We start from the raw sequence: 230,686 nt of genomic DNA, 5'->3' as shown, positions 1-230,686 counted from the left end.
TGAAACGTTTTTAGATAATCAAGAAAAACTTCGAATGGCTACGAAACAGTCATTGATTCCAACTTTAGAGATTAACACAGATGAAGCAGACTGGGAAGTTTATGCGAAACGAGTCCTTATGGATTTACGTTAAACGAAGGCGCTCACAGTGGGAAATAGACTATTTCTCTGTGAGGATATCTGGGTTCACAGAATCTAGTATTCTTACAATCGATATTACGGAGTATTAAATAGGGTGAGAGAAATTATTCCAAATATGTATCAATATTCTTAGGCGAGGAATACAATACTTTGAATCTCTATGAACAAGAGGTGGAAAACAGCTATGAAAAATAGAAACATAACAGGTATTGTAGTGGCAGTAATTTATTGTGTTGTCCTTTATGTTTTTTTAACTGATGCTCCCCTGGTGAAGCTCCAAATAATCCGCGATGGGTATATTCATTGATTCCACTTGGCGCTGTTGTAATTACGTCGCTTTTTGATTATGTGATCAAGTTCGATTTCTTTAGAAAAAAGAAAAAGAAATCGAAAAAAGTGAAGAATGAAATGTGGTCATAGCCCCGTCAAGTAGACAATAAAAAAGAGATTTTATTAAGGTGACTCTCTCCCGGAATCAATCGGGGAAAGGTCGCCCAGTTTGTTTTGGAAACGTTCCATGATGTAACACGCAATACAGTTCCCATGCCAAGTAACCTGTCCTCTTTTTCACTGTCTACCATGAGGGGATAATACCACCGGCCTATCCCTTCTATAGACAGGGATAAACGTGTGATGAGTTTAAGATTCGATCATGGTTACAGATCGAATTTCCAGTTGCCCATTCTCTCGGCGACTTCGGGATCGTGGTAGGATAAGAAGAGACTTTCCCGCGTATCGAGAGCTGAGATTTGTTCGATATCAGCCGTACTCAGCTCAAAATCGAAAATGTCAAAGTTTTCGATGATCCGTTCTTTTTTCGTCGATTTTGGAATGACAACGATTTGACGCTGAACAAGCCAACGCAACACGACCTGAGCGACGGATTTGTTGTGTTTTTCTGCGATGGAGACTAGCACTTCGTTGCTGAACATGTTATTAAGTCCCTCAGCGAACGGGGCCCACGACTGATGCTGCACTCCCTGCTCTTTCATAAAAGCGGCGCTCTCTGTCTGCTGGTAGAACGGATGCGTTTCAATCTGGTTAACAGCTGGAACGATGTCATTATGCATGATGAGGTCCATCAGACGGTCAGGCAGGAAGTTGCTGACACCGATCGCCTTGATCTTACCCTCGCGGTATAATTCTTCCATTGCACGCCAAGCACCGTAGTAATCGCCGAACGGCTGGTGTATAAGGTATAGATCGAGATAGTCCAGCTCTAACTTTTTCAAGGATTTAGCAAAAGACAGCTTGGCTCTCTCGTAGTTGGCATCTTGAACCCAGAGTTTGGTCGTGATGAACAGTTCCTCACGTGGTACGCCACTGCGCTTAATCGCACGACCGACCGCTTCCTCGTTCAGATAACCTGAAGCGGTGTCGATCAGGCGGTAACCAGCCATCAGTGCTTCATATACGGCGTTCTCGCATTCTTCAGCATCTGGAACTTGGTAGACACCAAAGCCAATGATCGGCATTTTCACTCCATTGTTTAATGTTACGGTTTGCATTGTAATTCCTCCCAGTGTTTAAATGTAAGATGCAAATGGCCTCGATACTCGGAAAATCAGGCTCCTCAGAGCAGCGCTTCCGCATACGGTAGATTTGCATTACAATAAGCCTATCACCTTCGTGTTACACGAAGGCAAGCCGTCATCCAACATTTATTTTTCAAGGAGGGTTTTATATGCATACGGTCAAAGAAGCGGCGCTGATCACGGGACTTACCGAGCATGCTGTACGCTTCTATACGGATAAAGGACTGGTGCCAAGTGTACAGCGCAATCAAAACAATATTCGGATGTTCGACGAAGAATCGATCAACTGGCTGCATGGCATCAAATGCCTCAAGCAATCCGGGATGTCTATTGAAGTCATTAAAATGTACGTTGATTTCTGTCTTGAAGGGGATTCGACCATTCCGCAACGCTACAAACTTATGATGGAGCATAAAGAAGCGGCACTTAATAAGCTCGAAGAAGCCAAACAGCACATCGCTCATTTGGAACAAAAGACTGCTTTATATCAAGCAATCATGGAGCACCGCTCTCCAGACACAACCAATCCCGGTAACTGGGATAAAATCAAACATATGCATAGTGACGTATTTTACGCGTCCTCTGTTCAGAAGGCCTAACGGATGGATAGATTCATGTACTCGCGATTCTTAATCTATACAGTTAGTTGTTTAATATGAATAGAACTCCCCCCTCTATAGAGAGTGGGAGTTCTTCATGTATCAAAATCAGAAAATGTTGACCTATTTTTATGAATACGGGGATATTCACAGATAGAAAAAGAGCCTGAGGAGGACGAAGAAATTTCGTCCCTGCAGGCTCTTCTCTGTTATTATTGTCATAATTATATTAATAGGGGTTATTTATGGAGGACATCCGCGTATTCGGAGATCCGTTCGAATCGTCCCTTGGCAAACGGGCATAAGGGTAAAATCTTAATACCATTTTCCCGCGCGTATTCCACCATAGCTTGGATAAGCTTATCGCCAAGCCCTTGTCCCCGGTAAGCATTTTCCACAAAGGTGTGATCAATGATGTAAAGCTCCGGGTTAGAGATTACATAGGTCATCACCGCAGCAATTCCGCCATCATCTTGAATAAGAAATCTTTTGTTGTCGGTATCATGTTCTGCAATATGCATGTTTATCCCTCTTTCTCTGTTGAATATTCACCGTCCAGACGTTTATACGTCAGTGCTCCGCTTGGACATGTGTCAATATGTCGGGTAATTGCTTCTGTAGTGTCAGCATCGGGATTAACCCAAGGACGCTTGCTTAAATCAAAGACTTCAGGGAGGCCCTTTACGCAAATACCGGAATGAATGCATACCTCTGAATTAAACATTACCTCGATATTTTTACCGTAGTATACTTTCTCTTTACTCATAACTTCTTCACATCTTTCACTTTTGAGTTTGTAAAAAGACCAAAGATCCATTCTTCGAAAACTGCAGAAATCTTTTCTACTGTTTTTCTTTAGTTTCAAACAAACGACTAGGGATCGTCTTGGCTCTAGATGTCCGAATTATAAAGAGGAATCGTTGGTAAGTCAACGTGATGAATAATTCCGAACGATAATGAAGTAAAGGGGGATTGACACAGATGGAACAGACTGGGATGCTTATGCAAAACAACTCCTTATCGATCTGCGCTAAAAGATGGCAATCAACCAAGACGCTATGGCATCCAGACAGAGATCAGTTAAATCGAATGAAAAGCTTCATTGATGAAACGAGCGGAAGACAACAGGTTTAAGTAATCGATGAGACCAGGAGGGGAATTCGAAATGAAGACGATCAAGTGTATGATGGACCACCTGTACTGGGCAGACGGACGTATCCTGGACGCGCTCGAAGAGAGTGGGACGAAGAACAAGGACCTTCTGAAACTGGTTCGGCATGTTGCGGTCGCAGAACGAGTCTGGCTGTCCCGATTGCAGGGCAAGGGCAGCGCGCAATATTCGTTATGGGAAGAAGCGGAAGACCTGACGGCGCTCCGGACGATGTTCGAAGAAAATGCAGAGCAATATCGCGTCTATATCGAAGGGCTCGAGGAAACCGAGATGGACGTGATGATAGACTATGCGAATCAGAGCGGAGTTCCGTTCCGTACGTCCGTCCGGGACATCCTGCTGCAGGTTCTCTTACATGGGCAATATCACCGGGGACAGATCAACCGGGCACTTCGGATCGAATCGGCAGAGCCTGTCCAAGTCGACTACATCACGTTCGCGAGGCTCTAACGGGGGGATAGCGTGGTGTATGGAGGATCGGATATTCATAGATAGGTTTCTTAATAAGAGGAAAAGAAACCTATCCCGGGGATAACCGAAAGAAAATTAAGAAAATATAGATTTCATTCAATCATTAAACTGAACATTTACGTGCATATACTTATCTAATCCTGGCAAACCGGCTGTACCTTTAATATCTAAGAAATTCAGTTTTTCTTTCCAGTCCACTCTTTCTTGATCGGAGTCATCTGTAGATACTTCAAAAATATATGCTAAGACAAATGCATCGATACTCGAGACTCCGTTTTTCAATTGTACCCACTCTTGCGGAAGTACTACTTGGTTCTTACCCACTTCGATGCTCTTACCAGAGAAATTAAGAATCAATTCCTGTCCTTGATTTTTAATCGTAGTCAGTTTGTTCTTTCCATCCCATTTAATGGTTGCTCCGGATGCTTTAAAGACATCCTTCACTGGAACATAAGTGGAGTTATACGTCGTTGTAGTCAACTTGTGGTCCTTTGTGATATTTAGTTCTATCTTTTTTAGTGAAGGATTATACACATTCGCCGCACGTTCCTTAAAAGGTAGATCCAATAAGGATTGATCCAAAGCAGATGCAACGGATCCTACACCTACAACTAAACTTAACATCAACAATAGAGAAACTAATCGCTTCATCTTGAGTCCTCCTTAAGTATTGTTATTCACGTAACATAAACGCTACAAGCCAGGAAAAGGTTTCCTTTAAAATCTATTTGTATGAAAAGGGAGGTTAGGCATGGAAATTAAGATACGAGAAATTGTAACGAATGATTATGCTGAAGTTGTTTTTTTATGGAACGATGTGCTTGAGATTCGCAATGTTAATGATGAAAACTTTCGAGTTACAACAGAAAAAATGAATGAGGACGGGAATTACAAAACCTTTGTTGCATTATTTGAAAATGATGTGGTTGGTTTTGTAACTATAGTTCAGGCATTATCCATAGGGATTACGATTGGTTATTTACATATACAAGCTCTGGCCGTTAAAAAGGAATTTCAGCATCGTGGGGTAGGTACAAAACTATTAAGGCACACTGAAAACTATGCTAAAGAACTCGGAATATCTAGTATTATTTTATGCAGCGGATTTAAGCGAACTGACGCTCATGCTTTCTATGAGCATAATGGCTATGACAAAGATTCATATTGCTTTGATAAGGTTATTAACCTTGACTAATAAATAATAATTAAATCCAACTAATCAATTATTTCCTTTACTTGAGAGGGGATTGAGACGTATAATCCGTTCAGACATCAGAGCAAGAAGAGGGGAAAAAGGGTTATGAATAACGGGTTGGTCAACGCTATTATCGCTTATATCATGTGGGGGATTCTCCCGCTTTATTGGAAGTTGTTTAGCGAAGTTCCGGCAGGTGAGATTTTGTCGCATCGGGTTGTCTGGTCGTTCGTTTTTATGGGTATTCTGGTCGCCGCCCAGCGGCGCTGGGGTGACATAAAGCGGATTGCAACTAACCGCTCGCTTCTTCTGTCCCTCACCGCCAGTGGAATGCTGATTGCAGTTAATTGGCTTATCTTCATCTGGGCGGTCAACAACGGCCATGTCGTAGAGACAAGCCTTGGCTATTATTTGAATCCGTTGCTGAACGTCTTGTTAGCGGTTCTCTTCCTTCGTGAGAAGCCAAACCGCGGTCAATGGCTCGCGATTGCCATCGCTGGCGCAGCGGTGCTTATCATCGCGATTGACTATGGACGGTTTCCGTGGGTCGCGATCTCGCTGGCTGCGTCATTTGGTTTGTACGGCCTGGCGAAGAAGAAGATCAAGCAAGACGCTTCTATAGGCTTATTCTCGGAGACAGCTGTAGTCCTGCCTGTCGCGCTCGGCTACTGGATCTATTTGGCCGTTGTGGGGAAAACGACGGCATGGACGCTGCCTGCGCCGACGTTCATCGAATTGCTCCTTTCCGGCGTAGTCACGGCGCTGCCGCTGCTCTTTTTTGCGCGAGCAGCCGCCCGGATGTCGTTGTCTACGCTCGGCTTCGTTCAATACATCGGGCCGACGATCATGCTGTTACTGAGCATATTCGTATTCAAGGAATCGGTCTCGCCGGTTCTGCTCGTTGGCTTTGCGCTTATCTGGACAGCGCTCGTCGTATACGCTACAGCATCGATTCGCGGCACGAAACTCGCGAAGGCGAGCTGATGGCACAGGACCCCGGTATTATCAAAATGGCTCTTTCCGTCCAATAAGGCGGAAAGAGCCATTTTTTGTTTGTGGTGTTATCTGACGCTTCGAACAAGAGTCGAAAGGCACCTATAAGTTGATAAGAAAGATTTTTAATCCTCTGAAAATGTTTCCATTTATAGTATGATAAGACTATCGCTAGCTTCTTCAAACATGGCCTGTATTATCTCTGCGGCTATCGGGCAAAGGCCATATCGAATGATCACGAAGACCATCCTATAGATAAAGATAAGGAGATCCAAATATGACCGTAACTTCGATTATCGAACAAATCCGTATTATCGAATACGATCCCTCCTACGCTGCCGCAGTCGCTGATATGTGGAACCGCAGCAACGAAAGTTGGGGAGGTGGCACCAACCAGAGAACGGAGGATACCGTTCGCCGGGAGATGGAGACTTCGTCCAATCTTCATGTATTTCTTGCTGTTCATGAGACAGAGGTTGTTGGCTTCTGCAGCTTTGCCCACTACCGTTATGACGAGAATGCCCTGTATGTACCGCTATTGAATGTGCGCCCCGATTATCACGGCTACAAGGTCGGACGTAATCTGATCCTGAACGCCGTTCGCAAGACTGTGGAAGCGGGATGGCCTCGCCTGGATCTGTTCACATGGGCAGGTAACACCAAGGCTGTCCCGATGTATAAGAAATGCGGATTCTTCTGGGAGAAAAAAGATGATAACGTGCATCTCATGAACTTCATCCCGACCATCTTGCAGACGGAAGCACTTGCTCCTTATTTTGAGGAGCTGGATTGGTACGCAGACAGCACGCGTGAACTCGTCATTGAGCCGGATGGCCGACGGGAGCGTGGTTTCGATTTCTTTGATTATTCCTGGAAAAAGGGAGATATCTCCTTGCGAGCCGAATTCGAGAAGTCTGGTCGCGGGCTGACGGCTCTCGAAACACCAGATTACGAAATTACCACAGAGATCGACGATCATGATCTCGTATTTGGTTCCGCATACAAGGTTCGCTACCGGATCACGAACCGCTCAGCATCCGAGCTGAAGTTCGAGATCAAGGGTCAGAACAACAAAAATATTCGTTTTGCGCTGGACGTTGCAAGAGCAGTTGCTCCGGGAGAAACGGTAATCGTGGAGGGCGAATTCCAACTTGATCCTGTTCAAGAGGAGCAAAGTCAGAATAAGACCCATCCCGTTGTCACAAGCACATGGCTGATCGGTGGCAAAAAGGCCGAGTTTCGTATGGGCGTTGCACCGAAATTCCCGGCCAAGATCAACACGGCGTTGCCCGTAAAAGAGCTCTATACAGGCATCCCGGCCGATTTGTACCTGAACGTGGAGAATAATTTTGATTCCGAAGCGGAGTTCACTTTTGACCTGCCGGAGGATGCATTTCTAGAATGGACAGAACCTTCGGTGCGCTTCACAGTTCCTGCAAAAGGCAAAGCATCTGTACCGGTAACCTTCATTTTGCGTTCGTATGGTCTCTATTCGAGAGAAGTTGAGGTAACGGCCGTTCCGACGGATAGACAGGCGGTCTCTTTCACAACCAAGCTGTCTGTTCTGATGAAAGGTACACAAGGACGTTACGGTGGGGAAAACGGAGATCAGTGGGTGGCCGTGAACGGTGCATTCTCCCTCCATATGAGCAAGCAAGAAAACAACATGTGGATTGAATACCCTGGCTCCGTCCACACGTTCTGGTGGACCTATCCGAAGCTCGGTAAGCCATTTGCAGAAGAGTTTTCCAAGAAACAAGCCAAGGAAGTGAACATCTATCCGGAGGGAGAAAATCAGGTTCTCGAAGCACTGTATGAATCGGAAGACTTTCCTGGTTTGGAGATCAAGTCCGTCGCCAAGCTGTCTGCTAATGGAATCGCTGAATTTCACCACGAGATTGGGAATACTCGCAGCGCAGAGCTGGAAGAAGATATGTTCTTGATGACGAACTTCGGTTTCTTCGGTAATCGGCTTATTCTCCCGTACCAAGGCCGTTATGTGGATATGGGTGATGCGTACTCTGGCGATCCGAGCCATTGGGACAGCTCGCAAATTACAGAGAACTGGCTGTTCTGTAAGGAAGAGTACGGTGCTTGCGGTATCTATTGGGACCCTTCCCTGAAGCTGCTTCGTCCGGAACACACACTAGGGTTACAGCATGAGCTTGGCCGGATTCCAGCAGGAGCCGTTGTGCAAACGAAGGCGACCGTATTTGCTCTGAACACCTTTGCCAAATGGCTGGATTTCCGATCTTTCGCCCAAAAACGGCGGAGCCCGGTTCTACCGAAGCTGGACAACCATCTTGAGCTGGCATTGGGTGGTGGCAATCCGTTCGCCCAGGATGTACTGACAGCGGAACTGATCGAACGGAAGATGGTCCCGCTCGCTGGAAACCTGGAACTGTACGTGCAGAATGGTGGCACACCAGAGCATTTAGCTGCTGATATGGAATTAAATCGAGAGCAGGATCTGCGCTCCACTAAATTGGAATTCTCCCCTGAGGGAAAGGATGAGACAGGAGAAAGCGAATTTGGCTGGAAGGTTCGGGCCGTATATCGAGGCGAGGATCGGATTCATGAACGGACCGCCCTCTGGTATCCGCAGACAGGAACAGCCGTTGATTGCGTGATTGAAGAAGGTCCAGCAGGTCCTGTGTACACGGTGAGCAACGGAGTTCTTTCGATGGCAGCTGCCCCTGGTTTCGGAAGTGTCGTGCATTCCCTGAAGTACCAGGGTGAAGAATGGCTGGACAGCACGTATCCGGAAGCAGCCCCGCGTTCCTGGTGGAATCCATGGTACGGCGGACTTGGTGTGGGTATCCCTGGTATGAACGGTTTCAGCCGACAGTTGGAACAAAGAAACGCGGCTTGGACGGAGCGTAAAGATGACTACGGTAACGTCTGGAAAGGAATTCAGATCACGACCCGCATCGAGAAACATGAAGCGAATCGGGGAATCACGGTACAGCAGCATTATCTCATGCTGCCCGGCGTTCCTGTTCTCTGTGAGATGCATTCAGTTACAAACGATAGCGGCTTGACGCTGGATTACTCGCTATCGGAGGAACATTTCTTCAAACCTTCGCCTGTCTTTGCTGATGGTTGGCTGGAACACCCCGAGCAAGGGCGGTACCCTCTCGGAAAGGTAGACGGATATCTTCAGTCCAAGGGTTTCTTGCGAATGGGTGCAGTTTCGCGTAAAGACATGCTGCATGCAGTGAATCGTTACCCTAATCAGAACGCTGCGGGGTTTGTGAACAATGTGGTGCTTGGTCACAGTGTGTATCACAATCTGCCACTGCTGAACGGGGAAACGGTCTGGACAGAGCCGACCTATCTGATCTTGGGGCAAATTCCTCTGAATCCAGAGGATGTACGTGGCCTTCTGCAGCTAGACTTTGCAACTTCAAAAGGTGAAAAGGAGGCTTAACATGCCGATTATTGATATTCATATTCATCTGTCGGACATCGACAGCTTTCATAGAACGGCGATCGATTTATCGAAAGTGGATTACTCTGCCGCTGGCCTCAAGGCGGAGTTTGATAAGAACGACGTTATTCTTGGTATCGGAATGGGGGTTACGGAGCAGACGAAGGGAGCATTTCCGGATTCCAGCTCTCCCAACCCGATGGGACTTGATTTGGAAGAAACGGTTCCGTCATTCCTCATGGAATGCGTCGGCATCAATCCAAACCATCTTGGTGGTGAACACGCTCAGGACGAGCTGGACCGGATTGAAGCACGATTACAAGCTCCTGAGGTAGCCGGAATCAAACTATATGCGGGGTACTATCATCACTACGTGTATGACAAAATCTACACACCGGTCTATGAACTCGCAGCAAAGTATAACGTGCCGGTGGTCATTCATACGGGGGATACATACTCCATGAATGGATTGCTCAAGTATGCACATCCGCTGACCGTGGACGAATTAGCTTTTCAACAGCGCGGTGTGAATTTTATGATCTGTCATTTGGGTGATCCTTGGGTGATGGATGCCGCTGAAGTCGTGGCGAAGAATCCGAACGTTTACGCAGATTTGTCAGGCCTTGTTGTCGGTGATCGGCCCCATTTTGAACGGTTTATGAGCGAACCCTTGTTCATGGATCATTTCCGCCGGGCGCTGGTCTATTCGGATCATTACGAGAAAATGCTGTTCGGAACCGACTGGCCGCTCGCGCCGATCGATCTGTATGCAGAATTCGTCCGTCGACTTGTGCCGGAGCAGCATCATGAGAAGGTATTCTACGAGAATGCTTTTGGTTTATTTCCACGCATTAAACAGCGAATTGCAGATCTGGGTTAAGCACCAGTTTATTATTATCTGTGCAAAATGTATGCCATGTAGGTCATGGAAGCATACGATGTTTATGCTGAATCCTTATCATGTAAGCTCCTGTCACTTCTGGTGGCAGGAGCTTTTTTGTCCGGCAAAACAGTGAATTCATCTTATGCTTAACCTGGAATGAGGAGGGGATTAGGAGAGCAAAGGTTGAGTTACCATCTTCATATACTTTTTTAAGTCGTCTTTTGCATATGAGTGTTGTTCCCATACTCCAAGGTTCCAACTCATATAGCGGATGCCAAGGTATCGGGATGCCAGGGAGAAATACTTTTCGAATTGATCTTGTGTAATATCGTATCCGTGGGAACTTAGGGCCTCCCGATAGATGTCTACTTGTCTCATATGGTTACAGCGTAGAGGAATATCGAAGAACAAGGAACCGTACCGTGCTTCCTCCCAATCAATAAAATAGACATCCTCATTGTTATGTACCAGTACGTTTCCGGGATTCAGATCATTATGGATCATCGTATGCATATGTTCATCTCTGATTAAAACTTTAAGATCATCTACGATGCTACTGGCTACAGCTTCAATTTCCGATATGATTGGTAATCCAAATTCCGCAATGAATGCTGGGTTTTCTATGGCGGCGTTCCACGAAGGTCTCCAACGCTTTTCCATCATGTCGATGATATGATTTCGATCCACAGTGGGTATCCAGGGCATTTCTTTTTTTAACCCCATATTCGTTCCATGTATGTAAGCCAGCGCTCGTAATTCTTTATTCTGAAGCAGATCCATATCCAGATGTCTATAATCGGTTTGGTAGTCCACATCCTGAATGCAGATCAAGCTGCGATCTTCAGTATGAGGTTCACTTGTTAGACTAAATGGCACATTCGCGCCTTGTGAAAATAATCTGGTCAATGCAGAGCGTTCTATGAACGTGGCCTTCTTCGTAATGAGAGAAATGTCCTTTTGCACTCCATTGACTAGGAATTCAATATGATGTCGAAGCAATTCCACGGCCTGAAGTCCCAATTGGATAGGGTTACTTTCCATGCTTAGGATGTGAGCATCCGAGGATACATACTGATTAATGGTTTGTTCTATTAATGCTTGCACTGTGATAGATTCCATACTTATCTGTTATCTCCTTCATGCCTATTAGTGGAGTAGCTTCCCAAGCTTCGCTGTAATTACAAATGGAACATTCACCTTGGTGAGCCACTCAACAAGGGGGTTCCTGTGTTTTCAGGAACCCTATTATGGATTTGATAGAAGCATAAAATTATTGATGAATCCTTCTTTTTGAAGAAATATGGCTTCCACTTGTTGCGTTTTCAAATCATAGAAATAAATTCCTCGTTCCTGATTCACGTTTGCTTTTGTATTTTCTCCGAGGAAATAGAAACCCTGCCCGTCTTTGGACAAAAACAATCCACTCCTCGCTTTAATGGGAAGATCAATTTCGTTTCTTTCTCCTGTTTTAATATTAACCATACTATATTTAATTGGATTCTTGTTGATATGTTTTGCAGTGGCAATAAGAATTTGGTCTCCCCTTGTTGATAAAGTTAAAATTTGTTCCTCCTCTAGTTCAATAACCTTGCGTGTCTGTTTAGAGATTGGATCTATCTCAATGATGGTATGGTTTGGAGGAACCATCGGTGTTTGCGCCTTATTGGACTGCTCCATATGAATATACTGCTCTTCTTCGGAATATTGGATGGCATAGGTTTTACTCGTTTCCGGGTTAAACGAAATATCCCATGTAGTTGTATCCAAATCATCGTCATTCAAGATGTTCATCTCTTGCGTTTTCTGATCAAAGAAAATGACTTTGACAGGACGCTCTCCCTTTTTAACAGCAGCCATAACCAAAGTATGATCAACGGTATCCGGAATAATTGAATTAATTGCAAATAAGTCTGAGCTTAATTGTTGAGTCTTTTGTGCCTGAATGTCATAGGAAAACAACTCGTCACCCTTATCTTTTCCAACTCCTGAATAATAGATGGTGTCATTTGCTAAGGAAGCTACAGTTAAGGGATATTGTGAGCTATAAGGTAAATCAGCTAGTTTAGTTAGAGCTTTCGTTTGGATGTCGTATGTGTATACTCTCATGATCATTCCATCTTCGGTATCTGTTCCATTAACATATTCCGTGTTTGTAATTGAAAGATATTCATGGGCTTCTTTTTCTGAGCTACATCCCGCAATGAAGAGAAGTAAAGTTATTACGACTGCAATAAATTGGTTGGCTAAAACCTTTCTTTTCATTATTTTTGCACCCTTTTCACTAAAAGAAACGATAGATGAATTCAAAGAGAATTATACCTTTATTTTACAAATGGAGTAAATGAAAAAAATATAATACTAGTTACATATAGTTCTATTTTTATATAGATGATATGAGTTTTAAAAAAAACATTTTCAGTGCAAACGTTTTTCATGCTGAACAATTGATTGATATCTACCGATATAAAGTTAACCCATACAATATTGGACACAATCAAGGATGAAATGGAAGGTGGATTCATTTGGTATTCGCGAAGGCGAGAGAACGCATGATCAACATGTCGTTCAGAGTCAAATTGCCGCTAATGATCAGTTTACTGGTAACCCTCGTATTGGCGGTAACTGCGGTATTATCTTACACTGTAGCAGCAGTGATTACCCTCGACAAAAGCAAGGATGAGATTAAAGCAACCTCTGACCGGATTGGTGCGGGCTTGCTCACCTCATTAACGTTGGAAGAACAGTCCACGTTCCTGATTACAACACATGGCACATTTCAGGAATTGCTGGAGATTCGAAATAGCGAAGGACAGAATGATGATGTCTTTTTCTCGGAAAATAGTGAACTCGTGGATAAGTCCAATGGTATATTGGCGGACAGCCTCGCAGGGATGGAAGGCAACAGCAATATCATATTGCTGGACCGGAAAGGCATCGTCGTTGCAGCGAACGATCCTGAAGCCCTCGGGGGAGAACGTGCAGATCGTGCGTATTTTCAACAGGCGGTTCAAGGCCAGAATGTAATTAGTGAAGGGGTTATCTCCAAGTCACTGGGTACGCTGGGTACTGCTTTTGCAATGCCGATCTACGATGAAAACAAACAAGTGGAGGGCGTACTCGTATCTACCGCATCAACCTCGTTCTTCGTTGATCAGCTTCAGAACATCAACATTAATGAAGAGGGAAAAGTCATTATTCTGGACCGCGTGGGCACGGTAATGTTCAATTCGGCGGATGAGAAGATGGCGGGGCAGAAGCTTGAGTCTGGTGAATATCAGTCACTGATTGATCTGCCTTCTAACGAGCAGCTGCAACAAGGCGATATTAGCACAAAGGATAAAGTAATCTTTTATTCCAAAATTCCAAGATCGGATTGGACCATCATTGTTGAAGATAAACTAAGTGATGTGCAGAAGCCATTAGGGAAAATGGCGAAACAGATGTATATCGTCCTGTTCAGCGCAATTGCGGTGTCTGTCATCGCAGGAATACTGATCTCCTTACTGGTTACCAAACCCATTACAAGGCTAACAGTATTGTTCAGACAACTTGCAGACGGTGATCTAACGGTGCAGGCTAAAGGCAAATATAGCGGAGAATTCAAACAACTGGTGGACAGCTTTAACACGATGGCAGCGGGCAACCAACAGCTAATTTCCAGCATGAATCATTCCATCAGCGTACTGAAAACAAGTACAACCGAACTGGATCTGTCCACCCAGCAGACCTCGACCTCCATTGCCGAAACCACGACAACGGCGTTTGAAATTTCACGAGCCATGGAGTCTCAGGCCAATGATACGGAAGCGATCGTGGATAAGTTCATGAACGTGGGCAATAAAATTGCGAACGTTAATGAGATGTCGCAGTCAGTGAAGCTCAAGGCAGACGAGATTACGGATGCATTCAAGAACAACCATGAGGTCATTGACGCATTGATTGCGGTGAATGGACAGAACGAGGCTGAAGTGAACAATATTTCCAAGATTACAGTTCAGCTCGCTGAAAGCTCCTCTGGCATTCACCAAATTACAGGTACGATAACCGAAATTGCGAATCAGACGAAGCTGCTTGCACTCAATGCCTCCATTGAAGCCGCTAGGGCAGGCGAGCATGGGCGTGGCTTCGCCGTAGTTGCATCGGAGATCCGCAAACTGGCGGAGCAGACCACAGCCCAATCGGAGGATATCAGCCGGATTGTGATGCAGACGATTGATCATGTCGAGCAGAATAACCGGAGTGTACACGCCATTGAGGCGATTGCAGAGCAGCATAAGAGCAGTGTAGGCCAGACCAAGGAAACGTTCAATTTTGTCACCCAAAATATGAATGAAATGATGGACCAGGTTCAGGCCATTGCCTCTGAGATTGAATCCATTGAACGCGATAAGGATGACGTCATTGGAGCTGCACAGAACTTGTCTGCTTCGGGTGAAGAAGTGTCCGCATCCGTGGAGGAAGTAACCGCGACGATGGAGGAACAGTCAGGTATGACCGAGCATCTGTCAGAGATGGTACAGACCATCGATGGATTGACCAAACAGCTTGCCGAAGCATCATCCCGGTTCAAAACAAAGTAGAAATAAGCGCATGATGTCATTGACGAGATCCGGTATGCTGCGATTGGGCCAAGAGATAACTTTCCAGTCGCACAACTGGTGCAGGCCATACAAAAACAAACAAAGAAAAACCTCCCAGCCCGTTAATTTTCAAGGGTTGGGAGGTTTTTTCGTAGGTCCATATTTTCCAACTTTTATCGTACGAACCAACTGAGCGGCTGCGGCGAAGTGTCTGCGGTATCCCGAAGATCATGGGCCTTGACATGATTACCGTAGATCATGGAATCACTGCTCAATCGGTAGGAAGGGAAACTGTTCTCTGATTGCAGGCGAAGGCAAGGTTCGAAATAGATCTGTTGCTGTTTGTTGATGAGGAAAGGAAGCGAATCGGATTCAATCCGAATGTCATCACTGTCCGGCTCGTTAACGATCAGAAGCACAGCAGTACCATCACATCCGCATCCATCGGTGTCATAAAACAGCTTGAAATAGCCCGGCCGATCTCCCAGCATCGCGTTAAGTCTTGATTCTGCCAGCGGACTGACCTGAATGATCATAACGTCGTTCACACTCCTCTAATCACCTTATGAATTCGCTTACAATCTAATATATGGAACAAAGGTGTGAAATAGAAGGGAAAGCAGGCTGAATCCGATGAAAATTACAACTTTGGTGGATCACCCAATCGATAAGTGATACTGGTGACTACCAATTCGGATTCGAGTGATACAGCGGTGACGTATGATTTGAGTCAGTTTACAAGTGTTGGATAGTCTGCTCAAGTACACCGGACCTCCTCTACGGAGAAGTTGCAGCAGTTGACCAACATCAACATTCAGAATAAAAAGTTTACAGCGACCGCCAAAGCGGGTTCGGTTACGACCTATGTCATATCCGGCGCGACGTATAATGGCAGCACAGGATATGAATCCGGGGCGATCTATAAGCTGATCAATCGGAACAGTGGTCATGCTTTGGATGTGAATGGAGCCTCTACTGCCGGGGGTGCAACGGTTATTATAAGATCCGTAACGTAGGCAGTGGTCTGCTGCTGGATGTGAATCAGAGCTCTACTCAAGGAGGAGCAGTCTTGATTCAGTGGCAGGATAACGGGGGCAACAATCAACAATGGTTACCGGTGGATGTCGGAGGATATCTTGTGCTCGTAAACCGCAATAGCGGCTTAACCGTTGATATCAACCAGAGTTCCACAACCGCAGGTGCCTCGACCATTCAATGGGCAGACAATGGTGGGGCCAATCAGCAATGGAGCTTGGTTAAAGTGAATTAGAAATGACTGTGCGGCCTGTTTATCTGGATTAGACTTGGTTAGTTGTACTCCTTTCTTGAAACATGGTGCGCTATACCACACAGCACGGTTCAAGAAAGAAGTTCACCCTGATATATGGCTACCAAATCGGGAAAGGGCAAATCGTCCAATATCCTGATCTGTATGGCCTGTTTGCACCAAGTCAGACAATATTTTGCCCACTGCACTTGCGAATTTGAAGCCATGACCGGAAAATCCACCTGCCAGCCATACATGGTTATGGGCAGGGTGACGGTCGACAATAAAATCTTCATCCGGTGTGAACTCGTATTTACATACCGCACCACGTTTCAGCTTTCCCGATGCCAGAGGCATCCGAAGTTCAAGCAATCTCCGCAGATCACCCTCATCCGTTTCATCAGAGCCAAATGAAGCCAGTGTACCGCCTGGTGTCCACTCCTGCCCCGTATCGTGACGCCCAATCTTCAGACCCGAACCGCCAATGCTCGGAAATCCATAATATCCACCTTCTTTTCCAGCCAGCGTAAAACCGGGAAAGTGATTCTCGGCGAACAATGCCTCCGGTGCATCGAACCATCCCACGGTTTTGCGTACAGCTCGAATGGGGAGGTTCACGAACGGTTTCAGCGTCTGAAACCATGCTCCGGCACTGAGAATGACCTGGTTCGCATAATACGTCTCACCAGCAGATGTGATGACTCCAACAGAATCTGCGCTGCACTCGATATGTTCAACACGTGTATGCGTTAAGAGAGTAGCACCCGATGCTTCGGCTGCCTGACGGAAGGCGAGCACGCAGCGTTCACTGAACAAATATCCTGCATCAGGCTCATACATTCCCTCATAATGTTCGGGGATTTCAATGCCTGGCCAGCGTTTCATGATTTCGGCTGCGCGCAAGGTTTCATACCGAATCCCCGCATCGTCAGCATGGGTTAAACGATTATGAAAAGAATGGATATCGGGGTCAACTATATTCAAGACGCCCGAAGGTACAAGCAATTTGGCCCCGGTAGTATCCTCCAGTTCTTCCCACAGTTCCTGAGCCAGAAGTGCCATCGCTATATAGTCAGGTCCCCCGCTATACACGTGGCGGATAAGCCGTGATTCTCCGTGGTGGCTGCCTTCCGTATGCGGAGGATCAAAGGCATCAATTAGCAATGTTTTCAATCCACTGCGTGCAAGATAATAACCTGCACTCATGCCCATCGATCCGGCTCCAACGATAATGACATCATAGGAATGTGATATAACCATCCCTCCTTCCGCTTATTTTTCAGAGACCAATCTTATACAGGATAATCTAATCTTCAAATCTACGGCAGTCAATAGAACAGGTTATAGAGAAAGCCGATACGACAATAGAAAATTTTGATTAAGGATAAAGTTGTATGTATACCAAAATAGTGGTAGAGTTTTGAACTAAACATTCCGACCTGATTAGTCGGTATTTAAGATCTCTGTATTCAGATGAAGAACAAGGAAGGTGAAGTCAACGTCAACGAATCCAACACAAACTTCTGGTTTTCCCAGTCAAACCTATGCCGAAATTGTACTTGAACCCGCCTATAACCAGGCCACACAGCATCTGCTGAATCCCATGATGGCCGTAAACAAAGCACATCTGATTATGCTCCGTGAACAACACATCATTTCGGAGCAAGAGGCGTGCCACATCGCTTCCGCTATACAGAGTCTGGATGTAAATGGGCTCCGAAGTAGCGAATATTCCTTCCACGTTGAAGATTTGTTCTACCAAGTCGAAGTTGAACTAGAGAAGCTTGGCGGACCCTCTGTCGGGAATCTGCATTTAGCCAGAAGCAGAAACGATATGGGGATCGCCATTTATCGTATGGTGCTGAGGGAGAAGCTGAACTCAACGATTTCCTCAGGGTTGTCATTACACCGAAGCCTAAGAGAATTTGCATTACGTCATATCGATACCCTCATGATTGCTCACACGCACACCCAACAAGCCCAGCCGACCACACTTGCCCACTACATCTGTGCCGTTAGCGATTCCCTTGAACGGGATATTAATCGATTGAGATCGGCCTATACAGGCTGCAATCGCTGCAGTCTTGGTGCGGCTGCTCTCACCACTTCTGGATTTCCAGTCTGTCGAGACCGGACCGCAGAACTGCTTGGCTTTGATGGCATGATTGAGAATGCCTATGATGCCGTCAGCGGTGCAGATTATGCAGGTGAAGCCGCCTCTGTAGCCCAACTGGCAGCTATCAATCTGGGGCGTTTCGTTCAGGATCTGCTGTTATGGTGCACACAGGAATATGGTGCATTAATTGTAGCTGCCCCTTACGTTCAGGTTAGTTCCATCATGCCGCAAAAACGGAATCCGGTATCGATTGAACACGCCCGTTCACTCCTTTCAAGTGCCAAAGGGGATGCAGCAACTGCGCTTAACATGATGCATAACACGCCCTTTGGTGACATTGTAGATACCGAAGATGATATGCAGCCCTATGTATGGAGAAGTCTGAATACGCTTGAATCCGTATATCGCTTGCTGTCCGAAGTGATGGATACCCTTAAAGTCAATGTGTCATTGCTGCGGGAACGGGCAGAGCATAGCTTCGCCACGGTTACCGAACTTGCAGATACGCTGGTACGCACAGAAGGATTGTCGTTTCGACAAGCTCATTCCGTCGTAAGCCGCATTGTAACACAGCTGACTAAATCCGGTACTTCCATTTCGGGATTGAACTGGGATGTTGTGAATACAGCGGTGCAGGAAATTGCCGCCAAGCCGCTTGCCCTAACCTATGAGCAATTAGTGGAAGCAATATCCCCTGAGCATTTTGTACACATTCGGCATGTGCGTGGTGGACCGAATCCGGAAGAAGTGGCAAGAGCATTGGTGGCTCAAGCGCTCCGTCTTGACACACAGGAACAATGGAGTCTCGGCACCACCAATAAACTCCGTTCCGTAGATGCAAAACTGGATTTAATTCTGAATGGCTGGCTTAACAGAATCTAAATGGAAGGAGCAAAATCAATGTTCTCCAATCCCGACTTTCGAGTTTTTGATATCCATGCCCATCTGCCTTATAAACTTTTGCTTTCCACATATAAGAACCACGAACTGGTGACACGATATGGCAAGGAACGCAGTGAGCGAATGCGACTAACCTGGGATTTCCCAGCGGTGGAGGAGCAGGGAGAGGAAACAGCGCGGCCGTTAATCGAACGGTGGGTAGATGAATTGGACAAATACAATATTGCTGGACTTAACTTTCTGACGGCTCTGGATAATGACAACTTGGCTGAACAAATATCCATATACCCGGATCGGTTTACCGGATTCGCCTATCATCCCATTGAGAATGAAGATGCATCCATCGAACTGCGTCGGGCGGTCGATGAGCTCGGATTGCGAGGATATAAGTTGTTTGGTCCCCTCACCCAGATTCCCTTTGACTCTCCTTCGCTCGATCCGGTGTGGGCGTTTCTTGCAGAGAGGCGCCTGCCTGTCCTGATTCATTTTGGCATGCTTGGTCATGCCGGAGGCATCGTTCATCATCCCAACATCAATCCGCTTGCCATCTTTAATACGGCCCGTGCCTATCCGGATATTCCGTTCATCATCCCTCATTTTGGCGCAGGCTATTTCCAGGAGCTTCTGCATCTAAGCTGGAGCTGCCCTAATGTATACATCGACACATCGGGTTCCAATCAGTGGGTGCGCTGGATGCCATACGAGCTGAACTTGGAGACGTTATTCCGCAAAACCTACGAACTGTTGGGTCCGGAGCGAATTATCTTTGGAACGGATGCAAGCGGATTTCCGCGTGGTTATCCCTATCGTTATTTGCAGGATCAGGTGCGTGTATGCCGTGAACTTCGCTTCCCTGAAGCGGACATCGAACTCATCTTTGGAAATAACGCAAGACGTTTGTTGAAACTGCCTGTTGGCAAAGCCGTCGGTTCCACCAACGCGTAAGTCAGTCAATGAATTAAAGAAGTTATAACACTTTTGTTGGAAAAAGAGGGGAGAGTGGCTTCACTTGACGGAATCCGGTTATTTTTCATTCAGGCCAAGCAAGGCCCTGCAATTATTGATTGCAGGTTTACTCTTATTGAGCATTACGGCTTGTTCAACCAAGCCATCCGAAGAGTCTGGTTCGGCAGCTATTGCAGCTTCGGGTGATCAGACGGAGCCCATCACGATTGAGTACTGGCAGTACGAATTTCCAGCCAAGGTTGAACTGATCAATACCTTAATCCAGGAATTTGAGACTGAACATCCCAACATCAAAGTCAAACAAACCAATTTTCCGTACGACCAGTACAATCAAAAGGTAGCTACACTAGTTCCTGCCGGAAAAGGACCGGATGTCATCAATCTGTATTACGGCTGGCTGCCCAAATATGTGCAATCCGGTTATTTACAGCCGTTGCCTGAAAGCAGTTTTCCGGGCATCGCCGAGGCATTTTTCCCTTTTGTGGATACAGCGAAATTAAATGGAAGCTATTATGCTCTGCCTACAGGCGTGAGAACGCTGGGGTTATTTTATAACAAGGACTTGTTCACCAAGGCTGGACTTGATCCCGATAAACCGCCGACGACTTGGGAAGAGCTTGTTTCGGATGCCAAGGCATTAACGGAAACGGACAAAAATGGGCAGTTGGTGACAGAGGGTTTCGCGTGGGAACCGGGTTCCCAGCTTCATCACTGGTTCCGAGACGGATTGTTATATCAAGCGGGAGGCAAAGATACGAGCGAGGATCGTCGGAAAATCCTGTGGAATGATACCCCCGCAGGGCTTGAAGCATTCAAGTATCTGGTTGATTTTGCAACCGTGCATAAGGTGGGCATTAACGGCTTTTACACCGATGATGCGAATGCATTCAAAACGGGCCATGCCGCAATTAACGTGGATGGTTCATATCGATTGGGATCTATCAAAAAAGACGCTCCCGATTTGAACTTTGCTGTCGCACCGCTGCCCGGTTATAAAGGAAAATCCACACAGGCTTCATTCTGGGCCAATGCGATTCCAGCCAATGTTACCGGAGAGAAGTTGGAAGCAGCTACGGCCTTTTTACAGTTTTTGATCAGCAAGGGTGTTCAGGAACAATGGGTGGAGAAGGTCGGTGAACTTCCCGCACAGAAAGAAGTGGCTCTTCAGGATAAGTATGTGAATGACCCGCTGCTTGGTCCGTTCATCTCCCAACTAAACGATGCCAACGCCCACTTCTTCATTGATGAGACGCAGGAGCGTACATTGTTTGTGAACGCTGTGGATGAGGTGCTTCTTAATCATGTGCCGGAAGAACAGGCCTTCAATGATCTGGTGGCCAAAACCCAGAAGCTCTATGACGACTACTGGGCGAAACAGGATAAGAAAAAATAAGCTCTCATTCAAGGAGGCTGCGCAGCTATGAGGACTACCGGGGTGATCCCTTCGCGGCCGAAACGGCGTTTATGGTTCGGATCGGGAATAGGAAGACTCAATTACAGACATAAACAGCGGTTATTCATTTATGGCGGTTTGTTGATTCCGCTGCTCTATTTTGTAGTCATCCGCATCTTACCGATTTTGTATTCCTTTAACGTAAGCTTTCGCGAATGGGGCATGCTGTCACCGGATAAACCCTTTGTGGGCTTTGATAATTATGCGACGTTGCTAAGTGACTCTCTATTTCTCAAGTCCCTGGTGAACACAGGAATCTACGTCGTTGTTGGTGTACCTGCACAGTTGATTGCCGGATTAATCGTGGCTCTTCTTCTCCAGCAAGTGGTGAAGCTGCGCGGATTGTTCAGGACGGCCTACTTTATCCCTTATGTAACCAGTGTAGTGGCGGTAAGCTGGATATTCCGGTGGCTGCTGATGAAGAACGGGATTGTAAATGCTCTATTTATTGAGTTGGGCCTTGGGCCGCAATCTTTCCTGTATTCGCCCACACAGGCCATCTTCTGGATTATTGCGGTGATGGTATGGCAGAATATCGGCTTTCAGATGCTCATTTTCCTGGCGGGTCTGCAAAACATCCCCAAATTGTATTATGAGGCGGCAGCCATAGACGGAGCCACGGGTTGGCAGCGCTTTGTGCATATTACGATCCCTCTGTTGAACCCAGTCATGCTTCTATCTGTCGTCATGGCAAGCATCGGGTTTCTGCAATCCTTCACTCAGGTGCTGAATATGACTGGCGGCGGACCGTTGGACTCCACCATATCTGTCGTGCTTCATATATACAATCTGGCTTTCAAAAGTTTTGATATGGGCTTGGCCTCGGCAGCGACTGTTATTCTGTTTGCCATCATATTCATACTGACACTGATTCAGCTTAAAGTGCTGGGCAGCCGTTTTCAACAGGAGTAAAAGGAAAGGACGGTGCTCTTCAAGCATGAGCAGATCTGCCGCATTGGCTGATACCCGAACGACACTACGCTGGAAACGTTCCGGGTCACTGATCAGTTATGTTTTACTTACGCTCGGACTTGGTTTGATGGTGTTTCCGTTTCTATGGATGATATCGACGTCGTTCAAGACGCTGGACGAAATCTACTCTCTGAGCCTCATCCCTTCCAGGTTCACATGGGACAATTATGTAGCTATTTTTCAGGGAACCCCATTTCCTCGTTGGATGTTGAACAGCCTATATGTGGCCGTCATTGCCACCGTGAGCGTCTGCGTATTTGATTCCATTACGGGATATATTCTCGCCAAATTTTCGTTCTGGGGGAAACAGGTTATTTTTGTGCTCATTCTGAGTACATTAATGGTGCCGACTGAAATGCTAATTATTCCATGGTATCTTGTATCCAGCAGTTTTAACGGCATGGATACCTACTGGGGGATTCTGTTTCCGGGTTTAATATCCGGGTTTGGCATTTTTCTGATGAAGCAATTCATGGAATCCCTTCCTTCGGAATTATTGGACGCAGCACGAATTGATGGCATGGGAGAATGGGGCATTTTCCTTCGGATCGCTGTTCCGCTGGTTAGGCCAGCGTTTGCCACCCTCTGCATTCTGACATTCCTGGGCAGTTGGAATTCATTCATCTGGCCGCTCATTATTACGCAGAGTGAAGAGATGTTTACGATTCCGGTTGGGATGGCTTTCTTCTCCAGCGAGGCCAAGGACAGCAGCAACTGGGTGCAGATTATGACTGGAGCAACACTTTCGGTTCTGCCATTGATCATTCTCTTTCTGTGTTTTCAGAAGCAGATCATTCGTGGCATTGCTACAACAGGTCTCAAATAACATTAAAGCGTCGGACATGTTTTATAGAAAAACAGAACAGAACACTACAATACAAACAAAGCCGGTTACCCCGTCAAGGGGGCCGGTTTGTTCTATTACATAAAAATGAAAAAGCCTTGTATGCAATGAAGCGGTGCATTTTCCATATGGAAATGGGTGATTCGTCCATGGAAGGCCGGACCGACCTTGGATATAATCGGAGATTAAAGCCGTAGCAACCAGGAGGAATACTTTATTGAAACAAGTGATGAGACATGACGCAACAGAACCGGAGGTAACTTTGCCGGGAACAGCTTTTTACCGCATGCGTGCAGAACAGACCGAAAGAGAGTACGAGATCAGAGTTTGGGTGCCGGAGAGCGCCCCGCCAGCTTCAGGATATCCCGTGATCTATCTGCTGGATGCCAATGCGGTGTTTGGTACGATGGTTGAGGCCATGCGTATACAATCTTTACGCCCGGAGAAGACCGGGGTTGTGCCGGCAGTTATTGTTGGCGTGGGGTATAAAGCCCAGGAAGCCTTTCCACCGGACAGGCACTATGATTTTATGATGTCGGTTCCTGAAGGGGAGTTACCTCAAAGACCGGATGGAGCAACTTGGCCGGAGCATGGCGGCGCTGAAGCATTCACCCTGTTTATCGAGGAACAATTGAAGCCGGACATTGAACGACGCTATGCCATTGATCGGAGCAGACAATCCGTTGTGGGGCACTCGCTGGGCGGCTTATTTGTTTTGCAGTTGTTACTGAAACGTCCGGGAACATACCGAAATTACATTGCAGGTAGTCCGTCTCTTCATTGGAACTCGGCCTGGATCGCCCGGCAGCAAGAGACGTTTGCTTCCCGTATGCTGGATAATCGTATGGAAATTCACGTTTTACTTGCAGCAGGAGAACTGGAGGGGAGTCATCCCAGCGGGGTGATTGAACGTTCCCGAGCATTTACCGAATGGTTGAACCATGCCGATGCAAGTGGAGTCAGTGCTGATTTTATCTGTTTCGAAGATGAAGGTCACATCTCTATATTGCCTGTGTTGATTAGCAGGGCACTGCGATTTGCATCCAGAGATTGAACGGGTTGAGCACCATCATGAAAGAACTAGTAGATGCGGGGGCCTCCGAAAATTTGATATACTGATGATAGTTATTGAGAATGGTTATCAAATGGAGGCCTATAAATAGATGATTTCCCCTAACTTATACCCTAATCAAGAGGTGGATTCTACGTATGCACTCGACAGATTGACTATAAAATTGCGTGACATGGAGAAAATGAAATCCACTTCAGACTGGAACATTCCCCAGCAGCATACCTCTTCATATGTGCTTGTAATGGTCACAGGTGGTGAAGCCTTACTGACACTGGATCGGGGGTCTATCCATATCCATGCACAAGGAGTATATTCCTGTGTACCCGAATCCACTTTTGGACTGACTTCTTTCGGAGATGAAGGAGCCGAAGTAACGATCATGCGGTTTGACCTTTATCAAGAGCTGCATGATGATCCTGACACCTTGCATGTGGTTAAAGATACCCCGATGTTCAGATCTGGCAAGGAGCTGGCAGTGTCACCCACTGTTCAGCTCTCATTTATGTGCGAAGAAATACACAACCTGTGGCATAGTGGCAGGGCCATGGGGCAATATCAGGCACATGTGCAGTTTCTCCAATTGCTCGCAAGCCTTACAGAAGCATCACCTCCGCTCAAGGAAGATTCCCAGACGATGATCCAGCGTACCAAAGATTATATCGATGAGCATTCCAATGAGAATCTAACCGTGGAATATCTGGCAGGCATGGCCGGGCTGAGTCCGAAATATTATGTGGACCTGTTCAAGCGAAGATATGGAATGAGTACAACTGATTATATTTCTTCACTCCGCATTAACCGGGCAAAACAACTGATGGCCGGTACTGAAATGCGTCTGCGGGATATTGCTCATCAGGTTGGATATCAGGACGAATTTTACTTCAGTCGCAAATTTAAAAAAGCGATGGGAATATCCCCTTCGGTATATATGAACAGCCGCCGCCGTAAAATCGCCGCTTATCACATTGCGATTACAGGACATTTGCTGGCCCTGAACATGATTCCCTATGCGGCACCGCTGCACCCGAAATGGACGTCGTATTATTATCGAATGTATGGCAAGGACATCCCTGTACATCTTAGTGCCTATCGGATTGACATGGAATGGCAATCCAAAATTCAGGCTCTGCAGGAGCATCAGCCCGACCTGATTATCAGTTACGACCACTTGCGACCTGAGGAGAAAGCACAGCTTGAAGGTATTGCGCCGGTTCATTACCTCACGGTTTCCGATCACAACTGGCGATCACAGCTTCAGATTCTGGCTGAACATCTGGGGACACAGCAGGATGCCAAGAGTTGGCTGGAAACTTATGATCATAAGGCGGAACAGGTCAAAACGATGATGCAGCAAAAGCTTGGCAACGAGAAGGTAGTCGTTGTCCGTTTGTTAAAACATCAGTTTACACGTTATTGTTCACCTTCCATGTTGGAAGTGTTATATGGAGATTTGGCAGTCAAACCAGCCCATATCAGTGAAGAAGGGGAAATATATAACGAGCCGATTACGCTGGAACAGCTGGATGAAATGCAGACCGATTGGATATTTCTGATGGTATGTCAGGAGAGTGAGACGTTATCCTTCTGGGAGGATGTGCAGAAAACCTCCTTATGGCAAAATATAAAATCCGTTCAGAATAACCGGTTGTTCATCATCCCGGCTGATCCCTGGCTTGAGAACTCGCCCCTCGCCAATGAGCGCATCCTGGACGATCTGATGGATCGCTATCGGTGAAAAATCCATAGAGATTCAGGACAGAGTCCATGGTTCTGTCCGTCATTCTTGTTTATCATTCAATAATGATTATTATTCTCAATTAGAATAATCGAAATTGAAGGGGGATCACCAGAGATGAAAAAGAAATTGGGGTTATGGCTGGTAATGATATGTATGCTCGCTGTATTGGGAGCGTGCGGCAATAAAGAGGACGCGTCAGGGACTGCAGAGAACTCGGCTTCGACTGGAACAACGGCGACGACCAATGAAACGGATACAGCTGAGGCAGCTGAAGGCACAAGAACTATTAAATACTTAGATCAGGAGTACACGGTTCCGACAGAGGTTAATCGTATTGTTATTACTGGTTCCATGGAAGCGATGGAGGATGCACTGGTTCTTGATGTACATCCGGTAGGGGCTATTACTTTTGGCGGCGAATTCCCGGAGATGTATGCTTCTATCACGGATCAAGCTGAGTCCATTGGGCAGAAGATTGAGCCTAACTTTGAAACCATTCTGTCCCTGAAACCGGATATTATCCTGGGTTCCACCAAGTTTAAGCCTGAAGTGGCCGAGCAGTTAAGCAAAATTGCGCCATTTATTCAGGTGTCCCATATTGCTACGGATTGGGAGTCGAACCTGAATCTGCTGGCTGAGCTGACAGGCAAGCAGGAACAGGCCAAACAGGAAATTGAACAGTATAAGGCTGCTCTGACTACCGCCCAGGCTGAATTAGGCGACAAACTGGAAAACAAAAAAGTGCTGGCAGTGCGTATTCGTAACGGACAAATGTATATGTATCCTGAGTCTGTCTTTGTGAATCCGATTCTGTATGGAGACCTTGGATTCCAGGTTCCGGCCGAGATTCAGGCAGCCAAAGCACAGGAAGCACTTTCGGTAGAGAAGTTTGCAGAGATGAACCCGGATTATGTGTTTGTACAATTTGAGACATCCGAGAACTCCGACACCCCGAATGCTCTGACAGATCTGCAGAACAACCCGATTATCCAGAAGACAACCGCGCTGAAGGAAAATCATGCTTTTGTCAATGTCATTGATCCATTGGCTGAAGGTGGTCCGGCCTGGAGTCGTATTGAATTCCTAAAAGCAGCAGTTGAGCAGTTATCCAAATAATTAGAGCAAGGCGTGTATACTCCTATGCAAAAAAGAAGATTGAATCCGGTGGTGCTGTTCACAGCAGCACCTCTGTTCATTGCAGTTACCATCTTGGCGTCCGTCATGTACGGAGCCAAAAGCATTGACGTTTCGACCATAACAGCAGCAATTTTCCATTTTGATACAGACAGCATCGATCACCAGATCATCGTGTCATCACGGCTCCCGCGTGTTATTGGTGCTTTATTGATCGGGGCTTTTCTGGCGGTGTCAGGTGCGCTCATGCAGGGGATGACAAGAAACTATCTTGCATCCCCTTCCATTATGGGGGTATCCGATGGATCGGTAGTGGTCATCACCTTATGTATGGTATTTATGCCGAACACGTCATCTCTTGGTCTTATATTTTACTCTTTGGCGGGATCGGCACTTGGAGCAGGACTGGTATTTTTCATAGCCTGGTTACTGCCAAGCGGCATGTCGCCTGTTCGGCTTGCCATTCTGGGCACGATTATTGGTACATTCCTCGGTGGTGTATCTCAGGCCGTGGCTACCTATTATCAGGTGTCTCAAACGATCAGTTTCTGGTATAACGCCAGATTGCATCAGATGGACCCGGGCATGATCAAGCTGATTATTCCATTTGCTGTGGTGGGACTGGCGTTAGCCATCATTCTTTCCAAGTCTATTACCATTCTGTCGATGGGCGATGATGTGGCAACAAGCCTGGGGCAGCGTACCGGATGGGTTAAGGCTTTATCGATACTGAGTGTAGTTATCCTGACTGGAATATCTGTGGCTTTGGCGGGCAAAATCGCTTTTGTCGGTTTGTTGGTTCCGCATATTACCCGATTTCTCTTCGGGGTGGATTACCGCTGGATTATTCCGTGCTCCGCTCTGCTGGGCGGGTTCTTTTTGGCCTGGTGTGACATCTTGAGTCGTTTCATTAACTCTCCGTTTGAAACACCAATTGGAGTCGTCACCGCATTATTCGGCGTTCCCTTCTTCCTTTATCTGATCAAAACCAAAGGAGGGGGAAAACATGCCTGAACCGCAGCGGGGAAGATTATGGGCCGTCATTTTCATAAGTTCAATAATCATTGCAACTGCCGTTTATATCAGTTTGACTAACGGTGCGTTTGACATATCGGTGATGGATGTCGTCAAAACGTTATTGCGGCTGGACCCTGTCCATGAGCATGATCTCGTTATTTTTGATTTCAGGCTGCCGCGTATTGTCATTGCATTACTACTTGGCCTGGGACTCGGGATTGCCGGAGCTGTTATTCAGGGCATCGCGCGCAATCCGCTGGCTGACCCCGGCATGCTGGGTATTAACGCAGGTGCCGGAACAGCAATGGTGCTCTTTATGCTTCTGTTTCACGGGTCCATAACGGGTACAGGATGGTTGTCCATTATGGCGATGCCACTGTTTGGCCTGGTAGGTGGATTAACGGCAGTTATTCTCATCTTGTGGTTTGCACAGGAGCGTGGTCAGTTGGATTCCCAAAGGCTTATTCTGGTCGGGATTGCCATCGGTTCAGGTTTTAGTGCAATTACGCTTTATCTTTCCCTAAAGATGAACCCGTCCGATTTTGAGATGGCTACCGTCTGGCTGACAGGCAGCATTTATAATGCCAACTGGCGATACATATCGGCGATGATTCCATGGCTGGTTCTGCTGATTCCTTTGCTTTGGGCCAAATCCCGTGTGCTGGATGTAATGCAGCTGCAGGAGGCAAGCAGCATGGGACTCGGTGTGGATGTTCATCGGGAGAGAAAGATATTGTTGCTGGGCAGCGTGGGACTCGTCAGTGCCTGCGTTGCGGTATCCGGGAGTATCGGATTTGTTGGATTAATCGCTCCTCATATTGCACGGCGGCTGGTGGGGCTTCACCATAAACGGGTCATTCCGATATCCGGGTTGGTTGGCATGGCAATGGTTGTTGTAGGTGATTTGATTGGCAAAACGGTATTTGCCCCGGCTGAACTGCCTGTGGGCATCGTTATCTCCATTATTGGAGTTCCTTATTTCATCTTTTTACTGCTCAAAAACCGGATGTAACAAGCCAGATTTGAAACAGGAGGGAAGGGTTCCATACATGAGTAAATGGGTACAGGAGTCGGTTAATGGCTGGACGCTCCATCTGCTGCTTCCGCCATCTTACACAAAGGGAGATCGTCATTACCCGGTTGTTTATATTCAGGATGGAGGTGCGGTAGCCAAAGCCTGCAGCAATCTGCTGGATCATTCTTTTCGCTCCGGAAAACTGCCTGAATTGATTTTGGTCGGTATTGAACCTCATAATCGCAACGATGACTACACGCCATGGCCTGTATCAGCGCTGCATGCATCCTTTTCGGCCTTTGGCGGTCAGGGAAGCATATATCTGAAGGCGATAACTGAGCAGCTAAAACCGTATGTGGACTCGTCTTACCGTACTCTTGCAGATTCAGAGAATACAGGTATACTTGGCTGTTCGCTCGGTGGGCTGATCTCTCTGTTTGCGGCGATGGAATTCCCTCATATCTTTGGAAAGGTTGGGGCGTTATCGGCCTCTATGTGGTATGAAGGATTCCTCGATTATATGAGTGACTATTCCTGGGCTGAACGCCGCGGGTTGAAGTTGTATATGTACGTTGGGAGTCTGGAAGGTGTGTACAAGGCTAATGCCCAAGCACAAATGCTGGAAAATACACGTTCTGCGTGTCGCATGATTTTGGCCCAGGGCTATCCTGCCGAGCGGCTGAATTACGTGGAGGAAGAGGGCGGGACGCATGATCTTTTGTTTTTTGCCAAGCATCTGCCCGAAGCATTAACCTGGTTGTTTCAGTGAGCATAGGGCTTAGGCAGCGCTCATTCTGTTTGGATATCGTCACACCTCAGCTTGTCCTTCCGAATTCGCCCATGCTATATTGGGGAGATGTGAGGAGATGAGGATATGAAGCTGGTGTCCTGGAATGTAAATGGATTGCGGGCATGTGTTACCAAAGGATTCATGGATTATTATAACGAGAGTCAGGCCGATATTTTCTGTGTGCAGGAGACCAAGCTGCAGGCAGGACAGATCGAAATGGATCTGGGAGAAGACATATATCAATACTGGAATTATGCTGTCAAAAAAGGATACTCCGGCACAGCCGTATTTACCCGGATCAAGCCGCTATCTGTCTGGTATGGGATCGAGGAAGATAACGAACCGGAAGGCCGAATGATTACGCTGGAGTTTGATCATTTCTATCTAATCAACGTATATACCCCCAATGCGAAGCGGGATCTGACCAGACTTCCTTACCGTTTGGAATGGGAGGATCGGTTCAGAGGGTACGTGCTGCAATTGGAGCAGACCAAGCCGGTTATCGTATGTGGTGACCTGAATGTAGCCCATCAGGAGATCGACCTGAAGAATCCGAAGCCGAATCTGGGCAACTCGGGATTCACGCTGGAAGAGCGAGGCAAGATGACCGACCTGCTGGCTGCCGGATATGTGGATAGCTTCCGCCATTTGTACCCGGATCGAACGGATGTGTACAGTTGGTGGTCGTACATGCCCAAGGTAAGAGAGCGTAATGTTGGATGGCGGATCGATTATTTTCTGGTGTCCAATCAGCTGGCTCCGAAGGTGTCAGAGGCGCATATTGATTGCCATGTCATGGGCAGTGATCATTGCCCGGTGGGCCTCACGTTGCAACTGTAGATTGCAGAGGGTGTATTTGCCTTTTTACAAAATGAATATCATCCAAACCGCAGGTTTCCGTTATCGGGAATTTGCGGTTATTTTACGTTGTCTATATGAGTATCTTCCCTTTGGTACAGGTCTCAATGGTATTTTTCATCCTGCGGGTAGGGGGTGGAACTAGACTTAGGTTGGGGAAAGAACTGGACCCGGGATCGTTCCGTTTCCATCCGTACTTGGGTAAGATTGAAGAATACATATAGAAGATGATTCGGGTAAGGGGTAGAGAACGATGAAGAAGGGGTTACGGAGAGGTTTGAAGGGGCTGGGTGGCCTGATGCTGGCAACAGGACTTCTGCTGCTGGCAGGAACCGCGTACGAGGCGTATCAGTCGACACAGGACATGAAATCTTATACTGCACCAGGCAAGATGTATGAGGTGAGCGGACGTAACATGCATCTCTATACAACGGGAAGAGGAAATGCGACAGTTGTTCTCGCTTCAGGCTGGGGTACGCCCAATCCATATGTTGATTTCAGCCCGCTATATAACAAGTTGAAATCCCAGGTGAAAATTGCGGTGTATGATCGGTTCGGTTACGGGTATAGCGATTATACGGATCGGCCACGTGATATCGATACCATTACGGAGGAGATCCATCAATTGCTGCGAGTATCCGGCCAACGTCCGCCATATATCATGGTAGGTCATTCTCTCGGATCGCTGGAGACCGTGCGATTCGCACAAATGTACCCCGATGAGGTAGCTGGCATGGTCATGATTGATGGAGGAAGTCCCGAATATTACAGCACTGTGGCTATGGAGCAATCGGATTGGTATTTCGATTCAGCCCGTCTTCTGGTGAAAACAGGAATTGTGCGTACATTGCTGCATTCGGATCGGATAACGGAATCTTTGGTCGTTAACCCGGATCTCGTTACGGAGTCAATGAGAAAGGCAGCAACCATATCCACACTCAAGCATGCTTACAATGACAACGTGATTGGAGAGATGCGTAACTCCAAGAAGAACGCAGCCCATATCCTGGAGCATAAAAAGGAATTCTCCTTCCCGTTAACCATTCTGACGGCCGGTTCAGAGAAACCAAGCGAAGGCAGCCGGGCATGGCAGGCAGATCAAGCCGATTTTGCTTCATGGTCCAGTCAAGGAACACAGGTCACTGTGGCACACGCCAAACACGATATTCATAACAGTCAGCCGGATATTGTCGCTAGTGAAATTTTGGAGTTGGTGAAGCGGTCCGGTGAACTATGAAGAACATAATCCAGCCAAAATATAGCAAACAGGATGAGGAGGTAGGATGGATGAAAAAGATCAGAACCGCATCAAGATTCCTTTCCTTACTCCTGGCAAGTTGTCTGTTGTCTCTAACGGTGTTGTCTGTTTCCGTCTTGTTTGCTACTTCTTCCGTGGATGCCATACCTTTTATCCATTCGGTTGGACGTGAGTAGAATAAAAGGAATATATCAGTCCTTGCTGCTCTGCATGCAAGGTATTTTTATTTCAAACTGGAAACCTGACAATTTACATGTTATGTTATATCATTATACTAGATAAAGTAGGCAACTATAGATGAAGACAGGAGAGGATTGAACATGGTCAAAGTTGGTATCGTAGGTTACGGAAATCTGGGCAAAGGTGTAGAGAAAGCTATTACTCAAAACCCGGATATGGAGCTTGTTGCTGTATTTACACGTCGTAACCCGGAGCAGATGGTTGCAGAAGGTACGGAGGTTCGTTTCGAGCACATCTCTGCTGCTGAGCAATACATAGGCAAAATCGATGTGATGATTCTGTGTGGAGGTTCGGCAACCGATCTTCCGGAGCAGACACCTGCAATTGCAAAATTGTTCAATACGGTGGATAGCTTCGATACACATGCCAAAATCCCTGAATTCTATAAAGAAGTTAACGCTGCGGCAGAGCAAGGTGGCCATGTGAGCGTCATTTCCACAGGTTGGGACCCAGGCTTGTTCTCAATGAACCGACTGCTTGCCCAATCGATCCTGCCAGAAGGTAAAGAGTACACGTTCTGGGGCAAAGGAGTAAGCCAAGGTCACTCCGATGCCATCCGTCGTGTTCCTGGCGTTAAGGCTGGTGTGCAATACACTGTACCTGTTGAAGAAGTAATCAACAGCATTCGTGCTGGGGAGACCCCAGAATTGACCACACGTGAGAAGCATCTGCGTCAATGCTATGTAGTTGCAGAAGCTGGTGCAAATCAGGACGAGATTCGTGAAACGATTGTATCCATGCCGAACTATTTCTCGGATTACGATACAACCGTGACGTTCATTACTGAAGAGCAATTGAAGGCTGAACATGAAGGCATGCCGCACGGTGGGTTTGTCATTCGTAGTGGAGTTACAGGCGCAGGCCAGAAACAAATTATTGAATTTGGTCTGAAGCTCGACAGCAATCCTGAATTTACCGCAAGTGTACTGGTGGCTTATGCAAGAGCCGCACAACGTTTGAGTCTGGAAGGACACAAAGGGGCTAAGACGGTATTTGATATCCCACTCGGTCACCTGTCTCCTAAATCGGCTGAGGACCTTCGCCGCGACTTGCTGTAGTCCGTTAATTCATTACCGCAGTTGTAAGTCCTGATTATTTATATCTAAAATGTGATACAACACAAATAGCTCGTCCTTCTAAAAAGAGGGACGAGCTATTTGTTGTACAAACGAATTAGTACTTATCCATGAGCTGTTCATAGTCATTCAAACTCGTAACTCATGTGGGGACAGTCTTCCCTACAGCCAGTGTGAGGGAATGTTTAAATGATCCGGCAACTTGGTATCTGCACTGCCTTTTGCCGAGTTGAGCTGGGATTGTGTCAGAAAGATGCTGCCTCTCAGATCCGCTCCGCCCAGATTCGCATCCCGCAAGTCGGCCCCGATTAGATCGGTGTTTCTCATATCTGCGTTTCGTAAATCAGCCGCTATCATTAATGCACCTCTGAAGCTCGCTCCCCGAAGGTCAGCTCCTTTTAGATTGGCACCCAGAAAGTCTCTTCCGGTGCGCTTTTTGGTCTTCGATTTGGAAGGACCCTTATCCGAAGTTGGGACCTTTGCCCGCACCATCTCGCTGGCCTGTACAAGCAGTTCGTTCACCACCGCCCGATGTGCGGGAATATCGAGACGTAATATGGCAGATGGCTTCAGTTCGGTCAGTCGTTCCGTTTCCCGATATACGTCCTTCAACGCGGCATGGATGGATGATGTTTCCGGCGGCTGTAGCATTTCATTGATATAGCTCATCATTTCATGAAGCTGCTTCATGACAGGCAAGCAATCGAACATCTCAGCAGCTGATTCCGGATGATTACGCCAATCCTTGCCCGCATATGTAATCTGTGATAGTTTCTGACCAGCCCCGAAACAATCGTAGACTGTGCAGCCCTTGAACCCTTTCTGTCGCAGCTGTGTATGGATGCCACAACGGTTATCGGTACGGAGATTGGAACAGGGGGTGCCACTGGATTTATCAAAAGCAAAGTCTGAGGATTTGCCATACGGCAAGGCGACACAGCATAGCCCAAAACATTGCTCGCAGTCTGCGCTTAAATGCAGAGTAGCCTGATTGCTACTGAATGCTTGGTTAGTCATTTGTACACTTCCTTTTATTAAAAAGAATGCTATTTTAAGGTCAGTACAACTTTACCATTACACTGGATTTTGATCAATTCCGATATGGATCATATGGCGATTCTGATACCGGATTAAACTCCATAAATGACATTAGGAATGTAAAATAACCGCCTCCCGTGATGGAAGGCGGTTTATTTATTTAGTTAGCAACTGTAATGCAATTAGACGATGCCTTGCGCAAGCATGGCGTCTGCAACCTTCAGGAAGCCAGCGATGTTCGCTCCGGCAAGCAGGTTACCTGCACAGCCGTACTCATCCGCTGCCTGAACACAGCTAGTGTAGATGTTAGACATAATGTCATGCAGCTTGGCGTCCACTTCTTCAAATGACCAGGACAACCGCATGCTGTTCTGCGACATTTCAAGTGCGGACACGGCAACTCCGCCAGCATTAGCCGCTTTGGCTGGTCCAAACAGAACGCCTTCTTTATGGAAAACGTCAATCGCAGCCAGAGTGGAAGGCATATTCGCTCCTTCACCGATCGCTTTAACTCCGCCTTGCACAAGCAATGCAGCAGCCTGTTCGTCGATTTCATTTTGCGTTGCACAAGGCAGCGCGATATCACAAGGGATAGACCAGATGCCTTCACAGCCTTCGGTATACACGGCATGTGGATGCTCTTTGACATATTCGCTGATCCGCAGACGATCAACCTCTTTTAATCTTTTTACGGTATCCAGATTGATTCCTTGAGCGTCATAGATATAACCACCAGAGTCACTACACGCCACAACATGAGCTCCAAGCTCCTGAGCCTTCTGAATGGCATAGATGGATACATTACCCGAACCGGAGACAACCACCGTGCTGTCTTTGAAGCTCAGTCCTTTGGATGCCAGCATCTCCTTCACAAAGTACACGCATCCGAATCCTGTAGCTTCCTTACGTGCAAGACTTCCTCCGTACAGCAAGCCTTTACCTGTGAGTACGCCAGCTTCATGTCCACCGCTGATGCGTTTGTACTGTCCGAACATATAACCGATTTCCCGTGCACCTACACCGATGTCGCCGGCAGGTACGTCCGCATCGGAACCGATATATTTGTACAGCTCAGTCATGAAGCTTTGAGTGAAACGCATGACTTCCAGATCCGATTTTCCTTTTGGATCGAAGTCGGAACCACCTTTACCACCGCCGATTGGCAGGCCAGTCAGGGCATTTTTGAAAATTTGTTCGAACCCAAGGAATTTAACGATTCCCGAATAAACGGAAGGATGGAAACGAAGTCCACCTTTGTAAGGCCCAATTGCGCTGTTGAACTGAACACGGAATCCACGGTTTACTTGTACCTTGCCTTGATCATCTACCCAAGGCACGCGGAACGTAATGACACGTTCTGGCTCAACAAGCTGTTCAAGCAAGCCATTCTCCCGATATTTCGGGTGAGCTGCAATGACAGGAATAAGCGAGTCCAGGATCTCTTTGACAGCCTGATGGAATTCACTTTCCTGTGGATTTCTGGCGATAACCGATTCGTAAACGGAATGAACATACTCTGCGGCAGTTACTTGAGTTGAATCTTTAGTTATAGTCGACACTTTTTCAATGCACTCCTTTATTGTGTTAAAGTCTTGGGATGGCTATTTGTATAAATTGCATAAAAGTTTGTAGTTAAATATACAGGAAACAAAATAAAAATACGAGATGAAAACCCATAAAATGTTTTTTATGACGTTATTAAAATCTTCTATGGATCTGTCATATGATGTAAAGGTTAAGTTTGGAAGCCGGATTGACGCCCTTTTTATCATTATACAACGCAAAGTTAACAGAATAGCTGGATTAAAAAATTTGTTTTGGTAAGATGGTAGTAAGGCCGCGGTATCCGTGGTTTTTTTATCTATATGAAGGAGGAGAACAACATGATGAAGAAAAACATGCGAATCAACATGGAGAACAGGGCTTGTATAGGAGGTGAGATTTATTATGAACCATAGGACCTCCTTTCAAAATTGCAGAGAAATGCTGGTGAACCAGCTCATTATATTCGGTGAAGAGAAAAGAACATTTCTCGACGCCTATTTTGACGTGCGTGATCCGGAACGTTCGCAGATGGAACGGCTGCTCGCAAACTATACGACGGGTGTGGAGAAGCTGCTCCTTGGTTCGGATGAAGCTCTGGAATCTGTGGTACTTATCGGTAGTTTGATCCGTTTTGAGTACGTTGACTTCCATACATCTGATTCATTCACCATTGTTATGCCGGATGACGCGGACCCGGATGCGGGGCATATTTCCTTCCTCTCCCCTGTGGGGCGGCAATTATTGCTTGGGCTCAAGGGAGAAGTGAGGTCGATTAATATACCGGCTGGCTCCATGCGAGTACGCATTACGGATATTACGTTAAACAATGAGTCCTTGAATCGGATGTCCACTGGGGGTGCAGATCATGCACTTTAAAGAGACGGATTTGCCAGGAATTGGACGCAAGTATTGGCTGCACACACGAAGCGGTGAGCATCTGGTCATTGTCATCCATAATGATGAGCGACGTGACCTGTTTCACATGGAATCAGGCGATTCACCTGAAGAACTGGGAGATATGGTGTCACTGGTCACACTGGATGATGATGAGGCACGTGCGGTTGCGGCTATTGTCGGTGGCATGACGTACAAACCAACCTTTCAGGATGAGCGTGAAGTTATGCTGGAGGGACTGTTAATTGAGTGGCTCCGTATTGAGCCGCATTCAGAGAGCATAGGAAGAACGATCGGAGAACTGAATATTCGCCAGGCAACAGGAGCAGTTATTCTGGCTGTGGTGGAGAAGAACAGGACGAAGCAGTTTAATCCGGGTCCGGACTATATCTTTACCGCGGGGGCTACGGTTGTTGTCGCTGGTGAACGGGATCAGATCAAACTGTTAAAACAGTTGTTATCCAATGGACGGCTCTAGCCTATGGATATGCTCATATTCGAAGTGGGAATTGCCGTTGCGCTGATTACACTTACGGGGCTAATATCTGCAAGATTACGATTTTCGGTCATTCCTTTCTATATTCTGATTGGTATGGCTGTTGGACCGCATGCACTACAGATCGGCATTGTAGATTTGCGTTTTATCGAAAGCTCGGAATTTATTGAATTTATGGGCAGGCTGGGTATTCTGTTTTTGCTCTTTTATCTGGGATTGGAATTTTCGGTCTCCCGCCTGATGAAGTCAGGCAAAGCCATTCTGACCGGAGGTATGTTCTACGTTGGCCTTAACTTTGCTTCCGGTCTGCTGCTGGGATGGTTCATGGAACTGCCACTCAAAGAAACATTAGTTGTCTGTGGTATTATGACGAGTTCTTCCACAGCTATTGTGGCTAAAGTACTCGTGGATCTGAAGCGCACGGCGAACCCGGAGACGGAGATTATTATGGGCATGATCATGTTTGATGATCTGTTCATCGCCATCCATATATCGATTCTGACGGGGCTTGTACTTAGTGGGGCTACATCATTCCTCAGCGTCTTGCTCGTATCCCTGTCTGCGCTGCTCTTTATTGTGCTATTTCTGATCATAGGCAGGAAATGCATCAAATATATTGATAAGGCACTCAACATCAAGTCATCGGAGTTATTTCTGCTTACGGTTATGACGCTGCTCTTTTTGGTGGCAGGTTTCTCGGAAACGTTGCATGTAGCCGAGGCGATTGGAGCTCTGATGATGGGGCTTGTTCTGGGGGAATCCAGACATGCCAGCCGAATTGAGCATCAGATTATGCCGTTCAAAGATTTCTTTGGGGCCATCTTCTTTTTCAGCTTTGGCCTGACTATTGAACCCTCGACCCTTGGCGGGGCCGTTGGAATGACCGTGATTGCCGTTATTCTGACCATTGCCAGCAACTATGGTGCGGGCATGATCGCTGGCAGACTCTCTGGGATGACTCCCAAGGCTTCTCTCAATGTGGGATTCACGCTCGTATCCCGTGGAGAGTTCTCTATCATTATGGCGAACATCGGCAAGGCAGGAGGCCTGATGGCATCCATTCAGTCTTTTGCCGTGTTATATGTGTTGATTCTGGCAGTGCTTGGTCCGATCCTGACGAAAGAATCACCTTGGATCTACAGTCAATACGCTCGCTTGAGAAAAAGAATGAGGGGGAAAGAGACGGGATGAATTGTGCATCTGTTTGCCACGTCTTTACAGCGTAGGTTAATACACAGATGCAAACACGCATTGAATCTAATCCATTGTTTAACCGTAAACGCCACACTGCTTGGAGTATATCTCTCCTTGGTGTGGCGTTTATTGTATCGGGGAATGTACCATCCCTTTATTGACAGATGTATGAAGGCTGTTATACAAAGAAGTATACTTATGGAGTAGGCTTAATGTAAGGTCGTGCAATGCACGGCCTTTTTTGGCTATATAGGATCAGTCTCATTCAATCTGAATGAGACTGATCTATGACAAGAGGAGAATGAACAGCATGGATAATCTGCTTTCATATCATTCATCACATCATTATTGGAAACAGTATCAAGCCTTTTTCCCGGAACAATTCAGGCTAGGGGACCATGCGAATCCTGAAGAGGAGTGGTGGGAATCAAACGGGGTTCATCTGCACATCGATCGTCTGACCGCGCCCGATTCGCCGATCAAAATTCTGTTCATTCACGGAGCTGGAGGCAATGGCAGGTTGCTCGCGCCTTATGCTCGAATGTTGCAGCTCCGAGGCTATGAGGTAGTATCGCCAGATCTTCCACCGTATGGACTGAGCTATCCGTTGCCTGGGACACGTCTCAATTATGAACTATGGATCAAGCTGCTTGTTTCACTCGCTGATTGGGAATTTAGGAAAGACGGCAAGCCGATCGTGGCATTGGGAAGCAGCATCGGAGGTATGCTGGCTTATCACACGAGTGCACGCAGTGAGCACGTACAAGGCTTGATCGTAACGACATTTGTGGACACGAGTGATGCGGATATGCGTGACCAGCTTGCACCAAACCGTCTGGTGAGCCGATGGGGCAAACGTATGATGGATCGGTTTCCGGCTTTACTGGATCATATACGTATCTCTGTGAAGCAAGTATCGCGTATGCAGCTGATTACCAATAATTCGGAGTTAACTCGACTTATTATGAATGATCCACAGGCGGCAGCGACACGTGTCCCGTTGGAACTATTAAGAACATTCCTGAATAAGAAGCCGGAGGTAGACCCGGAACAGTTTGACCAATGTCCTGTATTGCTGGTTCACCCCGAACTGGACCCGATGACACCATTACGGTTCAGCCAATCTTTTTTTGATCGATTGAAGGTGGAAAAGGAATGCGTAGTGTTGGAAGGAGCGGGCCACTTCCCTATAGAACAGCCAGGGCTGAAACAATTGGAAGAAGCCGTGTTACGATTTTTACATCAAATTGAAGCGCAACATTCATGAAAGTTGGATTCGAATGTTCTCTATATGAACCGCGACCCCGCCCACTTGAATCTTTGTGATTTCATTGGAAATGCCCAGCGTTAATCTGGCACGAATCTCCGAGGGGCGGTTCATGGTGTATCCTTGTCTAATCGTATAGGTTGTATCGTGGGGATATGAAATTTGGTTGTTTTTATGTAAATAACAGAGTAAAGCACCGTTAGATGTACCAGTTGCGCTCTCTTCCGGGATATCGTAAAGGGGAGCAAAGTTCCGGCATTCTGCCAGAGTGCTCTCTTTATCTGGTTCGAGTGCAAATACGTGATAACCTACGACATGGTTAGCTTTGCTAATTTCAGCGATAAGCTTAAAATCAGGAATGATTTTTGACAGAACATCAACATGGTTAACCGCAATCAAGATATCGCGCAATCCGGTAGATACGATCTGTACAGGTAATTCAGCGTGTAAATCATGTGTAGAAATACCCAGAGAATCTGCAATGTCTTGTCGGTCAACGATCTCTCCAAACTCCGGAAGCGTCTGAGACAGATAGACTTCACCATTATTCTGGACAACTACTTCAAGTATTCCGGCTAACGTCTCCAGCGTGTATACACCTACATCAACGATATGCTGTGCTTTCATTAAATAAAATAAGGCAATCGTTGCATGTCCGCATAGATCAACTTCATCACTAGGGGTGAAGTAACGAACTTTGAAATCAGCCTGGTCCGATGGCATAACAAACGCGGTCTCTGAGAATCCAACTTGTCTGGCAATCTCCTGCATCTGGGAGTCGGACAAGTGTCCTGCTTGTAAAACAACTCCTGCGGGATTTCCGCCTAAAGGCTTATCCGAAAATGCATGTAACGTACTTACTTCAATTTCCACATTTCTACCTCGCTTGTTCAGTTATTTAGGTTCAACTGTTCTACATTATATCACGATTCCTAATCGGGCTTGTGAACCCAAACCTGCTGCGAATTCATGAATATAGGTCAAATGAACGTCCGGGAAGGGTAATGAAGAAGGAGAGTATAACGATAATGCTATGGAAAGGCTGGGATCTCTAATGAAAGCAATTGTGATTGAAAAGTTCGGCGGAGCAGAACAATTGAAGGAAAAGGAAATGCCCAAGCCGGCATGTGGAGTGAATCAGGTGCTAATCCGCATTCATGCTACTTCTGTGAACCCGGTGGATTTTAAAGTCAGACAAGGCCATATGAAAGAGGCAGCGGATTCTTTCCCACTAATATTGGGCGGGGATGTTGCCGGTACGGTGACTGAAGCGGGTTCGAATGTGGCAAGGTTCAGAGCGGGAGATCGCGTATTTGCCCGTCCTCGTCATTTCGGGACCTATGCAGAATATGTGGCCGTGGATGCGGACATCATTGCCCGTATCCCGGAAAATCTGAGCTTTGAGGAAGCAGCTGCCATACCTCTAGCCGCCATGACGGCCTGGCAGGCACTTGTTGACCATGGACGGCTTGCCAAAGGGCAGAAGGTTCTCATTCACGCCGGAGCAGGTGGTGTAGGAACCTTTGCTATTCAGATTGCCAAATATCTTGGCGCTGAAGTGGCTTCCACGGCGAGTGAATCGAATGAGGAATTGCTTCGTTCGCTGGGAGTGGACCATTTTATCAATTATAAAAAAGAAGACTTCTCGGAGATTCTCTCCGGGTATGATGTCGTGCTGGACACGATGGGTGGCGACATTCAGCGTGATAGCTTCAAGGTATTGAAGGCCGGTGGACATCTGGTATCGCTTGTGGAACAGCCGGATGAAACGCTGGCTAAGGAAGCAGGTGTAGCGGCCAACGTGTTCATGATGGAACCCAAAGGGGACCAACTCGATCAGTTGGCTGAGCTCGCTGCTGAGGGCAAGCTGAGACCTATCATTGATGAGACATACCCCTTGAGTGAACAAGGGCTGCGTGAAGCGCACGAAAAAAGCGAAACCCATCATACACGCGGGAAACTGGTCATTCGAGTAGAATAGGTGAGGATTAACGTTAGTTCTTTAAATTAGATTTTTGTTTGCGTACACCTCCTAAAATTGACATTGGACATAACCTTATGGGGAGCCGGTGATATTTTAGGAGGTGTATTTTTTATGCGGAAAAAGAGCACCGAATAATATAATTTGAAAGAATGGAATATTACGGTATATACTTGATTTAAGTGTTGAAAGGAATGAGAACGATGTAGTCTATGAAGACTTAGATCCTAAGGCCAGATCTCCGCCTTAATTCAGATATGAGTGAGGTAGGAGTAAATAAACCTTAGGAGGATCTATAATGAAAAATAATATTTGGACAGGTCATAAAGTTAGATTACGTGCAATTCTCCCAACTGATTGGGATAAGTTCCACAATAATGATTCTGATTCTGACTGTGCTAGACTTTGCGATGTAATAAATTTCCCAAGATCGGAAGATGGTACAAAAGCTTGGGCTGAACACCAGGCATCCCGTGGTCCTGATGGGGATAAAATTATGCTCGCGGTCGAGACTTTAGATGGAGTATTAGTGGGAAGTATAAGTTCGAATAACTGTGATACCCGCAATGGAACTTTTACGTACGGTGTTGCTATCTTTAGAGAATTCTGGCGCAATGGTTATGCTTCAGAAGCTATAAAGATATTGTTGCGATATTACTTTGAGGAATTACGCTATCAGAAAGTTACCGCACATGTTTATGCTTTTAATGAAGGTTCATTAGAACTTCATGAGCGTCTTGGATTTGTCCAAGAAGGGAAACTCAGAGATATGTTATTCACTAATGGACAGCATTACGATGAGTATCTCTATGGTATGACTAAAAGTGAATACTCGAAAATGAAGATATGAGAGTAGGCTACCCTAGTGGTAGCCTTTTTTCGAATAACGGTAAACGAAAAATTTAACTCTGAGCCGGGATGTAGGCGGAATGATTTCTTTAGTTGAGGCTCCGATTTGTTGATGTTCATTTTCAAATGTAACTCTCAGAACATGATCCTCTAAAAGGGGTCTCTTATATAGCATAAGAGACTTCGATGAAAGTGATATTTCTGCTAAAAGAAGCAATTTATTCTTATGTAGCCTATTTACCTTTTACCATACGGCAAATCTGTTCCAGTCATTAAACCCACGATATGAGCTAATTGATTATTATCAAATTTAAAAACTTTACTGACGGAAGATGTCAGTGAAGTTTTTTTATACTAGGGGTATCCACTAGAAGGGAAGTGCACTATGCATACAAAAAAAGCATATCTTTATGTATTTGATACGATGTCAGACTGGGAGGTAGGTTATTTAATTGCTGAACTAAACTCGGGAAGGTATTTTAAGAAAGGGCTGGCGGCGATAGAGGTGGTTGCTGTTGGCGTTGATAAAAGTCCGGTAACTACCATGGGGGGATTGGAAATACTACCTCGCATTTCTGTTGATGATTGTATGTTGGAAAGTAAGGATGTGTTGATTCTTCCAGGGGGAAATACTTGGATGGAATCCATTCATGAGCCCATATTGAAAAAAGCTTCAACATCTTTGGAAAAAGGTCATGTTGTTGCGGCAATATGTGGTGCAACCGTTGGACTTGCGAGGATGGGATTGCTAGACTCCAGAAGGCATACAAGCAACGATCTGGAATATTTGAAAATGATTTGTCCTCATTATATTGGAGAGAAATACTATGAAATGGTATCGGCCGTAACGGATGATAATTTAGTTACAGCATCGGGCATAGCTCCGTTGGAGTTTGCGATGCATGTATTGAAGGTGCTAGATGTATTTACACCGGAGACTTTAGATTCATGGTTCAATCTATATCAGACTCATGAACCAAAATACTTCTTCGAGTTAATGAATTCTATCAAATAGCTGACATTTCGATATTTTCGCATGGAGTGGAATAAGATATAATAGTAACAATTTATTCCATTCTATGTATGAGGTGATTCGGATCTCCAATGAGCTCATTCAAGCGATTCAATTATTAAAAGAAAAGAAGTGGGTGGATCTGACCCATACGTTTGGGCCGGAATCTCCACATTTCTCAGCTTTTGATGCAGCACAATTCGATACGTTGTTTAATCACGATCAAGGTTTCTTTGCCCAAAGTTTCAGGTTTCCCGGTCAATATGGTACGCATCTCGATGCACCGATCCATTTTGTGCGTGATACCCGTTATCTCGATGAATTGGGGTTGAAGGAACTTGTGCTACCGCTGGTGGTCATTGATCAATCTGTGGCTGTAGAGAGCAATCCGGATTTCACGCTGGATGTCGATCATATTCTTGAGTTTGAAAAAGAGCATGGCGTTATTGAAGCTGGCAGCTTTGTAGCACTACGTACTGATTGGAGCAACGCTGGCCCAGTCATGAAGCATTCGACAACAAGGATGCAGAGGGAAACAGTCATGCACCCGGATGGTCAGTCAGTGCGCTAATGTTTTTATTCGAGGAAAGAAAAATACAGGCGATCGGCCATGAGACCTTCGACACCGATTCAGCTGTAGACTATCAAAAGAACGGAGCACTTCTGGCAGAGTATTATGTACTTGCTCAGGATACATATCAGGTAGAGCTGTTAACGAATCTGGATCAGGTACCAGCCAAAGGTGCGGTGATCTTCAATATCGTACCTAAGGCCGAAAAGGCGTCCGGCTTTCCAGTACGCTCGTTTGCCATTTTACCTTAAAACAAAGTTGAACATAGGTATAATGCAAAGGACTCACACACAGTTCTTTCCGAATGATTCGCATAAGTAAATAACTAGGGAGGTGTATTCCTCCTCTGATTGTTGAGAAACCCAGGTCATTTTTTTTACGACCTTGGGTTTTTCTTCTGTTCAGGCAGCACTGTTGATATGGAATACTCCTATGGGCATTTGGATCAATCTTGTGTTAACATGTGCACTAACTAACCCAATAGCATGATTAAGAAGGGGATACCATGTCCATTCGAATAAAAATGTTGCTGTCCTTTACGGGTATGCTCGTCATAAGTCTGCTGTTCATCCTGCTTACAGCTAGTCTGTATACGATTGCTGCAACAGGCGATCTGCAGGGTTTTCGCGATATTTACAAAGTACATTATCAGGTGAATCCACTCACGGAACAGGGAGAAACGATCTTTCAAGAGATGAAGTTTCTGGCCAAAAATGATCCGGACGAGCTGCAGAACAAGGTTTTGCTGCGCGAGTACGACATGAAGCTTCGAGCCGAGAAGTCTGGGCTATACGTCAGACGGGAGAATAGCCAGATTTTCGAATCGCTGACCTTCAACCAGCCAGAACTGAAGCAAGCACTGCCTGCCTATGATCTCAACAATTATCAAATTCGCAGCACCTTTAACATTAGTGAGCGATTCTATGCATATGCGAAATTTGATTTTCAATATTCAGATGGAGAAAGAGGAAGTATCTTCGTTATTCGTGAGAGAAGCCCATTTGCAGAGCTTACTCGCAAGCTGCTACCTGTGATGTCTCTTCTGCTCATCGGCGTTCTCATCATCGCGAACCTGCTCTTATTCCGCTGGATCACTCGCAGCTTCATTAAGCCATTGAATCAACTGCGGAGCTCAGCCGAACATATTAAAGATGGGAATCTGTCCTTCAAGCTTCAGCTTAACTCCAATGATGAGGTTGGACAGCTTAGCGAAGCGTTTGAGAGCATGCGGAATCAATTGCAGCGCTCCAATGAGTTGCGACAGCAGGACGAGGCGAATCGCAGAGAGCTCATCTCCAATATTTCGCATGACCTTCGCACACCAATCACCAATATTAAAGGTTATATTGAGGGGATTCGTGATGGAGTGGCCAACACTCCGGAAAAAATGGAATCATACGTCAATATTATTCACTCCAAAGCAGTTAGCATGGATAAGCTGGTGGATGAACTGTTTCTGTATTCAAAGCTCGACTTGAATCAGGAACCTTTCCTGTTTAAAGTGGTAGACCTTGTCGATTTCCTGGAAGACAGCATTGAAGAACTCAGATACGATCTGGAGGACAAAGGGGTGGCTTTGGATCGGGAGAATCGGGCATCTGGACCAGTCATGGCGTCTGTAGATCTGGATAAATTAAAACGCACCGTTGTCAATGTAGTGGATAATGCCCTCAAATATATGGAGAATGAACAAAAACGATTCGGGATTACACTTCAAGCAGATGACGAATGGACTACGATATCCTTTAAGGATAATGGCAGAGGAATACCGGAAGAGGCGCTGCCTTATATATTTGAACGTTTTTATCGGGCAGAGCAATCTCGCAATTCGTCAACAGGCGGAAGTGGATTGGGGCTGGCGATTGCCCGCCAAATCATTGATGGACACGGAGGCTTTATCTGGGCGAAAAGCAAACCCAATGACGGCACGGTCATTTATATCAAACTAAAACGGTTGAATGAAGAGGAGGAGCTTATCGGTAATGACAAACATTTTGATTATTGAGGACGAAACAACGATTGCGGAATTGGAACGGGACTATTTCGAACTCAACGGGTTTTCTGTAGAGCTCTGCCATAACGGAGATGAAGGGCTTAAGTTGGCTCTGGAGGGGAGTTACAATCTAATTATTGTTGATCTGATGCTTCCTGGCCTGGATGGCTTCGAATGTTGCAGGCGCATTCGTGAGGTGAAAGAGGTGCCGATCCTTGTCGTCTCCGCGAAGAAGGAGGAGATCGATAAGATTAGAACGTTCAATTTGGGTGTTGATGATTTTATTACAAAACCATTTAGTCCAAGTGAGTTGGTTGCAAGAGCGAAGGCTCATTTGACCCGATATGAGAGATTGCTTGGCAAAAACAAACCAGTCGTACAAGATGAAATCCACATTCGTGGGCTTCATATCGACAAGGGAGCGCGCCGCGTTTTTGCTAATGGCGAAGAGGTAGCAATCACAACCAAGGAATTCGATCTACTCGTATTTCTTGCGAGTCATCCGAACCGTGTATTCAGCAAATCCGATCTGTTCGAGCGGATCTGGAGCATGGATTCCAGCGGAGATATTGCGACGGTTACCGTCCATATTCGTAAACTGCGTGGGAAGCTGGAGGCAGATCCCAAAAATCCGGAATATATTGAGACCGTCTGGGGTGCGGGCTACCGGTTCACCGTATAAGTTTCGAGAAAAATTAGATTCAGTTTATAGTTTGTTAATATTTTTGTCCTTGGGAGTTTCTTTTTGTCCTCTATTCTATAGATACAGGCAACTTCAACCTATAGAGGAGGAATTCAAATATGAATCCTATAACCCGAAAAATGGCTACATTTTTAACGATAACTGCATTAGGCACAGCAGTATTCCCGCTAACTACCAATCAAGCACATGCAGCTACATACGTTACTAACGTTGCAGCTACAGCGACACAGCTTACCAATCAGCAGATTGAGGTCGCCATCAAGGAACTGAACAGCTTGGGGATCATGAACGGTTATGCCGATCAATCCATGGGTGAGCATAGAGCTATTACCCGCGCGGAAATAGCATCACTGGTATTCAAAACGTTTAATCTGGAGGAGAAGAAAGGAGAAAGCGTTGAATTAACGGACGTTAATCCTGACGCGTGGTATGCACCGTATGCATCAAACCTCGTTGAACTTGGCATCATGCAGGCGAATAACGGACAATTCAATCCACACAGTCAAGTGACGGATGCAGAACTCGAACAGGTCGTATCCAAAGCGATGCAGCGTGACGTGAAATCCGTTCACCATTGGATGAGCACGTTCTATTCCGAGAACGGTTCGACCACACGCGGGGAAGCAGCGGTACTGTTGCAAACGGCCCACCAGGCTATTCCTTCGGAGCAGGCTCAAATCCAGAGCGTTAGATCGCTCAATGCCATTACGTTAATTGTGACGTTCGACAAGCCTCTGACAGCAGCGGATGAAGTATTTGCTAAGGCACAAACCGATTTTGCGCTCAGTGGTGGGTTGACATTGACCAACATGCCTCGTCTGAAAACAGGGTCCATCGCGACCTACATCGTTCCAACGTCTGTTCAACATGCAGATGAAGTATACAGTCTCACTTATAAAGGCCAAGATGCTGGTTCCTTTGAAGGCAGTGGCACGAAATTAAACATGACGACGGCTAGTCAAATAACGAATGATACGTTCGAGATTGAAGCACTGCAAGAGAACGGTGTAGTGGATTACGGCTATATCATTTCAGCATACAGTGGTGGTCGAGGGGCTAATGCGTTTGTGTTGAATGACCAAGAACAAGCAGGAGGCAAAACGTATCAAATTATCTCCTCCATGCAGGCAAGACAAGTCGTGATTACGCCAGAAGGCGGCGAGCCAATCGTTGCCAAATATGTTCCGTTCACGCAATCGACAGATGGCAAACAAGAACCGAAGTTCCGTTTGCCCGAAGGACAAACATTGCAATCCGGTGTGACATATACGGTTTCTTCTGACTGGGCGAACATCAATAACGCTTCATTCACCGCAAGATCGTTTGATTCGCTGGAGATTGCAAGTGCCCAAGCTGTGAGTGAAACTTCAATTGAAGTTACGCTGGCACAAGATCCTGGGGATGAACTGTTCTCCGGTCGAAGTGTAACATTAACATCCCCTAACGGTGACGTTCTGACAGCGACATATAAATATTCAAGTCGGAAAGGCGCCACGGGCGTATTCGACCTTGTTAATGATGGCAAGTTAATCCCAGGCACTACCTATACGATAAGTCCAGTTGGGGATTGGAGTGTCGCTTCTTCGGTAACAGTGGCACTGTAGTAAGGGAGGCAGTATGAATAAGTCGCTGATGATGATTATCCTAATAAGCAGTATGTTCGTCGTTCAAGGCTGCGTGCCTGAAGTGAGAAACGACTCGAAGGTGGAGGAGAAGTTATTGATTTCACCGGATGAGCTGTTGTTGAAGGCAGCCGAGGGAAGAGACACCGAAAGTATTGAAACATGGATTCAAGAGGGCGCCAATATCAATGCTCAGGATCAGAGTGGAAGAACAGCTGTTATGATTGCAACATACAACAATGATCTGGCATCAGCCACAATGTTGATTGAAGCGGGTGCAGATGTTAATGTACAGGATGATATGAAGAATAGCCCGTTTTTGTACGCTGGCGCTGAAGGATACTTGGATATTTTGAAGCTGACGATTGGAGCGGGAGCCGACCCAGCGATAACGAATCGATATGGAGGAACTGCACTTATTCCAGCTTCGGAGCACGGATACGTGGATGTGGTACGAGAACTGCTGACCCAAACTTCAGTGAATGTGGACTATGTTAATCAATTGGGATGGACAGCACTGTTGGAAGCGATCATTTTAAACGATGGCAATAAAGGACAGCAGGAGACGATTAAATTACTCATTGATCATGGAGCAGACGTAAACCTTTCAGATCGTGATGGTGTATCACCGCTTATTCATGCTAAGAATAAAGGCTTCAAGGAAATCGAAGAGATTTTGGTCCGGGCTGGTGCGAAATAGAGTATCATTTTTATTTTGCATAATTCCAGTTTCTTGCTCCAGGGTAGAGAATATTGACAGGAAGAAGCATCCTGATCAATACAACGTCTAGACGAATAGGCATTCATATAAATAATAAAGGAGGCGTATTCCGCCTCCTTTTTATGTGGTTACTTTTGATCCGAAGAGGGATCCTGATTGAATCGTTGTGAAATTTTCTTCTCTGTCTTCTTACGCCGAATCCAGCGCTTGAATATACTTTCATCTTTTCTTCCCTGCAGTGTTTCCTTCATGCCTTGGATCATAAATTCGGACCTTCGTCTGTCATCCCGACTAATCTCGCGTAGTTCCTTAATAAATTTGTCGTCCATATCTGCCTCTCGCTCATTAAGTATATCTCTATTATACCGAACGTACGTTCTTTTATCAAGTTTTACCATAATCGAATTTTTTGGACGATTTTAGTGAGAAAGAGCACAGGAATCAGCCCTCTCCATATGTGAAAATGGAATAGAACTTTCAGTGAAATCTGTATAACATGTCTGGAGGGTGAGGGATGAGGACTAGTGATGATGGAATGAAGCGTGAATGTGGACCTGAAAGATCGTGGGCGCTCATTATTGTGCAGGGGTTACTGGCCATTGGTGCGATCATTGGAGGGGGAGCACTCATTATCGATCCATCGGGAAACCTTGTCAAAATGCCGGATTCATTGTTGGAACATTCCCCGTTTGGCAGTTTTCTGATCCCGGGAATTATACTATTGTTGGTTCTTGGTGTTATGCCGATGATCGTTGCCATTTCACTCATTCGTCGCACTCACTGGGAAATAGGTGAAAAACTAAATCTTTACTCGAATCAATACTGGGGATGGACGTTCTCCTTATATACGGGATTTGCTCTGATCATCTGGATTATGGTACAGGTATACTGGATCCAGCATGTATCTGTTATCCATCTGGTCTATTTTGCTTGGGGAGTGGGGATCCAGATCGTCACTCTGTTGCCTGGCGTACAGCGAAGGTATCAGGCAGACTGCTCATCATAATATATTCTTTCTATAAAATAAAACGGCTGTCATCCGGATCTTGGAGTGATCCGGGTGACAGCCGTTTATCTTTATTGTTACTTGGAAGCCTGGTAGGCGCTCAAGAATTCTTTCACTTTTGCCGGATCGGACTTCAATTCATTCCCGGTCTGCACAAGTGGACTTACTGTAGAGTATGCCTTAAGTTTGTTGTTTTTGTAGAACTGCAAAATGTCATCCTGATTGATGGAGTACAGCACGGATTTTCTCAGGTCACTGCTCTTGGCAACTTCCCGATTGGCTGTGTTGAACAGCAGATAGGAGACCGCATTGCTCGGAATGCTCTGCAATTGCAACTTGCTGTCATTTTTGATGATGTCATACTTTGTTTCGGATACTCCGTAGTACAGGTGGATTTCACTGCTGCGAAGAGCAGACAACGCACTGTCGGCATCAGAGATGAATCGAACATTCACCTGAGAGATTTTGGGTGCATACTCAGAGCCTTTACGGTATCCGGGATTCTGATAGAATACACCTTCGTAATCATTTTTATATGCCAAGATATATGGGCCGCTGGCATACAGGGTGTTGTTGTACGCAGCACCTTCAGTCACGGTATTCTGATCTCCGTAAGGAATGTCTTTATTCACATCAAACGAAGCTACATCATACGTATTAATGCTCTCCACCTGCTTTTTGGACACAATGCCAGCAGATTGGTGAGCCAGATAGTTCAATACTTGCGGGAAAGGTTCCGTGGTTGTGAGTTTCACAACCTGATACTTCCCGGCAGCGTTATCGGCTTTGTTTTTGTCCGTGACCAGTTCCGTAATTTTGGTGCCAAGCCCTTGTTCCAATGCTTCTTTAATCGTACCGCTGCCACTGGATTGCTGAATGGATTCCAAGGTGCTCAAGTCTGTTACCAACTCGGCTTCCTTGATATGTTCGTGCAGGCTGTATGTCCGGTGATCCGGTACGGAATCTTTGTTTTTGGCACGATCGAGAGAGAAGATGACGTCATCTGCACCGACACGTTCTCCCGTATCTACCGCTTTTTTATTATCAATCTTGGCAAAGTTGATATCGTCTCTGAGAATGAAGTAATACTCCGAGTTCCCCTCAGCAATGCTGAAATTGTGAGAGAGGGAACCCTCTGCTGTAAGCTGATCGTCATCTGTCAGGTTAACGAGACGTACATACATGTTGGTGTTCAGTTGGTTGATGGAACCGTCATTTCCTTTGATCGGGTCAAGGGAAGTCAGGACGGAGGCGCTTTGTGTCAGAATTAATGGTTCTTTTGTATTTTTGGAGCTGTCTTTGAATTCAATAGGTTCCCATGCCATGGCGCGGGATTTGGACAAGCGAACGGTGTCTGCATTCAGAATGTCTTTGTTCACAGCCTGACTTTTCAGGGAAATGTACAGCGGAGCGATATAGGCTTGATCGGTTACCAAGCGGTCCTCCAATTGTTTATACGTATCCTTGTACTCGTCTGGAGTCTGGGTAGCGGCCTGGTCAATAAGTTTATCGATTTCCTCATCAGCCAGAATGCTGTAGTCTCCGCCTGTTTTGAAGAGTGAACGAACTGCATAATCCGGATTCCCGGTTACCGTTGTCCAACTGGACAGCGCAATGTCATAATTGCCTGCATCCTGCTGGGATTTGTAGCTGCCGTAATCCGGCTGTAAGTTCAGCTTGACATTGAAGCCATTCTTGGTAAGTTGGTCGCGGATAATGTTCACGTCATTTTCGGAAGAGCTCTGAGCCAGTAATTCGATGTCTACCGGTTTTTGGTTTTGCGTGTTTTCTGTTGTATCGGACGGTGCGGTTTCTGACTGGGATTCCGTCTTGGTCTTCACATTGCAACCAGAGACCACAAGGACAAAAGTTAATAGTATTGCTATCAGCATGCGTTTTTTCATGAAAATACCTCCAGATAAGTTCATAATCAATGGAATTCAAATTGAGTTGAATATTGTAGAATCGGTTAAGCCTTTTCCAGCTTCGGATCAAGCGCATCACGTAGTCCGTCACCAAGAAAGTTGAACGAGAGTACGAGCAGAATGATCGCAAGACCTGGATAGATGGCCAGATACGAATGGGTTTCCAGATAAGTGCTCCCCAGCTTGAGAATGTTGCCCCACTCGGGAATATGCGGCTCCACGCCGAGCCCCAAATAACTCAGACTGCTGGTGGCAATGACCGCTCCGCCAATCGTAAGTGTAGACTTGATAATCATGGGTGCGAGCGAGTTCGGAATAATATGTTTGAAAATAATGGAGCGATTGTTGTAACCCAGTGCACGTGCAGCTTCAACAAATTCAAAAGTAGATACATAGAGCACACTAGCCCTCATGGTTCGTGCATAAGTTGGGATCGAACCCAAGCTGAGTGCGAGAATAAGATTGACCGTATTGGCCCCGAACGCCGCAATGATGGCGATAGCGAGCAGAATACCCGGAATAGCATAGAGAATATCCAGCAGTCGCATGATGATATTGTCCGTGTGTCTTCCATAGAATCCCGAGAAGGCTCCGAGAATACCGCCTATCAGTACCGGAATCAGGGTTGACATGAAGCCAACGATTAATGATATACGGGCACCGAATACAATCCGGGAAAATAAACATCGTCCAAAGTCATCTGTTCCCAAGGGATAAGCGAGCGATGGAGACTGAAGTAAGGCCGAGTAGTTATTTTCTACAGCCATGCTGTAATCAAAAGTAAAGAAGCTGCAAATCGATATCGAGAACAGGAAAATGATAAAAAACAAACCGGACATTGCGGTGACATTCGGAGCAAGACGCTCCCACAGATCATTCCAGAAGTTGGATTTCTGTTTACCCTGTCTGCGGATTCGTCCAATGATGGAAATACCCAGCAGCAGTGCGAACACATTCCCTGTGACCGAAGTCAGAATCAGGATCACACTCACGCCCAGCATCCAGCGTGGGATGATCGAGGCTGAGGTATACCGGGATACGATAAACAGCACCACTAGATCAATGACAAGCACAAGTATGAGCACAGCCATGGCTGGCAAAAACGTATCCGCAACATATGGTTTAAACATATTGAGTGCCGAGACCCCAATAACGAACAGCTGGGTCAGCAGCATATACACCGCAAATGTATACTCAATGCTCTTTGTTTTCTTGATCAGATGAAAGGCGGCCGTCACGATAAAGATATTGCCTGAAATGATACCCAACAGTTGGACCCAAGCGAGTCGGCGAGTCAGGACAGAGATTGTCCCCTTCTGAATTAGGTCTCTCCGAATCCGGAGCGTCAGCACAGTCTGGACTAGCGTGAAAAATAGGTAGATTCCGAGCGCAGTCAGCAGAAATGGTCTGAACTCCTGAAGGCCCCAGTCATAACTGTTGAACAACAGTAACACTGACAAGAGAAGGGAAGTGACCCAGGCGAAGCTTGCCTGACTGTACTCCTGTGAAGACTTAAGCCGAAAACGCATTTCTTGTGTAAGTGAACCCGATTTTGTCATAGTGCACCTGCTTTAATATTGTTTCATCTTGGAACGAACCCTGGGATCGACAAAAGCGTACAACAGATCTACCACAACATTGATGATGGAGATTGTAATCGCTGTGTATATGACCCCGCCCATAATGCTCGGAATATCAGGGATAAACTGTTTATCCACAATGTAGCTGCCAAGTCCGCTGATATTAAATACTTTCTCCGTTACAGCCGCCCCGCCAAGCATGCCTCCGAATTGAAGACCTACAACGGTTACGATTGGAATTAGCGCATTGCGCACAGCATGTTTCAGCAGAACCTGTCGTTCACTTAATCCTTTGGCACGAGCAGTCATCACGTAATCCTCATGAATAACTTCCAGTGTGGAAGACCGAGTCATACGGGCCACCGCAGCGGTTAATCCGGTTCCCAGAACAATCGTTGGCATAATAATAGATAGCCAGTTCTGTGGATTGAAGGTAGCGGGAAGCCACTGCAGCTTGATCGAAAAATTCAGGATGAAAATCAGTCCTTGCCAGAAATTCGGAATCGATAATCCAATCAATGCAATAAACATGAATGTGTAATCAAACAGTGAATTGGGCTTGATCGCCGAGATGATGCCGATTGGCAATGCAATGACAAGGGCAAGCAGCAAGGAGATAACGGCCAGTGTTAACGTGATTGGAAACTTTCTGGTGATTGTAGCCGTGACATCTTCATTCCCTGAAAAAGACTTGCCGAGATCAAATAGCGCTATGCCCTTGATATTGTTCCAGAGCTGGACAAGATAGGGCTGATCCAGGCCATAGACATGGTTAAAAGCTGCAATCTGTTCCTGTGTCGCTGTCTCTCCGAGAATGTTGGCCGCCGGATTGAATGGGGACAGGTACAAGATGGTGAATACAAGTGTAGCTACGCCCAGAATGACGAATACCGTCATCAGAATTCTTTCGAATATGTACTTTAGATAAGGATTGCCATACAAAAACATCATGGCGTACATCAGACAGCCCGGAATAACTGATATCGCAAGGAACCAAGGTTTATCAATCATCGATTGGAATGTATCAGCCATCGTCAGTCGCTGTTTTCCCTGTTCCTGAAGCTTGCTGAACGTTCGTTCCTTTAACTCCTTCTGAACGGATTCCTCCAGCCACTCCTCGGTCTGACGCTTAAACTCTGCCTCACTAACTTGCTGCCGAAAGAAACGGTGTTTACGCCTCAACTGTTCTTCAACGTCCATTCGAAGTTTATCCCGGTAAGAAGTGGAGAGCATATCGCGCTCAACAGCTTGTTGAACCACGGCCCAGCCATCCCTTTTTCGTCTGGATTGCCAGAGCAGAAGCACAACCAAATTAACGGGCAGTCCGAGAATAAATAGAACATATCGATAGGAGGGATGAAGCAGCATTTTGCCATAATTAAATCCCAGGGTGTAAACAAGCTGTGACATTTTGCTGCCTTTTGCAAGATTCAAACCATGCGAGCCTCCTTTCATCTCATTTTAAATTGCATTATTCCGATTGATATAGTATATATTATTTAGAGTCTATTTAATTGTCAAGGTATGGAAGAGTATACATATGAGCACATGTGAAAATATGGATGAGGGCTGGTGATCACATGCAACCTTTGTTGAAAGTAAATGAGTTGTCCGTTTCTTTTCATTCCGGAGAGAGTGAATTTCAGGCGGTGAAAGAAGTCAGTTTTGAAGTGCGGAAAGGGGAAACGCTTGGCATTGTAGGGGAATCCGGCAGTGGGAAGAGTGTTACGGCACGTTCCATTATGCGGCTGCTTGCCTCTCCTCCTTCGCAGATGAAAAAGGGTGAGATCCTGTTTAAAGGGGTAGACCTGGTCCATAAAACGCAAAAAGAGATGGAGAGTATCCGTGGCCGTGACATCGGCATGATCTTTCAGGACCCTATGAGCTCTCTTAATCCGACCGTGAAAATCGGAAAACAGATCACCGAAAGTCTGATTAAACATCAGAAGCTTTCCAGAGGAGAAGCGAAGAAGCAGGCGATTGCCATGCTGGAGCTCGTTGGTATTACCCGGAGTGAAATACGTTTCAACCAGTACCCACATGAATTCTCCGGAGGTATGCGTCAGCGGGTGATGATCGCTATTGCTCTTGCTTGCCGTCCTGAATTGCTGATTGCGGATGAACCTACAACTGCGCTTGATGTTACTATCCAGGCCCAAATCCTAAATTTGATGAAAGATATGCAGGCACAGCTGGGAACTTCTATTATTCTGATTACCCATGATCTCGGAGTAGTGGCAGGCATGTGTGATCGGGTCGTGGTCATGAAAGACGGGCAGATTGTGGAATCCGGCACAACTACAGAGATTTTTGCAAATCCGAAGCATCCGTACACGTCCAGGCTGTTGAATGCATTACCTCGACTGGATGAGAAGAAAAAGCCAAAACTCGTCTCGTTGGTGCCACGCGATCTGAAAGATGATCAGCCTTTACTGGAAGTGAAGTCCCTCAGACAGCATTTTAATTTGGGTAAAGGCAACACTTTAAAAGCTGTGAACGATATCAGTTTCGAGATTCGCCAGGGGGAGACACTGGGGGTCGTAGGCGAATCAGGCAGTGGGAAATCGACTACAGGCCGAGCGATTCTACGACTGCATGAACCTACAGGTGGGGATGTGCTGTTTAAGGGAGTGCCGCTCAACCGCCTCTCTGCCTCAGAGATGAAAACGATGAGGCGGCATATGCAAATTATTTTCCAGGACCCGTATGCCTCGCTTAATCCGAAATTTAGAATTATGGACATTATTGGGGAAGCCTTGGATATACACCATCTTGCCGGCAGCCCTGCTGAGCGGGAAAAGCGTGTGGAGGAATTGCTGGAGATGGTGGGGCTCGATCCGGCTCATGCCCAGCGATACCCTCATGAATTTTCGGGTGGTCAACGACAGCGGATCGGAATCGCTCGTGCGCTGGCTGTGGAACCTGAATTTATTGTATGTGACGAGCCTTTGTCTGCGTTGGATGTGTCCATTCAGGCTCAGATCGTACAGCTGCTTGAAGAATTGCAGCAGCGACTCGGTCTGACATATCTGTTCATTGCACATGACTTGTCCATGGTTAAACATATCAGTGATCGTGTAGCTGTCATGTATAACGGGAAGATTGTGGAGTTAGCAGAAAGTGAAGAACTATATTCGAACCCTCAGCATGCGTACACAAAGGCCTTGTTATCGGCTATTCCGGTTCCGGACCCGGCTGTGGAAGCGAAGAAAAAACGTCATGCTGTAAACGAAGCCCCAAGAGAGACGGTGGAAGTGGAAGATCGCTATAATCTGGAACAGTCCCGGTGGGTGGAAGTAAAAGAGGGACATTGGGTGGCCATTTCCGGATAAGGTGAAACATTCATTTTTATTCGAAAAAGAACCCCGGCAATGATCTGTAGAAGGTCATCGCGCGGGGTTCTATTCATGCACAGTAGGTACTGTGACAGTGAGTGTATTATTTGAACTGAACCGATTTCTTGATGTTGTCGATCTCGGCCTTTGTAGTATCATCCAAATAGGTGAAGATGAAGTTGAATGCATAACCTTCAATAATGGTGCTGTAGTAATCTTGTGTAATGGTTGAACCATTGCCCGCATCCATCGTAATTTGCATCAGATCCATCTCTTTGCCACCGATGGTTTCGGTTGTGAATTCCTTGTATTCATAAGGGAACTGGCTGTCCTCCATGAATTTCTTCGTTGCTTTCAGATAATCTTTACCGGTGCGAATTCCTTGCAGCAGGCTTACTTTTTCAGCAATCGCCATGGCGGAAGGGCCAACTTGACTTCCGTCCAATGGATATTGTGAAGCCATCAACAGGTTCAGTGTTTTGGCCTGAGATAGTTCAATTTGTTTTTTCTTCGTTTCATCGTCTCCAGCAATAACTTCGGAGGAAGCGTTAGTCAGCTCGTTCATGCCTGCGGCATCCTGGAACTCCCAAGCTTCGGGGAATTTCAACGAAACACCGAAATAGTCATTGTTGTAAGAGCCTTTTTCCGTAGTTCCCAATTCAACGTCTTTGGAGTTATCTGTTTCCTTGGACTCGGAAGTGGATGCTTCGGAGCTCTCCGTGTTCTCCGTATCTTCTGTCTTGGCTGTGTCTGTATCTGTGCTGGCAGTGGTTTCTGTTGCAGTGGATTCCTTCGATTTGGCGTTGTTATCCGCTTTGTCGCCGCAGGCTGCAGCAACCAACAGAATCATAATTAACATGGCAAACAATGAAGCTTTTTTTGGATTAGACATATTACCCTCCTGAAAATGTGTGTGTGTTCTTTTCTCTCTCTAATTCATGTGTACCTAAAAATCTTAGCACAGATGTTCGTGTTGACCACCTATAGGAATCTATAGGGGTACCTTTATAAATAAGACAGACGGCTGGCAATTGAAACAGCTTCCGTGCTGGATTGTACACCTAATTTGTTAAAAATCACTTTTTTATGATGATTTACGGTGCATTCCTTTATTTTTAATTTCAAAGCAATTGCTTTAACCGTCAGTCCGCTAGAGATCATTTTCAGAATGGTTAACTGTCGCTTGGTGAATTCAATCGATGGCTGCTCCGTTACCGATGAGGCAAGGTTAGATTGATACCGATTTTGCATGTGGGCCGGGATCAGCTTGGCGATTGCAATCAGCTCACTCTGGATGTCTGCATTAATGGTGGAGACGTCTAGGTAGCCAACATGTTGAAGACCTACAGACAAAGGTGCAGCGTAGCAATGCCAGCTCTGAAAAAGCGGGTTTTCATGCTGCTCAGGGGACAGCTGAACAGCCCCTTGTTTGTCCATTGATTCGGATATGGCATTGACGCCACAGCTTCTTGCTGTAAAGATCATACCCGGACGGATGGGTGACTGTTTCACCACCTTTTCCAAATCAGGGCTGTGATCCATGGCAAGCAGAACTCCATGCGCGTCGGTGAGCAGGAAGAGATACGTGCTGGATAGGTTTTCTTTGATATCCGAGAGACTCTGCTGGAAGGCGTTAATCAGGAAATGATTAATTTTGCGAATTCTGTCCAGATTGGTTTTCGTTAAATATTGAATATGTGCCATACCGGGAGCGTAAATTTCGTTCTCGGACCAGCTCTTCCGTAAGGAAGATGTGCTTGACATATGGTTACCTCCTTGTGATCAACCGATGGTTTCGATCACATGACCATCCTGATCGGTAATTTCAGTGCGGGCAATTCGAAAGAGAACGCCGGGTAGTGAAGCAATTTCAAATGTTTGCTCGACAGGGCGAAGGTTGGCTAACAAATCCATTACGGCTTGTTCATTCACAATTACCTTAATCTGGTTGCCATCCTCAGAAAATGAAGGTGTCCCTCCGGCTTCGAACGTAATGTTCACTCCTGATCCGATTAGGGACAGTGGAGCGCCTTTTGAAAAGCGGCTGCGTAGTATTTTTCCGATAATTTGAGCCTGTTTTGCTCCGATCTGGAGTTCAGCGGGTACACTTTTTTGCAGTATTCTCTTGCGTGGAGATGTCCAGGCCAGTTGTTGTATGAATAAAAATGCTGTACTGGAACCTTCCTCTTCAATCCCGCGCTCAACAGCCTGTATCACTGAGGGGATATCCAAATATGAATTTCTCATAAGATCCGTAACGTATTTTGGCATGAATTCAACAAAGGCTGCTAACAACCCGCGGGTATTCCATGTTTGCATCGTTTCGAGTTCCAGACCGGTGATTCCCACCATCTGAATGAATTTTACCGTTCCATTGGGTGTGGAGATCTCAGTCAGATCAGGATCTTCTATAAAAGATAGTGCGGTAAGTAACGTATCTGAGCCGAGACAGATAGGGCCATTTGCATCCATGTAATCTCCCGCATGAAATACGTTCCCACTAGTAAAAACGTATCGTCCAACGTTCTGTAATAGATTCAGAGCCCAAGACGGGGGTGTGGACTCACCCTCACTCCGGGTAAGCCGAAACGTCATTTCAAATCCATAACCGCTATGCTCGAGATCGTCCGATTCCTTCTCATACAGTTCTGAAAAACCATAGGTAATGAAATGCCAGTGAGGAATGGGGGCATCCATTTTGTATACGCTAATTCCATTCAGTGGATCAGGCCCACCGAGCATATAAGGAATGGCTGTACCATAGTGAAGTGGTTCCTGATCTCCATATAACTTGCCAACTGCTGTATCAATGGCATCCCAACCGGATGTGTTTGCTTCTTCAGTCATTGTTGTGTTCCTCCTTGGCTATCCATCTTCCCGAAAAACATTTAAAATTAAGTCTACCTTTTTCAAAATCGGTTTCAAGCGGCTTAAGGATGAATTGCTTTTCGTAGGACTTGGGGGTTACGATGTCTATTTCAGGGAGGAAATTTACATGAGTATGAAAGATTTATATCTGGCGGAGTTCAATCAAGGCAGTTGGGACTCATTTGTGCAACTCTTTGAAAAATCATATTTACATGTGGAACCAAAATGGGCTGAATGTGCAGAGCAGCGGGGGATTCCGGCAGATATTAGGCAAGGTTATATTATGTGAAATGGGTGAATATACGCTAAGATGGATAGACATGAAAGTTCCTGCATTGGGAGACGAAAGTCCTGCCAGCTACCTCGAAAGCGGGGATACAAATGCCCTAAGAGCAGCAATTATGCGAATGCCTCGATAACGTCCAAAGGTGGTCAGCGAGTGCATTAAGCGGAAAGTTGATTTTGCAAAAAAGATATGTTACGCTTACATTACAAGAGAAAAACAACCGAATACGCAATAACATCTTTTGATGGATTGTAACTGTGCAGACAGGCAAAACCTAAACTGATGGTGAAATGAAGGCTCTTTTTTTGCGAGCTATTTTACCTTGAGTTTAGGTTTTTCTTGTTTTTTGGCCTGAAATACAGCCGCTGTATTCGGGAAAAACCCAAATAAAATTCGAAAAGAGGTTGTTCGTTATGACCACGGCAAAAAAAGGATTCCCCGAAAACTTCCTGTGGGGAGGCGCTACAGCTGCCAACCAATTAGAAGGTGCATTCGATAAGGACGGCAAAGGTCTCTCTACTGCGGATATGATTGCGCATGTTCCCAAAGAGAAGCGTACAGGCGGACATGCCATGGAAATCTCCTCTACACGAATTGAAGAGATTCTTTCCGGCAAAATTGAAGAACGTTTCCCTAAACGTTTTGGTATTGATTTCTATCATCACTATAAAGAAGATATCGCATTATTTGCTGAAATGGGCTTCAAAGTGTTCCGTTTGTCCATTCACTGGGCACGTATTTTCCCGAATGGTTACGACCAAGAGCCGAACGAAGCTGGCTTGAAATTCTATGACGATGTCTTCGACGAACTGTTGAAATACGGCATTGAACCGCTGGTAACCTTGTCTCACTATGAAACTCCGCTGGGTCTGACACAGAAATACAATGGTTGGGCAGGTCGTGAACTGATTGGGCACTATGTGAGATATGCAGAGACTGTGTTCAACCGTTATAAAAATAAAGTGAAATACTGGTTGACGTTTAACGAAATCAACGTGATGCTGTTTAGCCCGTACACAGGCGGCGGTATCCTGATCGATAAAGTAGACAACCAACTGCAAACGACATATCAAGCGCTGCATCACCAATTTATAGCAAGTGCACTGGTAACCAAGCTTGCACATGAGATTATTCCTGGTTCCCAAGTGGGCTGTATGCTTGCTCGTATGGAAACGTACCCGGCGACTTGTAATCCGGTAGATGTTCGTCTGGCGCAACATGAGAATCAGATTAACCTCTTCTTTACGGATATGCATGCTCGTGGTCAATACCCGAACTACATGGCTCGTTATTTTGAAGAAAACAACATTGTGATTCAGAAAGAAGCAGGCGATGATGAGATCTTGCTCAATAATACCGTTGATTTCATTTCCTTCAGTTACTACATGTCCGTAACCAAATCTGCATCCGCAGACAAAGAAGAAACAACAGGTAACCTGACTGGCGGTGTGAAAAACCCTTATCTGGAAGCTTCCGACTGGGGCTGGGAGATCGATCCGATCGGTCTGCGCGTAACGTTGAATAACTTCTGGGATCGCTACCAGAAACCATTGTTCATCGTAGAAAATGGCCTGGGTGCATATGACCGTGTTGAAGAAGACGGTTCAATTCATGACTCCTATCGTGTGGATTACCTGAAGAAACACATCGAACAAATGAAAGAAGCGATCAAAGACGGTGTGGATCTGATTGGATTTACAGCATGGGGCCCGATTGACCTCGTGAGCATGTCCACGTCTGAAATGTCCAAACGTTATGGTTTCATCTACGTGGATTTGGACGACGAAGGTAACGGAACACTCAAACGTTCGAAGAAAGATTCATTTGACTGGTACAAAAACGTAATTGCCAGCAATGGTGAGCAACTATAATTTGATCTGATTCCTGTATCTTAAACCCGGATCGCTGTAAGTAATTAGGCTATTCGAGGATTGTTACCGCATAAAGCGGGCAAAACCCAACAGAAAGCAGGCTGATCTGAAGCCCTTTTAGTTGCGCAATGTCCGCTTTTTGATGTGTTCACGGGCATAGGGTCAACAGTTTTAACAAAGAATGAGTACAACGTAACCAGAGAGGAATGACAGATATGACAACACCATTTCCGAAGGATTTTCTATGGGGCGGCGCAGTCGCAGCCAATCAGCTCGAAGGAGCCTACAATACAGATGGCAAAGGCCTGTCTGTTCAGGATGTAATGCCCCATGGGATTACGACGCCAAGAACGGAAGGACCGACAGAGGATAACCTGAAATTGATCGGTATCGATTTCTACAACCGTTACAAAGAGGATGTTAAGTTGTTTGCTGAAATGGGCTTCAAAGTATTCCGTACATCCATTGCCTGGTCCCGTATTTTCCCTAAAGGTGATGAATTGGAGCCAAACGAAAAAGGTCTGCAGTTCTATGATGACCTGTTTGACGAGTGCCACAAATACGGGATTGAACCCCTCGTAACGATTTCTCATTATGAGACACCGCTGCATTTGTCCAAAACGTATGACGGCTGGGTTAACCGGAAAATGATTGATTTCTACGAGCGTTATGTAACCGTCTTGTTTAACCGTTTCAAAGGCAAAGTAAAATACTGGCTGACGTTTAATGAAATTAACTCCATTCTGGAAGAACCATTCATGAGTGGCGGCATCTTTACACCAAAAGCGGAACTGTCCAAACAGGATCTGTACCAAGCAATCCACCATGAGCTGGTGGCAAGTGCGCTGGCAGTAAAACTGGGTCATGAGATTATGCCTGAAGCGAAAATTGGCTGTATGGTACTCAGTATGCCAACCTATCCATTGACACCAAATCCGGATGATGTGGTAGCTGCAATGCATGCAGAACAGCGGAATGACATCTTTGCCGATATTCATGCACGTGGCTATTATCCGAAATACATCAATCGTTACTTCAAAGCGAATAATATCAACATCAAGTTTGAAGATGGCGATGCTGAAATTTTGAAACATACGGTGGACTTCATCTCGTTCAGTTACTATGTAAGTATTTGTGAGACAGGTGACCCACAGAAACGTGTTGAAGGCAAAGGAAACCTGTTTGCAGGTGTACAGAACCCTTACCTCAAAGCAAGTGAATGGGGATGGCAGATTGACCCGCAAGGCCTGCGCGTAACGCTGAATAAATACTGGGATCGTTATCAAAAACCATTGTTTATTGTCGAAAATGGTTTGGGTGCAGTCGATGAGCTGATCACAGACGCAAATGGCAATAAAACAGTGAATGATGATTACCGGATTCAATACCTGAATGATCACTTGGTGCAAGTAGGTGAAGCGATTGAAGACGGCGTTGAAGTCATGGGTTATACCTCATGGGGCTGCATCGATCTGGTGAGTGCATCCACAGCAGAAATGAAGAAACGCTATGGCTTCATCTATGTGGACCGTAACAATGATGGATCAGGTACCCTTGATCGTTACAAGAAAAAATCATTCCATTGGTACAAAGAAGTTATTGGTACAAACGGCGCAAGTCTAAAATCCGAAAACCATTAATTTCTAGTTCCAAAGACATATGTGGGCAGCATCTTCTTGTGTCATATTCAAGCACATTAACCGCTTTCACAAAAACATTGTCAGATGGATAATTATATGGTAAGATGGGCCTAAGGCTAATGAATACTGGATTGTTACTGTTCAATCAGGCAAAACCAGAAGCGGGGCATGTGTATCATGACCAGCTTTGGTTTTGCCTTTTACTACTTTGACGGTGCAAGGTGATGTGAAGAAATGAAAATTGAGAAGGTGCTGAACAACAATGTAGTTACTGTGATTGATCCAGGAGGAAACGAACTGGTCGTCATGGGACGGGGCATAGCCTTCAAAAAGCATACTGGTGAAACGATAGACGACAGTCTGGTCGAAAAAATATTCTCATTGGAAAGCAAGGAAGTATCGCAGAAACTGAAAACGCTTCTGTCAGATATTCCAGTTGAATATGTTGAATGCTCGGATGAAATTATCCGTTATGCAGAGACCGTGTTGGGTGAGAAGCTTCATGAGAGCATCTACATTTCACTTACGGATCATATTCATTTTGCCATTGACCGGCATCGTCAAGGCTTGCAGATTCGTAATGCATTATTCTGGGAGATCAAGCGCATGTACCGCAAGGAATATGCCATTGGGCTCAAGGCACTTCAGATTATTGAAGAAACATTGGGTGTCCTGCTTCCTGAAGACGAATGCGCATTCATCGCAATGCATCTGGTCAATGCCCAGATGAACGGTGAGATGAGAGAAACCATCAGCATTACGAATATCGTAAAAGATATACTCAACATTGTACGACGCAGCTTTGTCATTGAGCTGGATGAGGATTCGCTGAGTTATTATCGATTCCTGACACATTTGAAGTTCTTTGCTCAGCGCGTACTACACGGTACAGCGATTGAAGATAAGGAAGCAGATAATCCGCTTCATGACCTGGTGAGCAAACAATATCCTGAGGCACATGCTTGTGCTTGTAAGATTAACGACTATACTCGGAAGATCTATAGCCGGGTCTTATCCAAGGAAGAAATCCTATATTTGACCATTCATATTGAGCGAGTTGTCAGAACTGAACAAACAATTGAATAATTGGGATTGTTACTGCAAAAAAGGCAAAACCTAAACGTTGAATAATGATAAGCTGAAACTGCTTTGTCATTATTCAGTGTTTAGGTTTTTTTTTAACCTTCATTACACATAAAAGGAGCAAAACACAATGGATAAACAACAATTGTCCAAGGATATTCTGAAGCTTGTCGGTGGCGAAGAGAACATCGATCAAGTCACACACTGTATGACAAGACTCCGGTTTAACCTGAATGACAACAAAAAAGCGGACAAAGCGACGCTGAAAAATACACCTGGCGTTATGGGCGTTATGGAGAATGGTGGACAGTTCCAGGTCATTATCGGGAACGATGTGCCTGTTGTGTATAATGCACTTGTAGGCAACATGTCCAAATCCCCTGATGCCAAACCAGCTGCTTCAAGTGGAACAAGTAAAAAGAAAAATCCGCTGAGTGCTGTATTTGACTTCATCTCAGGCGTGTTTACACCAATCCTACCAGCGATCACCGGTGCGGGGATGCTCAAAGGTATTGTGGCATTGCTCCTGACCTTTGGCTGGATCGATGCTACAAGTTCTACGTATATCATTCTGTCGGCAATCGGTGACGGTGCGTTTTACTTCCTGCCGATCATTCTCGGGATTAGTACCGCTCGTAAACTCGGCAGCAACATGTACATCGGTGCGGCCATTGGTGCATCGGTTATGCACCCGACCATTACAGCTTTGCTTGCACCAGGAGAAAATGTATCATTCATCGGTTTGCCAGTTGTAGCAGCGACATATGCATCATCGGTTATTCCGATTCTGATTGCGATCTGGCTGGCTTCTTATGTAGAGAAAGCCATTGATAAAGTTACACATGCATCTCTTAAGTTAATTGTTGTACCTACAGTTACTTTGCTTATTATTGTTCCTGTGATGATGATCGCTGTAGGACCACTTGGCGTTATTATCGGTAATGGTTTGACAGACGGAATTAACTGGTTATTCAACAACGCAGGTTTATTTGCAGGATTGCTTGTGGGCGGTGCATTCTCACTCCTGATTATTACAGGTATGCACTATGCACTGGTTCCAATCATGATCGGTTCTATTGCAACATTGGGATATGATTACCTGATTCCACTTATGATGATGGCAAACTTTGCACAAGCAGGTAGTGCTCTGGGTGTTTCTTTAAAATCCAAGAACAAACAAATCAAGTCCCTGTCTGCATCAACGGGTGTTACTGCGCTTATGGGAATTACAGAACCGGCAATGTACGGGGTTAACATGCGCTTCAAGAAACCATTTGTCGCAGCCCTGATCGGTGCAGCAATTAGTGGAGCGTTCGTTAGTTTCTTCCAAACCAAAGCTTATGTCATCGGTGGTCTGGCAGGTCTTTCCGGGATTCCGATGATTATTGGTCCGACATTTGTATACGCTCTGATCGGAATTATCGTTGCTGTTGTAGTTTCAGCGGTTCTGACGTATATCATTGGATTTGAAGATGTTCCTGAAGCAGTACCAGCTGCTGAGCCTACAACACCAGCAGCAACGACTTCTGCTTCCACAGTAACTGCTGTTGAAGAAACTAAAGCACTGGATCAAGACGTATTTAGCCCAATTACTGGTGAAGTTAAATCACTAAGTGAAGTTCCAGATCCTGCATTCTCGGAAGAGATTATGGGTAAAGGTTTTGCCATCCAGCCGTCGGAAGGCCGTGTGGTTTCTCCAATTAACGGTACAGTATTCTCGTTGTCGAAGAGTGGACATGCCATTGGTCTCGTTAGTGATGACGGCGCTGAAATGTTGATTCACATCGGGATTGATACCGTGAAACTGAAAGGTCAATTCTTCTCGCCTAAAGTTCAAGCAGGAGCGAAGGTTGCCGTTGGTGATGTGCTGATGGAATTCGACCGGGAAGAAATCGAAAAAGCTGGTTACACAACGATTACGCCAGTCATCATTACGAACATGCATCAATATAATTCAATTGAGTCTGCCGGACGTACAACGATTAAGGAAAAAGAATTGTTGTTCACGGCAAAAGCTTAACGAACATCAAAAAGCAGCAGTCTTTCCGGATGGAATTATTCCGGCAAGGCTGCTGCTTTTTAGTATATGGCCGATATTCTTGATGGCCGATGTCTGCTGGACACTATACCGAGCGTGAAGGTAGCAGCTCCTGAACCAATTGCACAAAGTGCTGCGCGGGCTTGGAAAGATGACGATTGCGATGCCACACAAGGGCAGAATCTACGGCAGATTGCGCGTCTTGAATACGATAGATATGAAACGGATGCTCATGATAAAGCTGAAGAACCGTATGAGGCACGATGGAGCTTGCAAAACCGAGTCGTACAAGTTCCAACAACATGTTAATATCCGAGCATTCGCCAGCAATGGAAGGATTCACGTGATGCTCACGGAATTTCTGTAATATCAGTTCGAACATCCCGAGTCCTTCAGTGCTAGGAAGCAAGAGAGGGATATCGGCCAGCTTTTGAAAATAAATCCCACGCTCATCCGCTGACTTCAGCGGTGTGGAGGAAATATAGAAGAGAGCTTCCTGCGGTAGATGCAGCACTTCATATTGCTCTGTTTTGACAGGCATCCGCACACAGGCAAGCTCGATTTTGCCTTCACCCAAGAGCTGGCAGAGCTGTGCAGATTCATTTTGCTGAATTTTATAGGTCACCTGAGGGTGTGTTGTCCGAAACTGCTGGAGCGCCTGCGGGATCAAACGATCTGAAATGGTATTAATGCCAAGCGACAACTTGCCCCGAATACCATAGCGGAAGCTCTGCATCTCCATGACAGCTTCTTCCATGTATTTGGTCATCGTAACCGCATAATCATAGAAGCTTCGACCGGCCTGTGTCAGCTCCATGCTGCGTCCTTTGCGTTCAAATAAAGCTACGCCGAGTTCGTCTTCCATCAGCTTGAGCTGCTGGCTTAAAGGAGGCTGAGCCATGTGTAATCTGCGCGCTGCCGCCGTGATCTGTCTCTCCTCGGCAATCGCGATGAAATAGCGACATTGTTTGATATCCACGTGTGTTCTCCTTATTTGCAGCGATATGTTTTTCATATGGGAAACCAACAAAACATGTATTTTTAATATACTATTATCCTATGTTAACATACATAAGGTTTAAACACTTCTAATCACACATGTAGATTATGATGTATTGAATATATGCCGTGAGGATGACGACAAATTGGAGGGTGAAGGTGCGATGCTGAAAACAATACATGCAGCTGCTGAAGCTGGACATACGGATGATGTGCTGCGGTTTATCGCACAAGGAACCAGAGTGGATGACCGCGATGCGCGAGGACGGACACCTCTGATGGCCGCGGTACATGGCAACAAGCCAGAGACGGCAAGCACACTTATTGAAGCGGGGGCGGATGTGAACATCCAGGATCAACGACTGGATAACATGCTGCTGTATGCCAGTGCGGAAGGTTTGCGTAAAATGGTCGAACTGGCTATAAAAGCAGGTGCTGATACCCGGATTACGAATCGGTTTGGTGGCACAGCTCTGATTCCTGCTTCAGATCGAGGTCATGTCGATATTGTGGAGATCCTTCTGAAATGCACGGATGTGGATGTGAACCATATCAACAATCTGGGCTGGACAGCTTTGCTGGAAGCGGTCATTCTGGGGGATGGCGGCACTCGTCATCAGCAGATCGTAGCATTGCTTTTGCAATATGGTGCTGATCCTTTCATTGCTGACCGGGACGGAGTTACAGCACTTGCGCATGCCCGGAGGCATCATTATAAAGAAATGGAGCGAATGTTAACTCAATCATGAACAGACATCAAGAGCAATCTTTGCAAAATAATATAAAGGGTGCGTCATCGCTTGCATTGGCAGGCATTCAGTGGTTCTTCTTCCTGTTTACCAACACTGTGGTGGTGCCGTTATCCATCGGACATAATTTTCAGCTTTCACAGGAGGCCATTGCTGCGTCGATGCAGCATGCCTTTTTGCTTACTGGGGCTGTGTGTATATTACAGGCGTTCTTTGGACATCGTTATGCCGTGATGGATGGTCCCTCGGGATTATGGTGGGGGCTGACACTAAGCTTAACGGCCTCGGCTTCATCAGCCGGCATGAGTTTGGAACGTATCGGGGGAGGATTGGCTGCGGGTTTTCTGTTAGCGGGTCTGACGATGATGATCCTGGGCGGACTTGGAGCAGCGCATGTGCTTCAGAAGCTGTTCACACCAATGGTCAAGAGTGCGATGTTATTTCTGATGACGATTCAATTGACCATGAATTTCTTCAAAGGCATGATAGGATATACCGAGTTCGGCAATTTTAACCTGCCTGTAGCGGCGTTGTCCGTTGCCATAGCGTTTCTAGTGGCCTTAATCCAGCTTAAGGGAAAAGGCAAGCTCGGTAACTACTCCATCCTGATTGGCATCGTGACGGGGTGGATTGCCTACAGTTTTGTATTCCCTGGACAGCATGCAGGAGCATCCGGTCATCAGAATTTAAACCTGTTTTCCTGGTTTCCGTGGGGGACGCCGAAGTGGGAACCGGGTATTGTCATCACAGCTTTTTTTGTCGGGCTGGTGAATATGACAAACTCCATAACCACGTTAAGCTCTGTCGAAAAAATATATGGAGTGCAAACGTCCAGCCAACAATATAAACGATCATACATGCTTACGGGATTGTTCACCATGTTATCTGCGTGTGTAGGTGTGCTGCCGTTCGGATTATTTGCCTCTTCGATTGGTTTTCTGGAGAGCACCCGTATTCTGAAACGGGCTGCGTTTGTTGTTGGAGCAGGCATGTTATGTATATTAGGACTGACGCCTTCTGTGACAGCCTTTTTCGCACAAATTCCTCCCAGTGTAGGGAGTGCCGTGCTATTTGTTGCCTATTTGCAAATGTTTGGTACAGCTCTAAGAACACTTGAAGGCACCACCTTTAATTCCAAAACAATCTATCGTGTGGCACTTCCGGTTCTTACAGGTGTTGCTGTAATGAACATCCCTGCTGAAGCTTTTCAGGCTCTACCCATGTATCTCATTCCGATCATTAGCAATGGGCTTGTCATTGGAGTTGTGGTGTCACTTTTGCTCGAAACCACAGTGGATTGGTCCAAGATGGACAATACTACGACTGCGACCAAAGCAGCCTGAATAACTAAAATTATTGAAACAGTCCGGTTCACCGGGCTGTTTTTTTGTTAGGTTGGTGCTTCCCGGGTTACTACTTCACCATAATTTTGCCTTGCCCCGCAAGCATTCTCATTTCTCTGGATAAACGCTCATGATTGCCTTGCTTGATCTCCAGCTGTACGCCGTAGTGCCATCGGTTATTCTCTTCTTTGCCCCAGCGCAGCGTTCCTTCCAAATACAAGGGGTCTTCAAAAAGCAGCAAGTTCATGCCGATTCGGATGTTATTGGACTCCACATGTAGATTTAACGGAAATGAAAGCTGACAGCCGGATCGACTGATATCGCATAATTCCGCTTGAATGGGTTTGGGTGGTGCAGAGGCGCCGTTAATGCTGAGAATAAAAATTTCGAACATTATCGGTTCCTTTAAAGTATAGCGAAAAGGTTCTCTTCTAAGGTTGATAGCCATGGTTTCCTCCACAAAATCAAAAAAAGTCAGTTATGATTATATCGTCATTTTTGCTAAAAAAATGAAGAGATTAACCTTGTTTGCTAACACCTTCAATTTTCTAAAGTGCAGCAGGATCAAGGATAGCCCCGAGGTTCCTTTAACCCTTGTGTACGGCTTGATATAATGGTTGGATATGGTTCTGATTTTTCACCTGGATCAGAATGGGAAGGAGCGGATTAGGTTGCGTCAATTTTCTTCGGAATTTCAGGAAAAAATTAATCGATTGGGAACCGGAATGTTCAACAAACAGTTGAACAACTGCGTGAAGTGGGCCTGTCCAGGGTCTATGCAGCAATTCCGGCCATACTACGGATGATGGATAATCGTCATTCAGCCATTAGTCAAGCAGCGGAGCAGGCGGTCGCCACTTTGCTTGCGGTGTGTCCTCTTACGGAACTGGTTTGGTTGAATGAACATGTAAGGGAATGGCGTCCGTCTCCTCTGGAATGGAAGAAGTCTGTCGAACGAGAAATGTGTACCATGGATCTAGCGAGTGCTACCCGACTTTCTGTGTTGACGATGCATTGGAGTGGATACATCAGAGAGGCAGCGGTTCGAAAAATGATCGAGAACGATCAACCGTATACCTTTCCTTATTTGCTGCTTCGTTTAAATGATTGGGTGCCCGAAATCCGTGATTTGGCCAAATTGGCACTCGAGCGCAAGCGCAAGCCCGAATATGCTAAGCTATGGATGGAAAATATCATATTGGTGGAACGACTTCGAATCTGTGGCCGGGATTTGTTCGAGGAGTGGATTGAATCTATTCATAACTTGCTGCGTCAAAAGGAATGCAGGTATGTCATTCATTCGGCAAGGGTATCACCGGATGCCTATATTCGTCGCCTGGCGTTTCGCATATCGGTTGAAGAAAATGGAACAGATAACGGCATGATTATAGAGCAGGCACTGCGTGACGACGATCCATCCATCCGTAGGTGGGCGGCGTGGCGGGTGGATGGCATATTGTCAGGACAGAATCTGAAAGAAGCGCTTCTTCGCATGCAACAGGACAGTATACCTTCAATCCGCCGGGAAAGTCTGGCGTCTTTGGCTACCATGTTTCCTGAGGATGCTAAAGAGATTATAGCGGATCGGCTGTTGGACCCGGACCTCTCGGTAAGGGATACAGCTCGAAGGCACGGGAAGCAATGGATGAAGGGGAGTTATGCGGAGTGGTACCTTGATATGATCTGGAGTGAGGAGCGAGGCCACCTCGCTGCTGCTATTGCCGGTCTTGGAGAGACAGGGGAAAAGGCAGACGCTGAGGTTGTGTTTGATTATGCGCAGCACTCAGTAGTTACTGTAAGGAAGGCTGTCATAAGAGGACTGACGCGGCTAAACCCTTCTTCCTACGGTCCTTATTTTATAAATATGCTGCAAGATCCTCAACCAGGTATTTCGCGTGAAGCCTGCCGAGCATTGATGCGTCATCCTCATCTCATTCCTCCAGATGAAGTCGCAGAGCTGTTGGCAGATAAAGCTGCCAAGCCTCATGTAATCCGAAATGTGCTACGTATCATGTCTGTTATGGATAGATGGACTCAACTCGGTCTCCTACTTCGACTGCTACCAACAGCCCAACCTGAATGGGTGAAGCACACGCTTCTTCGTCAATTACACAACTGGGTTGAATTCCCAAATCGCAGTTATGGCATTAGATTGACCATTGTACAGCTGGAGCGCCTTCATCAATATTTGGAATGGTGTCGATCTGAACTGGACAACGACCTGATCCGTCGGCTGGAGTGGCTTATACAATGAATGTAATCAATCTTTAAGATTTATCCTTAATAGAGTTCAAAAATTGAACAATATCATCCAAATACTGTGCGTCCATTAGTTTTCGTGGCGAGAACAAGGCGGTTGCATAGGTTTTGAACGTAGAATGCACCAGTGAAGAGGGCAGCATCGAATGATCAGCATCCGGTAGTTTGGTTACACTGAGCAGTGATTGTGGAATCATCTGACGATACACGCGCTCTGTCTCTTGAACATCGACATTTATATCTTGACCTCCAAGCACGAGATGAACAGGGCTATGAAACGAAACGAGCCCATCTGTGGCATCCGATTCCACATTGTTGACGATAAACGTCCAGCGCTCCTTGGAAATGAGTTGGTCCTTATTAGCTATGAGTATATATTCATCATAGGTGGCCTTGTTTCGAATCAGCTGCAGAACCTGGTCATTATAGAGCTGCCTTGCAGTGATCTCTTCCTCGGTATATCCCTTCTGGAGCATTTCCTGCCGGGTGTTGTATCTGCCCTGTGTAATCCAGTTGATGGCGGGGGAAACCAAAATGCTAAATGCAATATCCGGATCTTGTTTCACGACGTTTGGAATGACCCATCCAGCCTGGCTGGCACCCCACAAACCAATTTGATCTTGATCAATAGAGGGTTCTTTTCTGGCCCATTCAATGGCGGTTAAGACATCCTGTGCACGATCCTCCATGGTCTGGTCAAGCCAGTTTCCCGAGGAACCGCCAACACCAGGTTTATCCAACGAGAGGGAGGCATACCCCGCCATGGCAAGCTTTTCCCACAAAGGTCGGTATCCACCGTCATAACTGGCATTAATCGGACCATCACCATGTACAAAAACGACAAGGCCAACCTTATCTGAATGCTGTTTGGGTAGTGTGAGTATACCCGTTAATTGTCCATATGAGGTTGGAATGGAGATGCGTGTTTCTTTCATGTTGAATGTGTTCTGAATGAGCAGCCAAGACACAATAGCCAGAATGATGATTGTTACACCGATCAGCCATTTGAAAACTGGGGTCGTAAATAATCTTAGTCTAGGGGGTTGTTGTTTAAACACTGAAATGCCTCCTGTATGTTAGAGATAGGGATCATCATGAAAATCCATTCAGGTTCACGGAACAGGAATTTTCGGGAAATGCTGTTGTGTGATGATTCCACTCTGAAGTTCAATTGTTGGTAAAGACGAATGGCTTGTGTGTTGCTGCTGGATACGTGCAAAGATATATATTTACAATGGAGATGTTGGTTTGCAAACTGCTGAGCTGTAATCAGCAACTGTCTGGCAATCCCACGCTTTCGGTGACTTGAAGCTACAGCCAAATGCTCAATATAACATTCGTGTGGACTTGGCTTATATTCCAGGGCAATCATTCCGACCATAAACATGCAGACATTACGTAGTCCGTATTGCTTGCAAAGCTTACGGAGTGGAATGTGATGGATATCCTTTTTTCTCAGTAGGGGGTTTTTGAGGCACCATTTCAGGCATAGAACCCCGACAACCTGGTTTCCATCCATAGCAATGAACTGTCTACCGGAGGGTGAGTTTCCCTGCTCAACCCATATAGCGCCAAGCAAGCCAACTATTTCCGTTGGGGCGAGCCGAACAAGAGCCTCAAACTTGGTTGTAAAAGAATGGACTATTAACTTTCGGACAGCCAGTTGATGTTGACTTTGATCATCATAGTCCACAATTTGAATTGGAGTCGTGAGGTTCATAATGGGTTCCTTTCTTTCACTTTAGGAGGAGTGACCTCAATTCTGGCCTGAATCTCATAGTGTAATTGATCAGTTCCTAACATGGAGAGATAGGACTTTTCAATCAAAATTATAGGGTCTACCAGCACGTAAGTGGCTTGAAATGCATATTCCTTAAGGTGATGAATTTCCTGGGCAATATTTTCTTCGGATGTCACTGTGAATGATCTGGTTAGATACAACCCTTTTTCAACAAAAGAATCGCTGGTAGCATTAGAAGACGGAACACAGACTGCAACCTTATCTAAGGTATACAAGTAGTGTAAATCAATTTCAAACAATGCAGGTTGATCCGTACGATGCTGATAAAGTACACGGGCATGCAAAGATTCGTTTGGTTGGATGGTGATCCAAGTGGTGAAATGCCGAACAGGAATTTCCTTTATCTCATATGTGGGTATACACTGATCCTGCTGTGATTGGCTGATCCATTCCTGCTGTTCCTGCAATATGCCTTGAATGAATTGTTTCATATGCATTAACGAATCAATCTGTGATTGTACAGCTTGAAGTGAATCGGTTAATAATCGGTTATAGTCATCTGCGGAATAGGAGAGCATGCACTCTTTGATTTGCTGAACAGGGACATTCAGCTTGCGCAATAAAAGAATGTGAGAAAGTTGGTAGATCTCATCCATTCCATACATACGGTAGTGGTTGGTATCCACATATGCCGGGAAAAGTATTTCTTTTTCCTCAAAGTATCGAATTTGATGGATTGAAACATGCATTAATTTGGATAATTCGCTAATCGTAATGTATTTGTTCATTATGCTGGCTCCTGTCTGCTTGAATGGAATAGTTCCACTATAAACCTTAGGTCTGACCTAGGGTCAAGGTGTTTATTTTGAATTAGAAAGGAGAGATAGAATGAACGGGAAGTTTCAGTTCTTCACGGATACGGCAGCACTGTGCCTGTATGATCTGGCGGCGCTAAAACATCGTGTTGAAGATACACCGGACTGGTGGTCTATTGCGGAAGATGAACTGATTGAGGTAAATGCAGGCAACTGTTTGTTTCTGAATCTGGGTGAAGATGGACAGTATGAGGTGACATGGAGTCTGGATGATGCGGGGAAGGAACCGGAGAATGCACAGGTATACCATCTACGTGTCCCTTCCGGTAAAGTGTATCTGGGAGCTGCCGATGATGTCAGTGGGGGTGAGTTGGAGCCCGATGAATCATGCGGCGGCGTGTTGCTCCAGATGGAACCTGGAAATTATGCGTGCGCGATATCAAGGAACAACTACCGAATATGGATTAACATCAAACCCAGTCTGCAAAGCAAAAATAGTTTGAATGACTTGATCCGAATCTGACGTTATAGGTACAACGCGATGGAAGGAGGCTTACGTACATGTACAAGGTACAGTTGGAACGCATACAGGGAAAGTTGAACAAACTCCAGACTCTTGACCCGAAGCGGAATCTGTTTGGGGCAGAGAATCATCAATATGAGATGGCTCCGGTATGGACATTGGACGAAATTAAAGCTTTTGAACAGAAATGGAAGATAGAGCTGCCCGAAGAGTATCAAGCTTTTTTGCTTGTGATTGGAAGTGGTGGTGCAGGTCCTTATTATGGGCTGGAAAAACCTGAGAACGGCATATATTTGGTGATGGATTATGATGATGAGTTGAATGCAATTTCTGAGCCGTTTCCACATGTGGAATCCTGGAATTGGGATGTGGAATGGTACGACGACAGCAAAGAAGAGGACGAGTGGGCAGCGCTTGAACATGAGTATTATGATCCGAAATGGTCGGCAGGGATGCTGCGAATCAGCGATTTTGGCTGCGGCGTGTCGCTTAATTTGATTGTGAAGGGATTGTCCTACGGAGAGATCTGGACCGATGATCGAGCGAACAGTAATGGAATTTATCCGGATTATTATATGGGCAACACGGAGCGGCTGAGTTTTCTGGACTGGTATGAATTGTGGCTGGACCGCTCGATCAATGAATTGAATGAGCAAGAGTAGTAGCTTTTAGCAACTTTTAGATTAAAGGAGGTACCATGTGGGCTGGGAATATGGCATTAGAACAACAAATTCTATCATTTTACCTCGGATTGTGAAGCGACTGGCGGATTCCTTAACCTTCTCTGATCTGTATAAGCTGGAGCATGATGAAGATGGGTTTGCGGTGCTTCAGGAGGGTTCGCCCTGGCCTGAAGCTCTACAAGTCTCGATTGAAGTGGCATCGGGAATGGATGATATTGTGGAGGGAGAGTTGTACATCTATTGTCTGTTCCATACGTGGGGTGACATCGCAGCAAACTGGCTAAGGCAGATGGAAGCAGCTGCGAATCAGGATGATAATGAGCTGGAATGGTTTGAACTTTAAATAATGATGCGGAAATTAATACAAGAGCTTCCTCCTCAAGGATTAGGCGGGGCTTTTTTTGTGATGGAAAATAAATAAAAAACGGTTTGGCTTGTTCATCCGTCTTAAACCACAGAAAGAGAGAGAAGGAGGGGATTGCGGGGTGGAAACCAAAGCCGAGATGAAAAAGATGCTGTTTATACAGAGCGAAGATGAGACGGCATTTGTCCAATCCATTATGGAGCATCAGGAAACGCTGATCTCCATAGCTTACAGTTACCTGCGTAATCGTCATGATTCGCTCGAAGCCGTACAGGAGATGACATGCCGGGCCTGGATCAAGCGTCGCTCACTGAAAAATGAGAAGGCGTTCAAATCATGGATTATACGTATTCTGATCTATGTGTGCATTGATGAACAAAGGCGTCGCAAACGGGCAACACCACTGCCGAGCGAAGGGTTGGAGGAGGCGATATCCGAGTCTGGCAGTGCAGGATGCAGCGACAATAGACTTGCGATGTGGTCCATGCTTGAGAAAATCAAACCCAAATATCGCCATGTACTACTGCTGAAATACTATAATGACATGACGTCGATTGAGATTGCCTCCATTCTCGGCAAACCGGAGGGCACCATCAAAACCTGGCAGCATAAAGGGTTGGAACTGTTACGGAAACAGATGAAGAACAGGGGGGATTGGCATGACAACTAGTCCGGAGGAACAGGCACTTTTCGCAGATGCTTCCCAGGTTAAGCTGGAGAGACAGCAATTAAATCCGGCGGACACGGCCTTTGCCATTCAGCGAGGTCTGGCAAAGGCAAGAACTCGGCGAATGACAGGTCATGTGCAATTAAAGTGGATCACGGCGGTGCTCGTAACAGCTCTGGCAGCCGGTTGGCTGCTGATGGGTCCACTTGGCGCTTCTACACCACAACAGGCAATGTACAGCCCGCCTGCACAGAATTGGGGAGTTCTTGAACCTTTTCGGGAGTTGGCTGGAAAAGATGGAGACGGCAACACGATTTCATCCGCAATTAACAATGGTTATGTGCAGCTCGTGAATCGTTCTGTGAAATCAGGAATATATCAGTTAACCGTCAATGCAGTGATGGCGGATGAAAACAAGATGATCGTATTGTACACAGCCCAGACGGATGCTTCCCAGGAGATATATTCGGTGAACCGTTCCAGGGCAACTGACATGCTGACCAATCATAAATTTGAGGATAGTAATGCGGGGGGAGTGCAAGCACCCAAAGGAAACCATATCATATATGGTCGAACTGCGATTAACCTCAAACAAACTGATGCATTTCCTGAAAAGTTAATGCTCGACTTTCAAATCGTCTCCCTCGATCCAGGGAAGATTGCAGACCCAAAAACAGGGACAAAGCGACCTGAAATGCGATATTCAGATCTGATGAATATCTCTTTTGACTTAGACCCCAAATTTTCGGTTCCCAAGACGGAAATTATAAAACTTAATCAGTTATTTACGATTGACGGCCATGAGGTGATGTTATCCCAAGTCGAGATGTCTCCACTCATTATACGAGCCAAACTTGTCTATGAACCCAATAAAAAGATTGATTTCCAAACCAAACAATCTATAAGTGAATCAGTACATCCTTACGAGATTGTATCTATAACCAAGAATGGTAAGCAGACCAAGCTTTTAATGTATCAAGGTAGCGGAACAGAAGACGGGATGATTTTATACTACAGCAGCAATATGTTGGACGATCCTCAATCGCTTATATTGAAAATACCAACTGAACCGGGCAAAGTTTACGATGATTTGCAGGAAGCTGAGAAACACAAGCTGGAATTGAAAATCAAATAGGATTCAGAAGAAGGGCGATACAAAGTCATGGTTTTTGCAGATGACTTTGTGTCGTCTTTTCATTTATCTTATACCGGGACTCCTGTTGCAAAAAAAGGTTGAATTTGCAATCTGAACGATCAGGATTCAACATAACGTTGGTAGGCAAGCGGCCGGATTTTTACTATGAAGAAAACCAAATAAAATATCTGAAATATTAGTACATATTATATTCCTTCATATATTAAAAATTTATAATAAAAATCCGATATATATTAAGTGTGTTTTCATGTTTATGAAGACCTAATGTACTATAACAAAGCCCTAGGATTTTGCGATTTAACTATAAGCAAGGACCATAGACTGATAAAAAATAGTACAGAAATGTTTCACCATCGTATTTAATTGATAAAAAGGACGGGAAATTCATGAATCGTTATGATGAAATCATCTGGAAAAGGAACAAGCTGATTTGTATCATCCTGTGGGTTATTGTTGCCATCGGTTTTGGTATGGCCTTTCTGGAACCCAAGCTGCTTGTTTCGAGTGGGGTAGCTATTTTATTCACCGGTTGGGTAACGTACGCCAATATCAAAAAGAAGTATATTCATGTGATCCCGTGGCTCTGTACACTCCTGATTACAATCTGTGGCGTCTATGCAGGCTGGGGAAGTGTTAACATCACTTTAAGTCTGGTTATCACTTCAGTGTTATTGCTCTATCCCGACAAAAAACTGTTCACAACCGGATTTCTCGTGTTGCTTGCTATTAGTATTCTTCAGGTTGTTCTGGTGCAAACAAAGAGCTCCGAGGAGTTTATTGGCCATATTGTTGATGTAGGATTGTTTGCACTTACCGGAGCTATTCTGATGATGGTTTCCCAGTTGAATCAAAGACTCTTTTGGGATAGCGAGGCCCGTTGGCAAGAGGTGGAGCATTCCAAATTGAGAGTGGAAACAATGCTTGTTAGGGTCAAAGAATCTGTAGAGGGCCTATCTCGTTATACGGACCAACTGAAGCAAAAAGTAACCGACACCGGCTCCATTACCCATGAAGTGACGCTGGGATTCAGTGAAGTGGCCAAAGGCGTTGAATTCCAGGCTACTAGTGTAGCAGAAATTTCAGAGTCCTTGTCCTTGTCGGATCAGCATATTCGCGATGTTGCTTCCTATTCACTTCAGATGAAAGAACTGTCAGCCAGCATGGCAACGAGCACGGAAACAGGCAGTGCACAGATGGATCAACTGAATGTTCAGATGCAGGAGCTGTATGAAACGATTAATACCACAGCCGATGATATGAGCAAGTTTAACGAGGAAAGTGAGTCCATGTCTCTAATGCTTAACAGCATCTCGGATATTGCGAACCAGACGAATCTGCTTGCGCTCAATGCAGCGATCGAAGCAGCCCGTGCAGGTGAACATGGACGCGGGTTTGCAGTCGTGTCGGAGGAAGTTCGTAAGCTGGCAGAACACTCCGGCCATTCGGCTAGTGATATTGCTGCTATTTTGTCCCGTTTGAGAGGACAGACACAGGCGTTGATGGATCGATTTGGGCGTATTCGACTCGCTTTGGAAGCAGGAAAAGACAGTGTGCAAACGGCAGAAGAAGTTTTCCGTACGATCAACAGCAATTCTCAGCAAGTATTGAATCAGGCCGCAGATATTGAGATCAGTTCAGTCACCATGAGGGAATCCTCTACAAGAGTGGTTAATGAGGTTTCGGAGATTTCAAGTGTGACCCAGCAATCGAGTGCCGCTGCGGAAGAAATTCTTGCCAGTATGGAAGAACAGCGCAATCTGACCCAGAAGATGGTTGACAGCTTCGGAGAACTGGAGCAATTGATTGTGGACCTGAACGAGTTGGTATCGGACAAGAACGAGGTACGTTCTACTACTGATACGCTGTAAAATAAAGCAGGCTGAAGCTGGCTTACTGCATCGGAATCACCTAATCACACCAATTTATATTCGAAGTTCAGTTACTAAGCCTGTCTCCAAGCATGATGTGGGGGCAGGCTTGGTTGTTTTTTGGATGGGATGATCTCTCTGGCTGTTGAAAACGAAACAATTGTGGATGTTCATCCAGGCCCACTATAATGGGAAGAAGAATTTGTGGAAAAACGATTGATGCAGGAAGTTTGGGCAATTGGGGGAGCAGAACGTGAAGAATGCAGTAAAGGAAAAAAGGTCGGATAGCCACGATCGTACAGATCCAGCGAAGAATGAAAGAAGCGATAGTCGCGTTCGTTTCTATGATCGGAATTCGCTCGAAGATATGGACTGGCCTAACACCGAGGATGCTAGAGATGCAAGAGCGTATTTGGAACCTATGATGTTACAAGGGACACGGGACTTCATTATAAATGTTAACACAACCTTACTCATTGCTCGAATTGACGATCTAGTGCTTCCGTTGACGGTAAATGATGCAGAGTATGAAAATTCTTACGTTTGTTCGCCTTATACGCATTATGTGCGGTATGCCAAGCAGGAGTTGATGCTGCTTCGGAAACCGTTGCTGGAAAAAGGGCTTTTCGCGCTGCTCAGTGTGGTGGGGTGGGGGATGCGGCAATCACAAATAAACAAAGTTGTACATATCAACAACTGGCTGTTATCAACAAACCTGTATCCTGCCATGTCAGGAGAGCAGGCGGTTTGTCTGCTTGCAGCAGTAAGGGAACGTTATCCTGAGCATGCCGTCGTATTTCGTTCCTTGTGCACAGGGCTTCACTCTGATCTGACGGGAGAGCTGAAGCAAGTAGGCTGTCAACTAATTCCGAGCCGGCAAATCTATCTGTACCGGGCGAATGATCCAAATTTCGGCAATGCGAAGTCGCGCTGGCTACTGAAGCGGGATTACGAATTGTTGACCAAACATGGATATGAATTCGTTTCCGGAGCGAATCTGACGGAGGAAGATACTCCGCGAATCGCGGAGTTGTATAGGCTGCTATACCTTGAAAAATACTCTTATGATAATCCGCAATTCAGTGAACAGTTCATTGCGACAGCAAAAGCTTCGGGAGCGCTGACCTTGTATGGTCTGCGGAAGGAAGGGCGCATAGATGCGATTATGGGATACTTCTGTCGAAATGGGGTGATGACAACGCCGTTGTTCGGTTACGATACGGCGCTACCCCAGTCCATCGGGCTGTACCGCATGCTGTCAGCTTGCCTGATTGGACAGGCCCGTGAGAACGGCCATCTGTTGCATGAGAGTGCTGGTGCTGCGCAGTTCAAACGCAACCGTGGCGCTGTGTCGGATTTCGAGTATTCTGCCGTGTATGAGCGCCATCTGCCAATGAGCAGACGCCGGTGCTGGCTGCTGCTTGAACGGATTTTGAATCGCGTAGGTGTGCCGCTGATGCGTCGGATGAAGCTGTAAACATGCACAACAGTGCGCTGACGCCGTCCTATGTGGGGTGCGCGTGCAGGTTTGGATCCACACACAACAGGTCAGTCATCGTGAAACATACACTTATTTAGATTAGCCTCAAATATGTTCGCGCCTTAATTATGCATGTTCGGCCAACTGCACTTCGAAGCCATCTGGGTCGGCAATATAAATAAACCGCAGATGCGGATTGGGCTGGACGGGGCCTCGTGCGATCGGGATGCCTAATGAAGCGAGCTGCTCCATGGCTTCGTCCAGCGACCTTACCTCATAGCCGATCGAAACACCGGCCTCTGGCTTGAGAGTGGTTTCGCTACCTTCAATCAGTTCCAACTTTGTTTCATTTTCAGGGCCGAGCATGGCAATCTGCCGTCCGCGGCTTTCGAATCTGCGCTGAATCGGCAGCCCTAGCATGTCGTGGTAGAAACGGAGCGATGCTTCCAGGTCGCGTACCCGCAGTGTGATCCAGTTTAATCTGATCAACATCATGAGTCTCTCCTTTTTTACGTCATATTTATCAACGTTATGCTTATTATACGATAAGCTTGTGCGTGGGCCTACCATACTACGCTACCTTTACATATAGAAGTTGGATTTAAAAGTGAATTCGAAAAACTGCCCAAGAATATTCTTGGGCAGTTTGGCTAAGAGTGTCGTTCAATGAGCGGGCACTTTTTTTATTGAATCAGATCAATCGCATCCTGTGACACAAAGGCTTCTACGCCATTGTAGACAATCACGCCATCCAGTGTTGTCTTTTTGCCATTAACGAGCGCGATATTTTTGTAGATTTGCAGTTCAAGCTTGGTGCTACCTTTTGTTACGAGGATCTTCGGATTTTTGGCATCCGTCAGATCCAGCTTGTACGTTGCTCCTTTGGCAGTAAAAGCCTGTTTCGCGGGCACAAACAATTGTTTGCTCACGCTGTCGAGGTCAAGGTCCAGCACACGTGCCATGTATTTGGCTACATCCGTGTTGTCGATAACACCGAAAGGTCGATCATTATTCGGAGCGTACGTATACAGCACAACATCTCCGCCCGTATGACCACCAGTGGTCCAGCCGATGCCGGAACGTTTGCTGATCATCGGTCCAACCGTATAATTGAGGCTGCCGGGACTGGCCGCTTTAATTGCAGCGATTTCCTCGGAAGTCAGGTCGGTAATGCCATAGTATTGCTTCATCACAGCTTTGATATTAGTGCGTTTGGCATCCAGCTTGGATTCCAAACCTTCGCCTGTTAGCTTGGCCTTTTTCAGAGGTCCGATAAATGTGGACAACGGCTCTTTATCATAGGTGCCTGTCGTTGAAGCATTACCGATGGTCAATCCACCGTTCTGGTGATCCGTGACAGCGACAACGACAGTTTCTTGATCTTTTTTGGCAAAATCCATGGCTACTTTGACGGCATCATCGAATGCCAGTACATCACTGATAATGCCGATTGGATCGTTGGCATGTGCTGCCCAGTCGACCTTGCTGCCTTCAACCATCAGGAAGAAGCCATCTTCATCTTTGGAAAGAACTTCGATCGCTTTAGTTGTCATCTCGGCGAGACTTGGCTGTTTAGCTGGATCACGATCCATATTATAAGCCATGCCTGCCGGGGCAAACATCCCCCACAGCTTGCCTGAAGTGGAAGCTTTCATCGCTACCGGAGTAGTCACATAATCGTAGCCCAGTGCTTTGATGGATGAGACCAGATTTTCGCCATCTTTGCGTCCCGCAGGCTCCAAATAACTGCTTCCTCCACCGAGAACAACGTCCATACCGTTATAGACCTGCTGTTTGCTCAATGCATCATAGTTTTTGCGATCCGGATAGTGGGCGGAGAAGTCAGCTGGTGTGGCGTGCATAATTTCAGATGTCGCAATAATGCCAGTTGCTTTGCCTGCCAGTCTGGATGCTTCCAGGATAGAAGCAACCGGTTTTTTCGCATCTCCCGGTGCGATGGCTTTTTGTCCAGGCATCGTTGCTTTATCAGGCAGTACTCCGACATACCCTGTATGTGATTTGTGACCTGTAGCAAAAGCTGTTCCCGCAGGGGCCGAGTCCGCAATCGGCGCATCCGCAGAGTGTGTACGAACCATGCCACTAGCCATGGAGTCCAGTGTAAGAGAGGAACCTTTGTACCAGCGAGCCAAAGCTGTTGCGTCGTTCGCCATACCGTCCGGGATCAGGATGATTACATTTTTGATCGGTGAAGCAGATGAGGTGGTGTTTTCCACAGCCCAAGCTGCACTACTGCCTCCCAGCGTAGCTGTAACAATGGTCGTAACCGCGAGCATCATTTTGGCAGCACGGGTATTGAATCGATTTAACATGAACAAATCCTCCTAATGATATGTATAGTTTGGTATCCAAAACCAGTGTATACAATCAATGATAAATGAGCGCATGTACTCGATTAACTAAATGTAAATTTTACGATTAGAGAAGCACGTCTGGATAGGTTTTGGATATTTGTCATCTCATTATGGAGGGGATCAGGTGTTTCAATCAGCCGGCGCTTTTTTGTTGACGGGACGGGCAAAGGGGTAGCGGATATGCAGCAAGAAGCTTTCTCTCAATATGGGCGTGAAGCACGTGTGTAGAAGAATCGCGAAACAGGATTAGCGAGCTGTGGTATAGAATTCGTAGTGTAAAGGTGTATGTATGATGAAATAGAGAGCTGGATGAGAGAGGTGAGTGACCATGATTGATATTATTGCGCTTCGGCGAGATCTTCACGAACATCCCGAGCTGGGATTCACTGAATTCCGTACGGCTACCAAAGTCGTGCAGATGTTAACGGAACTGGGTTACCGTGTGACCTATGGAAAAGATGCAATTGATGACACATCGCGGCGAGGTCTGCCAAAGCCTGAAGTGTTGGAAGATGCTTATCAACGTGCCATCGATGAAGGGGCAGATCCAGCGATTGTGCAGCAGATGCGGGGTGGGTTCACGGCGGTTGTCGCTGAGTTACAAGGAGAACAGGAGGGACCAACTACGGCGTTCCGTTTCGATATGGATGCACTTCCGATCCGTGAGAGCAAGTCAAATAAGCATATACCACAATCGAGGCAATTTCGCTCCAATCATGAAGGCATTATGCACGCTTGCGCACACGATGGACATACAGCTATTGGGCTTGCACTTGCAGAACGTTTGAGTAATCGAAAGTTTGCCGGGAAGATCCGTCTGTTGTTCCAACCTGCTGAGGAAGGTGTGCGTGGTGCGTATGCCATGGTCGAAAAAGGCATGCTGGAACAGGTAGATCGTCTGTTCTGCATACATCTGGGTACAGGTGTGCCATCCGGTCATGTGAGAGGGGCGTCTGCCGGATTCCTGGCAACGACCAAGCTGGAAGCCCATTTTACAGGTGTGTCTTCTCATGCCGGAGCCACACCGGAGGAAGGACGGAATGCTTTGCTGGGAGCCTCTACGGCACTTCTTAATATTCATGCGTTGCCTCGGTTTAGCACGGCGGATACCCGCATTAATGTGGGTATTCTTGAAGGCGGAACGGGGTCTAATATTATACCCGAGCACGCACGGATGGTGATTGAAACCCGTTCAACGAGTGAAGAAACGAATCGTGAGCTGGAGCGACGGGTCCATCAGATCATCGAGCACAGCGCGGCGATGCATGAATTAAGCTCCACGGTTGAAGTCATCGGCGGTGCAGTCCCTATTCGCTGTGATATGGAGCTTGCAGAGCTTGCTGTGCAGCAAAGTGAAGGCATCGCAGGATTTACCCATGCGGAGGCTATTTCGGATGGTGCTTCACTCGGAAGTGAGGATGCCAGTTACATGATTCGGCGTGTACAGGAACAAGGTGGGAAAGCAACGTATATGATCATTGGCAGCGAGCTACCTGCTCCGCATCACCATCCGGAATTCGATATTGATGAAGCAGTTTTAGCTCCTGCGGTGGAACTGCTGGAGAGATTGGCACGAACGCTCTAGAAAGATATAACTACAATCAAGGATAGGCTTCCACTTACGCATCGGTTAAGGGGGTGAACTGCTTCAGGGCAAGAGCACGAGCGAACGCACCAATCGCCAGTTGGCTGAGACGACTGCACAAGCGTTGCAGGAACAGCTCAAAAATGGCGGCGGAACCTTGGAGCAGAGTTGGATGAAACATAAACAAGATCAGGGGTTCAAACCTCAAACATTGCAGCAGACGAAATATGGAGCCATTGACGGAAAAACCTATGAACAATACGGTACGCTCGGTTGGCTAGGCGTTCCTTATGCAGCACCTCCGGTAGGTGAACTACGCTGGAAAGCGCCGCGTGAACCGGATGTATGGACAGGAACTCGAACAGCCAAGGAATTTGCTGCGAGCAGCTTGCAGTTATCCGGCGAAACTACAGCAGGAAGTGAAGACTCACTGTATCTCAATATTTGGCGTCCAAATACAACCAGTTCGAAGCTTCCGGTTATGGTGTTTCTGCACGGCGGCGGGAATATGACCGGATCAGGCAAGGATTTTCAATGTGAACAGCTTGCGTGTAACACGAACAGCATTATCATATCGGTGAACTATCGTTTGGGAGCTCTTGGGTTCTTTCAAAATGCTGCATTAAAAACCGGAAATGCTCTTGATGATTCGGGCAACTATGGCTTGCTTGATGCATTCCGTGCACTGCAGTGGGTACAGGATAATATCGAAGGCTTTGGCGGAGATACAGGCAATGTTACGTTGGCCGGGCAGTCGGCAGGAGCACGTAATGTTCTGGCAGCGTTAATCTCGCCACTGAGCAAAGGTTTGTTTCAGAAGGCAGCTGCTTTCAGTGGTGGCCTGACAACGGCTGCACCGGAGGAAGGCGAGCAAAAATCCGAGGATGCACTTGTGAAATTGCTCGTGCAAGAGGGTAAAGTGACCTCTATTGAACATGCGAGAACATGGATCGGCAAGCAGTCTCAGGCACAGCTGTCCAGCTATTTGCGTGAGTTGCCTGCGGACAAACTGGTCACTGTGTATGGTTCAACGGCGATTCGTATGCAGCCATTCCCACATCTGTTCCGTGAAGGCACAGTTATTCCGAAAGAGGGTTTCGATGCTATCAACAGCGGTAATTATGCACAAGTTCCTGTTCTGCTGGGCAGTTTGGAAACCGAGTTTTCCAGCTTTGCTTTCGGTGATCCATACTTTGTACCCTCATTTCATGATGAAACTCTGTTTACAGATGAAACCAAGGCGGAACTGTATGCCGCAGCTCTGAAATATGGCAGTGAGGCTTATGCAGGCTTCAATGCAGAGCGCGTAGCTGAACGCCTGACGAGTGAAGCGGGACAGCCACCTGTATACGCCTATCGTTTTGCATGGGGAACACAGCCTGGGGTCATTTCCGAAAGACTGCAAACGTTGCTGGGCGCACCGCATGGCGCGGATATGGACTTTTACACAGGACACACAGACGGCGTTGCCGACCTTTTCCCTGAAGGTTATTTTAGTGAACAGAATAAACCCGGCCGTGAGGCATTGTCTGCAGCGATGGCAGCTTATCTGAAGCAGTTCCTCTATACAGGCAGTCCAGATCGTGGTGGATCATCGGAATTGGCCGAATGGACTCCTTGGACAAAAAATGCAAAAGCACCAATTATGCATCTGGACGCAACCAATACTACATCCGAGATCGGCATGTCCACGCAATATAATGAAGGCAAGGATGCCGTAATGGCGAAAATGAAAAAAGAATTGCCAGACGAGACATACAAGTTGCTGACGGAGAAGGTATTTGCCGGACGCTTTTTCTGGGAATAAGTCATGCGAAAGGACACGAGAGAATGATCTCTCGTGTCCTTTTTTAGTTGCGGGCGTATCTCCTCATTCTTCAATGTGAAGATTCCATTTCTATAGGCGGTTTCTGGATTTTTTTCGGTATGAAGTGTAGTGGTTTCGTCATGGGGCTGGTCTAAAAGGAGAAATTGAGGTAGAATTATTGAGAATTATTCTCAATTAAACAAATCTCTTTGTGAGAGTCATGATCAAGTTATAGACGAGGTGAGAACACATGGGTTTCGATTCGTTAGCCGTTGTATATCAACATTATTTAACGCAGGAACCATTCAGTCAGCAAGATGAAAATACGTACCTGCTCTCTGCTAAAGCGGGCAGTGGCAATATAAAAAGAGTAACCACGTATAGTGGTATCGAAATTGTGTATTCTCAGATTAATTATAGTGAACCGTGCTCTACGTTCTTTGCATCGAATATTCCCATCATTGAGCTGCAATTTGCCTTGTCAGGTGCGCGCTATGTAGACATATCCGGTCAGCAATATACTCTGCCCACTGGACAGGGAGCACTCATCATGATGCGTGATTTTGAAGCCTGGTTTCATCCGCCTGCGCAGGAGAACTATACTTCTTTTGCCATCGGGATTCCGATCTCGTTGTTCAATTATGCGGGTGCACAATTAGCAACCAGCCAGTCCATTCGTTTTCAGGACATTTTGGGACATTGTGTGTTCAAACCGATCATATTTCAGCTGGATTACAGAATTCGAACGATGATTGACAGTCTGATTGGGGAATTGAACAACCCCTATAGATCTTCCTTAATGATGGAAGCGACCGCATTGGAGATATTGAATCGGTTTATGATTCAGCTGTTTGATCTGGCGCCAATTCCTGCGGGATTTTCCAGAGAGGATATACGGAAGTTACATATCGCTCGGGAGATAATGGAGGCTTGCATGGTGGATCCTCCATCCCTGCTGGCGTTGTCCAAACAGGTGGGTCTAAACGATTTTAAATTGAAAAAAGGCTTCAAGGCGCTGTTCGGCACTACCGTATTTGAATATTTGCGCCAGATTCGTCTTGATAACGCCATGAAATTGCTGCGCAGCCAAGAGAACAACGTCACTGAGGCAGCGATAGCGGTTGGTTACAGTAACATCAGTGCCTTTTCCCAGCAATTCTATCGCAAATTCGGTGTGAAGCCATCGGAAATGAAAAAAATATATTAATAATCCGTCTAACCGTTAATTGTTCCGTATGGAGGCAGTCGAGATTCTCTCAGCCTTGTATACTCCAGGTACAGTGGATACTGTACTGAAAAATAAAGGAGTGTATGAGCGTGAACAGAATCAGAGGAAGTATCTTTTTTAGCGTATTTGCAGCCATGTTGGGTCTTATGCTTATTGCTCCCATTATGCCGCCGCTTATTCGTGAGCTGGGGATGAAAGAAAGTCATTCCGGGCTAATTATTTCACTCGGGTCCATAGCCATGGCTGTGATGGGTCCGGTATGGGGCAGATTCAGTGATCTGAAAGGCAGAAAACCAATCATATTGATTGGATTCATAGGTATGTCCATAAGCTGTGCGTTGTTTGCATTGGCGATGTATAGTGGATTAAATGCGTGGATCGGAGGAGGCCTTCTGTTAACCCTTCTGATTGTAACGCGGAGCTTGATCGGTATGTTCATTCCAGCAGTTTTATCCTCTTCTCAGGCATATATGGGGGATGTAACGGAAGGGGAAGAGCGGGGAAGCGGGATGGCGATTATTAGTGCCGCCAATGGGCTGGGACTTGTATTTGGCCCTGCGATTGCAGGTGCTTTTACCATTATCGGTCTGCTGTGGCCGCTTTACTTTGGTATTTTTATTGCGATAGCGGCGTTTATCATTGCTTTGTTACTCATTCCTGCTGCCAAGCCGGTCATTCAAGAGAAAGCGCCCAAGGTTAACCCGCTCCAACGCGGTTTGCGTATGTATCTTGCTGCCGGGTTGGTTACGATGATTGGCATTATGACGTTACAGGTTGTCGGCGGATTTTATTTTCAGGATCAGCTCTCATTATCTCCAGGGGCTACAGCCAGAATGGTCTCATTCGGACTGATGTTCTCCGGGGCTGCGATGCTGATCATGCAGGTGATCCAGATGAAGTGGTTGAAATGGCAGCCGCGGCCGATGATTTTGCTCGGGTCCCTTTTTCTGCTCGCAAGCATGGTTTTGTTTCTGATCTCCAGTCAATTGGTTGTCTATTATCTCTCATTCTTCCTGTTCGGCATGGGCTCGGGTCTGATGATGCCTGGTTTCATGGCGGGAGCTTCTCTTTCGGTCAGCAAAGAACAGCAGGGTGGCGCAGCCGGATTGGTTGCAGCGATTCAAGGCATATCTGCCGTGATCACCCCTTTACTGACAACAACGCTGTACCAGGTGGATAAACATATTCCGTTCATGCTGGTAGCCCTGTTGGTTCTAGTCATGGGTGCAGTCATGTTGGGGGTAAGGAAAAATCAAACCAGTTCCGTAGCCGGGTAAGGTTATTAGCCTAACTGAACCACGACTTTGCTGCAGAGGAATGTCGCTGCGAATCCGGCTATCGCGTCCAGTTGCACGCCAATCTGTTCACCCTCGTAAGCGAAGCTGAGCTGCAAGCAGACATTGCTTTCCTCGGCGGGAGAGATGTTCTTAAACTGGACGTCTTCAAAATTAAAGTAGAGGGGCTGTTCCAACCCGTCTGTGGAAGTATGCGTAATCGTCAAGGACAGATTTTCAGACCAATCGCCTTGATCCGCGTTTTCCAGCTTCACATTTGTTAGTTCATCGTAGTGAAAGGGTGGGAAGAACCCCAACGTATCGATCACGTTCTGGGCACCTTCAATGGAATTGAGTGGTGAGAAGATCATTTCAAACTGCCAGGCTTCCATCAATCGTGATTCATACTGGGGGCTTGTGTACAGCAGGATCGAATCAGGTCCGAATTCTATTACCGTTCCAATAAATGCGGCCCATCCTGCTGTTCCAACCTCACCAACCGTTATCAAAATCTGATCTTGAGCACGCAGCTTGACTCCGTGATCTGATTCGAAGTGCACTCGAAAACCCTGTGCTTGCACCTGCCAAGCCGTATGCGGGGCAAAATAAAATTCCTCCTGCCCCACAGATTTTATGCTAACGATCCATGTCCGCTCATCATTCATGCAATCCACCTCCGATATACATAAGCTTTGAAAACTGGTAAGACACTTCACTTGGCCTTGATCATCTCTCAGCCACAGCCTGCATCAGCTTGTAAATCTGGCGGGTCGTGTTCACGTTCCGGACCGTCATATATTTGTAGACCTTGGAGCCTATAAGCTTGCTCATACCACTTTTGGTGACAAGTTCTTTACTCACGGAATATAAAAGGGCTCCGGGAACATATAGCAATGTGCCGATTTCCGGTTTAATGGGCAGTTTGTCCAGAACTGAAGCATCATTCACTTCATCCCAGAGGAACATGACATCACTTTTGGCCATGGCATCATTCGTCCAGTCCTCCGGTAGTGCCTGAATAACAGTTCGGATTTCATCCAGATTACGTACCATAACCTTGATCTGTAAGCCAAAATCGACAGCTATGACTTGTTCAAGAATCTGGGATAATTCCGTATTCGCATCCACGCGTTCCTGATGATCGGCAAAGATAATATTGCCTGAGTTGATATATGTCACCACATCCAGCAAGCCAGCTTGCTCAAACGTTTCTTTTAACTGCTTCATATTGATTTTGTTATTCCCGCCCACATTAATGCCCCGAAGCAAAGCAACATAGATCATGATTCAACCCTCCGTATTCTTTGATTTTTACTTTTAACGAAATGACAAATACTCGAATAAATGTGCAGTATGCTCTTCTCCCAGTAAATCATTCAATATAGGATCGACATGCTCCAGATACTCGGGTTTGGTTTCATAAGTTTCGTCGTCCTTTAATTCTCCGGCATAGGCCCGTGCAGCTTCAATCAGGACGACCAGTGCATTGAAAAAGTCTGTTAATGAATCGGCAATAAGCTGAGGTTCTTCACCTGCAAAAGCAGCATATACAGGCGAGTTCGGTGCTGCTGTATCAACGATTAATGGATCATCATTAAAATTCGCGATGACGACATGATTTTTTTGCCAAGAGGCTGACTCCTCATAAGGTTCGTTCATGCCGATCCAGCGGTGACCTAGTTGCTGATGATGGAGATGTTCAGGTGCAACAAAGGAGATCAGAGCTGCATCACCGATCTCGACGGCTGCATTTTTCATTTTGAGTGTGCCATTGGCCTGCTCATCCATCATCTCGTAGTAGCTGTACAGATATTGGAGCTCTGGAGAGAGCGGGATTCGTTCGTCCACTTCCGGCTGGTGTTGTTGTTCACGAGGACGCAGATCATGATTTTTGAAAAGTCCATAAGCTTCATTATATAAATCTTGCTGTTCCACAAAACGGATTAGGGCGGCATTCAGCTGTTCCATTGGTGTCTGATCCCTCCTGGTGTTAGGATTATTTTCAAACAGTTACATTCATTCATAGTCATAAGCATAATCATATATCAAAATGGGAAAAGCTTACACCCTGTAGTTAGTTAATGGTGAATACGTTTACATTAATCTGTGAACATGGCGATGAAGAAGCAGCAATCAAACCTTTCCGAAGGCAGGTACACAGTGGGTGTACGATATGATTGATGCCTATGGTGAGAGCGCCTTTTGGCATACAGAGTGGATTGTTCTTTATGTATCCAAAGTCATGAAAATTAATATATCTTATCCATAACCCAACATTTTCCGATATAATAACCAGATAGATCAAAGCAAAAGGATACTACCTCAGAGAGGTGATTTGGATGACGATTGACGTCCCTGTGCGTAACAATGTGAAAGTGTTGGGAACAGGCAGCCAAACGATTATGTTTGCACATGGGTTTGGGTGTGATCAGGATATGTGGCGCTATATTGTTCCAAGTTTTACGGAGAACTACCGAGTTGTTTTATTTGATTATGTAGGCTCAGGTGAATCCATAATTAACTATTATGATGCAGACAAATACAGCAATCTTCAAGGATATGCCCAGGATGTGCTGGAGATTATGGAAGCGCTCGACTTAAGAGATGTCATATTTGTTGGACACTCAGTTAGCAGCATGATTGGCATGCTTGCTTCCATTCACGAACCTAAATACTTCAAGCAAATCGTCATGCTGGGGCCTTCCCCGCGTTATGTAAATGATCTTCCGGGTTATTATGGCGGTTTCGATCGACGTGACATTGATGAGTTGCTGGAGATGATGCAGATGAACTTTATTGGTTGGGCGAGTTATCTTGCTCCAATTGTTATGCAGAATCCGGAACGGAAAGATCTGGCGGAAGAGTTGGAAAAAAGCTTCTGTTCAAGAGATCCGCATATTGCGAGACAATTTGCGGAGGTGACGTTTTTATCCGACTGTCGTGTCGATCTGGATCAGGCCTCGGTACCTACATTAATTCTGCAGTGCTCCGATGATAGCATTGCTCCTGTTGAAGTAGGGAATTACCTACATGCTCATCTGAAAAACAGCAGGCTTCAGCAGATGACGGCCAAGGGGCATTACCCGCATCTCAGTCAACCGGAAGAAACGATTCGATTAATCAAGGATTATGTAACGATTGCATAAAACTCGGAAGAAAGGCAGTTAATCCATGGATATACAATTAGATATGGCACCCTGTGGATACTTCTCCATTTCTGACTCGGGCATCATAAGAACGGTTAATCAAACCCTGCTGACCATGCTGGGATATGAACGCAATGAGCTGATGGGACGGCATATCGAGTCCACCATGTCGGTGACCAACAAGCTTTTTTTTCATACGTATTTCTATCCCTACATCCAGTTATATGGACATGTGAACGAGATGTACTTTACGTTTCGCACCAGTGATCAGCAGGATGTTCCAGTTTTGCTTAACGGGATTCGCCAAACTCGTGATGGGGAAAGCGTAGTGGATTGTGTGGTTGTGGTGATGCGTAAGCGAATTGAACATGAGAAGGATATAATGAACACCAAAACGAAGCTTCAGGAACTGTATCAAGCCACAAATGAGGCGAACCAGGAGCTTGAACGACTGCACGAAGAATACAAGGTGAAGCAGCAGGCGTTAATCAAAGTGAATGATCAGTTGGAGACGATGGCTTCGACGGATCTGCTCACCGGACTCAGGAACCGCAGATTTTTTCAGGATAAAATGATGGAAAGCCTGGCACTCTTCCGGGAAACTCAGTGTCTTTTCTCCCTTCTGGTCGTTGATATTGATCATTTCAAGAGTATCAACGATACGTATGGACATCCAATTGGAGATCTGGTGCTGGGCAATCTGGCAGGCCTGCTGCAATCGGTGTCACGGAGCACGGACGTGGTGGCGCGTTATGGCGGAGAGGAATTTGTTATTATTCTTGCGGATTGTGATCGAGAGCAAGCTGTGGTTACAGCGGAGAGATATCGTTCACAGGTAGATTCCGCCGATTGGGGCGAGTATAACATTACAGTGAGTATTGGCGCAGCTACGGTTTCGCAGGAAGATACAGATCAGTCTTTGTTTCAAAAAGCGGACAAGGCGCTCTATGCCTCCAAAACGGGTGGGCGAAATCGGGTGACCCATGCGGCCGAAGCAGCGATTAATGGTATTGAACCTTCATAATTGATTGATAACTGTCGATATAATATTTAGGACTATTATCTATATTAGAGGAAGTGAGAACATCATTATGAATCAGGTTGAAGCTGTTTTGGCTGCTATGCCATTTATTCGCGAAGCTGCACGTCAAGATGTTTCCATATCGGTCATGGATCGGGAGAAGTTCCTGTTTTTCGAATCCGGCAATGCTTTGAAATATGAATTCAAGGCAGGGGATTCACTTCCTGATATTCACAGGGATTTTAAGATGTTACAGAATGAGTCGAAAACAAGGGAGCACTACCCAGCCGAACTATTTGGTATCGCTGCGGATTCCTATTTTCATCCGATTAAGAACGAACAGAACGAGATAGAAGCAGTCATATGTATTACATATAGTATGGATACCCAGGATCAATTGAAGAAACTGATGAATCAGGCAGACGAAGTTACAGGCAGACTTATTGAGGGAATCCAGCATGTAGCTGCTCATTCCGAGGAATTAAGTGCGACATCCGAAGAGATTTTGAGCAATACAAAACGGGCCGTTGAAGACTCTGGCAACGTTAATGAGGTTGTTCTTTACATTAAAGAGATCTCAGAGCAGACCAATCTGCTCGGCTTGAATGCGGCAATTGAAGCAGCACGAGTCGGCGAGGCTGGGGCAGGGTTCGGGGTTGTTGCCACGGAAATCCGTAAAATGTCCACAGGGACCAAAGAAGCCACGGGACGGATTGAGCAGTCTCTTGACGCTGTAAAAAAATCCGTGCTGAGCATGGAGCAGGAGATTGCCCAGATTTCAGTTTCTTCACAAGAGCAGGCCAAACTGGTCACAGAGTTTATGAATGTGATCGATCAATTGAATGAAACCAATCATGGCTTGCGGAAACTGGTCGAAAAAATAACCGACGACGCTGAATAATGATTTGCATCGTTATGCCTTTGGACCAAAACCTAAAGCCCGAAAAACGCTCAACCACAATCGTGGCTGAGCGTTTTTCGGTTTGATTAGAGTTTCAACGATATGAATCGATATCAACCTAAATCTCTTTTAGGAGTACTGTTTATTTAACAAAGCGGTATCGTAGTATTCTTCAAACGATTTGATCTTGTTATGTTCGAATTTGAAGATTTGCACGTAAATACCGTTATACTTGATTTTTTTATCCTTACCCCATGGGCCGTTGGCAGTGATATCAATGTTGCTGCGTGTTTTGGTGATGATCGTATTCGGATTTTCACCGACCATGAACTCATCGATAGTCCATTCAAACGTACCTTTCATATCGTTGAAGATCGGGTTAAAGAAGCTTTTTACTGCATCCCATCCTTCCTGCACAGAGTCGTGCAGAACAGCTACATCTTCTGTGGTGAATGGCGTGATAACTGCCGGATTGTCTTCAACCCACAGTGAGTAAAATCGGTCTGTATCTCCCAGATATAGCGAGAAAAATTCTATAATGACATCCATGTTTTTACGGGCGTCTTCATTGGCGGTGGTCATTGAGGCATTAACGGTTACATTTTTGATTGTTTTGGAATCCATATATCCCCACTCCCCTTTCACATCAAAGTATAAATTAAAGAATCTTAAATAATAATAGACTGTTTTGATAGAGTGTAAAAAAACTGGACAAATGCGTCGATATGTAAAGAATACAGCCATGTTTTTCATGGCATCGTTAGAACCTCAGGAGGAAGATACATATGCTTAGAAGAATCACTCCCAAAGAACTTCTGGCTGAATCCCTGATTGATTTGGCCAAACGGAATCCGATTCAATCCATCACCGTTACGAACATAACGGATCATTGTCAGGTAAGCAGACAGATGTTCTATTATCATTTTTCGAGTAAGTACGACCTGATTGCCTGGATCTATAGTGACAAAGCCGATAAAATCATTAATCAATATATTGAGAAGGAGCCCTGGGGACGAGTAGCCGGAAGAATCGTAGCGTTTATCCAAGAGGATTATCTCTATTTCAAAAAAGTATTTGACGACGATACACATGTGTCATTCTATAATATTATTTTTCAATATACGGTAGAGTGTCACACCAAGCATATTCAGAAAAAAATGGGTCTCGCCTCGTTGCCTCGGGATATTGTTTTTGCGATCCAGTTCAACGCTTACGGAGGAGTCAATGTCACCAAAGACTGGCTTGAAAATGGCATGAGGGAAACACCCGCCGAACTGGGCGAATTAATTTTTTCCGCCATGCCTCAGCCGATTAGAACGTATTTTGACAACGAATCGTAGAATTAATTCACCGGCATTATCCGGTTACTCATGGCTCATATATCCATATCCCTGGGCAGGTGAATTGGCTTGGAGAGTGAAGTCTTCGTTGGCGTCATCTATAAATTCGGGGTTTACATACAATGAATGTGCGTCATTTCCTGATCCCTCCATGTAGGAGGTGAAGCCGGAATACTCCGTGTTTTTCCATACCCACAGCGCCTCTTCTTGTGGTGCAGAGGAGTAGTACACATTGTGATCAAACACATTCCCCGAATTACTGGTGTATTCATTGTAAATGAGCACGTCAGAGCTGCCCGATACGAGAATGTTTCGTTTGAACGTATTGTTCTTCGTCCGGGCTTGCAAGAATAACTGCCCATTGCCTGCATCCAGCAGGTCGTTATCCACTAACGTATTGTACATAATCGTACTGTCCTCAGTAGAACCGCGTTCCTCATCATAGCCGCCCATGGCGATGCCTGTAAGCCTGTTATGAAAAATCAGATTATCCTGTAACGTAATGTTGCTGGTTGAACGCCCGGCATGCTCCGAAGCAATCTCAATTCCGATATCGTTACGGTATACCCGATTGTGGTCGATGATATGATTTTTGCCTCCATCTACATAGATTCCACCGGCAGAATTGCTGTCATTGGGGAGGTTTGTTCCATAAGACGGATTAAGATTGGAAGAAACATTATAGACCTCGTTTCCCCGTACAATCCCGTTTCGCGCCTGATCGTAAGTGTCGTCCTCCGAAGTTCCTTCATACCCAATCAGATCAATACCGATGTTGTCGGTATCATGGATCGTATTGTCCAGTATGGCAAACGTATCCACATTCCCGTTGACTGCGAGTGACTCACTTGAACCGAGCACGAGATCATACAATTCATTATCCTTGATGATAATATCCCGCAATGCTTGGGGATGCTCCGTACCATAAATCGCGATTCCATGGGCATCCCTGCCCTGTAAATCCGGTCCTGAAGGTTTAGCATCATTGGCAATGGAATGAACGGTGTTGCCCAGGAGTTGAATGTGTTCTCCTGCCCCGTGAACGTATATGCCAGTAGGCACTTGTCCTCGAAGTGAGGTTGTAAAGTTGCGAATTTCGAGATTTTGAATCGTAATATAGCTGGCATTTTCGACTTCAATCAAACCCTCTATGCCGCGTACCGATAGACCTTCACCCTCAATGATGGCCTTCTCCTGTGGATAGCTGGAAAACAGGGTTGGATTGCCGGAGGAATTACCGCTTCGAGTGATTTTGACCTTTTGGTGATAGACACCTTCCCTCAAATAAACGGTGCTTCCCGCGGTAGCATGGTCGGCAGCGTGCTGCAACGTTTTCCAGGGAGATTGAATGGTTCCTTTGTTCAAATCGTTTCCTTGTGGTGATATGTAATACATCTTCTGGGTATCCGGTATCTGCACAGCATCGGGAGAAGGGACGGATGAAGCCTCATCCTTCTGACAACCGGTTGCGAACAGAATTAGGGCCAGGAGTGCAATTGTAGTTATACGATACAAGATGATTCCTCCTTAATAAATAGCTATGAAGTTCGATTATAGCAGATTTGAATGGTGAAATAGGGCGTAAGATGCTCATAGAATTTCAGAATGGGGAGAGGTGCTCAGAAACAGCGAAACAGGTGGCGAGTGTGATCTCGCCACCTGTTTGTAGATGCTGCTAGTTATTTTTGTTTTCGGTCCCAGAGTACACTGTAGCGGCAGCAGATAAAAATGATGACATTCGCTGCTGCGGCTATGCCGAACACCAACGCAGGATTGGATAGCTCGGAGATCCAGCCGCTCCCCCATATAGCCAAGGGCATGCCGAGCTTGAACAGAGATCCGGTAATCCCGCTGATCCGACCAATCATGTGATGTGGTGTGGACTCCTGGCGGAATGTCCAGATGCAGATCGTGCTGATAGTTTGGAAAATACCAGATAGAAATAGACCCACTGCAAGTCCGTAGGTGGAGTGGAACAAATAAAGAATCAGAAAGGCGAAGCCTTGAAGCAGTGTGGTCACCACAATTAGCATGCCAGCCGAATATTTGCTGCGCAGGGAGCTTACTACCAGACTGCCGATTAAACCACCTACTCCGGCAGCAGATAATACAAGTCCAAGCTCCAGATTACGCAGTTGTAATGTGTCTTTGGCATAAAAGATGACGGTTGCATCCACCATACCATAGGTGGCATTGAGAAAAATGACCGTAATGCTGATTACCAGTAACATATGGTTGCGACGTAGCTCGATCCAGCCTTCTTTAAAGTCAACCCAGAAGCCCTGAGGAGATGTTCCTCTGGGCACAGGTGCGGAGTGCAGTGGTAATAGAATGATACAGGATACCGCAAGCAGAATGGCCGTAATTAACAGACCCGTATACAGGTTGGATAACATCAACAGCATTCCGGACAGGGCGGCACCCATAATGGTGATTAACGTTGTGGTGAAACCCAGAGCCGCATTGGCTGACGTTAGCAGTGGTGTGGGCACCGATTGTTTGATCATGCCTGCTGATGCATTGCGAAAAGCATAACTCAGTGTCATCAGAATAAAACCGCATCCGTAGAGTACATAAATGGAAGGTTGACCATATTGAAAAGACAGAAACAGCACGAGCAGAAGGATAATCTGTAACACGATGGAGCCAATAGACCACCATTTCTTATGCACCCGGTCCATCAGTACACCAATGAACATGGCGAGAAACAGGTTCGGCAGAAATTCAATGCCACGCATGGTGGACATCGCTACAGGAGACTTGGTGAGTTCATATAAGATGAGGGGTAGAGCCAATTCATAGATTTGATTGCCCAGAGCAATGATGCCGCTGGCAGCAAACAGAATGATAAAGCTTGGATTTCTCCATACGGATGGGGCGGACGTGGTGACAGGTGTGGAGTGTACGTTGATTTCAGACATGGATAACAATCTCCTCTTTACGTGTGGTAATGAGGTCCATTATACTTTTGGAAAAGAGGAAGAAAAAGCGAAGCATTCAATAATTCAACTTCGCCTTTTAGGAGAGTGAAGATGGACGCTGAAGAGCATTATCTGATCTTGCGCACCCACTTTGAGGCCGTGCCTGAGCAGGAAATGATTGAAGTTACGATGGATCAGGTCACTGAACTGCTGAATTGTTCGAGGCGCAATGCACAGCTTGTACTGAACAAATTGACGGAATCCGGTTATTTGACATGGATACCCGGTCGTGGACGAGGCAATGTATCCCGAATGTCTTTTCACGTATCGGTGTCGGATCTACTTGCAGCCAAAGCGAAGCAGCTTGTGGAGAATGAGCAGTTGAATGAAGCATGGCGTCTAATTGATTCTTCCGGTACGCAGCGAATGAAGGATGATTTCGCCGATTGGCTGGAACGGCAGTTGGGCATCTTGCGCACAGATGGAGAGGAACGGGAGGTGCTGCGTTTCCCCTTTTATCGGCCAGTTCCTCATCTGGACCCGGCGTGGGTTCAGCGGCGTACTGAATCGCATTGGGTAAGGCAGATCTTTGATACACTCCTCATATTTGATCCGGAGGAAAAACGTATTCTTCCTGGACTAGCCCATCATTGGGAATGGGACGAATCATCATCCCGCTGGCGATTTTACTTACGTAAGGGAGTACGGTTCCACCATGGTCAGGAAATGACTGCACAGGATGTGAGATTTACATTTGCACGTATGTCAGGAAGGACATCCTCGGAATGGATGTTTTCTTTAATCACAGATGTACAGACTCCCGGGAGATATTGCATTGATTTTTATTTTGCCCAGCCTAATGCGGTATTTCCTGCTTTTCTCTGTACAGATCGCTGTTCGATCGTGCCTGAAGATTTGGGAGGTCCCGACAAAGCTGCATGTTTCTCAGCACTGCCAATTGGCACGGGCCCTTTCCGCATGATCAATAATAATGAATCCCTGCTTGTTCTGGAAGCGAATGATCATTATTTTGAAGGGCGTCCTCATCTGGATCGGATTGAGATGTGGGTGTGGCCGGACTATGAAGGACAGCCTGGATCACACAGGACAGGCAGGGATATGCAGCTGTTATATTCGGGTGCGAGCAAGGGGTCAACGAGTCAACCATCTCTCAGCCAGTTGGAGAATGGCAGCACCTATCTGACCTTTAATCTGAACAAAGCAGGGATTCATCAGAATGTTCTATTTCGTCGGGCCATGGATCTGGGATTGGATCGAGAACGAATGATTAAGGAACTGGGTGGTCTCAGGCAGTGTGCATCGGAAGGATTTGTGCTCAGTGAAGTGCAGCAGGATTACACACCGGGTTCTGATCTGGATGAAGCAAAAAAACGGATTCAGGCATCCGGTTATGAGGGACAGTCTCTGAACCTGTACACGTATGAATGGTTGGAGAATGAAAAAACGGCAGCATGGATTAGCAAGCAATGCAAGGAGATGGGGGTTCAACTGAATGTGGTGAAGCTCCCGATTGAGCATCTGGCAGATCCCCAAGTGCTGGCACAGGCGGATCTGGTCATGGCCGGAGAAGTGCTTGGCGAGCAGGCAGACTTGACCCTGCTTGAGCTGTATCAATCCCGTTTCAGTTTCCTGCGTAATCACCTCAGCCCGGAATTGACCGCATATGTGGATGACAAGTTAACAGTATGCATGGGAGAACCAAGCTCGGATGAGCGAATGAAGCTGCTTTTGGGCATTCAGGAAAAGCTCAAAAGTTCATCAAATGTCATCTTTCTGTATCACAGTCTTCAGAGAGCCCAGCATCACCCCATGCTTGAAGGCATTGCCTTAAATGCATGGGGGAAAATCGATTACAAACATATCTGGGTGAAGCTTGAAACATAAAAGGAAGAGTGTGAACGTATGGGGCAGTTACGGAGTTTGGATTAAGGTAGATCGAAAGGAGCAATGATCATGCATAAATTATCCACACACGAATTAGTGGATCGGGAACATCACGCTTGGGAGGAGCTCAAGGAACTGTTGGACCATGGACAAAATAAATACACATATATTCCTGCACAACGGGAGGTCGGAGAGGATGCGCTCTATCATCTTCAGATCAGCACAAAATCCTATTTAGGAACCGTTGCCTATGAGACGGCGGGCATCCTGATGGATGATGGCTGGATTACGTTGCTTGGATCGGGTGGTGACCGCATCTTCGGGAGTCTGACCGGTTGGAATGGTGTTGGAGACAAGCCGTGTGTACCCGCACTGGAAGGAATGATGGTCGTCGCCTACGATGCGGCGGGTGGATTTTTCGGAATGGATATGGGCAAGTATGGCCGTACAGGACATGTATACTATTTTGCCCCCGACACGCTGGAATGGGAATCAACAGAACTGGCTTATTCGGGTTTCATCAACTGGTTGGCCAATGGTGATCTGGAGCAGTACTATCAGACCTTTCGCTGGAAAGGCTGGCAGAATGACATGGTACAGCTTCAGACAGGACAAGTATTTGCGTATTATCCACCCCTTTGGACGGAGGAGGGCGGCGGCGAGAGCAGCAGCAAAGCTCCTGTAGCGGTGGAGGAAGCCTGGAAGGCAGCATTGGCTGGGAAATAATGCGCTGTGACAGGACTGTATGGGAGGGAGTGTATGAATAACTTGAATATCGATAACATTCAGAAGCATTACGGCATTGTGTTTCCGCAGGAATATCTGGAGTTTCAACGGGAGGCCGACGGTCAAGCATTTGATATGATTGAAAATGGAGAGGTCATCGATTGGGAGATTCGTTTTTCTGCTCTCGATAATCAGTTCATTGCGAATAACATCAATCTGGTAGACGATGTGAATCCTGATCCACGCCGGATTATTCCGTTTGCTTGGAGTGTCAGCAGCGGCAACAACTATTTATTGGATTACCGAAAGAATTCAGTATCTCCTGCCGTACTGGTTATAGACCATGAAGAGGCGATGGTACGCGAAGATGCCGAGAGTGAATCAGAGATGCCGGAGGAAGCACAGCGACTGCTGGAGGAAAATGTACGAGAGATCGCTGCCAATTTTAATGCATTCATAGCCTGTTTGAAAGCCAGACCGAGTGATCAAGGAGAGTGATCCACCTTTTGAACATCCTGGTGAATAAAAAAAAGGCTCGCGCCATGCGCGGGCCTTTTACTCAAACGAATACATAAGTGCTTTTTTGAACGACGTAGCTCACATTCTAACTTGTAACCTATCCAGTCTCAGTCATCGTAACCGTAGAAGCTGATCGTGCAGCTTTGTTATGCCAGACCACGATTACAAGCGAGGCCAGACAGACCAAGAGCAGACATCCATATACATAATGATAGGCTTCCTCTACCGGAACACCCGGAATGCCGTGCAACATCAGCCCGCAGACAGCTACGGATACCGAACCGCCAAAAAACTGGATCAACTGCAGCAAGCCCATACCGGAACCGATTTGCGCTTTGGGCAGCACCCGAGACGCTTCGTTATTCAGCGAAGCTATCGAGGCGGAGAGTGCCGGAGAGAAGAAGAGATATCCTCCGGTGATGATCAGGGCAGACTGATTCAGACCCAGCATGAACAGAGCAAGTACTGCGGCTAGCAAAATGTGCCCAATCATCAGAAAACGTATATTGCCATAACGATCGATCCAGCGACCTACGAAACGGGTACAGAATGCCGAGACGATGGCTCCAGGAGCAATCAGCAGACCAATAGCCAGTGACGAGCGTCCAAACAGATCAGCGAGCACTAGCGGCATCAGGAACAAATTGCCCAGATTTACGACCAGAACACAGAAGCCGATGATCAGTAGCCGGGTAAACCCGGGTGTTCGGAATACATGTGGATTCACAAAAGGAAGGCTCGCCCTGCGAATATACACGATGTGCACAACAAGTGAAATGACACCGATGGCCAGCCATAACCAAGACTGCTGAGTGATGGCAACCAGAAGGGTAGTTGCATTAATCACGGTTAATGCAGCACCGATCATGTCAAAAGGATTTTCCGGCTTGGCTGTCTCACGCGGGAGAAAATAGAGCAATACGGGCAGCGCAAGCAGGACAAGCACCGTAATGGCGAAAAGTCCATTCCAACCCCAGTACTCACTAATGACTCCGCCCACAATGGGGCCAAGCCCAAATGCCATGGCACTGCCTGATGAGATCAGTGCGATGGCAGCTCCGCGTCGCTCCACTGGGATATAACGGCTTGCGATGACAAGCCCAAGCCCGGCCATGACCCCTGCACCCGCAGATTGCAAAATACGTGTCAGCAAAAGGATCGCAAAGCTGTGTGCAAATAATCCGAGTAATGAAGATAAGCCCAAAATAAGCAAGCCCACCGTCAGCAGTTTGCGTACCGGAATACGGTCAGACAATCGACTGTAAATCACCGTCGACAAGGCATAACCAATGGAGTAGCTTGAAATGACCCAGGACCCCAGGTCTGATGTAATCTGAAGATCATGAATAATAACGGGTAAAGAGACGTTAAACATGGTGGTATTCATCACAACGATGAATAGGCAGCAAGTCCAGAGAGGCATTACAATTTTATCTTTCATGTAACCATTCCTGTCTATAAATTCAATGGGATTCATCATTCATATACCTGTTTCGCGTTAATCGCAATAGGCACCCAAAATCAATAAACTATTTTACGCTCAATCTATGTATATGGCAATAATGTCATACGGATTCATTGGGTGGTTAAACAAAAACGGCGTCCTGACCCAGGACGTCGCTTTTGCACATGAGCATTTTCATTTATTCATTTTTAGGACGCAGTAGCTGGTGTGCCACGATTGCGAATCCACTTGATGATATCCATCAGAATGACAGCGGCGAGAGCGAGTCCTCCTGCGATGAAAAACTCATTCCAGCTAAAGGCTGCCGGGATAGCGAAGATGCTGCGAACCCCTGGAATCAGCGTGATTCCATACAGGCAGAGACAAACCAGGATGGAGCCAAGAACATATTTGTTGGTGGTGAAGCCGACCTGGAAAATCGTCTGTGTGTTGGAGCGCGCTGCAAAAGTTTGCAGACTCCGTGCCAGAATCAGGGTTGTGAAGGCCATTGCCACACTCATTTCCTCCGAGATCCCAAGTCCAATATATTGGGACACGATAACAGCCACCCCGATCAGAACACCACGTGTAATGACAGCCTGCAACGTTCCGCCGGCAAAGATACCTTCGTTGATATCCCGCGGTTTCCGCCGCATGACGTCCGGTTCAGCTTTTTCAGTACCCAGTGCAATGGCAGGCAGGGAGTCATTCACCAGATTGATGAAGAGCAGCTGGAGGGCCGTGAATGGGTTCACCCAACCGACTACAAGTGCAAACAAAATGGAGATAATCGCCCCGAGGTTTCCTGCAAACAGGTACGCAATGGCTTTTTTGATATTATCAAATACCATACGCCCGACACTGACTGCATTCACGATGGAGACAAAGTTATCATCCGTCAAAATCATGGCTGCCGCATCTTTCGCCACATCCGTCCCGCTGCCCATCGCTACGCCAATGTCGGCCTGTTTCAGTGCAGGTGCGTCGTTGACACCATCTCCGGTCATAGCTGCAACTTTACCTTTGCGCTGCCACGCGCGGACAATACGGATTTTATTTTCAGGAGATACCCTTGCATACACCGAAATATGTTCGAGCTGCTGATCGAGTTCTTCATCCGACAGTTTGTCCAGCTCTGCCCCAGTGAGGGCCAGGTCGTCCGGGCCTGCAAGTCCGATATCAATACCGATCGCTTGGGCTGTTGTTTTGTGATCTCCGGTGATCATGATGGTGCGAATGCCCGCCTTCTTGGACTCTTCGATGGAACCATATACCGCTTCACGCGGTGGATCGATCATGGCCGTCAGACCAACAAGCGTTAGATCGTGTTCGTCCTCTACCGTGACCTGATTTTTGTCATCAAACTTTTTGTAGGCGTAAGCCAGCACACGGAAGGCACGTTTGGAGAACGCTTCGTTTTTTTCTTCAAACTGCGTGCGAATCTCAGGCGTCAGTGGCTGAACTTCTCCGTTCATAAATACATGACTACAGCGACTGAACAGCACATCCGGGCCACCTTTGGTCAGCAGAGCCGTCTGTCCTTCAAATGTGTGCACTGTACTCATCAGTTTCCGATCCGAGTCAAAAGGAAGCTCGGCTTCACGCGGAAACTGGTCACGAATTTCATTGTAATCCTTGTTCACACGGTTACTGAAGGCAATGAGTGCCACCTCGGTGGGATCACCGAGTTCCTTGCCTTCCTGGTTAATATTTGAATCATTGCAGAGTACTGCAATATGTAACAAGCGCCGTTCCTCTGCAGACCACTGTTTGGGATCATCGGGGAATTTGTCTTTCGTGCCATGGGGAATATAATAGTCCACCACAGTCATCTTGTTTTGAGTAAGCGTTCCTGTTTTATCGGTACAGATAATGCTGGCAGAACCCAAGGCTTCCACGGCAGGAAGACGTCTAATGATGGCGTGCTGCTTGGCCATTTTATTCGTTCCCAGAGACAATACAATCGTCACAATGGAGGAAAGGGCTTCAGGGATGGCGGCAACAGCGACGGCAACTGCGAACATTAGGGCATTCACAATGGATGGGCCGATATTATCCGTTCCTTCGGTTAACCAGACACGTCCAGCTTCGATGGCAAAAATAAGAATCGACAAGCCCAAGATAAAGAAGCCTAGCTTCTTACTAAACGATTCCAATTTGCGTTGTAACGGGGTTTCCTTCGCTTCTGCATTTTCAATTAATTCGGCAATCTTGCCGATTTCCGTTTTCAGTGCAGTGCCTGTAATGACCAGTGTGCCGCGTCCATAGACGACCAGTGAACCACTAAAGGCCATATTGCGACGATCCCCGATCGGAGCTTCTTCTGGTATGGCTTTGGCATGTTTCTCGGCCGCTTCGGATTCTCCTGTCAGCATGCCTTCGTTGATTTTCAGACTGCCTGATTCCAAAATGCGACCGTCTGCCGGAACATAATCCCCTGCATCCAGCAAGACAATATCGCCGGGAACAAGTTCCCGCGCGGGAATCGTTTTTTTCTGCCCGTCACGAATGACTTTGGCTTCGGGAGCAGACATTTGCCGGAGTGCGTCCAGAGAACTTTCGGCCTTTTTGGTCTGCACAACGCTGATTACCGCATTTAACAGAATGACCAGAAAAATGATTAGCGATTCGATCAGGTGTCCAAGGACGATCTGAACAGCTGCTGCGATCAGCAGCACGATAACCATGGGATCTTTAAAATTTTCAATAAATAACTTCCAGATGGGTGTTGCAGCTTTTCCTTTTATCTCGTTATAGCCTTCCGTCTCTAGTCTCTTCGCAGCCTCGGAGGTTGTGAGTCCATCCGTGGAACTCTGAACGTCCTGAAGTGTCTCCTCTGCACTGTGTCTGTAATATTGCAAATGACCAGCTCCTTGGATCATAGATTTCAATGTGCTTCACTTGTATTACCCTTACGAGCAAAATATAGAATCGTTCCATTTCATTATTTTTTATGTACACAGTATTTTTCATAAGGAGTCCAGATATGCCTGTTTTTAATTTTTTTATTTTCAGTGATGCACATACAAGACATGCATCACTGAATTGTTGAACGGAATAACGTCGGTGAATCTAAAATTAGATTAATCGGTATCCGGGAGGAAGCTCACCGGTTCTTCTAATTTGGCGAATCTGTGCTAGTGTTAACCGCTGATTGGAAGCGATGAGAGATTCCACATCACCTCTGCGCAAGAAGTCATCCAGTTCGCGAATGATTCGATTGCCCCGCAATACAACGAAATTGTCACGAAAACGTGAACGATCAAATAACACGAGTGTGGCGTTTGGATTTGTTGAGAAAAATTTCAAACTTTCGATCCCTGTCAGAACGGCGTCAATATCGGCAATTCCGAGGTTGCCACGATACACTCTTCGAAGACCTCTGAAATTCTCTTCACTGTACACGGTTAATCGAGGGTGAATTTGTGAGATAGAAACTTGTTTGACCATATAATGATTCCTCCTCTGATTTCACACAAACTGTCCATGACAGAATGCGCTATTCGACAGGATATGCTGAGGATCAAGTGATGGCTTGGATGATAGTCTTGGAAGATAAATTAGAAGGTTAATATAGTTGTGAAGCTCATAAACAGATTATCTAAAAGATACCAGGCCGGCCCTGAAGAAATATTCATTTGAAAGGCAACATAGACATAACGCTATGCTCAGGTTGTCCAAAGTTGCGATGAGTGATGACGAGTACGGCTATCTGAAACATTAGATGTCAGTGGTGAGTACGGGGAAAATGATTCATAAAACAAGTTGAACGTGAGCCTACATAGTAAGTAGCTCTTTGCTTGAATTAGGTCATTATACCTTGCGCAAAAATCATGAAATATAAGGTGAATTAGTTTTTTTATCCTATTGAAGTTTTTTCATGGAAATGTGTATATAGATAGGAGCACATCATAAAACTCGGGATTACCGCAGCATAAGGAGAAGGTACATATGAATGACAGTAGCATCGAACAACTCATGAATCTCGCAGGGGGACAGGAAAATATTCGTCTTGTGCAGCATGACGAGAATACCACTACGCTGACATTGCGTAACCGTACAGGTGTAAATTTGTCCCTGCCTGTTGTATCAAATCTTGACGCAGATATTCGTATAACAGGTGATCAATGCTACATAACACTTGAGGACGAATTTTCCCAACTATACCATACGCTACTGGCCATGGGAGTAGGGAAAGAAGAAGGCGACACACTGCCAGAAACAAGGCGTACAAGTAAAAAATCATTATTATATTTTATTTCTGATGTATTCATGCCTCTGATGCCCGCCATCCTGGGAGCTGCAGTGCTCAAGATTGTGCTAGCTATCATTACGTTATTTAACGTTTACAGTTCTACAGATTTCTCTTCGTTGATGGACAGTCAGACATTCCTGATATTTAAATCTATTGGAGATAGTGTGTATTATCTGTTGCCAATCCTGGTAGCCATCAGTACAGCCTATCGGTTAAAAAGCAATGTTTATGTTGCCGTAGCGATTGGCGGACTAATGTTCTACCCACAAATGACCGCTTTACTGTCAGGTGAAGAGGATGTTCACTTTATGGGAGTACCCATTGTGTCACAAGCGATCTTTTTTTCAGCTTCCATTTGGGTGATTTTGATGATATATGCGGCGTCCTATCTGGAAAAAGTCGTTGAGCAAATAAGCCCAAGAGTCTTCAAAGGAATTCTTGCTCCATTGTTGACGTTTCTGATTCTCGTTCCACTGGTTCTAATGATACTTGGTCCAATTGGTACTTGGATTGATCAGCAGTTACCAGATGTGGTGGATTCACTACTGAATGATGCCCCGATTGTAGCAATTATGCTGCTGGGAGCGGTTTATTCCCTAATGATGATCGCTGGATTACATTACTGGCTTTTACCTATGATAATCAATGAATTGATGGTGAATGGTTTCTCCCTCATTATCCCTGTCATGTTGGTTGCCTTCGTTGCACAAGCAGGAGCTTCACTCGCTACTGGGCTAAGAAGCAAACAGCGGGAATTCAGGAAGCTGGCTTTCTGGGCAACAGGAACTGCTTTATTAGGTACTCCAGAGCCTGCGATGTATGCGGTCAATATGAGAAAGAGGGCCTCTTTTTATTCAGCATTGCTGGGTGGTGCTGCAGGAGGACTGTATTTCGGGCTGATGTCCGTCAAAGCAGTTGCATTGGGTGGGTCCGGAAGTCTACTGGAAATTCCGCTATTTATGGAAGCAGGGAGCCTGAATCTGTTACATGCCTGCGTTGGTTTGATTATTTCCTTCTGTGTGTCAGGTGTGCTCACCTATTGGATGATAGGAAAGGAACGGAAACACGTATAAATTAAAAAAAGCCCGTACCTGATGGTGCGGGTTTTCGTGTATTGTAGAGTTAATAACACGACAGCCACAGAAAGGATAACAAAAATGCCCAACAACATAGAGTAGATGGCTCAATGGAAGTCAACTAACCAATACGTTACCCTTGTGGTTCCTGAAGTAACTCAATATATGTCATAAGTTCCTTCACGCCTGCAAATTGCAGGGTCAGTTGGCTGGTAAGCTTCTGCAGGGCCAGCTGGAAGGCTTTATTAATCTGTGTATAATCCTGCGTGCCGACAGTGTTCAGAAGCTCTTTCATATGTTCAATGTAGTAGACGGATTTTCTTAAACTGCTAATGACCAATATCTTTCTTAATTCGGATCGGGTATACATACGATAACCGTTGTTAGGGTCTCTTTCCGAGAAAATTAAGCCTTCGGTTTCCCAATGCCTGATAGCAGAAGTGTTGACCCCGGCTGCTTCAGCGACTTTTCCAATCGTCATCGCCTCTGTCGTTCCAACCTTTCGATCGTTAGCAAAATCCACCTGTTGCACCATCTTCCATATGTCTTCCATTCGTTGCTTCTCCAGTTGGCTGTTATACAACTGCTGGTTCACGAGCCAGAGGGCATCCATCGTATCGCCCTGTTTTACTTTTCTCATAACCTCGTATACAACGGGAATCTCGTACCCTTTCAATAATAAACGAATGGCAACAAACGCCTGAAGATGAACAGGGGTATAGTACCTGTGATTGCTGGCGGTCCGTTGAACGTCGGGAATCAGGTTCTCCTTTTCATAACGTCGCAGTGTAGTTGAACTTACATTCAGCATTATGGCAATCTGCCCAGGTGTATATGCTCGGTTCATGTTTCTTCTCCTCATGCTTCAAGTAAAACCTTCAAGTGCTACACTAACATACAACTCGCCAAAGTCCATATTTTATCCACATTTTATAATGAAAACCGAAAGATTGCATCCATGTTATACACTGAGGATATCAATAGTAAAGGACTGGTTCAATTGCAGAAAATGATTACATTGTTAAATGGCTCGCAGCTTGAAGTAGGTCTGAGGGGAGCGCAAGATCGTAGCGTCATTATGCTGCCCATAGCCAAAAAGTCCGTAACCGGACAAGAAGCTGAAACCCTAAAGTTATGGGGTGTTGATCCTGAATTAGGTGCAAAGTTTATCGACGGACTTTCCGATGAATTTCAGATCCTGCATTTTGATTATGAAGGCCACTATATGGCACATCCCCATCCGGAACATTTTACGCCCGAATATATCGCTCAGGATTTGTTACGAATTGCGGATCAGATGAATGTGAATCGATTTAGTTATTATGGATACTCCTGGCTGGCTCTCGCCGGGCTGCAGTTAGCCCTGCGGACTGACCGAATGGAAAGTCTCATTATGGGAGGATTCCCGCCATACGAGGGGCCGTATGAGGAAATGCGAGTAGTGACCACCAAGACATATGAGGGAGCTTTGAGGCGGCATAAAGAATCGGGAGAAATACACTCAGCAGAAGCTCTAATGAAAGCAGAAGAATTGAGTCCGGATCAATTGGATTGGGAAAACATAGAGTTAAAGATCGATCCGGCTCAAACGAAACAATTTGCGACCTTGTATCAAGGTTTAATTGATTTCGATGACCAACGTATTCAAACTCAGTTGAATATCCCCAGATTGGCTTTTGCAGGAGAGAAAGATACGATTGTGTACGGTGAGAAATTTGGCAATGTGACGGTGGATATCGCTGGACGATTGCAAAAGCATAAACCCGTTCTTGAAAACCTCGGCTGGACCGTCGAAATCATCAAGGGAGCAGATATGGATCACACCAAAGCCATGCAGCCCAGCACCGTTCTCCCTATTATCCATCCCTGGTTAAAAGCTCATTTAAGCTGAGGGTCGGCAGGAACAATGTTGGATTACTGCGTTACATCGTCTAATGCTCTTTGCTTGCGCTGCTGATAATCCAAGATGGATTCATATAACAATTGTTCGTTGAAATCCGGCCACATCACATCCGTAAACCAGAGCTCGGAATAAGCGGCTTGCCATAATAGAAAATTGCTTAACCGTTTCTCCCACTGGTTCGGATCAGCAGATCGGGGGCAGGATTGAGTCCGGTATACAAAAACTTTTCGAATTCCCGGAGATTTCCGAGGTTTCTTTGTTTTCTTCATTGTTTTCTACAATGTACGTTTTGATCGCTTGTACAATATCGTTTTCACCTCCATAATTCATCGCAAAATACACAGCCATCCCGCTGTTCGTTTGGGTTAGTTCCACCACTTTGTGCATCGCTTCCTGTGTTTCTTCTGGGAATTTTGAGATATCACCAATAAAATTAACTTTGATATTATTCTGATTCAGTTCCTGAACGGTTGTATCCTGTACAAATTCGACCACCAGACAAATGATGTAGTCGACCTCTTCCTTAGGTCTTTTCCAGTTTTCCGTAGAGAAGGCGTAAAGAGTGAGCGAAGCAATCCCGTTTTTGTGGCACATGCTTATCGTTTCCCGCATCGTCTGCATTCCTGCATAGTGCCCGGCACTTCGAGGTAACCCTCTTCTCGTCGCCCATCTTCCATTTCCATCCATCATAATTGCGATATGTTTCGGGACCAATCCGTTCCAGTCGATGGAATGTATAGTATTAGGTTTTTCTTTATGTACACGGTGCCACTTCAATGGAAACTCCTCCTGCTCAAGCTAGAATGGGTTAGACACGAATAATGGATTCAAATGATCAAAATGATTTCCATAATTTATGGTTATTATATAGAATTGCACAGGGACAAGCCATGATAGGTTTACCATGTCACCAAGATGCAGAAGGAGCACCTCGATGTTAAAACAACAAATAACCCTTCATCTGTGGGATAACTTACAGGGAATGAACAAAGCCGTACTCGACTATCGGTTATCCTACAAAAGCCTGCTCGTTTGCTGATTGAAAGAGCTTTCATTTCATCCGTATACTAAAGGTGTCAACAAGGTCGGATGTGTCTTAATGGAGCATCCATCTTCATTTGGAAAGGATGATTGGACATGGGCAGATTAACTGGAAAAGTTGCAATTATAACTGGAGCGGCAAGCGGTATGGGATTGGCTGGGGCTCAATTGTTTGCCGGAGAAGGAGCGAAGGTAGTTGCTACCGATGTAGCGATTGACGCTTTGCAGGAACAAGTGAAACAGATCGTAGCTGACGGCGACGAAGCGATTGCATTAAAGCTGGATGTATCCAGTCCGGAATCATGGAATGCAGTTGTGGAAGAAACCATCGCAAACTATGGCAAAATTGATATTCTGGTCAACAATGCCGGCATTCACATCGCCAAAGGCATTCTGGAAGCAGAATTGGAAGATTGGGACAAGGTCATGTCCATTAACGGTACAGGTGTATGGCTGGGAATGAAGGCGGTTATCCCCTATATGCAGCAAAATGGACAAGGCTCCATCGTAAATACGTCCTCCATCGCTGCCATCATTGGCGGAATTGCCGATGCTCAGGGCGCAGCATACAGTGCTTCCAAGGGATCTGTGCGTTCATTGACCAAACATGGTGCACAGTGGTTCGCCAAAGATAACATCCGTGTGAACTCTGTACATCCAGGGGCTGTGTTTACCGGCATGGTGGAAAAAGCGGGCATCAAGTCCCAAGTGGAGATGGGAGAGCATTACAAAAATCTCGCCCCACTGCCTCCGCATGCCGGAGAGTCCATGGATATCGCCTATGCCTACCTGTTCTTAGCTTCTGATGAATCCAAATTCATCACGGGTGTGGAGCTGCCGGTGGATGGTGGCTGGATCAGCAACTAACAGCAGATTGATCGAAGCATTCAAAGAGGTACTGGTTTCTCAGTTGTCATGAGAGACGGTGCCTCTTTCCATTTCATCCAATGATGGATTCAGATTCGAACGGTAAACTTCATTGGACCGATTCATGCGTGTAAATTCCAGCAGCTGCTCCGCCATATAGGAGGCACTGTATTTGAAGTTGCTTTGCACCCATCCTGTAATTAAACCAAGAACTGCATTGGCCTGATAACAGGCAAGGAGCTCCTTGTTCACTCGGGGGTCTGGCGACATATCGGTTACATCCTCCAGATACAGAGTTTTGAGCGTCTCATAGAGTGTATCCCGAAAACCCGAAAGCATGTTTGTGTTAACCAGCAAGGCATAGAAGGTGGCATGGCCAAGAACATGGTCGAAAATTTTGATAGCAGAAGCGCTCAGGTCCATGATTCCGAAATCCCGGTAGTGCTGGTAAGGAGCACGGTAGGCGAAGATCAGATCTGCCATCACGTCTTTCAAAATTTCATTGAGCAAGTCTTCTCTGTATACATAATGTTTGTAAAAGGTACTGCGGTTCACATCGGCCAATTTCACGATATCGGTGATGGTAATACTCTCGAACGGCTTGCGCGACATCCATTCTAACAGTGAGGCTTTCAGGGCCTGTTTGGATCTGTGGACTCTGCGGTCCATGTCGGGTATAGATAGGGATTTATGCACTATACACATCCTCCTTTGCTGATCAATGATACATCTAACATGATGCGAATGAAGCATACAAATATGTGAATAAATGGTGAATTACATACGCTTTCAGTCCATGATGGTTCGTTCTCCTTTATAATAAACCAAAACGGACGAGGAGATGAACTCCAGATGAAAAAACAAATGTGGATCATTGCTGGCTTAGTGGTTGTAATTGTGTTGGGGGCCTTCCTTATTGCAAACAATGTGGGGACAGAAGAAGCAGATAACGCCGAAGCACCCAATATCAAAAAATTGGTAGAAGATATCAGTACAGGCAAGGAGACACCGGAATCGGCCTCCATTAATGCCACCCAGTTAATCGTCACGGATAAAGGTAACCAAACGACAACCTACGACTTACCTGAAAAGGAGTTTTTCCTTTCCATTGCACCCTATGTGGAACAGACTCATCCATGTGCAATTCATAGCCTGACCGGATGTCAGGGCGAAATGAAAAATAAGAAGTTCATTGTGACGATCCATGACTCCGAAGGGAATACGCTCATGAAAGATACTGAGATGAAGGCCGGCTCCAACGGTTTTATGGATTTTTGGTTAGCCAGAGATAAGTCATACCTCATTCGTGTGGTGCATGATGGAAAGGTCGCAGAGACACAGCTCTCTACATATGAAGAAGATAATACGTGCATCACAACGATGCAGTTGAGTTAAATCGTCGTACGGTGCATTCTAACATCATTTCAAAAGACTCGATGTGATCCAGGCCCGCCTTGAATGCGGGTTCTTTCATTTTTTTCTGTATATGCTGTGATAGGGAAGATATTGCAAATGAAAATAATAACTCTTTTGAATTGACAAAATTGCAATCCTACGGGATAATCCATTAGTGATAATGATAATTGTTATCATATAAATACATATAAATAGGGGAGAAGTAGGATATGAAAAAAAGCTTAAACGGATTTTTACTGCTGACGGTTTTGGCGCTTGCTCTGACAGGTTGCGGTAAGGCCAGCAGCACAACAGATACAAATGAAAATGCCTCTTCCGGCAGCACGCCGACTGAAGAGACAGCAGGTCCTGTTACAGTTAAGCATAGTGGTGGAGAGCTCAAACTGGATAAACCAGCTAAGAGAGTTGTTACGCTAGAATGGACATATACAGAAGATGTAGTTGCACTGGGTGTTCAGCCGGTAGGTAGTGCAGACAACGCCAACTATAAAGTTTATGTGACTCCCGAAGCAGCTCTGGATGATACGGTAACAGATGTTGGAACACGTGACGAACCTAATCTGGAGGCGATTGCAGCTTTGAAGCCGGATCTGATTATCGCCAATTCAGATTCGAATATCTATGATCAGCTCAATGCCATTGCACCAACGCTTGAATATGATCTGTATACGGGTGACGGGTACAATTATGACAAAATGACGGAAACGTTCAACAATATCGCGGTTGCTCTTGGGAAAGAAGACCAAGCGAAGAAGGTACTCGATGAACTCGATCAGCATTATGCAGAAGCCAAAGAAAAACTCGCTGCTGCGGACAAATCGGAATTCCATTATGTACTGACACAAGCATTTACGTATCAAAATGCAGCAAGTCTTCGCATGTTTACCGATAACGCTGTCGTAATTGGCACGTTGGCGAAGGTTGGGCTGATTAACGACTGGCAGCCGGACAAGCTTGAAGGATATGGCTTCTCAACGGTGGGTATTGAATCCCTGCCTGCTGTTCAGGACAGTAACTTCATCTACATCACGCAACCGGATGATGACGTTTTTGGCACAGCGATGAAGGACAATTCGGTATGGAAAGGCCTGAATTTTGTCAAAGATAAACGCACCTATCAACTGGATAGCACAACATGGACGTTCGGTGGACCTATCTCGTCCAAAGCTCTGGTTGACGGGGTTGTGGGAGCGATTACCCAATGAGTTCGGTCCAACATTCCCGACCAGTGTTTAACTGGCGCACAATAAGCATTTATGGGGGCGGTCTAACCGCTCTCATCGTGCTTTTTTTTGTAAGCCTGTGTTATGGAGAAGCTTCAATTCCACTCCATACGGTTGTGGATTCACTTATGGGCAGGCAGGACACACTGGAACATAATATGATCTGGGATCTGCGCATGCCGCGAACGGTAATCGGTATACTCGCCGGAGGGGCGCTTGCTGTTGCCGGTTCGTTGTTACAAACCATTACACGCAATCCGTTGGCGGCGTCGGACACACTCGGCATCAATGCGGGGGCCTATTTTGTCGTGGTGTTGGGAACGATTTTTTTCCCAGGCTTGATGCAGCAATCGCCTTTCCTTTTCGCCGTACTCGGTGGATTACTGGCAGCTGCTGCAGCGTACTTCATGGGCGGGGGGAGAACGTCAAGTCCGGTGCGACTTGCACTGTCCGGCATGATTGTATCGATGGTGCTTGGTTCTTTTACAAGCGCGCTGCATATTTTCTTCTCTCAGGAGACTCAGGCATTATTTCTATGGGGTTCCGGAACGCTTGTTCAGAATGACTGGAGCGGTGTAATTTACGCATGGCCTTGGGTCATTGGAATTACGATTGTTGCTCTGGTTTTGTCCCGGCAGTGGGATATGTTGGAACTGGATGAATCAACTGCTTCCTCACTCGGGCAAAAAGTAGGCATGGCCCGTGCCACTGGGTTGATTATTGCTGTGTTGCTGGCTGCGGTAATTGTCAGTGTAATTGGGCCAATTGGATTTGTGGGTTTGGTGGCACCTCATCTGGTTCGATTGAGTGGAATTCGTTCCAACCGATTGCTATTGCCTGGTGTTTTCTTGTGGGGTGCAGCACTGCTGGTCGGTGCAGACGTACTTGCCAAGATGGTTCATAATTCCAGTTTGGAGTTGCCGACGGGGGCAGTGATGGCGATCATTGGTGCACCATGGCTGATCTGGCTTGTACTTACACGCATGAAGGCAGCGAATGGGTCAGGCATGTCTACCTCAATGAGCACAGGAGCACGTTCGCGTCGCTGGGCATTCGGCCCTATCGCTATTATTTTTACTGTACTAACGTTAGCATTGGTCCTGCTCAGCACGATGTTTGGCGGAATGCGTATTCCAATGGCTGATCTTCTGCCAAGCCTGTTTCAATCGGATGGGATATACTCGGCCATTATTCAGCTTCGCATTCCGCGTACCCTTGTCGCCGCAGGTGCAGGTGCTGCGCTGGCGATCAGCGGTGTACTTATTCAGATGGCCGTTCGCAACCCGCTGGCTGACGCGTCCATCGTGGGCGTGTCGTCAGGCGCAGGATTGGGTGCCATGATGGTCATCATCCTATGGCCTGGTCTTCCGGTGTTCTTGCTGCCTATAGCGGCGATTGTCGGCGCAGGGATCGCTGCAACAATCGTATTCTCCTTGTCCTGGAAGAAGGGTCTCAATCCTTCTGCAGTTGTATTGCTGGGTATCGCCATGTCTGCAATTGCAGGCGCAGGCATTCAGGTTCTCATCGTTCGCGGCGCTGTATACGGCAGTAGCGGCTTTATCTGGCTGACAGGGAGTACCTATGCACGCACGTGGGATCAAGTGAAGATCATTGGGGTATTCCTGTTGATTTTGATCCCACTTGCGTGGTGGCTGGCGCGAAGATTCGAACTGTTGGTATTCGACGATAATAGTGCGTCAGGCCTTGGCTTGAGCGTTCGTCGGACGCGTCTGCTGGCTATGACCGTTGGAGTTCTGCTTGCTGCAGGTGCAGTGGCTTGTGTGGGAACGGTTGGTTTTATCGGGCTAATCGCTCCACATATGGTCCGTCTGTTGACGGGAAACAAATTAAGACGGTCGATGTTTCTGTCGGCTTTGGTCGGTGCAGTGATGCTGGTGCTAGCGGATACGATCGGAAGGACCGTTATGGCACCAACCGAGATTCCATCTGGGTTGTTGATTGCGATCATTGGAACGCCGTATTTCCTCTATTTAATGTATCGCTCCAACTGGCGCAAATCGGCCTAAACATTCGATCCTAAATAAAAAAATCCCCTCTGGTTTTCAGTGTTGAGTTCATGTAGACATGTTCTCTTTTCTCACTGCTTACCTAGAGGGGATATTTTCTTATAAAGTGCTTTTTTCGTTTGTGTTATAAATTAGTTGTTTTTTCTTAAAATCCCACTGTCATCTACCGATATGATCGCTTGCTGCAACGTCTCTTTATCCTGAACCAAAGCGAGTCTCACATATCCTTGACCCGAAGGGCCGAAGGCACTCCCGGGCGTTACGATTACACCCGCTCGTGTAATCAGATCCATGGCAAACTGTTCTGAGGTATTATAATGGTCTGGTATCCGACTCCAGATGAACATGGTGGCTTCGGGTTTGGCGATATGCCAACCGAGGTTGGTGAATCCTTCGCACAGAACGTCTCTGCGCTCCTCGTAGATATCTCTGACCCGCTCAACTTCGCTCTGATCCCCTGTGATTGCAGCAATGGCTGCCTTCTGAATCGGAAGAAACATGCCGTAATCCATGTTGGATTTCAGCTTTTTAAGCACAGATACCACATCCGGGTTCCCCACACAAAAGCCGATTCGTGCCCCAGCCAATCCATAGGTTTTGGATAACGAGTTGAATTCAATGCCAACATCCATCGCCCCGGGATAAGCAAGGAAACTTCCGCACGTTTTCCCATCGAACACCAGCTCGCTGTATGCATTGTCATGAAGAACGATAATGTCATATTTCTTGGCAAACTCAATCAGATCGAGATAGAACTGATCGGGTGCCATTGCTGTCGTCGGATTGTTGGGATAGGATACAAGCATGAATTTTGCTTTGCGCGCAACAGCTTCAGGAATGTCCTGAAGTTGAATAACATATCCATGTTCTTCTTTTTGGGGCATATAATACAGTTCGGCTCCTGCAAGTAGAGGTCCATCAGCAAAGACCGGATAACAAGGATCGGGTACAAGAACCAGATCTCCTTCATCAACGATTGCCAAAGAGATGTGGGCGAGACCTTCCTGTGATCCAAGTAAGGAGCAAATTTGGGTTTTCGGGTTCAGTTCAACATGGTAACGGCGCTTGTACCATTCACTGACTGCTTGCAGCAATTCGCTCTGATCATTTACAGCATATGTATAGTTTGAAGCATCTGCTGCTGCCTCGCATAAAGCCGTCATGATATGTTGGGCAGGGGGAATATTGGGTGTGCCTACACTTAAATCGATGACAGGTTCTCCATTCTCCAGTCGTTGCCTCTTGATTTCCAGCAAACGGGTGAATATCCCTTCACTGAAGTGTTCCATACGTTTAGCAAACTTCATGATGATTATCCTCCATCCTGATCTCCCCTAGGGGAATAACACTTGGAGGTATTATAGCAGAGTTTTCAGGTGATAAGTAACCACGAAATGAGTATCCGACTTCTCAATACACTCTTCTTGATTTACAATTAAAGGAAAGATAGACATGGATAAGTATCAGAGAATTGGAGGGTGACCAATAATGAAGGAACCGTGGGCCGCTTCAATGAGTGGAGTTCCCTGGAACGAGGATAAAATGGACAAGGCTATCGTACAACTGCGGAATAGGGCTACGATAAGCTTTGTTGTAGGGCTAGACGAGATGCATGATCTGCGAAAACTGGATGAACATGTGTTTGCCAAACGACCAGATTTGATTTTAAATGTATCCAACGTAGATGTGAAGGGGCGGTATTCAGAAGAGTTTCTGGAGACACTCGCCGGTTTAAAGTATGTCACCGCTTTGCAGCTGGATATCAAGCAACCACAGGATTTGAATGTACTGAGTGTGCTACATAAGATGGAGTTTCTGAACATTCGCTCACCTAAAAAGCAAAATTTGGACTTCATCCGAAATTACAAATACTTAAATTACCTCGCACTTAGCGGGAAATTTTCTGATCTCTCGCCGATTGAGGACTGCATTCGGTTGAGTACCCTCGTCCTCAACTGTGACATTGATCAGCTTGATTTTGTTGTAGACTTGCCATTTATTGAGTATTTGGCTATCGATCATTGTACATTGGCTGGCTCACTCGAAGTACTGGCTGAATCGAATATCCGTATGCTGAGATTATCGTCCGTAAAGAATCTGACCGAGATCGCTGTAGTGGGGGCATTACATCATCTGGTCTTTCTGCACCTGTCACTGCCCAAAATCGAGCGGCTGTGCGACTTCTCGCACATGAAGAATCTGCGGCAGCTTGAACTGGATTTCATGAAGTCCCTGCAAGAGATTGAGAACCTGTGGACTGCGGATCAATTGGAGGTGCTGGAACTGAAAGAGATACATAAGGGGATCAAGGCAGAGGCTTTCGAGCGTTTGACTGAAATGCAAAGTTTGCGACAGGTGGATTTTCGCTTTATCGATCACAGCAAAGGTCGTATTGCTGCTATGCGCAAACAATTGATTGAATCGGGGAAGGAGCACCTGATCTATGAGCAGATTCCTGAAGAACAGCGAATTCCTTCGATGGCTCTTGTGCACCTGTCCAAAATTCTAATGTAACAATACACAAATGCCCGCCTCCGAAGCGGGCGTTTGTGTATTTACAATCCTCGGTCCTTGCCCGCTCACGCCTGGCTAACCATGGCTGGAGGAGATGAATGGCTCATCACCCGCATGACGCTTGCGGTATTCTCCGGGGGTTTGCCCGTACCGACGCTTGAACATGCGGATGAAAGAGTTCACATTTTGATAGCCGACCTGTGTCGCAATGTCCTGAATTCGCAGATCTACATTGACAAGCAGTTCCTTGGCCCGCTCAACCCGCAGATTGTTCAGATATTCGCTGAAGTTGATGTTAGTCTTTTCCTTGAAAATACTGGAGAGGTACCCCGATGTTAAATTCAACTTGTCGGCGACAATATTCAAATTAATATCTTCCCCATAATTATGATCCAGATAGTCCAGTACAAAGGTGATAACCGGATCACGCGTTTCCAGCTGGCTGCGTACTGCCGCAAGTACCGGTTGAGCCAACGCCTGAAGCCATTCCCTGTACTGCTGCATGGAATGAAAACCAGCAAATGCCTCTCCCGGAGGAGAAGAGCGAAGCTCGGATTCGATGTGTGTCAAATTCAGCTTCATCACCGTCTTGCTGATCTGTTCTACTGCGCCGATTGCAAATGTGCGGAAGTCTTCTGCGGCCGCATCCTTGTGCTGCAGTTGCTCCAGCTGGCGATCCAGCCAAGCGAATACGGCCTCTTCATTGCCGGATTGCAGCAGGTTGTGCAGTTCCTCCCCATAGGTGACCTTTAGATGGAAGGCATTTGACGAAGAAGCGCGCGGCTCCACAATAACTTGTGTCTCCCCATTCAGCCTGCGCTCTTTTAACAACATGGACAGATTGCTGTACGCATCGGTAAACGGAATTTCTCCGGAATACACCGGACTTACCGCGATGGTGAGGTAAAGGGTTTCCTCGACAGCCAGCAACTCCTTCAGTGTATCAAGCGCTTGAAGAATACCACTCTGTGGACCTGGGTCGAACAGTAGCAAGAGCAGTTGGTCCTGCTCGGGCTGAATGGCAACGCTATTGGTTTTGCTGTTAGTGAACAGGCTCTGAATTAGCTTCCATAATAACAGGGTATGCTGCCCGAATTCATCTGGCTGGGATTTAAAGCCCACCTTGAACAGAATGGAGACATAAGGCTGCTCGGAATGCTGGGCATCCTCAAGCTCCGCCAAATAGGAGCTGAGCGGTATATTCTTTACTTTATGGATATAAGCGTACTGGCGTACGAGAGAGTTCTTCTGCGCAAGGTCGCTTTGAATATAACGGTTATTCTCCAGAATAGAGCTCAGGCGGTCGCCGATCATGGCGAATTCTTTTACACTGCTCCATTTGTCTGGTCCGCTGTCCGGATTTCGGTCCAGAGCGGCAATAAGACGTTGGAGCGGCTGGTTTAATCTTATACTGAAAAACAGGGAGGAGATCACGCTAATCAGTACAGCAGCGCCAAGCAGGAAAGCCAGCAGCAGCTGCATGCCGCGCATTTCCGCAGCGATTACCGCGGCCTGGGTGACCCGGACATAAGTAAACCCGGTTTGTTTACCTTTTTCATAGAAGTAATACTGATCCCCAATGCGTTCGTGTTTGCTTCCATCTGAAGGTAGCTGCGGATTCTGCAGTTCCCCCTCCATCGTGGTAAAAAGCAGGCGTCCCTCGTTGTCCAGAATGAAGAACGGATTATTAGCGGCATCGCCATATGTGTCCTGCATACGCTGTGGATCCAGCATAACGATGCCGTACACATCTTCGTAAGGAATGGCTTTCATCATGACCGGCATCAGTTGACCGAGGGAGCGGGATGAGTGAAGGGTATTTTCCGTAAAAGCTGCGGCAGGCATTACTTTCAGGAACTGGTTGTTCATCGTTTGCGTTTTCCAGTAATCCGGAGGATATTCTTTACTATAATAATATTTACCGAACATATCGCTGGCACTGCTAAGACCTTCCTTCTCCAATACATAGTCTTCTTGCTTGAAATAGAGAATGAAATTGTCGATATGCAGAAAAGGATTGGCGTATAGCGTGGAGAGGTCCGACTTCACCTCTGCGGGAATATCGTAACGGCGGTTCTCCTTAATGTGGCTCAAAATGCCCAGGTTGGCTGTCCAGGTATCCGATTGAGTGAGGGCCAGAATCATGTTCTGGGTCAGGCGGAAGTGATTCTCATACCCTTCAACGGTCTGTGCAAGGCCCAGTTCATTTTGTCTGACCATCTCCTGATAGACTTTGTTGCTTAAGTACAGATGGGAGAACAGATTAAATGAAGCCAAAATCAGGATGACACTGAGGAAGCTCAGCATTAGCTTGACAAACAGTCCATTCAGCGCAAATTTGCTTGTAAGCAGTCCCTTCATTATGACATTCCCCCTTGAGTACAGCCCCGGATCGAGTGGTTAATCTTATCATAGCGGCATAAAGCTGACACAAACAATATACACTTTTACTGAATTATACGCGGATATCTGGAAAAAAGGAGTAAAGGCGAAAAGTTATATAACATGTAGATAGCGCTTTCCTTATGAAAACTGGTATAATGTGGAGATGGACACCAGATTTATAAGGGAAGTTACCTCACATTCAAGTCAATTTACAATCTTCTAAGCAAGAGAGGGTGCTCCTCTCCAATCTTTGTTTGAAGTGTTGTGTTTCAAAAAGAACTTCCCCTGCTCAATTACAGGAGTTGAACAATATTTTCACTGGAGGAAATGCAATGAAACGTGCTTACCTGTTATTAGTGATTTTATTTACCCTTAGTGCATGCGAACAGGCTAATACTAGTACCAACGAAGATAACATTTCTGTTGTTGTAGGAGATATTAATGTGAAGGATGCTAATAACACTGAAATTTCGCCGAGTACGAAAGGGGATTTATCAAAAGGCTCCCCAGAATTTTTAGCTCAGAACGAAAGTGATCTATCTGCTTGGGATTTTGAAACGGCTTATAAAATGTGTGCAGAAGCTCTGTCTGGATATTATAAAGCGATTTGGAGCGGCTCGGACATTGATTTGGACACTTATATCGATAACGAAAACCTTAAACAATATACGCAAAAAAAAGTTTCATCTCAATATGATTTATTCCTTAAGAACAAGCTCACTTATAATCAGGTGACAAGCGTTGATATTGGTGCTAGACAAGTAGAGTATGTTGGAGGGGATAAGAGCTTTTTTTATTTGAAATTAGATGCACGTGTTCATAAGGATATAGGTAACTTCGCTGAACCAACTGAATTTCTTGTGCAAAGTTTGAATGGAAAGTTAGTTATTGTTGATTGGTATACTAGTAGTAAGGATAGTTATGATTCCACTGTACGTGGAAAAATTCAAACTATTAACAATCCTGATATCTGGAATAACAGTGAATGGGTGAGAAAAATTAACTGATTGAATTTACATATAAGAGCCCATTACGGCTCTTTTTCTGCTTTTTTTTTTGCTTTGTACAGGCAAAACCGTAACCAACCTCCAACCCCTTCCGATACGGCATTATCGCTCTTACTCGTTTCCCCGTAGCAATTGGATTGTTGTCCTCAATGGTTTAACGGGCACATATATTAATATGTCGTCAACGAAAGGGCATGGCTCGCATGTACAAGTGGTACCCACTGTCCCGTTTCACGTTTTTCAGTTGCGACAAACCCACTTCCCGGCTCTACATCCGGTGAACGGATGAGATACGGCCTTCTTACACTGCCTTTTCAGCGGACAATCCGTGCAGTCTGCGCATTTGTAGTGATGGAGTTTCGTTTCATAAACGACTTCGGTGGTTGGTTTGCTCTCATATGAGTAACGTAAGCATCCTGACCGCCGGGCATTTGCCACGTACCGCCATCTTCCTCTTAAATCCAATTATTGATCTTGCTGATGTCACGCCTCCACTTCTTCGATTTTTCGTTGTAATCGGTACTGTACATAATGCTCATGCTGGCTGTCCAGTATCCGATTGAGTGAGGCTAGAATTGTGTCTTGGGACAGTCCCTTCATTATGACATTCCCCCTTGAGTACAGCCTCGGATCGAGTAGTTAATCCTATCATAGCGGCATAAAGCTGACACAAACAATATACACTTTTACTGAATTATACGCGGATATCTGGAAAAAAGGAGTAAAGGCGAAAAGTTATATAACATGTAGATAGCGCTTTCTAAAGAAATATAGCTATAATTCGATTACGAACCCCGGAATTCCAGGGTAAGTTAGCTGACATACAAGTCGAATTAACTCATCTAAGCAAGAGGGGGCATGCCGATGGCTGATGCTAGCGTAATGCAAAGCAAACCGCAAAAAGAAGCGCACCGGCCGCCTCGGCGGAAATCGCGTTTGATCAGAACCTGGAACAGGAACAAGGCGCTATGGCTGCTATTCCTGCCATGCCTCCTGTATTATTTGATCTTCCGCTATGCGCCGATGTTTGGTCTGGTCATCACGTTCAAGGATTACAATCTGTTTAAAGGAATTTGGGCGAGTGATTGGGTGGGATTCAAATATTACCGGATGTTTCTGGAGAATCCCGATTTTTGGCCGCTGATGAAGAATACGTTTCTGCTGGGACTGTATAAGCTGGTGTTCGGCTTTCCAGCCCCAATCTTGCTGGCCATTCTGCTGAATGAGGTGCGAAGGGCAGCATTCAAGCGTTTTGTACAGACGGTCAGCTATCTGCCGCATTTCATCTCGAATGTAATCGTGGCGAGTATGGTGATTATGTTTCTGTCCCCAACGGGAGGGCTAATTAACAATTTGCTGGCAGGCATCGGCATTGGACCGATTAATTTCATGAATGAGCCCGGGCTGTTCCGGGGCATCTACGTCCTGTCAGAAATTTGGCAGCACATCGGCTGGGAGACCATTATTTATCTGGCTGCGCTGACGGCCATCGACCCGCAGTTGTATGAAGCCGCGGATATGGACGGAGCAAGCCGATTGCGCAAAATCTGGCATGTTACACTGCCCGGCATATCTCCCGCGATCGTCATTACATTGATTCTAAATATCGGCAAAGTGCTGGAGATCGGCTTCGAGAAAGTCTTCCTGATGCAGAATCCGGCGATCTACGATACAGCGGATATTATCAGCACGTATGTTTACAGGGTGGGTATGGTACAGGGGAATTTCAGCTATGGTGCGTCCATTGATTTGTTCATGGGAGTCATCAGTCTGATTTTCATCTATACGGCCAACTGGCTCAGCCGCCGATTAAGTGAGACCAGTCTATGGTAGAAAGAGGTGTGGCGTGAACTCACTCCGATTTTCCTGGTTTAACGTTGTGGCATCGCTGATCCTGCTGTTCGTTGTGGTGGTTACACTCTATCCGTTCCTTCATATGCTGGCGGTTTCCCTCAGCAGCAACGTAAACGTCATCCAAAACAATATTTCCTTCTGGCCCAAGGGTTTTAATCTGAGCATGTACAAATTGGTGCTGGGCGATCCGCAAATCTGGACGGCTTACCGAAATACGATCATTTACACCGTGCTTGGCACACTAATCTCGCTGGTGGTCACCTCCACCGGAGCTTACGCATTGTCCAGAAAAGACATGGCACTGCGTAATAGCTTCACCGTCTTGATTGTAATTACGATGTTTTTCAGCGGCGGGATGATTCCAACCTTCCTGGTGGTCCGTTCCCTGAATCTGGTGGACACCGTGTGGGGTATGGTTCTTCCGGGGGCAGTCAGCACCTGGAACCTCATTCTGATGCGCACATTCTTCTCAGGCATCCCCAAAGAGCTGGAGGAATCGGGCCGGATGGACGGTTTGAACGATATTGGAATCTTCATACGTATTATTGTACCGCTGTCCAAGGCATCCTTTGCGACGATTGCCCTGTTCTATGCTGTGGGTATGTGGAACAATTTTATCTTTCCGCTGCTCTATCTACGGTCTCCCGATTTGTTTCCGCTCCAGGTGCTGCTGCGTAATCTCGTGTTGGCCGGCAGCGCAAGCTCAGGCGACGTAACATCCATTGGGGGAGATAACCTGGTGGTGGAGGAATCGCTCAAGTATGCGACCATCATGGTCTCAACCCTGCCAATTCTGGTCATCTATCCGTTTGTACAGAAGTATTTCGTCAAGGGAGCCATGGTTGGTGCGGTCAAAGGTTAAAGTAAGGCAAGAAATGCACCGCGAATTCAGATTAAGGGAGAGAAGCTTATGGGCAAATGGAAATCGGTAATACTTCCCCTGCTGATTGCAGTAACGATGGTGGCAGGGTGCAGTGGTGGCAATGGTTCCGACCCGCAAACAGATACCAAGGGGAACAGTACTGGAATAACCGATAACTCAACCGGGGCGGGAAAGACCTTCACGGCCCTGCTGGACAACAATGCCACGTTCCCCTATTCCAAGAGTTGGCCCATCTGGGGCTGGTTGAAGGAAAAGACCGGTGTCACGCTGGAAGTTCAGACACCTTCCGGCAAGCTGGATGAGAGCCTGAACCTTGCAATTGCCTCCAAAGCGCTGCCTGATCTGATGTATATGCCTAATCGCAAGGATTCGAACAAGTTTGGTCAACAGGGCGCGCTGGTGGACCTGATGGAGTATATGGACAATATGCCGAACCTGAAGGCATGGATGAAGCAGTATCCCGAGGAAGCGAAGGCTGCCCTGTCCGCCGACGGCAAAATGTATATGTTCCCGAATCAGGGCTTCGGCGAGACGAATCGTATGATCTGGATGTACCGCAAGGATGTTTTTGACAAGGAAGGCATTCAGGTTCCAACAACCTATGAAGAGTTGCATGCGGCGCTGAAGACGCTGAAGGAGAAATACCCGGACAGTTACCCTCTCTCCATCCGTTACGGTCAGATCCCGGATGAGATGAATGCCAATATGACGGTGAACTACGGAACCGGTGAGGGTGCCTACTATGATTTTGACCAGAAGGAATGGCGTTATGGACCGACTGAAGACAACTACAAGGCCATGGTAGGGATGTGGAAAAGTTTTTATGATGAAGGGTTGGTCCCACCCGATTTCTTATCATTGCAAACCAAGCAGTGGCAGGATATGGTCTCGACCGGAAAATCATTTGTAACCATTGATTATATCAGTCGGATTGATTTTTTCAATAATGCCATGCAGCAGGAGAATCCAGAGTTCAACATGCAGTTTCTGGCCCCTCCGGCAGGCATTTCAGGGGGCACACAGCTGAATCCGTATTTTCATTATATGGAAGGCGGATTGACGGTGGCCTCGACCTCCAATAACATTGATGATGTGATGAAGTACATGGACTTTTTCTATTCTGAGGAAGGACGTACGCTGAGCAGCTGGGGTGTAGAGGGCGAGACCTTTATAAAGGAAGGCAATACGATCAAGTTCAAGCCGGAGTATAACGATGTCATTGAAATGCGCAAGCAGACAGGGCTTCAGACCAGTGGGACCTATACCTGGATTGATTTCAACGCGCACTTGTCGCTGTTCTCGGACGATCTGAAGCATGCCTATGAAGAAGCGGTCAAATATGATCCTCCCGCAATGCAGCCAAGACCTGCTTTTACAGAAGTGGAAAATGAGGTCATATCCATTACCGGTCAGGCGATCAAGAAGCACCGTGACGAGAGCTTCGCCAAATTTGTAACGGGTTCCCGGAGTCTGGCGGATTGGGAGAAGTATGTAGAGGAAATCAACAATCTTGGGGTAGATAAGCTGCTGAACACCTATAAGGAAGCGTATGACCGTGTTCAGAATGTTCAGCTGAGCGCGAAATGAGCGAATGTACGGCACAGGAATCCTAGACCATTACAGAATGGCAAAAGGAGGCTTCGCTTATGAAAAAGCAGCATCTGCGTGTGTACTCCGGATTCAAACTGGGATTGTTTCTGTTGATCTGTATGGTGACGATTGGAATAGCTGTCCCTGGCAAGGCAGAAGCGGCGGGTTCAATTTCACTGGACGCGCCTGCGGGCGGATATGTGTCGGATGGAGGGCTGGTCGAAATTGGGGGCAGTTATACCGACTTGTATGACATTCGACTGTTTGTGGACGGAACGGCTCAATTCGAAGTGGTATTAAATGATCCGGATGGGGATGACAGCGGCACATGGTCTTATATGCTGGATACCTCAGCCTATAACGGGACTGTGGAACTGGTGGTTCGTGGACTGGATACGTCCACCCGTTACGGGGTATGGGGAGCGCCTGCCATCCTTACTGTTGATAACCCGGCAGGTGCTGTTCCTGTAGTAACCATCACGGGACCATCTGAGGGCGTGTCTCTTAGCGGCCAGGTGGAGATCTCTGTCGAGACCAGCTCTCCACTTCCGATCATGCTGGTAGAGGTTCGGGTAAACCGCGGGCCATGGGAGGAAGCTGTTCAGCAAGGCCCTGCATATGTATACTCCTGGGACACGGCGGGGCTTGGCGATCGCACGGTCAGTCTGGAGGCCAGAGCGGCCAGCACACCGGAGCGTTATGGTTATAGCCCGACGGTGTATGCTCAGGTTGGAACCGGGACGCATGAGACTGTCGTTCCTCTTCCTGTACAGGAGCGGGCCATGTGGATCTGGGAACCGGAGAGTTATAAACTGCTGCTGAACCCTGGATCGCGACAGGTGCTGGAGTCATTCATCACCGATACGCAGACATTTGGCCAAACACCGGTCCAGACGCTTTATCTTGCAGTAGGCGGTTATGCCGGATACGATGCACTGGAAGCGCAGGAAGTGGAGTTGCGTTCTTTCGTGAGTTGGGCGCACAGCAAAAATTTGCAGGTGCATGCGTTAATTGCAGGTGGCACTACGCCGGCCTATATGGGCGCTTACGAGAAATATCACCATCATGCTGTGCAGGAAATGGAGCAGGTGATCAATTACAATCTTGCAGCGGGGGATACGGAGAAGTTTGACGGCATCAATGTGGATATTGAGCCTTATATCTCTCCCGACTTTAAAGACCCAAGTCATTTCCTGCAGAAGGAATACCTGGATGGCTTGCAAAAGATGATTGATCGCCGGGATACCGCAGGTATTTGGCTTCCGTTCGGTCCTGCTGTGCCCAAGTGGTATGACACATCGGATCAAGCAGCGAATATTTCATGGAATGGCTCCAGCAAATGGCTGTCTGAGCATGTTCAGGATATATCAGATTATATCTCCATTATGGATTACCGGGATACGGCGGATGGCTCCGCTGGCATTATTGCCGGGGCTGCTGGGGAGCTGGCTTATGCGGATCAGATCGGCAAGCCGAATTCCGTGGTGATTGGTGTGGAAACGCTGGATATCGCCAATAGCGGAGACCCGGAGACCATTACCTTCTGGGAGGAGGGGCGTATCCACATGGAAGCCGAGCTGGATAAGGTATATGCAGCTTACGGGCAGAGCAGCGCCTTTGGCGGCATTGCCGTCCATCACTATGATTCCTACCGGGCACTTCCTTCTTATTGGGGGCCGGGCGGTGTAGTTTGGACAGCGCCGGATGACCAGGAAGCTCCTTCCGCCCTTTCAGGGGTTCCTTCCATTGAGGCCACTGATTATCAGACTGTACATCTGAATTATGGAATGGCTTCGGATAACATGGAAGTGGAACGCTATGTGATATACCGAAGTACCGTGCAGGGGTTCACGCCTGTCGCTGCGGATATCGTTGGACTCGCCCGCGCCCTGAATTACCAGGACAAGGGACTGCTGCCGGATACGACATACTACTATCGTATTGCGGCCCGTGATTTGCGTGGTAATATCGGGCCTCTCACCGATGAAGTGTCGGTGACCACTGGCAGCACCACATTGAAGCCATTGATTGTAACGGACATGAATCTGGTCTATGGGGGATCAGGGGTATCCGTCACCATGAAGGTCAGAGATTATGATACAGGCGCAATAATTTCGGGGGCGAAAGTCGAGGGGAGATTTACTTATTCGGCGGGGCGTTACACCAGCGGGACAACAGGAATGGATGGGAGCGTGACGCTTGTCTCGGAAACGGTGGGAACCGGCAGACAGGTTGGTTTTGAACCGCGGAGAATCCGTTACAACGGCTATTACTACGCAGCAGGTCATGATTCGCCGCATACAACGCTGCTGATGTTGAATGCCGGCAATTGAACAAGCAGACGAGAAGTGGCTTGAAGGAGGAGGAAGCACATGAATGTGAATGACTTGGTGGAACCGCTCCAGACTCATATCGTTGAACATATGTCTGTGCAGGTTTATGCTAATCGGAATCAGATGGGGGCAGCGGCAGCGGCTGCGGTTGGGGCCAGATTAAGACAGCTGCTTCAGGATTCGGAGCGTCAGGTACGCATGGTGTTCGCTGCTGCTCCTTCTCAAAACGAATTGTATGAAGGTCTGGTACGGGAGCAAGGTATCGATTGGTCAAGGGTCTGTACCTTTCATATGGATGAATATATGGGGCTGGCGGATACGGCTCCCCAGCGATTTGGTCAATATTTAACGGATCGGCTGTTCAGTCGGGTGCAGCCTGGGCGGGTGGAGCTGTTGGATGGGCTACAAGATGTGGAGCAGGAGTGTCAGAGATATGGAGACCTGCTGCGTGCGGCTCCTATTGATATTGTCTGCCTCGGGATCGGAGAGAATGGGCATATCGCCTTCAATGATCCGCCTGTTGCCGATTTTGAAGATTCGAGGATCGTCAAAGCGGTAAAACTGGACGAAGCTTGTCGCCGTCAGCAGGTGAACGATGGGTGCTTTGCCCATCTGGATGATGTGCCTGCGGAGGCGTTGACCCTGACTGTGCCAACGTTGATGGCTGGAAGGGAGCTGTTCGCAATTGTACCGGGAGCATCCAAGCGGCGTGCACTTGCGGCAGCTTTACATGATCCGATCAGCACGGCATGTCCTGCCACTATCCTGCGTACACATCCCGGAATCACGATGTTCACAGACCGGGAAGCCTGCGGCCTGTGAGCATGCCAATGATCGGGAAGCACTACAGAACAGGGTTGCCCATTGAGGTGAAGGTCAGAGAGGGACGTATCACTGCTGTTACTGAACTTGAAATGTCGCCTCCCGGAGATTGCCTGCCCTGGCTTGCGCCTGGACTGGTGGATTTACAGGTGAACGGCGGATGGGGGCTGGATCTGAACACAGCCCCGCTATGTCCAGATACGGTAGTGCAGCTGACCCGGAAGCTGAAAAGTCAAGGTGTTACAAGCTTTTGCCCGACGTTGATTACGAACAGTTCCGTAAGGTTGGCTGAGGCGGCCTCCGTCATTGCAAAAGCCGTTCGGCTGAACCGGGATGCGGCCGAGGGAATTGTGGGCATTCATCTGGAAGGTCCATTCCTCTCGCCGGAGGATGGCCCACGCGGCGCCCACCCAAAGCAGCATATTGTTCCCCCTGATTGGGAGGCGCTCAGCCGTTGGCAGGATGCCGCCGATGGATTAATTCGCATTATTACCCTTTCACCCGAGTGGCCTGGTTCAGCTTCATTTATTGCCCGGTGCTGCGAATCCGGCATTCTTGTCTCGATTGGACATACGGCAGCAACGCCAGAGCAGATTAGGGAAGCGGTCTCCGCAGGAGCTGTGATGTCTACACATCTTGGCAACGGTGCACACCTGATGCTTCCTCGTCATCCGAACTACCTGTGGGAACAGCTGGCGGCCGATGAGTTGTATGGGTGCATGATAGCGGATGCTCATCATCTTCCGCTGTCCGTGCTGTCCGTAATTCTCCGGATGAAACGGAACCGCGCCATTCTGGTCAGCGATGCCGTCTCGCTGAGCGGTATGCCACCAAGTTCCTACCACCTGCATATTGGTGGTGATGTGGTATTGACGGCGGAAGGTCGGCTGCACCTTGCCGGCCAGCCTGAGCTGTTGGCTGGCTCGGTGATGATGCTGCCGGATCAGGTGGGGTATCTTGTGGAAGCGGGGTTGTCCGGGATTCCCGATGCCTGGGACTGTGCAGCGGTGCATCCGGCCCGGCTGCTTGGGCTTGAACAGGCTGCTGGACTTGAGGTCGGAGCGCCCGCAGATATCGTTAGCTTCAACACGGATGGTGGAAAGTTAAGTGTCTTGCAGTGCTGGAAGAATGGCCAGATCAGTCCACAGAGCCGAGAATAGGGGGAGAGCGATGCAGAGCTTGATACCGCAACCGAAGCAGATTGCAGCGACAAAGGGAGAAGCCTTGCGGCTAAATGGCGAGGAAAGATTGAGTCTTTTCATGGAACAGGATGATCCCAGATTGGATATTCATTGCCGCCGGGCATTTCCGGGGATGGAATATACATGCTCCAGAATAGAAAAGGGTTATTTGTTAGTAATCGAACGTCTCTCAGGGCAGGAAACGCAGCAGGTAGTTGATGGGGACCACGGACCCCATGCAGTTTATGAAGTCACGGGAGCACTACAGAAGAGCCCGGTCATCCCTGGTCTTAGTTCGTTCACTCAACAAGACAGAACGGATCTGACTGGGCTGGACGGACGTCCACAAGGGTATAAGCTGGAGGTGTCGACCGAAAGGGCTGAAGTATACGCACTGGATGCGGCGGGTCTATTTTATGGATTGCAGACATTGGTACAACTGCTTGGACCGGATGGGTGCATCCCGGCGGTGTCCATAACCGACTGGCCGGATACACCTATGCGGGCAATGAACTTGGACCTGCGTCAGACGTTCTCGAAGCCGGAACTGTTGACGGATTATTTAGCTGAATTCGCCCGTTATAAGACGAACGCAATTTTGATTGAATACGAGGATAAGTTCCCATTTCAGTCGCATCCCGAGTTCGCACATCCACAGCATGCGTTAAGTCGTTCACAGCTGGAAGAACTAAAGCGGAACGCCCACGAGCACTTTATAGAGATTATTCCGCTCCAGCAGAGCTTTGGACATCTGGAATATGTATTACGCCACGAAGGTTGGCGGCATCTTCGCGAAACAGAGCAGTCCACCGGGGAGATCTGCCCATCGCATCCGGAAACCTTTGGATTGATAACCACCTTACTTGAGGAGATGATCGAGGCTCATCCAGATTCGCGTTATATCCATCTCGGCTGTGACGAGGTCTATAGCCTATGCGAATGCGAACGCTGCAAAATTGAGTTTGGAGGCGTGCGTGAACGAGCTTTTATCGCTTTTTTGAACCGTCTGATTGCATTTACGGCAGAACGGGGGAAACAGCCGATTTTCTGGCATGACATGCTGGATAAATGCCCGCCAGAGGAACTTGCTAAGCTGGATCAGCGAAGTGTCGCCATGATCTGGATCTACAACGGTCGCAATATCGAAGCGGAGGTTACTTCACATGCCAATAAATTTAGGGCGCTCGGCATTGAAGTTATGGGAGCGCCAGCAGTCCGCAGCTTTGATTGGGCTGAGCATCAGAATTATCCGGTGCTGCTGAACCGGACAGACAACTTGCTTCAGTGGGCAGAGACGGCTGACAAACTGAATCTTGGCTGTGTAGTTGCTACCAACTGGACGGGGCCTTTCAGCCTCGGTGTTCCATATGGTATTTTTGAAACTACCTGGTATCCCATGCTGCTGCATTCGGATTTGGCCTGGAACCGCAAAGCGGATACCGCCACCTTCATCGATCGGTTTCTGGAACGGTTTCATGGCATTGATCCAGTGACCGGACACAATCTTCTCGGCAATTACAGAGTAGAGGATTATTATGATGTGATATGGAAGCTGATGGACGAAGTGCGCGAGCACAAGGAAGAAGCGGAACTGATTGCGATCATGCATGATTTTGAGGTGGCGACAGATCGTTCACGGGCAATCCATAAGTATGCTTACCGCTGGGAGCTGTATCCCGGAGACGATGCGGAGTGGAGCTCACTCCATAACAATTATACGAGAAACCGCCGTGGACGTGAGGGGGTCTTGCCTCGGATGAAGGCTGCGCTGGAGCGTTACCAGCCCTCTGATATGGCGGAGCACTTTGTGAAATCGAGGTTCTATCTGCATGATTATCTGGAGCGCACGCTCTATCAAGAACTGGGTCTGAACGCAATCCATACACAAACTGATCTGACGGTAATGAGCCTTGAAGACAAAATAGCCCTGATGTGCGTAGTAGGCACACCATCGACTCGGGCCGAGCCGGAGTTTAGCGGCAGAATGGCACAGAACCGATTCGGGGGGATCGGCATCTTTCCCCATAATATTGAGAGCGAGCAGCAGACACATGCGCTACTTGCAGAAGTAAAGAACATAGCCGGAGATAGCGGCAGCCCTCTGCCTTATTATGTTTCGGTAGATGAAGAGGGCGGCACCTTGTCCAAGTTTAAGTCCTTTTTTCCCTATGTCCCTGGCAACCGGGCAGTGGGCTTAAGTGAAGATCCGGAAGCCGCCCGTTTGCTCGGTAAAATCATCGGCAGTGAGCTGCACTACCTTGGCATCCCCATGAACTGGGCACCAGTGCTGGATGTGAACACGAATATAGATAATCCGGTTGTGGGTGTTCGCTCCTTTGGAGAGGACCCACAGCTGGTGGCCCAATTCGGCCGCGCTTATATTCAGGGGATGCATGAAGCGGGTGTAGCCGTGACGGCAAAGCACTTTCCCGGCCATGGGCAAGTGAGCGGAGACTCGCATATTGTTCTGCCCGAATGTGAGCTAACGATTGAACAGTTGATGGAGGGGCCATTGCTTCCCTTTATTGAGGCGATTGAAGCCGGGGCGGATTCAATCATGATGGGGCATCTGGTGTTTCCCAACATTCCAGAATCTGGCGGACTTCCAGCCTCACTCAGTCCTTTTTTTGCCACGGAATTGCTGCGGAAGCAGTTGGGCTTTACAGGGGTGATCTGCACCGATGATATAGAAATGGGGGCCATTCGCAAAAACTTCAGCCCGGAAGAGGTGGGGGTTCTGGCCGTTCAGGCGGGGAACGATATGATCCTGATGTGCCATACGCCGGAGTTTCAGAGTCGGGTCATCGCGGGTATTCTGGCAGCTGTACGGGATGGGCGAATCAATGAGGAGCAAATCGACGAGTCGGTTCTTCGTATTCGGCAGCTGCATGACCAATTCCGGCAGTACCAAGCGTCTGCACAGCCGATTCCCAGAGAGCAGTGGGGAGAGGTGGCACTGAAGTTGGCTCGTATGACTGTGAAAGTTAGCCGGGATCCGCAGGGTCTGCTGCCACTCAAGGATTCGCTGAAATATTTGCTGATACTGCCGCAGCAGGAGCAGCTGACCCAGGCCGATAATAGCGGTTCTGCGGAAATCAGGTTAGCCTCCCAATTGAAGGATGAAGGCTTGGCTGTTGGGACCCGCTACTGCGCAATGAAGCCTGATGCGGAGGAGATAGAGTCCCTGGAACAGCAAGCTGCTGATGCGGATGTCGTTATCCAGGGCACCCTTAATGCCCATCTATTAACAGGTCAGGTGGAACTGGCGGAGGCCTTGGCTGCGGTTAAGCCTCTTCTGAATCTGGTGCTGCGCAATCCCTACGATGACGCCGCACTGCCACAGACAGCCGGATGCATTCTGTTATGTTCAACCTCCGATTATTCACTGCGGGCACTGGTGGAGTGCATGACAGCATCAACGTGACTTGTCAGTGATGAGCTGTTCAATAGGACAATGAATATATCCAAAAGCTCAAAAGTTCGCATGCATTTGCCAACCTTCAAAGCGATCTAGCCAGAAAGCCAGAGATAGAGGATGAAAAAACCGATAAGCCCGCTACTTTGCGGGCTTTTGTCAATCTTAAGACTTTGATGCTCTTCCCTGAGAACACATACATTTTCATCATTGCTCCGAATTCCGTCACTCGCTTCTTGTGCAAAGACGTTATTAGGATAATTGGCCATAACCCGGTGGCTAACTAGACTCTAATACAACAACGTCGTCTTCTCAAAAAAAGTTTTATATATCCTCACCTACAGCAATAGTTTATAGCTGTCTTATGACAAGAGGCTTTCTCGACATCATCCATGCTGCAATCAGCAAGGCGAGAGCCACTAATATTCCGGATTCTCCAGTCCATAGCAGAACGTTCTTGCCACTGGAAGATATATCAAAGGCATCCTGGATCACGGCATTCCAACATGCATGGAGGAGAATCGCAGGCCATATACTGCCCGTTGTTAAGCGCAAGCGGCTGATCAGATAACTGAAAGAGGTCACTGAAATCATAAATAGGATAACCGATAAGGCAGGATATGGACCGGAATAATAATTTGCAAAAAGCATTACGGGAAGGTGCCATACACCCCAAATAATTCCGCTCGTCAGCACGGGTCTAGGTACACGGGCGTTAATCAGTCGAGTCAGCATATAGCCCCTCCAGCCGAGCTCCTCTCCTGAACTGCTGATTATACCGATTGCAGTACCCGCAAACATTTGAAAAAGTATCGTTCCTGCAAGGATAACACCAGATGGGCCTTCAATGAATGAGTCCGGTGTAACATACTGAACCAGACCCGTAATCCATGCGATTCCATAAGCAAATAAACCAATGACGACTGGAAACAGCAAGATAAAGGGCAACGATTTCAGTGTCTGCTTCCCACCAATCCGCAGGGAAATATCCGAGATGCCTTCACGCAGCACTATACGGGCGAAGATGGAGGACAAGCCAGGTGTCCACATGAGGAGCAGACCGAAAATCGGTGCTTTCATGATCAGTACATAACTAAGGATGGAGAGCGGGATGAGCATGGCAAAGAAAACGAGCAGTCCTCGCCTGGCTTTTTGGACTTTTTCCTCCTCTGAACTCGTGCTGGGCATGGTGCTGAAATTTGTTCTCATTGTGATAGCTCCTTTTATCAAAATATGTATATCGCTTTGCAGTATAGCAGTGGATTTACCATAATCAGAACAAACTCAAGCCCAGTCTTTGTCCAAGACCCTAGCCCAGTAAGTACAGGACTAAAGTATAGTGACGTTTTTTTAAAATGAAGTGAATTTAAGCCATCTTTTAGTCCATTTTATAAAATGTTAACTACCTTATTGCAGCACAAAGAGCACGTTTCAAACGCGCTCTTAATGTTTGTTTTTCTCTGGTTGTCACGGAGATTTATTAATCCGTTTTGAATCTTAATTAAGCGTTTATATCCGTAATTGCCGGCATATTAATTTCTTTTACACAGGCTGCATTGGACAGGCTGACGATGCATTTTACGATAGAAACCATATCCTGAAGAGGGATGCGTGTACCATTATATTCGGAAAGAGCGCGGTCAATGCCATCTGTATAAGGAACTTCAGCTGCGAGTTCTCCCGGGTTGATACACGTAACCGCGATCCGGTCTTTTCTTGTATGTTCTCTCAAGGCTTCTGTAACCCCACGAATGGCAAATTTGGAGGCCACAAAAGATACCTGAGTACTGTTTGCATTGCTCAGACCCGCAGTCGAGCCAATAAGAATGATTTTGCCTGCTGTTGATTGCCTGAGGTGGGGCAATAATGCCTGAATGCATACAATAGAGGATGTTATATTCACATGAATCAGATTACTGATGTCGGCGGGAGTGTCCTTATCGAACGTATAATGGTCCTCGAACCCCTCTTTTTCCCAAATGCCCACATTGTAAATGAGAACATCCAAAGTCTCGTTCTGAAGCGCATCGCAGATCTGTTCTGATGCATGGAGCTCAGACAGATCTGCCTGTATCCATATGCGTTCTACCCCATCGTCCAGTTTCAAGTTATCAGGTTTCGTGCGAGACACGACCCAGACTTTATCACCTTGCTCAGGTACACCCCTGACAAATGCATCTCCTAATCCTTTGCTAGCACCGAATACAAGATAGTTTTTCAATTTAAGTGCTCCTTCTTCTCAAAGTGTCGGCTAAAGATACCAGCCCGAAAAGCAGGCTCTTTATTTTCCAATAGTATAATGTCTTCTCCTTGTTGTTGCCTTAATGCTATATTTTCCCGTCCCCATGTACACATCACATCCACGATCTTGTTGGCGGTGACTCCATACGCTGTGAGGCTGTATTCGACTTTGGGCGGCATCTGTTGGTAAACATGTCTCTTGACAAGGCCATCCCTCTCAAGCTCGCGTAATTGCTGGATCAGGACCTTTTGCGAGATACCGTCTATACTGCGCTGTAATTCGCCTGTCCTTTTCACGCCAGACATTAATAAACATATGATTAGCGCTTTCCATTTGCCGCCAATAATTTCGAGTGTCCTTCGATTCCCAGGTTATACTGCTTCATGACATATCACCTCGTTCATGTTACATCTTGTTGATGTGGTATAACTACTCATTTTCTCACAATATGGCTGATGAAGTCCATACACACTTTGAAGTAACCATCTTACTTTCGGGTGTGTATTTTCTTTTTTTTCAGGCTTATATGATAATGGCCATATTCGAAAAAGAAGTCTGAAACTGAACCTTATAAATTGAACAAAACATTTACACGAGAACGGAGAGGACAGAAATAACCTGAAGAAGCGGAGCGTTCGCCTTTATCCCCGGATTTTTCCCTTTTGAAAAGGGAATCAAAAAAATCTGGGGATAACAGTGATCGGAAGGTTGTTCTGTCATCGGAGTGGCAAGTGTAAATATTCTTTAGTTCAATTTATATAGAAAGGAATGTTAATCATGAAAACACTCGTCATTCTGGCGCATCCCAATATAGAGGTTTCAAGAGTAAATCAGCGCTGGAAAAAGGAGCTGCTGCAACACTCTGATATTACAATTCATGAGATTTATAAAGCCTATCCTGATTGGAACATCGATGTGTCCAGAGAACAGAAGTTACTCGAAGCATATGATCATATTATTTTGCAGTTTCCGTTATATTGGTACAGCTATCCACCTTTGTTGAAAAAGTGGTTAAATGATGTTTTTACTTACGGATGGGCGTACGGATCAACAGGTAACAAACTGCATGGGAAAAAGATGGGCTTGGCTATATCCATTGGTGATAAGAAGGAAAATTACACAAGGGGTGGCTCCGTGTCCTTTACCGTAGATGAGGTGGTTACGCCTTTCAAAGCCAGCATAAATCATGTTGGCGCTGTAGCGTTACCGTATTTCGCAGTCTTTGGTGCCTCATTTCAAGCTACTGATGAAGAAATTAACCAAAGCGCACAAGACTATATCCGGTATATCTATGAGTATCAGAGCCTGAAAAACGATACAGTCGATGAAATCACGTCGTTGTGAATTGTTACATTTCGGAACGTTGCACATGGGAACGAATAACGTGTGCCAGCTTCATTAGACCAAAATAATCATGAAAAGTGCTGTTCCAAAAGTCATGAGCATGACTTATGGGACAGCCTTTTTCCTATTCGTATATAACCCCTTGCGAATACATTTGAATTCCAGCATTTTCAACTGCTTTCATAGAAGCTGTATTATCAAGTTTAAAATGTATTTCTATGTTTTTAAATGTTTAAACGCAACATTAAGAAATTCATATATTGCTTCTTGCGGTAACCTTATATGTCTTATGAATAATGGTGAATTGACGCCTGTCTTTTGTCCACACCGTTGGTTTAATGTTTGAATATTACTATTCATGTGAGCTTAAGAGAGTAAGAGGTTCATAAAAAGGTGGGATGGGGAAGATGGTTATTTTATCAACTGGGCCGATCGAAAACAATCCGGTTTCTGGTGTTAGACCGACACAACAGGTAACGATTAGATTGGTAAGTCGAACTGCTGTAGACTCTGTAACAGTATCCGTTCAGGGGTATGTGCTAAGCACAACAAGAACGCTGTATGTGAGCGAAATGATCAGTATTGCACCTAACGAAGCACTGACCAGAAATTATTTTGCAGACTTAGATGCTTTTGAGTTTGTTTTTGAAACCAGTACGGAAGGTGCGGAAGAAGTAGGAATTTCAGTATGGGGCAAACAAGCGTCGGGACAATTGGTAGATGCACACCGGGTGGTGGAACACGAAAAAACAGTTAAAAACATCTAGCAGATAAAATCTACTCAAAAGAAAGGGGAGAGTAACGATGAGCTTTTTATCAACAGGGCCGATAGAAAATAATTCTGTTAGTGGTATTAGACCGACTCAGTCAGTTACCGTCAGAATGGATAACCGCAGCGATGTGACAGCCTCAACCATACAGCTACAAGGGTATTACATGAGTGGTGGATTGAGGATTCTGTATGTCAGTGAGTCTCTTGACATCGCACCAAATCAAGTAATAACCAACAACTATTATGCCAATTTTGATGCCTTCGAGTTTACTTTCACAACAACAACGATGGTTGATGATCCTGTTCAAGTATCAGTATGGGGTAAGAGCAGCACAGGCTCTTTGGTAACAGCCCATCGTTTAGTTTCTTCAGAATTACTGGGTGAAATCCCAAGCAGCACTGGAGCCACAGGTGCAACTGGGGCTACGGGTGCGACAGGTATACCAGGCACAACCGGAGTAACGGGAGCGACAGGTACACCAGGTGCAACCGGAGTAACGGGAGCGACAGGAACAGCAGGTACAACCGGAGTAACGGGAGCGACAGGTACACCAGGTGCAACCGGAGTAACGGGAGCGACAGGAACAGCAGGTACAACCGGAGCTACGGGAGCGACAGGTACACCAGGTGCAACCGGAGTAACGGGAGCGACAGGCATAGCAGGAACGACCGGAGTCACGGGAGCAACAGGCACAGCAGGTACAACCGGGGCTACGGGGGCAACAGGAACAGCGGGGACAACCGGAGTAACGGGGGGAACAGGCACACCAGGGACAACGGGAGTAACGGGAGCGACAGGAACAGCAGGTACAACCGGAGCTACGGGAGCAACAGGGGCAGCAGGTTCTGGAGCGATCATACCTTACGCATCAGGACTTCCAGTTGCGTTGACTACGGTATTAGGTGGACTTTTAAATACCTCCAGTTTAGTTGGTTTTGGCAGCAGTGCTACAGGAGTAAGTGTTAACGGAGGGATAATTGATCTCACAGGCGCTGCAGGAACCTTGCTTAACTTTGCTTTCTCGGCATCGCGTGCAGGAACGATTACTTCACTGGCCGCTTATTTCAGTACAACAGCTGGACTTAGCTTGGTTGGATCTACAGTAACCATAACTGCACAATTATACCATTCCACTACACCTAATAACTCCTTTACGGTTGTACCGGGTGCAGTGGTAACCTTGGCGCCTCCACTGACCGGCATTTTGTCACTGGGTACAATATCTAGCGGTTTGACTACTGGACTGAGTATTCCGGTAGCCGCCGGTGACCGCCTGCTTTTGGTCTTCTCAGCATCAGTAACAGCCGGAATTGATGTGGCTTCAACCATAGCTGGATATGCAAGCGGAAGTCTTACCATCACTTAATTTTGCTTTATATCAAGTCCAGGAACAGGGACCCCTTGCCGATCATGGCGGAGAGGTCCCTGTCTAAATGTGAGCGCATCAGTAGAGTATAGTACATTAGTTCAGATTGCAGGCTCCGTCTGGTATACGGTGTGCATCCTGTCCATCCTAATTCGTATTGCAGTCAATTGGAAGGATACGACAGTGGATTGAAATTGCAACATTATTGGCTAGCGTACTTGCTTTACCTCCAGTTAGTCCTCTTCAACAATACCCGGATTTTCTGTACAACTATTTGAGTCGCTCCAGCTCCGCTCATATGTTATAACACCTAAGTATCATAACGCCTATGTTACAATAGGGTGAAAACGGAGGAGTCATTATTGATTAAACAAAAAATTGTGATTGTTGGCGCAGGGATTGTCGGGGCATCCATGGCCTATCATCTGGCCAAACGAAATCAAGATGTAACCGTCATTGAACGACATCCTGCAGCGGCGCGTGAAGTCACGGAAAAATCGTTTGCCTGGATACATACGACTCATAGGGTGGCTCCCGATTACTGGCATTTGTACGATGCAGTTTTGGAAGAATATCATACGCTTCAGCAAGAGTTACCCGAACTGAAAATTCATTGGCATGGAGCGCTAACTTGGGACACTCCACCCCTCAGGGAGCAACCCCACTTTCAAAAATTAAACCGAGAGCAGCTTGAGGCATTGGAGCCGAATCTGAAGGAATATCTGGATGAAGCGATATTTGTTAGCGAAGAAGGTGCGGTGGACCCTATAGCGGTAACGGAGCTGTTGTTGAGCAAAGCGCAATCGTACGGAGCAAAAATTCAGTTTGGCACCAACGTTACACAGCTACAGCAAGAGGGTTCCCGCCTGGTTGGCGTTCATACGTCCAAGGGTTTTGTGGAGTCTGATGTCGTGGTATTGGCCGCAGGAACAGGTACACCCGAACTTTGTAACCCGTTAGGTTGTCACGTGCCGGTAACGTCGTCACCTTCCATTCTGATTCAGATGAAAACTGCAAATAAACTGATACATACATTAATCTCAAATGCGCAATTTGAAGCGCGTCAACTGACAGATTATACGCTGCTGGCTGCGGAAGATTATATCGACGAGTCGGAGGAAAACGGACCAGAGGCGGTTGGTAAGCGAGCGTTCGACACGTTGCGTCGCAGTCTGAAAGATGGTAATCACCTGGAACTGGAAAGCATAAAGGTCGGGTTGAGACCTATGCCTGAAGACGGCTATCCGATTGTGGGTTTCCAAGATCACGTAAAAGGACTTTATCTAACCGTGATGCATTCTGCAATTACGCTGGCGCCGCTGATTGCACGTCTGGCTGCAAGTGAAATAATCAATCGGGAATCAAGAATTGAATTAGAACCTTGTCGACTCTCCCGATTTTAGGACCATACGAAAACGACAAAAGAGTACATCGCCACATGACAGATGTACTCCATATTACATAGTGCATAGCTGCTTAATTCTTTTGCCCCGCATAATTGATTGAAAAGCACTTAATTCGGAAAGGAGACTTCATTCTATGAACTATTATTTTCTGGAATCTCAATATCCACGTAGAGGGTTTATTAGTGGCGGAACGACCTTCACTCCCGAATTAGGTATGAATTATGTGGCGATAGAGAATCCGCTGCCAGAGGGGACAACGGCAGAGGTTGAGTTACTGTCTACGGTGCGCAACCTGAAAGTAGATTATTTTGAGACGATTACAGGAACGAGACACGTATCAGATCGTTTTAAAGCGCTGTTGGAGGAAACTAAAACAAACATACAGTTTATTCCGACAACTGTGTGTTACCACGACGGTCGTTCGGTTGAAAAAACCTATTGGACGGTACATCAACTTGATCGCTTGGATGTTTTCGATTATGAAAATTCGGAATATGGGCGCAAAGCGGTCATTGCTGCATCTGTACAACAGCCTCCACGTAAGATCGTCAAAGTTGTATCTCAAATTTGCCTTCATGAAGAGCGAATTGGCGAGCATGAATTTTTTATGTTGGATTATATAAATATCTTCAAACCCATTATTTCAAAAGATTTTTACGAGGTATGCCGAAAACATAAGCTGAATCTGAGCGTTACAGAAGTCGGAAATTTAAGCATCTAAAATTCTACATGGATATAATGAAAGCACAAAAAAAGCCCGCGTCAAACGCGGGCTCTTAGTTCTTATTCTTCCCCCGTCGCCACCAGATTCTCCTCATAACTAATCCAATCCGACCAACTTCCGGAATACAACTTCACATTCGTATATCCCGCTTCTTCCAGCGCAATCACATGCGTACAAGTGCTTAAGCCTTAACCGAAGTGCAGGAGTATGCCTGTGGCGGGATCAGATACATGAAAGAAATACATCATTTTTCTGCAACTTAATTTTGTATGTTCAAACGGCTTTCATATGATAAGTATACTGACATGTTATTTGTGTTTATAATATCACTCTTGATATACAGCTATATAATGTTAATTTTTCTAACAAAAAAATATTGTTGTAAATGTATTTATATGTTAATGTGTATTTATGTTAGGTAATATTACATAGTATAGAGGGGGAACGTTATGTTTATTAACCGAACCATTAGAAAATTTGGGGTTTCACTAGGAATTATAGGTATGTTTACATGTGCTCTACCTTCAGTGGGCTTTAGTATGCCACTGCAACCAACAACCCTTGAGAAGGTTGAAGGTGATTATTATGTAACGTCTGCGATTGAGAACATTCGCTGGGGATCCCTGCCTAATCGAGACAGCTCTCCGATTCTTACTGTACCATCAGGAAGTGCTGTAACATTTGACACGGTATCGCATGAGGGACTGATGGAGGATCAAGGGAGAAATCCAGTGGAGTACTTCGGCAAATTCGGTATCTCATCCGATGGAGTGTTGGATGATGCGAAGGCAATTACAGCTTCTGGGATTAAGCATGATTTTGTAAAAGACGGACCTCATATTATCACTGGGCCAGTAGCGGTTGAGGGAGCGGAGCCAGGAGATGTTCTTAAAGTAGAAGTGCTTTCGTTGCAAACTCGAGTTCCATATGGTGTCATTTCTAACCGCCATGGTAAAGGTGCCCTTCCAAACGAATTTCCAGAAAATACAGGCCCACAAGAGGAAGCCAGCGCAACAAAACCGAAATTATATAATAATGTCTCTATATTTACGCCCATTGAAGAAATCAACGGCAACTGGTATGGGGTATTACCAACAAAAGCTGGCAAAAATGTACGTTTCCCAATTAACCCGTTTCTAGGTGTTATGGGGGTTGCGCCAAATACCAGCGAGGTTGTGAGTTCCATCCCACCTATTGAAACAGGAGGGAATATGGATATTAATGAGTTGGGTGTTGGTGCAACTATTTATTATCCGATTCAAGTTAAAGGTGGGCTATTCTATACTGGAGATCCACACTTTGCTCAAGGAGATGGAGAAGTGGCGTTAACTGCATTGGAAGCTTCCTTAAGGGGGACAGTTCAGTTAACGGTGTTAAAGAAAGGTGATCCATCACTCCCACATAGTGGAGAATTCACGCAACCCTTTGCTGAAACAGAGGATTATTGGATTCCAATTGGACTGGACCCTGATTTGGATGAAGCAATGAAAGAATCAGTACGTGAATCGATTCAATTTTTATCCGATAAGCTTGATATGGATAGAAGTGTAGCTTATGCGTACCTATCGGCCGCAACGGATTACGAAGTATCTCAGGTCGTGGACCGAACAAAAGGCGTTCATGGACTCATTCGAAAGACCGATTTCCTTGAATATGTTGATGTTGTTATGAATGTAGGTGGTACGACAATCAAACCGGTTGTTCATAACGATGAGTTCTACGTACCGATTCGAACCATTTCGGAGCTATTGGGCGGCACAGTAGGATGGGATCATAAGACGCGTACAACGCAAATCAAATTAGGCACGAAAAATATTAGTGCTCAAATTGGTTCAGATGTGTATTCAATTAACGATAAACTAGTGTTTAATAGTAAAGTACCAAAGCTGTTAAATGGGGAAACCGTAGTTCCGGTTTCGGTTATTAATGAAATACTAGGTGCTTATGTAAACTGGACGACGATCGACAAGACGTTAACAGCAAATGTATCTTTAAGTAAAAAGCAATAATAGATTTCATGATTCATCCGTGGTGGACAGATGTCCATCACGTTTTTTTATTATCATGAATCAAAAAAAGCAGCCACTGGATGTCTACTTGTGTATGCTTGTAAATTCTTGCAGGGTTGTGTTGTTGACTCGATGTTGTCTCCGAACATAGAAAAATACATCGCCAGGTGGCTTATCTGCCCCGGCGATGTACTCAACCTTGATACACTTCTATATGTCTTTGTGCATTTCCGCATTACCTATAGCCACCGGATTCCCCTCATAACTAATCCAGTCGCTCCAGCTTCCGGTTATTGCAAGCAAATGGTTTCAAGCATGGCGGGTTATGGCGATTACAGATACATGATCGAGAGTAAGGAGTTTGCTTTCAATATTATTGCTTCATTATGTGCAAAGAATCAATAGAGATATACTCTTACTCAAAGTTACCGAAATCGCTCTTGCTCTAATTGTAATATTTCCATTGTTTCCACATAGATTATTATCAATCATGAGTTAACGTATCAACTTACCCATTTATAGCCCCGAATATATTATTTTCATTCCATGAAAGTAAAATTGATAATAAATCCGAGAACTCATTTTGATTGATTTCAGTGAAGTCTTTTCCTAAACTCTTTTTGAAAATTTCAATTAGTTCTGAAATATTTGTTGAAATAGTGTTTATCTGTTTAATTTCATCAACTAATCCTTGTTTAAGAGCTAAATCGCTTATTTCTGAATTCAGTTTATTTACTTTTCCTTTTTCGGTTTCCCAATATTTTAAATACTCGAAGCGATTTAGTGAATATACATCTGCTTTTACCTGTTTTGGTTTCTTATCTTTAGGATAAAAATTTTCATCTGTTTCAGATAAAATAATTGTCAACAGCTTATCATTAAACGCTCTATTTCGCATTAATTCCGAAATTTCATACATACATCCTCGAGATTTTAAATAGCTATCAGATATAATAGATACCATATAATCATGAGTAGAAACTGTCTGCATGAATTTATCAATATCACTTTTATATTCTAACGTTCTTTTATCCCTTGTAATAACCAATCTACCTTTTCCAAAAAAGTTTAGCTTTTCATCGACTAAATCGGCAATACAAGTATCATTATGTGAATACGATAGAAACACTTTTTTTATATGAAGCTCTGCAACGTTCTTATTATGGTCAAGTGTGTAAGGTGTTCCACTAAACACCACCACATTTTCACATTTGTCCACATTAATACATTTAAGCGCCGCAGTTTCGTGTGGCAAATCAAAAAATGTTAAATTAACGTTGTCACTAAGTTTCGCTTTTATCGAATCAATATCTACGTTAAATTTGTATCCTTTAACCCTTAGTTTTTTTCCATCATCTTGCACACCAAAAACAATTAATCCTCCACCACAATTTGAAAGCGCAGAGATTAATCTTCCAATAGTTTCATCAGGTGTAACAGGATAAACACAATAAATATTATCACGATTATTATTTGCTATTAAACTTAATACTTCATTTGGTGTCAAGAAGGTAGCCCCACTTCCTATTATTTTGGATTAAGATTTTTAAGCGGAATGACTGATATTCCCGTGGTCCTAATAATGTCGCCTAATGTAATCATGCGTGTATCTCCATCATTATTGCTAGTCCAGAGTTCATAGTTGGTATCGTCCATTGCAGCAACTTCTTGCTCATAAAAGAAAATAATTTTATCGTCATCGCTCGGCCTTACAACAATGCGAATATCAGTACCATTTTTCTTTGCCCGAAAAACGGTTTCTGAATAGCTTGTTTTTTCCCAATCTTCCAATTTTTCAGACATTACATATCTTGTAGTTCCTTTCAAGTAATAAAAAACGTTTTCTATAGCATTATTCATTATTTTTTTATAATATTCACGTGAAAACTTATTGTTTTTTGAACTGTGTAGGAATTTCTTGGAAATTTCCTCTACGGACAAACCACTTGGCAGTTCGCTTAATTGAGAATCAGTTATTTCTCCTTCTCCTAATAACACATTTAAAACTTGCAACAACTCTTCTTCAGTATTAATCCCGATTTGTGTAAGTTGTTCTTTTGAAATATTAATTGTTTCTGCTGATTGCAAATTGCTTGTAGCTTGTTTTAATAGTTCTTCTAGCTCTTGGAAATCACTAACATTATGTCTAGATAGTAACTGTTCATACCTCTCGGCCTTTTGCATGTTGTCAGAAATTATGTCGTCATTATAAAACCAATATAAATTGCTGTATAGGGTTTTAAAAGCATTTTTAATTGCTTTATCATCTGTGCTCTTTAAGTATGAAAAGAAATTTTGAAAAACCAATTTCTCTTGATCATTATCTTCACCAAGCTTATTCTTATGATTTTCAATATAATTTGTTATTGCATCTGCTAATGGGTAAAGATTTGTTGCTGTGTTTTCAGACAACGGAAAATATATACTACTCATAAGCAGTTTTATTCTGATGTCTGCTCCTGTAAAACAGTAAGCATCTTTCACCACTTCGTCAACCTCTCCTGTATCGAGCTGTAATTCAGTACTTCTTTTAAACACTCCATTTTGGTTTGGGAGAACGGAATACTTGTCTGCCAAATGTATATAATCATTTTTTTCTAAAAACAACACCAATTGATTTATAAACAGAATCGCACTTTCTACGTTGTCTGCAAAGTGTTTTTCGGTGAAAACATCCAACGTTTTACTTTGCTGTATATCAACACATAACTTTACAACCCAATAATTCAGTGCCTGTTCAAAAATGGGTTTCAAATACTTTTTTGCACCAACAGTCTCCCATGCAGTATTGTTATAAAACTCTTTAGCGATGTTCAAAAAATCATCTTGTTTCGGCTTCTCATTTGTTTGTATGCATAGTATTCTTTGAAAGAAATATTCACGATTTTGATGTTCGTTTTGTAAGCATCGTGTAGTCTCAGAAAGCAGTTCTGAATATCCATATGCTGTTAATTCAATATGATTTGAAATCTCTCTTGAAACCATTTTATGAAGCAATTTATCCTTAACATCTATATCTAATATTGATAAAACTTCCTTGTATACATTATCAATTTCCTTGTCAAGAAAAACTTTATTAAAGCAGCAGAACTTACCATTTTGATTGAGGAAGACTTCGGATTGTTCTATTGCTCTTTTACAGCTCTCATCTTCGTTTGTTAAAAGTAATGTGTAGAATTCATTCAACCAGACAAATACATCTTTTCCACTTAATTTATTTTCTAAAGAAGATATGTTTTCGGAACTTTGAATTGCTTGCACTATGTTGTCGATGCCTAAGTTTTTACATTCATCCCAAAGCGAACAGCACCATGCTTCTAACTCATCTTGCTTTGGAAGGAACTTTGGAAACAAAGCATTTGACAACGACCAAAGTTTAAGCATGTTGTCTCTGTTTTCTTGATTTTTAGGAATTAAAACAACAGGATTATCCCATACATCAAACAACGGTTTTTTATCACCAGTATTTGTAGTAATTAGGTTTAAATATTTTATTTCTGCTTTTATAGGTTCAAGTATTTTACTTTCAAACCAATCTACATTTAGCCACGTTTTATGTGGTTGCTCTGTTATTTTTACAATGTTATATACACCTTTATAATTCTTTTCTGTAAAAAAATTCAATGCAATTTTATAAAGTTCGACAGCAGATTCTAATGCTGCTTTATTGTCTTTAATATATTGCTTTTCTTCGGCTCTACTCTCTAATTCAATTCCATCACGAGGTTCTGTAGGTTCAAAATATGGGTTATTTATAACTACTGGAAAAGCAAATTCACTTGTGCCGAGCAATGGAAAATCACAAAATAGTTTAGGTAAATTTTCATTTATATATTTAATTTTTGATTTTTCACCAATACTCACTAATTCAACTGCGATTGATAAATTTGTTAATACTTCGTCTTTTAAAGAAAAAATATACCTTGGATTCTTGCTTCTAGTATCACATACAGTAATAACCTGTGCATTACTCAAATTAATATCAACATCATTACCACGAGAAAGCACCTGCTCATAAGTGCCTTTCAGAGTATTAGCATGAATAGTAATTGATTCTATTTCTGAGACAAAAGCAAAAACATATGCAATTGACGCAATAAAATTATTCAAACCTGCCTTTGCTGTCTTAATTCCAAGAACATCTAATTCGTATGTAAAACAAGTATTAAAATCACTTTCATTTATTTCATTTATAACTTTTACTGCATTTTCGTTAAGTTGCTCGCAGCTATCTTCAATTGACTTGATAATTTTTGTCTGATCATCGCTTGAACGGTCAATATCAACACTGAATTGGTGTACAGGCTCATCTTCATCGCACAAATACCCAGTTACATTTACTTTTTTTGAAAGTAAATGAGTTGTTAGAAACCCTGTTCCAAACTTTCCTGTTATTTTCTTTTCTTTCCTATCAAGTTCATTTCGCTCTTTTGTAGAAACTTGTTCAATAAGAAAAACAATATTTTTTGTCAAGAATAACTTTCCATTATGCTTAAACTCTATAATTTTTCTGTATTCATCAAAATTAACAAGAATATCAACTTTTCCAGTGGAGTTAACTACATCTTTTGCATTCTGAATAAGCTCCCAAATCCAACGATAAGAAGTATCTTCATTATTACTATTTTCTAACTTTTTGAGCTGATCAATAATTTTGTTTGCAGCTTGTGTTGTTTGCGCCTGATTACGCAATTCATCAACTTTATCTTTAAAACTCATACAGCTAACCTCCTTTAATATAATCTGTTATTTAACGATTACGAAGAACCATAGTGCTATTTTAGGTCATATTCAATTGCAGGTTGTGTCTATATCCTTTGTTGTAATATAATGGGGAATTTTAATTTTTAGGGGTCTACAGCTTTATCAGAAAATATCTTAATTTCTTCAAATTCTTTAAGTTTTCCTTCGTTTCCCATATCTTTTCTCCTGAAATTATAACCTACGTTATTCTAACTGGACAGTGAAAAGTTTTTATATCTTTAAGAAGCAAGCATTTCAGCGTCCAGTTAGGTCGTTTTTGCTTGAAACGAATAATTTCGGTTAGAGAAATATGTATATTTTGGTCAACCGGGCGAAAAATGGATTTACCAAAATAGGCCACAACCGTTGCCTCCGAGATGGGCTTGGAGGGGGTGCGGAGATAGCGTAAAAACAAGCCAGAGCTTCTGCCCGGAAAAGAGCATAACGATTAAATGGACCAGTCCCGTTGCGATAACACTGCATATGACAAACCCTTAGATGGCTTGCAATGTCAAACGAATCCGTGTCCGCAGTTGCTTGTCTGTCACGCGCTCCAGCGGATCCCGTTTACCTTTCCGGCGATAGCGATTCAGTTTCGGCATAGCAGAACTCCAGAATCCGATCGCTTTAACGCCGTCCTGCCGGTTGAGTAACAAGGGGAAGCAAAACCATTTTTCCGCCGTACTGGCCAGAATATCAATCGCGCCAAAGAAGTGACCAAAATGTATTCGCCTTACGCGGAATTTCGGATTCCTGATGTGTTTTTTCACACCCAACATGAACTTAGCTTCTTTGGACTTCTTCGTGTCATCACTAACCAACAAGACACGTCCTCAGGAAGCGTACGGTTGGCGCGTGTCGGTTCACAACTTCGTACCAGGCGAGTTGCAGGGATTTCAGCGATCAGGCGGAGGGTCCAAATAAAAGTTGACATGATGTTGATTAAACCGTCACAGCCGATAAATTTGTTGATCCGTTTAAACATTCTAAGCAAAATCGGCCAGTCATCCACTCGAGAGAGGAGGGCTGACCGGCCTTTTCTGTGTAAGTATAGGGGTGAGGACGCACGCACGTGTGACCCTGTACGATACATGAGTAAGCGTACAATTAAGAGCTCAGTGTGGGGTGAACTGAAAGTGTTTACAGAGATTGAGTGTTGGTTCCGTGTTGATTTCGGACATAAAAAATACATCGCCCAAGGCACTGAGCCTACATGGCGATGTATCCATCGATAAACCACTATTATACGTCTTTTTGTCTTTACTCAGTCCCCACCGCTACCGGATTCTCCTCATAACTAATCCAGTCGCTCCAGCTTCCGGAATACAACTTCACATTCGTGTATCCCGCTTCTTCAAGCGCAATCACGTTCGGGCAAGCGGAGACACCGGAACCGCAATACACGATAATTGCACCATCCTTGTCCAGCTTACTGAAATGCTCTTCTAACACCCCAGTACCTGTCCAACGTCCATCCCAATCCAACACATTTTTCCAAAAATAATTCACCGCACCCGGAATATGTCCGGCCTTGGCATCAATCGGTTCCTCCAGACCCGCATAGCGGCGAGCATCACGGGAGTCAATTAGCACTGTACTGCCACTTGCCGAAGCCTGCTGTACTTCCTCTACACTTGCCAGCATGGCTGGCTGCGCGTTCACCTCAAACGAAGCCGGGATCTGAACCGGCACATCCATAGTCACTGGAAACTTGGCATTCTGCCAGGCGGAGAACCCTTCGTCCATGACATACACCTGTTCATGTCCCAGATAACGAAGTAACCACCACAACCGCGATGCGTTCATACCACCTTGGTCATCGTAGGCAATAATGCGTGCATTCGAGCCGATGCCAGCTTTGGAGAGACGACTTGCAAGTTCAGCCGGATCTGGTAGCGGGTGACGTCCTCCATGGGTAGATACAGGAGAGGAAAGATCCTTTTCCAGATCGAGATAGACAGCACCTGGAATATGTCCAGCCTCGTAAGCTTGTCTTCCGGCATCTGGTTGACCGAGCAGGAATCGGCAATCAGCAATGACGACATCTGGTTCATACATTCTGGCGAGCAGCCAGCGCATGGATACAATATTTTTCATGAAAACACACCGCCTTATATGTAGTGGGATGGATTCAACCGGAATCTGCGTGGTGCAGGTCCCAGTTGTTTTTTACAAAAATCCTAATACAAACGCAAGTTACACCGCTGTAGGTTCGACTGGTCCTTTTCCAGCTACAGGAGCATCTGAGGGAATGGGCTGTGGTTTGGTTTTGCCATACCGAATGAAGATCCATACCCCGAAAAAAATGACAACCCCGGCAGACATCTGAAGCCCGTTGAGGGATTCACCGAGTAGCATCCAGGCCAGCAGAGAGGAAAATACAGGTTCCCCCAGTACCCCCATCGATACTGTCGTGGCATTCATATATTGAAGCAGCCAGTTGAAGAGATAATGTCCAAAGATCGTTGGCACGATGGCGAGCAACAGGAAAATTCCCCACTCAGAAGCCGCATAACCGCCAAACGGGTGACCATTTACCAAATTATATACTGCAAGCGTACAGGCAGCTACGAAAAATACCCAGAAGTTATACGAAAAGGCACTTAGTCCGGCACGCAAAAACTGTCCAAGCAGCATGTGTACCGCCACAGCGATCGTTCCGAGCAAAGAAAGAATATCCCCCCGTAGCGCTGTGCCTGCCAACTGGAAATCTCCAGCTCCAATAGCGATCGATCCAAGCAGGGCAACGCCCATACCGATGATCATCATGCGATTGATTTTGGCTTTGAACAGCCAGACGGAACCGGCGAGAATTAATATAGGCTCCAAAGCGAGAATGACCGTTGAACTGGCTACACTCGTAAGCCGAAGCGATCCCATCCAGAGCAGGAAGTGCAGTGCAAGCATCACGCCGGATGCGAGCAGTAAAGTCCACTGTCTGAAGTTTAAACGCATCATCTCGTGCCGGTATTTCCACACAAAAGGCAGCATCAGCAGATTGGTGAGGAACAGTCGGTACATCGCAATGACGGCGACGTCGGCTGTGGACCAGCGTACAAAGATGGAAGAAAACGAAATGGCAATAATGCCGACAAAGAATAGCAGAAAGATCGATCTGCCGGCACGGTTCAAGCTAGTCATGGATGTAGCTCCTTCTTGAAGTCAAATGGCGTAAATCAATTTATTATACAGGAGATTGTATCCGCAGGAAAAGCATAAGAAAAGAAATAGATAAGTAGATTGTAACCGGGCTTGTAACTATTCTGTCATTCTCCAGGACCATTTTTCTATTAATCTTCTATATAGAGACATGAAACGATATAATGTACCAATAATCGGGAAAAAATGAAAGTAAGGAAGTGGCCTGGAAGTGAGAGTTCAACAACAGAGAGCGGGAGAGAGTGGCGGCATTCCGCATAGAACAAGCCGAACCAAGACGCATGGAAGAAGAAAAATCCGGTATGGGAGACTGAGTGCTGCGCTGGCGCTTCTGGCACTGCTCATTATCGGTTTAACATATGCATTCATTGGCATGACGCACTGGATCAAGGATTATGTAGCACCTCCGCCAGTCGCTGCGATTGAACAGCCAACCAAGCTTGGCATGATTGAGATGACACCGGAGTCCAAAGAGGAACCTGCGCGGTTCCAGGGTCAGGTGCGCAAGCTGGCATACATAACGTTTGATGATGGACCAAGTGTATATACCGATCAACTGTTGGATATTTTGAAACAGCATGAGGCAAAGGCAACCTTTTTCATGATTGGACGTCAGTTGAATCAACACAAGGAAGCAGTGGAGCGGCTTGTCAAAGAGGGTAGTTATCCGGGGCTTCACAGCATGACACATAACTATAACAAATTGTATAAGAGCGGAAGCTCCTCTAATTTTGTGAAGGAGTTCAAAAAGGAGCAGAAGATGGTCAAGGATCTGATCGGTTTTACGCCGCATCTGATTCGTGCTCCATACGGCAGTAGTCCCCAGATCGGAGAAGACTTCAGGGGCGACATTGCTGCGGCTGGATTTAAAATGTGGGATTGGACCACCGACTCCCTCGACTGGAATCTTCCCGGTCAGCCGGACAAAATCGTGGAACGGGTTAGCAGCAGTGTACATCGGGATAAGGAAGTGATTCTGATGCATGAGCGCGAGCAAACGGTACAGGCACTGCCACGCATTTTGAAACTGCTCGAAGATCGGGGTTATGAGTTTGAGGTCTACGATCCGAATGCACATTGGGTATCCAATTTTAGCGCAGACACCCGCCTGTAAGAATAACAACATAGCAGTTGCAAGAGAGGAGGCACCCCGAGGTGCTTAAAAGAAAAAAGATAGCTTTGGCCGGGGTCAGCATATTGCTGGCTCTGCTTGTCAGTGCTTGCGGTCAGCCACAGGAACCTGCGGCAAATCAAGTCAATCAATTAATTCTTACCGATCAGGAGATGAACCAGAGCCTGAAGGAACTTGTTCATCATGAACGGGAAGACATGGAATTATACGGATCGATACTGAGTAAAGGAAAGAAAAAAAACAGTAATCTGGAGGCCTTGCTCGATCAGGCAAACGGACATATTGCCGAGCGAAGAACATTGCTGGAACAAGCTGAAGCAGTGATGAGCCGGACTAAAGAACAGATGGAAGAGCTGCGAACTTCGTTGGATCAGTTATCCTTTGAAAAAGAAGAGAACCTGGCTCAAGCCCACACGGTATTGGATCAGTATGAGCAAAGAGCTGCGTCATTTGAAGCGTTTGTTGCCTCCTATAGGCAGAGCCTTGATGCGGACGAGCAGTTATATGCATTGATGAGAGGCAATGTGGAGCCCAATTTGGTTAAAATCAAACGTGCGATTCGGGAACGGAACAGCCAATATGCCAAAGTTGCCGAGTTAAGACAGCAGTTTAACAAGCAGACAAAAGCTTTTAACGGAGCCAACGCGAAACTTGTGCAAATGGAGCAAGCCGGCTGAGTATTCATGGTGTCAAAGAAGCATTGAACACTTTCTATGATTGAGCGACGGGTCAGCCGTGTAAGTAATACTAAGCTGTCAAGTTAACAAGTCAGGCAACATGGACAAACATCATTGCGTATAAGCTAACGGAGGTGTTCATATGCGAAATACTATGAATATTAGTGCATCATTACTTGTTTTGGTTATGGGATTCTCGCTTGTGGCCTGCGGCAATAGTAGCCCTACTGCTCAGCCACCCGCGAATAATACAGAAGAACAGACACCGGCACCAGGGAAGCAGCCAGAGGAAAGTGCTGTGATTGAAGCGGAAGGCATTTTGACCGGATGGGCAGACCCGCACACGGTTGAAATTCGTGTGAAAGAGGAACCGATGTCTTTCCAGGTGGGTGAAGATCTGCAGAAATCTTTGGATGACATTGACGACGAAGATTCCGTTCAATTCAAATATGTAGAGAAAGCCATTGAAGGCGATACAACGATCAAACAGCTGGTGCTTACGGAAATCGCCAAGGTCGAGTCCAATAATGGTAACGGTACGAATGCAGGTGGTAATGTTACATCTGATCGTGCCAAAACATCCGAGCTGGAAGTGACCGTGGAAGGCATGACCGAAAAGCGCCCGGTTACACTGGCTCAAGGCAAAGGGTATTCATTATATGTGTTTGAACCAATGGTTTACGATGCGGATGATCATGAATTGACCATGAAGATTGATCCGGATTACGAGGTCGAGATTGAAAAACTGCCTTCGGATTATAACCTAAATGAACTGAAAGTGGATGCGAAGAAAGATCTGTCAGAAACCGGAGCGGTCAAGCAATTAAGTGAGGAAAAGCTTAGCAATGGTCCGATGAAAGAGGCAAAATTGTTCATGATGTCTCAAAACAATAAGAAAACGGAGTATTTCATCGTGAAAGAGCTGGATGGCAATGGCTTCGCTTTCCATATCCATGCACCGGTTGGCGAACCTTCAGAGGGCTTCCTGCCTATGGTTTATGCCTCCATCAATTCCATCATGAACGAGTAAGCGTGCTTCGATAATAAATATGTATGCCGTGAGTTTGAAAAGCCGGAAGGAACGATGCGATAAGCATAGGTTCCTCCCGGCTTTTTGTTCGTATGTCTATTCAGTTTGCGGGATCAAACTCTTTGACCTATTGTTAATCAGGTTAAAATGGTTGATTCCTGTCGCCCTTTGAGCTCTTCATAACGGGCAACGGCATGCTGATGGACGGGATGTTCGTCGGGAATTCCCATGCGCTCACGAATGAAGGCAGAGACGCCATCTTCGCGAATCAGGTGTTGGAGCTTTATGGCTTCCTCGTCATGTTCATGATTGAACAGCATCGCGGCTGCCATAGCGGAAGTTAAATGAGGAATTTCAATTCCGAATTCGCAGGCCTGCATCGCTGGGCGAACAAGCCGGTCGTAAGGCGATAACTTGCGAAGGGGCGAACGTCCGACCCGTGTTACCTGATCCGTCAGGTTCGGATTGGCAAAACGTTCGAGAATCGTATCGATATATTTGCTGTGTTTCTGTGGATTAAAACCGTGCTTGGCGATGAGCATGGCTCCGGTTTCTTCCATCACTTTGCGTACCTTGGCACGAAGAGGTGCATGACTCATAGCTTGCCGGATCGTCTTAAATCCTTCAAGATATCCGAAGTATGCGGCAACGCAGTGACCGGTATTTACCGTAAACATTTTGCGCTCAATATAAGGTTCAAGAGAGTCCACGTAGTGCACACCTTCAATTTCCTTAAATCCTTCCAGCAGTGCAGGGCGATGAACCACCCATTCATAGAAAGGTTCAACGGTAACTTGTAGCGGGTCTTTATGATTCTGAGCGGGGACGATGCGATCAACCGCTGCATTGGGGAATGAGACATAACGTTCTGCTTTTTCACGGGTTTCTACATCCAGAAACGGATATACCCGTTTTTTCAGCCGAGTGCTGCCTCCGATGGCATTTTCGCAAGCGATAATGTGAAGTGGTGCAGAATTATTATTTTTCATACGCAGATAGATGCCTTTGGCGATCGGTTCAGCGATATCTTCCAGCGCCGATACACCGACGGCTGTTGTGATCAGATCTGCTGAAGCAATCACTTCAGCAACGCGATCCTGTTCCCCGACACTAATGGCGGTTACGTTATTCACAATCGTTGTATCCTGATCCGCATTTGCGAGAGTAATGGGATATTCCTGCCTCTTTTGAAGCATGGCGATTTTCTTCGGGTTACGTGCGACAAAGCAGACTTCGTAATCGGAAGCGGACAACATATGACCGATAAATCCGCGGCCAATATTGCCCGCACCAAAATGTACAGCTTTCATGTGTGAACTCCCCCTTTAAAGTTTGAAATGCGAAATTCGTTCCGTCCTTAGACCGTAGTGACGAGTGGTTTCGAAATCAAATCGTTAAATTCGAGGTCGGTCAGGCATGACAGCCGTTGGTGAGGCATATCGAAATCAAGTGTCACGGTAATGGTATTCGAGATGACAACGCAGTGAATACCAGCCGCAGCAGCTGCACGCGCGCCGTTAGGTGAATCCTCAATCGCTACGGCTTCGTCTGCAGTTACTCCAAGGGCTTCAAGTGCTTGATTGTACAATGCAGGATCAGGCTTCACATGGGCAACATCATCTGCGGTGCGAATGACTTCAAAGTAATCCTTCAGCTTGAGCTGCTCCAGATGCTGTTCAACCCACTCTCGTTTGGAGCTTGAAGCGACAGCAAGTTTCAATCCAGCTTTGCGTGCAGCTTCCAGGTAGTTCTGGATACCGGGTCTTACCTGTTCTTTGTTCATTAATGCTGCATGATGCAACTGAACGGATTCCCTGAACGCTTCCCGATCGATCGGAAGATTCAAATCTGTGATGAGGTACTCATAAGGATTAAATGTTTTCAGACTGGTACCGATGCATTGCGAGTACATCTCCAGGGTTAAGTCTACGCCGTGTTCCTTGTAGGCATCACGAAAAGCAACATACCATGCTGTCTCCGTATCAATAATCGTTCCATCGAAATCAAAAACCAGTGCCTTAATCATAAATTTGTTCCTCCTGTTTCAGAATTAGTTTTGGGATAAAGCTAAATGAATTTCTCTGCAAATACACTCCGTAATCTTTTGACTTGCGGTACATTAGTTGACGCGAAAGCTTAGTTATAAATATTAATTTGGGAAAAAACAGGTGTATAAGCTAATAAAACCGTAACATAGGACAAACGGAAGGGTCAAGCGCGTTATGATTGTTTACATGTAAAACTTGCACATGGATGATGTGTTTTTAGAAAATTGTAAAAGTGGAAAAACGTTATACCCTTTGCGTGTAAGCGGTGTACTGGAAAACCTGTATTTTCAGTTTAAACGTATCAAACTTTTTTTAAGAAATTTTGGATAATTCAACCGTTCAACAGCTTTCGACACCTTTTATAATAGAAGAAAGGCAACTCAGCATAGGGTTAAAATAAATTTGCAATCGAACTAACCTATTAAAATTCTTTACGCCATATCAAGCCATGTGGGAGAATGGAAGAAGTCATTTGAGAGTTAAATCGCGGAGGAGGGATCGAAGATGCTGTATAAGGATCGTTTCCAAGGTTGTTTGATTGGGCTTGCCGCGGGAGATGCACTGGGAACCACAGTGGAATTCAGCAGTCCCGGCACATTTAAGCCTGTTACCGATATTGTGGGCGGGGGGGGATTCGATTTGGCACCTGGACAGTGGACGGATGATACGTCGATGGCCCTGTGTCTGGCAGAAAGCTTGGTGAGAAAAGAGAACTTTGATCCCGGGGATCAGATGCGCAGATATACGAATTGGTATCAGGTGGGTTATATGAGCAGTACAGGAACCTGCTTTGATATTGGCGGGGCTACTCGCAGTGCCCTTGAACGGTTTGCAGCAACCGGTGAAGCGTATAGTGGTTCAACCAACCCGATGACTGCTGGGAATGGATCAATTATGCGGCTCGCACCTGTAGCCATGGCATATGCCAACCAGCCGGATCAAGCAGTGCGGTATGCTGGGTTGAGTTCCAGAACGACACATGCTGCTGTTGAAAGTGTGGAAGCATGTGAAGTGCTGGCAGCAATGTTGGTTGCAGGACTGCGCGGAGCGGACATGGATGTCATATTACGGCCTGCTACCTGCCGTCAGTGGAGGGAAGAGAAATCTTTTTCACCAGCGATTGAAGAAATAGTCCAGGGATCATACCGGGATAAAGCACCGCCTGATATTCAGGGGAGCGGCTATGTTGTTCGTTCACTTGAAGCAGCGTTATGGGCATTCCATCAATCATCGACCTTCGAAGAGGGGGCGCTGCTGGCAGTGAATCTGGGTGATGATGCGGACACCACGGGAGCGGTATATGGGCAAATTGCCGGGGCGTACTATGGATTAAGGGGCATTCCGGCACACTGGCGAGAGAAGCTGGCCATGCAGGATACGCTGAGCGAATTGTCAGAGGCATTGTGGTCAAAGGCGGAAGTTAGATAGAAGAGACAGGAGAAGAGAACATCATATGCGTAAGACAGAGCCATCTCAAACGGAATCGCAAGTTACGAAATCTGCTAAACGAGGGGCGTTTCCTTTATCCCTTTTATGCCTGACGGTAGGAGCTTTTGCCATTGGCATGACAGAGTTTATTATTATGGGCCTTCTGCCCAATGTAGCGACGGATCTGAATGTGAGTATCCCCCAAGCAGGGCAGTTAATTACGGGTTACGCGCTTGGTGTGGCGGTGGGTGCGCCTATACTAACCGTGTTCACGCACAAGATACCGCAGAAAAAACTGCTGGTACTGCTGATGTGTATTTTTATCATCGGTAATGCATTGTCTGTTATTGCACCAACTTACGGGTTGCTCATCTCGGCACGTATTCTAACGGCATTTGCCCACGGTACGTTTCTGGGTGTAGGCTCGCTGATGGCAACACGATTGGTTGCACCGGAGAGAAGGGCAGGGGCAGTATCCGTAGTCCTGGCTGGATTAACGATTGCCAACATTATCGGTGTGCCGTTTGGTACCTTCATTGGGCAGCAGCTAGGATGGCGGTCATCGTTTGGAGCCATTACTATTCTGGGCATCATCTCATTGATTGGTATCATTCGTTTCATTCCGGTGATTCAGCAGGGACCGCCAGCAAACCTTGGTCAGCAATTCCGGAATCTGGTTCGCCCCCAAGTGTTATTAATATTGCTGATTGGTGCGCTGGGCTGTGGAAGTCTGTTCGCTGTGTTCACCTATATAACACCAATGCTTGTCGATATTAGTGGTTTTGCTGAGCAGAGCGTGACCTGGATTCTGGTGCTGTTCGGTGTCGGCGTTACATTGGGTAATATGCTTGGTGGTCGTCTGGCAGACTGGAAGCTGATGCCTTCCCTGATGGTTAACTTTGGTATACTGGCAGTTCTGTTGGCGGCCTTAACGTTGACGCTGGACAATCCGTATCTCGCGGTAATGACCATCTTCTGCTGGGGCGTTGCGGCTTTTGGGATTATGCCAGGATTGCAAATTCGAATTATGAATATGACTCGCGAAGCACCGCTGCTGGCGACAACGTCGAGTCACTCGGCCTTTAATCTGGGCAACGCAGGTGGTGCCTATTTGGGCGGGTTTGCAATTACGCATACGGGGCTTATCTCGGTACCGTTGTATGCATCAGTTATTGCAGCACTTGGACTTGTGGGATTATTCGTTAGCGTGACAATGGAACGCAAAACGAGGGTACCGGAAATCTCCGATGCTGTAGAGCCGGCACCAGTGAATTAAATATAGACAGGTAGATGCAGCCTTCACTCCGCATTAACGTGTGGGATGGAGGCTGTTCTATGGAAAGATTACAGTTTCAACTAGAAAAAGACAAACCAGCCAAGTTACAGTATTATTGGTATATCATAATAATTAGAAAGGATGGATTTCAATTTGAATAAAACATTTGCTATGTTAATAAGCTTCTTATTAGTGTTTCTATTTATAATCCCAATAAGTGATGCGAATGCAGCCGGGTCGAGCACAGTAACGACAAAAATTTACTCGTATAAAGGGCAAAAGTATGTTCAAATAATTGGCGGCGAACAAAAGGTCAGGGATAAAATAAATAAAACACTCAAAATCCATGCCGTAAATGCCGCTATACAGAATACATATCTAAAAAAACAGCAAGATTACTTTTACTGGAATACAACTGCACAGACTAAATACAATCAAAACAACCTACTATCTATTGTATATACAGATTATAATTTCAGAGGCGGCGCGCACGGGTATGAAGAAGTAACGACTTATAATTATGATCTAACAACAGGAAAACGCCTCTACTTGAACCAGGTGATTCAAACCAATAAACAAGCTGTTAATCTAGCTGAGGGTATTGAATCAGACCTAAAGAGTAATGAGAATGTTTTCCCGGACAGTTTTTATAACTTTCCCTTGTCGAATACATCTAGCTTTTACTACCAAAACACAGGAATTGTCTTGGTATTTAATCCATACGAAGTTGGGCCTTATGCGGCGGGATTTATAGAGGTGAAAGTTCCTTTCTCCAAAATTCAGTCTGAACTGAGCAGGCCATTTTTTGATTTAAATAAAAACTCCATTCAAGAGTTGAAGAGTGGGAGAATACCGGGGTTTGAAAATATAAGCTTTGGACAAACGAAAGCAGAAGTATCAAAAGCGCTGAAAAGTTCAAATAGTGAACCCTATTATGAACCGGAAATGGGAGGACTTTTCTGGATATTTGAAGGGGTAGAGTATGCTTCCTTTAATTTTGGGGAGGGAGACACTGACCGTCTTGACCATATTTATATGAGTTGGAAAACTCTCCCTATGAAAACCTTCAGTGACATTGAGAAGATATTGGGAAAAGGTCAAAAGGGTGAGAACCCTGATATTCAAGGAGAATATTTACTTTCCTATCGTTTTGGGGATACCCGAGTCCATTTCGCTTCCAATTCAACCGAGGGACTTATCCATGGCATTACAATCTCACATTACTAGAAAAAGATGCTGACTTTGTAATTTCCAAGTGTCGGGGCGGAAACATTGTACCATAGAAAGTCGCTAATCTAGCGGCTTTTTTACTTTCGTTGTAAGAGCTGCTATTTATTATTTCCTGTTTCCACTCGGACTTGAAAGGATCGTTACTGTGAGAAAAATAATTAATTATATTCTGATCTTGCTGATCATTTGGGTAGCGCTACTATATCCTATTCGTTCTGCATGGTTTGAAGGTGTAAATCAGATTCCTGAAGATCTTCATGGTATTTATTTACTTTTCTTGTTCTTTGGATATCTTATTTGTTCATCTGGTATGGGGCTTATGCTTTACAAGATGTGTTTTAAACGAAAAGAATAGTAGTTACAGTAGGTTAAATTCATTCATTTTTCCAAGGAGAAGGTGACAACATGTGTTGTTTTTGTTTTCAACAAGGCGAGGGATCAAACTCACTATGTTTGCAGCCTGTTGTATCGAAAACGAAATACTAATAACAATGAGTTGGAATACAAAAGCACCCCGAAGGGTGCCTGTTATTGGTTTCTCAATAAATTCTCCCAATTGTTTGGGAAGCCCAAAAGGGATATATCCACTTCAGGGTACGCTTCAATCAATGAAGAAAGTCCGGTGACCCAGCTAGTCCACATTAATCTATCGCCGATGAGGTATTTTGAATTGAGGATAGCTCCGAAAAGGAAGGCTTTATCTAACTTAAGGGACTCGTCATTCCTTGTATATCGTATAGTGATAGGGATTCGATAATTGAATAACCTACTGTAATGAGCGCATCTGTTTCTGAATACCGTCAATACGTGGAACCAGTTATCAAGTTCTTTATAGCTCACGTGACGTGATGGGTAATATTCTCGGGCGATCGCTTTTTTATCAGAGATTTTCAAATTCTTATATAAAGAAGACATCATTGAGATTGTACTGACTTCAAATGCTGCCCAAACAGGGTATCGATCTTGGTAATTCTCTCTATGATGGACGATAAAAACTTCTCTACGTTGTTTTTGAATACTTTTTTGCAAATCTTCAATAAAGCGTTGATGAAATATGGGGTTAGCAAAATTGGAAGCATCCATGTAGCCAATAACGCCATAATTGTGGGCGAGTTTGTATGAAATTTGTGAGCGTACGGCGATCTCGATGTACTCTACAATCTCCATAAAATGATTTCTAAGGGCTGCATCAAATAAATAATGCTTGTACACTTTATTGAAAGTTGTCCCTTCAATGTATTTATCAGAAGTGTCTTGTTTGAATGTAAGTGCATAAGCAGTAAAACGATAATAATGAATTCGCTTCAGAATGATAATTGCTTCGGATTCACTTTCTATTTCCATCTCTCGATCTTTAAACTTTTGGATCTGTTGCTCGTATGTAGTAGGCGCTTTCAATTCTCGTTGTTCAATCTCTCCATTCACGTAAAATACCCCCATAACGCAAAAATGTCCCGCCCTGTTCCACATGCATAATGCAGAGGTGCGGGCGAGATCTGTTACTTTTTATTATACGAATCGTTGACTGTTTAGTCAATAGTTAAGCAAAAGTTGAGTATTTACTGATTGCTAAACCTTTAGATAAAGAAATACCCCCTACAGGTTGAAGCCTAACGGTTTATTTCTTCTAAGTGACACTTGGAGGATTACCCACCACAAACTCTGTACTGAGGAGTAGCCAGAGCCGGATGCTCCTTATTTTTATTCTTATGTTGCCATAACTGTTTATACAGGCAAATGAATTGGTTAGAACAGAGGAAACAGGAAACAAAAAAAAGTTATAATGATTAGAAGCAAATATGTTTACCAATCCACAATCGTTTTATTATCTAGAAGGTGAATTGGATGTTAACTCTAGTAATTGGTTAGTAAAAGACAACACTTATATTTCCGGGAACAATACTTTTGCTTATATGTCGAACAACACAGCAAAAAGAACATATTTCGGTAAGCACTATTGGTCAGACAAGAACGAGAAATGCTTAGGAAGTGGGCGTCAAAGGGAAATAAGTGCGCATCGTATGCCACCATTAATCGGGAGCTTTACCGCAGAAACAGCGCACCGTCCACTATGCCAACAACAGATGCTGAAAATCTCCAGTTTATTTTAATGCCCAGGCAACGTTAATTTCTCAAAGATTTAAAGAAAATATAGACTAAAGGAAGTATGTAAACAATTATTACCGCTAAGTTGCTTGTTCTGCTTTTCGTAAGGATAGATAAATACAAAACTATAATTGCTAAAACGAAAGACCAAAACAGCTTGGATTTTAGGTTTTAAGTTTGACGGATTGTAATATGAAGTGCGACACCTCCTGGAATAAATAAAAGCCAGTTAATACTTGTCAGGCTTTAGCTCTTGGGATGTAGACAATTTATTGGTATACTTTTTTGGAGCACAGCAATAGCCTTCGTATACGAAGCTATCTGGATAAATGTCATTCGTTTTTCCAAGGAGAAGGTGACAATTTGTACTACTACAAAGGTGCGTTCAGAGAAACGGACAATTTTATCTATTTCAAAAGCGATGTTCAATTAGCTGAGAATGATGTCGTGATATTTGGCGAGAAGAAGTATTTTATCGAAAGTGTCGAGAAAGAATTCCTCATCCTTCAGAAGGTGGGCTCTATTGTCTCAGTGAGTGTATGAAATCTTCGCGGAAACATTTCCTTTTTCAAGTGTACGTGCACTTCTGGGCACACGCCTACATACAATAAATCGACCCTGTTCCCACATGTGCTCAGGCCAGATCGTTGTAAAACTGCAGGAGGTGTCATCTGTGCCCGGATTGTTTACCGCAATTGCCCTGTTCATTAAAGAGTTAACGTTACTCGTCTCGTATGTCAAAAATAATGCATTTCCCCAGCCACTGGCTGAGGATGATGAAGCCAAACATTTACGCCTTATGGCTGAAGGCAACGCACATTCGCGTAATTTGCTTATCGAACACAATCTGCGCCTCGTCGCGCATATCGTCAAGAAATTTGACAATACTGGCGAAGACCAAGAAGACTTGATTTCGATTGGAACGATTGGTTTGATTAAGGCGATCGAAAGTTTTCAACAAGGCAAAGGGACCAAACTGGCTACGTTTGCAGCCCGTTGTATCGAAAACGAAATACTTATGCATTTGCGCTCCCTGAAGAAAACACGCAAAGACGTTTCCCTTCATGATCCAATCGGAACGGACAAAGAGGGCAATGAAATTACATTAATCGATATTCTCGGAACAGAAGCCGACGACGTTGTAGATAAGGTGCAACTCAAGATTGAAAAAAGTAAGATTTACCGCAATCTCGACATCTTGGATGATCGGGAGAAGGAAGTTGTTATTGGCCGATTCGGCTTGGAGGCAGGCGGGGAAGAGCGCACCCAACGCGAGATAGCCAAGGAACTTGGCATCTCACGCTCCTATGTATCACGGATTGAGAAGCGGGCGCTAATGAAGCTGTACCATGAATTTTATAAGCAAAAGAGCTAGAAATCTAGAACTCTCATTAACCCGGAAATGTATCCAGCTTTATTCTACAATAGAGCCAATTAAAAAATAAGAAGCTTTCCTGGACAATCTTGTCCAAGGGAAGCTTCTTTGGCTAAAGACCAGCTAAACGCAGGTATGGATTAATGGCAATTATGGCAGTTATCATGGGCACCCGAACCACTTCATGTAAGCTTTAAGCTGCATTGCAGTTGTCATTTGTCCAAGATATTTACCGGTATTGCTTTTCGAAGTTACGTTAACTCTTCAGCCAATGAAGGATTCGCTCGACTACTTCCATATACCGCTGGCCGACGAGCAATCCGGTATGGGTTGTATCCCACAGCCCTGCATATTCAGCGCCTAGCTGTTCTGCAGTCAGTTGACCTCTTCGCTCTTCATCATCGGATTCTATGGCTTTGATGACCAGACTCGGACATGTAATTAAATTGCCGTTGATGGATACACCGCCGCTTGACCCGAATGCCGCCGAGAACGTGAGAAATGCCTTCGATGACTCCATCTGCAGATATTTACGCTGAAATGCAATATCCTCCGGAGATTCGTCAATACTGCTATGCTCTTCACGGGCCGGGGGAGGGAGGACAATGTCAGGTGTAATTCGATCACCCTGAGGATACGGCATCAGTTGATGAACTTCTTGGCTTAGACTGGAATCGATCACGACCAATCCAGCTAAAGCAATCAACTCGGCAATCTTCTGACTGAGTATTCCGCCCATGCTGAAGCCGATGAGAACAGGGGGCTCGTCGCACTGTGCCAGAACTTCGTGGATATCCTCCAAATAATCCTCAAACGTAATTTTCGTCATGTCCATTACCCGGCTTTTGTAATGACTTCTGAGGTTCATAACGTAGCAGGTCCAGCCTTGTTCAACGAAGAGGGGGATATATTTGCTCCACATCCAGCTGCCTGTATATGCGCCATGAACAAACAAGAGGGGCGGCCTTTTTACTGAATTTACCGTAAGTGGAGCCGTTTCAGCATCATATATTTCAAGGTACAAATCATGTTTTCCTATCGTTTTGACTTCATGTTCAGGTAGCAATTGAGTAAAATCAATCATTAGGACATACCTCCAAAATTAGTTTTATATCAAACTATTAATCCGAAAAAAATTAGAAGTTGCCGTGAATTTTCATCAAAATTCGAAGCAGTTCCTTTTTCTCCGCTTCAGTAACATCCGCATAAAATGCGTCCAGCATACGCTGTGAAATATCTTCGAAGACCGGTTTAAGTTGTTCTCCTTTTGCAGTCAATGTCACATGGATAATCCGTGAATCTGTTGCATTACGCTCTTTGGCGACATAACCGTTGCGCACCAATTTGTTGACAAGCGCTGTGACCGTGGATTTATCCTTGCCAATTTTTTTGGCGATTTCAGCCATAGTCATTCGGGAATTGTTGTACAGGGCGTAGATAATATCCCCATGGGATGTAGCCAGATCTTGGATTCCCTGCTCAGCCATCTCGGATAAAATAAAGCGGTAGACCTTCTCTTTAATTTTGGATATGAGTGATATGGCGTCTGTCGTTTTCATATGTGTAATATAGTTTGTCGTCAAACTAATGTCAAGCCCGGATTTCAATATTGGTTTTATTCGAATGTCCCTTTTTTTGTATGACGGATTGTAATATGAAGTGCGACACCTACTGGAAGTAAAAAATGGCTCATAGCCTGATTCGTGTAGAATGAAAGTTACCACACCAGCATTCACACAAGGAGAATCAGTCCATGAGTTATTCACATCTTAGCATAATCGAACGCAGCAAGCTAGAAATCCTACATCGACAAGGGAAAAGTGCAAGAGCCATCGCCGAGGAACTTGGTCGGCATCATACGACCATTTGCCGGGAGATCAGCCGGAATGTTCAATTACAATCTTATCAGGCAGAAAGCTCACAACAAGCTTATGTGCAGCGCCGCAAAGCTTCCGTATCCAAGGGTAGATGGACGAAAGCACATGCTGAAGAGCTGGAAGAGAAGTTGCACGCCACATGGTCCCCTGAACAGATCGTGGAGCGCTTTAAAACTGAAAATCGACCCACCGTATGTTTTAAAACGATCTACCGCTGGATCTATACAGGTCGTCTAACCAAAGGTGCTTTACATGTACTCCGGCACAAAGGTAAACGTCAGAAACCTGCGGAAACACGCGGTAAGTTTGCTGTAGGCAGACCCATTTCCCAGCGTCCGAAGGACGTTCGCTCTCGGGAAACATTTGGGCATTGGGAACTGGACACGGTGGTTTCGGGACGTGGAAAGAGCAAGGGTTGTGTAGCAACCTTCATTGAACGGAAAACACGTCTGTACACCGCGATTCAAATGCCCGATCGGACGGCTTTGTCGATGGAGATCGCCTTTGGCGTAGCCGCTGCTCAGTATCCTACTAAGGCTTTTCGAACCGCTACGGCAGACCGTGGCAAGGAGTTCGCCTGCTACGCGAACCTGGAACAAACACACGACGTACAGATTTATTTTGCTGACCCTTACTCTTCCTGGCAACGCGGTTCGAATGAGAATGCGAACGGCTTACTTCGAGAGTTCTTTCCCAAGGGCACGGACTTTATGCAAATATCAGATGCAACATTGGAGCGTTCGCTTCACTTAATCAACCATCGCCCCCGAAAATGTCTGGGCTGGAAAACCGCTCACGAATCTTTCATAAAGGAACTGTCGCACTTGGTTTGACAATCCGTCGTATACTTAAATTGACAAAGATAATCATTCTCAATTATAATCCGAGAAAATGCTTTGTAAATAGCTACATTTTTATTATTCAAATTCAAGTGAAATTGATGGGGGAAGAGATGGCACAGACGGCTCAGATTCAGAAGCAGCGCATGGGAAAAAGGGAGTCCCTGATTCACAGCAAATCCGGTTTTGCAGTATTGATTGCCGCTTTAATCATCGTCATGGTTGTTTCGGTTGGGATTGCCATATCCATTGGACAGGTGAGCATTCCTCTCGCCGAGTCTTATCGTATTCTATTGTACAAATTAACCGGATTTCAATTCGGCTCTACGCCGATTAAGGCGGGGTCTTTTACGGATATCATCTGGCAGATTCGCTTTCCTCGTGTACTGATGGCCATGTTTATCGGTGCCGGGTTAGCTTTGTGTGGTGCAGTTATGCAGGCTGCCGTGCAGAATCCACTTGCAGATCCGTATATACTGGGTATTTCCTCAGGAGCTTCGCTCGGGGCCACGTTTGCCATTCTGATCGGATTCGGCGCGATTGGCTGGCTTGGTCAGACCGGGGTGGCCTTCTGGGCATTTGCCGGTGCGATGGGGGCGTCCTTGCTGGTCCTGGCTCTCGCAGGTATTCGGGGGAAAATGACATCGGTCAAGCTGGTGCTTGCCGGGATGGTCATTAATGCACTGTGCAGTGCCTTTTCAAACTTTATCATTTATTTTGCCAACAATGCCGAAGGCATCAAGACGGTAACATTCTGGACCATGGGCAGTCTTGCCTCATCAGGATGGAACAAGCTTCCGCTGATTAGCATCGTTGTGCTCGTAGCCATTTTGTTCTTCCTGTTGCAGTCCCGTGTTCTCAACACGATGCTGCTGGGTGACGAAGCCGCGGTTACACTCGGGATTAATCTCAGTGTATATCGCAGATTGTATATGCTGTTAACGGCTCTCGTAACCGGCGTAATGGTAGCAAGCTGCGGTATGATCGGTTTTGTCGGGTTGATTATTCCGCATATCGTGAGAGGGCTGGTTGGATCGGACCATCGTAAAGTCATGCCTGTATCCGTACTATTCGGTGCGATCTTCCTGATCTGGACGGATGTTATTGCACGATCACTGATTTCCAGCGTTGAATTGCCGATCGGGATCATTACAGCGATGATTGGTGCGCCGATGTTTATGTATATGTTAGTCAAAAAAGGCTACGGTTTTGGAGGAAAATAAACATGAAACTGAATGTAGAAAATGTATCCATATCGGTGCTGAACACGGATATTATCCGGGACATTTCTTTACAGGTAAAAGGCAAGCAATTCGTCGGGCTGATTGGCCCGAATGGTTGTGGCAAATCAACGCTGCTCAAGAGCATCTATAAAGTGATCAAACCACAGCAAGGCAAAGTATTTCTCGATGATACGGACATTCTGAAATCCAGTCCCAAGGTCGTGTCCCGCCATATGGGCGTTGTGGGTCAGTTTAACGAATTGAGCTTTGATTTTACTGTGCGTGAAATGGTCATGATGGGTCGCACTCCTCACAAGAAGCTGCTGGAGACGGATAATGAACGGGATTATGAAATCGTGGAGCAGGCGTTGGAAAAGGTACATCTGACCGGACATGCGGACCGCAATTACGTGTCCCTGTCCGGAGGGGAGAAGCAGCGTGTGGTCCTCGCCCGAGTGCTTGCGCAGCAGCCGGAATTTCTGATATTGGACGAGCCTACCAATCATCTGGATATCAAATATCAGCTTCAGATTCTCAACATTGTGCGGAGTTTGGACATCGGCATATTGGCTGCGCTCCATGATCTCGAACTCGCCGCAGAGTATTGCGATTACCTCTATGTCGTCAAGCAGGGACAGATTGTGGTTCATGGCAAACCCGCCGATATCCTGACCCGTGAAATGATTGGTGAAGTATTCGACGTGGAATGTGAAATCTACGAAAATCCTGTTACCGGTGGCTTGGGTATTGCCTATTTGAGTACACGGTGATAAGAAGAACTGTCTTTAAGCGGAATATATGCTTAAATGACAGTTCTTTTTGTTCTAGCGTCAAGTATCACATGTCACGTGTATTCAGATGCTGTGCATCACCTTTTTTGAAGGTGGGGCTACTCCCTCTAAACCAATGCTCCCATCGCTTTATATGTTCCTAACAGGGCAATGCGGGTTAATTGAAGAGCCATATGATGAGGTGAGTTTACCTTACTGTCAGCAAGCCATTTGTGAATAATTCCAATGGTGGAGAAGCTGATATGATCCAGTAAAATATCCAGAGGCACTTCTTTTTGCACCATGCCTAATTGGGAAATCCGATCCAAAAACATCTCTCTAATCACTTCATTCAACCGGCTGTTGAAATTCCCTGCAGGATTGATCAGTACCATCACCTGATAGAATTCATCATGCTCCAATATATGCTCGAACAATACTGCAAAAATGGGATCTGGCTCATTAAATGAAGGTAGGTTCCCAAGGTGGTTATTCTGTTCCGTGAGTAGCTGCTCAAGCAGTTGAAATTTCTCATTCGCCATGCTATCCAATAAATCATCCTTGTCCAAAAAGTGGGCGTAAAAGGTAGATCGATTGATATTCGCTTGTTCGGCGATGTCCACTACACTAATTTCGGTGAAGGATTTCTGTGGCAGAATTTTCAGGAAAGCTTCGGAAATCATCACACGGGTCCGTAAAATTCTTCGATCCACTCCACGGGATTCATTCACTTCTCATCACCTCGAAAACAACGGATTGATCAACTTTGTTGAGCCTTCAAATGGTTTGGGAATGTAGAATAACAAGACATTTCGCAACACATCGGTCAATTGCGTTGCTTAACCGTCAAATTCTGCCTAATTGATTGTTGATATCAAACGGATAATAGCTATCATAATAAATAAAACATACCAAATCAATCGGAAAAATAAAATATAAAGATAGGAATGAGGTCATACCTATGGAACTGTTTTGGTTTATTCCCACACACGGTGATGGCAGGTATCTTGGAACAAAAGAAGGGGCGCGGGCGGTCAGTTATCATTACTGCAAGCAGGTGGCACAAGCAGCGGATGAACTTGGATATGCCGGTGTTTTGTTACCTACGGGAAAGTCGTGTGAAGATGCCTGGATTGTTGCTTCATCGCTGATTTCCTCCACGGACAAGCTCAAGTTTCTTGTCGCTGCGCGTCCAGGTCTGATGATGCCAACCACAGCTGCACGCATGGCCGCAACCCTGGATCGTTTCTCCAAAGGAAGACTGCTGATCAATGTGGTGGCTGGTGGAGATCCGATTGAGCTTGAAGGAGAAGGGCTGTTCCTGGACCACGATGAGCGCTATGCGTTAGCCGATGAATTTCTGACCATCTGGCGCAAGGAATTGGAGGGAGAGGCGGTTGACTATGAGGGCAAATATCTGAAGGTTAAGGGTGGTTCCGTGCTGTATCCGACCATCCAAAAGCCACATCCCCCACTCTATTTTGGAGGTTCCTCAGAAGCCGCAATGGAAGTGGCAGCAGACCATGTCGATGTGTATTTAACGTGGGGTGAGCCTCCGGCTCAGGTGCAAGCCAAAATTCATCAAATGCGGGAGCTGTCTGCAAAAAAAGGAAGAAGCATTCGTTTTGGTATACGTATGCATGTTATTGTACGTCCGACAGCAGACGAAGCATGGAAGGCCGCTAATGAGCTGATCTCCCACCTGGATGAGGAGACGATAGCCGCTGCCCAGAAGATCTATGCTCGCATGGATTCCGTAGGACAGCAGAGAATGGCCAAGCTGCATAATGGTGATCGTTCCAACCTAGAGATTAGCCCCAATCTGTGGGCGGGCATCGGCTTGGTTAGAGGTGGTGCCGGAACCGCACTTGTCGGTGATCCCGATCAGGTGGCAGCCAGAATCAGAGAGTATGAAGAACTGGGGATCGAGACCTTCATTTTATCAGGTTATCCGCATCTGGAAGAATGTTATCGTACCGCGGAGCTGTTATTTCCAAAGCTGCAGTACTCGCAACATGGAGAAAGCGGCGATCATTCCTTTGTCGGTCCATTTGGAGAAATTATTGCCAATAACAACATTCCGGACCGCATGGTCAAAACAGAAGTTTCCTCCAAGTCCTAATTTCATAACGGATTGCGGATTAAGGCAACTGAAAGACACCCGAATGAATCCTTCGGGTGTCTTTTTTACATGCTGTAGAAAGGGGCCACCTGCGGCCAGCCATCTCTATATCTGTTCAACTATTTCATTTACTGTATCTTGGAGTCAATTGGACGCGAGTGTCCATCCTGGATGACCTCTTGGAAAAGTTCTTTGGATTCCGTGGGCCACGTACCTTGCTTCAGGAGTGCTTCCAAATCGCCTATGGTTACTGGGCGTGCGTGCCGTTTGAGCACGTAACCGAGTTGCCCGTTTGGTTCCATCGTAGCCGTTTCCAGATCGGCAATGCTTGTAATCCCTTTTTCCCGCAACTGCATCTCCAATTGGTCCACGGAAAAGCGCATGCGTTTCAAATTCGGCAGATTCAACTTCCCATCTTCCACAACAACCTTCGATTTTCCGCTCATCAGTTTTTCAAACCAATTAAACTTCAATTGCAATTGTTCAACAAACAGAAGTGTGAGGATAAATACCGCCGCTGACCCGATCGCTTTACCTAACTCATGATTTGCAATTGGCTGCACGATCGTTGTTCCGATTGAGATAATAATGACCGTCGTGGCTACGCTCATTTGCGAAATGGATTTACGTCCAGCAATCCGCAGCAGAATCATGGCAATCAGTACAAGCAAGATGGATTTCCATATCCAGTCCATTGGTTTTATTCCTTTCTGTACCAAATCATGTTTCGTATTTCTTAGCCTGTTCTTGATCTGGTTGAAATATACAATTGCTTAGGACAAGAGATGTGGATAAGGAAAATAGTCCCGACATTATAAGGACCATTATACTACATCCTAAAATAAGGAAATGACCGATATTATTATGGAGAGCTTTCTTCTAACAAAATGAGGAGTGATACTACGGACAATGTATACAAACATGATACAAAAGCATCTTTCCCAAGGAGATATTGAAGGCGTTGTTAAACAAGTAGCATATATTGGTGAAAAAAAGGATACAACTCAATTCGTTTTCTTGATTGAACTCCTAAAATCTACTGACAACGCCATACTACGCAACACAATTGCTATCGCTTTATCTGACATTGGAGATGATCGAGCAGTCGAACCGTTAATTGAAGTCATTACAGACTCCAAGACATCAGGAAGCAGAGGCACGTTGCTATACGCTCTTGAAAACTTGAATTACATAGTACATATAGAGAACATTATTCCATTTATCGGCGATTCCAGTCTGGAAGTGAGCGCGCAGTCATTCATGTTGCTAGAGCAAATGATGGATAAGTTATCGGATTTACAAAACCTTAGGTGTCAACAAATTATTGAAATGCAAATCTCACATAACCAAAGCAAGCTTCTGGAAGTAGCATTAGACATGTTGAAGAAATGGAGGTATCAACTGTAGGAATGAGATAAACACGCTTCTTTCAATCTGACGTCCCTATCGTTTACAATAAGGAATTGAATGCAGCAAACGAAGGAGCGGGTAATATTGGCAAAGCAGAAATACTATGTTGTCTGGGCAGGAAAGCAGCCTGGCGTATACAGCACATGGGCGGAATGCAAAGCACAGACGGATCATTTTACCGGAGCAAAATATAAATCGTATGAATCGAAAGCTGCCGCCGAAGAGGCATATCGTGCAGGATGGAAAGGAAACTGGGGTACTGGTGCCAGTAGTTCAGGCGCTTCTTCGAAGACGAAGTCTGGCAGTAGCGGAAGAAGCGCGGGCATGGAGACCTCGGCAGAAATTGACTATGACAGCATCTCGGTTGATGTTGGTACGCGTGGGAATCCAGGGCCGGTGGAATATAAAGGCGTAGATACCCGCACGGGTGAGATTATTTTCTCCGTTGGGCCAATCTCCAAAGGTACAAACAACCTCGGGGAATTTCTGGCAATTGTACATGCCTTGGCGTATCTCAAAAAAGAGGGCAGTAGCAAGACGGTTTACACGGACTCCGTCAATGCGATGAAATGGTTGAAGCAAAAAGCGGTGTCCACCACACTCGCAAGGGATGCTTCCACCGAAGAGATCTGGCTGATGATTGACCGTGCAGAGCAGTGGCTGCGTACGAATACGTACAGCAATAAAGTGCTAAAATGGCAGACCAAGCAGTGGGGCGAAATCAAGGCGGATTACGGCCGAAAATAGCCCTATTTCTCTACAATTTCTGTATTATTAATTTTCTATGAGAAACGATGTTTACAATTTCCAGTTTCCATTCTATAATCAGTTCATTATGATAAGTTACACATATGAAGGAGCCTGTCATCAGCGGGCTCTTTTATATTTATGGACCTTAAAATCCATAAAATGTTGAAAGAGTATACTTTGCAGGAGGCAGACATGAGTTCCATTTATAGAAGTGAAGAAGGCAAGAGCAGCATACTTGAGGAATACGAAGCGTATGTTGAGCAATTGGGCGAAGGTTTTACACGAGAGTACGTCGAGACACGTTTTGGACAAACGCATGTTTTATTAACAGGTCCAGAAGACGGTAAGCCGCTATTTATTCTCCAGGGCGGAAATTGTGTGAATCCGATGACGTTGTCATGGTTCTCTTCTCTTTTCAAAGATTACCGGATTATCGCGCCGGATACGATCGGTCATCCAGGCTACAGTGAAGAAACACGAATTTCGGCAAGGTTTGATAGTTTGGCTTTGTGGATTTCTGATTTGCTGGATCACTACAAGATCGAAAAAAGTGCGTTTATCGGTCCTTCCTTTGGAGGCGGAATTATCCTAAGACTGGCAACTTACATTCCGGACCGAATTGCATGTTCTGTTCTGGTAGCACCCGCTGGACTGGCCGTGGGATCCAAAATTAAGATGGCTCAGGATATCGTGTTGCCACTCGTAACGTACAAAATGACTTCTTCTCCAACTTCTTTGCAAAAGATCGCGGATATCATGTCATGCAGTTGTATGAAAGAAATAGATAAAAATATAATCGGGAAAATTTTCAAATACGTCAGTCTGGAGCAGGATATGCCCAAGCTTACGGAGCAGGAGGAATTGGTGAATTATACATCGCCAACACTGCTGCTGGTGGGAGAAAAGGATGTCTTTTTCCCGGCAGATAAGGTCATTGAAAGAGCTCAGAAGATTATTTCGAACGTCAAAGCAATCAAATACGACACAGGTCATTTCCCATCTCAAGACGTGTTGATCCAGATGAACCAAGAAATTCAGCATTTCCTACAGAAGAATTATTAAATTTAGAAATTTTTCAATATTTCCGCATGGTTGTGATTCAAATTGCATCATTTGGTTTATATAGAGGGTTGGCGATGAAACGCCTGTCTGGTTGGACTGAATGATGCAACATGCGGCAAGTCTCCCGATCGACAAGGTTGAAAAGAGGGTCTGTTATGAAAAAGGACAATTGCAAAATGGCATTGCAACGCAATGTAATTTTAAATGATACATATCAGGTAAGACATCTCATGGCTAGCAGTGAGCTGGCTATTGTATATGCAGGAAGAGATCGGAATACAGGTGCGAAGGTAGCGATCAAGGAGTTTTTCCCGCAGAGGCTGGCAGCACGTCAGGCTGACAAACGGGGAGTGTTCTGTTCTTCACGGGGGTTCAGTGGTCAGTATCAGGAACTTCTTGCTGCATTTTTGGTAGAAGGAGAGCTGTTATCCACGTTAAATCATCCTCATATTGTTCCGTATGTGGATCATTTCGAAGAAAATGACACAGGGTATCTAGTTATGGAATACTGCACAGGGGTAACCTTGACCGAATATTTGATTGAGCGAAATCATGCGCTGGATGCGGCATTTATTACGGAGACATTGCTTCCGCTGGTAGATACACTGGACTATATTCATAAGCAGGGAATTCTTCATCGTGATGTGAAGCCATCCAATATTATGGTGATGGAAGACGGCACGCCTAAACTACTGGACTTCGGTTCAGCAGCTCGTTGGCCTGTACAATCCGGGGAAAAACAGGCGATCTTTACATCGGCCGGGTATTCGCCGCTTGAGTTCTACTCGGAGAAATCCAGTCAGGGACCGATGTCAGACATATATAGCCTGGCAGCTTTGCTTCATTATTGGACATGCGGGCAGCCCCCTATGGATGTAAAACAGCGACTGTTCCGCGATGAATTGCCATCTGTGCGTTCTCATAATGAGTATGTGAACCGGTGGCTCGCACGCGTTATTCACTGGGGATTATCGGTTCGTTCCGAGCAACGTTGTGCGTCCCTCGCTTGGGTTAAGAGATCACTTCAAGTACAGGCCTGGATGTGGAAAATACGCAAACCTGGCACGGTAGAATGGGTTTTGGCTGAAAATGAACATACCCAAGTCTACGAAGCAGAGCCGAAGAAACAGCATGAGACGGCTTGATTGCAGCCTTGTCTTATACATATAGTCGTAACAAATAAGCCAGTTTGGTCCTTTCACGGATCGAACTGGCTTGTTTTTTGTGTTTTTTAGCCTAAAAGAAAAATTATTTCTTTTTTTAATTTATTTCTGGAAGAATACTTCATTCTAACTCCAGGGTCTGCATATACTCCATTGGAAAGATGGAGTAATTAGCCAGGAAATCTGACGTAAGCGCCGGCTCCCGTCTTATACCAAACTGAGGGGGAATGTTGTGTGACCACCAACAGAAAGGGCTTCACAGTATCTTTGCTGCTAGTCGTTATGATGTCTATGCTGCTTGCCGCCTGCGGAGGAAATGACAATACGGCTGGTACGCCGAGTCCGGGAAGCACTGGGGAGACGGGTACGGAAGCTGGAAAGCCGGTGACGCTGGAGTTTTGGACGATTGCTTTACAGCCAACGTTCAACGATTACTTCAATGAATTGATTGCCAAGTATGAGAGCAGTCATCCTGGCGTGAAAGTCGAGTGGAAGGACTATCCATATGATGCCATTTCACAGCGTTTATTGACCAGTACGGCCAGTGGCAAAAGCCCTGATGTGGTGAACCTCAATACCGAATTTTCCAGTCAATTGGGAAGTAAGGGAGCGCTGCTGAATCTGAATGAATACCTGACAGATGAGGAAGCGAAGAGTTACTTTGAAGGCATTTATAATTCTACTGTTTTGGATGGCAAAGCTTACGCGCTTCCTTGGTACACAGGTACCGAAGTGCTGTTCATGAATACCAAGCTGGTGAAGGAGGCAGGCCTTGATCCGGCAAATCCGCCGCAGACCCGAGAGGAACTTGTGGAGTGGGCCCGTCAGGTCCATGAAAAGACCGGAGTGGCCGGTTATGCGCAGCAGCTTATTTCCAAGCTATTTCCAATCGACGGCATTCCGATTTTAAATGAGGACAAAACGGCCGCCGCTTTCAATACGCCGGAAGCAGAGGCGATGATCGCTCAAATGCGTGATCTGATGGCCGAAGGCGTGGTGCTGAAGGAGGATGCGGAATTCAGCAAGCAGATCCAGTATTTTTCCGGGGAGCAGGTCGCTTTTCAATTGTCGGGTCCAACCTTTATTAACTTTATCAAGAAATCTGCACCGGATGTTTACAAGAATACGATTGCAGTAACGCTCCCAACGGGCAAAGCGAACCTGCGGCTCTCCAATTCCATGGATCTCGTCGTGCCACAGAAATCCAAAAACCCTGAGCAAGCGGTGGAATTTGCCGCCTTTATTACCAATGCAGAGAACCAGACTGCCTTCTCCAAGGTAGCCAACACGCTGCCGTCGAGCAAAGCCTCCATTGAAGATCCGTTCTTTACGCAATCCGACGGATCGCTGGAAGCCGAAGCCAAGGTAGCCTCCTCTCAAAGTCTAGATAAAGCAACTGATTACATGGTCGGCGTACCGAATGCAGGAGATATCAACTCCGCATTGGCACGGGGCTTGCAGGAAATTTTGATGAACGGAGCAGATATTAAAGAAACCTTGAACGCAGTGGAGAAGGAAGTTAACCAAATTCTTAACCAAGATTCCTGAACTTAAGCGGTACAGTCTGATGAGGGGGGAGTACTCCCCCTCAATCCTAGAAGAGAGGGAGGCGTAGCCGTGTACAAGGCGATTCGATCCGAATCTTTTGCTGCATGGGCGTTTATGGCACCGGGATTGTTGTTTCTGGCGGTTTTCACCTTTTGGCCGATTATTTACGGGATACCCCTCTCATTAACCGATTATTCTGTCATTACAGAGACACATTTCGTTGGTTTGGATAACTTTACCCGGGCCTTTCAAGATCACAATTTTCTGATTTCGCTGTGGAATTCGTTGATGTATGTGCTGGTTGTACCGGTGATTCAAATCATCTCGATCCTCATGGCCATTCTGGTTAACAGCCGAATTCCAGGTGTCAAAATGTTCAGGGCTGCCTACTACATACCGGTTGTAACTTCCATGGTCGCGGTGGCACTGATCTGGAGCTGGCTGTTGGGCAATAACGGCGTGGTCAATTACCTGCTGCTGAAGGTTGGCATTCTTAGTGAGCAGGTCTCCTGGCTTTCCACGAGCAGTACGGCGCTGTATGTGCTGATGTTCATCACCATGTGGAAGGGTCTCGGCTATTATATGATGCTCTATCTGGCTGGGCTTCAGGGAATTCCGGCAGATCTATACGAAGCCGCCAGAGTGGATGGAGCAGGACCACTGAGACTGATTATTCATGTGACGCTTCCGTTGCTGCGGCCGCATATTCTCTTTTGCACCGTAATTTCGGTGATGGGTGCCGTTCGTGTATTCGATGAGGTCTATATTCTCACCAAGGGCGGGCCGGGAACGTCGACGCTGACCTCGAGCGTATATATTTTTCAAAAAGGGCTGGAGCAATTCAATTTCGGGTATGCCTCGGCGCTTGGGCTTATCGTCAGTGTGATGGTAGCGGCGCTCAGTGTGTTGGTGTTCCGGCTGAACCGGAGAGGCGGGGTGAATACCTATTGATTCGGCATACGCTTTCGTCTAAAAAAATGAAAAAAGCCCTTCGTCATTTGATCATTTATGTACTGTTGATTTTGCTCGCCCTGTTTATGATGGGTCCTTTTCTGTGGCTGCTCAGCGTATCGCTGATGCCTGGTCGTAATGTGTTTGCGAATCCACCAGCAATTCTACCTACCTTCATCGCTTTCGATAACTACGTGCAGGTGTGGGAGTTCATGGATTTTCCACGCTACATCATAAATACGGTGGTGATTACGCTCCTTGGGGTAGTGTTTAACATCTTCTTGTCCTGCCTAACGGCGTATCCACTCGCGACCTTTCGGTTCAGGGGACGTAATCTGGTGTTCACGCTGCTGATCTCGACCATGATTATTCCTTCGGCAACGGCGATGATTGTGCATTATTTAACCATTCAGGCCTTTCACTTGGGCAATACGTTTCTTGGTGTTGTGCTTCCGGCCGCGGTGTCGGTATTTAACATCTTTCTGATGCGACAAACGTTTCTGGGCATACCGACAGATATTCGGGATTCTGGCAAAATGGATGGAGCCTCCGAATTCCGTATCTTCGTGCAGCTTGTCATGCCATTGGTGAAACCAGGGGTTGCCGTCATTGGCTTGCTTGAAGTTATGGCATTCTGGAACAATTTCCTGTGGCCGATTGTGGTGCTGGATGATCCGCAGAAATATCCACTGGCTGCGGCCCTGACATATCTGAACGGTCAGTTCTCGTATAACTTCGGCTGGATTGCCGCCGGCACCATGATCTCGGTGCTGCCGATTATCATTGTGTTCCTTTTCACCCAAAAATACTATATGGAAGGCATCGCCGGAGCGATTAAAGGATAAAAAAACACAGAAAGGGTGAACGCATTCATGCCGAAGCAGTATAAGCTAACCTTTGTTCCGTTAGATGAACGGCCTTGCAATTATGAGTTTCCTTATTTGTTGGCACAGGGAACGGAATTCACAGTGGAGCGTCCGCCACTTGAAATCATGGGCCTGAAAAAGCGTCCGGGCAATGTGGAACAGTTATGGACCTGGTTTGAGGAGAGCTGTGCAGGGGCAGATGGAGCAGTCGTTGCCTTGGATACACTGCTCTATGGCGGGATTATTCCTTCCCGGCTACATCAGTTGGAGCCGGAGGAACTGGCGGCCCGTCTGGAGCGCCTTCGGGGGATCAAGCAGCGGTACCCGCAGCTAACCCTGTATGCGTTTCAACTGATTATGCGCTGCCCGCAATATTCCCTGTCCGATGAGGAGCCGGATTATTACGCCGACTGGGGGCGGGAGATTTTTCGCAAAGGTTTCATCAGCCATCGGCTGGAGCTGGGGATTGCGACTGACGAGGAGATCCGCGAGCTGGCCGATATCGATAACCGTCTACCAATTGAAGTGCTGGAAGATTACCTGGGACGCAGGGCCGTAAATATTGAAGCAAACAAGCAAGTGATGGCCCTGGCCAAGGAAGGAATTATCGAGTTCATGATTGTGCCGCAGGATGATTCGGCACCTTATGGACATACAGCCAAGGATCAGGAGAAAGTCCGAGCAAGTATTACGGACCTTGATCTGGAACTTAAAGTCTACATGTATCCTGGTGCGGACGAAGTTGGTTGTGTACTACTCACCAGAATGATGAACAAGGCTCGCGGACGGATGCCGCTGGTGTATCCGCGATTATCATCTGTTCAGGGGGCGTTTGTTACCCCGCTATTCGAGGATCGATTTTTCTATGAGACGCTCAAATATCAGATTTTGGCTGCAGGTGGGTTGATTGCATCCAGTGAGACTGAAGCAGATCTGGTGCTGTTGATTAGCACACCCGGGGAGACGATGGCGGAAGCGGTGTCGCAGCAGCATTCTTTTTACAGCTATGATGTATACCGAAATCTGATGGAACTGGTGGAATATGGGCACTTTCTACTTAGGAGCAAGAAGAAGCCGGTGGCTGTAGCGGATGTGGGATATGCCAATGGTGGGGACCAGAAGTTGGTCAAGATGCTGCGGCAAAAAGACATGTTATTTGATCTGGCTGGATATGCGGCCTGGAATACCAGTTCCAACTCACTTGGCACCGTTATTTCGCAGGCCATGATCTATCTGCTCTATGGTCGTACACAGTCGCATCTTGATTTCCTGGCCCTTCGGTATGCTGAGGATGTCTGCTATTGTTCAGTCGTCCGGGGAGAACTTAGCAATGGCCCGGTGCAGGAGATGGGCTATGGAAAATATTTGCTGGATGGGTCTCGCGGTCGTGTTGCCGCCCGAGTAGAGGAAAGGCTGCGTCAAGAGCTTACTATGCGGATCGATAATGCAGCGGGGAGTATCCAGATTACCGATTGTTATATGCCGTGGAACCGGATGTTTGAAGTGGGCTTGTCTGTACGATTCGTACCATCCAACCCTGGTAAGGAAAGCAGAATATAAGAGAGAGGGTGAGAACCCTGACAAAGGTAGTGCTGGAGAAACTGCATTTGGGGCTGATTGTGTCCTGCCAGGCGCTGGCTGACGAACCGCTGCATGGCGTGGCGATGATGGCCCGCATGGCGGCGGCTGCGGAGGAAGGAGGAGCCGCGGGTATTCGGGCGAATGGGTCAGCAGATGTGCGCGCGATCAAGCAGACCGTCTCATTGCCGGTTATTGGCATCGTGAAGCGCAATTACCCGGATTCTGCTGTATATATCACGCCAACCCTCAGAGAAATTGACGAGCTGCTGGAGGCCGGAGCGGATATCATTGCATTTGATGCGACTCGCCAGAGTAGGCCGGGAAATCATACATTGGAGCAAATCACCTCCTATCTGAACGAAAGTGGGGTGGCTTCCATGGCGGACATCTCCATTCTGGAGGAAGCTTTATATGCTGAGTCACTTGGAGTCAGCTGTGTTTCGACTACCCTATCGGGTTATACACCGTATTCCCGGCAGCAGGAAGGGCCAAATTTGGAACTGCTGGGGATGTCCGCACAGCGGTTGAAGATTCCGGTCATTGCCGAAGGCAGGATTAGTAAGCCCTCTCAGGTAGAAGAGGCGCTTGATCTGGGGGCTTACGCTGTTGTGGTGGGCTCCGCGATAACTCGGCCACAGCTAATTACCCGACAGTTCGCAGCAGTGACCAAAAAAGCGAGGATGAAGAGTAATGGAGATGAATGACCGAATTAATACGTATTATCCTTCCATGACCAAGTCGGAGCAGAAGGTGGCCCGGTGCGTGCGGGACAATCCGGATAATATAATCTATTTTTCTGTGACAGAGCTGGCTGATTTTGCTGGTACTGGAGAGACCACGGTGATGCGATTCTGCCGTAAAATCGGGTTTAAAGGCTATCAGGATTTCAAGCTGATGCTGGCTCAAGGGCTGCCGAAACGGCAGAACCAGCCAGACAGCGAGCAGGGAGAGGACGATTACGCCGACCATTTATATGCCTCGATGGTGGGGGTGCTGCAATCCAGCTTGGGTATGCTGGATCGCAGCCAGTTGGAGCAGGCGGTGAAGTGTCTGGACGGCGCACGACATGTGCAATTCTTCGGCGTGGGCTCGTCAGGCATTACCGCTATGGATGCCAAGAACCGATTTCTGCGTATCGGGCGGCGTGCGGAAGCGAATTCCGACAGTCATATCCAGTCCATGATGGCGGTAACGATGGGAGAAGGTGATGTGGCTTTTGGCATCAGCGTATCCGGCAGTACGTTGGATACCAACGATATGCTGATGAAGGCCAAACAAAACGGGGCTAATGTGATTGCCATGACTAACTATGCCAAATCCCCCATTGCTTCTATTGCGGATATCTTGCTCTTGACCGCGGGGAAGGAGTCTCCCCTTGAAGGCGGTTCTGTAGGAGCTAAAATCTCTCAGCTGTTTATTATCGACTTGCTCTGCCAGGGACTGGAGCGCGAGCATGGCGAAGAGACTAAAAAGATGAAGGAATTAACGGCCAGGGCCGTTATCGACCGTATTTATTGAAGGGCTTGTGTGAATAGGGGGAAAGCAAATGCCACAGGTCATTGGCGTGGATGTAGGTGGCACAGGCATTAAAGGGCTTGTAGTCAATGAAGCCGGAGTCGTTCTGGTGGAGGCTAAGTGTGCAACAGAGGCCCGGTTGGGTCGGAAGGCCATACTTGGCCAGCTGCGCGGGTTAATAAGTGAACTGTTGTCTAGATGTGGAGATGTTAAGGCACTGGGTATTGCCTCGGCAGGAAGGGTGAATGTGGAAACGGGTGAAGTGATCCACGCAACGAATAATTTACCTGGCTGGCAGGGAATGCCACTGACACAGTGGGCAACTGCGGAATTTGGCCTGCCTTCAACTGCCGATAACGACGCCAATGCTGCACTGCTCGGCGAGGCGTGGCTTGGTACTGGCCCCGGTAAGCAGAACCTGGTTATGCTGACACTCGGAACTGGGGTCGGTGGGGCCAATATGGCATTTGGCAGGATGTTACGGGGAGTAGACTGGCGCGGTGGGGACTGGGGGCACTGTGTGCTGGTGCCTGACGGTCGGCCTTGCAATTGTGGCAAACGCGGCTGCGTGGAGCAATACATTTCCGGTAGTGCACTGATGCGGCTGGCGCGGGAACAGAAGGGCAACACGTATACTTACGGCCGAGAGATTATGACCGCTGCAAGCCAGGGAGAAGCAATAGCGTTGTACATTCTAGAGCGTTACATATCTGATTTAGCCTCGGTTATTGCGAATATATCTGCCTCGATAGATCCGGAATTGATTATTCTTGGTGGCGGTGTAACCCATGATCAGGCTATATGGTGGCCGATGCTTACCGCTAAGTTATCCAGTGTCGGGTTGGCAGACCGGGTTGCAGTGGCTGAACTCGGTAACTGGGCAGGCTGTATCGGGGCGGCGCAGCTGGCCTTGGAACGCCTGCGTAAGGACGGCGTTGGCTGGCCTGAAGGCAGTGACAGGGAGGAGACAAAGCATGGGGATTGAACAGGAGAAACACAGTGATATCGTAGTTATTGGCGGTGGTCTTGGCGGGACTGCAGCTGCGCTGGCTGCAGCCAACGCAGGGCTACGGGTACTTTTGACGGAAGAGACGGACTGGCTTGGCGGTCAATTGACCTCACAGGCAGTACCGCCAGATGAGCACCGCTGGATTGAACAATCTGGTAGTACAGCATCGTATCGTGAGTTCCGCAGCCGAGTCAGAGATTACTACAGACGGAACTACCCGCTTACGGATGTCGCCAAGAGCGATCCTATTCTTAACCCCGGTAATGGCTGGGTGAGTCGCTTGGCGCATGAGCCGAAGGTCGCGCTTGCCGTTTTGCATGAGATGCTTGCGCCTTACGTGAACACCGGTCGAATCGAGGTGCTCTATCATACCGTGCCAGTTCAGGTAGATACAGCAGGTGACCGGGTGACTGGCGTGACTGTGCGTGAAGAGCCAAGTGGGGGATTAATTAAACTCCGGGGTGCCTATTATCTGGATGCCACAGAATGCAGCGATCTGCTTCCCCTCGCCGGAGTAGAGCATGTAAGTGGAGCGGAATCTCGGCGGGAAACGGGTGAACCACATGCCCTGGATGAAGCGGACCCGCTAGACATGCAGTCGATTACCCATGTGGCGGCAGTAGATTATGTGGCGGGTGGAGACTTCACGATCCATCGTCCGAGGGACTATGATTACTGGCGTCAGTATGTTCCCTCGTTCTCACTGTATCCGATCCTGAGCTGGTACGCTTCGGATGCCAATGATACATCCAAGCTGAAAGAGTTCACGATGTTCCCGAATGATCAGGGCATCACCTCCCTGTGGGATTATCGGCGGATCGTTGACCCGGCTATATGGACAGAGTCACTGAATGATGGTGAAGTCACGCTGCTCAACTGGGCACTGAACGATTATTACGCCGGGCCAATCATTGGCGTATCGCCGGAGGAACGAGAGCGGCATCTGGAAGGGGCGAGGCAACTAACCCTTTCCTTGGTATACTGGCTTCAGACGGCAGCTCCCCGCCTGGACGGCGGACAGGGTTATCCGGGCATAAGGCTGCGTGGAGATATGCTCGGTACGGAAGACGGTCTCGCAAAAGCACCGTATATTCGGGAATCACGGCGAATCCGAGGCGTATATACCATTACCGAGCAGGATGTGAGCAAGGAATTGCGCGGAGCAGAGGGAGCCAAACGTTACGAGGACAGTGTGGGGGTCGGCAGTTATCATCTGGATCTCCATCCAACAACCGTGAGTCAGCGGACTTTTTATATACCGAACCATCCCTATGAGATTCCGCTGGGTGCACTCATCCCGGTGCGAGTCAAGAACTTGCTCCCAGCTTGCAAAAATATCTCCATGACCCAGATTGCGAACGGTTGTTACCGTCTGCATCCCACCGAATGGAATATTGGCGAGGCTGCCGGAACCCTTGCCGCTTATGCCATTGCACAGCAAGTAGAGCCCTCAGAGGTGAGGGCTTCGGCGAAGCATCTTCACGCCTATCAGGAACAGCTGAATCGCCAGGGTGTTCAGCTTCATTGGACAGATGCGGAGCTGGCAGGGGAGTGTTAGATAGACTTTTAAGAGAACGTTGCTATCTTCACAACACATAAGCACTAGAGATACCAAAGGGATAAAAAAATGATTCCTGTTCTGAACAGGAATCATTTTCTATAAGTCGATTAACTCTCTTTGTGCATCTGTTTTTACAATAGTGTCATTGCAGATGATCGTTCTCATCAACACTGCGATGATTATCCCATGGCCTGCTGTGGATCTTTCTTTTGTCCTACATAGATATTAGTACTTGGTTTGATGGCTTTGTATCGAATTTCAATCTCCGTGACACCATCTTCAAACGTAATATACAACTTTTCATTATACTCCAGAGCTTCTGTATGTCTGGGTTTCACTGGTGTTCGTCCCCGGACGACTGTGCAGTTCGTGTCATGTCGTACCAATAACGTTTCTTTTTTACCAGCCTCCAGCCAGATTCGTCCTGACTCTGGTACCTTAACCCCAATGTCCATACGATCAAATAGTTCACTGAGACTTACTTTCCGTCGCTCCAATGAAGTCAGTGGCCAATTCGTTACGGGGATATCTTCTCCGTTCGCAGTGGCCAAGAAGTATCCTTCCAGTCTTCCGCGAAATACAGGTTTTGGTTTCAGCACAAACCAATACAGTGCGAAGATACCACCAGCTGCGAGGAGGCCGAGTCCCGTATATAGAAGTATCTTTTCACGTAAAGAATGAATTTTCAACTGGATGTCTGCGGTTACACTCGCGCCTTCAGAATCCGTGGCGGTCACCTTGATGGATGAACTACCGGTGTGGAGCGAAGACCAACGCAGTATATTACCTTCAATGACAGCGTCTCCGAGTTTGCGCTCACTCCCACCTTCTGCGAGGGCATACGTTAATGGATCATTATTGGCATCCTTAAAATAGTTGCTTAGGTCAACCTCTGTATTGCTATCGTCTTTGGATAACACCATGGACTCCCCAGTTGCTACGGGGGCCTGATTCGTAATATCTACTTCAACGGGAGTGATCTCCCGATAAAAGTCAGGACCATCAATTCGAAGACCCCATGTGTATAGATCCGATTTTGGAAAAGTGTATTTTCCCGTAAATCCGCTGCCTGTATTGGTCAAAGGGATACGTTCTGTTTTCCCATCAGACGGGGTCACAATGAGTTCTGCTTCAAGTCCCTTGTAAACATTCAAATCCTGAATGGGTTTAGGGTCCACAGCCTGATCGTAGAGAGAGGCTTCAAATGTGATGCTTTTCCCCTTTACTGGCTGTTCCGTTGCCATATGTGCAACCGCAGATACGTTGTAGTTGCCAAGTAGGTTGATCTTCACTAAATCTCCGCTGCGCCCCTTGAATTTCAGCTTGAACTGTCCTTTAACCGGACGAATGATCTTCATTAGAGCATATTTATCAGATCGGATGAAGCTGACATTGCTAGACTGATAATACAGCTGAGCTTCAGAGACAGCATGATCAGAGAGCATGATAATGTTGGCATCCGCCATGCTTGAATTGGGGATGTCCACAGTTACCTCCTGCATTGCCCCTGTTGCTGTTACAGCGGCTACAGATACAAGAACAGATTGAATCTGATCTGCAAAAATCCGGTTAAAAATTTCAGGCAAGTCGTCTGCACTTCCTGTGATAAAGGAAGATCCACCCGTCTCCTGAGCTATCCGCTCCAGTTCAGCGGGGTTAACCGTACCATCGTGGTTTAGTCCAACGGTATAAATGGGATAATCAGCTTTTTGTGCCATCTCAATCACCTTGTCCACATCTTTGGATGAATCAGCTGGTGTTCTGCTCGACGAACCACGCAAATCCGTTTCCCCGTCAGAAAGCAAAATCATAAATGGCTTTCGTTTGTCCGTCTGGGACTGTTCAAGCAAGCTCGCACCTCGGCGCAAGCCAAGTCCAAGATCTGTATAACCTGAGCGTTTTAAGCCATCAACACGACTACGAAGGTTATTGCGTGCCCCAGAGGATGATATATCCGTTAGAGGTACGGATGAAGTGATTTGATCATTATAAGCTACGAATCCCAATCGGGTCTTAGGTCCACTACTCATATCCATAAACATATGTATAACTTCTTCGGCGATGCGATCTTTGTCGGTCTCATTCATGGAGTAGCTAACATCCAGGACAAACATGGCATCGAGCCCTTCATACGCGTGGGTCTTGACAGATGATTCCGCGTACACGCTCCCCATGTTCCATGCTGGAATTAAAACGCTAATCACCAATAGGGAGAGCAGTATGTTTTTGTATTTAATTAATATCATGTGAGGCTTCGAATCTCCTTTCTGGTTTGAAAAACTTCGGTTCACTTGTTGGGAATATTAAATTTTTTTGAAAAACTTTTTCTTAATCACGATATAACGCCGTTATGCGTAGTTTTCATTAATTGAGAATAATGCAACAGCGCATACTTTCAGTCTTTTTACTCTTGATTAGGGGGAAAACCCCACTAGTCTTAAATCATTCAACTTAATCCAAATTATAGGATATTCTATATCATCGGCATGATTCGTAAGGAAGTGAAGCGAATTCCAAAAATTAGTTCTATAGGTATATCGAAGGTTATGAAATGAGCTTTTAGACCTATAGTGGGTAATATTGACAAAACATATCGCTGATGATTAAGATGAATTCCATAAATCTCCAAAGCAAACGGCATAATCTGGTACATAAGTTCCAGTCGTATGTTGACAGCTCGTTCTATTGGTCTTGTGTTTGCTGGGAGCATTGATTCTCCTGAATCATGACCGAAGGCCGATAGAGACGTGCGGAGTGTCAAAAATTGATGGAGGGGGGAAGCATTCGCCCGAATGGATCATCATCTTGGCGGATGTTGCCTGAATGGACATTATTAATCAAACGAACCGAACGATGCTTTTTGAAGAAATTAATCCCGAGAAGTTGGACTTGATCACCATTGTCGGTGATGTTAAGGGCATCGACAGTCTGAGTGATGATAAGATCAAGGAGATTAACGAACATTTGCTTGTTCGTAGCTTCGATGAGTTCCTGGACAAGTTCTCACCTAGCGTGTACTCCTTTTTCAATGCGGTAAACCAGAAAGTCATGTATACGCTTAAAAAGCCGGAAGGTATCCCGGACGAAGCTATCTCGGAGATCAAGATCGACCATAGTAACGACTTTCTGAGAATGCTGTTCACCCTGATTGATACCAAGCGCAGTCAAGGTATTACGAACGTTGATTTCAAGTTTGAAAATCTGCTCGATATGATCTCACCGAAAAAAGTTATGGATGACATTCGTCAGGTCCGGAAGGAAATCCATTACATGTATGGTCAGCATGAGAAGCTGGATGACGGCGATCCGAAGAAGCTGGATATCGGGGATAAGCTGAACGTCATGTTTGAAGATGCAAGCCGGAACTATAACAATGTCATGGCCATGCTTCCACTCGCCATTGAAGATATTAAGACCCGTTTGTTGCTGGGCCGTGCACAAGAAGAAACTTCTTCAGAAGCGATTCAGGTAGGGCAACTTACGATTGGTGAGAGCGGAGAATTGAAAATTATCGAAGCTCCGAAGAGTGATAACAACGAGCTGATGCTTCTTGATGAAGCGACAAGCACTGATTTGACGCAAGTATTTGCCGAAGATTACGATTCACTTTCCGAGACACCTTCGCCGTATGTACAGGATCTGGTGGTCCGCACATTCTGCCCGCTTCCTGCGGTACAGTCTGAAGTGGATACTGCTGTTGAAGTGCAGAATTACAATACATACCTGGAGTTTTACAAAAACGCCAAGGATGATTTTGTGAAAACGGTAAAACCGTTGGTCGAGAAAATATTGGGTGTCAAAATGTTCTTTGACCAATATGCGATTAAGAACAAAGGCATGCTTCCTTCCATGCTGATCTCAAATGCCAAACTGGATATGCTCGTCAAGAGCAGTAATATTCCGCGGCTTGAGACATATCTCAACACTGTCAACGCGAAGAATGATTTTACCGATACGATCTGGTTCGGTATCGTTCCTTCCGTAGAACTGGAAAATACAGGCCAAGTCAAAGTCAGCCGTGCCCGTTTCCGTGGTAACGAGAAAGTGGTTAAACAAGACGGAAACAGCATGGAATCTCTGGCAATGCTTCTTCAGGTCGTTAAGGATTACAAGGTGCAGGTGTTCTTCAGCTTTGAATCCGGGGAAGAAACCACGTTCAGCAGCATGGCTACCGCAGGTATTGATAAGTATATCGATAAATGTTCGGTGTTGACCCGTAAGGAATACAGCGAGTTTGCCATTCCGAGTGCTCCAAACTTCACGATTATTCCCAAGGAGAAGTCGGGTGTCGTTATCGACAGTCGCATGCTTCAGACGGAGAATGGTGTGGAACTTTCCAAGGAGAAGGAAGACATACTGAAACTGTGGATTGAAGGCGTGTATGTTGGAGCGTCCTATGTATCTGCAGGGATTGTTGCTGCGTATCAGTGTCCGGAATACCTGAAAGGGGCTTTCAAGAACGTCAACCGTGATTATCCAGGTGTGCGTTTTGACATTGAGGCAGGGGACAACAGCTTGCGTGTTGTAACAACGATGACCAAAGAAATTTCCGGATTTACAAATACGATCAAGGATTTGATTAACCGCAAAAACTTTGGATTTATTTTCTCATCGGAAAATGCCCAAATCCAGGATAGCGACATCAAACGGATCACGGTCTATAAAGCGAGAAGCATGGCGATGTCCGAAGATGGTTTTGATTCCTTGTACAAAACACTTGTTAGTACTTACATTGAGCGCTTGCTCCGTTTCCAAACCGGTGATTTCAAGCATGAAAATATCGTCAAATTCTTCAGCAACAATCCGAGCAGTCAGAAGAGCCGGTGGCTGGGAACTCGAGGGTCGATCAATTCGATCATTCAGGAAGGCGACGATATGAGCTTTATCATCGATGAAAAGAGCAACATGTGCCATATTGACCTGGTATTTAACGGCAACGTGAAGAACCTGGAGGTCATGATTACCAAAGGCACCAGTGCGATGAAAGTGTAAGAAAACCATTGGAACAAGTCTGATTATTAAATATGATTCATCAAACAACGTATTATAGACATTTATTTTGGTGTTAGAGGCAGACTTCATCGTCTTGCCTTTATACATATATTCCGGTACCTCTCCCGAGATGGGGAGCATACCGGGCACATTTTTTCCTAATCTTAAGGAGGTTTTTATTAATGGGTTTTGTATTGAAAGTAGAAGGCGCAGAAACAATCGAATTGGGAATGGATAATATCCGTACAGTTGTGTATGACACGGATACACCAGATGATTCCAACGCTAGATCCACAGATGTAGGCGCAACACTTCGCATCAGCGGCAAAATTATCACTGCAACCGACGGTGACAATGCAGATGACACGATGAAACTTGCTTTGTGGTCCCTCGTGCCTGCTGAAAAAGCGGATTGCTACCGCAAAGTAACCCTGGAAGTGGTTGCAGCAGATCAAGTGGTACGCAAAATTTACTTGCCTAACGCATTTGTTGTGGATTACACAGAGCGCTTCGGTGATACCGAAGGCGTAGGTGAATTCAGCCTGTTCATCAAACAGAAAAAAGATAAAACTGAATTCACTAAAATTGAGGGCGGCTTCCCTGTATAAAAGGGAACAACTGTTGTCTTGGGCCAGTTCGTTTTGGTCCAGAACAACGCTGTCAAGTTAAGGGGCCCTGGTGCCCCTTAATCTTTATTTACGCCCGAATACGGCAGGGAGGCAGGAAAGAATACCATGAAAGATTATTATGCCGTGCTTGGTGTAGAACGTGAAGCTTCTCCGGAGCAGATCAAGAAGGCTTATCGTCAATTGGCGAAGAAATTTCACCCGGATGTCAATGGGGGAGATGCACAGGCAGAAGCGCGTTTCAAGCAAGTACATGAGGCATACAGTACACTCGGAAATTCCGAGCTTAGAGCAGCATATGATCAGCAGCTTCACACTGGACGTAATACAGGTCAAGCGAAGGGTTCAGCATCCGATACAGCCAGATCCAGTAAAGGCAATGCGAAGTCCGGGAGTGCAAATGCCGAGAAGGTGTGGTCGGATCCATCGCGGATGCAGGAACAGTTCGAACAATTTTTTGGCTATCACCCCAAAGGCAAGGAAAGTCCAAACGGTGGCAAAGCCGGTCCCAATAAAGGAATGGATATGTCCGCCATGTTTGACCGATATTTCGGAATTCGAAAAAAGTAGACCGGTAGCTCGTTATGGATCAAGCCGGTTCAGGCGGAGGTTATGGAAGTGAAACGAGGAAGGTCGGTATTGACGATGGGGCTTGACGCTTGCGTCGCCATGATTTCGTTAGCCGTGCTGTATTACATATTTATCATCAACCGGGATATGAGTGCCCAATGGGTAACTGGAATTATCGTGGTCCTCTCTGGAGGAGCATACCTGTTTTTTAAATACATGCCAGCCACCAAGGTGGAAAAGAAGAAATTGTCTTCGCGTGTCGTGAAGCTAGTCCTCCTGGACGACGACGGCACAAGTGTGAAGGAATGGTATATTCAGGGCGAAACGAGTGTTTTGATCGGGAAAAGTTCGAAGAACAGCGAGGCTGACATTGATCTGTCCGATACACCCTATGCGTCTCTCATTAGCTCGCAACACGCCGTATTGAACAAAGCCTCGGGTCAATGGTTTATCGAGGATATCGACTCGGCCAGTGGGGTAGGTGTACGTAAAGGAAATCAAAGCAGAGCATCCAAATTGGAAATCGAAGAACCCAGCCTGATTGAGGCAGGAGACTTAATTTATATTGCCAATACCCGCATTTTGGTGAAATAACGTTGGCGTACATCATACAAGCTTACGGGGGAATGAAACGAAATGAGTCTGACTAGATGTGGAAACGGACATATGTTCAGCACGAGACGACACGGCAATACGTGTCCATATTGCAATCTGGCCGTTGAATCGCCAGCTACCAGTAATGTTGAGGCAGCGGGTGCAATCCCACGCGCACCTCGTACGGCAGAGGATGACAGAACGATGCCATACCTGGGCGAAACGACAGGAATTGAGCCGGTAACGGGATGGATGGTGTGCATCGAGGGTCCGCAGATGGGCCAGGATTATCGAATAATGGCTGAAAAGAACTTTATTGGACGTTCAGAAGAGATGCATGTTCGCATCCTCGGGGATAACACCATTTCTCGGCGTAATCACGCGGTGATTGTGTACGATCCCAAAAAGCGGAATTTCTATTTGCTGCCCGGCGATGCTTCTGGCCTCGCATATCACAATAATGAAGCAGTCTATTCTCCGGTGGAACTGGCTGCCTACGATGTTATTCAATTGGGACGCAGCAAATTCATTTTCATTCCATTGTGCGGTGTGCACTTTGAATGGGAGCAACAGTGAACACCTTCATGATTTTGTGGAACGACAAGGAGCTAACGCCCTACTGGGTTCTTGCGGGTGGCTGTTTGTTGATTTGGTTGCTGTTATTCGCACGAAGCCGGATTCCGGTAAGGCAGCGTGACGATAGACCGGTTGGAGTTCAGATTGGCAATGGACAGACCATTGGTGCTCGCAATGAACAGGACGATTATTTTGCCTGTGCCGTGCAGCCACATGGTGTACTTGCTGTACTTGCCGATGGGATCAGTGGATTGTCCGGTGGAAAAGTGGCGAGTACGACTGCCGTGGAAACATTTATCCGGGAGTTTGAAGAGTTGGAGCGGTTTCCTGATCCGGAAGAGTTCTGGGATGCTTGTTCCCATGCGGCAAATCAGGCCATCCTTCGGAATTTGCTGGGCGTTCCCGGAGGGACAACATTGGTGTCTGCCATGATCAAGGGAAAGGATCTGTATTGGGGTGCGGTAGGAGACAGCATCTTGGCCGTGTTTCGCAATGGAGAGCTGCTTGCCATCAATCATAAGCATACACTGGAAAGTCAACTTGAAGAACAGTATATGTCTGGAGAGATCTCGGAGCAGGAGGCACTTGACAATCCGCAGCGCAAAAGGCTGGTCAACTATTTGGGGTACGACCATTTTAAACAAATGGAAATCGCGGACGAGCCGTTTGCACTGCAGCCGGCGGACAAGATTGTGTTATGCAGTGACGGGGTATACAACTCCCTCACGGAGATGGAACTGGAGACCATTCTGGCGCAAGATATTCCGCCATTTGATGCAGCCCAGGCCATCATTGATTTAATTGAAGAAAAACAGCTCGTGCATCAGGATAACGCCACGATTATCATTTTGGAGCAAGGATGGTAACGGATCGGGCAACGCACAGGGACGGGAAATGGGGAGACGGATGAGGAAGGAGAACAGTGAATTCAAGACGGCTTTTGTCTCAGAGGCGGGGTCTTTCCTGAAAAATCGGGATTTCTACGGCTGCGTTGAACTGGAAGACTGGGCTTGTTATGTCATTGCAGATGGTCTGGATACCGATACGGAAGTGAATAGTGCACAAATCACAGTACAGACCATTCTGGAATCCTTTTTGGAAAAGCCAACCATGTCCAAACGCAGACTGACGGAATATATCAAGATCGCACATGAATGGTTGCAGTATGAAAGCCGCCGGGTCAGACTCAAAGCGGGATTCGTTATTGTTGTAACGGATTATACACGCATGGTGTGGGCATCGGCCGGACATAGCCGCTTGTATCATTTCCGGGGAAATAGGCTTGCACTAAAAAGCAAGGATCATAGTGTAGCTGCCCAACTGGCAGCGGAAGGCCAGATTGCAGAGGATCGTGTGGATCAGCATGATGAACGCGGCAATCTGAATGAATACGCGGGCAAACCTGGCATGATCAAACCGTATGTATCCGATAAGGTCAAGCTTGCCGATGGTGATGTGCTTGTTCTATGCACCCCTGGATTATGGGAAGGCGTGCAGGATGCCGAGATGATTGATGCGGTGGAAGGTGCCAATGACCCGCAGGCGCTGGCCGACACGTTGGAAGAAGTGATGCTCAGCAAGCAACGTTCACGAATCGAGAATTATAGTGCGGCAGCCATCTATGTGAACAAGATTTTTCATGAAGAACCCAAGAACCGTAAGAAGTGGATTAAACGGATTGCCATCATGTTGATTATGCTCCTGATTTTTGGCGGAGCCGGCATATTCTACGCGGTGAAAAGCGCAGCCAAAAAAGCCGAGCTTGTCGTAGATATGCTGCAATACGAACAGAACGCTGACCAGTACGTGAAGGAACAGGAGTACGCCAAGGCCGTCTCAGATTACAGTCTTGCTCGCAACAATTCGATCAAAGTAAAGGACCCTGTGCACAAAAAGTTGCTGACTTCGAAGATGGCTGCTGCTCAGACATTGGTTGACGGCGAGGCTCATCTGAAAGAAGGGGATATTCCCAAAGCAACCGCCAGTTACACCAAAGCACTGGAATTGTCTGAGTCCTACAATATGTTCAACCGTGAAGTCATTCAGGAACGTTTGGAACAGATGACCACCTTTCAGCAAGTACAAGACTGGATCACGGAGGGAGATCTGAAACTCCAGAACGGAGACTACAGTGGAGCGATCATTTTGTATAAAAGGGCCAGAACAGCGGCTACGGAAACAGCATATAAGGAAGCGCTGAAGGAAGTTGCCACCAAACTGGAGACGGCCGAAACCAAACGGGCGGATATCAAGCGCCAATCCAGACAGCTTCAAGCTGATACGCTGGAACAGAAGGGTGACCGCTTCAATGAAGCCGGAGATTATAGCGGTGCCATGGATGCCTATGCATCGGCACAGGAAATTTATCAGGAGATCGATATGCTGGAACGGGTGCTGGCTATGGAGCGGAAAATAAATAAGCTGGATGAGAAACTGAATCCACCTGTACCGGCGGTTGATCTTACTCAGGATGCGGCAGGGTTAGGAACAACAGATACGTCTGGTTTGAACTCGGATTGGACCGGGAATGCGGGAGGAATGAGCGCAGGCAATTCAGTGGGAAGTACTTCTTCTGCGGGTAATGCCTCTTCGGCCGGAAGTGGGACTGCGGATGCTTCTGGCTCCGGGTCTTCTTCAGGGAAAACGACAAGCAATGCTAGCATTAATTCCGCTTCAAAGGCTAAAGGAAGCACCGACACCACCGAGGCAGAAGCGAATGAACAGGAAGCAACGGAAGGAGGAGATTCGTGATGAAAGATATTATTCGTGACCGTCTAAACAAGATGGAGGATCTGGAACAACGTCGCATACTCAAAGACCTCATGACAGGTGTTTTTCTTAATCTGGTGGAGTATCAGGAGACGCTAAACAAACAGATCGAGCAACGTGTGTTTGACGAGGTGGTACCGCTGGAGGAACGCCACGATGTATATGTCACATTATGTCCGCGGGAAGATTTGGACCCCATTCATGAATTTCTGTATCCGATTCTTCCGGAGGATGTTGCACCGCAGACTGTTTATTTGAGCGAGGCTTCAGATGCGCTGGCACGTAAGGAAGAGATGAATTTATTCACGTTCTACATGGAATGTGGGCAACAGGAGCTCCAATCCCTGCTGAAAAGTAATCGGACATTCCGCGGGGAGATTGTAACGAGTGAAGGCAGACATGCCATAACGGTTCGGTTGAAATCAAGTACAGCGTATATCTACAAAATTGAAGAACTGTACCGGGTCTTTCGTAAAAACAGCCTACCATGGAAATCGATTAATGCACCCTATGTGTTCAAATTCGTTGATTGTGTTCTAGTGGGTTCGGACGATGGAGATGCATGGGACAAACAGCATGTGGTCAAAGAACTTTCAATCCATTTGGAGGAGTTTGAGTCATATAAAAGAACGAACATGATCCCCCTTTGGAATATTCAGCAGCTTGATATGAAAACAGGTGGATTCCCTGTCCCGGCTTCGGACCGCATCAATTATGAACATGTGTTACCGCTCCGCAAAACAGGGACTGAGCACGGATATTTAGTGGATGGAGACGAATCGCATATTCGATATATCAAAAGATCGGAAGAAGATATCACCATCGTATCTCCGCTGGAGAAATCCGATTCATGGACGGTGTTGAAAATAGCCGGTCCCGTCGCAACCCGCATTGGGAGGATGGACTTTCCGCTGTTTTCCAACAACAAACGGGAAGGGTTTGCCGGTAAATATGCGCGTCAGGAAGGACGCTCTGTACGATCCAAAGGGGAGATTGCCCGCATGGTTCATGCTTTCCAGGCAGCGGAGGGATTGGAACTGGAAGATGTGAAAGTGGTGGCACCTGGGCCTACCCTGGGCATCACGTACCCGCTTAATGGATTTGTTAGCGATCATGTCCGTGTTGAGACAGATAAACATCGAATGATTTTAAGGTTCAGCAAACACGGAATTCAGCCAGAGCAGGCTATTTTTCTGGATGATTTGCTGAGCTTTCTGGTATCCGAGATCCAGTTGGCTTTCCCTGAATATCGCTGCGAAGGGGAATGGATGTGAGCTCAACATGAATTATATATGGGATCTGATTATTCGCGCCAAGCGTAATGGAACTGATCTGAGAGACGTAACTTTTGTTCCTGCACGTGTATATTCGCCATACATGGAATTAAGTCATACGAACCTGAATGCTTCAGACGTGGAACGTACGATTGAAGTCAATCCGTATTATCGTTTTTTTGATATTTTCAGGGATTTGTTCGATATCAATAACGAAGAGCAGGTGGAATTGCGGGAGACGCTCTTTGATTTGGTCATTCATTTTCTGGCGCATATGGATTTGATGCAGGGGATGAATAAAAGGGAGTATTACATTCGCTTCATTTTGAATGATATGCATTCGGGTGTATACGGGAAACGGATACGGCGGCGACTGGAGTTGTTCGGACGGGAGGAACAGGAAGTGATCGCCTGCAATATGCTCCGTCTGTACGATACGGGAGAGGCCGTTCATCTGCTGAGGGATACTCTTGTCCGGATGTTCCCGCGTTCAACCCTTTATGCCAATTGTGAGGAGAAGGATGAATTGCTCTTATATATTGGTCAGGTAGAACGGACGGAAGCGAAGGAGAAGCTGGAATTGATTCTTGAACTCTTCCTGCCGGTTCGTTTTGACACGGAAATATACTGGGGGCATCATTTTGGCATTCTGGATGTGGACTATACGATGATACAGGACGGTATTGCCCTATATTAAGCAGCATCAGCAGTTGTAAGGAGGAAGTATAGATGAACGGCTATTCATACCGATTGTATCCCGATGCCACGGGCAGGGAACGGGCCAGAGGAACCATGCGTTATACGCGCGAAGAGTTGATGGACATGACCACATTTCAATTACGGAATATTTGTTACAAGGAGCGACTGGTTGAGGGATTGGGGCCCCGCACGGAGCGTGAAGAACTGATTCGGATTATTCTGAAATTTTTGGGAGCGGACGATGTATTGTGGATCGATCAGTCTTTGGAAGGCGGATTCGAGCGCATACAAAAGGCCATTTCTCGTCATATGACGGCTCCTATGAGCAGTGATGGAGGTATTAGTGTGCCCGCGCGGCTGATTCTGTACGAAGGATTGAAAGTGGACAAGCTGGATCAGTACGTAGTCACGGCACCGGGTGGTTTAACCGAATCCAACGTACTTTTGGTCAATGAGAGTATGGAGCTGTGCGGCATCTTTAATCTGGTTAAGGACGAGTCCATATCCGGAACCTTTTATTTGACGGCAGGAAGTGGATCGACCTGGAAACGATCGGGTAACAGACAGTACAGTCTTCTCTTTTTCCGTAAACGCGATTCGGAATATCTATATCAGACCTATTACTCTAGCAGGCCTCTTCCTCCGGTTCATATTCAATATACTCAAATTCCACTGGCCGATCTGAACATCCGGGAACTCGAACCGACAGACGCTGTACTTGCAATTGACTTTGGCACCTCCAACACGACGGCAGGCGCCTATTTGCATAATGGTTATATTCAGGCACCAAGCAGTCAGGATTTGCTGAATGGGCGGGTTCGTATGGATGCCATTAACTATGTGGCTTTTCCCGACCCTACATACAAAGACACGGACTGGATCGAGGTCCTACCTACGGCCATCGGTGTGGCGGAGTGCTCGGATCCAGCGAACATTCGTTACGAGTTCGGCTATGAAGCGCTGCGAAGCATGCGTCGGGGAGGGTACAGCAGCCGGGCGAGTGTCTTCCGCAGCATGAAGCGCTGGGTGAACAACTACAACAAAATGGAAGAGATCGTCGATGTTCATGGCAATGCGGCCATGGTTTCTCGTATGGATCTGCTGCGTGCGTACATGAATTACATCATCCGAACGGCAGAGCATCAGTTCAAGTGCAAGTTTCGCCATGTGCATTTTACCAGTCCCGTGAAGATGAAAACACAATTTTTGCAGATGTTCGGAGAGATGCTTCCGGATTATCGGATTGAGCAGACATATGCGCTGGATGAGGGAATGGCTGTGCTCTATAACACCCTTGCTGACGGGATGGAACGCGGTGCTTTCATGGAAGGGCAGACGTATCATGCGCTCGTGATTGATTGTGGCGGTGGAACAACTGACTTGTCATCTTGTGCATTTACGATCGAGGACGGACATATGGCGTACAAGCTGGATATCCATACCACTTACGAAAATGGGGATACCAACTTCGGAGGTCACAACATTACCTATCGTATTATGCAGTTCATGAAGATCGTATTCGCCGACTACTATAGCGGACGACGTCAGGTGACGGATATCGATAGCCTGATCGAGGCACCGGGTGCGGATGTGTTCCGTCAAGTGGACGAAGAAGGTGTGAAATCCGTCTATCAGAAGCTGGAACAACGCTATGAGGAGGCAGAACATATCATCCCGACTGCGTTTGCGCGTCGAGAGAATCGTTCACGAGATGAGTATCTTCGGGTGAGAGGCAACTTCTACTTTCTGTGGGAAATCGCAGAAGAGATGAAGCAGCAATTTTTCCGCAAAACCGGCATCTTGCGTAACCGATTCCACTCGGAGATGGAGGACGATGGGGATAGTGACCTGCAGATCACGACCATGGAACGTTGGTTTCTGTCCGTGGAACGTAGTGGTGAACTGAAGGATGAATATGAGTTCCCCGATGTGGTGTTTAATATCAAGGAAATTACCCAGCTGATCAAGGCTGATATCTATGAGGTGGTCCGCAAGTTTTTGGATGATTTCTATCGGCAAGGGCGGATGAGCCAATATTCGATTATCAAGTTGACAGGTCAGTCCTGCCGCATTGATGTATTTCGGGAAGCACTGAAAGAGTTCGTTCCAGGCAGAAGCATTGAGTTTCGGCAAAAACCTGCGGAAGGGCGTGTGCCTGATCTTAAACTTGCCTGCCTTCGAGGGGCAATTCGTTATCTGAGTGCCCGCAAAACAGGAAGCGTTCAAGCCGACATCACGCATGATGCCGCAGTAATTCCTTATACCGTAAGTGCCTACACGCATAATGGACGTGAAAAAATGCTGATCAGCAGTCTGGATCGGAGTGACGGCATTCCGGGCAGCATTTCCCGTCCATTCGAGACGGCAGAAGTGGAGTTGTACCTGAGCGGAAGTGATGGTCAACTGAGACAGAAATTCGTCTATGCCAACCGTCCGGATGCCTATAAAGAGGTGCTCTACGAAGACATCCGGGATCAGTACGGAGATAAAATCCCGCAGGATGATACGGACTCCATCGTGAATGGAGAGACGAAGTTTTTTGTTTTTCCGGATGACCGTCATTGGGGGTTTCATGTATTGCCGGTTGCCCGCAGGAATGAACGATTGTATCTGGGGCCGCAGAAGCTGCTTCCATTTGAAACAGACTTGTCGGAACTCGACTTCTTTGACGGAATGAAGTGAGGACCAAGAGCAGAAAGGAGGGACACCGCTCATGTTCACATATTCGTATCCGCATTTTAACAAGGGAAGAATCCTGAAAACATCCATGTTGGAGGGGCTACGCGATTTCCCCAGAGACTACATCGAACTGTACTATCGCGGTTATGCAGATGGCATTCTTGCAGGTGCAGAGGTGGAAGTGTTTCCGGACAAGCTGATTGTTGATCCTGGGATGGTGCTGCATAAAGGAAGGCTTTACATGCTGACAGAGCCTATGGAATTGGCATACCATGCTACGGGCCGGGTCAATGTGCTGAAGCTTCGGTTTACTGCGGAGGAGACCGTGAGTGACATGACGATAAGCCATTCGGAACTGCTTCTGGATGAAGAGACAACGTGCACATCGAGTGACTTGGAGCTGGCTCGATTCAAGCTGAAGGAAGGGGCCCGGCTGCGGCGGGACTACCAGACCTTTGCCGATTTGGCAACGGAGTTCAACACGCTGCATGTCATTCATGTCCCTTATGCAGCCGAGGGTGCAAGCACCTTATCCCCTGTTGTCATGAAGGATTATGCCGAGAGATTGCTTCGAACGGGTGCCTCTGATCCCCAGGATCTGGTCTTCGCCATGATGTGTCTTAATGAAGGAACGGTTGCGCGCAGCGTCATTTTGCATCACATTGCCAGTCGATTGGGGCTGGAGTACAGAGAATACGACAATGCGCAAATTCATCGATATCTGGATCGTATACTGGCGAATGCAGGTCGGGGAACGGGACGTTCGGGTATGCCGGTGGGCGGACCACATCGTATGATTGTGGATTGAAATTTTCAAGAGAATGGGAGGATGTAAACGATGAAGCATTGGGATGAAAAAATTGTTGCAATGATGAACGGCATGACAACGGATGCCCCTGATGATGGATATGGACAAATTCCGGAAGAACCAGACCTGGACTTAACGGCTGCTTTTTTACAAATTGGTGGTGAGCCCTATTCATTTCAAGAAACGGAGCTGCTTGAAGGAAAGGCCCGGATGATGCTGCCACGGACCTTCAAGCCTATGTCTGAGCACATGATGAATCTAAAGTATCCTTCACAGCACAGACCCGGTACGATTTACACGAATGCAGAAGGCACGATTAATATCGCCGTGAATCACACGGTTAACCCACTGCCAGGGGAGGATCTGCCCTTGTTTAAACAGAGCATGATTCAGATTTTGCGGCGAACGCAGAAGCTTACCAAGTGGTACGGGGACGGTGATCGCACCGTGGGAGAACGTGCTGCGGCAACTTGCGAATTTTTGACTCCTGTCGTGAATGCGAATCTGTATCATCTCATGCTGTTCACTTCGTTGGATGAACGGGCACTGATCTTTACCTTCAACTGCACAGATCTGGAACTGGACGATTGGAAACGTGTGGCTTCCGCGATGATGAACTCCATCCGTTTTGAGGTCGATGAGGAAAGGGGCGATGTAATGTGAGTATTGAAGCCTTGTCTTACAAAAATGTGAGAGTAAGCCCGTTCGAACTGGTCAGTCTGCATGAACTGGTTATTACCAAACAAATGAATGAGCACGCATGTGTGAAGTTCACGGGAATTGTAGATGAAGAAAAAAAGGATACATACGTGCGTCTAAGCGGTTCGGATACGCTAGTCGAGATCAGTCAGATCGATGAGGAAGGCAGTACATCTGTACTGTTCAGCGGCTTGATTCTAAATGTTGGGGTAATGGTGACCGGTGGCGTCTATATGCTCGAAGTGGAGGGCATCTCTCATACCCATGAACTGGATATCCGTAAGAAAAGCCGTTCGTTCCAAAATCATGGCATGACGTATCCACAGTTGTTAGACCAAGTTGCGGCTGACTATCCAAACATCGATATCATGGATGCTGCAACAGATGGGGCAGCCATTGGAAAGTTCACCCTTCAATATGAGGAAACGGACTGGCAGTTTCTGAAGCGTATTGCATCCCGTCTTCGAACGGGTTTGATGCCTGCATCCGTATTTGATACTCCCAAATTCTATTTCGGTGTGTTTGATACGTCATCCAAGGGGAAGCTGGAGGATTTCAATTACAGAGTCCGCAAACGGATGGATAAGTTCCGTTACACCTCGCAGAACACCAAGGTTGAGGTTGGCGAAGAGGATTACGTGTATTACGAAGTGGAGACAAATCGCGTACTGGATCTGGGGAATGCCATCGAATTCAAGGGCAAGCTTCTGTATGTATATGAGGCATTCACCGAAATGAAAAATGGTCTGCTCAAGCATCGTTATACACTAAGTACACATCGGGGACTCCGGCAAAATACATTCCATAACGATAAAATTATCGGAGTTTCGCTGCAAGGTGTCGTCATTGGCATCGACAAGGATCGATTGAAAGTGCATCTGCACATTGATCCAGCGCAAAACGAGGGTGAGGCGCATGCTTTTCCCTATCAGTCCGTGTATACGGCGGAAGGAAACAGTGGTTGGTACGTAATGCCCGAAAAAGGGGATCATGTGCGGGTTTATTTTCCCGGTAACAAGGAAGAAGAAGGCGTGGCTACGAGCTCTGTACGGCAGAACTCGGACGAAGGCGAGAGCAACAAACTGAGTAACCCGGATCATAAATACTTCCGTACCGCCGCTGGTAAGGAATTGAAGATGACACCCGAAGAGGTGATTGTTACGGGCAAAGACGGGGAGATTTTTATTCGGCTGAGTGAAGGCGGAGGTATCGAAATTATTAGCAGTCAGCAGATCACGATTTCCGCCAAGGAAGATATCATGATGAATGCTGAGAAAAGTATTGTGTTTTCTGCAAAAGAAGAAATCAGCCTGACCTGTAAAGAGAGCAACATCAAAATGGACGGAACAACCTCATTGGTGGGCACAGAACTGAAAACCAATTAAAAGTGACTAGAGTTCTACTACAAATCAACTTCTGGAATGTTCTTATAACAATGTATTGGTGATCTTTAAAAAGGAGAAAGGAGGAATGCTCGTGACTACTGCGCTTGTGCAATTCAAGCAAGAGATCGTAATTCCACTACGCAACCAAGTGATGCTCCGCTTCGAGCAGATGTATCAGCAGAATCGCGAACGTTTGAAAGAAGAGTTTCTCCGTCATTTTGCCAAGAAATGTCAAATCGTTCTAAATGCGCAGAAGATCGGTGAACATGGAGCGGTGGGACATGTTACATATTCAATGCTTCGAACACGACTAATGGACGGCCAGGCCCTGTATTTGACCGAAATGGCTGACGAAACGTGGTTATTTGATCCCTCTCCCATTGAAGGAGAATATGATGCTTCCTGGGCATTTGGTTATCTGGATGTGATGCTGGCTAGTTGGGAAGAAGAATTGCATCGGCCCGGTTCGCTCTATGCAGGCTCCATTTCACGACCAGATCTGGAACATATACTCCTGAAGGAAGCTGAACACGGACACGCCTATGTGACGAATCTGATTCATCTGGCAATGCCGGAGGCTGTGCAATGTGAATCGTTTATCCATCTGGAGAAGTGCCCGTCCTTTGAAGTTCGGGTAGGTGAATATCTGGATGTGAGCGAATCCGTGTACAAAACGAATAGTGATCCAGGCGATGAATCAGAGATGCGAAAATGGCTTGCTGAAAGAATCGAGGGAGCCTACGGATATGCGGCTTTGGAACATCTGGATCTGGCTGGAGGAGATTATAGCGGGATGGATTTCCGTTACTCAGCTTTTCGCAATGTGGCGTTTGGAGGGAGTCAATTCGAAGCCAGCAATCTGTTGAATACCGTCTGGGAGCAATGTGACTTGACGGATACCCGATGGAATAGAAGTCAGATGTATGGTGCTCGTTTCCGAAAATGCAGGATGGTAGGTGCCATATTTCATGGCATAGAGGCGAGGCAGGGGTTGGCTGATCCTGAGATCTGGGAGATCCCGGGATTTCATCGGGTTTCGTTTGCAGGGGCGGATCTGAGAGAGGCAGATTTTGTACTCGCGGATCTTCAAGGAGCGGATTTTACGGGAGCGTTGCTGGAAGGCACTGTGTTTGGCGTATGCAACTTAGCAGATGCGGATTTCCGTGGAACGGATGTGTCCAGGGTCGATTTTACAGGTTCGCATTTGGAGGGGGCGCAGATGGATACCGGAGCTTCCTGTCCCATCCAGGGTCGTCCCGCAGCCCGGAAACGAGAGGGCCTGGAGCATATCGATGGGACGATCGAGGACCAGTTAGCCTACTTTATGGAGCGGAACTTACAGCAGAAGGGGCGGATGGCATGAGAAACGATTGGTTCCGGATCATGCAGGATATGCGTGTAACAGGGGCTCATGAACCGATTGGTGTCAAAGGAATTATTCAGCCCGAGTGGATGAGAGGCGATCACTTGAATGAACTGGAACAAGCAAATTTGCAGTTTACGATTCGCCCTAATCGAAATCCTGTTCCCGTAGATCTGATCGAGCGGCCGTATCCGTTATGGTCTGATGAGCTTAAACGTTTGCTGAGTACATTCGCTCCACGCCTGATGTTCAGGTTGGCTGGGCTGATGGATATGGAGAGACAGCAGTTACACCCTTACTGGTTCATGGTGCCGCCACAGCTGGCAGCACTATCCATGGACAGTACATTTGACAGCAGTGGCAAGTTGAACGTACTTCAGGTCGATGGCGAACGATTGAGCAGCACAAACTGGCCAATTATTCAGTTGACGGACGAACGATTGAAGGAAACCGTGATCTTGGTGAATTTGGCATTGGCTGAAGCGATTTTACGCCGGGACTATACCGGACTGCGCCTGCAACGCGTGGATCAGGTTTAGAGGCAGAACCGTTAACGGAACTATTAAAAATAATCTGGGCGAAAGGCCAAAGAGGAGGAAAAAACAATGGCTGAAGCTATTGGTGCTACAAGACCTGATGTTGTGGATGAAGGTGCCGGGGGCCCAACGTATGTTGTGGCAGGAGCGATATTAAGCTGTTCTTGCGGTACGCAGTTAAATCGATTGAAAATCCCTTACAGCCACGGCGTTCATTTGAAGGAAAAAGCACAACTGAATGTGGCCGATGCAACACCCATGATCCACATCATGCCTTTTGGAAATTGCACAAGTCAGTTGAATCCTGTCGTGCAGACCGGCGAATTCGACATTGAGGGCGTTCAGAAAGCACCCTGTATTCCGTCCGTGTCTACACCGTGGATGGATGGCAAAACCGATGTGCTCATCGAAAATGAACCTGCCTTATTAAGCACCTGCATGAATATGTGCCTCTATGGAGGCTACATCCAGATTGAAGATGATGGTCAAGAGCTTGGCGGATCTTCCATAGGCGGCACAACCGGGTTCGGCGGTAACATCAGGTAACGTACATCTTAGAATATAGCTGAGTCCTTTCTTCCGTGTGCTGACATTGCTAGAGGAAAGAAGTGAGACAATGAGTGTAGTGGAAGCGGCTGTGGGTATGGGGAATATCCGATGTATATCTCCATACACGCTGCAGCATATACAAGATTTGCGTATCGAGCGCAAAGCAGGGGATCATGCCCGCCTGTATCTACAAGGCATCATCCCGGAAGAACATCAAGATCGGGATCTGAACATACTAGCTCAGGATGAGACAGTGTCCCTGGTGGAGATTGGGGATCAGGGGCAGGAAGTACGCAAACTATTCCAGGGACTCGTGCAAGATGTCAGCATCCGCCGAGTTCAGGGGATATACATATTGGAACTGGAGGCCGTGTCCTATTCCTATTTGCTGGACATTGAACCTCGTATTCGTTCGTTCCAGAACAAGGATCAGGACTGCGAAGACGTCATTCGCCAGGTACTGAAAGCTTACCCGAAATCGGATGTCATTGATTATGTGAGTGGAAGTTCGAAGCTTGGGGCTTTGACCCTCCAATATCGGGAGACGGATTGGCAATTTCTACGCCGATTAGCATCCCGGTTCGGCGCAGCGATCATTCCCGAAATATCGGCTGATTCTCCTAAATTATATATTGGGGTGCCAGATGGTCGGTATACGGAACTGCCTGATCAGGCATATACGCTAAGACGGGATATGAGAGCTTTAAAAGAAGCCTGGTCTGTGGGAGCCTCTGATGTATCGGAGAAAGACTTTACGAGTTACGTGCTGGATACCCATCGCTGGTTGGCGCTCGGAGATACCGTTCTCTTCCACGAAGAAGAACTGAAGGTCGCCGCTTGTACCAGTCGAACGGTAAGGGGCATGCTTCGGCATACCGTCACACTTAGTCCGGAAAGTGGCATTCGGCAAAATGAAATTCGGAACGATGACATTGCAGGGGCCGCACTGGAAGGGAAGATCATCGGGGTTACCAAAGATACGGTGAAAGTTCATCTGGATGTGGATGCTGACCAATCCGAATCGGAAGCAAGCTGGATGCCGTATTCTGCGGTATATGCCGGAGATGGCGGCGGGTTTTACAGTATGCCGGAAGCGGGCTCCGCTGTTCAGGTGTATTTCTCCAGTGGGCAAGAGAGTGATGCATTTGCGATGGGCTCCGTCCGTCGTGGTAGTCAGCCTTCCCCGAAGACCGCTGATCCAGCCACCAAGAGCTGGGGAACCAACTACGGCAAAGAAATGAAGATGACCGATTCAGAAATGTCCCTGATCGCGACGGAAGGAAGTCTGTTCATCACGCTGGACGGCGGCGGGGTCATGATTCAGAGCGATAGCGGAATTGTAGCATCCGGCGGGCAGGAGATTACACTCGCGAGCGAGAAAAAGATAGGGATCGAGGCTCAGGAGACGATCTTCCTTCAGTGCGGAGACAGCAGTATGATTCTGGACGGCATGACGGATCTGAAGGGCAGCGAAGTGCTACTGGACGGATTAATCAAAATGCCCGTAACCGTGGAGGATCTGGAGCCGGTGCCAGAAGCACCGTTTGTGTCCGAGGTACAGGTGGAAGAGGAACCGGAAGAGGAGAAAAAAGGCTTCTGGGGTAAAGTGCTGGATGTGACTCAGACCGTGCTGGATGTGGCCGGTATGATCCCTGTCATTGGTGAAGTCGCCGATTTGGCGAATGCGGGCATTTATGCCGCTCGGGGAGATTATACGAACGCGGCCTTGTCCGCTGCTGCTGCGATTCCGTTTGTTGGTTGGGCGGCAGGAGGAGCTAAGCTCGCGATGAAAGGCGCCAAGTTGATCAAGAAAGCCGGCAAAGTGATCGACAGTGTCGCGGGTATAGCAACAAAGATTGCGGATAAAGCGGGTCAGGTAGCGAAGGCGATCGGCGATCTGGCGAACAAAGCCGGAGACGCTATCTCTGGTGCGCTGGGCAAGGTCATGACCAAGGCGAAGGGACTCGCGAGCAATTTCAGTCCAGCGGATCTGGCGAACAAGCTAAAAGGTAAGCTGAACGATCTGCTGATGAAGTCACCGAAGATGGCGAATGCCCTTAACAAAGCAACTGATTTCACACATGGCCTGATGGCTGATTTGATGTCCGATGCGATGTTCACTGCCGCAATGGATATGCTCAGTAATTATGCGGATTCGAATATTTTAATGTCCGCAATGTTGATTATGAGCAACTCCGGAGGCGGGAAGAAAAAGAAACCACAAGGGAAAACTCAGAAACAAATCAAAAAAGAAGTTGAAGATTTAGATAGAGAAATTAAAAAGAGAAAAAAAGAAGGCGCAAGCAAAGAAGACATAAGAAAATTAGAGCGTGAACGAAACAAGTTGGCAAATAAGTTGGATACACCAGATGATATAAGCCATAAGTATGATATATCAAATGCAGAAAGGTATGAACGGAAAATCGATAATAAAAAGCATTTCGACCATGATAAAGGTGATTTTGGAGAAGAAGTAGCTAAACAAATAGCTAAGGATAACAAATTAGGAAAGGACATTTCCGATTTGTTCCAAGTTGGAAGGAATGGTATAGATGGGACTTTCTTATCCAAAGGACCACCACCTAAGTTGACCATAATTGAATCTAAGGCATCAATGTGGGGAAGTTTTTCCTATTCTAAGGCGCAAAAATCAGGCGGTAAAAATTATTTCGAACAGATGCTTGAGAGTACAGATCCAAGATATGCTAAGTTCAAAGAAGAAATAAAAAAGCTTAAAAAACAAAATCCTGGATTGCAATATGACTATATTAGGGTTGAAACTGACGTAAAGATAACTAAAACTGGTTTTGGTGTAGATGTTTTGAAAGTGAAAGATTGGAACAGTGAAATAGATTGATATCAAAGGAGGCCTATTATGATAAACCAAAAAAAGTTGGAAATGGCTTTTAAAAGATATAGCAGAAACTTTATTGATGGAATTAAGCTTGAAGACGTGCAAAAAGAATATAATGAAAACCTTAATGAAAGTATTGATATTGTTGAGTCAAATGAAACTGATATGGATCATGTTTTATTAATAAATTTAGATACAATATCATCTTACTATCTCTCAAGATGGAAAAATGATGTACTAATTAATAAAGGAGATAGTGTCGAAAATCTTAAAACTATACAAAAAGTTGTTTTTTATCAATGTATGGTACAAGATTTGTATAAGGAACGTTATCCTGACATGATACTGGAATATTCATTCAAAAAAGTTGTTATAGCATTGATTCACTTCACTATGTTTGGTTGGGAGAAAGAAGAGAAAATTCTATTCAATTTTCTAGTGACGAAACTCGGAACTAAATTTATGGATGCGAACGATTGGAATAAACATTTGTGGTTTTTACTTGAGCTATATTTACAGTTTAGAGATGAGACTATATCAGGAACGAATCAAGAATTATCAAGAAACTTGAAGAAAAATTTGAATGAATTAGGGATGAAGAACGCTTTAATTCCTGAAGATCTTGAAGTGTATGAAAAGGTGTTGGGAAAATGGAGAACAGTAAATGTTCAAGAATTAATTACAATGATTTCTGAAATGTCTTTACATCACTCGAATTTAGCAGCAGAGGTTGGACAGTTAGGAGAGTTTGGGGACTTTAAGTATGCATTTTACCCTTACGAGATATTGTTCTTACTTCATATGCGAAAAAAACAAGGGCTGCCCAATCCAGACCATTTTGATGATTTTCTCATGAACACGGCAGAAGCTAAAATGTCGATTCAAGATCCTGAAACATACCCAGAATGGGACCCTATGCTGAGAATGATCGATGACTTTTACCGCAAAAATTATCCTGAATATATTCCTAATCAACATGGAGACCTATTTCAATAAGAGAGGAGGGCAATGATATGGAAGAGGAAGATTTGGTGCCTTTGATTTTCAAGGATCAGGAGGACGTTGAACATATCTTGAATGACCCGGACGAGTCACTGGCGTATTTCAGTATGTTGAACCACGGTTTGGCGACGAAGAGGTTTTTGTTTCTGGATTATAAAGGAGAAGAGAGTCATGAAATCGTGAACTATATCTTGGACTATGAGTTCAATCACGACATTGAACTGGGAACCCCAGATGAGCTAGAAGAGTTGGGAGAGTTCGACTATAAGTATCTTCCTGAAAAGATCAGAGTAGTCAATAAATTGATCTCTCCGAAAGGGTATGCATTATTTACCTATCCCACAACTGGTGATTTCTATGCTCTATTCATTGCGGAACTTGAGTACAAGGATGCTTTAACGCAGGTGGATTTGTTAGGAGATGAGGATATTCCTGAAAAAGAGCGATATATTCAGTATTATATTTAATAGCGATTGAAAAAAGAGGTTAGGCAGGTTCTGGTTAGATTACGGGAGCCTGCCTATTTTGATTGGCAAGTAAAGAATGGATCTACATAGATAAGAGAAACACTTTTTTGTGCAACAGTGCTGGGCAAGGTCATGACCAAGGCGAATGGACTTACGAGCAATTTCAGTCCAATGGATCTAGCGAACAAGCTAAAAGGTAAGCTTAACGATCTGCTGATGAAGTCGCCGAAGCTGGCGAACGGACTCAAGACGGCGGGCGGCATGGCAACTGGATTCATGCAGAACTTGCTGATCAGCGAGGCAATGAATTATGGCTTAGAACAACTAAGTCAATATGTGGATTCAGATACAATTACCAAAGCGATGATTCTTTTGAGTATGCTGAATAGTAAGTCCAAGAAGAATCAGAATCAGGGGATCACATCAAACAATAAAAGCTCTGGGGATTCAGGAAGTTCTAAATCCTCTGGGGATAATAAAGATAGTAAGAAGGATACAAAAGATGGAGAATCTTCAAAAAATGAACCTGGTAAGTTAAATAAGAATGAATTAACAAGTGAGCAAGAGAAGCACTACCGTAACAAAATTGATGAAGCTGAAAAACGTGGTAACAACAAAGCAGCTGATGATGCAAGATATGAACGTTACGTACAGAAACAACAAAATCTTGGTAAGCAGCCATTGTCCCGAGATAAATGGGACGTAGTCAATGATAGGTTGAAAAACAGTAGTCAACGTGGTGCAACAGAAGAAGGCAAAGGTAGACAGGCTTTAGAAGGCCAATTAGGTCGCAAAATAGAAAATAACAACGAAGCACCAGTTATTAAATATAAATCATCCGAAGGAGTAGAAACACGACCAGACAGCATAGGTCGAAATAAAGAAGGGAAGATAGAGCTAGTACACGATCATAAGCATAAAACTGGTGGAGAGGATCAGGTTGTATATAATGACGATCAAATGCGTGCTCAACGTGAAATGATTGAAGACAAAGTAAATGGTCGTCATGTTGTAACAATATCTAGTGATTTGCCAGATTTGAAAGGAGTTCCTCCAAAACCAAGACCCAGTGGGCCGCTAGGGGAACAAAGCGATATTTACTATGTTGACCCTGCTAACGGTAAAACAACGCATCAATGGATAGCTGACCCTGACTTACCAGGGGGAGGTTACTGGAAAAAGCTTTAAAGAACACATTAAGAGGAGGTAGGAAGGATGTCAGAAGTGAAACCGAATTTATTTAATATATTAATGTATCCGACAGTCAAGTTAGGAGAAAAACAGGCTTTGAATCGTTTATTGGATAATTTTGAATCAAATGATAAATTTACTCCCACTACATGGGGGAATAGTGAAACAACCAGTGTAAGCTACAATCGCAATGAAATTATAGCAAAATCTTTCTATGATATTCCGCAAATATCAGAAGTACATCTCCGACGAGATAAAATTGTCAAATATTCAGGTTACTTTGATTTGAATTCTAACTTACGATCTTTTCTTAAGTTTTCTTTCGATAAATCTATGAATGGTAAGTATAGGAAAGATTTTTTTGAGTTGTCCGATCAGATCGCTGAAACGGTTAAGCCACGTTACGGAGTAACTCATATTTCTTGGCCTGCTGTAACGCCGTGGCAGACTGAAAAAGAAAGAAATCATAAATGGATGAACTTAAGTTCATATCCTGTTCCGGTAAAGTTTTTTCCTAATGGGCCTTTGGGTATCGGAATGAGAACGTACTTGAGTGGAGATATTTTAGAAATGTTTGGTAGAGATGTAATAGTGAAAAGCCCCGCTGTTATTAAAGATTTAAGCTGGGGAGGAATACGAATTGATCTTGTGGAAAATCCTTGGGAATCTGATTTAGAACATCTGTTAGAACGATGGGTGGAAGTCATGGAATATTTGAATCAAGTTGAGGTCATTGCTGTTCCAAACTTTGAAGACAACATGGGGGTTACATTTAACCCAAATAACAAATGGAAGGATTACATGAGAAACTAAAATATTTTCGAAGGAGTGTAACTGTGAGACATATAAAAGACAGAGATGAAGCTTCTGAATTTATAAATAATTACAAATTAAACAAGGAATTGATTGATGACTTGAGAATATCAGAGGCAGATCTCTCATTCTTAGACCTATCTGAAATTATTGCTAAACGCTTATATGCAAACGAAATAAATTTTAGGGCGACATCTTTTGTTGAAGTTTCATTTCGTGACTGTGAATTTATTTCTACCGATTTTGATAGTTGTAATCTTGAATACGCTGATATAGCTGATTGTGTTCTGAGTAAGGCAAACTTTTTTAAGGCTCAAATGAAGAATACAGAAATTAAAATAAGTACATGTACAGATACATGCTTTGATTATACTGATTTCACTAATGGCAGTTTGTACGGATCAGCACTTCAAAAGGCAACATTTCGCTTTTCCAATATGACAGGGATAAATGGTGAAGTTTCTATTTTCGATGAATGCGATTTATGCGGAGCAAACCTTACAAATGGTAATTTTAAAGAAGCAGACTTTATCGGAGCAAACCTGTCGGATGTTATTGCTCTAAATGCAATATTTATAAGTAGTAACTTCAATGGAGCTGATCTTCGTAATGGAGACTTCAGTGGTGCCGATTTTACTGGAGCGAATCTTCAAAATGTAATTTGGAAAGGAGCTAAAGTAGAGGGATGCAAATTCGATGAGGAGATAAGAGAACAAGTAGAAAGACTAATTTGATGCCTATAACAAGTCTGGGGTTTGGAACAGCCTGCAAAAAAAAGAATCTCTTTTATAGATGAAGAAATACTCGAAAAAGACGTATTCAACACTTCGTTATTTTGTTCTATGATACGGAATATATTGGAAAAATGAAATCAACATTCTCTCGTTATTTATAATAATTGGAGAGTGTTTTTCTTTTGACTACAATAGCCAGAAAAGATGTTTTTAGTCAGTGGTCAGGTGAGAGAGAAGAGGAACCGGAAGAGAAAATGGCTTCTAGAGCAAAGTGATGGGTATCACTCAAAAATGTGCTGGATAAGGCTAGTTTCATTCCGGTTATTGGAAAATGCCAGAGATGCCATCTCTGGTGCACTAGCAAGGTCTTAAGAAACGCGAAAAAAGAAGGGGCAAGTAAAGAAGAACTTAAGAAATTAAGGCGTGAACGGAGTAAGCTGGCCAATAAGCTGGATACAGCAGATGATATTAGTCATAATTATGATGTATCCAATGTAGAAGGGTATGAGCGGAAAATAGATAATTCAAAATATTATCATCATGATAAAGGTGACTTTGGAGAGGAAGTAGCCAAACAAATTGCTAAGGATAACAACTTAGGCAAGGATATTTCAGATTTATTCCAAGTTGGTCGAAATGGTGTAGATGGAACGTTTTTATCCAAAGGCCCACCACCTAAATTAACAATGATTGAGGCCAAGACATCGGAATGGGGAAATTTCTCATACTCTACAAATCAAAAATTAGGAGGAGAAGGTTACTTTGAAAATATGTTAAAAAGTACAGATAAACGATATGCTGACTTTAAGGTGAAATTTCAAAAGTTATTAGATGAAAATCCTGGGTTAGAATTTGATTATGTTAGAGTAGAAACCGATATTTCGAAAACTAAAGTTGGCTTCGGAGTAGAGGTTGTTAAAGTTAAAGACTGGAATAAGTCACTCAATTAACAAATAAGGAGGAACAAATGGTAAATTCCAAAAAAGTACAACTTGCATACAAAAGGTATATAAAAAATTTCGTGCAAGGTATGGATGGTGCTCACGAAAGATATGAAGAGGCTAAGCGTGAGATTGCTGATGTAGTAGAAAGTGACGACATGTCACAAGATCATAAATTATTAATTAGAATGTATATAATATCTTCCTATTGGTTAGAGGTGTGGAAAAATGATGTATTAATCAACGGTAAGAACAGTACAAAGGGATTAAAACAGATACAGCAAGTTGTATTTTATCAATGCATGTGTAGGCATATTTATAAAGAGCGTTATCCAAAAATGAAGTTGATTGATTACTCTTTTGAATCCAATATGATAGGCTTAATTCATTTAAATATGTTTGGGTGGTCGAAGGAGGAGGGAATATTCTTTGATTTTATCGCCGATCATCTTGGAGAAAACATCATGGAGGCAAATGATTGGAAACAACATATTTGGTTTTTGATAGAGTTATATCTGCAATATACAAACAAAACGATTTTAGGAACCAATGATCATGTTCATTCGGCTGTCAGATCAACATTAGAGGATAGAGATAAGCGTTGTGACTTGATTCCAGAGGAACTTGGTATCTATAGAGAAGTGCTAGATCGTTGGAATACACCTGATCTAGACGAGATCACAGAGTTAATCGCTAAGATGTCAGATCATCATTCTACCTTGGCTTCGGATTTAGGAAATTCACTGGAGTTTGGTGATTTCGATTACGCTTTTTATCCATACGAAATTCTCTTCTTGCTTCATGTACGAAAAAAACAAGGCTTGCCCAATCCGAACCATTTTGATGATTTCTTGATGAATACACCTGAAGCTACAATTGATATACAAGACCCTGAACCATATCCAGAGTTAGATCCACTACTGAGAATGATCGATGACTTTTACCGCAAAAATTATCCTGAATATATTCCTAATCAACATGGAGACCTATTTCAATAAGAGAGGAGGGCAATGATATGGAAGAGGAAGATTTGGTGCCTTTGATTTTCAAGGATCAGGAGGACGTTGAACATATCTTGAATGACCCGGACGAGTCACTGGCGTATTTCAGTATGTTGAACCACGGTTTGGCGACGAAGAGGTTTTTGTTTCTGGATTATAAAGGAGAAGAGAGTCATGAAATCGTGAACTATATCTTGGACTATGAGTTCAATCACGACATTGAACTGGGAACCCCAGATGAGCTAGAAGAGTTGGGAGAGTTCGACTATAAGTATCTTCCTGAAAAGATCAAAGTAGTCAATAAATTGATCTCTCCGAAAGGGTATGCATTATTTACCTATCCCACAACTGGTGATTTCTACGCTCTATTCATTGCGGAACTTGAGCACAAGGATGATTTAACGCAGGTGGATTTGTTAGGAGATGAGGAGATTCCTGAAAAAGAGCGATATATTCAGTATTATATTTAATAGCGATTGAAAAAAGAGGTTAGGCAGGTTCTGGTTAGATTACGGGAGCCTGCCTATTTTGATTGGCAAGTAAGGAATGGATTTACATAGCAACAGTGCTGGGCAAGGTCATGACCAAGGCGAAGGGACTTACGAGCAATTTCAGTCCGGCGGATTTGGCAAATAAACTGAAGAGCAAGCTGAATGATCTGCTGATGAAGTAGCCGAAGCTGGAGAACGGACTCAAGACGGCGGGCGGCATGGCGACCGGATTCATGCAGAACTTGCTGATCAGTGAGGCGATGAATTATGGCTTGGAGCAATTAAGCCAATATGTGGATTCGGATACAATTACCAAAGCGATGATTCTTTTGAGTATGTTGAATAGTAAGTCGAAGAAGAACCAGAATCAGGGAATCACATCAAACAATAAAAGCTCTGGGGATTCAGGAAGTTCCAAACCTTAAGGGGATAAGGACAAGAGCAAGAAAGACAAGGATACGGGCAACAAGGATAAGGATGTGCCTAAGGATAAGACGAAAGAAAAAGACAAAACGAGGACTGATCCAAACAAACCTGAACCGAAAGAAAAGGAAACGGACAAATCTAAAGTGAAGACTGGTGATGATTCAAAAGATTCGTCAACATCAGATACCAAGAAGGATAAGGACGGTACTGAGGGGACGGATAATGGTGGTAAAAAATCATTTGTCGATGATCCATTTGATGAAACGGGGAAACTTAAACCGGATGTGAAATATAAAACTGGTGAGCACCAATATGATTATGAGACAGATCATCTTGGCAGGATTGAAAAATTTAGTGCGGATGATTTAAAATTAACTGCGAGAGACGACCGATTACCGCATGATCCCAAGACGCCTGGCAAAGAGTCAGGTGACCATGCAGGTCATTTGGCAGGAGATAGGTTCGGTGGCTCACCGGAAATTGATAACCTTGTATCCCAGTCAAGTAAGGTGAATCTAAGTGAGTACAAAAAAAATGAAAATGAATGGGCAAGAGCCTTAAGTGCAGACCCACCAAAGCATGTGTCTGTCGATGTTAAAGTAAACTATGATGGGGATTCACTTCGTCCTTCTGGCTTTAAAGTTACGTATGAAATAGATGGAAGGATTAAAGTTGTTGATTTGGTAAACTAAGGAGGTAAGAACATGACAAAAGTGTTTGAAGATTATTTCTCTGAATTGCAAGCGGATATGGTTTCAATTTGTCTGGAGTATGTGAATAACAAAGCAGATAAGATATTTATATATGCTTCAAATGAGTTTGGACAATTTACTTCAGATGTTTTCTATAAAATAAACAATTGTGTGGTCGAAAAACACAGGTTGAATAGTGCAGTTCAAAATGAGGATAGTCAACATATTTATAATGTCTCAAAAGAGAGACAGGTTGCAGTACTAAATATTTGTAATGATAATTTACGTAAAATTAAAGATTTGTGTCAAGAAAATAACAGAGAAATGCCTACCGAGATGAAATTGATTTATGATGTACCCCAAAATAATTTAGAGGCTCAATACAGTTACGAGATAAAATATACAAATGATCCAGTAAAAACAGCAGGTCACATTTTTGACGAGTGGTTTTTAGAAATGGGAGGAAAGCTATAACTTACATCAAGTAATATTTTTGAGGTGGGCTACCCAGTGCCGAATGAACTCTTTATTCAATCAATAACACACTTAACCCATGTAATACTCGTATAAAGATTTAGTTATTTCGTTTGTACGCACAATAATGCTTGACAACTATAACCTAAATATTGCTATTCGGTTATACGAAGCAGGTCGATTATGGTCAGATACTACCATGATTGACCTGTTTTTTGTTATGTTCGCTTTCTCACAGGATTTTGAAAATGCCACGCAACTGTAAGATACGCCGCCCCGATAGATAAGCTGTCTAAACCATCGCACCTTCTAGGATGGATAGCACGACCATTCATATTGTCAGGACTTATCTGCAAAATTGTCCGCAACAATCTGGTGACGACCAGTTGACATAGAACAGGCAGGGAACATATAAGGCTAGCCACCTGCCCTATAGTAAGCCCGAAATTTATGGAAAAATTCGGGAGGTGTTGGCACATAAAAGGGGTCACTGTATCTATAGACCGTATTGTCATCAACTATACAGATGTCTATTGGGACTTCTTCAACGAGTTCCACAAACGAATCCGTCATTTCTACGGGGTCAAGATGACGGTGGGGGAACGCTTCATCGAGATTGATTTCGATTGCCTTCTGATCTTTCATTGCTTTGTATCCGAACGCCGTCCGACCTCCGGCGTATCCGCCTTGCTGTGCCTTCTTGTTGTGCCCTCGACTTAGCTTCATGGAGATTACCAAGCGTTGGTACGCATCGACTAGTTCCATCAAAACGTTAATCAGAAAGTCGGAAGGGTCTTTCTTATAGATGCTGTAGGTAGGCTGTTCGATACTCTTTACATCAACGCCAAGCTTTTTGAACTCCCAATGAACCAGAACTTTCACAATGTCAGACCGCCAGAGACGGCTTGTATTAAGTACGACAACTGCATCCGCATCTGGGCGGCGACCGGAGCCAAGTTCGCGGTGAAGGGCTCGAAGTTGCTATCCAAAGCAGGCAAAGTTATTGACGATGTGATGGGTGTAGCCAACAAGGTCATGGACAAGGCCGGGCAGGTAGCGAAGGCCATGGGAGACCTGGCAAAGAAAGCCGGGGATACCATCTCTGGTGCGTTGGGCAAGGTGATGACCAAGGCGAAGGGACTTGCGAGCAATTTCAGTCCGATGGATCTAGCGAATAAGCTGAAGAGCAAGCTGAACGATCTGATGATGAAGTCGCCGAAGCTGGCGAATGGACTAAAGACAGCGAGGGGCATGGCCACCGGATTTTTGCAGGATCTCCTGATTGATCAAGCGATAGGTTATGGCTTGGAACAACTAAGTCAATATGTAGATTCGGATAAAATTACCAAAGCTATGATTCTTTTAAGTATGTTGAATAGTAAGTATAAGAAAAACCAGAATCAGGGGATCACATCAAACAATAAAAGCTCTGGGGACAGGATAAGAGTAACAAAGATAAAGACAAAACCAAGGATGATCCAAACAAACCTAAGCCGAAAGATCAGGAAACGAATAAATCCAAAGGGAAAACTGGAGACGATTCGAAAGATTCGTCAACATCAGATACCAAGAAGGATAAATCTGAGGGCAGACCTAAGGATATAGTTGATATTGACTACGGGAGATATTTGAAGGGTGGTAGAGCTTCAGGTGATGTGGCGCATGTTAAAAGATAAGAATAGAGAGTGAAAAACAATGAGAATGGATGTTAATACGATTGTCTTTCCATTACCAACCGGCGAATTATTAGATTTAGTTGAGAAGCTTGGCAGTTTCATTTCCAGAAATTCATAGGAATTCTATTAAGCAAAATAATGGAGCTGTACCAATCACAAATATTTTTAGTTTGAATTAGCAAGATTATGTAGTTGAGAAATTTCTTTGTATGTTAAAAGACAGTGAGTCTGATCCTATTAATGGATGGTATGATGTTGAAGTTATTATTACACAAATAGGTGATAGATTAACTGATAATGAAGATATAGTGGGGATAAATGTAATTCCTATTGCGGCACTTTTTTCAGGAGATTTTATTTGTTTGGACTATAGAGAGAAGAAAGAGCCTGTTGTAGTTATTTGGTTTCATGAAGAGTCGGAGGTGTTCTCTCCAGTGACACAAAAAGTCGCTCCCAATATATCAGCATTTTTTGAAATGCTCAGTGAATAAGGTTGTTCTAGTTCATGTTAGCACGTGACCCAGTTATCAGTGTCCTCTAGAGAAAATAGTGGAGCGTTTGAACGTGAATTGTAGAACTAAAATAAGATCTATAATAATTCAATTTAAACGATGTGTCTGAATAATTAACAGAAGATGAGAAGATAGATCTATCTAATGACAGATGATAAAAATCAGTAAGGAAGTGGCCAGATGGAATTTGAATATCATTTAACCATGAGTGATCTGAAGCAGAATGAGAAGGAAACCTTTATCAACATCTGTAATGAAGAGAACGTAAAGCCCGTATTGATCGTGTTGGACCAAGGTGAATACATCAATCAGCCAATGATTACAGGCATTGTACATAGCGCGGATTATGAAGAAGTGAAGAATGTTATTGAAGAGGTTGCCGCAAAGTTTCGGGATAACGGATTCATGCTTGTTCGGACGAAGGTGGAAATTCCCGCAAAGGAAGAGACGTATTTTGATAAGCCAATGCTGGCGCAGTCCAAGCCTTATTTTGAATGGCACGGTAAAGTATATATTGATGATGTAGTCAGGTTGAAGCAGTTGTGCGCCGACTCAGGCGGGCATATTTCAAGGAACTCGCTGAATGCGAATGGGAAAATTAGATTTGTTACGGTCAGAGAATACAATAGTTCTGAAAAATTCTACAGCAGAGTAGAGAAGATACATAATATCTTACAGCAGAACAAGATCGAACTGTTAAAACAGCAATATGAACTCTGCATCTACGACAGCCGGGAAGAACTGGATCGTGGATGGATCTAACCGGATGTTGAGTATGATGAATAGAGGAGGAGAACGGGTGTCTGTAAAAAACGTACAATTACATAGCTTGAATGAGGATGAGAGATTCATTGTTGTATTAGAAGCTCTACTGAAGCGAGCTTCTCTGGTGAATAGTCCATTTGTATTAAAAGGAAGTTTGCTAACAAGACAGTATTTGGAGAATCCCAATATTCGTTACGTGGACGACATCGACTTTTTGTATGTAGGTCGAATTGAGACTGAAGACCAAGCCAATGAAATATTTACAGACTGGATGATCCGGGTAACGGAGATGGACCTGAATGACGGTATCGTATTCCGAAGCTTTAGTGAGAATGCCTTCTGGCGCAGAATAGACTACGCGATGGCGGATGATTTTCCAACGGTGAACACGGAGCTTGCCTTTTATATTGATAGTGAACCAAGGAGCGAAAATGAGTATGAAGATGAGGATGAGCTGCATCTTGATATATCCTTTAACCTCGAATTTAATGAGAAGTCTATTGCTCTATCGTACCAACCTATGGTTGGAGAAGCTTTTGTCGTTCCTCACACCGTGCCACTCTCCATTCAAATCGCTTGGAAGCTACATCAAACGATAGTGAGGCCCCGATTCAAAGACTTGTATGATTTGCAGCATCTGTTGTCTAACCCGTCATACGATCAACAGGCTCTGCAGGAGACACTACAGACTCTGGTCAACGAGTGCAATATAGACCCAGCAATTACAAGAGAGGATATGAAAAAGGTACTAGTTAACGATCTGCATGATGTGTATTCGAGGTTAAATTACGATTATGACCTGCAATATTATGCAGGAAGTCGTAGTCCTGAAGTGTACTTTATGGACTTTGTCTCAGAGCTGCGCCAAACGATGAATCACGCCGGGATTAATAGTTACGCGTATGATCATTTACCAAGTTGTACTACGCACAAATAGAGCTTCTCATTTACAAGTAAGCTGAATCATTGTTTGTCTAACCGTAAATGAATTTGAAAGGAACACCCTATCTCCGATACAATGTTCTCATAGAGTTTGAGAGAATGGATCAAATACGGAGCAGAAATGGAGAATTACAATATGACTGATTTTATCAATGCTGACGATATTAACGACGTAATTTTGGCTGCGGCGGCTTCAGAGTTGGAGCAGATGGTGGGCAAAATATGTGAACTGATCGGCACGCCTTTGGAACAGACAACGGAACTGGAGCGTCAGGTGATTGCTGCTTTTGGATTTGGCGCTGTATATGGCATAACCCATCGGGATCAATTGGCAGAGTCACAGGCTCATGCAATGAGCATCCGGATGCTCATTAAGCCGTTTAACTATAGTGAGCAGCAGGCGGTAGATTTTGCCGATGATCTGATCCGGGTGGCTTCAGACCGTGAGGTTCATCCCGTGATGAACACGATTATTCATCGTGGGATCGATGGGCACCGTCAATTTAACCAGGAAGACAATGAAGGGCTTGCCCGTAACATTCAGGAGATTCTGGCGGCGGTACAACCGGAAAGAAACTGAAGAAGTAGAGAGTTTACATTTTTTGATTTTCCCCTCTATAGAGGGATCATTAGAATCTCATGGTTATTCCATCGAAAGATTATTCTAACTGCGTAGTGGTACAGACAGTGTATATATGTCTAATGAATTGTTTAACTTGTTTGGGAGATGATCGCAATGGATCTGATGAAATTAAGCAAGGAGCTTTCCTACGCCTTGCGTCACGCCCCTTGGGAGTATGAGCTGGAGCTGGACGAAGAGGGATGGGTGGAGATTCCGCAATTGCTGGTAGCTTTACATGAGAGTCCACAGTGGAAGGACGTCACGGAAGCGGATCTGGAGCAGATGATCCAAGCCTCGGAGAAAAAGAGACATGAGATCCGTTCTGGCCGCATCCGCGCATTATATGGTCATTCGACTCCGCAAAAGATATCCAAAACACCTGCCGATCCACCGGAGATACTCTATCATGGCACGCCACTGCGGTCGGTTGCTTCCATTATGGAGCAAGGTTTGCAGCCTCGGCAGAGGCAGTATGTTCATCTGTCCGCAGATATGGATACCGCCAATCAGGTGGGACGAAGACGTGATGACCAGCCAGTAATACTGAAAATTAATGCAGCTCAAGCGGCCAAAGAAGGTATTCTTTTCTATCATGGAAACGAAAATATTTGGCTGGCCGATCACATTCCGGCACGGTATATCGAGCAATGATCAATGTAACGGTTATTGTAGATAATCGATATTTACATCGAATTTAATTCCAATCGGACCGGTTCAATGTACAGTTATCCAATCAACTGCTATATCGTTTTAAAGATTGTTTTATAACACCAAAAGGGACACATCCAACATTAAAATGTACCCTATAAGATGGACACTTTAAAAAAGGTCATCTTGTAGGGTCTTTTTGTGTACAATGAATAAAAAACGAGCGGTGGTCAAGCGGATGTCAAAGAAATGCTTTACAACTCAAGAGCAAGATCAGTTAAGAAGAAATCCCTATGTGAAAAATGTCAGCGCTAAAGCTATTACGTACACGGATGCGTTCAAAGAACGATTTATTCAAGAATACAGTCAAGGTACGCTTCCCCGTGAGATTTTTCAGGAAGCAGGCTTTCCCATTGACGTCTTGGGTGCAACCCGAATTCGAAAGGCTTCCAATCGATGGCGTGCGGCTTTTCAAGAACAAGGACCTGCTGGATTAACAGACGGTAGAATACACGCTTCAGGCCGTCCTCTGACCCGTGAATTAAGTCTTGAAGAAAAATATGCCCGTTTGGAAGCGAAAATGAAATGGCTTGAAGCGGAGAATGAATTCTTAAAAAAGCTCGATCAACTCGAAAGGCAGATGAGAAAAAAGAAATCCAACTAAGTACGCGGCAAAAATTCGAACTGATTCAACAGATGATGCATACATACCCTTTCCAACGCAAGGTGCATGTTCTTTGTGAAATTGCTGGAGTTTCACGTTCGGGCTATTACCAATATTGTAGCGAAGATGCCAGGTTACATCGTCAAAATCAGGAACAAGACGATCAGAAAGTGAAAGCGATCGTTCTGAAAGCCTACCATTACCGTGGAAGAAAGAAAGGCGCCCGTCAAATCAAAATGACGCTGGAGCACCAATATGGAGTCATATACAATCTCAAGCGAATTCGTCGTGTCATGCAAAAGTACAACATCGTTTGTCCGATTCGAAAAGCTAATCCCGCACGTCGTATGGCCAAAGCGACCCAAGAGCATCGAACCTGTCCTAACACGTTAAATCGAGCTTTTAAGCAAGGGATTGCAGGCAAGGTACTATTAACGGACATCACGTATTTAACTTATGGGAAAAATAAGCGAGCCTACTTATCGACCATTAAAGATGCTGAAACGAATGAGATTTTAGCTTATGAAGTCTCTGCTTCACTCGGTTTGGACATTGCGATTGAGACGTTGAATCAACTCAAAAAGCATCGTCACCTCACCTCAGATGCGTTGATTCATTCAGATCAAGGATTTCACTATACGAACCCAAAGTTCCAAAAGATTGTGAAGAATATGGGGCTGGGACAATCCATGTCGCGTCGAGGAAACTGTTGGGATAACGCTCCACAAGAATCATTTTTTGGGCATTTTAAAGATGAAACGAACTTTAAAACGTGTATGACCTTGGAAGAGGTCAAGCAAGAAGTGAAAAGCTACATGATTTATTACAATCATTATCGAGGTCAATGGAACTTAAACAAGCTGCCGCCTGCACGATACAGACAGCAGCTTGAAGTTGCCTAACCTTTTTAAATTGTCCTTTACAAGGGGTACATTTTACATTCGCTGGTGTGTCCCTTTTTAATTCACATTCTATTATCTTCTATTTAAAATTACTTGCCCAAAATCGCTTTAACACCCTCACTCAATGGTTGAGCCGGACGGCCAAGCAATTTTTCTAATGTATCGCTCTCTACAGCCAATGCGCCTTCACGGATAGCACTTTGCATATCAACGAGCATGGAGACTACAAAGTCAGGCAGACCTGCACTTTTCATAATGTCAGCGTAAGCAGCATCGTCTACGTTTTTCACATTGATATCCTGTCCAAGCACTTCCCCAACGATGGCTGCAAGCTCAGCTTGAGTACGAAGTTTACCAGACAACTCATATACTGAATTCTCATGTCCCTCACCTGTCAGTACTGCAGCGGCAGCATGCGCATAATCACTGCGAGTAGCCCAGCCCACTTGGCTGGCGTTAGTTGCATGCACCCAAGGTGCGCCCTGGGAAGCTGCTTGAACGCTGCCTGCTTCATTTTCCAGGTACCAGTTGTTGCGCAGGAAGGAATAAGGAATGCCAGATTCACGGATAGCCTGTTCTGTGGCGCGATGCACTTCAGCCAGTGAAAGGGTGTTTTTCTCCGCATTCACAACGCTGGTATAAGCGATGAATCCAACGCTTGCCTTTTTGGCAGCGTCTACTGCAGCTTGATGTTGGCGAATTCGGGTTTCATTGTCACCGTCTGTGGAGATCAGCAGCAGCCGATCTACCCCTGCAAATGCTTTTTCCAGCGTTTCCGGCTGATCGAAATCACCGTGACGAACGTCAACACCTTGAGCGCGCAATGCTTCCGCTTTCTCCGGGTTGCGTACACTTACAGCCAAATCCCCAGCAGATACCGTTTGTAACAGAGCCTCTACGACTAGTGAACCCAAATGACCTGTTGCTCCAGTAACTAAAATTTTCATTGTATTTTCCTCCTATAAGGTATGTTTTGTGTCGACACTAATGTGAAATGTCAATCTACATGAATGGATGTAATCGTATGTGTTATAACAGGTGTGATTACAACGAAAGGTTTAAAAAAAGCTCGTAATGAGCTTTTTTTATTCAGAGACGTGAACCTGATCCATCATCTGTTGTATCGTTACACGTTTCAAACGCTGCTCCATAGCTAGCTGAGCCTCAATAAGTTCGGCACGCAAGGTTTGTTCGATCATGCTGCCAACCGGACAATTGGGGTTTGGATGCTTGTGGAAGTTAAACAACTCGCCATCCTCCACAACCTCAAGCGCATGATATATATCCAAAAGGGTAATGTCCGCAGGGTCCTTTAACAAAGAGGCACCGCCGACACCGGGTCTGACCTCAATCAGGCCGGCCTGTTTCAGCTTGGACATAATGCGCCGAATAATGACGGGATTGGTATTCACGCTTTTGGCGATAAAATCTCCCGTGCACTCATTGGGCACAACAGCGACCAGGGACAGCGTATGAACCGCAATGGAAAAGCGACTGCTGATTTGTTTCATGGATGATCACCACCGTTGTAACTATAATAGTTACAAATAAACGCGATGTCAATGATGAATTTCAAAGTAGCCCGGTGTATTGAATTATCATTTTGGATACATCTCAACCCTTAACCGCCCCTGAAGTCAGACCACCCACAATATATTTTTGCCCAATCAGGAACACAATCAATACAGGTAGGGACGTAAGTACAATATCCGCACTGACCAGATTCCACTGAGCACTGAATTGTCCGAAGAAGTTATAGACAGCGAGCGTCATCGGCCACATCTCGACGGTATTGAGCATGTAGAGCGGGGCAGTAAACTCATTCCAGACACTCAGGAAATTAAGAACAAATACCGTAACCAGTACAGAGGTTAACAAAGGCACAATAATTCGGAGAAACAGCTTGATCCCGTTGCATCCGTCCATGATCGCTGCTTCATCCAGTTCTTTTGGAATATTGGATACAAACGCATATGTGATGAATAGCGAGATCGGAATACCCATCGCGGTATAGAGCAGAATCATGCCCACATGCGAATTAATCATGCCCAGCGACTTCATGACCTCCATTAATGGAATGTAGTTTAATGGCAGCGTAATGCCCAGAATGAGAAAGAAATATAGGAACTTGCTTAACTTCGAATAATTTCGTGATAACGTGAAGGCAGAGAACGCCACAACAAACACCAGCAGTAGGGAAGAAGTAGTTGAATGCAGCAGACTGTTGAAAAAGGAACCACCCAAGTGTCCCTGCTCATAGACGATTTTATAATTTTCAAAGATGAACTTCTCGGGTAGGGTCAGTTTCAATACTTTGGCTTCGGCATCGGACTTGAATGAATTCAGAACAATGACGACAAAAGGAATCAGGACCACCAGGCTAAGAAGCCAAGCGAGTACATTTAACCCGATTGAAACCAGCCGTTTTTTCACACGCATCTAGTATTCCACCTTTCGGTTCATCAAGCGGATGATGAAGAAGGAGATGACAGCCATAATGACAAACAGAATCGTGGATAATGCACTGCCAAGTCCCCAATAGCCTTTAGCAAAAGAGGAATATACCGCTGTGTTAATCACATCAGTCGCGTTGCCCGGTCCGCCATTGGTCAGTACATACACCGCATCAAATACCCGCAGCCCATACGTAATATTGAGCACCGTAGCGATGGTGATCGTGGGCATCAGCATCGGAATCGTGATTCGAAACAGCTTCTGCCAGAAGCCGGCACCGTCAATCGATGCCGCTTCATAATAATCCCGAGGAATTGCGAGCAGTCCAGCAATGAACAGCACCATAATGTACCCCATGCCTTTCCACGTATCCACCGCCATAATAGATGGCATCGCCCAGGTCAGGGAGCCCAGCCAGTTCTGGGCCAGAACGTCCAGACCCAGCGAACGCAGCGTCACGTTAACGAAGCCGTTGTTGGGATCGAGCAGGCTTTTGAAGACCAGGCCGACAATCAGGAACGAAAGTACTTGGGGTGAAAATATGATCATGCGATGCAGATTGGCGGCTTTCACACCGCTGACGAGTAACAGAGCTAGGAATAGGCCCAGAACCGTCTTGGCAAACGAAGTAATCAGAGTGAAAAGGACTGTATTCTTAATAAAAAGTAAATACGTTGGATCACCCGCCAGAATGGTTCGGAAATGCTCCAGACCAATAAAGTTTTTCTCCGAACTGTAGCTGTTCCAATCAGTGAAGGAATAATAGATGCCCAGCAGGGCGGGAGCGACGATGAACAGCAGATACAGCACAATCGCTCCGGATGAGAAATACCAAGGATAAATCTTGTTCACATTCATAACTTGTAACACCTTTCCTTCCTGCCAAAATACATGAGCGGGCAAGGCCCGCTGCATGTAACGCTGTTCAGTGTTTAAGTTTACCTGATATATTGCGCTATTATTGCCACGCCTCATCCTTCAGCACTTTGGCTTGTTCAGCCCGGCGTTTATCAATATTTTGCAGAATCTGATCAGGGGTCATCGCTCCGGCGAACATACCGGAAAGATCTTTACCGATATCCATCCATTGCGGATCAATGTACTTCACAGCTGCCTGCATGACCGTGCCTTTCTCATGATTTTTCTCATAATCGATGTAATCCTGTGTCAGCTTCGGTTCGATTTCGGGCCAGCAGATGGTCAGATTGCCTTCACCACCATCGAATACACGCTGCAGATGATCATGCTCCGTAATCCACCGGAAAAAATTCAGTACCTCTTCCGGGTGCTTGCTGTTTTTGTTGCCAAACATCGCAGCCGAACCGCCCGGATTCACACCAATCGTCTGGTTATCGCCCCATGGCATCACGAAAAATCCCATGTTGTCCTTCATGTCCGGATAGGCCTCAGACACTTCCTTTTCGGTGCCCGGGACTCGAAGCAACATCGCTGCTTTCTCCTGACCAAAGGCTTCAATGCCAGCCTCGACCGTATTGGACAGAAAATCCTTGCCGAAGTAACCAAGATCCGCAAATTCCTTCAATTGTTCAATGACCGTCTTGAGCTGCGTCAAATCCGCGACCTTCATCTCATTGTTGTTCAGCTTCTCGTACGTTCCCGGCGTAGCTTGCTCATAGTTTGGACCAGTTTCGAATAAAGGCAGTACCTGATACCATCCGCTGGCAGGCGCCTGATAGAACGGAATGATGTCCTTATCCTTGATTTTCTGGCTGATCGCCTTGAACTCGGCGTAGGACGTTGGCGGCTGGATGCCGAGCTGTTCAAAGATGCTTTTGTTATAGTACACATACCATATTTTCGATGGTGCAAAAGAAACCCCATACACCTTCTCTTTATAGCTAACCGTTGGTAAAATCTCTTCGGACATGCGTCCTGTAAATTCCTCATTGGTCAGATCAATTGCATTTTCCTCAGGTCTTACGTTGGCAGGCATGCTAAGTGGATCCACATCGACATTGAAAATATCAGGAGCCTCACCGGAGGCGAGCTTCACCTTAATCAAGTCACGCCACTGGGCATCAGGGACCACCTGAAAGTCAATTTTCACACCCGTTTCCTGCTCATATTCTTTAGCCATCGTTTGCATGATACCCGTACGTGGAATGCCGCTCTGGCTTGTTCCGAACGTTAGTGTTACCCTGCCTGAACCTTTGGAACTTTCACCGGAGTTGCACCCGGCAAGAAGCAGGCTGGACAGCAACAGCCCACCTACGAAGGATAATAGAAATCGTTTTCTCATCAATGAACCTCCCATGGAATAAAGAATAATAGCTCTTGCCGAAACGCTTCATGTAAGCGTATTCTTATGTGGATAACTTTACGCGGAACGAAGAATGCGCTCAATAGACAAAAGCGTTCTGTTGGGTGGACATTTTCGAGTAAGTTGCAAGACATCATCCGATAACGAGGTGTGAGATGGTTAAGTACCGATTCAGAACGCTTCAGCAAAGCCTGTTTGCCTACTACTCTGCGGTATTTATTGTTTTTTCATTGATTGTGGCCAGCCTCTTGTATGTTTTTCTTGCCAATGACATTCGTAGTCGAAGTGCCGAACAGCAGAAACAGATGGGGAACTCGATGGTGAGCAATCTGGATCAGGAAATCGTCAAAATGAATAATTTCTCCATGAACATCGTATATTCCAATCTGGTCAAGGAGCACTTCAGTCACTATTTATCTCCAGCGGAGGACAATGAACAGACGTTGGCGAGTGACCCGGCGTTTTACAAAGATACAACAACGCTGATTGATGTCATTCTGGCGATCATTAGCAGCTCCAACACAGCCAAACAAGCCAATATCTATGATGTGAACGGTAAAATGCTGGGTGCCGGTGCGTTCAATGGCCAGTTGTCCGTAGATCTGACCCAAAGACCGTGGTACGAGGAAACGTGGGCGCGCAATGGCTGGCGTGTCATAAGTTTACTCGATGGTGGGGCATTACCGATGCCAACAGGGCAGGGGGAATCAGGCCAACAATATCTCTCCCTTACCCGGGTGTATAAGGGTGGAAATTATGTCTCCCAAGGAGTGGTGGAAATTTTGCAGGATGCCGGAACCCTGTTCCAGCATTTGAACGATGTGCAAGCGGGGAACGAAGATCTGAGCGTCTATGTATTGAATGAACGTAATGAGCTTTTATATCCTTTTTTGTCCAATGAACATCCGCTAACAGCAATCAATTCTGACGTTGTTAACTTGATTCGAAACGATCACTATCCACCAGGAACGATGCAAGAAGTTGTAGATCCCGATGGAAATTCGAAGCAAATGATGACCTACACGAGCTCGCAGGAGACAGGATGGACGGTTATCGTGATGCAGTCGAAACAATCTCTGTTTGCGAATCTGAATCGCATGGCTCTTCTATTCATGGGGGCTACTTTAGCTACCTTGATTCTTATTCTGCTCCTCTCATACCTGATCTCCAAACGTGTTACTTTACCGCTCCATCGTTTGCAGCGCATTATTCAGAAAACTGGCGTCCACGATCTGACTACGGGTCAGGACTCTGGTCAGTTGTTCAAGTTGGAATATCCGGGTTCCATCCGTGAGATGGATGAGTTGAATGATACCTTTATCCAGTTGAATCAACAGCTAGTTCAGTCCTTCCAGGACATGCTGGCGATCAAATCTCAGGAAACGGATGCCAGGTTGTTGGCTTTGCAGTCCCAGATGAACCCTCACTTTCTTTATAACAACATTACGAACATCAGCATTATGGCAGAGGAGGGCATGAATGAACAGATCGTTGCGTTCTGTGGTCACATTGCATCCATGCTGCGTTACATCTCGGCTCCGAACAAAAGCGGTGTTCCATTGGAAAAAGAAATCGACTACTGTGAGCGGTATTTGGATTGTATGAAAATTCGGTTCGAAGATGATCTGCTTTATGAATTCCATGTTCCTGACTCGATGAAAAATCTTCAGGTCCCCATGCTGCTAATTCAGCCTTTGCTGGAAAATGTCATGAAATATGGACTACGTGATACACCACCCTGGAAGCTGCATATCATTGGAGAGCTGGACACCTTGCAGGAGACCTGGGAAATGACAGTCGAAGACAACGGACCTGGCATGGAACCCGAGGCGCTCGCGCT

206 protein-coding genes and 5 pseudogenes (2 of these 211 running past the window's edge) are annotated in these 230,686 nt (G+C 45.8%); 149 read left to right on the top strand and 62 right to left on the bottom strand.

Annotation, left to right across the window (positions count from 1 at the left end):
- Positions 1-133, top strand: the 3' portion of a protein-coding gene (locus AC3ITG_RS24380; protein WP_489251609.1) for a hypothetical protein. It extends 488 nt beyond the left edge of the window; the window shows 133 of its 621 coding nt (coding positions 489-621); its start codon lies beyond the left edge, outside the window; it ends in the stop codon at positions 131-133.
- A 664-nt stretch (positions 134-797) separates the two neighbouring features.
- Here the strand turns inward: AC3ITG_RS24380 and AC3ITG_RS24375 are convergent.
- Positions 798-1,649, bottom strand: a complete 852-nt coding sequence (locus AC3ITG_RS24375) for an aldo/keto reductase (protein WP_163757833.1) — start codon at positions 1,647-1,649, stop codon at positions 798-800.
- Between the two features lie 176 nt (positions 1,650-1,825).
- Here AC3ITG_RS24375 and AC3ITG_RS24370 point away from each other — a divergent pair, with 176 nt between their 5' ends.
- Complete coding sequence (locus tag AC3ITG_RS24370) at positions 1,826-2,275, top strand: MerR family transcriptional regulator (protein ID WP_163757835.1); 450 nt, start codon at positions 1,826-1,828, stop codon at positions 2,273-2,275.
- A gap of 239 nt (positions 2,276-2,514) precedes the next feature.
- Here the strand turns inward: AC3ITG_RS24370 and AC3ITG_RS24365 are convergent, their stop codons facing one another.
- The gene (locus tag AC3ITG_RS24365; RefSeq protein ID WP_163757837.1) at positions 2,515-2,796 is read right to left on the bottom strand and encodes a GNAT family N-acetyltransferase; all 282 of its coding nucleotides are present in this window, start codon (positions 2,794-2,796) and stop codon (positions 2,515-2,517) included.
- 2 nt (positions 2,797-2,798) lie between these two features.
- The gene (locus AC3ITG_RS24360; RefSeq protein WP_413028382.1) at positions 2,799-3,041 is read right to left on the bottom strand and encodes a (4Fe-4S)-binding protein; all 243 of its coding nucleotides are present in this window, start codon (positions 3,039-3,041) and stop codon (positions 2,799-2,801) included.
- Positions 3,042-3,416: 375 nt separating this feature from the next.
- Between AC3ITG_RS24360 and AC3ITG_RS24355 the strand changes: the two genes are divergently transcribed.
- The gene (locus AC3ITG_RS24355) at positions 3,417-3,896 is read left to right on the top strand and encodes a DinB family protein (RefSeq protein WP_489251608.1); all 480 of its coding nucleotides are present in this window, start codon (positions 3,417-3,419) and stop codon (positions 3,894-3,896) included.
- Positions 3,897-4,013: 117 nt separating this feature from the next.
- Here AC3ITG_RS24355 and AC3ITG_RS24350 read toward each other — a convergent pair whose 3' ends face one another.
- On the bottom strand, positions 4,014-4,568 hold the full coding sequence (locus tag AC3ITG_RS24350) for a stalk domain-containing protein (protein ID WP_489251607.1): 555 nt from the start codon (positions 4,566-4,568) through the stop codon (positions 4,014-4,016).
- A 100-nt stretch (positions 4,569-4,668) separates the two neighbouring features.
- Here AC3ITG_RS24350 and AC3ITG_RS24345 point away from each other — a divergent pair, with 100 nt between their 5' ends.
- The 4 genes from AC3ITG_RS24345 (at position 4,669) to AC3ITG_RS24330 (ending at position 10,415) form a co-directional block, all read left to right on the top strand.
- Positions 4,669-5,112 (top strand): GNAT family N-acetyltransferase, encoded by a 444-nt coding sequence (locus AC3ITG_RS24345; protein WP_489251606.1) that lies wholly within the window; start codon positions 4,669-4,671, stop codon positions 5,110-5,112.
- A gap of 105 nt (positions 5,113-5,217) precedes the next feature.
- A complete protein-coding gene (gene rarD, locus AC3ITG_RS24340; RefSeq protein WP_489251605.1) occupies positions 5,218-6,096 on the top strand; it encodes an EamA family transporter RarD in 879 nt (292 codons plus the stop codon).
- A gap of 286 nt (positions 6,097-6,382) precedes the next feature.
- Entirely contained in the window at positions 6,383-9,535 is a 3,153-nt protein-coding gene (locus AC3ITG_RS24335; RefSeq protein ID WP_489251604.1) for a GNAT family N-acetyltransferase, read from the top strand.
- A 1-nt stretch (position 9,536) separates the two neighbouring features.
- Positions 9,537-10,415 carry an amidohydrolase family protein gene (locus AC3ITG_RS24330; RefSeq protein WP_413028393.1) on the top strand — a complete coding sequence of 293 codons (879 nt, stop codon included), beginning with the start codon at positions 9,537-9,539 and terminating at the stop codon, positions 10,413-10,415.
- A gap of 171 nt (positions 10,416-10,586) precedes the next feature.
- On the opposite strand, the gene AC3ITG_RS24325 is transcribed toward AC3ITG_RS24330, so the two are convergent.
- Complete coding sequence (locus AC3ITG_RS24325) at positions 10,587-11,537, bottom strand: phosphotransferase (RefSeq protein ID WP_489251603.1); 951 nt, start codon at positions 11,535-11,537, stop codon at positions 10,587-10,589.
- Between the two features lie 126 nt (positions 11,538-11,663).
- Positions 11,664-12,680 carry a hypothetical protein gene (locus AC3ITG_RS24320; protein ID WP_489251602.1) on the bottom strand — a complete coding sequence of 339 codons (1,017 nt, stop codon included), beginning with the start codon at positions 12,678-12,680 and terminating at the stop codon, positions 11,664-11,666.
- Positions 12,681-12,940: 260 nt separating this feature from the next.
- On the opposite strand from AC3ITG_RS24320, the gene AC3ITG_RS24315 reads away from it, so the two are divergent.
- Positions 12,941-14,998, top strand: coding sequence for a methyl-accepting chemotaxis protein (locus AC3ITG_RS24315; RefSeq protein WP_489251601.1), 2,058 nt, complete (start codon positions 12,941-12,943; stop codon positions 14,996-14,998).
- A 173-nt stretch (positions 14,999-15,171) separates the two neighbouring features.
- Here the strand turns inward: AC3ITG_RS24315 and AC3ITG_RS24310 are convergent, their stop codons facing one another.
- Positions 15,172-15,546, bottom strand: a complete 375-nt coding sequence (locus AC3ITG_RS24310; protein WP_256336612.1) for an iron-sulfur cluster biosynthesis family protein — start codon at positions 15,544-15,546, stop codon at positions 15,172-15,174.
- Positions 15,547-15,795: 249 nt separating this feature from the next.
- Here AC3ITG_RS24310 and AC3ITG_RS24305 point away from each other — a divergent pair, with 249 nt between their 5' ends.
- Entirely contained in the window at positions 15,796-16,014 is a 219-nt protein-coding gene (locus AC3ITG_RS24305; protein WP_163761358.1) for an RICIN domain-containing protein, read from the top strand.
- Complete coding sequence (locus AC3ITG_RS24300; protein ID WP_489254525.1) at positions 16,002-16,268, top strand: RICIN domain-containing protein; 267 nt, start codon at positions 16,002-16,004, stop codon at positions 16,266-16,268. The genes AC3ITG_RS24305 and AC3ITG_RS24300 overlap by 13 nt, the downstream gene beginning before the upstream one ends.
- A gap of 102 nt (positions 16,269-16,370) precedes the next feature.
- Here the strand turns inward: AC3ITG_RS24300 and solA are convergent, their stop codons facing one another.
- Positions 16,371-17,525, bottom strand: coding sequence for an N-methyl-L-tryptophan oxidase (solA, locus tag AC3ITG_RS24295; RefSeq protein WP_489251600.1), 1,155 nt, complete (start codon positions 17,523-17,525; stop codon positions 16,371-16,373).
- A gap of 229 nt (positions 17,526-17,754) precedes the next feature.
- Here solA and argH point away from each other — a divergent pair, with 229 nt between their 5' ends.
- From argH to AC3ITG_RS24220, 15 genes are all read left to right on the top strand, one after another.
- Positions 17,755-19,263 carry an argininosuccinate lyase gene (gene argH, locus AC3ITG_RS24290; protein WP_489251599.1) on the top strand — a complete coding sequence of 503 codons (1,509 nt, stop codon included), beginning with the start codon at positions 17,755-17,757 and terminating at the stop codon, positions 19,261-19,263.
- An 18-nt stretch (positions 19,264-19,281) separates the two neighbouring features.
- Positions 19,282-20,226, top strand: a complete 945-nt coding sequence (locus AC3ITG_RS24285; RefSeq protein ID WP_489251598.1) for an amidohydrolase family protein — start codon at positions 19,282-19,284, stop codon at positions 20,224-20,226.
- 64 nt (positions 20,227-20,290) lie between these two features.
- Positions 20,291-21,640 carry a sugar ABC transporter substrate-binding protein gene (locus AC3ITG_RS24280; RefSeq protein WP_449006550.1) on the top strand — a complete coding sequence of 450 codons (1,350 nt, stop codon included), beginning with the start codon at positions 20,291-20,293 and terminating at the stop codon, positions 21,638-21,640.
- A 27-nt stretch (positions 21,641-21,667) separates the two neighbouring features.
- Positions 21,668-22,612: a carbohydrate ABC transporter permease gene (locus AC3ITG_RS24275; RefSeq protein WP_489251597.1), complete on the top strand. Its 945-nt coding sequence runs from the start codon at positions 21,668-21,670 to the stop codon at positions 22,610-22,612.
- A 25-nt stretch (positions 22,613-22,637) separates the two neighbouring features.
- Positions 22,638-23,498 carry a carbohydrate ABC transporter permease gene (locus AC3ITG_RS24270; RefSeq protein WP_449006554.1) on the top strand — a complete coding sequence of 287 codons (861 nt, stop codon included), beginning with the start codon at positions 22,638-22,640 and terminating at the stop codon, positions 23,496-23,498.
- Positions 23,499-23,742: 244 nt separating this feature from the next.
- Positions 23,743-24,570: an alpha/beta hydrolase gene (locus tag AC3ITG_RS24265; RefSeq protein WP_489254524.1), complete on the top strand. Its 828-nt coding sequence runs from the start codon at positions 23,743-23,745 to the stop codon at positions 24,568-24,570.
- A gap of 109 nt (positions 24,571-24,679) precedes the next feature.
- Positions 24,680-26,323: an AraC family transcriptional regulator gene (locus tag AC3ITG_RS24260; RefSeq protein WP_489251596.1), complete on the top strand. Its 1,644-nt coding sequence runs from the start codon at positions 24,680-24,682 to the stop codon at positions 26,321-26,323.
- A gap of 117 nt (positions 26,324-26,440) precedes the next feature.
- Positions 26,441-27,442: an ABC transporter substrate-binding protein gene (locus tag AC3ITG_RS24255; RefSeq protein WP_489251595.1), complete on the top strand. Its 1,002-nt coding sequence runs from the start codon at positions 26,441-26,443 to the stop codon at positions 27,440-27,442.
- Positions 27,443-27,466: 24 nt separating this feature from the next.
- Positions 27,467-28,474, top strand: coding sequence for a FecCD family ABC transporter permease (locus tag AC3ITG_RS24250; protein WP_489251594.1), 1,008 nt, complete (start codon positions 27,467-27,469; stop codon positions 28,472-28,474).
- Complete coding sequence (locus tag AC3ITG_RS24245) at positions 28,467-29,489, top strand: FecCD family ABC transporter permease (protein ID WP_163761366.1); 1,023 nt, start codon at positions 28,467-28,469, stop codon at positions 29,487-29,489. Before AC3ITG_RS24250 ends, AC3ITG_RS24245 begins: the two co-directional genes overlap by 8 nt.
- A 37-nt stretch (positions 29,490-29,526) precedes the next feature.
- Complete coding sequence (locus tag AC3ITG_RS24240) at positions 29,527-30,261, top strand: alpha/beta hydrolase (RefSeq protein WP_163761367.1); 735 nt, start codon at positions 29,527-29,529, stop codon at positions 30,259-30,261.
- A 105-nt stretch (positions 30,262-30,366) separates the two neighbouring features.
- Positions 30,367-31,122 carry an exodeoxyribonuclease III gene (locus AC3ITG_RS24235; protein WP_489251593.1) on the top strand — a complete coding sequence of 252 codons (756 nt, stop codon included), beginning with the start codon at positions 30,367-30,369 and terminating at the stop codon, positions 31,120-31,122.
- A 271-nt stretch (positions 31,123-31,393) separates the two neighbouring features.
- Entirely contained in the window at positions 31,394-32,377 is a 984-nt protein-coding gene (locus AC3ITG_RS24230; RefSeq protein WP_413028424.1) for an alpha/beta fold hydrolase, read from the top strand.
- 50 nt (positions 32,378-32,427) lie between these two features.
- Positions 32,428-32,574 (top strand): hypothetical protein, encoded by a 147-nt coding sequence (locus AC3ITG_RS24225; protein ID WP_163761370.1) that lies wholly within the window; start codon positions 32,428-32,430, stop codon positions 32,572-32,574.
- Between the two features lie 144 nt (positions 32,575-32,718).
- On the top strand, positions 32,719-33,696 hold the full coding sequence (locus AC3ITG_RS24220; protein WP_371121655.1) for a diaminopimelate dehydrogenase: 978 nt from the start codon (positions 32,719-32,721) through the stop codon (positions 33,694-33,696).
- A gap of 180 nt (positions 33,697-33,876) precedes the next feature.
- On the opposite strand, the gene AC3ITG_RS24215 is transcribed toward AC3ITG_RS24220, so the two are convergent.
- Together AC3ITG_RS24215 and gdhA are read right to left on the bottom strand one after the other, a co-directional pair.
- Complete coding sequence (locus AC3ITG_RS24215; protein ID WP_489251592.1) at positions 33,877-34,731, bottom strand: pentapeptide repeat-containing protein; 855 nt, start codon at positions 34,729-34,731, stop codon at positions 33,877-33,879.
- A 203-nt stretch (positions 34,732-34,934) separates the two neighbouring features.
- Entirely contained in the window at positions 34,935-36,311 is a 1,377-nt protein-coding gene (gdhA, locus tag AC3ITG_RS24210) for an NADP-specific glutamate dehydrogenase (RefSeq protein ID WP_113053599.1), read from the bottom strand.
- A 388-nt stretch (positions 36,312-36,699) separates the two neighbouring features.
- Here gdhA and AC3ITG_RS24205 point away from each other — a divergent pair, with 388 nt between their 5' ends.
- From AC3ITG_RS24205 to AC3ITG_RS24190, 4 genes are all read left to right on the top strand, one after another.
- Entirely contained in the window at positions 36,700-37,173 is a 474-nt protein-coding gene (locus tag AC3ITG_RS24205) for a GreA/GreB family elongation factor (protein WP_489251591.1), read from the top strand.
- Positions 37,163-37,669, top strand: a complete 507-nt coding sequence (locus tag AC3ITG_RS24200; protein ID WP_076287930.1) for a cation:proton antiporter regulatory subunit — start codon at positions 37,163-37,165, stop codon at positions 37,667-37,669. Before AC3ITG_RS24205 ends, AC3ITG_RS24200 begins: the two co-directional genes overlap by 11 nt.
- Positions 37,670-37,672: 3 nt before the next feature.
- Positions 37,673-38,878 (top strand): cation:proton antiporter, encoded by a 1,206-nt coding sequence (locus tag AC3ITG_RS24195; protein ID WP_489251590.1) that lies wholly within the window; start codon positions 37,673-37,675, stop codon positions 38,876-38,878.
- Between the two features lie 313 nt (positions 38,879-39,191).
- A complete protein-coding gene (locus tag AC3ITG_RS24190) occupies positions 39,192-40,148 on the top strand; it encodes an alpha/beta hydrolase (protein WP_489251589.1) in 957 nt (318 codons plus the stop codon).
- On the opposite strand, the gene AC3ITG_RS24185 is transcribed toward AC3ITG_RS24190, so the two are convergent.
- Positions 40,143-41,021, bottom strand: coding sequence for a PhzF family phenazine biosynthesis protein (locus AC3ITG_RS24185; protein WP_489251588.1), 879 nt, complete (start codon positions 41,019-41,021; stop codon positions 40,143-40,145). The genes AC3ITG_RS24190 and AC3ITG_RS24185 overlap by 6 nt on opposite strands.
- Positions 41,022-41,202: 181 nt before the next feature.
- Between AC3ITG_RS24185 and AC3ITG_RS24180 the strand changes: the two genes are divergently transcribed.
- The 9 genes and pseudogenes from AC3ITG_RS24180 (at position 41,203) to AC3ITG_RS24140 (ending at position 49,579) form a co-directional block, all read left to right on the top strand.
- Positions 41,203-42,129: an NADP-dependent oxidoreductase gene (locus tag AC3ITG_RS24180; protein ID WP_489251587.1), complete on the top strand. Its 927-nt coding sequence runs from the start codon at positions 41,203-41,205 to the stop codon at positions 42,127-42,129.
- A gap of 298 nt (positions 42,130-42,427) precedes the next feature.
- A complete protein-coding gene (locus AC3ITG_RS24175; protein WP_489251586.1) occupies positions 42,428-42,979 on the top strand; it encodes a GNAT family N-acetyltransferase in 552 nt (183 codons plus the stop codon).
- A 384-nt stretch (positions 42,980-43,363) separates the two neighbouring features.
- Positions 43,364-43,993, top strand: coding sequence for a type 1 glutamine amidotransferase family protein (locus AC3ITG_RS24170; protein WP_489251585.1), 630 nt, complete (start codon positions 43,364-43,366; stop codon positions 43,991-43,993).
- A gap of 64 nt (positions 43,994-44,057) precedes the next feature.
- Positions 44,058-44,533 (top strand): annotated as a pseudogene (locus AC3ITG_RS24165) (cyclase family protein); the annotation flags it as partial.
- Between the two features lie 27 nt (positions 44,534-44,560).
- On the top strand, positions 44,561-44,812 hold the full coding sequence (locus AC3ITG_RS24160) for a hypothetical protein (protein WP_489254567.1): 252 nt from the start codon (positions 44,561-44,563) through the stop codon (positions 44,810-44,812).
- Positions 44,813-45,066: 254 nt separating this feature from the next.
- Complete coding sequence (locus tag AC3ITG_RS24155) at positions 45,067-46,566, top strand: sensor histidine kinase (protein WP_489251584.1); 1,500 nt, start codon at positions 45,067-45,069, stop codon at positions 46,564-46,566.
- Positions 46,544-47,236 carry a response regulator transcription factor gene (locus tag AC3ITG_RS24150; protein WP_489251583.1) on the top strand — a complete coding sequence of 231 codons (693 nt, stop codon included), beginning with the start codon at positions 46,544-46,546 and terminating at the stop codon, positions 47,234-47,236. The genes AC3ITG_RS24155 and AC3ITG_RS24150 overlap by 23 nt, the downstream gene beginning before the upstream one ends.
- A 119-nt stretch (positions 47,237-47,355) precedes the next feature.
- Complete coding sequence (locus tag AC3ITG_RS24145; protein ID WP_489251582.1) at positions 47,356-48,861, top strand: S-layer homology domain-containing protein; 1,506 nt, start codon at positions 47,356-47,358, stop codon at positions 48,859-48,861.
- A 13-nt stretch (positions 48,862-48,874) separates the two neighbouring features.
- Positions 48,875-49,579, top strand: a complete 705-nt coding sequence (locus AC3ITG_RS24140) for an ankyrin repeat domain-containing protein (RefSeq protein WP_489251581.1) — start codon at positions 48,875-48,877, stop codon at positions 49,577-49,579.
- Between the two features lie 149 nt (positions 49,580-49,728).
- Here the strand turns inward: AC3ITG_RS24140 and AC3ITG_RS24135 are convergent, their stop codons facing one another.
- Entirely contained in the window at positions 49,729-49,929 is a 201-nt protein-coding gene (locus AC3ITG_RS24135; protein WP_413372884.1) for a hypothetical protein, read from the bottom strand.
- A 185-nt stretch (positions 49,930-50,114) separates the two neighbouring features.
- On the opposite strand from AC3ITG_RS24135, the gene AC3ITG_RS24130 reads away from it, so the two are divergent.
- Positions 50,115-50,606, top strand: a complete 492-nt coding sequence (locus AC3ITG_RS24130) for a hypothetical protein (protein WP_489251580.1) — start codon at positions 50,115-50,117, stop codon at positions 50,604-50,606.
- Positions 50,607-50,683: 77 nt separating this feature from the next.
- Here AC3ITG_RS24130 and AC3ITG_RS24125 read toward each other — a convergent pair whose 3' ends face one another.
- The 3 genes from AC3ITG_RS24125 to AC3ITG_RS24115 form a co-directional block, all read right to left on the bottom strand.
- On the bottom strand, positions 50,684-52,510 hold the full coding sequence (locus AC3ITG_RS24125) for an ABC transporter substrate-binding protein (RefSeq protein WP_489251579.1): 1,827 nt from the start codon (positions 52,508-52,510) through the stop codon (positions 50,684-50,686).
- Between the two features lie 65 nt (positions 52,511-52,575).
- Complete coding sequence (locus AC3ITG_RS24120) at positions 52,576-54,090, bottom strand: ABC transporter permease (protein ID WP_489251578.1); 1,515 nt, start codon at positions 54,088-54,090, stop codon at positions 52,576-52,578.
- Between the two features lie 12 nt (positions 54,091-54,102).
- Positions 54,103-55,545, bottom strand: a complete 1,443-nt coding sequence (locus AC3ITG_RS24115; protein ID WP_489251577.1) for an ABC transporter permease — start codon at positions 55,543-55,545, stop codon at positions 54,103-54,105.
- 146 nt (positions 55,546-55,691) lie between these two features.
- Here AC3ITG_RS24115 and AC3ITG_RS24110 point away from each other — a divergent pair, with 146 nt between their 5' ends.
- Positions 55,692-57,443 (top strand): ABC transporter ATP-binding protein, encoded by a 1,752-nt coding sequence (locus AC3ITG_RS24110; RefSeq protein ID WP_163761441.1) that lies wholly within the window; start codon positions 55,692-55,694, stop codon positions 57,441-57,443.
- A gap of 106 nt (positions 57,444-57,549) precedes the next feature.
- On the opposite strand, the gene AC3ITG_RS24105 is transcribed toward AC3ITG_RS24110, so the two are convergent.
- The 3 genes from AC3ITG_RS24105 to AC3ITG_RS24095 all read right to left on the bottom strand — a co-directional run bounded on the left by AC3ITG_RS24105 (position 57,550) and on the right by AC3ITG_RS24095 (position 60,293).
- Positions 57,550-58,338, bottom strand: a complete 789-nt coding sequence (locus AC3ITG_RS24105; RefSeq protein ID WP_163761383.1) for a hypothetical protein — start codon at positions 58,336-58,338, stop codon at positions 57,550-57,552.
- Between the two features lie 113 nt (positions 58,339-58,451).
- Positions 58,452-59,210, bottom strand: a complete 759-nt coding sequence (locus AC3ITG_RS24100; RefSeq protein ID WP_489251576.1) for a helix-turn-helix transcriptional regulator — start codon at positions 59,208-59,210, stop codon at positions 58,452-58,454.
- An 18-nt stretch (positions 59,211-59,228) separates the two neighbouring features.
- Positions 59,229-60,293, bottom strand: a complete 1,065-nt coding sequence (locus AC3ITG_RS24095) for a suppressor of fused domain protein (protein ID WP_489251575.1) — start codon at positions 60,291-60,293, stop codon at positions 59,229-59,231.
- A gap of 148 nt (positions 60,294-60,441) precedes the next feature.
- Between AC3ITG_RS24095 and AC3ITG_RS24090 the strand changes: the two genes are divergently transcribed.
- The 5 genes from AC3ITG_RS24090 to AC3ITG_RS24070 all read left to right on the top strand — a co-directional run bounded on the left by AC3ITG_RS24090 (position 60,442) and on the right by AC3ITG_RS24070 (position 67,214).
- Positions 60,442-60,603 (top strand): hypothetical protein, encoded by a 162-nt coding sequence (locus tag AC3ITG_RS24090; protein ID WP_413028461.1) that lies wholly within the window; start codon positions 60,442-60,444, stop codon positions 60,601-60,603.
- A 410-nt stretch (positions 60,604-61,013) separates the two neighbouring features.
- On the top strand, positions 61,014-62,471 hold the full coding sequence (locus AC3ITG_RS24085; RefSeq protein ID WP_489251574.1) for a glycoside hydrolase family 1 protein: 1,458 nt from the start codon (positions 61,014-61,016) through the stop codon (positions 62,469-62,471).
- 215 nt (positions 62,472-62,686) lie between these two features.
- Positions 62,687-64,111: a glycoside hydrolase family 1 protein gene (locus AC3ITG_RS24080; RefSeq protein WP_489251573.1), complete on the top strand. Its 1,425-nt coding sequence runs from the start codon at positions 62,687-62,689 to the stop codon at positions 64,109-64,111.
- A 234-nt stretch (positions 64,112-64,345) separates the two neighbouring features.
- The gene (gene licT, locus AC3ITG_RS24075) at positions 64,346-65,197 is read left to right on the top strand and encodes a BglG family transcription antiterminator LicT (RefSeq protein ID WP_053781440.1); all 852 of its coding nucleotides are present in this window, start codon (positions 64,346-64,348) and stop codon (positions 65,195-65,197) included.
- A 127-nt stretch (positions 65,198-65,324) separates the two neighbouring features.
- Positions 65,325-67,214 (top strand): beta-glucoside-specific PTS transporter subunit IIABC, encoded by a 1,890-nt coding sequence (locus tag AC3ITG_RS24070; protein ID WP_489251572.1) that lies wholly within the window; start codon positions 65,325-65,327, stop codon positions 67,212-67,214.
- Positions 67,215-67,317: 103 nt separating this feature from the next.
- Here the strand turns inward: AC3ITG_RS24070 and AC3ITG_RS24065 are convergent, their stop codons facing one another.
- Complete coding sequence (locus tag AC3ITG_RS24065) at positions 67,318-68,211, bottom strand: LysR family transcriptional regulator (RefSeq protein ID WP_076287948.1); 894 nt, start codon at positions 68,209-68,211, stop codon at positions 67,318-67,320.
- A 184-nt stretch (positions 68,212-68,395) separates the two neighbouring features.
- Between AC3ITG_RS24065 and AC3ITG_RS24060 the strand changes: the two genes are divergently transcribed.
- Both AC3ITG_RS24060 and AC3ITG_RS24055 read left to right on the top strand, forming a co-directional pair.
- The gene (locus tag AC3ITG_RS24060) at positions 68,396-68,980 is read left to right on the top strand and encodes an ankyrin repeat domain-containing protein (protein WP_449006608.1); all 585 of its coding nucleotides are present in this window, start codon (positions 68,396-68,398) and stop codon (positions 68,978-68,980) included.
- Positions 68,977-70,323 (top strand): uracil/xanthine transporter, encoded by a 1,347-nt coding sequence (locus AC3ITG_RS24055; RefSeq protein WP_489251571.1) that lies wholly within the window; start codon positions 68,977-68,979, stop codon positions 70,321-70,323. Before AC3ITG_RS24060 ends, AC3ITG_RS24055 begins: the two co-directional genes overlap by 4 nt.
- 70 nt (positions 70,324-70,393) lie before the next feature.
- Here the strand turns inward: AC3ITG_RS24055 and AC3ITG_RS24050 are convergent, their stop codons facing one another.
- Positions 70,394-70,771, bottom strand: a complete 378-nt coding sequence (locus AC3ITG_RS24050; protein ID WP_489251570.1) for a PilZ domain-containing protein — start codon at positions 70,769-70,771, stop codon at positions 70,394-70,396.
- A 354-nt stretch (positions 70,772-71,125) separates the two neighbouring features.
- Here AC3ITG_RS24050 and AC3ITG_RS24045 point away from each other — a divergent pair, with 354 nt between their 5' ends.
- Entirely contained in the window at positions 71,126-72,577 is a 1,452-nt protein-coding gene (locus tag AC3ITG_RS24045) for a HEAT repeat domain-containing protein (RefSeq protein ID WP_489251569.1), read from the top strand.
- A 13-nt stretch (positions 72,578-72,590) separates the two neighbouring features.
- Here the strand turns inward: AC3ITG_RS24045 and AC3ITG_RS24040 are convergent, their stop codons facing one another.
- The 3 genes from AC3ITG_RS24040 to AC3ITG_RS24030 form a co-directional block, all read right to left on the bottom strand.
- Positions 72,591-73,640, bottom strand: a complete 1,050-nt coding sequence (locus AC3ITG_RS24040; RefSeq protein WP_489251568.1) for an alpha/beta hydrolase family protein — start codon at positions 73,638-73,640, stop codon at positions 72,591-72,593.
- Positions 73,613-73,954, bottom strand: a complete 342-nt coding sequence (locus AC3ITG_RS24035; RefSeq protein ID WP_489254523.1) for a GNAT family N-acetyltransferase — start codon at positions 73,952-73,954, stop codon at positions 73,613-73,615. Before AC3ITG_RS24035 ends, AC3ITG_RS24040 begins: the two co-directional genes overlap by 28 nt.
- 344 nt (positions 73,955-74,298) lie before the next feature.
- Positions 74,299-75,111: a MerR family transcriptional regulator gene (locus tag AC3ITG_RS24030; protein WP_489251567.1), complete on the bottom strand. Its 813-nt coding sequence runs from the start codon at positions 75,109-75,111 to the stop codon at positions 74,299-74,301.
- A 100-nt stretch (positions 75,112-75,211) separates the two neighbouring features.
- On the opposite strand from AC3ITG_RS24030, the gene AC3ITG_RS24025 reads away from it, so the two are divergent.
- From AC3ITG_RS24025 to AC3ITG_RS23995, 7 genes are all read left to right on the top strand, one after another.
- A complete protein-coding gene (locus AC3ITG_RS24025; protein WP_489251566.1) occupies positions 75,212-75,661 on the top strand; it encodes a DUF6386 family protein in 450 nt (149 codons plus the stop codon).
- 38 nt (positions 75,662-75,699) lie between these two features.
- Positions 75,700-76,323 carry an SMI1/KNR4 family protein gene (locus AC3ITG_RS24020; RefSeq protein WP_489251565.1) on the top strand — a complete coding sequence of 208 codons (624 nt, stop codon included), beginning with the start codon at positions 75,700-75,702 and terminating at the stop codon, positions 76,321-76,323.
- A gap of 37 nt (positions 76,324-76,360) precedes the next feature.
- Entirely contained in the window at positions 76,361-76,687 is a 327-nt protein-coding gene (locus tag AC3ITG_RS24015; RefSeq protein WP_489251564.1) for a hypothetical protein, read from the top strand.
- 142 nt (positions 76,688-76,829) lie between these two features.
- On the top strand, positions 76,830-77,378 hold the full coding sequence (locus AC3ITG_RS24010) for an RNA polymerase sigma factor (protein ID WP_489251563.1): 549 nt from the start codon (positions 76,830-76,832) through the stop codon (positions 77,376-77,378).
- The gene (locus AC3ITG_RS24005; protein ID WP_489251562.1) at positions 77,368-78,510 is read left to right on the top strand and encodes a DUF4179 domain-containing protein; all 1,143 of its coding nucleotides are present in this window, start codon (positions 77,368-77,370) and stop codon (positions 78,508-78,510) included. Before AC3ITG_RS24010 ends, AC3ITG_RS24005 begins: the two co-directional genes overlap by 11 nt.
- A 407-nt stretch (positions 78,511-78,917) precedes the next feature.
- Complete coding sequence (locus tag AC3ITG_RS24000) at positions 78,918-80,399, top strand: methyl-accepting chemotaxis protein (protein WP_489251561.1); 1,482 nt, start codon at positions 78,918-78,920, stop codon at positions 80,397-80,399.
- A gap of 253 nt (positions 80,400-80,652) precedes the next feature.
- Positions 80,653-81,876, top strand: a complete 1,224-nt coding sequence (locus tag AC3ITG_RS23995; protein ID WP_489251560.1) for a GNAT family N-acetyltransferase — start codon at positions 80,653-80,655, stop codon at positions 81,874-81,876.
- Between the two features lie 129 nt (positions 81,877-82,005).
- Here AC3ITG_RS23995 and AC3ITG_RS23990 read toward each other — a convergent pair whose 3' ends face one another.
- Positions 82,006-82,374 (bottom strand): VOC family protein, encoded by a 369-nt coding sequence (locus tag AC3ITG_RS23990; protein WP_489251559.1) that lies wholly within the window; start codon positions 82,372-82,374, stop codon positions 82,006-82,008.
- A 188-nt stretch (positions 82,375-82,562) separates the two neighbouring features.
- Positions 82,563-84,176 (bottom strand): alkaline phosphatase, encoded by a 1,614-nt coding sequence (locus AC3ITG_RS23985; protein ID WP_489254522.1) that lies wholly within the window; start codon positions 84,174-84,176, stop codon positions 82,563-82,565.
- A gap of 403 nt (positions 84,177-84,579) precedes the next feature.
- On the opposite strand from AC3ITG_RS23985, the gene AC3ITG_RS23980 reads away from it, so the two are divergent.
- The 4 genes from AC3ITG_RS23980 to AC3ITG_RS23965 all read left to right on the top strand — a co-directional run bounded on the left by AC3ITG_RS23980 (position 84,580) and on the right by AC3ITG_RS23965 (position 90,148).
- Positions 84,580-85,836, top strand: a complete 1,257-nt coding sequence (locus AC3ITG_RS23980; protein WP_413372857.1) for an amidohydrolase — start codon at positions 84,580-84,582, stop codon at positions 85,834-85,836.
- A gap of 172 nt (positions 85,837-86,008) precedes the next feature.
- Positions 86,009-87,643 (top strand): carboxylesterase/lipase family protein, encoded by a 1,635-nt coding sequence (locus tag AC3ITG_RS23975; RefSeq protein WP_413372854.1) that lies wholly within the window; start codon positions 86,009-86,011, stop codon positions 87,641-87,643.
- A gap of 250 nt (positions 87,644-87,893) precedes the next feature.
- Positions 87,894-88,850, top strand: a complete 957-nt coding sequence (locus AC3ITG_RS23970; protein WP_413372853.1) for a helix-turn-helix transcriptional regulator — start codon at positions 87,894-87,896, stop codon at positions 88,848-88,850.
- Between the two features lie 110 nt (positions 88,851-88,960).
- A complete protein-coding gene (locus AC3ITG_RS23965) occupies positions 88,961-90,148 on the top strand; it encodes an MFS transporter (RefSeq protein WP_413372851.1) in 1,188 nt (395 codons plus the stop codon).
- 5 nt (positions 90,149-90,153) lie between these two features.
- Here the strand turns inward: AC3ITG_RS23965 and AC3ITG_RS23960 are convergent, their stop codons facing one another.
- From AC3ITG_RS23960 to AC3ITG_RS23950, 3 genes are all read right to left on the bottom strand, one after another.
- The gene (locus AC3ITG_RS23960; protein ID WP_489251558.1) at positions 90,154-90,810 is read right to left on the bottom strand and encodes a hypothetical protein; all 657 of its coding nucleotides are present in this window, start codon (positions 90,808-90,810) and stop codon (positions 90,154-90,156) included.
- Positions 90,811-90,871: 61 nt separating this feature from the next.
- Complete coding sequence (locus AC3ITG_RS23955; protein WP_413372849.1) at positions 90,872-91,429, bottom strand: DUF1697 domain-containing protein; 558 nt, start codon at positions 91,427-91,429, stop codon at positions 90,872-90,874.
- A gap of 33 nt (positions 91,430-91,462) precedes the next feature.
- Positions 91,463-92,113 carry a hypothetical protein gene (locus AC3ITG_RS23950; RefSeq protein WP_413372848.1) on the bottom strand — a complete coding sequence of 217 codons (651 nt, stop codon included), beginning with the start codon at positions 92,111-92,113 and terminating at the stop codon, positions 91,463-91,465.
- A gap of 371 nt (positions 92,114-92,484) precedes the next feature.
- Between AC3ITG_RS23950 and AC3ITG_RS23945 the strand changes: the two genes are divergently transcribed.
- From AC3ITG_RS23945 to AC3ITG_RS23935, 3 genes are all read left to right on the top strand, one after another.
- Positions 92,485-93,291 carry an alpha/beta fold hydrolase gene (locus AC3ITG_RS23945; protein WP_413372847.1) on the top strand — a complete coding sequence of 269 codons (807 nt, stop codon included), beginning with the start codon at positions 92,485-92,487 and terminating at the stop codon, positions 93,289-93,291.
- A 25-nt stretch (positions 93,292-93,316) separates the two neighbouring features.
- Positions 93,317-94,315, top strand: a complete 999-nt coding sequence (locus AC3ITG_RS23940; protein ID WP_413372846.1) for a sensor domain-containing diguanylate cyclase — start codon at positions 93,317-93,319, stop codon at positions 94,313-94,315.
- Between the two features lie 67 nt (positions 94,316-94,382).
- Positions 94,383-95,213 (top strand): methyl-accepting chemotaxis protein, encoded by an 831-nt coding sequence (locus AC3ITG_RS23935; protein ID WP_413372845.1) that lies wholly within the window; start codon positions 94,383-94,385, stop codon positions 95,211-95,213.
- Positions 95,214-95,342: 129 nt separating this feature from the next.
- Here the strand turns inward: AC3ITG_RS23935 and AC3ITG_RS23930 are convergent, their stop codons facing one another.
- Positions 95,343-95,837, bottom strand: coding sequence for a nuclear transport factor 2 family protein (locus AC3ITG_RS23930; RefSeq protein ID WP_413372844.1), 495 nt, complete (start codon positions 95,835-95,837; stop codon positions 95,343-95,345).
- Positions 95,838-95,998: 161 nt separating this feature from the next.
- Between AC3ITG_RS23930 and AC3ITG_RS23925 the strand changes: the two genes are divergently transcribed.
- Positions 95,999-96,553 (top strand): TetR/AcrR family transcriptional regulator C-terminal domain-containing protein, encoded by a 555-nt coding sequence (locus AC3ITG_RS23925; protein ID WP_413372843.1) that lies wholly within the window; start codon positions 95,999-96,001, stop codon positions 96,551-96,553.
- 24 nt (positions 96,554-96,577) lie between these two features.
- Here the strand turns inward: AC3ITG_RS23925 and AC3ITG_RS23920 are convergent, their stop codons facing one another.
- Complete coding sequence (locus tag AC3ITG_RS23920; RefSeq protein WP_413372842.1) at positions 96,578-98,068, bottom strand: right-handed parallel beta-helix repeat-containing protein; 1,491 nt, start codon at positions 98,066-98,068, stop codon at positions 96,578-96,580.
- A 164-nt stretch (positions 98,069-98,232) separates the two neighbouring features.
- Positions 98,233-99,474 (bottom strand): MFS transporter, encoded by a 1,242-nt coding sequence (locus AC3ITG_RS23915; RefSeq protein ID WP_413372841.1) that lies wholly within the window; start codon positions 99,472-99,474, stop codon positions 98,233-98,235.
- 111 nt (positions 99,475-99,585) lie between these two features.
- On the opposite strand from AC3ITG_RS23915, the gene AC3ITG_RS23910 reads away from it, so the two are divergent.
- The 3 genes from AC3ITG_RS23910 to AC3ITG_RS23900 all read left to right on the top strand — a co-directional run bounded on the left by AC3ITG_RS23910 (position 99,586) and on the right by AC3ITG_RS23900 (position 102,603).
- Positions 99,586-101,379, top strand: coding sequence for an SgrR family transcriptional regulator (locus tag AC3ITG_RS23910; protein ID WP_489251557.1), 1,794 nt, complete (start codon positions 99,586-99,588; stop codon positions 101,377-101,379).
- 69 nt (positions 101,380-101,448) lie between these two features.
- Positions 101,449-102,105: a DUF2625 family protein gene (locus AC3ITG_RS23905; RefSeq protein WP_489251556.1), complete on the top strand. Its 657-nt coding sequence runs from the start codon at positions 101,449-101,451 to the stop codon at positions 102,103-102,105.
- A gap of 33 nt (positions 102,106-102,138) precedes the next feature.
- Positions 102,139-102,603, top strand: a complete 465-nt coding sequence (locus AC3ITG_RS23900; RefSeq protein WP_489251555.1) for an SMI1/KNR4 family protein — start codon at positions 102,139-102,141, stop codon at positions 102,601-102,603.
- A 118-nt stretch (positions 102,604-102,721) separates the two neighbouring features.
- Here AC3ITG_RS23900 and AC3ITG_RS23895 read toward each other — a convergent pair whose 3' ends face one another.
- From AC3ITG_RS23895 to AC3ITG_RS23885, 3 genes are all read right to left on the bottom strand, one after another.
- The gene (locus AC3ITG_RS23895; RefSeq protein ID WP_489251554.1) at positions 102,722-104,065 is read right to left on the bottom strand and encodes an MFS transporter; all 1,344 of its coding nucleotides are present in this window, start codon (positions 104,063-104,065) and stop codon (positions 102,722-102,724) included.
- 212 nt (positions 104,066-104,277) lie between these two features.
- Positions 104,278-106,929 carry a cation-translocating P-type ATPase gene (locus AC3ITG_RS23890; RefSeq protein ID WP_489251553.1) on the bottom strand — a complete coding sequence of 884 codons (2,652 nt, stop codon included), beginning with the start codon at positions 106,927-106,929 and terminating at the stop codon, positions 104,278-104,280.
- A gap of 217 nt (positions 106,930-107,146) precedes the next feature.
- Entirely contained in the window at positions 107,147-107,518 is a 372-nt protein-coding gene (locus AC3ITG_RS23885) for a hypothetical protein (RefSeq protein ID WP_163761416.1), read from the bottom strand.
- A gap of 501 nt (positions 107,519-108,019) precedes the next feature.
- Between AC3ITG_RS23885 and AC3ITG_RS23880 the strand changes: the two genes are divergently transcribed.
- Positions 108,020-109,396: a PTS sugar transporter subunit IIC gene (locus AC3ITG_RS23880; protein WP_489251552.1), complete on the top strand. Its 1,377-nt coding sequence runs from the start codon at positions 108,020-108,022 to the stop codon at positions 109,394-109,396.
- A gap of 136 nt (positions 109,397-109,532) precedes the next feature.
- Here the strand turns inward: AC3ITG_RS23880 and AC3ITG_RS23875 are convergent, their stop codons facing one another.
- Entirely contained in the window at positions 109,533-110,246 is a 714-nt protein-coding gene (locus tag AC3ITG_RS23875) for a MerR family transcriptional regulator (RefSeq protein ID WP_489251551.1), read from the bottom strand.
- A gap of 111 nt (positions 110,247-110,357) precedes the next feature.
- Between AC3ITG_RS23875 and AC3ITG_RS23870 the strand changes: the two genes are divergently transcribed.
- Complete coding sequence (locus AC3ITG_RS23870; RefSeq protein WP_489251550.1) at positions 110,358-111,290, top strand: alpha/beta fold hydrolase; 933 nt, start codon at positions 110,358-110,360, stop codon at positions 111,288-111,290.
- Between the two features lie 23 nt (positions 111,291-111,313).
- Here AC3ITG_RS23870 and uppS read toward each other — a convergent pair.
- Positions 111,314-111,992 (bottom strand): annotated as a pseudogene (gene uppS, locus AC3ITG_RS23865) (polyprenyl diphosphate synthase).
- 447 nt (positions 111,993-112,439) lie between these two features.
- On the opposite strand from uppS, the gene AC3ITG_RS23860 reads away from it, so the two are divergent.
- Positions 112,440-113,210: an SDR family NAD(P)-dependent oxidoreductase gene (locus AC3ITG_RS23860; RefSeq protein WP_489251549.1), complete on the top strand. Its 771-nt coding sequence runs from the start codon at positions 112,440-112,442 to the stop codon at positions 113,208-113,210.
- 39 nt (positions 113,211-113,249) lie between these two features.
- On the opposite strand, the gene AC3ITG_RS23855 is transcribed toward AC3ITG_RS23860, so the two are convergent.
- Complete coding sequence (locus tag AC3ITG_RS23855) at positions 113,250-113,906, bottom strand: TetR/AcrR family transcriptional regulator (RefSeq protein ID WP_489251548.1); 657 nt, start codon at positions 113,904-113,906, stop codon at positions 113,250-113,252.
- Positions 113,907-114,062: 156 nt separating this feature from the next.
- Here AC3ITG_RS23855 and AC3ITG_RS23850 point away from each other — a divergent pair, with 156 nt between their 5' ends.
- The 3 genes from AC3ITG_RS23850 to AC3ITG_RS23840 all read left to right on the top strand — a co-directional run bounded on the left by AC3ITG_RS23850 (position 114,063) and on the right by AC3ITG_RS23840 (position 117,876).
- On the top strand, positions 114,063-114,605 hold the full coding sequence (locus AC3ITG_RS23850; RefSeq protein ID WP_489251547.1) for a CueP family metal-binding protein: 543 nt from the start codon (positions 114,063-114,065) through the stop codon (positions 114,603-114,605).
- A gap of 230 nt (positions 114,606-114,835) precedes the next feature.
- The gene (locus AC3ITG_RS23845) at positions 114,836-115,831 is read left to right on the top strand and encodes an ABC transporter substrate-binding protein (protein WP_489251546.1); all 996 of its coding nucleotides are present in this window, start codon (positions 114,836-114,838) and stop codon (positions 115,829-115,831) included.
- Positions 115,828-117,876, top strand: a complete 2,049-nt coding sequence (locus AC3ITG_RS23840) for an iron ABC transporter permease (protein WP_489251545.1) — start codon at positions 115,828-115,830, stop codon at positions 117,874-117,876. The genes AC3ITG_RS23845 and AC3ITG_RS23840 overlap by 4 nt, the downstream gene beginning before the upstream one ends.
- 131 nt (positions 117,877-118,007) lie before the next feature.
- Here the strand turns inward: AC3ITG_RS23840 and AC3ITG_RS23835 are convergent, their stop codons facing one another.
- Entirely contained in the window at positions 118,008-119,183 is a 1,176-nt protein-coding gene (locus AC3ITG_RS23835) for an aminotransferase class I/II-fold pyridoxal phosphate-dependent enzyme (protein WP_489251544.1), read from the bottom strand.
- 181 nt (positions 119,184-119,364) lie between these two features.
- Here AC3ITG_RS23835 and AC3ITG_RS23830 point away from each other — a divergent pair, with 181 nt between their 5' ends.
- Complete coding sequence (locus AC3ITG_RS23830) at positions 119,365-120,390, top strand: leucine-rich repeat domain-containing protein (RefSeq protein WP_489251543.1); 1,026 nt, start codon at positions 119,365-119,367, stop codon at positions 120,388-120,390.
- Between the two features lie 75 nt (positions 120,391-120,465).
- Here AC3ITG_RS23830 and AC3ITG_RS23825 read toward each other — a convergent pair whose 3' ends face one another.
- Entirely contained in the window at positions 120,466-122,751 is a 2,286-nt protein-coding gene (locus tag AC3ITG_RS23825) for a helix-turn-helix domain-containing protein (RefSeq protein WP_489251542.1), read from the bottom strand.
- A 356-nt stretch (positions 122,752-123,107) separates the two neighbouring features.
- Between AC3ITG_RS23825 and AC3ITG_RS23820 the strand changes: the two genes are divergently transcribed.
- The 8 genes from AC3ITG_RS23820 (at position 123,108) to nagZ (ending at position 135,869) form a co-directional block, all read left to right on the top strand.
- Positions 123,108-123,782 carry a hypothetical protein gene (locus AC3ITG_RS23820; protein WP_489251541.1) on the top strand — a complete coding sequence of 225 codons (675 nt, stop codon included), beginning with the start codon at positions 123,108-123,110 and terminating at the stop codon, positions 123,780-123,782.
- 864 nt (positions 123,783-124,646) lie between these two features.
- Complete coding sequence (locus tag AC3ITG_RS23815) at positions 124,647-125,615, top strand: ABC transporter permease (RefSeq protein WP_079696277.1); 969 nt, start codon at positions 124,647-124,649, stop codon at positions 125,613-125,615.
- 13 nt (positions 125,616-125,628) lie between these two features.
- Positions 125,629-126,498 carry a carbohydrate ABC transporter permease gene (locus AC3ITG_RS23810; protein ID WP_072734581.1) on the top strand — a complete coding sequence of 290 codons (870 nt, stop codon included), beginning with the start codon at positions 125,629-125,631 and terminating at the stop codon, positions 126,496-126,498.
- Between the two features lie 48 nt (positions 126,499-126,546).
- Positions 126,547-128,106, top strand: a complete 1,560-nt coding sequence (locus AC3ITG_RS23805; protein ID WP_489251540.1) for an extracellular solute-binding protein — start codon at positions 126,547-126,549, stop codon at positions 128,104-128,106.
- A 59-nt stretch (positions 128,107-128,165) separates the two neighbouring features.
- Positions 128,166-130,442 (top strand): Ig-like domain-containing protein, encoded by a 2,277-nt coding sequence (locus AC3ITG_RS23800; protein WP_489251539.1) that lies wholly within the window; start codon positions 128,166-128,168, stop codon positions 130,440-130,442.
- 39 nt (positions 130,443-130,481) lie between these two features.
- On the top strand, positions 130,482-131,264 hold the full coding sequence (locus AC3ITG_RS23795) for a glucosamine-6-phosphate deaminase (RefSeq protein WP_163761433.1): 783 nt from the start codon (positions 130,482-130,484) through the stop codon (positions 131,262-131,264).
- A gap of 2 nt (positions 131,265-131,266) precedes the next feature.
- Positions 131,267-132,424, top strand: a complete 1,158-nt coding sequence (locus tag AC3ITG_RS23790; protein ID WP_489254521.1) for an N-acetylglucosamine-6-phosphate deacetylase — start codon at positions 131,267-131,269, stop codon at positions 132,422-132,424.
- Between the two features lie 10 nt (positions 132,425-132,434).
- A complete protein-coding gene (gene nagZ, locus AC3ITG_RS23785) occupies positions 132,435-135,869 on the top strand; it encodes a beta-N-acetylhexosaminidase (protein WP_489251538.1) in 3,435 nt (1,144 codons plus the stop codon).
- A 342-nt stretch (positions 135,870-136,211) separates the two neighbouring features.
- Here nagZ and AC3ITG_RS23780 read toward each other — a convergent pair whose 3' ends face one another.
- The 3 genes and pseudogenes from AC3ITG_RS23780 to AC3ITG_RS23770 all read right to left on the bottom strand — a co-directional run bounded on the left by AC3ITG_RS23780 (position 136,212) and on the right by AC3ITG_RS23770 (position 138,487).
- Positions 136,212-137,069: a CPBP family glutamic-type intramembrane protease gene (locus AC3ITG_RS23780; RefSeq protein ID WP_489251537.1), complete on the bottom strand. Its 858-nt coding sequence runs from the start codon at positions 137,067-137,069 to the stop codon at positions 136,212-136,214.
- 292 nt (positions 137,070-137,361) lie between these two features.
- A complete protein-coding gene (locus AC3ITG_RS23775) occupies positions 137,362-138,081 on the bottom strand; it encodes an SDR family NAD(P)-dependent oxidoreductase (RefSeq protein WP_489251536.1) in 720 nt (239 codons plus the stop codon).
- A pseudogene (locus tag AC3ITG_RS23770) lies at positions 138,078-138,487 on the bottom strand (winged helix-turn-helix transcriptional regulator). Before AC3ITG_RS23770 ends, AC3ITG_RS23775 begins: the two are co-directional and overlap by 4 nt.
- Before the next feature lie 392 nt (positions 138,488-138,879).
- On the opposite strand from AC3ITG_RS23770, the gene AC3ITG_RS23765 reads away from it, so the two are divergent.
- The 6 genes from AC3ITG_RS23765 (at position 138,880) to AC3ITG_RS23740 (ending at position 143,712) form a co-directional block, all read left to right on the top strand.
- A complete protein-coding gene (locus tag AC3ITG_RS23765) occupies positions 138,880-139,446 on the top strand; it encodes an NAD(P)H-dependent oxidoreductase (RefSeq protein ID WP_489251535.1) in 567 nt (188 codons plus the stop codon).
- A gap of 407 nt (positions 139,447-139,853) precedes the next feature.
- On the top strand, positions 139,854-140,213 hold the full coding sequence (locus AC3ITG_RS23760) for a hypothetical protein (RefSeq protein WP_413372804.1): 360 nt from the start codon (positions 139,854-139,856) through the stop codon (positions 140,211-140,213).
- 37 nt (positions 140,214-140,250) lie between these two features.
- Positions 140,251-141,585: an exosporium glycoprotein BclB-related protein gene (locus AC3ITG_RS23755; RefSeq protein ID WP_489251534.1), complete on the top strand. Its 1,335-nt coding sequence runs from the start codon at positions 140,251-140,253 to the stop codon at positions 141,583-141,585.
- A 69-nt stretch (positions 141,586-141,654) separates the two neighbouring features.
- Positions 141,655-141,777: a hypothetical protein gene (locus tag AC3ITG_RS23750; RefSeq protein ID WP_256716745.1), complete on the top strand. Its 123-nt coding sequence runs from the start codon at positions 141,655-141,657 to the stop codon at positions 141,775-141,777.
- A gap of 170 nt (positions 141,778-141,947) precedes the next feature.
- Entirely contained in the window at positions 141,948-142,988 is a 1,041-nt protein-coding gene (locus AC3ITG_RS23745) for an NAD(P)/FAD-dependent oxidoreductase (RefSeq protein ID WP_489251533.1), read from the top strand.
- A 136-nt stretch (positions 142,989-143,124) separates the two neighbouring features.
- Entirely contained in the window at positions 143,125-143,712 is a 588-nt protein-coding gene (locus tag AC3ITG_RS23740; RefSeq protein ID WP_076287997.1) for an imm11 family protein, read from the top strand.
- Positions 143,713-143,774: 62 nt separating this feature from the next.
- Here the strand turns inward: AC3ITG_RS23740 and AC3ITG_RS23735 are convergent.
- A pseudogene (locus AC3ITG_RS23735) lies at positions 143,775-143,903 on the bottom strand (sulfurtransferase); the annotation flags it as partial.
- A 261-nt stretch (positions 143,904-144,164) separates the two neighbouring features.
- On the opposite strand from AC3ITG_RS23735, the gene AC3ITG_RS23730 reads away from it, so the two are divergent.
- A complete protein-coding gene (locus AC3ITG_RS23730; protein WP_489251532.1) occupies positions 144,165-145,724 on the top strand; it encodes an acetamidase/formamidase family protein in 1,560 nt (519 codons plus the stop codon).
- Positions 145,725-146,232: 508 nt separating this feature from the next.
- Here AC3ITG_RS23730 and AC3ITG_RS23725 read toward each other — a convergent pair.
- The 5 genes from AC3ITG_RS23725 to AC3ITG_RS23705 all read right to left on the bottom strand — a co-directional run bounded on the left by AC3ITG_RS23725 (position 146,233) and on the right by AC3ITG_RS23705 (position 153,608).
- Complete coding sequence (locus AC3ITG_RS23725; protein WP_449003498.1) at positions 146,233-147,231, bottom strand: TIR domain-containing protein; 999 nt, start codon at positions 147,229-147,231, stop codon at positions 146,233-146,235.
- A 20-nt stretch (positions 147,232-147,251) separates the two neighbouring features.
- Complete coding sequence (locus tag AC3ITG_RS23720; protein ID WP_489251531.1) at positions 147,252-150,443, bottom strand: sacsin N-terminal ATP-binding-like domain-containing protein; 3,192 nt, start codon at positions 150,441-150,443, stop codon at positions 147,252-147,254.
- A 518-nt stretch (positions 150,444-150,961) separates the two neighbouring features.
- The gene (locus tag AC3ITG_RS23715; RefSeq protein ID WP_489251530.1) at positions 150,962-151,288 is read right to left on the bottom strand and encodes a hypothetical protein; all 327 of its coding nucleotides are present in this window, start codon (positions 151,286-151,288) and stop codon (positions 150,962-150,964) included.
- Between the two features lie 439 nt (positions 151,289-151,727).
- A complete protein-coding gene (locus tag AC3ITG_RS23710; RefSeq protein WP_489251529.1) occupies positions 151,728-152,564 on the bottom strand; it encodes a sulfurtransferase in 837 nt (278 codons plus the stop codon).
- Between the two features lie 99 nt (positions 152,565-152,663).
- Entirely contained in the window at positions 152,664-153,608 is a 945-nt protein-coding gene (locus AC3ITG_RS23705) for a DMT family transporter (RefSeq protein WP_489251528.1), read from the bottom strand.
- A gap of 229 nt (positions 153,609-153,837) precedes the next feature.
- On the opposite strand from AC3ITG_RS23705, the gene AC3ITG_RS23700 reads away from it, so the two are divergent.
- The 3 genes from AC3ITG_RS23700 to AC3ITG_RS23690 all read left to right on the top strand — a co-directional run bounded on the left by AC3ITG_RS23700 (position 153,838) and on the right by AC3ITG_RS23690 (position 156,465).
- Positions 153,838-154,740, top strand: coding sequence for a polysaccharide deacetylase family protein (locus AC3ITG_RS23700; protein WP_254790409.1), 903 nt, complete (start codon positions 153,838-153,840; stop codon positions 154,738-154,740).
- 41 nt (positions 154,741-154,781) lie between these two features.
- Positions 154,782-155,435 carry a YkyA family protein gene (locus tag AC3ITG_RS23695; RefSeq protein ID WP_489251527.1) on the top strand — a complete coding sequence of 218 codons (654 nt, stop codon included), beginning with the start codon at positions 154,782-154,784 and terminating at the stop codon, positions 155,433-155,435.
- Between the two features lie 142 nt (positions 155,436-155,577).
- Positions 155,578-156,465: a hypothetical protein gene (locus AC3ITG_RS23690; RefSeq protein ID WP_489251526.1), complete on the top strand. Its 888-nt coding sequence runs from the start codon at positions 155,578-155,580 to the stop codon at positions 156,463-156,465.
- A 137-nt stretch (positions 156,466-156,602) separates the two neighbouring features.
- On the opposite strand, the gene AC3ITG_RS23685 is transcribed toward AC3ITG_RS23690, so the two are convergent.
- Together AC3ITG_RS23685 and AC3ITG_RS23680 are read right to left on the bottom strand one after the other, a co-directional pair.
- The gene (locus AC3ITG_RS23685; RefSeq protein ID WP_175383212.1) at positions 156,603-157,775 is read right to left on the bottom strand and encodes a mannitol-1-phosphate 5-dehydrogenase; all 1,173 of its coding nucleotides are present in this window, start codon (positions 157,773-157,775) and stop codon (positions 156,603-156,605) included.
- Between the two features lie 47 nt (positions 157,776-157,822).
- Positions 157,823-158,491, bottom strand: coding sequence for an HAD family hydrolase (locus AC3ITG_RS23680; protein WP_489251525.1), 669 nt, complete (start codon positions 158,489-158,491; stop codon positions 157,823-157,825).
- 526 nt (positions 158,492-159,017) lie between these two features.
- Between AC3ITG_RS23680 and AC3ITG_RS23675 the strand changes: the two genes are divergently transcribed.
- From AC3ITG_RS23675 to AC3ITG_RS23665, 3 genes are all read left to right on the top strand, one after another.
- Positions 159,018-159,941, top strand: coding sequence for an ADP-ribosylglycohydrolase family protein (locus AC3ITG_RS23675; RefSeq protein WP_489251524.1), 924 nt, complete (start codon positions 159,018-159,020; stop codon positions 159,939-159,941).
- Between the two features lie 25 nt (positions 159,942-159,966).
- Positions 159,967-161,217, top strand: coding sequence for an MFS transporter (locus tag AC3ITG_RS23670; protein ID WP_489251523.1), 1,251 nt, complete (start codon positions 159,967-159,969; stop codon positions 161,215-161,217).
- A gap of 153 nt (positions 161,218-161,370) precedes the next feature.
- Positions 161,371-162,444, top strand: a complete 1,074-nt coding sequence (locus tag AC3ITG_RS23665; RefSeq protein WP_489251522.1) for a DUF3298 and DUF4163 domain-containing protein — start codon at positions 161,371-161,373, stop codon at positions 162,442-162,444.
- Between the two features lie 531 nt (positions 162,445-162,975).
- On the opposite strand, the gene AC3ITG_RS23660 is transcribed toward AC3ITG_RS23665, so the two are convergent.
- Positions 162,976-163,872 (bottom strand): Abi family protein, encoded by an 897-nt coding sequence (locus tag AC3ITG_RS23660; protein WP_489251521.1) that lies wholly within the window; start codon positions 163,870-163,872, stop codon positions 162,976-162,978.
- Between the two features lie 1,044 nt (positions 163,873-164,916).
- On the opposite strand from AC3ITG_RS23660, the gene AC3ITG_RS23655 reads away from it, so the two are divergent.
- Together AC3ITG_RS23655 and sigK are read left to right on the top strand one after the other, a co-directional pair.
- Positions 164,917-165,096, top strand: a complete 180-nt coding sequence (locus tag AC3ITG_RS23655) for a hypothetical protein (RefSeq protein ID WP_090903677.1) — start codon at positions 164,917-164,919, stop codon at positions 165,094-165,096.
- Positions 165,097-165,226: 130 nt separating this feature from the next.
- On the top strand, positions 165,227-165,928 hold the full coding sequence (gene sigK, locus AC3ITG_RS23650; RefSeq protein WP_024628561.1) for an RNA polymerase sporulation sigma factor SigK: 702 nt from the start codon (positions 165,227-165,229) through the stop codon (positions 165,926-165,928).
- A gap of 256 nt (positions 165,929-166,184) precedes the next feature.
- Here sigK and AC3ITG_RS23645 read toward each other — a convergent pair whose 3' ends face one another.
- Together AC3ITG_RS23645 and AC3ITG_RS23640 are read right to left on the bottom strand one after the other, a co-directional pair.
- On the bottom strand, positions 166,185-167,012 hold the full coding sequence (locus AC3ITG_RS23645) for an alpha/beta hydrolase (RefSeq protein ID WP_489251520.1): 828 nt from the start codon (positions 167,010-167,012) through the stop codon (positions 166,185-166,187).
- A gap of 52 nt (positions 167,013-167,064) precedes the next feature.
- Positions 167,065-167,511: a MarR family winged helix-turn-helix transcriptional regulator gene (locus AC3ITG_RS23640; RefSeq protein ID WP_489251519.1), complete on the bottom strand. Its 447-nt coding sequence runs from the start codon at positions 167,509-167,511 to the stop codon at positions 167,065-167,067.
- 170 nt (positions 167,512-167,681) lie between these two features.
- Between AC3ITG_RS23640 and AC3ITG_RS23635 the strand changes: the two genes are divergently transcribed.
- The 3 genes from AC3ITG_RS23635 (at position 167,682) to AC3ITG_RS23625 (ending at position 170,637) form a co-directional block, all read left to right on the top strand.
- Entirely contained in the window at positions 167,682-168,638 is a 957-nt protein-coding gene (locus tag AC3ITG_RS23635) for an IS30 family transposase (RefSeq protein ID WP_489251518.1), read from the top strand.
- Between the two features lie 152 nt (positions 168,639-168,790).
- Positions 168,791-169,867 carry a FecCD family ABC transporter permease gene (locus tag AC3ITG_RS23630; RefSeq protein WP_489254520.1) on the top strand — a complete coding sequence of 359 codons (1,077 nt, stop codon included), beginning with the start codon at positions 168,791-168,793 and terminating at the stop codon, positions 169,865-169,867.
- Positions 169,868-169,869: 2 nt separating this feature from the next.
- Positions 169,870-170,637 (top strand): ABC transporter ATP-binding protein, encoded by a 768-nt coding sequence (locus AC3ITG_RS23625; RefSeq protein ID WP_063568424.1) that lies wholly within the window; start codon positions 169,870-169,872, stop codon positions 170,635-170,637.
- Positions 170,638-170,765: 128 nt separating this feature from the next.
- Here AC3ITG_RS23625 and AC3ITG_RS23620 read toward each other — a convergent pair whose 3' ends face one another.
- Positions 170,766-171,368 (bottom strand): TetR/AcrR family transcriptional regulator, encoded by a 603-nt coding sequence (locus AC3ITG_RS23620; protein ID WP_489251517.1) that lies wholly within the window; start codon positions 171,366-171,368, stop codon positions 170,766-170,768.
- 230 nt (positions 171,369-171,598) lie between these two features.
- On the opposite strand from AC3ITG_RS23620, the gene ssuD reads away from it, so the two are divergent.
- On the top strand, positions 171,599-172,759 hold the full coding sequence (gene ssuD / locus AC3ITG_RS23615) for an FMNH2-dependent alkanesulfonate monooxygenase (RefSeq protein WP_489251516.1): 1,161 nt from the start codon (positions 171,599-171,601) through the stop codon (positions 172,757-172,759).
- 128 nt (positions 172,760-172,887) lie between these two features.
- Here ssuD and AC3ITG_RS23610 read toward each other — a convergent pair whose 3' ends face one another.
- Positions 172,888-173,454, bottom strand: coding sequence for a DUF421 domain-containing protein (locus AC3ITG_RS23610; protein WP_489251515.1), 567 nt, complete (start codon positions 173,452-173,454; stop codon positions 172,888-172,890).
- 214 nt (positions 173,455-173,668) lie between these two features.
- On the opposite strand from AC3ITG_RS23610, the gene AC3ITG_RS23605 reads away from it, so the two are divergent.
- The 12 genes from AC3ITG_RS23605 (at position 173,669) to AC3ITG_RS23550 (ending at position 186,172) form a co-directional block, all read left to right on the top strand.
- Positions 173,669-174,166, top strand: a complete 498-nt coding sequence (locus AC3ITG_RS23605) for a HEAT repeat domain-containing protein (protein ID WP_413372783.1) — start codon at positions 173,669-173,671, stop codon at positions 174,164-174,166.
- Between the two features lie 87 nt (positions 174,167-174,253).
- Complete coding sequence (rnhA, locus tag AC3ITG_RS23600) at positions 174,254-174,916, top strand: ribonuclease H (RefSeq protein ID WP_413372782.1); 663 nt, start codon at positions 174,254-174,256, stop codon at positions 174,914-174,916.
- Between the two features lie 195 nt (positions 174,917-175,111).
- Positions 175,112-175,981, top strand: a complete 870-nt coding sequence (locus AC3ITG_RS23595) for an alpha/beta fold hydrolase (protein ID WP_413372781.1) — start codon at positions 175,112-175,114, stop codon at positions 175,979-175,981.
- A 155-nt stretch (positions 175,982-176,136) separates the two neighbouring features.
- A complete protein-coding gene (locus tag AC3ITG_RS23590; RefSeq protein ID WP_489251514.1) occupies positions 176,137-177,126 on the top strand; it encodes a serine/threonine protein kinase in 990 nt (329 codons plus the stop codon).
- 252 nt (positions 177,127-177,378) lie between these two features.
- A complete protein-coding gene (locus AC3ITG_RS23585; RefSeq protein WP_489251513.1) occupies positions 177,379-178,692 on the top strand; it encodes an ABC transporter substrate-binding protein in 1,314 nt (437 codons plus the stop codon).
- Positions 178,693-178,761: 69 nt separating this feature from the next.
- The gene (locus tag AC3ITG_RS23580) at positions 178,762-179,643 is read left to right on the top strand and encodes a carbohydrate ABC transporter permease (RefSeq protein WP_489251512.1); all 882 of its coding nucleotides are present in this window, start codon (positions 178,762-178,764) and stop codon (positions 179,641-179,643) included.
- A 26-nt stretch (positions 179,644-179,669) separates the two neighbouring features.
- Positions 179,670-180,488: a carbohydrate ABC transporter permease gene (locus AC3ITG_RS23575; protein ID WP_063567955.1), complete on the top strand. Its 819-nt coding sequence runs from the start codon at positions 179,670-179,672 to the stop codon at positions 180,486-180,488.
- 27 nt (positions 180,489-180,515) lie between these two features.
- Positions 180,516-182,069: a DUF4127 family protein gene (locus AC3ITG_RS23570; RefSeq protein WP_489251511.1), complete on the top strand. Its 1,554-nt coding sequence runs from the start codon at positions 180,516-180,518 to the stop codon at positions 182,067-182,069.
- A gap of 17 nt (positions 182,070-182,086) precedes the next feature.
- Entirely contained in the window at positions 182,087-182,794 is a 708-nt protein-coding gene (locus AC3ITG_RS23565; protein ID WP_489254519.1) for an N-acetylmannosamine-6-phosphate 2-epimerase, read from the top strand.
- Positions 182,781-183,608, top strand: a complete 828-nt coding sequence (locus AC3ITG_RS23560) for a MurR/RpiR family transcriptional regulator (protein ID WP_413372777.1) — start codon at positions 182,781-182,783, stop codon at positions 183,606-183,608. The genes AC3ITG_RS23565 and AC3ITG_RS23560 overlap by 14 nt, the downstream gene beginning before the upstream one ends.
- Positions 183,609-183,636: 28 nt before the next feature.
- Positions 183,637-184,590: an ROK family protein gene (locus tag AC3ITG_RS23555; protein WP_489251510.1), complete on the top strand. Its 954-nt coding sequence runs from the start codon at positions 183,637-183,639 to the stop codon at positions 184,588-184,590.
- Positions 184,580-186,172, top strand: coding sequence for an FAD-dependent oxidoreductase (locus AC3ITG_RS23550; protein WP_489251509.1), 1,593 nt, complete (start codon positions 184,580-184,582; stop codon positions 186,170-186,172). The genes AC3ITG_RS23555 and AC3ITG_RS23550 overlap by 11 nt, the downstream gene beginning before the upstream one ends.
- 182 nt (positions 186,173-186,354) lie before the next feature.
- Here AC3ITG_RS23550 and AC3ITG_RS23545 read toward each other — a convergent pair whose 3' ends face one another.
- A complete protein-coding gene (locus AC3ITG_RS23545; protein WP_489251508.1) occupies positions 186,355-188,421 on the bottom strand; it encodes a VWA domain-containing protein in 2,067 nt (688 codons plus the stop codon).
- A gap of 577 nt (positions 188,422-188,998) precedes the next feature.
- On the opposite strand from AC3ITG_RS23545, the gene AC3ITG_RS23540 reads away from it, so the two are divergent.
- From AC3ITG_RS23540 to AC3ITG_RS23400, 29 genes are all read left to right on the top strand, one after another.
- A complete protein-coding gene (locus AC3ITG_RS23540) occupies positions 188,999-191,167 on the top strand; it encodes a hypothetical protein (protein WP_064636265.1) in 2,169 nt (722 codons plus the stop codon).
- 182 nt (positions 191,168-191,349) lie between these two features.
- Positions 191,350-191,775, top strand: coding sequence for a hypothetical protein (locus tag AC3ITG_RS23535; RefSeq protein WP_053781361.1), 426 nt, complete (start codon positions 191,350-191,352; stop codon positions 191,773-191,775).
- Positions 191,776-191,901: 126 nt separating this feature from the next.
- Positions 191,902-192,363: a J domain-containing protein gene (locus AC3ITG_RS23530; protein ID WP_090809853.1), complete on the top strand. Its 462-nt coding sequence runs from the start codon at positions 191,902-191,904 to the stop codon at positions 192,361-192,363.
- 42 nt (positions 192,364-192,405) lie between these two features.
- Positions 192,406-192,957, top strand: coding sequence for an FHA domain-containing protein (locus AC3ITG_RS23525; RefSeq protein WP_090809855.1), 552 nt, complete (start codon positions 192,406-192,408; stop codon positions 192,955-192,957).
- Positions 192,958-192,999: 42 nt separating this feature from the next.
- The gene (locus AC3ITG_RS23520; protein ID WP_090809857.1) at positions 193,000-193,533 is read left to right on the top strand and encodes an FHA domain-containing protein; all 534 of its coding nucleotides are present in this window, start codon (positions 193,000-193,002) and stop codon (positions 193,531-193,533) included.
- The gene (locus tag AC3ITG_RS23515) at positions 193,518-194,399 is read left to right on the top strand and encodes a PP2C family protein-serine/threonine phosphatase (protein ID WP_256336598.1); all 882 of its coding nucleotides are present in this window, start codon (positions 193,518-193,520) and stop codon (positions 194,397-194,399) included. The genes AC3ITG_RS23520 and AC3ITG_RS23515 overlap by 16 nt, the downstream gene beginning before the upstream one ends.
- A 40-nt stretch (positions 194,400-194,439) precedes the next feature.
- A complete protein-coding gene (locus tag AC3ITG_RS23510) occupies positions 194,440-196,284 on the top strand; it encodes a serine/threonine protein phosphatase (RefSeq protein WP_489251507.1) in 1,845 nt (614 codons plus the stop codon).
- On the top strand, positions 196,284-197,576 hold the full coding sequence (locus tag AC3ITG_RS23505) for a normocyte-binding protein (protein WP_489251506.1): 1,293 nt from the start codon (positions 196,284-196,286) through the stop codon (positions 197,574-197,576). Before AC3ITG_RS23510 ends, AC3ITG_RS23505 begins: the two co-directional genes overlap by 1 nt.
- 7 nt (positions 197,577-197,583) lie before the next feature.
- Positions 197,584-198,273 carry an iron-dependent peroxidase gene (locus tag AC3ITG_RS23500; RefSeq protein ID WP_489251505.1) on the top strand — a complete coding sequence of 230 codons (690 nt, stop codon included), beginning with the start codon at positions 197,584-197,586 and terminating at the stop codon, positions 198,271-198,273.
- Between the two features lie 32 nt (positions 198,274-198,305).
- Positions 198,306-200,957: a molecular chaperone gene (locus AC3ITG_RS23495; RefSeq protein WP_489251504.1), complete on the top strand. Its 2,652-nt coding sequence runs from the start codon at positions 198,306-198,308 to the stop codon at positions 200,955-200,957.
- A 31-nt stretch (positions 200,958-200,988) separates the two neighbouring features.
- Positions 200,989-201,762 carry a DNA and RNA helicase gene (locus tag AC3ITG_RS23490; RefSeq protein ID WP_489251503.1) on the top strand — a complete coding sequence of 258 codons (774 nt, stop codon included), beginning with the start codon at positions 200,989-200,991 and terminating at the stop codon, positions 201,760-201,762.
- A gap of 30 nt (positions 201,763-201,792) precedes the next feature.
- Positions 201,793-202,425, top strand: a complete 633-nt coding sequence (locus AC3ITG_RS23485; RefSeq protein WP_090809867.1) for a hypothetical protein — start codon at positions 201,793-201,795, stop codon at positions 202,423-202,425.
- Entirely contained in the window at positions 202,422-203,846 is a 1,425-nt protein-coding gene (locus tag AC3ITG_RS23480; RefSeq protein ID WP_064636281.1) for a contractile injection system protein, VgrG/Pvc8 family, read from the top strand. Before AC3ITG_RS23485 ends, AC3ITG_RS23480 begins: the two co-directional genes overlap by 4 nt.
- A 91-nt stretch (positions 203,847-203,937) precedes the next feature.
- Positions 203,938-205,209 (top strand): pentapeptide repeat-containing protein, encoded by a 1,272-nt coding sequence (locus AC3ITG_RS23475; protein WP_489251502.1) that lies wholly within the window; start codon positions 203,938-203,940, stop codon positions 205,207-205,209.
- Positions 205,206-205,748 carry a hypothetical protein gene (locus AC3ITG_RS23470; protein WP_489251501.1) on the top strand — a complete coding sequence of 181 codons (543 nt, stop codon included), beginning with the start codon at positions 205,206-205,208 and terminating at the stop codon, positions 205,746-205,748. Before AC3ITG_RS23475 ends, AC3ITG_RS23470 begins: the two co-directional genes overlap by 4 nt.
- Positions 205,749-205,814: 66 nt before the next feature.
- Positions 205,815-206,291, top strand: coding sequence for a DUF4280 domain-containing protein (locus tag AC3ITG_RS23465; protein ID WP_064636287.1), 477 nt, complete (start codon positions 205,815-205,817; stop codon positions 206,289-206,291).
- Between the two features lie 70 nt (positions 206,292-206,361).
- The gene (locus AC3ITG_RS23460) at positions 206,362-209,151 is read left to right on the top strand and encodes a contractile injection system protein, VgrG/Pvc8 family (protein ID WP_489251500.1); all 2,790 of its coding nucleotides are present in this window, start codon (positions 206,362-206,364) and stop codon (positions 209,149-209,151) included.
- An 18-nt stretch (positions 209,152-209,169) separates the two neighbouring features.
- The gene (locus AC3ITG_RS23455) at positions 209,170-210,144 is read left to right on the top strand and encodes a hypothetical protein (protein ID WP_449006773.1); all 975 of its coding nucleotides are present in this window, start codon (positions 209,170-209,172) and stop codon (positions 210,142-210,144) included.
- Between the two features lie 17 nt (positions 210,145-210,161).
- The gene (locus AC3ITG_RS23450) at positions 210,162-210,617 is read left to right on the top strand and encodes a DUF6630 family protein (protein ID WP_449006774.1); all 456 of its coding nucleotides are present in this window, start codon (positions 210,162-210,164) and stop codon (positions 210,615-210,617) included.
- A 132-nt stretch (positions 210,618-210,749) separates the two neighbouring features.
- A complete protein-coding gene (locus tag AC3ITG_RS23445) occupies positions 210,750-211,805 on the top strand; it encodes an ADP-ribosyltransferase (RefSeq protein WP_489251499.1) in 1,056 nt (351 codons plus the stop codon).
- Positions 211,806-211,841: 36 nt separating this feature from the next.
- The gene (locus AC3ITG_RS23440) at positions 211,842-212,621 is read left to right on the top strand and encodes a hypothetical protein (RefSeq protein WP_449007382.1); all 780 of its coding nucleotides are present in this window, start codon (positions 211,842-211,844) and stop codon (positions 212,619-212,621) included.
- Between the two features lie 23 nt (positions 212,622-212,644).
- Complete coding sequence (locus tag AC3ITG_RS23435) at positions 212,645-213,355, top strand: pentapeptide repeat-containing protein (RefSeq protein ID WP_063568432.1); 711 nt, start codon at positions 212,645-212,647, stop codon at positions 213,353-213,355.
- A gap of 293 nt (positions 213,356-213,648) precedes the next feature.
- Complete coding sequence (locus AC3ITG_RS23430; RefSeq protein WP_489251498.1) at positions 213,649-214,305, top strand: hypothetical protein; 657 nt, start codon at positions 213,649-213,651, stop codon at positions 214,303-214,305.
- Positions 214,306-214,322: 17 nt separating this feature from the next.
- Entirely contained in the window at positions 214,323-215,294 is a 972-nt protein-coding gene (locus AC3ITG_RS23425) for a hypothetical protein (RefSeq protein ID WP_489251497.1), read from the top strand.
- 17 nt (positions 215,295-215,311) lie between these two features.
- On the top strand, positions 215,312-215,767 hold the full coding sequence (locus AC3ITG_RS23420) for a DUF6630 family protein (RefSeq protein ID WP_489251496.1): 456 nt from the start codon (positions 215,312-215,314) through the stop codon (positions 215,765-215,767).
- A 62-nt stretch (positions 215,768-215,829) separates the two neighbouring features.
- Positions 215,830-215,970, top strand: coding sequence for a hypothetical protein (locus AC3ITG_RS23415; RefSeq protein WP_489251495.1), 141 nt, complete (start codon positions 215,830-215,832; stop codon positions 215,968-215,970).
- Positions 215,971-216,006: 36 nt separating this feature from the next.
- Positions 216,007-216,213 (top strand): hypothetical protein, encoded by a 207-nt coding sequence (locus tag AC3ITG_RS23410; RefSeq protein ID WP_489251494.1) that lies wholly within the window; start codon positions 216,007-216,009, stop codon positions 216,211-216,213.
- 54 nt (positions 216,214-216,267) lie between these two features.
- On the top strand, positions 216,268-216,906 hold the full coding sequence (locus tag AC3ITG_RS23405) for a DNA/RNA non-specific endonuclease (protein WP_489251493.1): 639 nt from the start codon (positions 216,268-216,270) through the stop codon (positions 216,904-216,906).
- A 12-nt stretch (positions 216,907-216,918) separates the two neighbouring features.
- A complete protein-coding gene (locus AC3ITG_RS23400) occupies positions 216,919-217,380 on the top strand; it encodes a DUF600 domain-containing protein (protein WP_489251492.1) in 462 nt (153 codons plus the stop codon).
- 603 nt (positions 217,381-217,983) lie between these two features.
- On the opposite strand, the pseudogene AC3ITG_RS23395 reads toward AC3ITG_RS23400, so the two are convergent.
- Positions 217,984-218,310: pseudogene (locus AC3ITG_RS23395) on the bottom strand (recombinase family protein); the annotation flags it as partial.
- Here AC3ITG_RS23395 and AC3ITG_RS23390 point away from each other — a divergent pair.
- The 7 genes from AC3ITG_RS23390 to AC3ITG_RS23360 all read left to right on the top strand — a co-directional run bounded on the left by AC3ITG_RS23390 (position 218,245) and on the right by AC3ITG_RS23360 (position 224,111).
- Complete coding sequence (locus AC3ITG_RS23390) at positions 218,245-218,985, top strand: hypothetical protein (RefSeq protein WP_489251491.1); 741 nt, start codon at positions 218,245-218,247, stop codon at positions 218,983-218,985. The pseudogene AC3ITG_RS23395 and the gene AC3ITG_RS23390 sit on opposite strands and share 66 nt — an antisense overlap.
- A 280-nt stretch (positions 218,986-219,265) precedes the next feature.
- The gene (locus AC3ITG_RS23385) at positions 219,266-219,547 is read left to right on the top strand and encodes an SMI1/KNR4 family protein (RefSeq protein ID WP_489251490.1); all 282 of its coding nucleotides are present in this window, start codon (positions 219,266-219,268) and stop codon (positions 219,545-219,547) included.
- A 201-nt stretch (positions 219,548-219,748) separates the two neighbouring features.
- Positions 219,749-220,330, top strand: coding sequence for a hypothetical protein (locus AC3ITG_RS23380; protein WP_489251489.1), 582 nt, complete (start codon positions 219,749-219,751; stop codon positions 220,328-220,330).
- Between the two features lie 37 nt (positions 220,331-220,367).
- A complete protein-coding gene (locus AC3ITG_RS23375) occupies positions 220,368-221,270 on the top strand; it encodes a nucleotidyl transferase AbiEii/AbiGii toxin family protein (protein WP_489251488.1) in 903 nt (300 codons plus the stop codon).
- A gap of 141 nt (positions 221,271-221,411) precedes the next feature.
- The gene (gene imm48, locus AC3ITG_RS23370; RefSeq protein ID WP_489251487.1) at positions 221,412-221,855 is read left to right on the top strand and encodes an Imm48 family immunity protein; all 444 of its coding nucleotides are present in this window, start codon (positions 221,412-221,414) and stop codon (positions 221,853-221,855) included.
- Positions 221,856-222,011: 156 nt separating this feature from the next.
- Complete coding sequence (locus tag AC3ITG_RS23365) at positions 222,012-222,548, top strand: RNA 2'-phosphotransferase (RefSeq protein WP_489251486.1); 537 nt, start codon at positions 222,012-222,014, stop codon at positions 222,546-222,548.
- 235 nt (positions 222,549-222,783) lie between these two features.
- Positions 222,784-224,111, top strand: a protein-coding gene (locus AC3ITG_RS23360) for an IS3 family transposase (RefSeq protein WP_489251485.1) whose coding sequence is annotated in 2 segments (ribosomal slippage) — positions 222,784-223,153 and positions 223,153-224,111 — 1,329 coding nt in all. Because the reading frame shifts where the segments join, the coding sequence is not laid out codon by codon here.
- A gap of 89 nt (positions 224,112-224,200) precedes the next feature.
- On the opposite strand, the gene AC3ITG_RS23355 is transcribed toward AC3ITG_RS23360, so the two are convergent.
- From AC3ITG_RS23355 to AC3ITG_RS23335, 5 genes are all read right to left on the bottom strand, one after another.
- Positions 224,201-225,058 (bottom strand): SDR family oxidoreductase, encoded by an 858-nt coding sequence (locus AC3ITG_RS23355; RefSeq protein WP_449006795.1) that lies wholly within the window; start codon positions 225,056-225,058, stop codon positions 224,201-224,203.
- Positions 225,059-225,196: 138 nt separating this feature from the next.
- On the bottom strand, positions 225,197-225,622 hold the full coding sequence (locus AC3ITG_RS23350; RefSeq protein ID WP_489251484.1) for an Rrf2 family transcriptional regulator: 426 nt from the start codon (positions 225,620-225,622) through the stop codon (positions 225,197-225,199).
- 103 nt (positions 225,623-225,725) lie between these two features.
- On the bottom strand, positions 225,726-226,550 hold the full coding sequence (locus tag AC3ITG_RS23345) for a carbohydrate ABC transporter permease (protein WP_489251483.1): 825 nt from the start codon (positions 226,548-226,550) through the stop codon (positions 225,726-225,728).
- Complete coding sequence (locus AC3ITG_RS23340; RefSeq protein ID WP_489251482.1) at positions 226,551-227,423, bottom strand: carbohydrate ABC transporter permease; 873 nt, start codon at positions 227,421-227,423, stop codon at positions 226,551-226,553.
- A gap of 100 nt (positions 227,424-227,523) precedes the next feature.
- Positions 227,524-228,825: an ABC transporter substrate-binding protein gene (locus AC3ITG_RS23335; protein ID WP_489251481.1), complete on the bottom strand. Its 1,302-nt coding sequence runs from the start codon at positions 228,823-228,825 to the stop codon at positions 227,524-227,526.
- Positions 228,826-229,001: 176 nt separating this feature from the next.
- On the opposite strand from AC3ITG_RS23335, the gene AC3ITG_RS23330 reads away from it, so the two are divergent.
- On the top strand, positions 229,002-230,686 hold the 5' portion of the coding sequence (locus tag AC3ITG_RS23330) for a cache domain-containing sensor histidine kinase (protein ID WP_489251480.1). It continues 196 nt past the right edge of the window; only the first 1,685 of its 1,881 coding nucleotides appear in the window; its start codon is at positions 229,002-229,004; the stop codon falls past the right edge of the window.

Source organism: Paenibacillus sp. GL_099_B (assembly GCF_057835695.1).
The sequence above is the reverse complement of the archived record's forward strand: the minus strand, read 5'-3'. Positions and strand labels throughout refer to the sequence as shown.

Excerpts from the sequence above, each read along its gene's own strand:
- AC3ITG_RS24375 (WP_163757833.1), bottom strand. The coding sequence starts at position 1,649 with ATGCAAACCGTAACATTAAACAATGGAGTGAAAATGCCGATCATTGGC.
- AC3ITG_RS24370 (WP_163757835.1), top strand. The coding sequence starts at position 1,826 with ATGCATACGGTCAAAGAAGCGGCGCTGATCACGGGACTTACCGAGCAT.
- AC3ITG_RS24365 (WP_163757837.1), bottom strand. The coding sequence starts at position 2,796 with ATGCATATTGCAGAACATGATACCGACAACAAAAGATTTCTTATTCAA.
- AC3ITG_RS24360 (WP_413028382.1), bottom strand. The coding sequence starts at position 3,041 with ATGAGTAAAGAGAAAGTATACTACGGTAAAAATATCGAGGTAATGTTT.
- AC3ITG_RS24355 (WP_489251608.1), top strand. The coding sequence starts at position 3,417 with ATGAGACCAGGAGGGGAATTCGAAATGAAGACGATCAAGTGTATGATG.
- AC3ITG_RS24350 (WP_489251607.1), bottom strand. The coding sequence starts at position 4,568 with ATGAAGCGATTAGTTTCTCTATTGTTGATGTTAAGTTTAGTTGTAGGT.
- AC3ITG_RS24345 (WP_489251606.1), top strand. The coding sequence starts at position 4,669 with ATGGAAATTAAGATACGAGAAATTGTAACGAATGATTATGCTGAAGTT.
- rarD (WP_489251605.1), top strand. The coding sequence starts at position 5,218 with ATGAATAACGGGTTGGTCAACGCTATTATCGCTTATATCATGTGGGGG.
- AC3ITG_RS24335 (WP_489251604.1), top strand. The coding sequence starts at position 6,383 with ATGACCGTAACTTCGATTATCGAACAAATCCGTATTATCGAATACGAT.
- AC3ITG_RS24330 (WP_413028393.1), top strand. The coding sequence starts at position 9,537 with ATGCCGATTATTGATATTCATATTCATCTGTCGGACATCGACAGCTTT.
- AC3ITG_RS24325 (WP_489251603.1), bottom strand. The coding sequence starts at position 11,537 with ATGGAATCTATCACAGTGCAAGCATTAATAGAACAAACCATTAATCAG.
- AC3ITG_RS24320 (WP_489251602.1), bottom strand. The coding sequence starts at position 12,680 with ATGAAAAGAAAGGTTTTAGCCAACCAATTTATTGCAGTCGTAATAACT.
- solA (WP_489251600.1), bottom strand. The coding sequence starts at position 17,525 with ATGGTTATATCACATTCCTATGATGTCATTATCGTTGGAGCCGGATCG.
- AC3ITG_RS24285 (WP_489251598.1), top strand. The coding sequence starts at position 19,282 with ATGTTCTCCAATCCCGACTTTCGAGTTTTTGATATCCATGCCCATCTG.
- AC3ITG_RS24275 (WP_489251597.1), top strand. The coding sequence starts at position 21,668 with ATGAGGACTACCGGGGTGATCCCTTCGCGGCCGAAACGGCGTTTATGG.
- AC3ITG_RS24270 (WP_449006554.1), top strand. The coding sequence starts at position 22,638 with ATGAGCAGATCTGCCGCATTGGCTGATACCCGAACGACACTACGCTGG.
- AC3ITG_RS24260 (WP_489251596.1), top strand. The coding sequence starts at position 24,680 with ATGATTTCCCCTAACTTATACCCTAATCAAGAGGTGGATTCTACGTAT.
- AC3ITG_RS24255 (WP_489251595.1), top strand. The coding sequence starts at position 26,441 with ATGAAAAAGAAATTGGGGTTATGGCTGGTAATGATATGTATGCTCGCT.
- AC3ITG_RS24250 (WP_489251594.1), top strand. The coding sequence starts at position 27,467 with ATGCAAAAAAGAAGATTGAATCCGGTGGTGCTGTTCACAGCAGCACCT.
- AC3ITG_RS24245 (WP_163761366.1), top strand. The coding sequence starts at position 28,467 with ATGCCTGAACCGCAGCGGGGAAGATTATGGGCCGTCATTTTCATAAGT.
- AC3ITG_RS24240 (WP_163761367.1), top strand. The coding sequence starts at position 29,527 with ATGAGTAAATGGGTACAGGAGTCGGTTAATGGCTGGACGCTCCATCTG.
- AC3ITG_RS24235 (WP_489251593.1), top strand. The coding sequence starts at position 30,367 with ATGAAGCTGGTGTCCTGGAATGTAAATGGATTGCGGGCATGTGTTACC.
- AC3ITG_RS24230 (WP_413028424.1), top strand. The coding sequence starts at position 31,394 with ATGAAGAAGGGGTTACGGAGAGGTTTGAAGGGGCTGGGTGGCCTGATG.
- AC3ITG_RS24225 (WP_163761370.1), top strand. The coding sequence starts at position 32,428 with ATGAAAAAGATCAGAACCGCATCAAGATTCCTTTCCTTACTCCTGGCA.
- AC3ITG_RS24220 (WP_371121655.1), top strand. The coding sequence starts at position 32,719 with ATGGTCAAAGTTGGTATCGTAGGTTACGGAAATCTGGGCAAAGGTGTA.
- AC3ITG_RS24215 (WP_489251592.1), bottom strand. The coding sequence starts at position 34,731 with ATGACTAACCAAGCATTCAGTAGCAATCAGGCTACTCTGCATTTAAGC.
- AC3ITG_RS24205 (WP_489251591.1), top strand. The coding sequence starts at position 36,700 with ATGAACCATAGGACCTCCTTTCAAAATTGCAGAGAAATGCTGGTGAAC.
- AC3ITG_RS24200 (WP_076287930.1), top strand. The coding sequence starts at position 37,163 with ATGCACTTTAAAGAGACGGATTTGCCAGGAATTGGACGCAAGTATTGG.
- AC3ITG_RS24195 (WP_489251590.1), top strand. The coding sequence starts at position 37,673 with ATGGATATGCTCATATTCGAAGTGGGAATTGCCGTTGCGCTGATTACA.
- AC3ITG_RS24190 (WP_489251589.1), top strand. The coding sequence starts at position 39,192 with ATGGATAATCTGCTTTCATATCATTCATCACATCATTATTGGAAACAG.
- AC3ITG_RS24180 (WP_489251587.1), top strand. The coding sequence starts at position 41,203 with ATGAAAGCAATTGTGATTGAAAAGTTCGGCGGAGCAGAACAATTGAAG.
- AC3ITG_RS24175 (WP_489251586.1), top strand. The coding sequence starts at position 42,428 with ATGAAAAATAATATTTGGACAGGTCATAAAGTTAGATTACGTGCAATT.
- AC3ITG_RS24170 (WP_489251585.1), top strand. The coding sequence starts at position 43,364 with ATGCATACAAAAAAAGCATATCTTTATGTATTTGATACGATGTCAGAC.
- AC3ITG_RS24160 (WP_489254567.1), top strand. The coding sequence starts at position 44,561 with ATGTTTTTATTCGAGGAAAGAAAAATACAGGCGATCGGCCATGAGACC.
- AC3ITG_RS24155 (WP_489251584.1), top strand. The coding sequence starts at position 45,067 with ATGTCCATTCGAATAAAAATGTTGCTGTCCTTTACGGGTATGCTCGTC.
- AC3ITG_RS24150 (WP_489251583.1), top strand. The coding sequence starts at position 46,544 with ATGACAAACATTTTGATTATTGAGGACGAAACAACGATTGCGGAATTG.
- AC3ITG_RS24145 (WP_489251582.1), top strand. The coding sequence starts at position 47,356 with ATGAATCCTATAACCCGAAAAATGGCTACATTTTTAACGATAACTGCA.
- AC3ITG_RS24140 (WP_489251581.1), top strand. The coding sequence starts at position 48,875 with ATGAATAAGTCGCTGATGATGATTATCCTAATAAGCAGTATGTTCGTC.
- AC3ITG_RS24135 (WP_413372884.1), bottom strand. The coding sequence starts at position 49,929 with ATGGACGACAAATTTATTAAGGAACTACGCGAGATTAGTCGGGATGAC.
- AC3ITG_RS24130 (WP_489251580.1), top strand. The coding sequence starts at position 50,115 with ATGAGGACTAGTGATGATGGAATGAAGCGTGAATGTGGACCTGAAAGA.
- AC3ITG_RS24125 (WP_489251579.1), bottom strand. The coding sequence starts at position 52,510 with ATGAAAAAACGCATGCTGATAGCAATACTATTAACTTTTGTCCTTGTG.
- AC3ITG_RS24120 (WP_489251578.1), bottom strand. The coding sequence starts at position 54,090 with ATGACAAAATCGGGTTCACTTACACAAGAAATGCGTTTTCGGCTTAAG.
- AC3ITG_RS24110 (WP_163761441.1), top strand. The coding sequence starts at position 55,692 with ATGCAACCTTTGTTGAAAGTAAATGAGTTGTCCGTTTCTTTTCATTCC.
- AC3ITG_RS24105 (WP_163761383.1), bottom strand. The coding sequence starts at position 58,338 with ATGTCTAATCCAAAAAAAGCTTCATTGTTTGCCATGTTAATTATGATT.
- AC3ITG_RS24100 (WP_489251576.1), bottom strand. The coding sequence starts at position 59,210 with ATGTCAAGCACATCTTCCTTACGGAAGAGCTGGTCCGAGAACGAAATT.
- AC3ITG_RS24095 (WP_489251575.1), bottom strand. The coding sequence starts at position 60,293 with ATGACTGAAGAAGCAAACACATCCGGTTGGGATGCCATTGATACAGCA.
- AC3ITG_RS24090 (WP_413028461.1), top strand. The coding sequence starts at position 60,442 with ATGAGTATGAAAGATTTATATCTGGCGGAGTTCAATCAAGGCAGTTGG.
- AC3ITG_RS24085 (WP_489251574.1), top strand. The coding sequence starts at position 61,014 with ATGACCACGGCAAAAAAAGGATTCCCCGAAAACTTCCTGTGGGGAGGC.
- AC3ITG_RS24080 (WP_489251573.1), top strand. The coding sequence starts at position 62,687 with ATGACAACACCATTTCCGAAGGATTTTCTATGGGGCGGCGCAGTCGCA.
- licT (WP_053781440.1), top strand. The coding sequence starts at position 64,346 with ATGAAAATTGAGAAGGTGCTGAACAACAATGTAGTTACTGTGATTGAT.
- AC3ITG_RS24070 (WP_489251572.1), top strand. The coding sequence starts at position 65,325 with ATGGATAAACAACAATTGTCCAAGGATATTCTGAAGCTTGTCGGTGGC.
- AC3ITG_RS24060 (WP_449006608.1), top strand. The coding sequence starts at position 68,396 with ATGCTGAAAACAATACATGCAGCTGCTGAAGCTGGACATACGGATGAT.
- AC3ITG_RS24055 (WP_489251571.1), top strand. The coding sequence starts at position 68,977 with ATGAACAGACATCAAGAGCAATCTTTGCAAAATAATATAAAGGGTGCG.
- AC3ITG_RS24050 (WP_489251570.1), bottom strand. The coding sequence starts at position 70,771 with ATGGCTATCAACCTTAGAAGAGAACCTTTTCGCTATACTTTAAAGGAA.
- AC3ITG_RS24045 (WP_489251569.1), top strand. The coding sequence starts at position 71,126 with ATGATGGATAATCGTCATTCAGCCATTAGTCAAGCAGCGGAGCAGGCG.
- AC3ITG_RS24035 (WP_489254523.1), bottom strand. The coding sequence starts at position 73,954 with ATGATTGCCCTGGAATATAAGCCAAGTCCACACGAATGTTATATTGAG.
- AC3ITG_RS24030 (WP_489251567.1), bottom strand. The coding sequence starts at position 75,111 with ATGAACAAATACATTACGATTAGCGAATTATCCAAATTAATGCATGTT.
- AC3ITG_RS24025 (WP_489251566.1), top strand. The coding sequence starts at position 75,212 with ATGAACGGGAAGTTTCAGTTCTTCACGGATACGGCAGCACTGTGCCTG.
- AC3ITG_RS24020 (WP_489251565.1), top strand. The coding sequence starts at position 75,700 with ATGTACAAGGTACAGTTGGAACGCATACAGGGAAAGTTGAACAAACTC.
- AC3ITG_RS24005 (WP_489251562.1), top strand. The coding sequence starts at position 77,368 with ATGACAACTAGTCCGGAGGAACAGGCACTTTTCGCAGATGCTTCCCAG.
- AC3ITG_RS24000 (WP_489251561.1), top strand. The coding sequence starts at position 78,918 with ATGAATCGTTATGATGAAATCATCTGGAAAAGGAACAAGCTGATTTGT.
- AC3ITG_RS23990 (WP_489251559.1), bottom strand. The coding sequence starts at position 82,374 with ATGATGTTGATCAGATTAAACTGGATCACACTGCGGGTACGCGACCTG.
- AC3ITG_RS23985 (WP_489254522.1), bottom strand. The coding sequence starts at position 84,176 with ATGATGCTCGCGGTTACGACCATTGTTACAGCTACGCTGGGAGGCAGT.
- AC3ITG_RS23980 (WP_413372857.1), top strand. The coding sequence starts at position 84,580 with ATGATTGATATTATTGCGCTTCGGCGAGATCTTCACGAACATCCCGAG.
- AC3ITG_RS23975 (WP_413372854.1), top strand. The coding sequence starts at position 86,009 with ATGAAACATAAACAAGATCAGGGGTTCAAACCTCAAACATTGCAGCAG.
- AC3ITG_RS23970 (WP_413372853.1), top strand. The coding sequence starts at position 87,894 with ATGGGTTTCGATTCGTTAGCCGTTGTATATCAACATTATTTAACGCAG.
- AC3ITG_RS23960 (WP_489251558.1), bottom strand. The coding sequence starts at position 90,810 with ATGAATGATGAGCGGACATGGATCGTTAGCATAAAATCTGTGGGGCAG.
- AC3ITG_RS23955 (WP_413372849.1), bottom strand. The coding sequence starts at position 91,429 with ATGATCTATGTTGCTTTGCTTCGGGGCATTAATGTGGGCGGGAATAAC.
- AC3ITG_RS23950 (WP_413372848.1), bottom strand. The coding sequence starts at position 92,113 with ATGGAACAGCTGAATGCCGCCCTAATCCGTTTTGTGGAACAGCAAGAT.
- AC3ITG_RS23945 (WP_413372847.1), top strand. The coding sequence starts at position 92,485 with ATGACGATTGACGTCCCTGTGCGTAACAATGTGAAAGTGTTGGGAACA.
- AC3ITG_RS23940 (WP_413372846.1), top strand. The coding sequence starts at position 93,317 with ATGGATATACAATTAGATATGGCACCCTGTGGATACTTCTCCATTTCT.
- AC3ITG_RS23935 (WP_413372845.1), top strand. The coding sequence starts at position 94,383 with ATGAATCAGGTTGAAGCTGTTTTGGCTGCTATGCCATTTATTCGCGAA.
- AC3ITG_RS23930 (WP_413372844.1), bottom strand. The coding sequence starts at position 95,837 with ATGGATTCCAAAACAATCAAAAATGTAACCGTTAATGCCTCAATGACC.
- AC3ITG_RS23925 (WP_413372843.1), top strand. The coding sequence starts at position 95,999 with ATGCTTAGAAGAATCACTCCCAAAGAACTTCTGGCTGAATCCCTGATT.
- AC3ITG_RS23915 (WP_413372841.1), bottom strand. The coding sequence starts at position 99,474 with ATGTCTGAAATCAACGTACACTCCACACCTGTCACCACGTCCGCCCCA.
- AC3ITG_RS23910 (WP_489251557.1), top strand. The coding sequence starts at position 99,586 with ATGGACGCTGAAGAGCATTATCTGATCTTGCGCACCCACTTTGAGGCC.
- AC3ITG_RS23905 (WP_489251556.1), top strand. The coding sequence starts at position 101,449 with ATGCATAAATTATCCACACACGAATTAGTGGATCGGGAACATCACGCT.
- AC3ITG_RS23900 (WP_489251555.1), top strand. The coding sequence starts at position 102,139 with ATGAATAACTTGAATATCGATAACATTCAGAAGCATTACGGCATTGTG.
- AC3ITG_RS23895 (WP_489251554.1), bottom strand. The coding sequence starts at position 104,065 with ATGAAAGATAAAATTGTAATGCCTCTCTGGACTTGCTGCCTATTCATC.
- AC3ITG_RS23885 (WP_163761416.1), bottom strand. The coding sequence starts at position 107,518 with ATGGTCAAACAAGTTTCTATCTCACAAATTCACCCTCGATTAACCGTG.
- AC3ITG_RS23880 (WP_489251552.1), top strand. The coding sequence starts at position 108,020 with ATGAATGACAGTAGCATCGAACAACTCATGAATCTCGCAGGGGGACAG.
- AC3ITG_RS23875 (WP_489251551.1), bottom strand. The coding sequence starts at position 110,246 with ATGAACCGAGCATATACACCTGGGCAGATTGCCATAATGCTGAATGTA.
- AC3ITG_RS23870 (WP_489251550.1), top strand. The coding sequence starts at position 110,358 with ATGTTATACACTGAGGATATCAATAGTAAAGGACTGGTTCAATTGCAG.
- AC3ITG_RS23860 (WP_489251549.1), top strand. The coding sequence starts at position 112,440 with ATGGGCAGATTAACTGGAAAAGTTGCAATTATAACTGGAGCGGCAAGC.
- AC3ITG_RS23850 (WP_489251547.1), top strand. The coding sequence starts at position 114,063 with ATGAAAAAACAAATGTGGATCATTGCTGGCTTAGTGGTTGTAATTGTG.
- AC3ITG_RS23845 (WP_489251546.1), top strand. The coding sequence starts at position 114,836 with ATGAAAAAAAGCTTAAACGGATTTTTACTGCTGACGGTTTTGGCGCTT.
- AC3ITG_RS23840 (WP_489251545.1), top strand. The coding sequence starts at position 115,828 with ATGAGTTCGGTCCAACATTCCCGACCAGTGTTTAACTGGCGCACAATA.
- AC3ITG_RS23835 (WP_489251544.1), bottom strand. The coding sequence starts at position 119,183 with ATGAAGTTTGCTAAACGTATGGAACACTTCAGTGAAGGGATATTCACC.
- AC3ITG_RS23830 (WP_489251543.1), top strand. The coding sequence starts at position 119,365 with ATGAAGGAACCGTGGGCCGCTTCAATGAGTGGAGTTCCCTGGAACGAG.
- AC3ITG_RS23825 (WP_489251542.1), bottom strand. The coding sequence starts at position 122,751 with ATGAAGGGACTGCTTACAAGCAAATTTGCGCTGAATGGACTGTTTGTC.
- AC3ITG_RS23820 (WP_489251541.1), top strand. The coding sequence starts at position 123,108 with ATGAAACGTGCTTACCTGTTATTAGTGATTTTATTTACCCTTAGTGCA.
- AC3ITG_RS23815 (WP_079696277.1), top strand. The coding sequence starts at position 124,647 with ATGGCTGATGCTAGCGTAATGCAAAGCAAACCGCAAAAAGAAGCGCAC.
- AC3ITG_RS23805 (WP_489251540.1), top strand. The coding sequence starts at position 126,547 with ATGGGCAAATGGAAATCGGTAATACTTCCCCTGCTGATTGCAGTAACG.
- AC3ITG_RS23800 (WP_489251539.1), top strand. The coding sequence starts at position 128,166 with ATGAAAAAGCAGCATCTGCGTGTGTACTCCGGATTCAAACTGGGATTG.
- AC3ITG_RS23795 (WP_163761433.1), top strand. The coding sequence starts at position 130,482 with ATGAATGTGAATGACTTGGTGGAACCGCTCCAGACTCATATCGTTGAA.
- AC3ITG_RS23790 (WP_489254521.1), top strand. The coding sequence starts at position 131,267 with ATGCCAATGATCGGGAAGCACTACAGAACAGGGTTGCCCATTGAGGTG.
- nagZ (WP_489251538.1), top strand. The coding sequence starts at position 132,435 with ATGCAGAGCTTGATACCGCAACCGAAGCAGATTGCAGCGACAAAGGGA.
- AC3ITG_RS23780 (WP_489251537.1), bottom strand. The coding sequence starts at position 137,069 with ATGAGAACAAATTTCAGCACCATGCCCAGCACGAGTTCAGAGGAGGAA.
- AC3ITG_RS23765 (WP_489251535.1), top strand. The coding sequence starts at position 138,880 with ATGAAAACACTCGTCATTCTGGCGCATCCCAATATAGAGGTTTCAAGA.
- AC3ITG_RS23760 (WP_413372804.1), top strand. The coding sequence starts at position 139,854 with ATGGTTATTTTATCAACTGGGCCGATCGAAAACAATCCGGTTTCTGGT.
- AC3ITG_RS23755 (WP_489251534.1), top strand. The coding sequence starts at position 140,251 with ATGAGCTTTTTATCAACAGGGCCGATAGAAAATAATTCTGTTAGTGGT.
- AC3ITG_RS23740 (WP_076287997.1), top strand. The coding sequence starts at position 143,125 with ATGAACTATTATTTTCTGGAATCTCAATATCCACGTAGAGGGTTTATT.
- AC3ITG_RS23730 (WP_489251532.1), top strand. The coding sequence starts at position 144,165 with ATGTTTATTAACCGAACCATTAGAAAATTTGGGGTTTCACTAGGAATT.
- AC3ITG_RS23720 (WP_489251531.1), bottom strand. The coding sequence starts at position 150,443 with ATGAGTTTTAAAGATAAAGTTGATGAATTGCGTAATCAGGCGCAAACA.
- AC3ITG_RS23710 (WP_489251529.1), bottom strand. The coding sequence starts at position 152,564 with ATGAAAAATATTGTATCCATGCGCTGGCTGCTCGCCAGAATGTATGAA.
- AC3ITG_RS23705 (WP_489251528.1), bottom strand. The coding sequence starts at position 153,608 with ATGACTAGCTTGAACCGTGCCGGCAGATCGATCTTTCTGCTATTCTTT.
- AC3ITG_RS23690 (WP_489251526.1), top strand. The coding sequence starts at position 155,578 with ATGCGAAATACTATGAATATTAGTGCATCATTACTTGTTTTGGTTATG.
- AC3ITG_RS23685 (WP_175383212.1), bottom strand. The coding sequence starts at position 157,775 with ATGAAAGCTGTACATTTTGGTGCGGGCAATATTGGCCGCGGATTTATC.
- AC3ITG_RS23680 (WP_489251525.1), bottom strand. The coding sequence starts at position 158,491 with ATGATTAAGGCACTGGTTTTTGATTTCGATGGAACGATTATTGATACG.
- AC3ITG_RS23675 (WP_489251524.1), top strand. The coding sequence starts at position 159,018 with ATGCTGTATAAGGATCGTTTCCAAGGTTGTTTGATTGGGCTTGCCGCG.
- AC3ITG_RS23670 (WP_489251523.1), top strand. The coding sequence starts at position 159,967 with ATGCGTAAGACAGAGCCATCTCAAACGGAATCGCAAGTTACGAAATCT.
- AC3ITG_RS23645 (WP_489251520.1), bottom strand. The coding sequence starts at position 167,012 with ATGATTGATTTTACTCAATTGCTACCTGAACATGAAGTCAAAACGATA.
- AC3ITG_RS23635 (WP_489251518.1), top strand. The coding sequence starts at position 167,682 with ATGAGTTATTCACATCTTAGCATAATCGAACGCAGCAAGCTAGAAATC.
- AC3ITG_RS23630 (WP_489254520.1), top strand. The coding sequence starts at position 168,791 with ATGGGAAAAAGGGAGTCCCTGATTCACAGCAAATCCGGTTTTGCAGTA.
- AC3ITG_RS23625 (WP_063568424.1), top strand. The coding sequence starts at position 169,870 with ATGAAACTGAATGTAGAAAATGTATCCATATCGGTGCTGAACACGGAT.
- ssuD (WP_489251516.1), top strand. The coding sequence starts at position 171,599 with ATGGAACTGTTTTGGTTTATTCCCACACACGGTGATGGCAGGTATCTT.
- AC3ITG_RS23610 (WP_489251515.1), bottom strand. The coding sequence starts at position 173,454 with ATGGACTGGATATGGAAATCCATCTTGCTTGTACTGATTGCCATGATT.
- AC3ITG_RS23605 (WP_413372783.1), top strand. The coding sequence starts at position 173,669 with ATGTATACAAACATGATACAAAAGCATCTTTCCCAAGGAGATATTGAA.
- AC3ITG_RS23595 (WP_413372781.1), top strand. The coding sequence starts at position 175,112 with ATGAGTTCCATTTATAGAAGTGAAGAAGGCAAGAGCAGCATACTTGAG.
- AC3ITG_RS23590 (WP_489251514.1), top strand. The coding sequence starts at position 176,137 with ATGAAAAAGGACAATTGCAAAATGGCATTGCAACGCAATGTAATTTTA.
- AC3ITG_RS23575 (WP_063567955.1), top strand. The coding sequence starts at position 179,670 with ATGAAAAAAGCCCTTCGTCATTTGATCATTTATGTACTGTTGATTTTG.
- AC3ITG_RS23570 (WP_489251511.1), top strand. The coding sequence starts at position 180,516 with ATGCCGAAGCAGTATAAGCTAACCTTTGTTCCGTTAGATGAACGGCCT.
- AC3ITG_RS23560 (WP_413372777.1), top strand. The coding sequence starts at position 182,781 with ATGGAGATGAATGACCGAATTAATACGTATTATCCTTCCATGACCAAG.
- AC3ITG_RS23555 (WP_489251510.1), top strand. The coding sequence starts at position 183,637 with ATGCCACAGGTCATTGGCGTGGATGTAGGTGGCACAGGCATTAAAGGG.
- AC3ITG_RS23550 (WP_489251509.1), top strand. The coding sequence starts at position 184,580 with ATGGGGATTGAACAGGAGAAACACAGTGATATCGTAGTTATTGGCGGT.
- AC3ITG_RS23545 (WP_489251508.1), bottom strand. The coding sequence starts at position 188,421 with ATGATATTAATTAAATACAAAAACATACTGCTCTCCCTATTGGTGATT.
- AC3ITG_RS23540 (WP_064636265.1), top strand. The coding sequence starts at position 188,999 with ATGGACATTATTAATCAAACGAACCGAACGATGCTTTTTGAAGAAATT.
- AC3ITG_RS23535 (WP_053781361.1), top strand. The coding sequence starts at position 191,350 with ATGGGTTTTGTATTGAAAGTAGAAGGCGCAGAAACAATCGAATTGGGA.
- AC3ITG_RS23530 (WP_090809853.1), top strand. The coding sequence starts at position 191,902 with ATGAAAGATTATTATGCCGTGCTTGGTGTAGAACGTGAAGCTTCTCCG.
- AC3ITG_RS23525 (WP_090809855.1), top strand. The coding sequence starts at position 192,406 with ATGGAAGTGAAACGAGGAAGGTCGGTATTGACGATGGGGCTTGACGCT.
- AC3ITG_RS23520 (WP_090809857.1), top strand. The coding sequence starts at position 193,000 with ATGAGTCTGACTAGATGTGGAAACGGACATATGTTCAGCACGAGACGA.
- AC3ITG_RS23515 (WP_256336598.1), top strand. The coding sequence starts at position 193,518 with ATGGGAGCAACAGTGAACACCTTCATGATTTTGTGGAACGACAAGGAG.
- AC3ITG_RS23510 (WP_489251507.1), top strand. The coding sequence starts at position 194,440 with ATGAGGAAGGAGAACAGTGAATTCAAGACGGCTTTTGTCTCAGAGGCG.
- AC3ITG_RS23505 (WP_489251506.1), top strand. The coding sequence starts at position 196,284 with ATGAAAGATATTATTCGTGACCGTCTAAACAAGATGGAGGATCTGGAA.
- AC3ITG_RS23500 (WP_489251505.1), top strand. The coding sequence starts at position 197,584 with ATGAATTATATATGGGATCTGATTATTCGCGCCAAGCGTAATGGAACT.
- AC3ITG_RS23495 (WP_489251504.1), top strand. The coding sequence starts at position 198,306 with ATGAACGGCTATTCATACCGATTGTATCCCGATGCCACGGGCAGGGAA.
- AC3ITG_RS23490 (WP_489251503.1), top strand. The coding sequence starts at position 200,989 with ATGTTCACATATTCGTATCCGCATTTTAACAAGGGAAGAATCCTGAAA.
- AC3ITG_RS23485 (WP_090809867.1), top strand. The coding sequence starts at position 201,793 with ATGAAGCATTGGGATGAAAAAATTGTTGCAATGATGAACGGCATGACA.
- AC3ITG_RS23470 (WP_489251501.1), top strand. The coding sequence starts at position 205,206 with ATGAGAAACGATTGGTTCCGGATCATGCAGGATATGCGTGTAACAGGG.
- AC3ITG_RS23465 (WP_064636287.1), top strand. The coding sequence starts at position 205,815 with ATGGCTGAAGCTATTGGTGCTACAAGACCTGATGTTGTGGATGAAGGT.
- AC3ITG_RS23460 (WP_489251500.1), top strand. The coding sequence starts at position 206,362 with ATGAGTGTAGTGGAAGCGGCTGTGGGTATGGGGAATATCCGATGTATA.
- AC3ITG_RS23455 (WP_449006773.1), top strand. The coding sequence starts at position 209,170 with ATGATAAACCAAAAAAAGTTGGAAATGGCTTTTAAAAGATATAGCAGA.
- AC3ITG_RS23450 (WP_449006774.1), top strand. The coding sequence starts at position 210,162 with ATGGAAGAGGAAGATTTGGTGCCTTTGATTTTCAAGGATCAGGAGGAC.
- AC3ITG_RS23445 (WP_489251499.1), top strand. The coding sequence starts at position 210,750 with ATGACCAAGGCGAATGGACTTACGAGCAATTTCAGTCCAATGGATCTA.
- AC3ITG_RS23425 (WP_489251497.1), top strand. The coding sequence starts at position 214,323 with ATGGTAAATTCCAAAAAAGTACAACTTGCATACAAAAGGTATATAAAA.
- AC3ITG_RS23420 (WP_489251496.1), top strand. The coding sequence starts at position 215,312 with ATGGAAGAGGAAGATTTGGTGCCTTTGATTTTCAAGGATCAGGAGGAC.
- AC3ITG_RS23410 (WP_489251494.1), top strand. The coding sequence starts at position 216,007 with ATGGCGACCGGATTCATGCAGAACTTGCTGATCAGTGAGGCGATGAAT.
- AC3ITG_RS23400 (WP_489251492.1), top strand. The coding sequence starts at position 216,919 with ATGACAAAAGTGTTTGAAGATTATTTCTCTGAATTGCAAGCGGATATG.
- AC3ITG_RS23390 (WP_489251491.1), top strand. The coding sequence starts at position 218,245 with ATGAACCAGAACTTTCACAATGTCAGACCGCCAGAGACGGCTTGTATT.
- AC3ITG_RS23385 (WP_489251490.1), top strand. The coding sequence starts at position 219,266 with ATGTTAAAAGACAGTGAGTCTGATCCTATTAATGGATGGTATGATGTT.
- AC3ITG_RS23380 (WP_489251489.1), top strand. The coding sequence starts at position 219,749 with ATGGAATTTGAATATCATTTAACCATGAGTGATCTGAAGCAGAATGAG.
- imm48 (WP_489251487.1), top strand. The coding sequence starts at position 221,412 with ATGACTGATTTTATCAATGCTGACGATATTAACGACGTAATTTTGGCT.
- AC3ITG_RS23365 (WP_489251486.1), top strand. The coding sequence starts at position 222,012 with ATGGATCTGATGAAATTAAGCAAGGAGCTTTCCTACGCCTTGCGTCAC.
- AC3ITG_RS23355 (WP_449006795.1), bottom strand. The coding sequence starts at position 225,058 with ATGAAAATTTTAGTTACTGGAGCAACAGGTCATTTGGGTTCACTAGTC.
- AC3ITG_RS23350 (WP_489251484.1), bottom strand. The coding sequence starts at position 225,622 with ATGAAACAAATCAGCAGTCGCTTTTCCATTGCGGTTCATACGCTGTCC.
- AC3ITG_RS23345 (WP_489251483.1), bottom strand. The coding sequence starts at position 226,550 with ATGCGTGTGAAAAAACGGCTGGTTTCAATCGGGTTAAATGTACTCGCT.
- AC3ITG_RS23340 (WP_489251482.1), bottom strand. The coding sequence starts at position 227,423 with ATGAATGTGAACAAGATTTATCCTTGGTATTTCTCATCCGGAGCGATT.
- AC3ITG_RS23335 (WP_489251481.1), bottom strand. The coding sequence starts at position 228,825 with ATGAGAAAACGATTTCTATTATCCTTCGTAGGTGGGCTGTTGCTGTCC.